General features: G+C 65.0%; 239 protein-coding genes and 2 tRNA genes (2 of these 241 only partly in view). 159 read left to right on the top strand and 82 right to left on the bottom strand.

Annotated features, from left to right (window positions below; genetic code table 11):
• The 3 genes in view from bla to ACFOKF_RS16270 are tightly spaced (at most 52 nt apart) and all read left to right on the top strand, a layout consistent with a single transcriptional unit that may run on beyond the window.
• Positions 1–583, top strand: partial view of a class A beta-lactamase gene (gene bla / locus ACFOKF_RS16280; RefSeq protein WP_380796963.1) — the 3' portion only. Its footprint begins 473 nt before the window's first position; 583 of the gene's 1056 nt are visible here — the last part of the coding sequence; the start codon falls outside the window, past its left edge; its stop codon occupies positions 581–583.
• A 52-nt stretch (positions 584–635) separates the two neighbouring features.
• Entirely contained in the window at positions 636–992 is a 357-nt protein-coding gene (locus ACFOKF_RS16275) for an Mpo1-like protein (RefSeq protein ID WP_380796962.1), read from the top strand.
• A 48-nt stretch (positions 993–1040) separates the two neighbouring features.
• Entirely contained in the window at positions 1041–2108 is a 1068-nt protein-coding gene (locus ACFOKF_RS16270) for a GNAT family N-acetyltransferase (RefSeq protein WP_380796960.1), read from the top strand.
• On the opposite strand, the gene ACFOKF_RS16265 is transcribed toward ACFOKF_RS16270, so the two are convergent.
• Positions 2086–2955, bottom strand: coding sequence for a cupin-like domain-containing protein (locus tag ACFOKF_RS16265; protein WP_380796959.1), 870 nt, complete (start codon positions 2953–2955; stop codon positions 2086–2088). The two genes, ACFOKF_RS16270 and ACFOKF_RS16265, sit on opposite strands and share 23 nt — an antisense overlap.
• The gene (locus ACFOKF_RS16260) at positions 2952–4076 is read right to left on the bottom strand and encodes a GNAT family N-acetyltransferase (protein ID WP_380796957.1); all 1125 of its coding nucleotides are present in this window, start codon (positions 4074–4076) and stop codon (positions 2952–2954) included. Before ACFOKF_RS16260 ends, ACFOKF_RS16265 begins: the two co-directional genes overlap by 4 nt.
• A 157-nt stretch (positions 4077–4233) precedes the next feature.
• Here ACFOKF_RS16260 and ACFOKF_RS16255 point away from each other — a divergent pair, with 157 nt between their 5' ends.
• From ACFOKF_RS16255 to ACFOKF_RS16240, 4 genes are all read left to right on the top strand, one after another.
• Positions 4234–5235 carry an NAD-dependent epimerase/dehydratase family protein gene (locus ACFOKF_RS16255; RefSeq protein WP_380796955.1) on the top strand — a complete coding sequence of 334 codons (1002 nt, stop codon included), beginning with the start codon at positions 4234–4236 and terminating at the stop codon, positions 5233–5235.
• A 309-nt stretch (positions 5236–5544) separates the two neighbouring features.
• Entirely contained in the window at positions 5545–6555 is a 1011-nt protein-coding gene (locus ACFOKF_RS16250) for a KpsF/GutQ family sugar-phosphate isomerase (RefSeq protein ID WP_380796954.1), read from the top strand.
• Entirely contained in the window at positions 6552–7361 is an 810-nt protein-coding gene (gene kdsB / locus ACFOKF_RS16245) for a 3-deoxy-manno-octulosonate cytidylyltransferase (protein ID WP_380797840.1), read from the top strand. The genes ACFOKF_RS16250 and kdsB overlap by 4 nt, the downstream gene beginning before the upstream one ends.
• Positions 7361–7951, top strand: a complete 591-nt coding sequence (locus ACFOKF_RS16240) for a histidine phosphatase family protein (RefSeq protein WP_380796952.1) — start codon at positions 7361–7363, stop codon at positions 7949–7951. The genes kdsB and ACFOKF_RS16240 overlap by 1 nt, the downstream gene beginning before the upstream one ends.
• 5 nt (positions 7952–7956) lie before the next feature.
• Here ACFOKF_RS16240 and ACFOKF_RS16235 read toward each other — a convergent pair whose 3' ends face one another.
• From ACFOKF_RS16235 to ACFOKF_RS16225, 3 genes are read right to left on the bottom strand one after another with little or no spacing between them, the layout of a single operon-like run.
• Positions 7957–8514 carry an LptA/OstA family protein gene (locus ACFOKF_RS16235; protein WP_380796951.1) on the bottom strand — a complete coding sequence of 186 codons (558 nt, stop codon included), beginning with the start codon at positions 8512–8514 and terminating at the stop codon, positions 7957–7959.
• Positions 8514–9161 carry an LPS export ABC transporter periplasmic protein LptC gene (locus tag ACFOKF_RS16230; protein WP_298400983.1) on the bottom strand — a complete coding sequence of 216 codons (648 nt, stop codon included), beginning with the start codon at positions 9159–9161 and terminating at the stop codon, positions 8514–8516. Before ACFOKF_RS16230 ends, ACFOKF_RS16235 begins: the two co-directional genes overlap by 1 nt.
• A gap of 16 nt (positions 9162–9177) precedes the next feature.
• The gene (locus ACFOKF_RS16225; RefSeq protein WP_298400981.1) at positions 9178–9795 is read right to left on the bottom strand and encodes a ribonuclease D; all 618 of its coding nucleotides are present in this window, start codon (positions 9793–9795) and stop codon (positions 9178–9180) included.
• A 279-nt stretch (positions 9796–10074) separates the two neighbouring features.
• On the opposite strand from ACFOKF_RS16225, the gene ACFOKF_RS16220 reads away from it, so the two are divergent.
• The gene (locus ACFOKF_RS16220) at positions 10075–10899 is read left to right on the top strand and encodes a cold-shock protein (protein WP_380796949.1); all 825 of its coding nucleotides are present in this window, start codon (positions 10075–10077) and stop codon (positions 10897–10899) included.
• 249 nt (positions 10900–11148) lie between these two features.
• Here ACFOKF_RS16220 and ACFOKF_RS16215 read toward each other — a convergent pair whose 3' ends face one another.
• From ACFOKF_RS16215 to ACFOKF_RS16185, 7 genes are all read right to left on the bottom strand, one after another.
• On the bottom strand, positions 11149–11589 hold the full coding sequence (locus ACFOKF_RS16215) for a hypothetical protein (RefSeq protein ID WP_380796947.1): 441 nt from the start codon (positions 11587–11589) through the stop codon (positions 11149–11151).
• Between the two features lie 897 nt (positions 11590–12486).
• The gene (locus ACFOKF_RS16210) at positions 12487–13863 is read right to left on the bottom strand and encodes an ATP-binding protein (RefSeq protein ID WP_380796945.1); all 1377 of its coding nucleotides are present in this window, start codon (positions 13861–13863) and stop codon (positions 12487–12489) included.
• A complete protein-coding gene (locus ACFOKF_RS16205) occupies positions 13860–14579 on the bottom strand; it encodes a response regulator (RefSeq protein WP_380796944.1) in 720 nt (239 codons plus the stop codon). The genes ACFOKF_RS16210 and ACFOKF_RS16205 overlap by 4 nt, the downstream gene beginning before the upstream one ends.
• A gap of 140 nt (positions 14580–14719) precedes the next feature.
• Complete coding sequence (locus tag ACFOKF_RS16200) at positions 14720–15364, bottom strand: EF-hand domain-containing protein (protein ID WP_380796943.1); 645 nt, start codon at positions 15362–15364, stop codon at positions 14720–14722.
• A 135-nt stretch (positions 15365–15499) separates the two neighbouring features.
• Positions 15500–16717 (bottom strand): argininosuccinate synthase, encoded by a 1218-nt coding sequence (locus tag ACFOKF_RS16195; protein ID WP_380796941.1) that lies wholly within the window; start codon positions 16715–16717, stop codon positions 15500–15502.
• Between the two features lie 141 nt (positions 16718–16858).
• Entirely contained in the window at positions 16859–17842 is a 984-nt protein-coding gene (locus ACFOKF_RS16190) for a hypothetical protein (RefSeq protein ID WP_380796938.1), read from the bottom strand.
• 155 nt (positions 17843–17997) lie between these two features.
• On the bottom strand, positions 17998–18195 hold the full coding sequence (locus ACFOKF_RS16185) for a DUF4169 family protein (protein WP_380796937.1): 198 nt from the start codon (positions 18193–18195) through the stop codon (positions 17998–18000).
• Between the two features lie 91 nt (positions 18196–18286).
• Between ACFOKF_RS16185 and ACFOKF_RS16180 the strand changes: the two genes are divergently transcribed.
• Complete coding sequence (locus tag ACFOKF_RS16180) at positions 18287–19282, top strand: LacI family DNA-binding transcriptional regulator (protein WP_380796935.1); 996 nt, start codon at positions 18287–18289, stop codon at positions 19280–19282.
• A gap of 10 nt (positions 19283–19292) precedes the next feature.
• Here the strand turns inward: ACFOKF_RS16180 and ACFOKF_RS16175 are convergent.
• From ACFOKF_RS16175 to ACFOKF_RS16165, 3 genes are all read right to left on the bottom strand, one after another.
• Positions 19293–19366: transfer RNA gene (locus tag ACFOKF_RS16175), tRNA-Gly, on the bottom strand.
• Positions 19367–19519: 153 nt separating this feature from the next.
• Complete coding sequence (locus ACFOKF_RS16170; protein ID WP_380796933.1) at positions 19520–20065, bottom strand: PilZ domain-containing protein; 546 nt, start codon at positions 20063–20065, stop codon at positions 19520–19522.
• Between the two features lie 31 nt (positions 20066–20096).
• Positions 20097–21185 (bottom strand): flagellin N-terminal helical domain-containing protein, encoded by a 1089-nt coding sequence (locus ACFOKF_RS16165; protein ID WP_449325393.1) that lies wholly within the window; start codon positions 21183–21185, stop codon positions 20097–20099.
• Between the two features lie 241 nt (positions 21186–21426).
• On the opposite strand from ACFOKF_RS16165, the gene ACFOKF_RS16160 reads away from it, so the two are divergent.
• The 6 genes from ACFOKF_RS16160 to ACFOKF_RS16135 all read left to right on the top strand — a co-directional run bounded on the left by ACFOKF_RS16160 (position 21427) and on the right by ACFOKF_RS16135 (position 29399).
• Positions 21427–23034 carry a sensor histidine kinase gene (locus ACFOKF_RS16160; protein WP_380796932.1) on the top strand — a complete coding sequence of 536 codons (1608 nt, stop codon included), beginning with the start codon at positions 21427–21429 and terminating at the stop codon, positions 23032–23034.
• Complete coding sequence (locus ACFOKF_RS16155) at positions 23027–23626, top strand: response regulator transcription factor (protein WP_380796930.1); 600 nt, start codon at positions 23027–23029, stop codon at positions 23624–23626. The genes ACFOKF_RS16160 and ACFOKF_RS16155 overlap by 8 nt, the downstream gene beginning before the upstream one ends.
• Positions 23627–23711: 85 nt before the next feature.
• Positions 23712–24665, top strand: coding sequence for a LysR family transcriptional regulator (locus ACFOKF_RS16150; RefSeq protein WP_380796929.1), 954 nt, complete (start codon positions 23712–23714; stop codon positions 24663–24665).
• A gap of 216 nt (positions 24666–24881) precedes the next feature.
• Positions 24882–27047: a TonB-dependent receptor gene (locus ACFOKF_RS16145; protein WP_380796928.1), complete on the top strand. Its 2166-nt coding sequence runs from the start codon at positions 24882–24884 to the stop codon at positions 27045–27047.
• A gap of 95 nt (positions 27048–27142) precedes the next feature.
• A complete protein-coding gene (locus tag ACFOKF_RS16140) occupies positions 27143–28258 on the top strand; it encodes a DUF47 family protein (RefSeq protein ID WP_380796927.1) in 1116 nt (371 codons plus the stop codon).
• A gap of 139 nt (positions 28259–28397) precedes the next feature.
• Positions 28398–29399 (top strand): inorganic phosphate transporter, encoded by a 1002-nt coding sequence (locus tag ACFOKF_RS16135; RefSeq protein ID WP_380796925.1) that lies wholly within the window; start codon positions 28398–28400, stop codon positions 29397–29399.
• A gap of 76 nt (positions 29400–29475) precedes the next feature.
• On the opposite strand, the gene ACFOKF_RS16130 is transcribed toward ACFOKF_RS16135, so the two are convergent.
• Entirely contained in the window at positions 29476–29649 is a 174-nt protein-coding gene (locus tag ACFOKF_RS16130) for a hypothetical protein (RefSeq protein WP_380796924.1), read from the bottom strand.
• Between the two features lie 138 nt (positions 29650–29787).
• On the opposite strand from ACFOKF_RS16130, the gene ACFOKF_RS16125 reads away from it, so the two are divergent.
• A complete protein-coding gene (locus tag ACFOKF_RS16125) occupies positions 29788–31191 on the top strand; it encodes a helix-turn-helix domain-containing protein (RefSeq protein WP_380796923.1) in 1404 nt (467 codons plus the stop codon).
• Positions 31192–31296: 105 nt separating this feature from the next.
• Here ACFOKF_RS16125 and ACFOKF_RS16120 read toward each other — a convergent pair whose 3' ends face one another.
• The gene (locus ACFOKF_RS16120; protein WP_380796921.1) at positions 31297–32187 is read right to left on the bottom strand and encodes a LysR family transcriptional regulator; all 891 of its coding nucleotides are present in this window, start codon (positions 32185–32187) and stop codon (positions 31297–31299) included.
• A gap of 224 nt (positions 32188–32411) precedes the next feature.
• On the opposite strand from ACFOKF_RS16120, the gene ACFOKF_RS16115 reads away from it, so the two are divergent.
• Both ACFOKF_RS16115 and ACFOKF_RS16110 read left to right on the top strand, forming a co-directional pair.
• Positions 32412–32648: a hypothetical protein gene (locus ACFOKF_RS16115; RefSeq protein ID WP_093011074.1), complete on the top strand. Its 237-nt coding sequence runs from the start codon at positions 32412–32414 to the stop codon at positions 32646–32648.
• A 20-nt stretch (positions 32649–32668) separates the two neighbouring features.
• Entirely contained in the window at positions 32669–33556 is an 888-nt protein-coding gene (locus ACFOKF_RS16110; RefSeq protein WP_380796919.1) for a bestrophin family protein, read from the top strand.
• Positions 33557–33716: 160 nt separating this feature from the next.
• Here ACFOKF_RS16110 and ACFOKF_RS16105 read toward each other — a convergent pair whose 3' ends face one another.
• The 13 genes from ACFOKF_RS16105 to flgB all read right to left on the bottom strand — a co-directional run bounded on the left by ACFOKF_RS16105 (position 33717) and on the right by flgB (position 44060).
• A complete protein-coding gene (locus tag ACFOKF_RS16105) occupies positions 33717–34769 on the bottom strand; it encodes a flagellar motor protein MotB (protein WP_380796918.1) in 1053 nt (350 codons plus the stop codon).
• A gap of 3 nt (positions 34770–34772) precedes the next feature.
• Entirely contained in the window at positions 34773–35636 is an 864-nt protein-coding gene (motA, locus tag ACFOKF_RS16100; RefSeq protein WP_380796916.1) for a flagellar motor stator protein MotA, read from the bottom strand.
• 120 nt (positions 35637–35756) lie between these two features.
• Positions 35757–36602 carry a flagellin gene (locus tag ACFOKF_RS16095; protein WP_380796914.1) on the bottom strand — a complete coding sequence of 282 codons (846 nt, stop codon included), beginning with the start codon at positions 36600–36602 and terminating at the stop codon, positions 35757–35759.
• A 17-nt stretch (positions 36603–36619) separates the two neighbouring features.
• The gene (flgK, locus tag ACFOKF_RS16090) at positions 36620–37957 is read right to left on the bottom strand and encodes a flagellar hook-associated protein FlgK (RefSeq protein WP_380796913.1); all 1338 of its coding nucleotides are present in this window, start codon (positions 37955–37957) and stop codon (positions 36620–36622) included.
• Positions 37954–38274 carry a rod-binding protein gene (locus ACFOKF_RS16085; protein WP_380797838.1) on the bottom strand — a complete coding sequence of 107 codons (321 nt, stop codon included), beginning with the start codon at positions 38272–38274 and terminating at the stop codon, positions 37954–37956. Before ACFOKF_RS16085 ends, flgK begins: the two co-directional genes overlap by 4 nt.
• Positions 38274–39377: a flagellar basal body P-ring protein FlgI gene (locus ACFOKF_RS16080; protein WP_380797837.1), complete on the bottom strand. Its 1104-nt coding sequence runs from the start codon at positions 39375–39377 to the stop codon at positions 38274–38276. Before ACFOKF_RS16080 ends, ACFOKF_RS16085 begins: the two co-directional genes overlap by 1 nt.
• 26 nt (positions 39378–39403) lie before the next feature.
• On the bottom strand, positions 39404–40087 hold the full coding sequence (locus tag ACFOKF_RS16075; protein ID WP_380797836.1) for a flagellar basal body L-ring protein FlgH: 684 nt from the start codon (positions 40085–40087) through the stop codon (positions 39404–39406).
• A gap of 8 nt (positions 40088–40095) precedes the next feature.
• On the bottom strand, positions 40096–40884 hold the full coding sequence (flgG, locus tag ACFOKF_RS16070; protein WP_380796911.1) for a flagellar basal-body rod protein FlgG: 789 nt from the start codon (positions 40882–40884) through the stop codon (positions 40096–40098).
• Between the two features lie 82 nt (positions 40885–40966).
• Entirely contained in the window at positions 40967–41710 is a 744-nt protein-coding gene (locus ACFOKF_RS16065; protein ID WP_380796910.1) for a flagellar basal body rod protein FlgF, read from the bottom strand.
• A 32-nt stretch (positions 41711–41742) separates the two neighbouring features.
• Positions 41743–42585, bottom strand: coding sequence for a flagellar hook-basal body complex protein (locus ACFOKF_RS16060; RefSeq protein WP_380796908.1), 843 nt, complete (start codon positions 42583–42585; stop codon positions 41743–41745).
• Between the two features lie 43 nt (positions 42586–42628).
• Positions 42629–43282, bottom strand: a complete 654-nt coding sequence (locus tag ACFOKF_RS16055; RefSeq protein WP_380796907.1) for a flagellar hook assembly protein FlgD — start codon at positions 43280–43282, stop codon at positions 42629–42631.
• Positions 43279–43689 (bottom strand): flagellar basal body rod protein FlgC, encoded by a 411-nt coding sequence (gene flgC, locus ACFOKF_RS16050; protein WP_298398952.1) that lies wholly within the window; start codon positions 43687–43689, stop codon positions 43279–43281. Before flgC ends, ACFOKF_RS16055 begins: the two co-directional genes overlap by 4 nt.
• A gap of 2 nt (positions 43690–43691) precedes the next feature.
• On the bottom strand, positions 43692–44060 hold the full coding sequence (gene flgB, locus ACFOKF_RS16045; protein WP_298398965.1) for a flagellar basal body rod protein FlgB: 369 nt from the start codon (positions 44058–44060) through the stop codon (positions 43692–43694).
• A gap of 243 nt (positions 44061–44303) precedes the next feature.
• Between flgB and ACFOKF_RS16040 the strand changes: the two genes are divergently transcribed.
• From ACFOKF_RS16040 to nadA, 12 genes are all read left to right on the top strand, one after another.
• Positions 44304–44972, top strand: coding sequence for a MotA/TolQ/ExbB proton channel family protein (locus ACFOKF_RS16040; RefSeq protein WP_380796905.1), 669 nt, complete (start codon positions 44304–44306; stop codon positions 44970–44972).
• Complete coding sequence (locus tag ACFOKF_RS16035; RefSeq protein ID WP_380796904.1) at positions 44969–45469, top strand: flagellar motor protein MotB; 501 nt, start codon at positions 44969–44971, stop codon at positions 45467–45469. The genes ACFOKF_RS16040 and ACFOKF_RS16035 overlap by 4 nt, the downstream gene beginning before the upstream one ends.
• Before the next feature lie 78 nt (positions 45470–45547).
• Complete coding sequence (locus ACFOKF_RS16030) at positions 45548–46117, top strand: flagella basal body P-ring formation protein FlgA (RefSeq protein WP_380796903.1); 570 nt, start codon at positions 45548–45550, stop codon at positions 46115–46117.
• 46 nt (positions 46118–46163) lie between these two features.
• Positions 46164–46436 (top strand): flagellar biosynthesis anti-sigma factor FlgM, encoded by a 273-nt coding sequence (gene flgM / locus ACFOKF_RS16025; protein ID WP_380796902.1) that lies wholly within the window; start codon positions 46164–46166, stop codon positions 46434–46436.
• A gap of 12 nt (positions 46437–46448) precedes the next feature.
• Positions 46449–46757: a hypothetical protein gene (locus tag ACFOKF_RS16020; protein ID WP_380796901.1), complete on the top strand. Its 309-nt coding sequence runs from the start codon at positions 46449–46451 to the stop codon at positions 46755–46757.
• Positions 46758–46916: 159 nt separating this feature from the next.
• Positions 46917–47735 (top strand): lytic transglycosylase domain-containing protein, encoded by an 819-nt coding sequence (locus ACFOKF_RS16015; RefSeq protein ID WP_380796899.1) that lies wholly within the window; start codon positions 46917–46919, stop codon positions 47733–47735.
• A 9-nt stretch (positions 47736–47744) separates the two neighbouring features.
• Positions 47745–49865: a flagellar biosynthesis protein FlhA gene (flhA, locus tag ACFOKF_RS16010; protein ID WP_380796897.1), complete on the top strand. Its 2121-nt coding sequence runs from the start codon at positions 47745–47747 to the stop codon at positions 49863–49865.
• Between the two features lie 14 nt (positions 49866–49879).
• Positions 49880–50611, top strand: a complete 732-nt coding sequence (locus ACFOKF_RS16005) for a sigma-70 family RNA polymerase sigma factor (RefSeq protein ID WP_380796895.1) — start codon at positions 49880–49882, stop codon at positions 50609–50611.
• Positions 50612–51149: 538 nt separating this feature from the next.
• Positions 51150–52028: an MBL fold metallo-hydrolase gene (locus tag ACFOKF_RS16000; RefSeq protein WP_380796894.1), complete on the top strand. Its 879-nt coding sequence runs from the start codon at positions 51150–51152 to the stop codon at positions 52026–52028.
• On the top strand, positions 52013–52723 hold the full coding sequence (locus tag ACFOKF_RS15995; protein WP_380796893.1) for a DUF4230 domain-containing protein: 711 nt from the start codon (positions 52013–52015) through the stop codon (positions 52721–52723). The genes ACFOKF_RS16000 and ACFOKF_RS15995 overlap by 16 nt, the downstream gene beginning before the upstream one ends.
• 74 nt (positions 52724–52797) lie before the next feature.
• Positions 52798–53559 (top strand): hypothetical protein, encoded by a 762-nt coding sequence (locus tag ACFOKF_RS15990; protein WP_380796892.1) that lies wholly within the window; start codon positions 52798–52800, stop codon positions 53557–53559.
• Between the two features lie 131 nt (positions 53560–53690).
• Positions 53691–54668, top strand: a complete 978-nt coding sequence (gene nadA / locus ACFOKF_RS15985; RefSeq protein WP_380797834.1) for a quinolinate synthase NadA — start codon at positions 53691–53693, stop codon at positions 54666–54668.
• Positions 54669–54751: 83 nt separating this feature from the next.
• On the opposite strand, the gene ACFOKF_RS15980 is transcribed toward nadA, so the two are convergent.
• Positions 54752–54970 (bottom strand): type II toxin-antitoxin system Phd/YefM family antitoxin, encoded by a 219-nt coding sequence (locus ACFOKF_RS15980; RefSeq protein ID WP_380796890.1) that lies wholly within the window; start codon positions 54968–54970, stop codon positions 54752–54754.
• Positions 54971–54992: 22 nt separating this feature from the next.
• Between ACFOKF_RS15980 and nadC the strand changes: the two genes are divergently transcribed.
• Both nadC and ACFOKF_RS15970 read left to right on the top strand, forming a co-directional pair.
• Positions 54993–55856 carry a carboxylating nicotinate-nucleotide diphosphorylase gene (gene nadC / locus ACFOKF_RS15975; protein WP_380796888.1) on the top strand — a complete coding sequence of 288 codons (864 nt, stop codon included), beginning with the start codon at positions 54993–54995 and terminating at the stop codon, positions 55854–55856.
• Positions 55849–56667: a ribonuclease T2 family protein gene (locus ACFOKF_RS15970; protein WP_380796885.1), complete on the top strand. Its 819-nt coding sequence runs from the start codon at positions 55849–55851 to the stop codon at positions 56665–56667. Before nadC ends, ACFOKF_RS15970 begins: the two co-directional genes overlap by 8 nt.
• Here ACFOKF_RS15970 and ACFOKF_RS15965 read toward each other — a convergent pair whose 3' ends face one another.
• A complete protein-coding gene (locus tag ACFOKF_RS15965) occupies positions 56668–57090 on the bottom strand; it encodes a DUF4112 domain-containing protein (protein ID WP_380796884.1) in 423 nt (140 codons plus the stop codon).
• 22 nt (positions 57091–57112) lie between these two features.
• Positions 57113–58609 (bottom strand): ABC transporter substrate-binding protein, encoded by a 1497-nt coding sequence (locus tag ACFOKF_RS15960; protein ID WP_380796882.1) that lies wholly within the window; start codon positions 58607–58609, stop codon positions 57113–57115.
• 143 nt (positions 58610–58752) lie between these two features.
• Between ACFOKF_RS15960 and ACFOKF_RS15955 the strand changes: the two genes are divergently transcribed.
• Positions 58753–60195, top strand: coding sequence for a porin (locus ACFOKF_RS15955; protein WP_380796880.1), 1443 nt, complete (start codon positions 58753–58755; stop codon positions 60193–60195).
• A gap of 260 nt (positions 60196–60455) precedes the next feature.
• On the opposite strand, the gene mdoH is transcribed toward ACFOKF_RS15955, so the two are convergent.
• The 3 genes from mdoH to ACFOKF_RS15940 all read right to left on the bottom strand — a co-directional run bounded on the left by mdoH (position 60456) and on the right by ACFOKF_RS15940 (position 64956).
• Complete coding sequence (mdoH, locus tag ACFOKF_RS15950; protein ID WP_380796878.1) at positions 60456–62342, bottom strand: glucans biosynthesis glucosyltransferase MdoH; 1887 nt, start codon at positions 62340–62342, stop codon at positions 60456–60458.
• Positions 62343–62406: 64 nt separating this feature from the next.
• Entirely contained in the window at positions 62407–63894 is a 1488-nt protein-coding gene (locus ACFOKF_RS15945) for a glucan biosynthesis protein (protein ID WP_380797832.1), read from the bottom strand.
• Positions 63895–64119: 225 nt separating this feature from the next.
• A complete protein-coding gene (locus ACFOKF_RS15940) occupies positions 64120–64956 on the bottom strand; it encodes a flagellin N-terminal helical domain-containing protein (RefSeq protein WP_380796876.1) in 837 nt (278 codons plus the stop codon).
• Positions 64957–65274: 318 nt separating this feature from the next.
• On the opposite strand from ACFOKF_RS15940, the gene ACFOKF_RS15935 reads away from it, so the two are divergent.
• The 26 genes from ACFOKF_RS15935 (at position 65275) to queE (ending at position 88440) form a co-directional block, all read left to right on the top strand.
• Positions 65275–66567, top strand: coding sequence for a sigma-54 interaction domain-containing protein (locus ACFOKF_RS15935; protein ID WP_380796874.1), 1293 nt, complete (start codon positions 65275–65277; stop codon positions 66565–66567).
• A 14-nt stretch (positions 66568–66581) separates the two neighbouring features.
• The gene (gene fliE, locus ACFOKF_RS15930; RefSeq protein WP_380796873.1) at positions 66582–66941 is read left to right on the top strand and encodes a flagellar hook-basal body complex protein FliE; all 360 of its coding nucleotides are present in this window, start codon (positions 66582–66584) and stop codon (positions 66939–66941) included.
• Positions 66942–66944: 3 nt separating this feature from the next.
• Complete coding sequence (fliF, locus tag ACFOKF_RS15925; protein ID WP_380796872.1) at positions 66945–68705, top strand: flagellar basal-body MS-ring/collar protein FliF; 1761 nt, start codon at positions 66945–66947, stop codon at positions 68703–68705.
• Positions 68698–69714, top strand: coding sequence for a flagellar motor switch protein FliG (fliG, locus tag ACFOKF_RS15920; RefSeq protein ID WP_380796871.1), 1017 nt, complete (start codon positions 68698–68700; stop codon positions 69712–69714). Before fliF ends, fliG begins: the two co-directional genes overlap by 8 nt.
• Positions 69707–70357: a FliH/SctL family protein gene (locus ACFOKF_RS15915; RefSeq protein WP_380796870.1), complete on the top strand. Its 651-nt coding sequence runs from the start codon at positions 69707–69709 to the stop codon at positions 70355–70357. Before fliG ends, ACFOKF_RS15915 begins: the two co-directional genes overlap by 8 nt.
• A 13-nt stretch (positions 70358–70370) precedes the next feature.
• Entirely contained in the window at positions 70371–71699 is a 1329-nt protein-coding gene (locus tag ACFOKF_RS15910) for a FliI/YscN family ATPase (RefSeq protein WP_380796869.1), read from the top strand.
• Positions 71696–72121 carry a hypothetical protein gene (locus tag ACFOKF_RS15905; protein ID WP_380796868.1) on the top strand — a complete coding sequence of 142 codons (426 nt, stop codon included), beginning with the start codon at positions 71696–71698 and terminating at the stop codon, positions 72119–72121. The genes ACFOKF_RS15910 and ACFOKF_RS15905 overlap by 4 nt, the downstream gene beginning before the upstream one ends.
• Before the next feature lies 1 nt (position 72122).
• Positions 72123–73841, top strand: coding sequence for a flagellar hook-length control protein FliK (locus ACFOKF_RS15900; protein WP_380796866.1), 1719 nt, complete (start codon positions 72123–72125; stop codon positions 73839–73841).
• Positions 73842–73871: 30 nt separating this feature from the next.
• Positions 73872–74543, top strand: coding sequence for a flagellar basal body-associated FliL family protein (locus tag ACFOKF_RS15895; RefSeq protein ID WP_380796865.1), 672 nt, complete (start codon positions 73872–73874; stop codon positions 74541–74543).
• A 163-nt stretch (positions 74544–74706) separates the two neighbouring features.
• Positions 74707–75591, top strand: a complete 885-nt coding sequence (locus ACFOKF_RS15890; RefSeq protein WP_380796864.1) for a flagellar motor switch protein FliM — start codon at positions 74707–74709, stop codon at positions 75589–75591.
• Entirely contained in the window at positions 75588–75923 is a 336-nt protein-coding gene (gene fliN / locus ACFOKF_RS15885) for a flagellar motor switch protein FliN (protein ID WP_380796863.1), read from the top strand. Before ACFOKF_RS15890 ends, fliN begins: the two co-directional genes overlap by 4 nt.
• A gap of 73 nt (positions 75924–75996) precedes the next feature.
• Positions 75997–76260, top strand: coding sequence for a FliO/MopB family protein (locus tag ACFOKF_RS15880; RefSeq protein WP_298399153.1), 264 nt, complete (start codon positions 75997–75999; stop codon positions 76258–76260).
• Position 76261: 1 nt separating this feature from the next.
• On the top strand, positions 76262–77032 hold the full coding sequence (fliP, locus tag ACFOKF_RS15875) for a flagellar type III secretion system pore protein FliP (RefSeq protein ID WP_298399172.1): 771 nt from the start codon (positions 76262–76264) through the stop codon (positions 77030–77032).
• Positions 77033–77160: 128 nt separating this feature from the next.
• The gene (fliQ, locus tag ACFOKF_RS15870) at positions 77161–77433 is read left to right on the top strand and encodes a flagellar biosynthesis protein FliQ (RefSeq protein ID WP_093010967.1); all 273 of its coding nucleotides are present in this window, start codon (positions 77161–77163) and stop codon (positions 77431–77433) included.
• Positions 77430–78212, top strand: coding sequence for a flagellar biosynthetic protein FliR (gene fliR, locus ACFOKF_RS15865; RefSeq protein WP_380796862.1), 783 nt, complete (start codon positions 77430–77432; stop codon positions 78210–78212). Before fliQ ends, fliR begins: the two co-directional genes overlap by 4 nt.
• Before the next feature lies 1 nt (position 78213).
• Positions 78214–79350 (top strand): flagellar type III secretion system protein FlhB, encoded by a 1137-nt coding sequence (gene flhB / locus ACFOKF_RS15860; protein WP_380796861.1) that lies wholly within the window; start codon positions 78214–78216, stop codon positions 79348–79350.
• A 5-nt stretch (positions 79351–79355) separates the two neighbouring features.
• On the top strand, positions 79356–80528 hold the full coding sequence (locus ACFOKF_RS15855) for a glycosyltransferase family 87 protein (protein ID WP_380796860.1): 1173 nt from the start codon (positions 79356–79358) through the stop codon (positions 80526–80528).
• A gap of 33 nt (positions 80529–80561) precedes the next feature.
• The gene (locus tag ACFOKF_RS15850; RefSeq protein WP_380796859.1) at positions 80562–81041 is read left to right on the top strand and encodes a hypothetical protein; all 480 of its coding nucleotides are present in this window, start codon (positions 80562–80564) and stop codon (positions 81039–81041) included.
• 69 nt (positions 81042–81110) lie between these two features.
• Positions 81111–82526: a flagellar filament capping protein FliD gene (gene fliD, locus ACFOKF_RS15845; protein ID WP_380796858.1), complete on the top strand. Its 1416-nt coding sequence runs from the start codon at positions 81111–81113 to the stop codon at positions 82524–82526.
• A gap of 17 nt (positions 82527–82543) precedes the next feature.
• The gene (locus ACFOKF_RS15840) at positions 82544–82939 is read left to right on the top strand and encodes a flagellar export chaperone FliS (protein ID WP_380796857.1); all 396 of its coding nucleotides are present in this window, start codon (positions 82544–82546) and stop codon (positions 82937–82939) included.
• 247 nt (positions 82940–83186) lie between these two features.
• On the top strand, positions 83187–84383 hold the full coding sequence (locus ACFOKF_RS15835; protein WP_380796856.1) for an aspartate aminotransferase family protein: 1197 nt from the start codon (positions 83187–83189) through the stop codon (positions 84381–84383).
• A gap of 115 nt (positions 84384–84498) precedes the next feature.
• Entirely contained in the window at positions 84499–85428 is a 930-nt protein-coding gene (argF, locus tag ACFOKF_RS15830; RefSeq protein WP_380796855.1) for an ornithine carbamoyltransferase, read from the top strand.
• A gap of 96 nt (positions 85429–85524) precedes the next feature.
• The gene (gene hslO, locus ACFOKF_RS15825) at positions 85525–86433 is read left to right on the top strand and encodes an Hsp33 family molecular chaperone HslO (RefSeq protein WP_380796854.1); all 909 of its coding nucleotides are present in this window, start codon (positions 85525–85527) and stop codon (positions 86431–86433) included.
• Positions 86434–86596: 163 nt separating this feature from the next.
• Positions 86597–87031, top strand: coding sequence for a DUF3617 domain-containing protein (locus ACFOKF_RS15820; protein ID WP_380796853.1), 435 nt, complete (start codon positions 86597–86599; stop codon positions 87029–87031).
• A 55-nt stretch (positions 87032–87086) separates the two neighbouring features.
• Entirely contained in the window at positions 87087–87779 is a 693-nt protein-coding gene (gene queC / locus ACFOKF_RS15815; RefSeq protein WP_380796852.1) for a 7-cyano-7-deazaguanine synthase QueC, read from the top strand.
• Positions 87780–87792: 13 nt separating this feature from the next.
• Entirely contained in the window at positions 87793–88440 is a 648-nt protein-coding gene (gene queE / locus ACFOKF_RS15810) for a 7-carboxy-7-deazaguanine synthase (protein ID WP_380796851.1), read from the top strand.
• 12 nt (positions 88441–88452) lie between these two features.
• Here the strand turns inward: queE and ACFOKF_RS15805 are convergent, their stop codons facing one another.
• From ACFOKF_RS15805 to lipB, 3 genes are all read right to left on the bottom strand, one after another.
• Entirely contained in the window at positions 88453–89145 is a 693-nt protein-coding gene (locus tag ACFOKF_RS15805; RefSeq protein ID WP_380797831.1) for a hypothetical protein, read from the bottom strand.
• Positions 89146–89235: 90 nt separating this feature from the next.
• The gene (locus ACFOKF_RS15800) at positions 89236–89520 is read right to left on the bottom strand and encodes a hypothetical protein (protein ID WP_380796850.1); all 285 of its coding nucleotides are present in this window, start codon (positions 89518–89520) and stop codon (positions 89236–89238) included.
• A gap of 61 nt (positions 89521–89581) precedes the next feature.
• Complete coding sequence (lipB, locus tag ACFOKF_RS15795) at positions 89582–90289, bottom strand: lipoyl(octanoyl) transferase LipB (RefSeq protein WP_380796849.1); 708 nt, start codon at positions 90287–90289, stop codon at positions 89582–89584.
• Positions 90290–90364: 75 nt separating this feature from the next.
• Here lipB and ACFOKF_RS15790 point away from each other — a divergent pair, with 75 nt between their 5' ends.
• Positions 90365–91156, top strand: a complete 792-nt coding sequence (locus tag ACFOKF_RS15790) for a glycerophosphoryl diester phosphodiesterase membrane domain-containing protein (RefSeq protein ID WP_380796848.1) — start codon at positions 90365–90367, stop codon at positions 91154–91156.
• Here the strand turns inward: ACFOKF_RS15790 and ACFOKF_RS15785 are convergent.
• From ACFOKF_RS15785 to ACFOKF_RS15775, 3 genes are read right to left on the bottom strand one after another with little or no spacing between them, the layout of a single operon-like run.
• Positions 91141–91737, bottom strand: a complete 597-nt coding sequence (locus ACFOKF_RS15785; protein ID WP_380796845.1) for a GNAT family N-acetyltransferase — start codon at positions 91735–91737, stop codon at positions 91141–91143. The genes ACFOKF_RS15790 and ACFOKF_RS15785 overlap by 16 nt on opposite strands.
• Positions 91737–92621: an oxygen-dependent coproporphyrinogen oxidase gene (gene hemF / locus ACFOKF_RS15780; protein WP_380796844.1), complete on the bottom strand. Its 885-nt coding sequence runs from the start codon at positions 92619–92621 to the stop codon at positions 91737–91739. The genes ACFOKF_RS15785 and hemF overlap by 1 nt, the downstream gene beginning before the upstream one ends.
• Positions 92618–93076: a tRNA (cytidine(34)-2'-O)-methyltransferase gene (locus ACFOKF_RS15775; RefSeq protein ID WP_380796842.1), complete on the bottom strand. Its 459-nt coding sequence runs from the start codon at positions 93074–93076 to the stop codon at positions 92618–92620. Before ACFOKF_RS15775 ends, hemF begins: the two co-directional genes overlap by 4 nt.
• A 208-nt stretch (positions 93077–93284) precedes the next feature.
• Between ACFOKF_RS15775 and petA the strand changes: the two genes are divergently transcribed.
• From petA to ACFOKF_RS15750, 5 genes are all read left to right on the top strand, one after another.
• A complete protein-coding gene (gene petA, locus ACFOKF_RS15770) occupies positions 93285–93851 on the top strand; it encodes a ubiquinol-cytochrome c reductase iron-sulfur subunit (protein WP_380796841.1) in 567 nt (188 codons plus the stop codon).
• An 11-nt stretch (positions 93852–93862) separates the two neighbouring features.
• Complete coding sequence (locus ACFOKF_RS15765; RefSeq protein WP_380796840.1) at positions 93863–95155, top strand: cytochrome b; 1293 nt, start codon at positions 93863–93865, stop codon at positions 95153–95155.
• Positions 95156–95169: 14 nt separating this feature from the next.
• Entirely contained in the window at positions 95170–96018 is an 849-nt protein-coding gene (locus ACFOKF_RS15760) for a cytochrome c1 (RefSeq protein WP_380796839.1), read from the top strand.
• A gap of 61 nt (positions 96019–96079) precedes the next feature.
• Positions 96080–96637, top strand: coding sequence for an adenine phosphoribosyltransferase (locus ACFOKF_RS15755; RefSeq protein ID WP_380797830.1), 558 nt, complete (start codon positions 96080–96082; stop codon positions 96635–96637).
• The gene (locus ACFOKF_RS15750; protein WP_380796838.1) at positions 96627–97166 is read left to right on the top strand and encodes a shikimate kinase; all 540 of its coding nucleotides are present in this window, start codon (positions 96627–96629) and stop codon (positions 97164–97166) included. Before ACFOKF_RS15755 ends, ACFOKF_RS15750 begins: the two co-directional genes overlap by 11 nt.
• Here the strand turns inward: ACFOKF_RS15750 and ACFOKF_RS15745 are convergent.
• A complete protein-coding gene (locus ACFOKF_RS15745) occupies positions 97161–97787 on the bottom strand; it encodes a 5'-methylthioadenosine/S-adenosylhomocysteine nucleosidase (RefSeq protein ID WP_380796836.1) in 627 nt (208 codons plus the stop codon). The two genes, ACFOKF_RS15750 and ACFOKF_RS15745, sit on opposite strands and share 6 nt — an antisense overlap.
• A 62-nt stretch (positions 97788–97849) precedes the next feature.
• Here ACFOKF_RS15745 and ACFOKF_RS15740 point away from each other — a divergent pair, with 62 nt between their 5' ends.
• Entirely contained in the window at positions 97850–98035 is a 186-nt protein-coding gene (locus tag ACFOKF_RS15740; RefSeq protein WP_380796835.1) for a hypothetical protein, read from the top strand.
• 68 nt (positions 98036–98103) lie between these two features.
• Here the strand turns inward: ACFOKF_RS15740 and ACFOKF_RS15735 are convergent.
• A tRNA-Val gene (locus ACFOKF_RS15735) sits at positions 98104–98178 on the bottom strand.
• Positions 98179–98307: 129 nt separating this feature from the next.
• On the opposite strand from ACFOKF_RS15735, the gene ACFOKF_RS15730 reads away from it, so the two are divergent.
• Entirely contained in the window at positions 98308–99639 is a 1332-nt protein-coding gene (locus ACFOKF_RS15730; protein ID WP_380796834.1) for a dicarboxylate/amino acid:cation symporter, read from the top strand.
• 6 nt (positions 99640–99645) lie between these two features.
• On the opposite strand, the gene cpdR is transcribed toward ACFOKF_RS15730, so the two are convergent.
• On the bottom strand, positions 99646–100023 hold the full coding sequence (cpdR, locus tag ACFOKF_RS15725; protein ID WP_093010899.1) for a cell cycle two-component system response regulator CpdR: 378 nt from the start codon (positions 100021–100023) through the stop codon (positions 99646–99648).
• A 141-nt stretch (positions 100024–100164) separates the two neighbouring features.
• Between cpdR and ACFOKF_RS15720 the strand changes: the two genes are divergently transcribed.
• Positions 100165–101058 carry an N-formylglutamate amidohydrolase gene (locus ACFOKF_RS15720; RefSeq protein WP_380796833.1) on the top strand — a complete coding sequence of 298 codons (894 nt, stop codon included), beginning with the start codon at positions 100165–100167 and terminating at the stop codon, positions 101056–101058.
• A 2-nt stretch (positions 101059–101060) separates the two neighbouring features.
• Here the strand turns inward: ACFOKF_RS15720 and ACFOKF_RS15715 are convergent, their stop codons facing one another.
• Both ACFOKF_RS15715 and ACFOKF_RS15710 read right to left on the bottom strand, forming a co-directional pair.
• Positions 101061–102908: an acyltransferase family protein gene (locus ACFOKF_RS15715; RefSeq protein WP_380796832.1), complete on the bottom strand. Its 1848-nt coding sequence runs from the start codon at positions 102906–102908 to the stop codon at positions 101061–101063.
• 402 nt (positions 102909–103310) lie between these two features.
• The gene (locus ACFOKF_RS15710) at positions 103311–104333 is read right to left on the bottom strand and encodes a class 1 fructose-bisphosphatase (RefSeq protein ID WP_380796831.1); all 1023 of its coding nucleotides are present in this window, start codon (positions 104331–104333) and stop codon (positions 103311–103313) included.
• Positions 104334–104548: 215 nt separating this feature from the next.
• On the opposite strand from ACFOKF_RS15710, the gene ACFOKF_RS15705 reads away from it, so the two are divergent.
• Entirely contained in the window at positions 104549–105331 is a 783-nt protein-coding gene (locus ACFOKF_RS15705) for a TerC family protein (RefSeq protein WP_380796830.1), read from the top strand.
• A gap of 79 nt (positions 105332–105410) precedes the next feature.
• Positions 105411–105743, top strand: coding sequence for a DUF2322 family protein (locus ACFOKF_RS15700; RefSeq protein ID WP_380796829.1), 333 nt, complete (start codon positions 105411–105413; stop codon positions 105741–105743).
• Positions 105744–105803: 60 nt separating this feature from the next.
• On the opposite strand, the gene ACFOKF_RS15695 is transcribed toward ACFOKF_RS15700, so the two are convergent.
• The 3 genes from ACFOKF_RS15695 to ACFOKF_RS15685 all read right to left on the bottom strand — a co-directional run bounded on the left by ACFOKF_RS15695 (position 105804) and on the right by ACFOKF_RS15685 (position 108974).
• Positions 105804–107174 carry a class II 3-deoxy-7-phosphoheptulonate synthase gene (locus ACFOKF_RS15695; protein ID WP_380796827.1) on the bottom strand — a complete coding sequence of 457 codons (1371 nt, stop codon included), beginning with the start codon at positions 107172–107174 and terminating at the stop codon, positions 105804–105806.
• A gap of 151 nt (positions 107175–107325) precedes the next feature.
• Positions 107326–107682, bottom strand: coding sequence for a Rap1a/Tai family immunity protein (locus tag ACFOKF_RS15690; protein ID WP_380796826.1), 357 nt, complete (start codon positions 107680–107682; stop codon positions 107326–107328).
• Between the two features lie 41 nt (positions 107683–107723).
• Positions 107724–108974 carry a YceI family protein gene (locus ACFOKF_RS15685; RefSeq protein ID WP_380796825.1) on the bottom strand — a complete coding sequence of 417 codons (1251 nt, stop codon included), beginning with the start codon at positions 108972–108974 and terminating at the stop codon, positions 107724–107726.
• Positions 108975–109165: 191 nt separating this feature from the next.
• Between ACFOKF_RS15685 and ACFOKF_RS15680 the strand changes: the two genes are divergently transcribed.
• Positions 109166–109603 carry an acyl-CoA thioesterase gene (locus tag ACFOKF_RS15680; protein WP_380796823.1) on the top strand — a complete coding sequence of 146 codons (438 nt, stop codon included), beginning with the start codon at positions 109166–109168 and terminating at the stop codon, positions 109601–109603.
• A gap of 31 nt (positions 109604–109634) precedes the next feature.
• Here the strand turns inward: ACFOKF_RS15680 and ACFOKF_RS15675 are convergent, their stop codons facing one another.
• Complete coding sequence (locus ACFOKF_RS15675) at positions 109635–110012, bottom strand: DUF983 domain-containing protein (protein WP_380796822.1); 378 nt, start codon at positions 110010–110012, stop codon at positions 109635–109637.
• A 92-nt stretch (positions 110013–110104) separates the two neighbouring features.
• Between ACFOKF_RS15675 and pabB the strand changes: the two genes are divergently transcribed.
• The 7 genes from pabB (at position 110105) to ACFOKF_RS15640 (ending at position 116232) form a co-directional block, all read left to right on the top strand.
• Entirely contained in the window at positions 110105–111295 is a 1191-nt protein-coding gene (gene pabB / locus ACFOKF_RS15670; protein ID WP_380796820.1) for an aminodeoxychorismate synthase component I, read from the top strand.
• Between the two features lie 9 nt (positions 111296–111304).
• Positions 111305–111928 carry an aminotransferase class IV gene (locus ACFOKF_RS15665; protein ID WP_380796818.1) on the top strand — a complete coding sequence of 208 codons (624 nt, stop codon included), beginning with the start codon at positions 111305–111307 and terminating at the stop codon, positions 111926–111928.
• Between the two features lie 141 nt (positions 111929–112069).
• Positions 112070–113272 carry a pyridoxal phosphate-dependent aminotransferase gene (locus ACFOKF_RS15660; protein WP_380796817.1) on the top strand — a complete coding sequence of 401 codons (1203 nt, stop codon included), beginning with the start codon at positions 112070–112072 and terminating at the stop codon, positions 113270–113272.
• A gap of 296 nt (positions 113273–113568) precedes the next feature.
• Positions 113569–113721, top strand: a complete 153-nt coding sequence (locus ACFOKF_RS15655) for a hypothetical protein (RefSeq protein ID WP_298401552.1) — start codon at positions 113569–113571, stop codon at positions 113719–113721.
• Positions 113705–114379, top strand: a complete 675-nt coding sequence (gene msrA / locus ACFOKF_RS15650) for a peptide-methionine (S)-S-oxide reductase MsrA (RefSeq protein ID WP_380796816.1) — start codon at positions 113705–113707, stop codon at positions 114377–114379. The genes ACFOKF_RS15655 and msrA overlap by 17 nt, the downstream gene beginning before the upstream one ends.
• Before the next feature lie 66 nt (positions 114380–114445).
• Positions 114446–115561 carry a zinc-binding dehydrogenase gene (locus tag ACFOKF_RS15645; RefSeq protein WP_380796815.1) on the top strand — a complete coding sequence of 372 codons (1116 nt, stop codon included), beginning with the start codon at positions 114446–114448 and terminating at the stop codon, positions 115559–115561.
• Positions 115562–115674: 113 nt separating this feature from the next.
• A complete protein-coding gene (locus ACFOKF_RS15640; protein ID WP_380796813.1) occupies positions 115675–116232 on the top strand; it encodes a tetratricopeptide repeat protein in 558 nt (185 codons plus the stop codon).
• Positions 116233–116327: 95 nt separating this feature from the next.
• Here the strand turns inward: ACFOKF_RS15640 and infC are convergent, their stop codons facing one another.
• From infC to thrS, 3 genes are all read right to left on the bottom strand, one after another.
• On the bottom strand, positions 116328–116861 hold the full coding sequence (gene infC, locus ACFOKF_RS15635; protein ID WP_380796812.1) for a translation initiation factor IF-3: 534 nt from the start codon (positions 116859–116861) through the stop codon (positions 116328–116330).
• A 154-nt stretch (positions 116862–117015) separates the two neighbouring features.
• A complete protein-coding gene (locus tag ACFOKF_RS15630; RefSeq protein ID WP_380796811.1) occupies positions 117016–117294 on the bottom strand; it encodes a hypothetical protein in 279 nt (92 codons plus the stop codon).
• Entirely contained in the window at positions 117284–119272 is a 1989-nt protein-coding gene (gene thrS, locus ACFOKF_RS15625) for a threonine--tRNA ligase (protein ID WP_380797829.1), read from the bottom strand. Before thrS ends, ACFOKF_RS15630 begins: the two co-directional genes overlap by 11 nt.
• 187 nt (positions 119273–119459) lie before the next feature.
• Here thrS and ACFOKF_RS15620 point away from each other — a divergent pair, with 187 nt between their 5' ends.
• The 4 genes from ACFOKF_RS15620 (at position 119460) to ACFOKF_RS15605 (ending at position 122383) form a co-directional block, all read left to right on the top strand.
• On the top strand, positions 119460–119894 hold the full coding sequence (locus ACFOKF_RS15620; RefSeq protein ID WP_380796809.1) for an ExbD/TolR family protein: 435 nt from the start codon (positions 119460–119462) through the stop codon (positions 119892–119894).
• A 69-nt stretch (positions 119895–119963) separates the two neighbouring features.
• Positions 119964–121049: a YjgN family protein gene (locus tag ACFOKF_RS15615; RefSeq protein ID WP_380796807.1), complete on the top strand. Its 1086-nt coding sequence runs from the start codon at positions 119964–119966 to the stop codon at positions 121047–121049.
• 5 nt (positions 121050–121054) lie between these two features.
• Positions 121055–122131: a M48 family metallopeptidase gene (locus tag ACFOKF_RS15610; protein WP_380796805.1), complete on the top strand. Its 1077-nt coding sequence runs from the start codon at positions 121055–121057 to the stop codon at positions 122129–122131.
• Positions 122132–122200: 69 nt separating this feature from the next.
• Positions 122201–122383 carry a hypothetical protein gene (locus ACFOKF_RS15605; protein WP_380796803.1) on the top strand — a complete coding sequence of 61 codons (183 nt, stop codon included), beginning with the start codon at positions 122201–122203 and terminating at the stop codon, positions 122381–122383.
• A 3-nt stretch (positions 122384–122386) separates the two neighbouring features.
• Here the strand turns inward: ACFOKF_RS15605 and ACFOKF_RS15600 are convergent, their stop codons facing one another.
• From ACFOKF_RS15600 to ACFOKF_RS15570, 7 genes are read right to left on the bottom strand one after another with little or no spacing between them, the layout of a single operon-like run.
• Positions 122387–122752: a DsrE family protein gene (locus ACFOKF_RS15600; protein ID WP_380796801.1), complete on the bottom strand. Its 366-nt coding sequence runs from the start codon at positions 122750–122752 to the stop codon at positions 122387–122389.
• Positions 122740–123507 (bottom strand): HesA/MoeB/ThiF family protein, encoded by a 768-nt coding sequence (locus ACFOKF_RS15595; RefSeq protein WP_380796799.1) that lies wholly within the window; start codon positions 123505–123507, stop codon positions 122740–122742. Before ACFOKF_RS15595 ends, ACFOKF_RS15600 begins: the two co-directional genes overlap by 13 nt.
• On the bottom strand, positions 123504–123908 hold the full coding sequence (locus ACFOKF_RS15590; protein ID WP_380796797.1) for a hypothetical protein: 405 nt from the start codon (positions 123906–123908) through the stop codon (positions 123504–123506). The genes ACFOKF_RS15595 and ACFOKF_RS15590 overlap by 4 nt, the downstream gene beginning before the upstream one ends.
• Before the next feature lie 4 nt (positions 123909–123912).
• Positions 123913–124368: a dUTP diphosphatase gene (gene dut / locus ACFOKF_RS15585; RefSeq protein ID WP_380796796.1), complete on the bottom strand. Its 456-nt coding sequence runs from the start codon at positions 124366–124368 to the stop codon at positions 123913–123915.
• The gene (locus ACFOKF_RS15580) at positions 124343–125605 is read right to left on the bottom strand and encodes a bifunctional phosphopantothenoylcysteine decarboxylase/phosphopantothenate synthase (RefSeq protein ID WP_380796794.1); all 1263 of its coding nucleotides are present in this window, start codon (positions 125603–125605) and stop codon (positions 124343–124345) included. Before ACFOKF_RS15580 ends, dut begins: the two co-directional genes overlap by 26 nt.
• Entirely contained in the window at positions 125602–127143 is a 1542-nt protein-coding gene (gene ubiB, locus ACFOKF_RS15575) for a 2-polyprenylphenol 6-hydroxylase (RefSeq protein ID WP_380796792.1), read from the bottom strand. Before ubiB ends, ACFOKF_RS15580 begins: the two co-directional genes overlap by 4 nt.
• Before the next feature lie 7 nt (positions 127144–127150).
• Entirely contained in the window at positions 127151–127882 is a 732-nt protein-coding gene (locus ACFOKF_RS15570) for a class I SAM-dependent methyltransferase (protein WP_380796791.1), read from the bottom strand.
• Positions 127883–127964: 82 nt separating this feature from the next.
• Between ACFOKF_RS15570 and mutM the strand changes: the two genes are divergently transcribed.
• From mutM to ACFOKF_RS15550, 4 genes are all read left to right on the top strand, one after another.
• On the top strand, positions 127965–128777 hold the full coding sequence (gene mutM, locus ACFOKF_RS15565) for a bifunctional DNA-formamidopyrimidine glycosylase/DNA-(apurinic or apyrimidinic site) lyase (protein WP_380796789.1): 813 nt from the start codon (positions 127965–127967) through the stop codon (positions 128775–128777).
• A 116-nt stretch (positions 128778–128893) separates the two neighbouring features.
• Positions 128894–129157, top strand: a complete 264-nt coding sequence (gene rpsT / locus ACFOKF_RS15560) for a 30S ribosomal protein S20 (protein WP_298401516.1) — start codon at positions 128894–128896, stop codon at positions 129155–129157.
• 433 nt (positions 129158–129590) lie between these two features.
• Positions 129591–131000: a chromosomal replication initiator protein DnaA gene (gene dnaA, locus ACFOKF_RS15555; RefSeq protein ID WP_380796787.1), complete on the top strand. Its 1410-nt coding sequence runs from the start codon at positions 129591–129593 to the stop codon at positions 130998–131000.
• Between the two features lie 44 nt (positions 131001–131044).
• Positions 131045–131653, top strand: a complete 609-nt coding sequence (locus ACFOKF_RS15550) for a peptidylprolyl isomerase (protein ID WP_380796785.1) — start codon at positions 131045–131047, stop codon at positions 131651–131653.
• A 10-nt stretch (positions 131654–131663) separates the two neighbouring features.
• Here ACFOKF_RS15550 and ACFOKF_RS15545 read toward each other — a convergent pair whose 3' ends face one another.
• Together ACFOKF_RS15545 and ACFOKF_RS15540 are read right to left on the bottom strand one after the other, a co-directional pair.
• Positions 131664–132896, bottom strand: a complete 1233-nt coding sequence (locus ACFOKF_RS15545) for a dicarboxylate/amino acid:cation symporter (RefSeq protein ID WP_380796783.1) — start codon at positions 132894–132896, stop codon at positions 131664–131666.
• 765 nt (positions 132897–133661) lie between these two features.
• The gene (locus tag ACFOKF_RS15540; RefSeq protein WP_380796781.1) at positions 133662–133901 is read right to left on the bottom strand and encodes a hypothetical protein; all 240 of its coding nucleotides are present in this window, start codon (positions 133899–133901) and stop codon (positions 133662–133664) included.
• 157 nt (positions 133902–134058) lie between these two features.
• Here ACFOKF_RS15540 and ACFOKF_RS15535 point away from each other — a divergent pair, with 157 nt between their 5' ends.
• Positions 134059–134304 carry a hypothetical protein gene (locus ACFOKF_RS15535; protein WP_380796780.1) on the top strand — a complete coding sequence of 82 codons (246 nt, stop codon included), beginning with the start codon at positions 134059–134061 and terminating at the stop codon, positions 134302–134304.
• Here ACFOKF_RS15535 and ACFOKF_RS15530 read toward each other — a convergent pair whose 3' ends face one another.
• Positions 134305–135015, bottom strand: coding sequence for a helix-turn-helix domain-containing protein (locus ACFOKF_RS15530; protein ID WP_380796779.1), 711 nt, complete (start codon positions 135013–135015; stop codon positions 134305–134307).
• Here ACFOKF_RS15530 and ACFOKF_RS15525 point away from each other — a divergent pair.
• The 3 genes from ACFOKF_RS15525 (at position 135014) to ACFOKF_RS15515 (ending at position 136699) form a co-directional block, all read left to right on the top strand.
• On the top strand, positions 135014–135283 hold the full coding sequence (locus ACFOKF_RS15525) for a hypothetical protein (protein ID WP_380796777.1): 270 nt from the start codon (positions 135014–135016) through the stop codon (positions 135281–135283). The genes ACFOKF_RS15530 and ACFOKF_RS15525 overlap by 2 nt on opposite strands.
• 2 nt (positions 135284–135285) lie before the next feature.
• Positions 135286–136278 carry a hypothetical protein gene (locus tag ACFOKF_RS15520; protein ID WP_380796776.1) on the top strand — a complete coding sequence of 331 codons (993 nt, stop codon included), beginning with the start codon at positions 135286–135288 and terminating at the stop codon, positions 136276–136278.
• A gap of 106 nt (positions 136279–136384) precedes the next feature.
• Entirely contained in the window at positions 136385–136699 is a 315-nt protein-coding gene (locus ACFOKF_RS15515) for a hypothetical protein (RefSeq protein ID WP_380796775.1), read from the top strand.
• A 62-nt stretch (positions 136700–136761) separates the two neighbouring features.
• Here the strand turns inward: ACFOKF_RS15515 and ACFOKF_RS15510 are convergent, their stop codons facing one another.
• Positions 136762–136998 (bottom strand): hypothetical protein, encoded by a 237-nt coding sequence (locus ACFOKF_RS15510; protein WP_380796774.1) that lies wholly within the window; start codon positions 136996–136998, stop codon positions 136762–136764.
• Between the two features lie 24 nt (positions 136999–137022).
• Between ACFOKF_RS15510 and ACFOKF_RS15505 the strand changes: the two genes are divergently transcribed.
• The 45 genes from ACFOKF_RS15505 to ACFOKF_RS15285 all read left to right on the top strand — a co-directional run bounded on the left by ACFOKF_RS15505 (position 137023) and on the right by ACFOKF_RS15285 (position 173218).
• Positions 137023–137349 carry a hypothetical protein gene (locus ACFOKF_RS15505; RefSeq protein WP_380796772.1) on the top strand — a complete coding sequence of 109 codons (327 nt, stop codon included), beginning with the start codon at positions 137023–137025 and terminating at the stop codon, positions 137347–137349.
• On the top strand, positions 137346–137561 hold the full coding sequence (locus ACFOKF_RS15500; protein ID WP_380796771.1) for a hypothetical protein: 216 nt from the start codon (positions 137346–137348) through the stop codon (positions 137559–137561). The genes ACFOKF_RS15505 and ACFOKF_RS15500 overlap by 4 nt, the downstream gene beginning before the upstream one ends.
• On the top strand, positions 137558–138274 hold the full coding sequence (locus tag ACFOKF_RS15495) for a hypothetical protein (protein ID WP_380796770.1): 717 nt from the start codon (positions 137558–137560) through the stop codon (positions 138272–138274). The genes ACFOKF_RS15500 and ACFOKF_RS15495 overlap by 4 nt, the downstream gene beginning before the upstream one ends.
• On the top strand, positions 138271–138531 hold the full coding sequence (locus ACFOKF_RS15490) for a hypothetical protein (protein WP_380796769.1): 261 nt from the start codon (positions 138271–138273) through the stop codon (positions 138529–138531). Before ACFOKF_RS15495 ends, ACFOKF_RS15490 begins: the two co-directional genes overlap by 4 nt.
• The gene (locus ACFOKF_RS15485) at positions 138528–138779 is read left to right on the top strand and encodes a hypothetical protein (RefSeq protein WP_380796768.1); all 252 of its coding nucleotides are present in this window, start codon (positions 138528–138530) and stop codon (positions 138777–138779) included. Before ACFOKF_RS15490 ends, ACFOKF_RS15485 begins: the two co-directional genes overlap by 4 nt.
• Positions 138780–138781: 2 nt before the next feature.
• On the top strand, positions 138782–138976 hold the full coding sequence (locus ACFOKF_RS15480; RefSeq protein ID WP_380796767.1) for a hypothetical protein: 195 nt from the start codon (positions 138782–138784) through the stop codon (positions 138974–138976).
• A complete protein-coding gene (locus ACFOKF_RS15475; RefSeq protein WP_380796765.1) occupies positions 138969–139421 on the top strand; it encodes a hypothetical protein in 453 nt (150 codons plus the stop codon). Before ACFOKF_RS15480 ends, ACFOKF_RS15475 begins: the two co-directional genes overlap by 8 nt.
• Positions 139418–141391: a transposase domain-containing protein gene (locus ACFOKF_RS15470; RefSeq protein WP_380796763.1), complete on the top strand. Its 1974-nt coding sequence runs from the start codon at positions 139418–139420 to the stop codon at positions 141389–141391. Before ACFOKF_RS15475 ends, ACFOKF_RS15470 begins: the two co-directional genes overlap by 4 nt.
• Positions 141392–141466: 75 nt before the next feature.
• Positions 141467–142450 carry an AAA family ATPase gene (locus ACFOKF_RS15465; RefSeq protein ID WP_380796762.1) on the top strand — a complete coding sequence of 328 codons (984 nt, stop codon included), beginning with the start codon at positions 141467–141469 and terminating at the stop codon, positions 142448–142450.
• Entirely contained in the window at positions 142447–142614 is a 168-nt protein-coding gene (locus ACFOKF_RS15460; protein WP_380796761.1) for a hypothetical protein, read from the top strand. The genes ACFOKF_RS15465 and ACFOKF_RS15460 overlap by 4 nt, the downstream gene beginning before the upstream one ends.
• Complete coding sequence (locus ACFOKF_RS15455) at positions 142611–142982, top strand: helix-turn-helix domain-containing protein (protein WP_380796759.1); 372 nt, start codon at positions 142611–142613, stop codon at positions 142980–142982. The genes ACFOKF_RS15460 and ACFOKF_RS15455 overlap by 4 nt, the downstream gene beginning before the upstream one ends.
• A 2-nt stretch (positions 142983–142984) precedes the next feature.
• Positions 142985–143710 (top strand): gp16 family protein, encoded by a 726-nt coding sequence (locus ACFOKF_RS15450; RefSeq protein WP_380796757.1) that lies wholly within the window; start codon positions 142985–142987, stop codon positions 143708–143710.
• 100 nt (positions 143711–143810) lie between these two features.
• Positions 143811–144191 carry a hypothetical protein gene (locus ACFOKF_RS15445; RefSeq protein WP_380796755.1) on the top strand — a complete coding sequence of 127 codons (381 nt, stop codon included), beginning with the start codon at positions 143811–143813 and terminating at the stop codon, positions 144189–144191.
• A gap of 104 nt (positions 144192–144295) precedes the next feature.
• Positions 144296–144856 carry a lysozyme gene (locus ACFOKF_RS15440; RefSeq protein ID WP_380796753.1) on the top strand — a complete coding sequence of 187 codons (561 nt, stop codon included), beginning with the start codon at positions 144296–144298 and terminating at the stop codon, positions 144854–144856.
• A 55-nt stretch (positions 144857–144911) separates the two neighbouring features.
• Positions 144912–145133, top strand: coding sequence for a hypothetical protein (locus ACFOKF_RS15435; RefSeq protein ID WP_380796752.1), 222 nt, complete (start codon positions 144912–144914; stop codon positions 145131–145133).
• Complete coding sequence (locus ACFOKF_RS15430; RefSeq protein WP_380796750.1) at positions 145130–145741, top strand: hypothetical protein; 612 nt, start codon at positions 145130–145132, stop codon at positions 145739–145741. The genes ACFOKF_RS15435 and ACFOKF_RS15430 overlap by 4 nt, the downstream gene beginning before the upstream one ends.
• A gap of 73 nt (positions 145742–145814) precedes the next feature.
• Positions 145815–146105, top strand: coding sequence for a DUF2730 family protein (locus ACFOKF_RS15425; RefSeq protein ID WP_380796749.1), 291 nt, complete (start codon positions 145815–145817; stop codon positions 146103–146105).
• Complete coding sequence (locus tag ACFOKF_RS15420; protein ID WP_380796748.1) at positions 146102–146398, top strand: VpaChn25_0724 family phage protein; 297 nt, start codon at positions 146102–146104, stop codon at positions 146396–146398. Before ACFOKF_RS15425 ends, ACFOKF_RS15420 begins: the two co-directional genes overlap by 4 nt.
• Positions 146343–146648 (top strand): hypothetical protein, encoded by a 306-nt coding sequence (locus ACFOKF_RS15415; RefSeq protein ID WP_380796746.1) that lies wholly within the window; start codon positions 146343–146345, stop codon positions 146646–146648. Before ACFOKF_RS15420 ends, ACFOKF_RS15415 begins: the two co-directional genes overlap by 56 nt.
• A complete protein-coding gene (locus tag ACFOKF_RS15410; protein ID WP_380796745.1) occupies positions 146645–147310 on the top strand; it encodes a DUF2786 domain-containing protein in 666 nt (221 codons plus the stop codon). The genes ACFOKF_RS15415 and ACFOKF_RS15410 overlap by 4 nt, the downstream gene beginning before the upstream one ends.
• Positions 147307–147891: a DUF3486 family protein gene (locus ACFOKF_RS15405; protein ID WP_380796743.1), complete on the top strand. Its 585-nt coding sequence runs from the start codon at positions 147307–147309 to the stop codon at positions 147889–147891. The genes ACFOKF_RS15410 and ACFOKF_RS15405 overlap by 4 nt, the downstream gene beginning before the upstream one ends.
• Before the next feature lie 178 nt (positions 147892–148069).
• Positions 148070–149821: a hypothetical protein gene (locus tag ACFOKF_RS15400; RefSeq protein ID WP_380796741.1), complete on the top strand. Its 1752-nt coding sequence runs from the start codon at positions 148070–148072 to the stop codon at positions 149819–149821.
• Between the two features lie 124 nt (positions 149822–149945).
• Positions 149946–151526, top strand: a complete 1581-nt coding sequence (locus ACFOKF_RS15395) for a DUF935 domain-containing protein (RefSeq protein WP_380796740.1) — start codon at positions 149946–149948, stop codon at positions 151524–151526.
• A complete protein-coding gene (locus ACFOKF_RS15390; RefSeq protein ID WP_380796739.1) occupies positions 151526–152764 on the top strand; it encodes a phage minor head protein in 1239 nt (412 codons plus the stop codon). The genes ACFOKF_RS15395 and ACFOKF_RS15390 overlap by 1 nt, the downstream gene beginning before the upstream one ends.
• 87 nt (positions 152765–152851) lie before the next feature.
• Positions 152852–153358, top strand: coding sequence for a phage virion morphogenesis protein (locus ACFOKF_RS15385; RefSeq protein ID WP_380796737.1), 507 nt, complete (start codon positions 152852–152854; stop codon positions 153356–153358).
• A 139-nt stretch (positions 153359–153497) separates the two neighbouring features.
• Positions 153498–154586, top strand: coding sequence for a phage protease (locus ACFOKF_RS15380; RefSeq protein WP_380796736.1), 1089 nt, complete (start codon positions 153498–153500; stop codon positions 154584–154586).
• A complete protein-coding gene (locus tag ACFOKF_RS15375) occupies positions 154583–154948 on the top strand; it encodes a DUF2190 family protein (RefSeq protein WP_380796734.1) in 366 nt (121 codons plus the stop codon). Before ACFOKF_RS15380 ends, ACFOKF_RS15375 begins: the two co-directional genes overlap by 4 nt.
• Positions 154949–154960: 12 nt before the next feature.
• Positions 154961–155929: a hypothetical protein gene (locus ACFOKF_RS15370; RefSeq protein WP_380796733.1), complete on the top strand. Its 969-nt coding sequence runs from the start codon at positions 154961–154963 to the stop codon at positions 155927–155929.
• A gap of 2 nt (positions 155930–155931) precedes the next feature.
• Positions 155932–156168 (top strand): hypothetical protein, encoded by a 237-nt coding sequence (locus tag ACFOKF_RS15365; RefSeq protein WP_380796731.1) that lies wholly within the window; start codon positions 155932–155934, stop codon positions 156166–156168.
• Entirely contained in the window at positions 156155–156418 is a 264-nt protein-coding gene (locus ACFOKF_RS15360) for an Acb2/Tad1 domain-containing protein (RefSeq protein WP_380796730.1), read from the top strand. The genes ACFOKF_RS15365 and ACFOKF_RS15360 overlap by 14 nt, the downstream gene beginning before the upstream one ends.
• Complete coding sequence (locus ACFOKF_RS15355) at positions 156415–156843, top strand: gp436 family protein (RefSeq protein ID WP_380796729.1); 429 nt, start codon at positions 156415–156417, stop codon at positions 156841–156843. Before ACFOKF_RS15360 ends, ACFOKF_RS15355 begins: the two co-directional genes overlap by 4 nt.
• Positions 156843–157286, top strand: a complete 444-nt coding sequence (locus ACFOKF_RS15350; protein WP_380796728.1) for a phage tail terminator protein — start codon at positions 156843–156845, stop codon at positions 157284–157286. Before ACFOKF_RS15355 ends, ACFOKF_RS15350 begins: the two co-directional genes overlap by 1 nt.
• A gap of 1 nt (position 157287) precedes the next feature.
• On the top strand, positions 157288–157467 hold the full coding sequence (locus tag ACFOKF_RS15345; RefSeq protein WP_380796726.1) for a hypothetical protein: 180 nt from the start codon (positions 157288–157290) through the stop codon (positions 157465–157467).
• Between the two features lie 2 nt (positions 157468–157469).
• Positions 157470–158426: a hypothetical protein gene (locus tag ACFOKF_RS15340; protein ID WP_380796725.1), complete on the top strand. Its 957-nt coding sequence runs from the start codon at positions 157470–157472 to the stop codon at positions 158424–158426.
• 137 nt (positions 158427–158563) lie between these two features.
• A complete protein-coding gene (locus ACFOKF_RS15335) occupies positions 158564–158899 on the top strand; it encodes a hypothetical protein (RefSeq protein ID WP_380796723.1) in 336 nt (111 codons plus the stop codon).
• Positions 158794–159252 carry a DUF1799 domain-containing protein gene (locus tag ACFOKF_RS15330; protein ID WP_380797828.1) on the top strand — a complete coding sequence of 153 codons (459 nt, stop codon included), beginning with the start codon at positions 158794–158796 and terminating at the stop codon, positions 159250–159252. The genes ACFOKF_RS15335 and ACFOKF_RS15330 overlap by 106 nt, the downstream gene beginning before the upstream one ends.
• Positions 159253–159257: 5 nt before the next feature.
• Positions 159258–162548, top strand: coding sequence for a hypothetical protein (locus ACFOKF_RS15325; protein WP_380796722.1), 3291 nt, complete (start codon positions 159258–159260; stop codon positions 162546–162548).
• The gene (locus ACFOKF_RS15320) at positions 162548–164317 is read left to right on the top strand and encodes a hypothetical protein (protein WP_380796720.1); all 1770 of its coding nucleotides are present in this window, start codon (positions 162548–162550) and stop codon (positions 164315–164317) included. The genes ACFOKF_RS15325 and ACFOKF_RS15320 overlap by 1 nt, the downstream gene beginning before the upstream one ends.
• Positions 164314–164661, top strand: a complete 348-nt coding sequence (locus ACFOKF_RS15315) for a hypothetical protein (protein ID WP_380796718.1) — start codon at positions 164314–164316, stop codon at positions 164659–164661. Before ACFOKF_RS15320 ends, ACFOKF_RS15315 begins: the two co-directional genes overlap by 4 nt.
• Positions 164658–165026 carry a hypothetical protein gene (locus ACFOKF_RS15310; protein ID WP_380796716.1) on the top strand — a complete coding sequence of 123 codons (369 nt, stop codon included), beginning with the start codon at positions 164658–164660 and terminating at the stop codon, positions 165024–165026. The genes ACFOKF_RS15315 and ACFOKF_RS15310 overlap by 4 nt, the downstream gene beginning before the upstream one ends.
• A gap of 2 nt (positions 165027–165028) precedes the next feature.
• Entirely contained in the window at positions 165029–165898 is an 870-nt protein-coding gene (locus tag ACFOKF_RS15305) for a hypothetical protein (RefSeq protein WP_380796715.1), read from the top strand.
• A gap of 2 nt (positions 165899–165900) precedes the next feature.
• Positions 165901–169938: a hypothetical protein gene (locus ACFOKF_RS15300; RefSeq protein ID WP_380796713.1), complete on the top strand. Its 4038-nt coding sequence runs from the start codon at positions 165901–165903 to the stop codon at positions 169936–169938.
• A gap of 2 nt (positions 169939–169940) precedes the next feature.
• Positions 169941–170717, top strand: a complete 777-nt coding sequence (locus ACFOKF_RS15295) for a hypothetical protein (RefSeq protein WP_380796711.1) — start codon at positions 169941–169943, stop codon at positions 170715–170717.
• Between the two features lie 12 nt (positions 170718–170729).
• Positions 170730–171038, top strand: coding sequence for a hypothetical protein (locus tag ACFOKF_RS15290; protein ID WP_380796710.1), 309 nt, complete (start codon positions 170730–170732; stop codon positions 171036–171038).
• Positions 171035–173218 carry a hypothetical protein gene (locus ACFOKF_RS15285; RefSeq protein WP_380796708.1) on the top strand — a complete coding sequence of 728 codons (2184 nt, stop codon included), beginning with the start codon at positions 171035–171037 and terminating at the stop codon, positions 173216–173218. The genes ACFOKF_RS15290 and ACFOKF_RS15285 overlap by 4 nt, the downstream gene beginning before the upstream one ends.
• Before the next feature lie 394 nt (positions 173219–173612).
• On the opposite strand, the gene ACFOKF_RS15280 is transcribed toward ACFOKF_RS15285, so the two are convergent.
• The 4 genes from ACFOKF_RS15280 to secB all read right to left on the bottom strand — a co-directional run bounded on the left by ACFOKF_RS15280 (position 173613) and on the right by secB (position 177792).
• Positions 173613–174269 carry a DUF4136 domain-containing protein gene (locus ACFOKF_RS15280; RefSeq protein ID WP_380796706.1) on the bottom strand — a complete coding sequence of 219 codons (657 nt, stop codon included), beginning with the start codon at positions 174267–174269 and terminating at the stop codon, positions 173613–173615.
• A gap of 239 nt (positions 174270–174508) precedes the next feature.
• On the bottom strand, positions 174509–175555 hold the full coding sequence (trpS, locus tag ACFOKF_RS15275) for a tryptophan--tRNA ligase (protein ID WP_380796705.1): 1047 nt from the start codon (positions 175553–175555) through the stop codon (positions 174509–174511).
• Positions 175556–175575: 20 nt separating this feature from the next.
• Positions 175576–177150: a murein biosynthesis integral membrane protein MurJ gene (murJ, locus tag ACFOKF_RS15270; protein ID WP_380796703.1), complete on the bottom strand. Its 1575-nt coding sequence runs from the start codon at positions 177148–177150 to the stop codon at positions 175576–175578.
• Between the two features lie 141 nt (positions 177151–177291).
• The gene (gene secB / locus ACFOKF_RS15265) at positions 177292–177792 is read right to left on the bottom strand and encodes a protein-export chaperone SecB (RefSeq protein ID WP_380796702.1); all 501 of its coding nucleotides are present in this window, start codon (positions 177790–177792) and stop codon (positions 177292–177294) included.
• A gap of 242 nt (positions 177793–178034) precedes the next feature.
• Between secB and ACFOKF_RS15260 the strand changes: the two genes are divergently transcribed.
• The 4 genes from ACFOKF_RS15260 (at position 178035) to ACFOKF_RS15245 (ending at position 182284) form a co-directional block, all read left to right on the top strand.
• On the top strand, positions 178035–178688 hold the full coding sequence (locus ACFOKF_RS15260; RefSeq protein ID WP_380796701.1) for a Tim44/TimA family putative adaptor protein: 654 nt from the start codon (positions 178035–178037) through the stop codon (positions 178686–178688).
• Positions 178689–178707: 19 nt separating this feature from the next.
• The gene (gene mltA, locus ACFOKF_RS15255; protein ID WP_380796699.1) at positions 178708–179955 is read left to right on the top strand and encodes a murein transglycosylase A; all 1248 of its coding nucleotides are present in this window, start codon (positions 178708–178710) and stop codon (positions 179953–179955) included.
• A 3-nt stretch (positions 179956–179958) separates the two neighbouring features.
• Positions 179959–180504: a Smr/MutS family protein gene (locus tag ACFOKF_RS15250; RefSeq protein WP_380796697.1), complete on the top strand. Its 546-nt coding sequence runs from the start codon at positions 179959–179961 to the stop codon at positions 180502–180504.
• A gap of 94 nt (positions 180505–180598) precedes the next feature.
• Entirely contained in the window at positions 180599–182284 is a 1686-nt protein-coding gene (locus tag ACFOKF_RS15245; protein ID WP_380797827.1) for a putative bifunctional diguanylate cyclase/phosphodiesterase, read from the top strand.
• Positions 182285–182329: 45 nt separating this feature from the next.
• On the opposite strand, the gene dapE is transcribed toward ACFOKF_RS15245, so the two are convergent.
• A complete protein-coding gene (gene dapE / locus ACFOKF_RS15240; protein ID WP_380796695.1) occupies positions 182330–183469 on the bottom strand; it encodes a succinyl-diaminopimelate desuccinylase in 1140 nt (379 codons plus the stop codon).
• Positions 183470–183526: 57 nt separating this feature from the next.
• Between dapE and ACFOKF_RS15235 the strand changes: the two genes are divergently transcribed.
• Both ACFOKF_RS15235 and ACFOKF_RS15230 read left to right on the top strand, forming a co-directional pair.
• Positions 183527–183970 (top strand): cupin domain-containing protein, encoded by a 444-nt coding sequence (locus ACFOKF_RS15235; protein ID WP_380796693.1) that lies wholly within the window; start codon positions 183527–183529, stop codon positions 183968–183970.
• 2 nt (positions 183971–183972) lie between these two features.
• Complete coding sequence (locus tag ACFOKF_RS15230) at positions 183973–185007, top strand: S66 peptidase family protein (protein WP_380797826.1); 1035 nt, start codon at positions 183973–183975, stop codon at positions 185005–185007.
• A gap of 124 nt (positions 185008–185131) precedes the next feature.
• Here the strand turns inward: ACFOKF_RS15230 and ACFOKF_RS15225 are convergent, their stop codons facing one another.
• Positions 185132–185701, bottom strand: coding sequence for a GNAT family N-acetyltransferase (locus tag ACFOKF_RS15225; RefSeq protein WP_380797825.1), 570 nt, complete (start codon positions 185699–185701; stop codon positions 185132–185134).
• 33 nt (positions 185702–185734) lie between these two features.
• Positions 185735–186355: a c-type cytochrome gene (locus ACFOKF_RS15220; protein WP_380796691.1), complete on the bottom strand. Its 621-nt coding sequence runs from the start codon at positions 186353–186355 to the stop codon at positions 185735–185737.
• A gap of 173 nt (positions 186356–186528) precedes the next feature.
• Between ACFOKF_RS15220 and ACFOKF_RS15215 the strand changes: the two genes are divergently transcribed.
• The 7 genes from ACFOKF_RS15215 to ACFOKF_RS15185 all read left to right on the top strand — a co-directional run bounded on the left by ACFOKF_RS15215 (position 186529) and on the right by ACFOKF_RS15185 (position 191339).
• Positions 186529–187419, top strand: a complete 891-nt coding sequence (locus tag ACFOKF_RS15215; RefSeq protein WP_380796689.1) for a prephenate dehydratase — start codon at positions 186529–186531, stop codon at positions 187417–187419.
• Between the two features lie 37 nt (positions 187420–187456).
• Positions 187457–188185, top strand: coding sequence for a sterol desaturase family protein (locus tag ACFOKF_RS15210; RefSeq protein ID WP_380796687.1), 729 nt, complete (start codon positions 187457–187459; stop codon positions 188183–188185).
• 77 nt (positions 188186–188262) lie between these two features.
• Positions 188263–188616 (top strand): DUF2141 domain-containing protein, encoded by a 354-nt coding sequence (locus tag ACFOKF_RS15205; RefSeq protein ID WP_380797824.1) that lies wholly within the window; start codon positions 188263–188265, stop codon positions 188614–188616.
• A 67-nt stretch (positions 188617–188683) separates the two neighbouring features.
• Positions 188684–189532 (top strand): MipA/OmpV family protein, encoded by an 849-nt coding sequence (locus ACFOKF_RS15200; protein WP_380796686.1) that lies wholly within the window; start codon positions 188684–188686, stop codon positions 189530–189532.
• 87 nt (positions 189533–189619) lie between these two features.
• Entirely contained in the window at positions 189620–190531 is a 912-nt protein-coding gene (locus ACFOKF_RS15195) for a tetratricopeptide repeat protein (protein ID WP_380796684.1), read from the top strand.
• Positions 190532–190536: 5 nt separating this feature from the next.
• The gene (locus ACFOKF_RS15190; RefSeq protein WP_380796682.1) at positions 190537–191151 is read left to right on the top strand and encodes an LON peptidase substrate-binding domain-containing protein; all 615 of its coding nucleotides are present in this window, start codon (positions 190537–190539) and stop codon (positions 191149–191151) included.
• The gene (locus tag ACFOKF_RS15185) at positions 191148–191339 is read left to right on the top strand and encodes a Trm112 family protein (protein ID WP_380796680.1); all 192 of its coding nucleotides are present in this window, start codon (positions 191148–191150) and stop codon (positions 191337–191339) included. The genes ACFOKF_RS15190 and ACFOKF_RS15185 overlap by 4 nt, the downstream gene beginning before the upstream one ends.
• Positions 191340–191408: 69 nt before the next feature.
• Here ACFOKF_RS15185 and ACFOKF_RS15180 read toward each other — a convergent pair whose 3' ends face one another.
• The 4 genes from ACFOKF_RS15180 to ACFOKF_RS15165 form a co-directional block, all read right to left on the bottom strand.
• Entirely contained in the window at positions 191409–191843 is a 435-nt protein-coding gene (locus ACFOKF_RS15180; RefSeq protein ID WP_380796678.1) for a RidA family protein, read from the bottom strand.
• A gap of 24 nt (positions 191844–191867) precedes the next feature.
• On the bottom strand, positions 191868–193136 hold the full coding sequence (locus ACFOKF_RS15175; protein ID WP_380796676.1) for an aminotransferase class V-fold PLP-dependent enzyme: 1269 nt from the start codon (positions 193134–193136) through the stop codon (positions 191868–191870).
• Between the two features lie 73 nt (positions 193137–193209).
• Complete coding sequence (locus tag ACFOKF_RS15170; RefSeq protein WP_380796674.1) at positions 193210–195741, bottom strand: TonB-dependent receptor plug domain-containing protein; 2532 nt, start codon at positions 195739–195741, stop codon at positions 193210–193212.
• A gap of 243 nt (positions 195742–195984) precedes the next feature.
• The gene (locus tag ACFOKF_RS15165) at positions 195985–196575 is read right to left on the bottom strand and encodes a TlpA family protein disulfide reductase (RefSeq protein ID WP_380797823.1); all 591 of its coding nucleotides are present in this window, start codon (positions 196573–196575) and stop codon (positions 195985–195987) included.
• 40 nt (positions 196576–196615) lie between these two features.
• Here ACFOKF_RS15165 and argH point away from each other — a divergent pair, with 40 nt between their 5' ends.
• From argH to ACFOKF_RS15145, 4 genes are read left to right on the top strand one after another with little or no spacing between them, the layout of a single operon-like run.
• A complete protein-coding gene (argH, locus tag ACFOKF_RS15160; RefSeq protein WP_380796672.1) occupies positions 196616–197983 on the top strand; it encodes an argininosuccinate lyase in 1368 nt (455 codons plus the stop codon).
• Positions 197980–198240 carry a hypothetical protein gene (locus tag ACFOKF_RS15155; RefSeq protein WP_380796670.1) on the top strand — a complete coding sequence of 87 codons (261 nt, stop codon included), beginning with the start codon at positions 197980–197982 and terminating at the stop codon, positions 198238–198240. Before argH ends, ACFOKF_RS15155 begins: the two co-directional genes overlap by 4 nt.
• Before the next feature lie 17 nt (positions 198241–198257).
• Positions 198258–199535, top strand: coding sequence for a diaminopimelate decarboxylase (gene lysA / locus ACFOKF_RS15150; RefSeq protein ID WP_380796669.1), 1278 nt, complete (start codon positions 198258–198260; stop codon positions 199533–199535).
• A complete protein-coding gene (locus ACFOKF_RS15145; RefSeq protein ID WP_380796667.1) occupies positions 199535–200293 on the top strand; it encodes a precorrin-2 dehydrogenase/sirohydrochlorin ferrochelatase family protein in 759 nt (252 codons plus the stop codon). The genes lysA and ACFOKF_RS15145 overlap by 1 nt, the downstream gene beginning before the upstream one ends.
• Here the strand turns inward: ACFOKF_RS15145 and ACFOKF_RS15140 are convergent.
• Both ACFOKF_RS15140 and ACFOKF_RS15135 read right to left on the bottom strand, forming a co-directional pair.
• A complete protein-coding gene (locus ACFOKF_RS15140) occupies positions 200279–200896 on the bottom strand; it encodes a response regulator (protein WP_380796665.1) in 618 nt (205 codons plus the stop codon). The genes ACFOKF_RS15145 and ACFOKF_RS15140 overlap by 15 nt on opposite strands.
• Before the next feature lie 115 nt (positions 200897–201011).
• On the bottom strand, positions 201012–201653 hold the full coding sequence (locus ACFOKF_RS15135) for a TetR/AcrR family transcriptional regulator (protein WP_380796663.1): 642 nt from the start codon (positions 201651–201653) through the stop codon (positions 201012–201014).
• A 90-nt stretch (positions 201654–201743) separates the two neighbouring features.
• On the opposite strand from ACFOKF_RS15135, the gene ACFOKF_RS15130 reads away from it, so the two are divergent.
• From ACFOKF_RS15130 to ACFOKF_RS15120, 3 genes are read left to right on the top strand one after another with little or no spacing between them, the layout of a single operon-like run.
• Complete coding sequence (locus ACFOKF_RS15130) at positions 201744–203258, top strand: efflux transporter outer membrane subunit (protein ID WP_380796661.1); 1515 nt, start codon at positions 201744–201746, stop codon at positions 203256–203258.
• Entirely contained in the window at positions 203251–204387 is a 1137-nt protein-coding gene (locus tag ACFOKF_RS15125) for an EmrA/EmrK family multidrug efflux transporter periplasmic adaptor subunit (RefSeq protein ID WP_380796659.1), read from the top strand. The genes ACFOKF_RS15130 and ACFOKF_RS15125 overlap by 8 nt, the downstream gene beginning before the upstream one ends.
• A 13-nt stretch (positions 204388–204400) precedes the next feature.
• Positions 204401–205930 carry a DHA2 family efflux MFS transporter permease subunit gene (locus tag ACFOKF_RS15120; RefSeq protein ID WP_380796657.1) on the top strand — a complete coding sequence of 510 codons (1530 nt, stop codon included), beginning with the start codon at positions 204401–204403 and terminating at the stop codon, positions 205928–205930.
• Positions 205931–205941: 11 nt separating this feature from the next.
• Here ACFOKF_RS15120 and ACFOKF_RS15115 read toward each other — a convergent pair whose 3' ends face one another.
• On the bottom strand, positions 205942–207525 hold the full coding sequence (locus ACFOKF_RS15115; protein ID WP_380796656.1) for an ABC-F family ATP-binding cassette domain-containing protein: 1584 nt from the start codon (positions 207523–207525) through the stop codon (positions 205942–205944).
• 340 nt (positions 207526–207865) lie between these two features.
• Between ACFOKF_RS15115 and ACFOKF_RS15110 the strand changes: the two genes are divergently transcribed.
• On the top strand, positions 207866–209737 hold the full coding sequence (locus tag ACFOKF_RS15110) for an ABC-F family ATP-binding cassette domain-containing protein (RefSeq protein WP_380796655.1): 1872 nt from the start codon (positions 207866–207868) through the stop codon (positions 209735–209737).
• Between the two features lie 142 nt (positions 209738–209879).
• Here ACFOKF_RS15110 and ACFOKF_RS15105 read toward each other — a convergent pair whose 3' ends face one another.
• The 3 genes from ACFOKF_RS15105 to cysS form a co-directional block, all read right to left on the bottom strand.
• A complete protein-coding gene (locus tag ACFOKF_RS15105) occupies positions 209880–210377 on the bottom strand; it encodes a GNAT family N-acetyltransferase (RefSeq protein WP_380796654.1) in 498 nt (165 codons plus the stop codon).
• 89 nt (positions 210378–210466) lie between these two features.
• Complete coding sequence (locus ACFOKF_RS15100; RefSeq protein WP_380796653.1) at positions 210467–213403, bottom strand: CHAT domain-containing protein; 2937 nt, start codon at positions 213401–213403, stop codon at positions 210467–210469.
• A gap of 84 nt (positions 213404–213487) precedes the next feature.
• The gene (cysS, locus tag ACFOKF_RS15095; protein WP_380796651.1) at positions 213488–215005 is read right to left on the bottom strand and encodes a cysteine--tRNA ligase; all 1518 of its coding nucleotides are present in this window, start codon (positions 215003–215005) and stop codon (positions 213488–213490) included.
• Between the two features lie 115 nt (positions 215006–215120).
• Between cysS and ACFOKF_RS15090 the strand changes: the two genes are divergently transcribed.
• The 3 genes from ACFOKF_RS15090 to ACFOKF_RS15080 form a co-directional block, all read left to right on the top strand.
• Positions 215121–215885 (top strand): MerR family transcriptional regulator, encoded by a 765-nt coding sequence (locus ACFOKF_RS15090; RefSeq protein WP_380796650.1) that lies wholly within the window; start codon positions 215121–215123, stop codon positions 215883–215885.
• Between the two features lie 260 nt (positions 215886–216145).
• Positions 216146–216856, top strand: a complete 711-nt coding sequence (locus tag ACFOKF_RS15085) for a Bax inhibitor-1/YccA family protein (protein ID WP_380796648.1) — start codon at positions 216146–216148, stop codon at positions 216854–216856.
• A protein-coding gene (locus ACFOKF_RS15080) for a TFIIB-type zinc ribbon-containing protein (RefSeq protein ID WP_380796646.1) crosses the window boundary here: on the top strand, positions 216856–217064 show its 5' portion. 85 nt of this gene lie beyond the right edge of the window; only the first 209 of its 294 coding nucleotides appear in the window; it begins with the start codon at positions 216856–216858; its stop codon lies off the right edge, out of view. The genes ACFOKF_RS15085 and ACFOKF_RS15080 overlap by 1 nt, the downstream gene beginning before the upstream one ends.

Below are 217064 nucleotides of genomic sequence, written 5' to 3'. Positions count from 1 at the left end.
GCAGGCGATCACCGCCTTCGTCAACAAGCTGGGCGTCACCGGCCTGCGCGTCGACAGCGACACCGCGCATCTCCTGTATCGCGCCATGGGCATTCACCCGCAGTCCGGCACTTTCCGCCAGAATGCCGACGCCGCGCGCCGCGCCAACCCGCAACTGGCGGTGCGCGACATCCGCGACCTGCCCAACCTCGCCTTCGCGATCGAGCCGGAGGATACGTCCACGCCTACGGCGATGCTCGACCTCATGACCGCCTATGAAGAAGGGCGGGCCATGTCCGCCGCCAGCACCCAGCGATTCTTCACCATCATGGCGCATTGCGAAACCGGCAAGGCGCGGATCCGGGGCATGCTGCCGCCGGGCACTGCCGTGGCGCACAAGACCGGATCGCTCAACGGCGTCGGCAATGATGTCGGCGTGGTGCGCCTGCCCGATGGTCGCCGCTTTGCCGTGGTCGTCTTCGTCATGAAGGACAGCAAGGGTCATGTCTCGCGCGACCGCATCATCGCCGAGGCGTCGCGCGCCGCCTATGATTATTTCCTCTACGCCCCGGACAGGGCGCACGGCCGGGCGCATATCGGTTAACATGGATCAAGGGATTGGATAGGATCGCGGCGGAGAGGATGCCGTGAGAAGCATGCAGCGATTCCGTGATTTCTGGCCCTATTATTTGCAGGAACATGCGCGCGCCGGCACGCGCGCGCTCCACTATGCCGGCACCAGCCTGGTGATCGGCTTGCTGGCGACGGCGCCCTTCGTTGGCCAATGGTGGATGGCGGTCGCGCTGCCGGTTGCGGGCTATGGCTTTGCCTGGGCCGGCCATGGCCTGATAGAGCGCAATCGCCCCGCCACCTTCCGCTATCCGCTCTGGTCGCTGCGCGCCGATTTCGTGATGTGGCAGCGTTTTCTGACGGGAAAGATCGGCCGTGATCTCGCCAGAGCCGGCGTGCGGGCGGACGGCACGGTCGATCCGGCGCGCCGGATTGCGGGGTAGCGCCCCGATCCGCTTGACCCGGCCTGAAGCTCTGCCACAAGGGGCGCGATGGCGCTCTCCGCAACCTTCTCGCTGCCCGACCGGGCGACACTGGCGCAGCGCTGGCAGGCGCTGGAGGTGCGGTCGGACGCGTCCTTCTTCCTGCGCTGGATCTGGGTTGGCGCCTGGCTGGACAGCTATCCCATCCGGCCGGAACTGCTCGCCGTCACCGACGAACAGGGGCGGGATGTGGCGCTGGCGCTGGTCGGCCATGCCGTGCAGCCGCGCCTGCTGGGCCGGATCGCGACGCTCAGCCTCAACCAGTCGGGCGATGCAGACGCTGATCGCCCCTATGTCGAATATAATGGCCTGCTGGCCGAAAGCGGCCGGGAAGAGGAGGCGACGGCCGCAGCCCTGCCAGCCCTTGCCCGCCGTCGCGATTGGCGCGCGCTGCGATTGAGCGGCATCGCGCCGCAATCGCCGCTGCTCGGCCTGCCGGCGCGCCGCCGCACCCGCAGCGACGTCTCGCCCGTCTATCAGGTCGATCTCGATGCCGTGCGCGCGGCGAATGGCGATTATCTCTCGCTGCTCAGCGCCAATACGCGCAGCCAGATTCGCCGCGCGATGAAGGATCATGGCGGCCCGCTGCCCGATGTGGCGGTCGCCACGCTGGACGACATCGCTCCCTGGCTGGCGGAGATGGCCGCGCTCAACAGCGGCCGTCATGCCGACAATGCGTGGGACAGCGCGCCCTTCCGCCAGTTCGTCGCGACCATCGCCGCCCGCGGCCTGCCCAGCGGCGCGGTCGAACTGCTGCGATTCAGCGATGCCGGCGGCGTGGTCGGCCTGCTGGTCAATTTCGTGCAGGGGGGCATGGCGATGAACTATCAGTCCGCCTTTGCCGAGCCGCGCACCGGAAAGGACAAGCCCGGCCTGCTCTGCCACGCCGCCGCCGTCGGCCGTTATGCGGCGCGCGGCCTCACCCGCTATTCGCTGCTCGCGGGCAAGGATCGCTACAAGCAGAGCCTTTCGACCTGCGAAGAGGCGCTCGAATGGTGGACGCTGGAACGGTTCAGTCCGCGTCTCGAAGCCGAAGCGCTGCTGCGCCGCCTGCTCAGGCGCCCAGCTTCCGCATGACGCGATAGACCAGCCGGCGCAGCCCCTGTCTTTCGGGCTGCGCGCTCACCGTCCCCACCGGCAGGCCGCGCTTGCGCAGCAGGGCGTTGAAACTGTGCAGTTCGCCTTCGGCCACGCTGCGTTCCGACCGCCATGTCACCGACAGGCTGACCGACACGGTCGGGCCGTTTTCCACGAAATGCGGCGCCTTGACCGGCACATGGATCGCGTCGCCCGGCTCCAGCCGCACCGCTTTGCCATGCGCCTTGAACCCGTCCTGCCACACCAGATTGCGATGCCCGCCGCCGTGGAAATCCTCGCTCTTCTGCGCCGGCACCAATTGCTCGTCGCGCGCGGGGAAGACCGTCATGGTCTTCACGCCCATGATCTGGAGCAGGATATTATGCTCCGGGTCCATGTGAAAGGGAGTCACGCTGCCCGGCGACGACAGGAAGATGAAGGCTTCGCGGTGGAGCATCGGCCCGGTCTTGTCCGCGACGATCGGCGCCAGTTCGGCCAGCGCTGCGTCCAGCAATGCGGCATAGGCCGGGTCGCGCTCGACATTTTTCAGCACCGCCCAGCTGCCATTGCTCTCGATCGTGCGGATCGTTTCGCCCAGGGTCAGGCCGTTGGACGGCGTATCTTCCGGCCGCACGCCCAGCGGCAGCTTCCCCAGATTATATTCCACCGACGCCGCCGGCATCCGTTCGGCCAGCGTCGCCAGCGCATCCAGCGTCAGTAGCGAATGGCCGGCCAGCCCATGGCTCAGCCGCGTCGACTGGTCGGGATAGGCGGCGGCGAAGATCGCGCGCGCCTCCTGCGGGAAGGTTGCGCCGCTCGCCGGCGCGATGGTGCCGTGCGCGGTCATCGCTGTCCTTTCAGGTAACTTGCCAGAGTTTCCACGCCATTGGCCGCGGCAAAGGCGGCGGCGCGTTGCAGCCGCGCCATCCCCGTGCCGCGCAGCGCGATGCGATATTGGACGATGGTGCGCCTTTCGGCCCACAGGCTGTCGATCATCGGATGGTCGGGCGCGGCGCAACTGTCCATCCAGCCGATCGTCGGATCGTCCTGCACCGCATGCAGATTGGCGATCTCGATCAGCACGCCGGGGGAAAAGCGCCCCAGTGCCTCATCAATGGCGATCTTGAAGGAAAAGGCGCCATTGCCATGGCGGAAATTGGCCAGCATCGCGATCGCCCGGCCATCCAGGTCGATGCGCAGCATGTGCAACCGTCCCGCGTCGCACGCGGCGGCGCAGGCCGCACGGAAAAAGGCGGCCTCTTCCGGCTTGCAGCGCAGCGCCGTGCCTTCCTGCCCCTTCCAGCCCGACGCCTCCAGTGTCAGGAAATTTTCGCACCATGCGGGCAGGTCGGCCGGATCGTGCAGCAGTCGCGTCTCGACCGCGCCCATCTCCGCCAGCCGCTTCTGCAATCGGCGCAATTCCTTGCGCTTCTTCGACCGGACATTGCTTTCCCAATAGGCGTCGGCGCTCAGCTCCGACCGCAGCATCGCCCGTTCATAGCGGTGGATTTCGCGCCAGCCGCGCCGCTGTTCGGCGCACACGGCCTCGATCGCGGCGGCATTGGCGCCGGCGGCATCCAGCCCCTCCATATGCAGGAAGCCGCCCGCCCAGGGCGCTGCGTCCAGTTGCGCCAGAAAACTGCGCCACGCTGCGGCCTCCTGCCCGCGCCGCAGCATCGGCGCGCCGAAGAAGCAATGGGCGTGCATCCAGTTGCCAACGCATCCGATCGGCAGACGGCCGTGGCGGGATTGCGTGGCGACAGGCAACAGGCCGATCAGCATGGCCCCGTCGCGCGCCTCGATCAGTTGGACTTCCTGTCCGCCGGGCAGATGCTGGATCGCAGCGCCCAGCATGTCGGGCGCATAAAAGGCGTTGGCCTCCGCCGCATCGCGCGCCAGCGCATCCCACGACGCGTCCTGTTGCGCGGTCGGTGTTTTCGCCCAGGATGGATGGGATGCCATGTCCATGGCTTTTCCCATAGGCGGTAAAGATTAGAGAAAGCCTAAATGGGCCATGGGCGTTGAAGTCGCGGCGACAGGACAGGGCTTTACTTTTGAACGACGGATTGTTTGAGACGGTGCGGGTGCGGCATGTCGGTGTCGCCAGGCAAAGGAGTAGAGTGGCATGACGATCCTGATCACCGGCGTCGCCGGGTTCATCGGCATGCATGTCGCCGACCAGTTGCTGGCGCAGGGGCACGCCGTCGTCGGCATCGACAATCTGAACGATTATTATTCGGTGGCGCTCAAGCGCGACCGGATCGCTCGGTTGCAGGCCGCCCATGGCCGGCTGTTCACGTTCCACGAACTCGACTTTGCCGATATGGATGCGGTGCATGCCGCGCTGGGCGATCAGGTGATCGAGGCGATCGTGCATCTGGGCGCGCAGGCGGGCGTGCGCTATTCGCTCATCAATCCGCACGCCTATGTCCGCTCCAATCTGACAGGGCATGTCAACATGCTGGAACTGGCGCGGGAACGGCGGGTGCGCCACTTCGTCTACGCCTCGTCCTCGTCGGTTTATGGCGGCAACGACACGCTGCCCTTCCGGGTCGAGGACCGGACCGATCATCCCGTCTCGCTCTATGCCGCGACCAAGCGCGCTGACGAGCTGATGAGCGAAACCTACGCCCATCTGTATCGTATCCCCATGACCGGACTGCGTTTCTTCACCGTCTATGGCCCCTGGGGCCGGCCCGACATGGCGATGTGGATTTTCACGGCGAAGATATTGGCGGGCGAGCCGATCCCGGTTTTCAACCATGGCCGGATGCAGCGCGACTTCACCTATATCGATGATATTGTGGGCGGCGTTCTGGCCTGTCTGGATCATCCCCCGGCTGATGACGGGGCAGCCAAGGCGGGGGGAAGCCGCGCGCCCCATCGCCTCTACAATATCGGCAATAACCGTCCGGAAGAACTGATGCACCTGATCGCGGTGCTGGAGGAGGCGATCGGCGTGAAGGCGCAGATCGATTTCCAGCCGATGCAGCCCGGCGACGTCCACGCCACCTATGCCGACATCAGCGCCATCGCCCAGGACATTGGCTATGCGCCGAAGACCGGAATCGAGTCGGGTGTGCCGCGATTCGTGAACTGGTATCGCGCCTATCATGACGGGCGCTGAAATATGACGCATTGCACGCACGAAGCGCGGAGTGGTTCCGCAATTCATCGCTGTAAATGATCGTTTCATCTTATGTATCCCGCGATGTGCATGATTTCACCGACCGGGCGACATTTCAAAATTTCTTTCGCACCTGCAAAATGGATTGCCATAAGTGCCTGAAACGGCGTAAGCCATCTTCCCATGCCGGTTGAGAAACTGGCTAGGGGTCGCGGAACGAGGAAAAGACGACACATCGAACACGATGGTTCGTCGCCGCTGGCTGGGCTGGAATATCCGGCCTGGGCAAGCGGAAAAAAGGGCAAACGCGTGTCGACACCAGCTTCGAAGATCGTCCCATTCGGCTCGGGCGGGCGCATCGTTGAGAGCGCTTGCAGAAGTCTGTCGATTGCTGCTTTCGGGCTGAACGCCCTGGAAGCGAAATTTTCCGATCGCGACTTTGCGGCGACCTTCCTGCGCGTGATCGGCGTCATCATGAAGGTGCGCGGCCGCGTGATCGTGACCGGCATCGGCAAGAGCGGCATCGTCGCGCGCAAGATGACGGCAACGCTCACCTCCACCGGCACGCCAGCCATCTTCCTCCATCCGGCTGATGCAGGCCATGGCGATCTGGGCATGATCACGCCCGACGATGTCGTGCTGATGCTGTCTCATTCGGGCGAATCGACCGAGCTTGGCCCGATCATCCATTATTGCAAGCGCTTCGCCATCCCGCTGGTCGCCATGACCGCGCAGCCGCAAAGCACGGTGGCCGCCGCCGCTGACTATTGCGTGCTGATGCCTGAAGTGGAGGAAGCCTGCCCCAACTCGCTGGCGCCCACCACCTCGACGACGGTGCAGATGGCCTTTGGCGACGCGCTCGCCATTGCGCTGATGGAGATGCGCGGCTTTTCTGCCGACGACTTCCACAAATTCCATCCCAATGGCCGTCTGGGCGCGCAACTGATCAAGGTGCGCGAACTCATGGCGACGGGGCAGGATGTGCCGATCGTGCGGGAAGATGCCTCGCTGCTCGACGCCACCATCGAAATGACCCGCGCCCGTCTGGGCGGTACGGCGATCGTCGATCGCAACAACCGGCTGATCGGCGCCTTTACCGATGGCGACCTGCGCCGCACCGTCACCGGCAAGCAGAATCTGACCGAAGCGGTCGGCCGCTTCATGACCCAGACGCCGCTCGCGGTCGCGCCGGACGAACTGGCTTCCGAAGCGCTGCACCTGATGCATGAGCGGAACATCATGCTGCTCTTCGTCTGCGAAAATGCCCGACTGGTGGGCGCGGTGCATATGCACGACCTGTTGCACGCCGGGGTCGCCTGACCCTTCTCGTCGTCATTCCCGCGCGCGCCGGATCGACCCGCCTGCCGCGCAAGCCGCTGCGCCTGATCGCCGGGCGCACGCTGCTGCATCGGACGATCGCGATGGCGCGCGCCGCGATTGGCGGCCGCGCTGACGTGGCGCTGGTCGTCGCCACCGATGATCGGGAGATTGCCGATCATGCCCGCGCCGCCGGCTGCGATGCGGTGATGACCGACAGCGCCATCGCCACCGGATCGGGCCGCGCGCTCGCCGCCGCGCTCGCCCAGTCCGCGCCGCCGCGCTTCGTCGTCAATCTTCAGGGCGATTCGCCCTTCCAGCCCGAAGGCGCGCTCGCCGCCGTCATCGCCGCGCTGGAGGCGGGCGCGCAGGTCGCGACCCCCGTCATCGCGCTCGACTGGCCCGCGCTCGACGCGCTGCGCGATCACAAGACCCGCTCCCCGTTCAGCGGCACCACCTGCGCCCGCGCGCCCGACGGCCATGCGCTCTGGTTTTCCAAGACGATCATCCCCGCCATCCGCAACGAAGAGCGGTTGCGCGCCGATCAGCCGCGCTCGCCCGTCTGGCGTCATGTCGGCCTCTATGGCTATGCGCTCGATGCGCTGCGCCGGTTCGAGGCATGTTCGCCCACCGCGCTGGAAAATCTGGAGGGGCTGGAGCAGTTGCGCCTGCTGGAACTGGGCATTCCCGTCATGACCGTCCCGGTCGATCCGCCCCTGTTCGACAGCAGCGGCATCGATACGGAGGCGGATATTGTCCGGGTCGAGGCGCTGATCGCCCAATATGGCGATCCCGTTCCCGCGCTCTGATGCGCCGCCTCTTCATCATCCGCCACGGCAACACCTTCGCCAGCAGCGCGCAGGCGTGCCGGGTCGGCGCCCGCACCGACATTCCTCTGGTCGACAGCGGCCATGATCAGGCGCGGCGGCTGGGCGACTGGTTCGCGGCGCAGGCGCTGCCGGTCCGCCGCCTGCTTTCCAGCCCGCTGCTGCGCGCGCGCCAGACGGCCGATGCCATCGCCGCCGCCATCGGCCATGCCCCGGGCGAGACTGCCGACTGGCTTGGCGAAATCGATCATGGTCCCGATGAAGGCCGCCCCGAAGCCGATGTGCTGGCCCGGATCGGCGCGCAGGCGCTCGCCGACTGGGATGAACGCGCGATTCCGCCCAATGGCTGGATCGTCGACGCCGACGCCCGCATCGCCGCCTGGCGCGCTTTCTTCGCGCAGGAAGGGGAGGGGGCGGACCTGCTCGTCACCAGCAATGGCGCGGCGCGCTTCGCCCTGATTGCGGCGGGGGTGCCGCTGGGCGCGCTCAAATTGCGCACCGGCGCGTTCGGCGAACTGGCCGTGGACGATGCGGGGCGTGTGGCGCTGCTGCGCTGGGACGCCCGCCCGTAACGCTTTTAATTTTTGCGCTGGGGCACGGTGAAGGTGCCCGACACGCGGCCGCTGGGGCTGGTCGCCGCACCCGGCACGCCGCCGGCAGAGCGGCCATCCACGGTCGATCGCCCGCTGTTGAGGTCCATCACCAGCCGCCCGCCGGTCAGGCGATTGCTGCCCTGCGTCAGCGCGACATTGCCCAGCATGGTGATCAGCTTGGCGTTCAGGTCGTAAATGGCGACATTGCCGCGCGCCGTCTGGTCGGCCTTGCGCACCACGACATTGCCCGAAGCGTCGATCCGGTCGATCTGGATGCCGTCGGTTCCGGTGCCGCCGCCGGGCTGATTCTTGTACGCCACGGTCATGCGCGCGGCGTTCAGCGTCATGCCGGCCTGCGTCACCTCGACATTGCCGGATACCAGCACCCGGTCGGCGCGATCCTGCACCTCGATGCGGTCGGCGGTGAAATTGACCGGGGCGTTGCTGTCATGATTCTTGAACACCTGCGCGCCAGCGCCGGCCATCATCACGCCGGCCGAGCCAAGAAGGCCGATCGACAACAGGATCAGGGAGCGGTTCATCACTTTTGCCCTTTGAGGCCATTTTGTTCGATACGCAAGCTTGCCCGGCCGTTGAGCGTCACCGTGCGCGCCGCCATGTCGGCTTCCAGATGGTCGCCGCTGAAGGTGCCGATGGGAATGCGCCCGTCGACCCGGCCCGCGCTCTTCATCCGCCGGGTCTTGAGGTCCACGCCCACGTCGCGCGTGGTCAGGCGATAACCGCCGGCCGCCTCGAACTGCACCGGGCCGTCGATGCCGACCCGCTCGGTTTCCATGTCGTACCGGCCCTTTTGCGCGGTCAGCACGGCCGGACCATCGGTCAGCAATATGCGCGCCGACATGCTGTTCAGGTCCACGATCGGCTCGCGCGAGCTTTTCTGCACGGCGGAACCCGCCCGCAGCGAGAAGGGCTGGCCCTTGCTGTCCTCGCCCCGATACAGCGCTTCGGTCACGCGCATGCGTTCGCGCGCCACATCGACCTTGTTCTTGTCGAGCAGGAAGCTGACCTTGTCGCCGCTGGTGAAGGGCGCCGTCGCCAGCAAGGCCGCCAGCACGCCGACCGCCACCGGCAGCCAGTTTTTCAGCAGCGCGACCAGTCGGTCATGGCTGCCGCCCGGCCGCGCCCAGTGGCGGCGCACATTGCGTTGCTGATCGGCCTGGACGGACACGGTCGCCCTGTCTCCCTTACATATGCGCGAAAATGTCGATTTCCGGCCAGCCCGCCAGGTCCAGTTCGGCCCGGTGCGGCAGGAAATCGAAACAGGCTTGCGCCAGCTCCATGCGGCCTTCGCGGATCAGCCGCTTGTCCAGTTCGGCCTTCAGCGCATGGAGGTAGCGCACGTCCGACGCGGCATAATCCTTCTGCGCGTCCGACAGGACCGGGCCGCCCCAGTCGCTCGACTGCTGCTGCTTGCTGATGTCCTGGCCCAGCAATTCACGCACCAGTTCTTTCAGCCCATGGCGATCGGTATAGGTGCGGATCAGGCGCGACGCGATCTTGGTGCAATAGACGGGGGCCGCCACGACGCCCAGATAATGTTTGATCGCGGCAATATCGAACCGCCCGAAATGATAGAGCTTCAACCGCTCCGGGTCGGCCAGCACGGCGCGCAGATTGGGCGCGGCATAATCGCTGCCGGGGTTGAACCGCACCAGATGCTCGTCACCCTTGCCGTCGCTGATCTGGACGACGCACAGGCGGTCGCGCGGGGTGATGAGGCCCATGGTTTCGGTGTCGATGGCGATCGGGCCGGGGGCAAGCACGCCCGCGGGCAGATCTTCTTCATGGAAATGCACGGTCATGCTTTCCCCTTATGGCGAAAGCGGCCGCTCCGCAATCAAGCCTTTGCGCGGACGGGATGTTGCGCCAAACCGAAGGCATAGTGCGGCGAAACGTGGGAATAGGCTGCATTGTGACGGCAAAAGAACGGATCATGATCGCAACAGTGAAAATCATTCGCGCTGCCCTGAAAAGTTGATATAGTGAGTCCCAAATCCGCGTGTGCGGTGGATTCTGCATGTCATTCGCCCGACATGTTTGTCCGATTGGTCTTGGGGCGAAGCGAAAGTGACTAACAGGGCATGAGTTTTGATAGAGGTCGCCGCGGCGGGCGCGGCAAGGACAAGCGCGACGGTTTCGGCGACGACAATTTCTACGATTCGGGCAGCCGCGGCGGTTTCGGCGGCGGCTTCGGCGGCGGTGATCGCTTCGGCGGTGGCGGCGGCTTCGGCGGCGATCGTGGAGGTTTCGGCGGCGGTGATCGCGGCGGCTTCGGTGGTGGCGGCGGTGGTCGCGGCTTCGGCGGCGGTGGTTTCGGCGGCGGTGGCGGCGGTGGCCGCGGCATGCCTGCCCAGGTCGTCGGCGAAGGCAAGGGCGTTGTTAAGTTCTTCAACGGCCAGAAGGGTTTCGGCTTCATCGTTCGTGATGACGGCGGCGAAGACGTTTTCGTGCACATCAGCGCCGTTGAACAGGCCGGCCTGACCGGTCTGGCCGAAGGTCAGCAGCTGGGCTTCACGCTGGTCGATCGCGGCGGCAAGGTGTCGGCGACCGATCTGGTGATCGAAGGCGAACCGCTTCCCGTTACCGAACGCGCCCCGCGCGAACCGCGCGAGCCCCGCGCCGGTGGTTTCGGCGGCGATCGTGGCGGCTTCGGCGGTGGCGATCGTGGTCCGCAGCGTCAGCTGACCGGCGAACGCTCCAGCGGCACGGTGAAGTTCTTCAACGCGATGAAGGGCTTCGGCTTCATTCAGCGCGATGACGGCCAGCCGGACGCTTTCGTTCACATCAGCGCCGTCGAACGCGCTGGCATGGGCGCCCTCAACGAAGGCGACCGCCTGGACTTCGAACTGGAAGTCGATCGTCGCGGCAAGTACGCTGCGGTGAACCTCCAGTCGAAGGCCGACTGAACGACCTAGGAATCATCCCTGTTAAAAGGGGAGAGGATGCAGGGGCTGCTCGAAAGAGCGGCCCCTTTTTCTTTGTGGGTAAAGGCCGAAAGAGGGAAGCCGCCCGCCTCCCATCGCCATCCCGAACCATCCAACAGGCGCACGCCGCTATCCGGGAGATGCCGGGGAATAATGATATTTAGGGTGGATTGCGGACAGTCCGTTATGGGCAGCGTGGGATAATTTGCCGACATGACCGCCCAGCGAGCGTCAGTGTCGTTTGAGTGAACCAAGCATGGGCAGCATTATCCAAAGCCCGATAAACAACAGCGCAACAGACACCTGCTTGTCATATCCGCCGAAGATACCCCAGCCGAGTTGATAGCTTGCTCCACTAAACAGAAACAAAGCAAGCCAAATGCCTACCTTGATCCGCTGATGAGATGATGGTGGCTGTGGATGCCAGTCAATATCTCGCAATGTCGATAGATGTCCTCGCATCCATTCGCGCTTGGATGCGGCATATTTGGTATCCTTGGCGCGGATGTCATCGTCATCGGCCCAGTGACTGAGTTCCTCCCATGCAGCCTTTTCCCGCTCATCAAGGACTAACGGGTCGGGTATCGCTTTATCGAGTTCATGCGCAGTAACGTCTCCGCCGTCAGCAACCAGTTCAAGCATAGCTATTAGATTAGGACGCGCAGAAGTCATATTGGCATTATGCACCTGACAGGAATGTCCGCAATCGGCGAAGCCGAAAATCTGGTTTTATGACTAAAAATGGTCGGTCTTAACCGTCATCCCAGCGAAGGCTGGGATCTCAGGCCCGGTCGCGCGTGATCTCCTGCGACCCCAGCCTTCGCTGGGGTGACGGCTATTGGTTAACCCCCGCACGGAAGATTTTGGCCGTTAGCTGCCGTCTCTCTTTCGTCATGCCGGGCTTGACCCGGCATCCCGCTTTTCGCTGTAAACACCAAACAGAAAGCGGCCCCCCGGATCAAGTCCGGGGTGACAGATAGAGGCCGTCAGCCGTCATCATCCTTGCTGCGTGCCGTGCCTGACCCGGCATGCACCTGTCCTACATGCCCGCACGCGGCTATGGCCTGACTCTCATTGGCTATATGCGAGAAGCTAGAGAATTTTCGCCGATGGTCGAAACTGCGCCACCACTTGCTGGCCTACAGCCCCGCAATTTGCGATGGCATTCCCAGCTCTTTTCATTGTTGATGCGTTTCGCTGCCTTGCTCTCATCAAGGGCGACAAAAATACACGCACTCCGCGCTTCTCTCGTCGCTTCATCCTCGTCAGCAGCCCCGCTTCTCTCATCATGCCGGAGCCATCGGCAGGCCCAGCCCGGCGGCATCCCACCTGCCTTCCGACCGCCACGGAAAGGCGCTCCCCTGTCAGCCAACCGTCCGCATGACGCCCATTGTTTGAGATACCCGTCGCGTCGGCGGAGCAGACCTGTCGCGCCGATGATGCGCCCATGTCGCCTTATTGTCGCGTCGATGGCGCAGCACTGCCGCGTCGCTGTCGCCTTCCTGTCGCATGGCGCGCAAATGGGCCTGCAACACTGTGAACTTCGGCTGTCGCGTCCCCTTCGCGGTTTCAGCCCGGCAGCACCAGGCTCGCCTCCAGCCCGCCCTCAGGCCGGTTGCTCAGCCGCAATTCGCCCTGATGTTCGGCCATGATCGCCCGCACCAGCGCCAGCCCCAGCCCCGCGCCGCCCGTCTCCCGGTTGCGCGATCCTTCCAGCCGCGTGAACGGCTCCAGCATCTCGGCCATGCGGTCTTCGGCAATGCCCGGCCCGTCATCGGCCACCGCAATGCGGATCATGCCCGCGTCATGGCTCACCGACACATGCGCCCGCTCGCCATAGACGATGGCGTTTTCAATGAGGTTGCGCACCGCCCGGCGGATCTGCTGCGGCCGCACGAAGGCGACGGCGCGGTCGCTGTCGGCCATGTCCACCGGCGATCCCAGCTCGATGAAGTCCTCCACCACCGCATCCGCCAGCGCGGCAAGATCCACCTTCTGCGGGCTTTCCGTGCTGCGCCCGGCGCGGGCGAGCGAGAGAATATCCTCCAGCATCCGGTTCATCTCGTCGATCGTTTCGGACATGCGGGCGCGCTCGCCTTCATCCTCCACCGATTCGGTGCGCACGCGCAGCGATGCGAGCGGCGTGCGCAGATCATGGCCGATCGCGCCCAGCATCCGGTCTTTCTCATCCAGCATGGCGATGATGCGGGCGCGCATCGCGTTGAACGCCATGGTCAGGTCGCGCACGTCGCCGGGACCGCGTTCATCCACCGGATCGGCCGCGCCGGTTCTGGCGAATTGCTGGGCCGATCCGGTTAGCTGCTTCATCGGGCGGGCCATCCGGCGGCCGACCCACAGCAACGGCGCCAGCACGATGATGTAGAGGATCAGCGTCTGCCCGATCAGCCAGCCGCCAAAGCGCGCCGGGCGACTGCCGGTGCGCGCTTCGGCCGTCACCCATTTGCCCGGCTCATATTCGACCGCCAGCCGCAGCCGTCCGACCCGGTGGTCGCGCGGCATTTCGCCGGTGGCGCGGCTGCGAATCCTTTCCCACCGGCGCAGCGGCATGATGCGGCTGTCTTCGACCGCCATGACCGAATGGACGGTCAACCCAATATCCTCGAACATGGCCTGTGCCCGCGATTCGACGTCAGGCCGCGCCTTGCCGTCCAGCACCGGCCGGGTTGTGGAGAAGCGGATGTTGCGCCGGTCGCCGCCGTCCCGGTCACGCTCTTCATTGCCCCGGTCCGGTCCGCGATCGGGCCGGGCGTCCAGCGCGTTGATGACGCGATAGACGGCGGGCGCCGTCTGTCCGGTCAGCTCCACCCGATTGCGCTCGCGCAGCAGCAGGGCGAAATTGATCGCCTGCGCCACGAACAGGCCGATCGCCACCAGCAGGATGATCTGACCGACCAGACTTTGCGGCCAGAGGCGCAGCTTTTTCACAGTTTGCGTACCTCGGCCGACAATGTGTATCCGCCGCCCCACACGGTCTTGATCAGTGTCGGGTTCTTGGGGTCCGGTTCGATCTTCTTGCGCAGGCGGCTGATCTGGTTGTCGATCGCCCGGTCGAAGGCGTTCGCTTCCCGCCCCTGCGTGATGTCGAGCAACTGGTCGCGGCTCAAAACCTGATTGGGGCGCGTGGCAAAGGCCAGCATCAGATTATATTCCGCGGTCGACAGCGGCAGCGACACGCCCTCGCTGTCCACCAAAGTCCGCTCCTGCGCTTTCAGTAGCCAGCCGGCAAAGGCATAGCTGGCCCCGTCGGGCGCGGTGACGCGCTGGCCGCCGGTGGCGACGCGGCGAAAGATCACCTTGATCCGGGCGACCAGTTCGCGCGGCGAAAAGGGTTTGAGGACATAATCGTCCGCCCCCATTTCCAGCCCGACGATGCGGTCCGTCTCTTCGGATTTTGCGGTCAGCAGGATGACGGGAATCTCGCTCGTCTCGCGGATATGGCGGCACAAAGACAGGCCATCCTCACCGGGCATCATGATGTCCAGGATGACCAGGTCGATCGCATTGGCGTTCAGGCGCAGCCGCGCTTCGGCCGCATTTTCGACGGCGGTAACGCGAAATCCGTTGCGCGACAGATATTGCGCCAGCGGTTCGCGGATCGAACGCTCGTCATCGACGAGCAGGAGATGGGGACGGTCGCTCATCTTGCCTGTCTGTCATGGGTTTCAAAAGGTTGGAAGGGCGAAGGCGATAAGGGGGCAATGCTTCGCCCTTCCGGGGGCAGGCGGCGGGTCAGCGCAGGTCAGGGGAGGGGAACGCCCTGCACCATCCGCCGCCCATCGGTTCAGTCGGCTGGCGGGGGCGGCGGGGCGTTATGGCCCGGGCCGCGCTTGCCCATGGGGCCGCGCATCTGCGGGCGCGCCGCCTTCATCTCGTCGGCCGTGACGAACCCGTCCTTGTTGGCGTCGGCCTTGTCGAACATCGCCAGCGGGCCGGCCATGAACTCGGCCTTGGTGATGGCGCCATCCTTGTTTGCGTCACCAAAGCCCGGGCCGCCACGCATCATGCCGCGACCGGGACCGCGATGGCGTCCCTTGCCCCAACCGCGCCCGTCCGGCTTGCCGGCTTCGTCGCGCTTGTCGGCGCGGGCCTGATGGCCGGCCGCAAATTCCGCCTTGCTGATCTGGCCATTTTTATCGGTGTCGAGCGCGGTGAAGCGGTCGTCCAGGCGCTGCTGGCGCTTGAGGTCGCGATCCTTCTGCGTCAGCTGGCCGTCATGGTCGATGTCCATCTTCGCAAAGCGGGTGTCCAGCGCGGCGGTCAGTTCCGCCTTGCTGATCTTGCCGTCCTTGTTGGCGTCAGCCATCGCCATCATGCCGCCACGCGGGCCGCCTTCGGCGCCCGGCTGGGCATAGACGACATGGGTTGCCGCAAGGCCGCCGACAAACAGCGATCCGACCGCGACGGTGGTGAAAAATTTGCGGAGCATGTCCAGTTTCCTTCCAATGTCTTCCTGAACGACGATGCCGCCGTCCTTGAAGACGCTTATGGAAGCAGTTTGTCCCGCATCTATGTCACGCCGCCCGTTTGTTTGTCGCAAACTGTAACGGGCGGCATGGAGATTTTATCGGTCGCGGCGACCGAGAAGACGCAAACGCAGCGCGTTGAGCTTGATGAAGCCCGCCGCGTCGCGCTGGTCATAGGCGCCGGCATCGTCTTCGAACGTCACGACCTTCTCGCTGTAGAGCGAGTAAGGCGACTTGCGGCCCACGACATAGACGCCGCCCTTATACAGCTTCAGGCGAACGGTGCCCGTCGCCTTTTCCTGGCTGTAGTCGATCGCGGCCTGGAGCATCTCGCGCTCCGGCGAGAACCAGAAGCCGTTATAGATCAGCTCGGCATATTTGGGCGCCAGCTCATCCTTCAGATGCGCCGCGCCACGGTCGAGCGTCAGCTGCTCAATGCCGCGATGGGCGAGGTGATAGATAGTGCCGCCCGGCGTTTCATACATGCCGCGCGACTTCATGCCGACGAAGCGGTTTTCGACCAGATCGAGGCGACCGATGCCATGCTTGCGACCATAGTCATTGAGCGTTTCCAGCAGCGTCGCGGGCGACATGCCGACGCCGTTGATCGCCACGCCATCGCCACGCTCGAAATCGATGGTGATATATTCCGGCGCGTCGGGCGCGTCTTCCGGGTTCACCGTGCGCGAATAGACATAGTCCGGGGTTTCTTCCCACGGATCTTCCAGAACCTTACCTTCCGACGAGGTGTGCAGCATGTTCGCGTCGGTCGAGAAGGGGCTTTCGCCACGCTTGTCGCGCGGGATCGGAATCTGATGCTTTTCGGCAAATTCGATCAGCTTGGTGCGGCTGGCCAGATCCCATTCGCGCCAGGGCGCGATCACTTTGATGTCGGGGGCCAGGCCATAATAGCCCAGTTCGAAGCGGACTTGGTCATTACCCTTGCCGGTCGCGCCATGCGACACGGCGTCGGCGCCGACTTGTCTGGCGATCTCGATCTGGCGCTTGGCGATCAGCGGGCGGGCGATCGACGTGCCGAGCAGGTACAGGCCTTCATAGAGCGCGTTGGAGCGCATCATCGGGAAGACATAGTCCTTCACAAATTCTTCGCGCAGGTCGTCGATGAAGATATGCTCTTCCTTGACGCCCATCAGGCGGGCCTTGGCGCGGGCCGGCTCCAGCTCTTCGCCCTGACCCAGATCGGCGGTGAAGGTGACGACTTCGCACTGATAGGTCTGCTGCAACCATTTCAGGATCACGCTGGTATCGAGACCACCGGAAAAGGCGAGGACGATGCGATTGATCTTGTCGGACATGGGCAGGCGACTCTTTTCGTGCAGGAAGGACGCGATATTGGTGCGCGCGCCCGGTATCAGGCAAGCCGCCAAAGCGCAACCGGACATGCAAAAGGCCGGGCGCTGGAACGCCCGGCCCTGCCTTCGTGACGGATCGACTGATCAGTCGCTGGCCGGCTTCATGAAGCCCCGATGGCGGCGTTCCGCACCGAAGCGGTAAACGGTCTGGCTGCGGTCGGGTGCGGGGGCCGTGATCGGCTCCGCATCCATGGTCTGCGGTGCAGGAGCCGGCGCATGGGCGGCAGCCTGCTGCGCCATCAGGAACCTGGCGCGGCGCATGCGCTTGGTCCGCGTGGTGAAGGGGTTGTCGGCGCTGGGCGGCGCCGCAACCATCGCTTCCAGCGACGCAGGGGAAGCGGCCAACGGCGTGGCGGGCGTCAGTGCCGGGCGCTGGGGGGCGGCATCCATGCGATCGGCGGACGCGTAGACAGGTGCGGTCGTGGTGGCCGGTGCCGCGACGATCTGCGGATCGGCCATCACCGCGTCATCACGGCGGCGACGACGCATCAGTGCAGTTCCGCCCAGACCCAGCAACAGCAACGCGCCGCCGCCCATGGCCCACAACAGGGCTTCGTCAGTCTGCGGCGTGGCTGCGGCAGGCTCTGTCACTGGCGCTGCAACCGAGGGCGCAGCCGGCTGGCTTTGGGTGACGACCGGCGCAACCGGCGACGTCTGCATGTTTCGCGCGGCAGCGGCGGGCGCCTCGGTCGCGGCGATCGGTGCCGGAGACGGGGCGGGCTTTCGTTCAGTCGCTGTTGCTACCCGGTTGCGCGCCTGCGCAGGGGCGGCGCGCGGGCGTTCTGCGGCGCGGGCCTGTTCCGCTTCGGCAGCGGCCGTGGCCGCGGCAATCCGTTCCTCGACCGGCGGCGTCGCCTGCACGACCGGCTGGCTGGGGGCGAAATTGGGGGAGGCATCCGGCGCAGAAGTAGTCGGAGGCGGCGCAACGTCGGCCGGTGCTGGGATCGGCGCTGGCGCCACGGCCGGCGGCACGACGACAGTCTGGGCAAGCAGCGGCGTTGCAGTCAATGCCAGAACAGCGGCAATCGCGGCCCTGGCGGGGCGGGTAGAGCGAATATCTTGCGTCATAGCAAAGGATCAACCTTCGAAACGCAGGATTGATCGCATGATCAGATTGGAAATCGCGATGAAATGTGCCGATTCATGGATGTTGCGATGTTAATGAACGTCCGTTCATGATTTTCGATGAACGCTATATTTATGAAAGCTGGGGCTATGAAAATCTATTCATCATCGATGTTGCGCCTGTCTTCGCGATAGGCTCCATCCAGCTTTGCGACATTCCGCTTGTCTTCCATTGTGTCGGCCAGTCTCTGGGCCTTGGTGCGGCCGAACTTGGCGCGATTGGCGTCCGCTTCGCGCACCTTGTCGGCGCGCTGCTTCGCCTTGCGGGCCTGACGCAGATTGATGACGTTGGTCATTGGCGCATCATAGAAGCGGGGGCGGCATCTTGCCAAGAGCGGCGCAAACTGCGCATGACAGGCTTTTTACAGCTTTTCGAGCCTATTCCTCATGACGAGCATCCATGACGTCGCCGCCCTGGCCAAGGTATCGATCAAGACGGTCTCGCGCGTCGTCAACAAAGCGACGAATGTCAGCCCGCAGTTGCGCGATCGGGTGCAGGCGGCGATCGACGAACTGGGCTATCGGCCCAATCAGTCGGCGCGGCGACTGGCGGGCGGTCGCTCCTTCATGATCGCCTTCCTCTACAATAATCCCGCGCCCGGCTATGTCAGCCGGATCCAGATCGGCGCGGCCTGGCGCTGTCGGGAACTGGGCTATCATCTGGTGGTCGAACCGATCTCGCCGGGCGGTGAAGAACGGTTTGAGGTGCTGGAGCGACTGGTTGCGGCGCTGCGCCCGGATGGCGTGCTGCTGGTGCCGCCCTTGTCGGATGATGCGGGGCTGCTGGCCCGACTGGCGGACATGAAACTGCCCTGCGCGCGCATTGCCGGGTCGATGGAAGCGCCCAGCTTCACCATCCGTACGCCCGAACAGGCCGCCGGGCGGATGATGGCCGATCATTTGATTGGCCTGGGTCATCGCCGCATCGGCGTCATCACGCCGCCCGCGACCCACCATGCCGCGCTGCGCCGGGTTGAGGGGTTTCGTGAAGCGTTGGCCGATGCCGGCATTGCCGTGGATGAAACGCTGTTTGTGCCGGGGCGGTTCGACTTCGCATCCGGCATCGAAGCGGGCGAAGCCTTGCTGGCCCTGGACAGTCCGCCCAGCGCCGTCTTCGCCACCAATGATGAAATGGCGCTGGGGGTGCTGACATTGGCGCACCGCATCGGGCTGCGGGTGCCCGAAGACCTGTCGGTGACGGGATTTGACGACACGACCGCCAGCCTCACATCATGGCCGCCTTTGACCACTGTGCGCCAGCCGCTGGAGGATATGGGGCGCACCGTGATAGAGGCGCTGGCGACCGGCCCGGTTGAAGCCCTGGAATTTCAGTTCACGCTGATCGAACGGGGCAGTTCAGGGCCGCCGGCCAAATTGGGATGAGGGGAAAGTCTGGAGCGGGTAGCGGGGATCGAACCCGCATCACAAGCTTGGAAGGCTAGTGCTCTACCATTGAGCTATACCCGCTTTTCAACGACTTAGCCTCATCGGCAGCCACCAGTTTTAACGCGCTGTAGGCGCCGTTCTGGGTGGTGCGCAGGCCGATTGCCACATTTGCCTGCCTCTGGTCAACGTGCCTGCGACAGATATTTGCAACTTTATCGTCCCTCCCGCGCGGCGTCAGCGGCGCAGCCAAGCGTCCAGCAACTCATAGCCAAGGCCAAATGCAAGGCGCAGGCCGGCCTGCCCATCGGCGCACCAGCGTATCTGCGCGTCGCGGCGGGCGAGGCCGTCGACATGCACGCAGATTTCCCGGCCCTGACAAAGCCCGCGATCGTCGGCGATCTTCATGCCGAACAAGGAAATGTCGAGCATGCGGGTGCGCCATGTCTGTCCATCCATGGCGATCAGCACCGGGCAGTCGGTTGCCAAGCGCACCGATTCCGGTCCGTTCAGGCCGCGGCGATGCGGATGCGTGAGCAACGGCAGAGAAACGGGGTGGGCCAGTTGCAGGACGACGCGTTCGCCATCGACTTCGCTAACGATCGCGCGCAGGTCATGGCCGTTGCGCAACCCCAGTTGCACGGTCTCCCCGATCGTCAGCGAAAGGCTGGTCCGTACGATCGCCTGCTCGCTGCTCATCGACCGCACCAGGCACAGGCCCTGACGGCCGGCGGTCGTCAGCTTGCCGATCTGTAGCAGGGAAATGAAGTCGCGCACGGTCATGTCTGCCGCTCCATCTGATCGTGTCGCTCGATCATTCGATCAGCTTGAGTATGTCCTGTTGCCGCGCATTGGCCTGCGCCAGCATAGCGGTGGCGGCCTGGTTCAATATCTGCTGCTTGGCGAGGGCCGTCGTTTCGGCTGAAAAATCGGCATCCTCGATCCGCGATCGCGCATCCGTCAGGTTGACGATGCTGCTGTCGGTCTGCTCGCTGATCGATTCCAGCCGGCGCTGCGACGCGCCCAGCGTAACCCGCACCCCGTTGATCTGGTCCAGCGCGGCATCAATCACCGCCAGCGAATCCAGCGCCGTCACGCCGATCGAGGCGTAGGATTTATAGTCTGAATCGGTATAGGCGATGTGGCCGGGCGCATCGCGCCAGACCTCCTGTCCATTTTCGATCTCGATCTGGCGGGGCGCGCCGACATTCTGGTCCAGGGTCAGGTCGATATTGCCGATGCCGACAAAGCGGGTGAAGCCCGCGATGTTCATATCCGTGCCGAGCAGACTGAAATTGTCGCTGTTGCTGCGCAATGCGGGAATGTCGATCGCCACCACGTCGCCGGCATTGGCGCCGGCCTGTATTCTCACCTCCGTCGATCCTGCGCTGTGGCTTTCGTCACGCCAGCTGCCATTGATCCAGACATTGTCCTGAAAGTCGGTGTCCTTGTTATAGTCGTGTGCTGCGACGCCATTGGTCGTGTTGGAAAAGAGCGACCGTCCATTGAAGGCGGCGTTCTGGAGCATGTCGTCGATATGAGCGACGGTCTGGTCTATTTCCGCCTGCATCGCGGCGCGGTCGGACGGGTTGTTGACGCCGTTGGCCGCCTGAAGCGCCAGTTCCCGCATCCGCTGGAGGCTGTTGGAAATCTCCGCCAGAAATCCGTCCGCCGTCTGCACCAGCGATATGCCGTCGGCGATGTTGCGCTTGGCCGTTTCCAGGCCGCGCAACTGGCTGGTCATGCTGCTTGCGATGGCCAGGCCCGCAGCATCGTCCTTGGCGCTGTTGATCCGCTTGCCGGTCGACAGGCGCTCGGCGGCCTGCGCCTGCGCCTTGCTGGCGGCTTCGGCGGCGCGCTGCGCCCGCAATGCCGGACTGTTGGTGCCAATGACGCTCACCATTTCCCCCTTCGGCTGACGATGGGCCAGCGCAGGACGCGCCAGCCGCGACCATCGGATGGAAGTTCCGGGCGACATGGGTCGCGTACGTCGCCCGGAAGCCAATCGTCCCGTTCGGGGTCGGCTGAGCGGGTGATGGCTGCGCATGGGCTGTGCCGCTATCCGGGCTTTTCCCGGAGAAGATTGAAACAACAGGGATTTTCCCGGCTTGGCAGGGCAGGGCGGTCGGGTAAGACATTGCAGTATGACGCTGTTTCGCCTTTCTGCCGACCGATCCGCTTTCGCGGCTGCGTCGCTGCGCGCGGACTGGCGGCTGATCGCGCTGCTGGCGGCCTATCCGTTTCTCTTCAAGCTGGCGCATTTCATGGCCAGTCCATGGGGCGGATCGCATTTCTTCAGCCTCTGGTATCCGGCGGCGGGCGTGCGGCTGGCGCTGATGTGGCATGTGGGTGCGCGCTGGACGCCGCTGGTGGTGGCGGAAGAATGTCTGATCCAGCTGCTGTCGGGCGTGATCGACACCGCCAGTCCCGAACTGCTCAATCATATCTGGGGGGTGGCGCGCGCGCCGCTGGCCTATGGCGTCATGATCGGCGCGGTGCGATGGGTGGAGCGGCGCAGCCGGTCGGAACTGGCGTTGCCGCCCATGCCCTTCGGCCTTGCCGCGATCCTGTCGCCGACGCTGGCCGCCTTCCTCGCCGGCCTGTGGGAATGGCTCTGGCCCAGCCTGACGCCGGACCTGTCGACCCAGCCTTTCGCCACCACCATCGCCGCCTTTCTGGTCGGCGATCTGCTGGGCGTGCTGCTGGTTGCGCCGGCCCTGCTGTGGCTGATCGGCGATGGCGGGGAGCGCGAAGGGCTTGCGCTGCCATCGGGCGCTCGTGCGGGCGAAGGGGCGATCGTACTTGCTGTCGGCTGGCTGCTGGCGGCCGCTCTGGCGCAGGTCGAACCCGATATATCGATGACGCCGGTGCTGCTGTGCGCAACATGGGTCGGCCTGCGCTGCGGGCGAAGCGGGGCCTGGGCCGCGATCATCCTGTCTGCGGGGATCATCCTGCCATGGTCGGCCTCTCTGGCCTCCACGCCGACCCGCTTTGCGCTGCATATGGGGCTCGCGGCGGTGGCCATGTCCGCCTATCTCGCCGCCAGCTTTGCCGAAACGCAGGTCCGCGCCCGTCAGGACATCGCCCGGCGCGACCGCATCCTGTTCCAGGCGGAGCGATTGAAGACGCTGCGCGCCATGTCCGTCGCCATCATCCATGAAATCAGCCAGCCTTTGTCCACCCTGGCGATCGAGACGCGCCACATGGCGGCGCTCAGCCGGGATGATGCTCCCGACCTGCAAGACATGCGGCAGAGCGCGGAACTGATCGAGCGCAAGGCGACCCTGCTGGCCGACATGGTTCGTCGCTTGCGGCGCTTTGGCGGCCGCGCCGTCGATGAGCCCTCGGCCATCCCCCTCGACCGGCTGGTGCAGGATTGTCTGGGCATCGCCGCCGCCGAAGCCCGTCGCCACAATTGCCGGTTGCGCTTCGACCATGCCGGTCCCTCGCCGCTGGTGCAGGGGCATGAGATTGAACTGACGCAGGTGCTGCTCAACCTGATCCGCAATGCCATGACCGCCGCTCAGGGGGCGGACATCGTCATCGACGTCCATGGGGCCGGGCAGGATGCCGTCGTGCATATCGACAATCCCTTGCCCGACAGGGTGCCGGACCATGGCGGAATGGGGGTGGGCCTGCTGGTCGCACGCGCCATTGTGGAGGCGCATGGCGGACGGCTGGACCGGATCGTGGCTGACGGCCGCATCCGGCATAGCGTGCGCCTGCCGGTGGCGGAGGCTGCGCATGGCTGAAGCGTTGGACCGTGCGGTCGTGCATGTGGTGGATGACGATCTGGACCTGGGCCAGAGCGTCGCCCGGCTTCTGGGGCGTCATGGCCATGCCACTCGCGCCTTTTCGACGCCGCAGGCGATGCTGGAGGCGCAGGCGCAGGAGGCAGCCCATTGCCTCGTCACCGACGTCATGATGGGCGATACGGACGGTTTTTCCCTCGCCGAACAGATACGCCAGCGCGACCCCGGCGTCGCGATCATCTTCATGACCGCCTGGCCCACGACCGCCAATGCCGTGGATGCGATTCGCCGTTATGGCGGCCTCGACTATCTGGAAAAGCCGCTCGACGAGGATCGGCTGATCGATGCGGTGGCCGAAGCCGTCGCCTGGAGCCGCCGCCGTCGCGCCGCGTTGCTGTGCATCGCCGCGTTGACGCCGCGCGAACGGGATGTGCTCGAAAGGCTGGCGCAGGGCATGAGCAACAAGATGGTTGCGGCGGAGCTGGGGCTTAGCCCCAAGACGATAGAGGACCACCGCGCCGCCATCGTCGCCAAGACGGGGGCAAGCGGGTCTGCCGGGCTGATCGCGCTGATGCGCGACATAAGCGACTGACGGGGCAGGGCGTTTCTGCAAGCCCTTGCGGAAAAGGCGGAAGATCGCCCTTACTCCCGCCGGCCATTTCCTCTATCACGCAGATATGAACAGCCCGCCCCTGCGCCAGTTGGATGTTTTTGCGCAGATGGTGGCGGCCGGTGATGTGGCGCGCTGCGCCCGCGATCTGGGTGTTTCGGTCGATCAGGTGCTGCGCGACATCGCATCGCTGGAAATGCGGCTGGGCTATCGCTTGTTTGACGATCTGGATGGCCCGACGCGGCTCACTGCGGCCGGGCGCAAGACCGCGCAGGCCATGACCCTGCTGACGGAGGATGGGCCGCACCCGCAAGGCGAAGCGCCGCCTGCTGATCCTTCGCCCGAAAGCCCGCCTGCGACCATTCCCACCGCGCCGCCGGCTCCCGCTACGCCGCCCGAACCTGCGCGCCAGACCATCGTCCTGGCCGCGCCGGCGCCGATCTTCGGCCAGTTGCAGGATGCGCTCGCCGCGTTCGAGGCGGCGAATGAGGATATTGCCATCGCACTCGACCTGCATGTCCATAGCGCGCAGCAGGCGATGGCCGCGCTGGCCAGCGGCCGGGCGGACATCGCCTATTTCTATGCGCTGGAGGAGCCGGCGGGTTGCGCCTCGCGCTATGGCTGGTCGGAACCGCTCAACCTCTATGCCGGCGCCGGTCACGCTCTGGCGCGCGCCGACAGCGTCAGCCGCGAAGATCTGGCGATGACCTCCATGCTGACGATGGAGCCGCATGGCGGGATGCGCGAAGTGATTGACGCTGCGCTGGCGAAGGGGCGGGTGCGGGCGCTGCCGGCCCTGCTGGAAAGCGACAATATGTTCGAGATCATCGCCGCCTTGCGCGACGGGGCGGGCTATTTCGCGGCCTTCGGCACGCTGGCGCGGGATCTGGGGCGGATCGGCGGCATCGGGCGGCTGGCGCTCGACATGCCCTTGCCCGCGATCGAAGTGCGGCAGGCGGTTGCGCCCCGCGCCGCGGAAAAGCCGGCGGTCGAGGCGCTGGCGGAGTTTCTGTTCCTGTAAAGCATTCTGAAGCCGGCTGGACAGCCGACGGCTCCACAGAATGCGGAAAACAAAAGAAAATTGGAGGATTATCCGATTCAATCCGATCGGATAATCCTCTGAACATGACCGATATTTAATGCCGCGCCGCAGCGGAAATGCGCTAAGCTGATCTTGATATGATGTAACATACTGGATACAGGGTCACATCACACAAGAACCAAAGGGTTGATTTCCATGCCTCGCTCCATGCTGCTGCGCGCCGGCTGCGCCTTGCCCGCGCTGTGCCTTGCTTTTCCTGCCTTCGCCGATGATGCAGCGCCCGATGCGGCTGACACCCAATATCATGACCAGCGCGCAGACATTGTCGTCACCGCGCTGATCCCCCGCAAGCAGGGCGATATTCTTTCGGGCACGTCTGTCCTGACCGGAGACAGGCTGACCCGCGACCTGCGCCCCAGCATCGGTGAGACGCTGGCGCGCCAGCCTGGCGTATCGGCCACCTCCTTCGGCCCCAATGCATCGCGTCCCATCCTGCGCGGTTTCCAGGGGGAGCGGGTGCGCATCCTGACCGACGGCATCGGCAGCTTCGACGTGTCCAACACGTCGGTCGACCACGCCGTTGCGATCAATCCGCTGACCGCTGACCGGATCGAGGTGCTGCGTGGCCCCGCCGCCCTGCTTTATGGCTCTTCGGCGATCGGCGGCGTGGTCAATGTGATCGACAGCCGCATCCCGCGCCGCGTGCCCGATGAGCCGATCCATGTCGAAGGCATCGCCACCTATGGCAGCGCCGCGAATGAACGCACGGTCAGCGGCGAAGTGGAAGCGCCGCTCACCCAGAATTTCGTCGTCCATGTCGATGGCAGCTGGACCAAGACCGACGATCTGCGCACCGGCGGCTATATCCTGTCAAAGCCGATGCGGGCGCTCGCCGCCCAGTCGGACGATGCGGAAATTCGCGAAGATGGCCAGTGGAAGGGCAAGCTGCCCAACACCGCAGCCGAAACCTGGGAAGTGGCCGGCGGCTTCGCCTATGTCGGCGACGGTGGCAATCTGGGCGTGTCGGTGGCGCATAGCGAAAATCGCTATGGCGTGCCCTCGCGCATCGACGTGACGGAAGAGCATGATCACGATCATGACGGCGACGATCATGACCATGACGAAGAACCCGGCCACACCCATGAGGATGTGACGCTGTCGATGAAGCAGACCCGCGTCGATCTGCGCGGCGAAGTGGCGACCGGCGGCGGTTTCCTGGACAGCATCCGTCTGCGCGCCGGTTTCGCCGACTATCAGCATGAAGAGATCGAACCGACCGGCGAAGTCGGCACGACGTTCAAGAATCAGTCGATGGAAAGCCGGCTGGAATTTATTCAGGCGCGGCAGGGCGGTTGGGATGGTGCGTTCGGCGCACAATTCTTCACCCGCCGGTTCGAAGCGATCGGCGAGGAGAAATTCCTGCCGAAGAATGAAACCAACCAATTGGGCGTCTTCACCCTTCAGTCGCTCGACCTGGGCAGCACCCGGATCGAGGCGGGCGGCCGGTTCGAACATACCGACCTGACCTCCAATCCCGACGCCGATCTGTTCGTGGGCGGCTATCAGCGCAGCTTCAATGCCCTGTCCGGCTCGATCGGCATCAGTCAGGAAATCCTGCCCGGCTGGCGCGCGGGCATCAATGCCTCGCGCAGCGAACGTGCGCCGTCGGCCGAGGAATTGTTCGCCCGTGGCAATCATGCCGGCACGCAGGCCTTCGAACTGGGCGATCCCGGCTTTGGCAAGGAAAAGAGCTGGGGCGTCGAAGGCACGGTGCGCGGAAAGGGGGAAGGCTATAGCGTCAGCCTCGCCGCCTATCATAACTGGTTCAGCGGCTATATCTACGACACGATCGTCGCCGACAGCGTATGTCAGGCCGCCAATGGCGGGGCGGACCTGGAATTCCCCTGCTATGCCTATAATCAGGCCGATGCCCGCTATTATGGTTTCGAAGCCGAAGGGTCGGTGAAGCTGGCGCAACTGGGCGGCTATGCGATCAATCTGGATGGCGTTGCCGACTATGTCCGCGCCACCATCAAGGGCAGCGGCCCGGCGCCGCGCATCCCTCCGCTGCGCCTGCTGGGCGGGATTGAGGCGCAGGGCGACCGCATCAGCGCCCGGGCCGAGGTCGAACATGTGTTCGAACAGAATCGCATCGCCGAAACCGAAACGCCGACCGACGGCTTCACGCTGGTCAATGCGTCGCTGTCGTTTAAGCCGTTCAAGGGCAATGACCGCACCACGCTGATGCTGTCGGCGAACAATATCTTCGATGTGGAGGCCCGCCGCCACGCCAGCGTGCTCAAGGATTTCGCCCCGCTTGCCGGCCGCGACATCCGCGTGACGGCGCGCTTCTCGCTCTAAGACTATAAGGTTGCCCTGCGCTGATGGGACGCGCGTCCCGTCGGCGCAGGGTACAGGAATCTTGCGCATTGTGACAATTTCGTTACAAGCGTTCCATGCGTCAGATCGCCGCCTTGCCCTATTCCACCGCCGCCGACGGATCGATGCAGATATTGCTCATCACGTCGCGCGACACGCGGCGCTGGGTGATTCCCAAGGGCAACCGGATCAAGGGGCTGGCCGGCCATCGCGCCGCCGAACTCGAAGCCTATGAAGAAGCCGGCATCCACGGCATCGCCTGTCCCGCGCCGCTGGGCCGCTATGTTTATGACAAGCGCAAGCGCAAGGGCGGGTCGCGCGAAGCGACGGTGGAGGTTTTTCCGCTTGCGGTCACGGGCCACCTGACGCAATGGCCCGAACAGGGCCAGAGGGAATTGCGCTGGTTTCCGGTCGCCGAAGCCGCAGGCGCGGTCGACGAACCTGATTTGAAGTCGATCATCGCGGCTTTCCGTGAACCGCCCGCCGATCCGGGCTGGTTCATCCGGATGCTGCTGGCGATCCGCGAAAAGCAAAGTGAAAGGACTGGAATGCTGCGCTGGTTTCATGCGCTGATGCCCAAGCAGGGGCGCTTCTTCGAGCAGTTCGAGGATCATGCCGCCACGCTTGTCGCGGGCGCCGACGCGCTGGCCCGGCTGCTCAAGGGCGGCCCGGACATGGCCGAGCATATCAAGACCATTTCCGATCAGGAGCATGAGGCGGACGACATCATCCGCGACGTGCTTCAGGATGTGCGCCGCATCTTCGTCACCCCGTTCGATCGCAGCGCCATCACCGGCCTGATCGGCGTGATGGACGACGCGATTGACCAGATGAACCAGACCGCCAAGGCGATCGCCCTGTTCGACGTGAAGGAATTTCCCTCGCAGATGCAGGATATGAGCGCCCTGATCGTGGAATGCGCCCGCATCACGGCGGAAGCGACGCCGCTGCTGCGCTCGCTCAACCTCAACGCCACCCGCCTGCACGACCTGACCGAACGGCTGGTCAAGCTGGAGGGGCATGCCGACATCCTGCACGAAGCCGGCCTCAAGGCCCTTTATGAACAGGCGCGCGCCGGCAATCCGATGGACTTCATCGTCGGGAACGAGATTTACAGCCATCTGGAAAAGGTGACGGATCGCTTCGAAGACGTCGCCAACGAGATTTCCGGCCTGGTCATCGACCACGCCTGATTGGTCGACACATCACACCCCCCCGTTTGCTTCGAGCATAGTCGAGAAGCGGACAGCGCGCGCATCTTGTTTCTCGACTGCGCTCGAAACGAACGGAATTAGGATGCTACGATCCATGCAGGACAGAGTGTAACTCGCCATGGACGCCCATATCGCCTTGCCGCTGCTGATCGCACTGATCGGCGTCGCCTTGCTGTTCGATTTCCTGAACGGCCTGCACGACGCCGCCAACTCGATCGCGACCATCGTGTCGACCCGTGTGCTCAAACCGCAATATGCGGTCGCCTGGGCCGCCTTCTTCAACTTCATCGCCTTCCTCTTCTTTGGCTTGCATGTCGCCGAAACGGTGGGGAAGGGCATTGTCGACGCCAGCATCATCGACGCGCAGGTCATTTTCGGCGCGCTGATGGGGGCGATCGCCTGGAACCTCATCACCTGGGGGCTGGGCATTCCGTCCTCCTCCAGCCACGCGCTGATCGGCGGCCTGCTGGGCGCGGGCACGGCCAAGGCTGGCCTTGGCGCGGTGGTGTGGAGCGGCGTGTTCAAGACCAGCGCCGCCATCGTCATCTCGCCCGCCGTCGGCCTTTTTCTGGCGCTGATGCTGGTGCTGGTCATCAGCTGGATCTTCCGCAAATTCACGCCGCAGGGCGCCGATCGGGTATTCCGCAAGCTGCAACTCGTCTCCGCCTCGCTCTATTCGCTGGGCCATGGCGGCAATGATGCGCAGAAGACGATGGGGATCATCGCCGTGCTGCTCTATTCGCAGGGCATGCTGACCGGCGGCTTCCATGTGCCGATGTGGGTGGTGCTCAGCTGTCAGGCGGCGATGGGCCTTGGCACGCTGCTGGGCGGCTGGAAGATTGTTCATACCATGGGGTCGAAGATCACCCGCCTGACCCCGGCACAGGGTTTTTGCGCGGAAACGGGCGGCGCGATCACCCTGTTCATGGCGACCCATCTGGGTGTGCCGGTGTCCACTACGCACACCATCACTGGCGCAATCGTGGGCGTGGGTGCGTCGCGTCGCCTGTCGGCTGTGCGCTGGAACGTGGCGTCCAGCATCATCGTCGCCTGGGTCGTGACCCTGCCTGCGGCAGCGGCGATCGGCGCGCTCTTCTACGGGCTGACCACCTTCTTCTGATCGATGAGGTTGGGCAGAGAAAAGGGCGCGGGAGTGATCCCGCGCCCTTTTTCGTGTCACACTCTCTGATGGCCGATCAGGCGACCCGGCCCAGCCGGTGATAGAGATTGGCGTACTTAACCGATTCCGGCTTGTCCTGCACTTCCTTGAGATAATGGGCGATCGCGGTGCGGATCAGGCCGAAATCCTGCTGGCTGAAAACCGCGCGCGACCGGGCGGGTTCGGGCTTTTCGATCGTGTCGGTGGTCATGTCTTTGTCCTCGTCCTGTGGCCCCGTGGGGCGATGGACACCGAAATAGACAGCTTGGCGCATATGCGTAAGGCCGATGAGTGGCCGTAAGTCACAAACTGATTTGGTCATATTGTCATTCTATGACATAGTGACTTTATGGCAGAGCTGACCGACCGCAAACTCTATCTGGGGCCAAAGCTGCGCGTGCTGCGCCGCGAACTGGGCCTCAATCAGACCCGCATGGCCGAGGAACTGGGCGTATCCCCCAGCTATCTCAACCATCTGGAGCGCAACCAGCGCCCCCTGACCGCCCAAATGCTGCTGCGGCTCGCCAACACCTATGACATCGACATTCGCGATTTCACCGCGACCCCGGCGGAGGGCGGGCCGGGGGAACTGAGTGAAATATTGTCCGACGCGCTGGTCCGCGACATCGGCATTGCGCGGGACGAAGTGCTGGAGGTCGCGGAAAATTATCCCGGCGTCAGCGAAGCGATCGCCCGCTTCTATCGCGCGCTGGGCGACCTGCGCCGCCTGCCGGGCGAGGCGGTCGCCCGCAGCGGCCCGGCGCCACTGGTCGCCCCGGTCGACTGGTTGCGCGAAACCATCGCGCGGGCGGGCAATCATTTCGCCGAGATCGACGCCGGCGCGGAAAGCCTCGCCGCCACCTTGTCGGATGATCCTGCACTGCTCCAGGCGGAATTGCGCACGCGCCTGAAGGATCGCCACGGCATGAACGTGCAGGTGGTGCGCGCCGATGTGCTGGCGGGCACGTTGCGCCATTATGACATGCACCGACGACGGCTGATGCTCAGCGAACGGCTGCCCGCGTCCGGTCGTCTTTTCGCCATCGCCTATCATCTCTGCGCGCAGGAACTGGCCGATGCCATCGCTGCGCAGGTCGCCCGCGCCGCGCCCCCTGATGAGGATAGCCGTCGCCTCGCCAGCATCGCGCTCACCAACTATGCCGCCGCGGCTCTGGTCATGCCCTATGATCGCTTTCGCCAGGCGGCCGACCAGTCACGCCATGACATCGCCCTGCTGCGCGATCGGTTCGGCGCGTCGACCGAACAGGTCGCGCATCGCCTGACCAGCCTCAACCGCACTGGCGCGCGCGGCGTTCCCTTCTTCATGGCGAAGATCGACCGCGCCGGAATCGTGTCCAAGCGTTTCGATGGCGAGGCATGGCCCTTCGCCCGCTATGGCGGCACCTGCCCGCGCTGGGACGCGCATGGGCCGCAGGAGTCGGACCGGGTGACGCCGCAACTGATCGAGACGCTGGACGGCAAACGCTTTCTGACGCTGGCGATCGGCCTGCCCCATGGCGAGGCGCGGGGCCGATCGGTCATCGCGCTGGGGTGCGAGGCGAAGCATGCGGCGCGCATTCTCCATGCCGACGGCATCGATCCCGAAAAGGGGGAGGCGACCGAAGTCGGCCCGACCTGTCATTTGTGCGAACGGCGCGCTTGCCCCGACCGCGCCCTGCCGCCGGTCACGCGCGCGCTGGACCTGCACAGCTATGAGCGGACGACCGCGCCTTTTCCCTTCCGACGAGTCTAACACCATCTCCGTTCGCCTCGAGCGCAGTCGAGAAGCGGCAGGAACTGCCCTTCTCGTTTCTCGCCTTCGTTCGAAATGAACGGCTCCTGGTTGATCAGAATAGGCTCACGCGGCCGCCAGGCCCTTGTTCAGATGCCGGGCCAGAAAATCGAGGCAGGAGCGGACCTTGGCCATTTCCCCTTGCCCCGGCATATAGAGCGCCACGATCGACGCGGCCGGCAGGGTCACGTCGGGCAATACGGGTTGCAGCCGCCCGGCATCCAGATCGTCAGACACTTCCCACATGGATTTCAGTACGATGCCCGCGCCGTCCAGCGCCCAGGCGCGCGCCAGTTCACCGTCATTGGTGCTCAGCGTCACGCGCGGTCCCGGCGCATCGCCCAGCAAATTGCGCCACAAATCCTGCTGCACCGGGCCGGCGACGATATTGTCATGTACCGCCAGATCATGGACGCTGCCGGGCCGGCCGCGCCGGTTGAGATAGTCGGGTGCGGCGCAGAGCAGGCGGGGATTGTCGGTCAGCCGCTTCATGGTCAGGGCGGAATCGGGCGGCGGATCGAAGCATAGCGCAATGTCATGCCCGCTCTCGACGATATTGGTCGCCTGTTCGGCCGTCTCCAGATGCACCGTCACATCGGGATGCAGCGTGGCATATTGGCGAAAAATCGGGGCCAGCCGCATCCGTGCCGCGCCGATCGTCGTCACCACGCGCAGCGGCCCGCTCGCTTCGGTCGCGCGGCGCATGACGTCGGTTTCAATATCGTCGATCGCCGACAGCGCCCGGCCCGCGCCCTCATAGAGCAGCGATCCTTCGTCGGTCAGCGACAAATGCCGGCTGTTGCGGCGGATCAGCATCACGCCCAGCCGCTGCTCCAGTTGGGACAGGCGACGGCTGGTCGCGGCGAGCGACAGGCCCAGCCTTTTTGCCGCTTCGGACAGGGTGCCCGATTCGGCAATTTTCACGAAGGATTCGATTTCGGCAAAACGGTCGGCCATTCAAGAGAAGCTAGGGAAGCGATGCTGCGGTGCAATAGGCATGCTGTTGCACGGGCGCATGTTTTTGTTGCTGCGTCTCTGGAAAACGACGCTTTTGTAAGCTTTTCTTTCGGAGTTTTGCGAAACGCAAGGCAGGGTTGCATCGGTTGCGGCGCGTTGACGGAGGCTTTTGCGCCGCATCATTTTGGTTGGAAACACCCCGTCCCCCAATCGGAGTTTCCCCTATGCCGATGCTCAATCCACCCCGCGCCAAGGCTGATCCGCCCATCGCCTGGAACGATATTGAAGCGCTGCCGGTCTATGCGGCGATGCTGCTGTGCCTCATCTGTCTGGGCTTCGCCCTGGCGGACAGCACGCCGACATTGCACGCTACGCTGCTCAAGATCGTGGGCATCGTCGGCGGCCTTGCGCTGCGCCACGCCTGGCTGAAACTGGACGAGGAGGGCGGCGACGCCCTCTGAGCCTCCAGTAGTTTCCTGTCATGATCGTCGGTCGATCCCCGCGCATCCGGCAGAGTTTCCAGAAAGCGTGGAGCGCGCTGATCGCGCTCTTCTTCTGGGATCTGGCGGTCACCATTTTCTATTATATGTCGCCTTTCAAGGCGCCTGCGCTGCCGCTCACCATCTTCGGCACGGCGCTCGCGCTGGTGCTCGGCTTTCGCGTCAACAGCGCCTATTCGCGCTGGTGGGAAGGGCGCATCCTCTGGGGCGCGATGGTCAATGTCTCGCGCAGTTTCGCCCGCGCCGTCCTCGCCTATCTGCCCGACACGCCCGAAGCGCGAGCAATGGGCGCGACTTTGGTCAAGCGCCATATCGCCTATGTCCATGCGCTGCGCTGTCAGTTGCGGCGGCAGGATCCGGCGCCCGATGTGCGGCGCGTGCTGGAAACGGACGAACCGCTGGAGGAACTGGCGCGCAAGAATCCGGCCAACGGCCTGCTCGACGGGTCGGACCGGCTGTTGATGGACGCGGTCAAGCGCGGCTGGATCGACACCATATTGCAAAGCCGGGTCGAAGGCATGCTGGTCGACATGTCCAACGCGCAAGGGGGGATGGAGCGGATCAAAAATACGCCGCTGCCCGCCCAATATCGCGCTTTCCCCAAATATTTCACCCGGTTGTTCTGTATCCTGCTGCCGGTCGGACTGGTCGAAACGCTGGGCATGGCGACGCCGGTGGGGTCGGCGGTCGCGGGCTTCATGTTCCTGGCGGTCCTGCAGATTGGCGACGATCTGGTCGATCCGTTCGGCAATGACGTGCACGACCTGCCGCTCAACGCCATTACGACGACGATCGAGGGCGACCTCAATCAGGCGATCGGCCTGCCCGCGCCGCCGCCGGTGGAGCCGGTCGACGGGGTGCTGTGGTAAGGGAAGGGGGCTGGCGATCGCCAGCCTGTCCTACACCGCTCCAATGGTGAAACAGTGCGGATGCCGGGTCAGATGACCGTAAGATAATGTCCGTCTCTTGTACGGAAACGTCCAAACTTGCGGGAAAAATGCGAAGTTAGGGCGATGATGCTTTCTGGCGTCAATGCTTGCCCGGCTTGCTGGATGTGCCGGCCGCGGTCGGATTGACCAGTTGCGCGCCGGTGGGAAGGCCGGTGCCGCCCATGTCCAGCTTGCGCGCCTGCTCCACCGCGATGCGGTGCGGGTCGTCCCTCTCCTTGATCGCGGCCTGCGTCTCGGCGTCCTGCTCCGCGTCGTCGCTCGCGTCATGGCCGCCACGGCTCCAGCCCAGGATGATCGACATGCGCCGGTTGCGCGGATCATAGGCGTCACCCTTGATGAACGGCTCGCGGTCGGCCACGCCCTCGATCCGGGCGAAGCGGTCATTGCCGATGCCGGTGTCGGACAGCGCCTGGCGGGTCGCTTCGGCGCGGGCGGAGGACAGGCGCCAATTGTTCATCGAGCGTCCTGAGGCATAGGGCAGGCCATCGGTATGCCCACGCACGATCAGCGCATTGGGCATGGTCTTGAGCGCGGAGGCGACTTCGCCGATCAGCGCGCGGGCCTGCGGGACCAACTGGTCCGTGCCCATGGCGAACATCGCGAAATCGGCCTCGTCGATCAGGTCGATGCGCAGCCCTTCGCGCGTTTCGGTGAAGCGCACATTTTTGCGCAGCTTGGCCAGGCCCCCCTTGGCCATGCGCTCTTCCAGCTGCTTCTTGATCGATTCGAATTTCTGCCGGTCGGCGGCGCGCATCGCCTTGCCGCCCTGATCCTTGGTGCCGGTGGCGTCGCGCGGAATGGTGATGGCCAGATTGCCCTGACCGCCGGTGGTCGGGTAATTTTCCTTCGCCATCAGGCTGTCGCCGCCGAACATGCCGGTCGATCCGGCCGAATTCATCTTCAGTTCGACCAGCGTCGGCGTGAAATAGTCGGCCAGCGCCTTGCGCTGCTTTTCGGTGGTCGCGCCCAGCAGCCACATCAGCAGGAAGAACGCCATCATCGCCGTCACGAAGTCGGCATAGGCCACTTTCCAGGCGCCGCCATGATGGCCGCCATGTCCGTCGACAATGATCTTCTTGACGATGATCGGCCTTGGTTCAGGCTCGTTCGCGCCGCGCTTCTTCTCCGCCATGGCTTATTTGTTCCGCATGCCGTCAAACACCTCGGCAAAGCCGGGCTGGTTGGCGTGGATCAGGCTGGAGCGCGCCGCTTCGATGACCAGCGGCTGCGGATGGCCGTGCAGCGACGCGATGATGATCTGCTTGACGACATGATAGATCGCCCCGTCCTGCTCGATCACCGCGCGGCAGCGATTGGCGAAGGGGTTGACCATGCCATAGGCCAGCAACACGCCAAGGAAAGTGCCGACCAGCGCGGAGCCGATCATCGCGCCCAGCACCGAAGGCGGCTGGTCGATCGACCCCATGGTCTTCACCACGCCCAGCACCGCCGCGACGATGCCCAGCGCGGGCAGGGCGTCGGCCAGACCTTGCAGATTGTCTGCGGGTTTCAGCGCTTCGTGATGATGGGTCTTGAGGCTGTTGTCCATCACCTCCTCCACCGCATGCGGATCGAGCGTGCCGGACGAAACGACGACCAGGCGCAGCGTGTCGCTGATCAGGTGGATCAGCGTCTTGTCCTTCATCAGCTTGGGATATTCGCCGAAGATGGGCGATGTGCCGGGATCTTCGATATGCGGCTCCAGCGCCACCGGCCCTTCGACGCGCAGCGTCTTCATCAACTTGCTGACCAGGAAGATGCAGTCGAGAAAATCCTGTTTCTTATATTGCGGTCCCTTGAACACCTTGCCCAGGCCGCCGCCCAGCGCTTTCAGATCGGCGCCCGAATTGCCGATGATCAGCGCGCCGACAGCAGCGCCGCCGATGATCAGCATTTCGTGGGGCAGGGCGTGCAGGACGGGGCCGATGTCGCCGCCGGTGAAGACGAAGCCGCCGAACACCATGCCGAGCAGGACGACCAGGCCGATGATTGGAAACATGCTTATCCCCGAAATAAAGACCCGCAGGTCCAGACCGATGCAGCATCGCAGAGGATGCCTGTCAGATGGTTAATACGGCTTTGTTGACGTTCGCTTTAGGACGCCCCGCCGATTTCCTGCTTATTTGATCAGGTCGAACAATGTCTGCTGATTGATCCGCGCGAATGCCGACTGGGCGGCGTCGAGCTGGAGCAGGTTGGCCTGCAAACGCGAAATGACATTCTGCAAATCGGTCGATTCGAGGTCGGCGCGCCGTTCGGTCAGGTCGGTGCTGACGTCGGTCAGGCGGTTGCCGATCGTTTCCAGCCGGTCGCCGCGCACACCCTGCTTGGCCTGCTCGACCGCGATATGGCTTTGCGCCGATTGCACCGCCTCCACCGACGCGGCGATGGCGCTGTCGTCGTTCGACTGGACGGCGGCGATCGTCTGATCGAGAATGTCGTTGATCGACATGGACGTGCCGTTGACGTCAATGCCTTCCGCCACATCCTGCTTGGTGCCCACGACGGCCAGATTGAGGCCGCGGCTCAGCGGCACCAGCACGCTCTGCTGGTCGTCGAACACGGACACGCCCTGATAATCCTTCTGGTCGACCAGTTCGCCTATCGTCGCCTTGATCGTCGTCAGCTCTTCCACGATGGCGGCGCGACTGGTGTCGTTGAGCGATCCGTTGCGAGCCGACGTGGCCAGTTCCTGCGCGCGCGTCAGCAGGCTGTCGATTTCCGACAGATTGGCTTCGGCATTGCTGGCGCGGGTCGTGCCATAGCTGACATTGGCGGCCCAGGCGGCCTGCTGCGCCTGCGCCCGGCCAACGTCGGATACCTGCACCCAGGCGAGTGGATCGTCCGACGGCTTGTTGAGCGTGATGCCGCTGGAAATGGCGGTCTGGCCGTCGACAATGTCCTGCGACAATTTCTGCTGGCGGCGCATTTCCGCGAGCATGATCTTGTTGGTGATGCCTACCATGGGTCAGTCCTTTCCGATCACATGATCTGCAAGATGGAATCGATGGTGTCCTTGGCCACCTGGAGAATCTTGGCCGACGCCGAATAGGCTTGCTGGATGCGCAGCAGATCGGCCGCCTCCATGTCCAGATCGACGCCGCTCACGGCCTCGCGCGCGGCGACCGCCTGGTCGTTGCGGCTGTTGGCGGTTTCATATTCGGCCTTGGTCGCCGACATGAGGTTGGCGTGGGTCGCGATCAGCGATGTCCAGTTCTGCTCCACGCTGCCATTGCCGCGCAGGGTGGAATTGATGGTCAGCAGATTGCCGTTGATGGTGCCGTCGGCCGATCTGGTGGCCAGTTGCGCCGGATCGGCGATCAGCGCGGCCATGGTCGCAGCGCTCGTGCCCGACAGGAGCGCCGCGCCCTGCGTGCCGGCGTCCGTAACGCCCTTCGCATGCCATGCATTCACATCGGTCACGAATTGCTGGGCCAGCGTGTCGAGTTCGCTGCGGCGATCGGCGACCGTGTCGGCAGCGGAAAACAGGCCGCCCAGCGTGCCGTTCGCCGGCGTGGAAAGGGCGGTGCCGTCGGCCATGCTGAGCGAGAGCGTGCCGTCAGTAGCGCTGGCGGTCAGCGACAGGCTGGCGGCGCTGTTGCCGCTGACCAGAGTCTGGCCGCCAAAGCTGATTTCTGCGCTGTCATGCGCGCCGAAATTGACCGTGACGTTCAGATTTTCCGACAGGGTCTGCAAGGCGGAATCGCGGCTGTCGAGCAACTGGGCGTAGGCGGACGTGCCCGGCTGCGCGCGCAGCAGGCTGTTGTTGATGTCGGCCAGTGAAGACAGAGCGCCGTTGATCGTGTCGACCGACGTCTGCGCTTCGGTCTTGATCCCGGCGGATACATTGGTCAGGTCGGCGGCGGTCTGGTTGAACGCCTGCGCAATGCGGCTGATGCTGTCGAGCGACGTGACGCGCAACGACGTATCGGTCGGGCTGGCGGCCAGCTTCTCCAGATTTTGATACATGCCGGTCATCAGCTGGCCGATGCCGGTGCTGGTGTCGTTCAGCGCGGTTTCCGCGTCGTCCAGCCAGCGCTGGCGCGCTGTCACGCTGCCCAGCGCCATGCCGGTCGAACGGACGGTCGCGTCCAGATAGGGATCGCTGGCGCGATTGACGCCCGACACCTGCGTGCCGCCAAAATTGGCGCGCGCGATATAGGTCGCCATCGTCGCGGTGGAGGAACCGGATTCGACCGTCGTCACCGAACGGCGCGCATAGCCCGCCGTGCTGGCGTTGGCGATATTCTCCGAAATCGCCGCCATCGCGGTGCGATAGGCCTTGGTGCCCGAAGCGCCGATGACGAACAGGTCGCTCATGCGGCGTCACCCGACTTCGCGGCCACGGGGGCGGCGGTGTCGGCAACACGCGCGCCGAATTGCTTCATCAGCAATTCGGCGATGCCCATCGCGCCCTTGGACGACATGGCGTCGGCGGTGCGGGCGTCGGCCATGTCCTGAAATTGCTGGGTGGCGCTGGAATCGGTGATGCCTTCGGCCAGGCTGGCCGATCGCATCGCGCCGATCATCTGGCGCAGGAACACTGCCTCGAACTGCTGCGCCGCTTTTTGCAGCGCCGCCTTCGTTTCGGCGGTGGCGGGCTGGCTGCCCGTGGCGGAAACGCTCGATACCTGCATCACAATACCACCAGCTCCGCTTTCATCGCGCCCGCTTGTTTCAGCGCCTCAAGGATCGCGACCATGTCCGCCGGGGAGGCCCCGATGGCGTTGACCGCCTTCACTATATCGGCCAGCGACGCCCCACCTTTAAAATTCACCATCGGTTTTTTCTGTTCGTCGATGCTGATGTTGCTCGATTGCTCGGTCGCGGTCTGCCCCTGGCTGAAGGGCGCGGGCTGGACGACGCGGGGGCTTTCATTGACGCTGACGGTCAATTTGCCATGGGCGACGGCGGCCGGATGGATTTTGACCGCGCCGTTGATGACCACGGTGCCGGTGCGGGCGTTGACGATGACGCGGGCTGGCGCATCGGCCGGCGTGATCTCGATATTCTCGATCATGCCCATCATCAGGATGCGGTCTTCCGCGCCCGGCGTGGCGTCGATCGCGACCGATACGGCGTCAGTCGCGCGGGCGCGGCGATCGCCGAAGGTCTTGTTGATGCCGTCCGCCACCCGCAGCGCGGTGGTCAGGTCGGCTTCGGACAGGTTGAAGGTCAGCGTCGGCGCGGTGTCGAAACCGGTGGCGACGGCGCGTTCGACCGTGCCGCCTTCCGGAATGCGGCCGGCCGAGGGAATGTTGACCGATACCTGGCTGCCGTCCGCGCCGGACACGCCCAGACCGCCAACGGCCAGATTGCCCTGCGCCATGGCGTAGATTTCATTGTCCGCGCCGCGCAGCGGGGTCATGATCAGCGTGCCGCCGCGCAGCGACTTGGCCTTGCCCAGCGCCGACACGGTGACGTCCAGCCGCTGGCCGGGCTTGGCGAAAGCGGGCAGATCCGCCGTCACCAGCACCGCCGCTGCATTTTTGAGCGCCGGATTGACGCCCTGCGGCAAGGTGAGGCCGAAGCGGGAGACGACGCCCTTCATGCCCTGCGTCGCATATTCGATGCTGTCGTCGCCAGTGCCGGCCAGACCCACGACGATGCCGTACCCGGTCAGCTGGTTGGGGCGCACGCCCTGAAATGTGCCCAGATCCTTGATGCGTTCGGCATGGGCGACAGGCGCAGCGGCCAGCGCGCCAAATGCGGCAAGGAGCGGCAGGAGAGAGCGGAACAGGCGGATCATGGTCTTTTCCGTCTCCGTCAGAAGGGGCTGATGGCCGAGAAGAAGCGCTGCAACCAGCCCTGACGGCTGGCATTGGCGATTTCGCCCTTGCCCTTGTAGATGATCCTGGCGTCGGCCACGCGGGTCGATGCGATGCGGTTGTCGGGCGCGATGTCCGCCTGACGCACAAGGCCGCTGATCTGGATGAACTCGTCGCCGCGATTGAGCGTCAGCGCCTTTTCACCCTTCACCAGCATCGTGCCGTTGGGATAGACCTGCGCCACCGTCACCGTGATTTCGCCGGTCAGCGCATTGGACTGGCTGGCGGCGCCCTTGCCGGTGAATGTGTTCTGGCCGCCGGCCGACACGTCGCTCGCCGAAAACAGCTTGGACAGGATGCCGGTGGTTGGCGGGGTCAGGCCGACCGATCCGTTGCGGGCGGTGTCGGCGCTGGTGCTCTTGGACGCCTGCGTCCGTTCCACCAGGACGATGGTGATGATGTCGCCGACCGCCGTGGCGCGCGCGCCGCTGGTCAGCGGAGTGTACCCCATCGACGCCTGAAAGATGGAGCCGTTGGCCGGCGGGGCTGCCGGCTGGGCGATGACCGGGGCGTAATAATCGCGCTCCACATCGCGTTGCTTCTGCTTCTTCGCCGCATAAGCGGGCGAAGCGGCGAGCGCGAGGATGGAGACGGCGCTGAGGATGGCGTGGGACAGGCGCATCAATCCGCTCACATATTCTGGTTGGCGTATTGCAGCATTTCGTCGGTCGCCTTGATCATCTTGCTGTTGACCTCATAGGCGCGCTGGGTTTCGATCATGTCGACCAGCTCTTCGACGATGTTGACGTTGGACGTTTCCAGATAGCCCGAACGGATGACGCCGCGCCCTTCAAGCCCTGCGACGCCGACCTGCGGCGTGCCGCTGGCGGCGGTTTCGACCAGCAAATTGCCGCCGACCGATTCCAGGCCCGACGGGTTCATGAAGCTGGCCAGTTCGATCTGGCCAAGCTGGCTGGGTTCGCTTTCGCCCTGCAAGGTGGCGGACACGGTGCCGTCATTGCCGACCGAAACCGACGTCGCGCCCTGCGGCACGGTGATCTGCGGGATGATGGGCAGGCCTTCGCTGGTGACGACGGTGCCTTCGGCGGTGACGCTGAAATTGCCGGCGCGGGTGTAGGCGATGCTGCCGTCCGGGCGCTGCACCTGAAAATAGCCCGATCCCTCGACCGCCATGTCCAGCGCATTGCTGGTCTGGTTGAGCGTGCCCTGCGTGTTGATCTTGCTGGTGCCCTGAAGCGCGACGCCCGAACCCAGGTTCAGGCCGGTGGCGAACTTGTTCTCGCTGTCGGAATTGGCGCCGGCCTGAATGATCTGCTGATAGGCCAGCGTCTCGAAATCGGCGCGGTCCTTCTTGAAGCCGGTCGTGTTGACGTTTGCCAGGTTGTTGGCGATCACGCGCATCTTCGTGTTCTGCGCGTCGAGGCCGGTGCGGGCGACATGAAGGGCGGCGTTGGTCATCGTTCAATCTCCGTGGCGGCGCCCCATGGGGTGCCTCATATGTCAATCAAAGCAAGATGCGTGCCAAAATTAACCATCTGCCTTAGCTGTCGAGGCGCATCAGCGAAGCGCCGCCATCATCCAGCTGTTTGGCGGTATCGATCATCTTGATCTGGGTTTCCCACGCCCGGCTCGCCTCGATCATCTGAACCAGGGCCTGGGTGGAATTGACGTTCGAGCCTTCCAGCGATCCGGCGGTGACGCTGGCCAGCGGGTCGGATGGCAGCGCGCCGCCATTGACTTCGCGGAACAGGCCGTCCGTGCCCTTGGCGATGCCCGATCCGGCGGCGTTGACCAGCTTCAGCTTGTCGATCTGCTGCGGGTTTGCCGGGTCGCCGCCCTGCGGCACGCCCCAGATGCCGCCATCGGCCGCGACCGATATGCTGTCCATCTGCGGCAGGGTGATGGGGCCGCCTTCGCCCAGGACGGGCAGGCCGTCGCCGGTGGTCAGCAGGCCGCTGTCGGAAACTTTCAGGTCGCCGCGGCGCGTATAGGCTTCGCTGCCGTCCGCAGCCTGAACGGCGAGCAGAGCATCGCCGTTCATCGCCACGTCCAGCGGATTGCCCGTTTGGGTGATCGCGCCTTGCGCCATGTCGGCGGCGATCACCTGTTCGGATGCCTGGGCGCGGGTGTCGAACGTATCGCCCTTGATCCAGCGCGTCTCGGCATTGGCGATTTCGGCGCGAAAGCCGACGGTATTGGCGTTGGCGAGATTGTTCGCGATCGACGCCTGCCGCGCCATCGCGCCGCGCATTGCCGTAAGTGCCGTGTTGACGAGCCGGTCCATGGGCTTTTCCTTCTATCCCCGCGCCTGCGTTATTAGGTGCGCAGGTTGACGATGGTGGTGGTCAGCGTGTTGGCCGCCTCGATCGCCTTGCTGTTCGCCTGGAAATTGCGCTGCGCTGCGATCAGGTTGACCAGCTCGTCCGTGATGTCGACGTTGGAGCGTTCCAGGAAGCCCGAGTTGACGGCGCCGAACAGGCCCTGATTGGCGGTGCCCAGAGCCGGCGCGCCGCTGGCGACGGTCGATGTCCAGTGGGCGTCACCCTCCTGACGCAGTCCTTCCTGGCTGTTGAAGGAGGCCATGGCGACCTGACCCAGATAGACGGTGCTGCCATCGGCATAGACGGCCGAAACCAGGCCTTCCTTGGACACGGCGACGCTGTTGAGCTGCGCGCCGTCGGCTGCGCCGTCCAGCGTGGTCGGGATCTGAAGGTCGGTCAGGTCGGCCGGCGTGGCGTTGGTGGTGGCGCCGGTGCGCGCGCCGGTCAGGGGATCGACCGCGAAAACCTGAATGCGCGATCCGGTCGTGTCGACGGCATAGCGATCCTCATCGACCGAGAAGGCGCCGTTGCGGGTATAGCTGACGGTGCCGTCTTCGCCCTTCACGGTGAAGAAGCCTTCGCCGGTGATGGCCAGGTCCAGCGTCTTGTCGGTGCCTTCGATCGTGCCCTGCGTAAACTGCTGGGCAACGTCCTGCACGCGCACGCCCTGGCCTGCGACCTGGTTGGTGGTCTGCATCGGCGCAGCGGCGAAGATGTCGCCAAACTGCGCCTTGCTCTTCTTGAACGCGGTCGAGCTGACGTTGGCGACGTTGTTGGATGTGGTGGCGAGATCGATCTGGGCGGCCTTGAGGCCGGACAGGGAGATATAGAAGGACATGGCGTTGCTCCTTGGGTGAAAGGATTTGAGAGAGTGAGAGGGGTTACATCAGGCTGATCGCGTCGGACGGGCTGTAGCTGCCGAGCGCGGTGATGAGCTTCGAGGAGGATCCGTCAGCGGGTGACTGAACGGCGGCAATGGTGGCCCAGGTCGCGACCTGGCTGGTCTTGGCGCCGCTGACCTTCACCTGAAGGGCGGAGGTGGAGACGGTTTCGCCCGCATCATCCTTGCCGTCCCAGTAGAAGCTCAGTTCGCCGGCCGGCTGCGCGCCGGTATCGATCGACTTGACGACATTGCCGGCGGAATCGACCAGGTCGATGGTTGCGCCGTCGGTGGCCGCGGACAAGGTGATCTGCCCGGCATAGGTGCCGCTGGCGTCGGGCGCGGCGATATTGCTCTCAACCAGCATCGACTTGCCGATCCAGCTGGCGGCGTCGCCCAGCCTGGTGCCGGTCAGCTCGCTCGCCAGACTCTTCAGGGTCTGGTTCATTTCCGCGATGCCGGACGAATTGGTGATGGTCGCCATCTGCGATACCATCTGGGCGTTGTCGACGGGTTCGAACGGGTCCTGATACTGCATCTGCGCGGTCAGCAGCGTTAGAAAGCTCGACTGGTCCATCGTCGCGCTGCCGGTGCCGACCGTCGCGTTGGGATTGTAGACAGACAGGCCCGCGCTGTCAGTGACGGTCGTCGTCATTTGCCGATCCTTATGGTTTCGAGCATCAGGGATTTGGCGGTGTTGAGCACCTGCACGTTGTTTTGGTACATGCGGGCCGTCTCGATCATGTCGACCATTTCCGCATCGTTATCGACCGCCGATTCCCACACATCGCCGTTGGCGTCGGCCAGCGGATGGTTGGGATCGTGGCGCTTGGTCGGTTCCGCCTTGGTGGTGATCACGTCGGCGACCTTGACCGTCGACACGCCGGGGCTGTCGGTGACGGACTGGAACACCGGCTTGATCGCGCGATAGGCTTCCGCCGCGCTGCCGGTGACGTTGCCGGCATTGGCCATGTTGGACGCGGTGGTGTTCAGGCGCACCAGCTGCGCGCTCATGGCGCGGCCGGCAATGTCGAAAATGTTCATGGGACTGGAGCTGCTCATGCTCATTCTCCCTTCAGCGCGCGGTTGATGGTGTTGATGCGGCCCTCAAGAAAGGAGAGGGTCGTGCGATATTTGACCGCATTTTCGGCGAACAGCGTCTGTTCGGTGCTCAGTTCGACGGTGTTGCCGTCCAGACTGGGTTGCAGCGGCACGCGATAGCCCATGGCGTCGTCGGCGGCCTGCGACACATTGGCCGCAGAGTTGCTCGTCTGCGCAGTCGCTTCCTTCAGCGCCGCCTCGAAATCGATGTCGCGGGCCTTGTAGCCGGGGGTCGAGGCGTTGGCGATGTTCGAGGCGAGCAGGGACAGGCGCTGCGAACGAAGTGCCAGCGCCTTTCCATGTATCCCGAACAGATTGTCTTCGACCGACATGCTCATGTTTCGCCCTAAAGTTTCCGGTTCGCCCGCCGTTCTGATGCCTGATGGCGTCTGCCGCGGGTTATCCAGCCTGTGATCAGCAAGAGCTGTGCCAATTTGCGTGGGTGACGCAGGAAGGCGCGGAATTTCCCGGAACAGGCGGGGCCTGACGGGAGGGGCGGCAAGGGCGGCAAATTTTTGCCGGTCGGCGGCAGGGCGTTGCCGCCGGTCGACGGAGTGATGAGGGACGACGCTTTCATGATCGCGATTTTCAGCCATTTGTTCGATCCGCTGACCCTGCTGGCAATGCTGGGCGGGATCGCGCTGGTCGCGACCTTCCAAAATGGTCTGGGCGCTCTGGGGCGGGCGATGGCGGCATTCCACCCGCTGCTGACCGCCGATCCGGCGCGCGACCGCGATGCGGCGCGCGCGGCAATGCTGAAGATCGATCAGGTGGCGCAACTGCGTGGCCTGTCCTGCACCGACCGGGTGAAGACCGCCAGCCCCTTCCTGACCGACGCCGCACGCAAGCTGGCCAATGTCGATCGCGCCGAAGCCTTTGAAATGTGGGCGGCGCAGACGCTGGCCGACCGGGCGCAGCGCCATGGCGCGGTGCACAAGGCGTGGCTGTCGATCGCCGACGCCGCGCCCGCGCTGGGCATGGCCGGCACGATCATCGGGCTGGTCGGCATGTTCGCGGCGATGGACGATCCCGCAGCGCTCGGCCCGTCCATGGCGCTGGCGCTGCTCACCACCTTCTACGGCGTCGTCATCGCCAACATCATCGCCGCGCCGATTGCCGCGCGGCTGGCCGACCTGTCGGAACGCGAACTGGCCTGGCAGCGCGAGGCGGCGGACCGGATGCTGGCGATCGCGCGGCGCGAAAATGCGCCGCTGCGCCGCGCATCCATCCGCGAAGTCGCATGACCGCAGCGTCTTCCTCCACAACCGCCCGGCGCAATCGCTGGGCGGTCAGCTTTGCCGATCTGCTGCTGCTGCTGCTCGCCTTCTTCGTGCTGTTGCAGGCCAGCGGATCGCGGCGCGACGCGATGCTGGTGCAGGTCAGCCAGCAATTTGGCGGTCGCGCCATGGCGCCGGGCGTTGAACTGCGCGCCGCTGATCTGTTCATGCCCGGTGAGGCGCTGCTGAGCGATGCTGGCCGCGCGCGCCTGGCGGCGGTGGCGCGCGATCATGCGAAAACATCTGGCGGCGTGGAAATCCGCAGCCATGGCGTCGATCCGTCGCGCCAGCGCTTCGACGAATGGGATCTGGCCGCCGCTCGCCTCGGTGCAGTGGCGCGGGCCTTGCGGGCCGATGGCATTGCGCAGGACCGACTGCTGATCCGGGGCCTCGATCAGGCTGAAAAGAGCGCTGGGCAGGGGCAGATGATCCGCGTCGCGCCGGGGGCGCTTGCTGCCCGCTAACCGCAATTGGCACGGATATTGCTGAAATCACGGGACAGACTGTGCGCCTCGTCAGGCCGCCTTGTCAGGAGACATGCCGTGTTTCGTTATTCCGCTATCCTTCTCGCCGCCGCTGCGCTTACCGGCGTGCAGCCCGCGCTGGCGCAGCAGAAATTCGAGAATCTCGACCGCATCGACAGTCTGGTCGCCATGACCGTCGGCGCCAATCTGGGCGAGCCGGGCGGCCCCGCCGCGCCGGTCGATCGCCGTTTGCGGCTGGCCGCCTGTCCCACGACCCCGACGGTTGAAGGGCCGGTGTTCGGCGCAGCGATGGTGCAATGCGCTTCGCTCGGCTGGCGCATCCGGGTGCCGCTGGTGGCGGGCGGCGCAGCCGCTGCGTCAGGGCCTTTGCCGCGCACGGCGGCTGCGAATCGCTTTACCCGACCGGCAGCGCCGGTCGCGCCCAAGGAAAACATCGTTCGCAAAGGCGATCCGGTTCAGTTGATGGCCGGCAATGCGGCTTTCAGCGTGTCGCGCATGATGGTTGCGGATGAGGATGGCGCCGTGGGCGAGACGATTCGCGTGCGCGAAGACAAGAAAAGCGCGCCGGTTTTCGCCCAGGTCGTAGAAATGGGGGTTGTGCGCATTCCGGGATTTAATAGTTTTTGAACTTGTCCGTTATAGGTGTTGAGGGACGAGTGAAGGATTTTACCCAATGATCAACTCTGTGGGTCAGAGCATCAGCAGCGCGATCGGCGCGAACAGCCTGCGGGACAGCGGCAAGACGCGCGCATCCTCGCCGACGGGTTCGGCGACCGCCTCGACGGTCTCATCTTCGGCCAGCCCGGCTGCCCGCATGGCGGCGCAAGGCGCGCCGGTCGACATGGACCGCATCGCCGCGATCAAGTCGGCCATCGCGTCCGGCAATTATCCGGTCGATGCCAACGCCATTGCCGAGCGCATGGTCGCGCTCGACCTTCCCGCTTAAGGCGCCGCGATCATGCCGCTTGGGCTTGCCGCGCTGGATGACCTGTTCGATGCGTTCGAAGGGCTGCGCGATGTGCTGGGCGGCAATGATGCGATCGCCATCGAAACCGCCAGCGCCCGTGTGGCGCAGGCGGCGTCGGCCGTGCGCGCCATTGGCGCCTGGCGGTCCGATCCGGCCGTGGTCGAACGGCTGAACGCGATGATGCCCCTGATCGAAAGCGCGCGCGTGCGCGTCGCCCTGCTGGCCGATCATGCCAGCCAGCGCCTGTCCATATTGGCGGCCCATGGCGCGCAGACCGCGCCGCTGACCTACGGCCGGTAAGGCATCTGGCCACAATAATATTTTCGGTTAATCCTAAAGCGGCGCCTGCGGGCGCCGTTTTTCGTTGTGCCGGCTTCATTTTCTTGCGCCCGCGTTAACCAAATCTTGGCACAAGCCTTGCTCTAATGTCCTCGCTAGCAACGTGAGGATTTTGGTTTCGTGTCGGCATTCGCAGACATTTCGGCAACGTCGGGATCGACCGGCAATCGCGTGACTAACGCGATTGCGATGGCGAGCCGTCGCACCGGTGTCGACTTCAGCTATCTGCTGGGGCAGGCGAAGATCGAATCCAGCCTCAATCCCGCCGCGCGCGCCGCGACCTCCTCCGCCACCGGCCTCTATCAGTTCATCGACCAGAGCTGGCTGGCCGTCGTCGACAAGCATGGCACCGAATATGGGCTTGGCTGGGCGTCGGACGCTATCAGCCGCGGACCCAATGGCCGTTACACTGTCGCCGACCCGGATTTGCGGCAGCAGATACTCGACCTGCGGAAACATCCTGAAACGGCGTCGGTCATGGCGGCCGAGCATGCCGCCGACAACAAAGCCTATCTGGAATCGAAGCTGGGCCGGGAAGCCGAGCCGGTCGATCTGTACCTTGCCCATTTTCTGGGCGTGGGCGGGGCTTCCAAATTCCTGTCGGTGCATGACCGCGCGCCCGATGCGACCGCGGCGTCGCTGTTCCCCGCGGCTGCACGGGCGAACCGCTCCATCTTTTACGATCGTGCCGGCAATGCCCGCAGCTTTGCCGAAATCCGCGACCGCTTCGCCGCCAAGCTCCAGAAGAGTTCGGACAGCCTTGGCGGCGCAGCCCAATATGCCGATGCTTCGCTGCCCTCCGGCGCGAAGACCGTGCAGCCCGCCGATTATGTGCGGATCGAAACCCAGCGCCTGAGCGAACAGCCTGACATCATGGTCAAGCCGCAACCGCAGACGGCGCGTCTCGCCTATCTCATGCTTGCCACCCTCGGAAGGTAAACGGCCGCAATGTCCCCTGCCCAAGTCAAAGCGAAGATCTGGATGAGCGCCGCCAAGGGGGCTGTGCTGCCCTTTGCGACGCTGATGGTCGTGCTGTTCATGATGGTGCCGGTGCCGGCGGTGATGCTGGACATCGGCTTCATCACCAACATCATGATCAGTCTTGCTGTGCTGATGGTGGCGCTGAACGCCGCCAAGCCGCTCGACTTTTCCAGCTTTCCCACGGTGCTGCTGTTCGCCACGCTGCTGCGTCTGGCGCTCAACGTCGCCTCGACTCGCGTCGTGCTGGTGTCGGGTCATGAAGGGTCGGACGCTGCAGGGCAGGTGATCGAGGCATTTGGTCATTTCCTGATCGGCGGCGACTATGTCGTGGGCATCTTCGTCTTCGCGATCCTGATGATCATCAATCTGGTCGTCATCACCAAGGGCGCGGGCCGCGTGTCCGAAGTCAGCGCGCGCTTCACCCTGGACGCCCTGCCGGGCAAGCAGATGGCGATCGACGCCGACCTCAACGCCGGCCTGCTGACCCCGGAAGAGGCCAAGGTTCGTCGTCAGGAAGTCGCGACCGAGGCGGACTTTTACGGTTCGATGGACGGCGCCAGCAAGTTCGTGAAGGGCGACGCCGTCGCCGGCATCCTGATTCTGGTGATCAACATCATCGGCGGCATCATCCTGGGCGTGGTCAGCCATGGCCTGGCCATTGGCGAAGCTGCGCAGACCTATGTCATATTGGCGATCGGCGACGCGCTGGTCGCGCAAATCCCGGCGCTGCTGCTGTCGATCGCGGCGGCCTCCATCGTCACCCGCGTCAAGAGCGAGGGCGACCTGTCCGGGCAGATCGCGACCCAGTTCGGTGCGGGCAAGGCATGGGTGCCGGTCGCCGCTATCCTGGGCTTCCTGGGCGTGCTGCCCGGCATGCCGCACATGATCATCCTGACCGCAGCCGCCATTGCCGGCGGCATCGCCTGGCAGTTGCGCAAGACCAGCCAGAAGAAGGCCGCCGAACCCGCGCCGCTGCCGCCCGCGCCCAACCCCGCGCTCATCGAATGGGATGATGTGTCGGACGGCGCGATCCTGGGGCTGGAAATCGGCTATGGCCTGATCAGCCTGGTGGACGAGCGCAAGGGCGCGCCGCTGATGGCGCGCATCACCGGCATTCGTCGCCAGCTGTCGAAGGAACTGGGCTTCGTCGTGCCGATGGTGCGGGTGAAGGACAATCTGGCGCTGGAGCCGAATCAGTATCGCATCACCATCGCCGGCGTCGTGGTCGGTGAGGATGAAGTGTGGCCCGACGATCTGCTGGCGCTGGACAGCGGCGCGCTGGAAGGCACGGTGCAGGGCCGTATCGCGAAAGACCCGACCTTTGGTCTGGACGCCGTCTGGATTTCGCAGGCCAAGCGCAGCGAAGCGGTGGTGGCCGGCTATACCGTGGTCGATCCGCCGACGGTGGTGGCAACGCACCTCAACCAGCTGATCGCGATGAACGCGGCCGAAATGTTCGGTCTGGACGAAGCGCGCAAGCTGCTCGACAATCTGAAGGACGCTGCGCCGCAGCTGGTCGAGGGGCTGACGCCGGGGCTGCTGAGCCTCACCCAGATCAGCGCGCTCTGCCGTGCGCTTTTGTCGGAAGGCATTGCGCTCAAGGATTTCCGCCGCATTTGCGAGGCGATGGTCGATGGCGCCCGCCCCGACATGAACATCGAACAGCTGGTGGAGGCGGTGCGCCAGCGCATCGGCGCGCTCATCATTCAGGGCCTTGTCCCGGTGAAGATGCCGCTGCCGGTCATCACGCTGGACGGCGATCTGGAAGCGATGCTGGCGCAGGCGATGCGCGTGGCGGGCGACGCCAAGCATCCGATCGAACCGAGCCTGGCCAATCGCATCGTCGAATCGGTCGTGCAGGCCGCCCGGCCGCTGCTGGGGCAGGCGCGGCCCTTCGCCATCGTCACATCGCCGGTGGCGCGGCGTGCGCTCGCCCGGCTGTTCAAGCCGCATCTGCCCGAAACGCCGGTGCTGTCCTTCCTGGAAATTCCCGACGGTAAGGGAGTGGAAGTAGTTGCCGTGGTAGGCAGCGAACAGCGCCCGACTCCGCGACATGATCCGTTGCCGCAGCGCGAACGAGTGGCCTGAGGAAAGCCTGAGCCATGTATATGAACAAGATTACGGCTGGCGCCGATACCTATGGCAAGCGGGGCGAAAACAGCCCGGAACGGCTGGCGCGCCAATATATGCCGCTGGTGCGCAAGATCGCCTGGCATGTCCATGGCCGCGTATCGACGGCGATCGAGGTCGAGGATCTGTTGCAGATCGGCATGGTCGCGCTGGTCGAGGCCGCCAACAGTTTCGAGGATCGGGGCCTTGGCTTTGCCGCCTATGCCCAGTTGCGGGTGCGCGGCGCGATGATCGACCATCTGCGGCGTCAGGCGACCTTGTGCCGGTCGGCCATGGCCAGGCGCAAGGAACTGGGCAAGGTTCGGGGCGCGCTGGAGCAGAAGCTGGGCCGCCTGCCGACCGAAGCGGAAATGTCGGTCGAAATGGGGCTGGAGCCGGCCGCCTATCGCGAAGTCGCCGACAGCGTCGAGATGGTGCAGCACACCAGCATGGACGAGGTTTATTCCGACCAGTCCATGTGGTTCGCCGATGTCGAGGACCGCGCCGATGACGTGCTGGAGCGCGAATCGCTCAAGAAGGCGCTGGCCGCCTGCATCAGCGAACTCCCGCAGCGCGAAGGGCTGGTGCTGCAACTCTATTTCGTCGAGGAGCTTAATCTGGAGGAAATCGGCCAGACGCTGGATATTGGCGCGGCGCGGGTATGCCAGATCAAGAAAGCGGCGCTGGACAAGCTGCGCGAAAAATTGCGCGACTGGAACGATTGAACGCGCAGGCAATCCGGCGCTTAACTTCGCATATTTCCCGCAAGTTTCGACATTTTGGAACAAGAGCGTGAAATTTTGTTGCGAGATGCTTTGGGTGCTGGAGGGGTGCGGCGCGGACATGCCGCAAGATTAGGAAGGTTGCGCAACATAGGACAGATGATGGCGGGGATGGGTGGTGAGGAGACCGTCCGCTTTTCTTAGCCCTCTCCCGTTCTTCACGGGAGAGGGTTGGGTGAGGGTCTTTCTTCTCGCTGGCGGCAAGCGATTGCCCAGAAAGAAGAAAGACCCTCACCGACTGCGACTAGGCAGCAAGCTGCCAAGTCTCCGTTGCCTCTCCCGCGAAAGCGGGAGAGGGTGAAAGGGATGACCGTAAATGGGCGCTTCAGGACAGTCCCTTTCCGTCATGTGGGGATCGATCCGGCATCCTGTTCTTCTCCAAATGCGGGAAGGAAGCGGGAAAACGCTGCCATGCGCCGCAGGCACTTCGTCGTGTGTCCCGCACTCTTGAAATCCGCCCCGAAATGGGCACATGGGGCATATGCCACCGCCCTTCGACCCGGCCGATCTGCCGACCGGACTCCTGATGCCGCTCAGCCCGCTGGTCGCCCGCGTGCTGGCGCCCAATCCGTCGCCCTTCACCTATACGGGCACGCAAACCTATGTGGTGGGCGGGGACGCGGTTGCGATTATCGACCCCGGCCCGAACGAGACGGCGCATCTGACCGCGCTGGCCGCCGCGATCGCCGGCCGGCCGGTGGTGGCGATCCTCTGCACCCATACCCATCGCGATCATAGCCCGGCCGCCCGGCCGCTGAGCATCCTGACCGGCGCGCCAGTGATCGGCTGCGCGCCGCTGACGCTGGATGATGACGGGCCGCGCGCCGACGCCGCCTTCGATGCGGATTATCGCCCCGATCGGGTGCTGGGCGATGGCGATCAGGTGACGGGACCGGGCTGGACGCTGGAGGCGGTCGCGACGCCGGGCCATACGTCGAACCATCTCTGTTTCGCGCTGCTGGAAGAAAAGGCGCTGTTCACCGGCGATCATGTCATGGGCTGGTCGACCAGCGTGATTTCGCCGCCCGATGGCGACATGACCGCCTATATGGGCTCGATGCAGCGGTTGCTGGAGCGCGACGACGCGCTTTATTATCCCGCCCATGGCGAGCCGATCGAAAATCCGCAGCGTCTGGTGCGCGGCATGATGGGCCATCGCAAGCAGCGCGAAGGGCAGATACTCCGCTTTCTGGAGCGCAATGGCGAAAGCGCCATCCCGGACATGGTGGCCGACATGTATCGCGGCGTCGACCCGCGCCTTTACAGCGCAGCCGGGCGATCGGTGCTGGCGCATCTCATTGATCTGGATGGCCGGGGTCTTGTCGCGCCGGTCGGGGATGAGCGGTGGCGGATGTGCTGAAGCGTTATGGCGCGCCGATTGCGGTTGCGCTGCTGATCCTGATCGTCGGCGCGGCGATGCTGGTGGGCTGGCATCGCTATAATCGCGACTATGTCGTCACGGTCGAGGATGACGGGTCGGCGGTGACGAAGATCATCGCGGAAAAGATCGGCGGGACCAGCGACCTGCGCGTATCGCGGCTGAACGGCACGATCCAGAGCACGGCGCAGGATGTCCGTGGTTTTGGCTGGCTGAAATCGGATCAGGTGGTCAAGATGCCCTATTCGGTCGATTATTTCATCGACCTGTCGGGCCTGTCGCCAAGCGATCTGGAATGGGATGAGAAAGCGCGCACGCTGATCGTCAACGCGCCGGACGTGAAGCCGGACACGCCCAATGTCGATGAGGCGCGCCGCACGCTCGTAAAGACCAGCGGGCTGTTCGTAACGCGCGAGGCGGGCGAGGCATTGAGCCGCAAGGCGTCCGCCCATGCGCAGGCGCGGGCGGAGGCATCGGCCCGGTCGCCCGAACGCATGGCGCAGGCGCGCGAATATGGACGCTCGGCAATCGCCAAGGTCATGGGCGCGCCGCTGGCCGCCATGGGCTTTGGCGACGCGCGGGTGATCGTGACCTTCCCGCCGGAGCGGAAGAATAATAATCGCGATCAATGGGACGTGACGACGCCGATCAACCAAGTGCTTGAAAAGCATCGCTGATAGAAAATCCTGCCTGAATTGACGCTTTCCTGCCGGAAATATATTTTCCGGCGATAGCAAATTGAGGGGGTGATATGGCGATGCAGGGGCAGGCGGCGACGCTTTTCGAGCGGGAGCATCGTTTCTTCTTTGCCACCGCCTGCCTGATGGCGCTGGTGCTGGTGGCGGGATTTTCGACCAATATTCTGCTTGGCCGGTCGACCTTTGCGGTGCCGCCGATCTTCCATCTTCATGCCTTTGTCTTCTTTGGTTGGGTGGTGCTTTATCTGGCGCAGACCGGGCTGGTCGCGAGCGGCTCCATGGCGCTGCACCGGCGGCTGGGCTGGCTGGCGCTGGGCTGGGTGCCGGCGATGCTCATATTGGGCATAACGATATTGCTGACTATCTTGCGCAGGACGGGCGGCCCTTTCTTCTTTGCGAAGAATGAATTTCTGTTCGGCAATATGATGGGGCTGGCGACCTTTGCCGGGACGGTTCTTTGGGCGATCAGCCTGCGGCGGCGGACGGACTGGCACCGGCGGCTGATGCTGGGCGCGATGGCGGGGCTGACCGGGCCGGGCTTTGGCCGGTTGCTGCCCGTGCCGCTGATGATGCCATGGGCCTGGTGGGTGTCGGCGGTGCTGTTTCCAGCCCTGTTCATCGTGGCGGGCATGGTCGCCGACCGGCGCCGGCTGGGCCGGGTGCATCCGGCCTATTGGTGGGGGATGGCGCTGCTGGTCGGGGGGCAATTGGTGGCGCAGGCGATCGCCTATAGCCCCGTGGGCTATGCCGTGACGGAAGCGGTGACCGCCGGAACGCCCGGCACGGCGCGGCCGATGCAGGCGCAATGGCCTTAGAAATGCGCCTTTGGCGCATTTTCCAAACAGACTCTTCGCGCCCCTGATTCCCTTGATCCTGAACCATTGCCCGACTATCTGCCGCCGCAGGGTAGTAATCGGAGACTGACGACGTGGATGCACGCGGTGGCATGGGCGGCAGCTTGCAGGGGCTGGACCTGCGGGCGGAGATTGATCGGCTGCGCAAGGAGCGCAATGCGGTAATCCTGGGCCATTATTATCAGTCGCCCGAAATTCAGGATCTGTCCGATTTCGTCGGTGACAGTCTGGAGCTGTCGCGCAAGGCGGCGGAGACGGATGCGGACGTGATCGCTTTTTGCGGCGTGCGCTTCATGGCGGAGACGGCGAAGATATTGTCGCCGCAGAAGATCGTCGTGCTGCCGGACATGGATGCGGGCTGTAGCCTTGAGGACAGTTGCCCGCCCGCCCAGTTCAAGGCGTTCCGCGAAGCGCATCCCGATCATATTGCGCTGAGCTACATCAATTGTTCGGCCGAGGTGAAGGCGCTGTCCGACATCATCGTGACGTCGTCGTCCGCCGAGAAAATCCTGGCGCAGATCCCCAAGGATCAGAAGATCATCTTTGGTCCCGACAAGCATCTGGGCGGCTACCTCAAGCGCAAGCTGGGCCGCGACATGCTGTTGTGGCCGGGCGTGTGCATCGTGCATGAGGCGTTCAGCGAAACCGAATTGCTGAAGCTGAAGGCCGTGCACCCCGACGCGCCGATCGCCGCGCATCCCGAATGTCCGCCCTATATCGTCGACCATGCCGATTATGTCGGATCGACCAGCGGCATCCTGGACTTTGCCAAGACCATGCCCGGCGACACGCTGATCGTGGCGACCGAACCGCATATCATCCACCAGATGCAGAAAAGCGTGCCGGACAAGAATTTCATCGGCGCGCCGGGGGCTGACGGCAACTGCAACTGCAATATCTGCCCCTATATGGCGCTCAACACGATGGAGAAGCTGTATCTGTCGCTGCGCGACCTGACGCCGCGCATCGAGATGGACGAGGGCCTGCGCGTCGCGGCGAAGAAGAGCCTGGACAAGATGCTGGAAATGGCCAGCGGTACGGTGGGGCAGGGGGATGTCGGGGCGCGCTGAAGCGCGGCATTTTCTATCTCCATTCGCCCTGAGCCTGTCGAAGGGCCGTACTTCCCTAAAAACAGGACGGGGCTTCGACAGGCTCAGCCCGAACGGGGTTGTGGGGGCTGCTCGGTAGTGAGAGGCACCATCTTTGCGTAGGGCTTGCCATCGCGCATGATGATAATCTCCTCGCCGTCGCGCGCGCGGACGAGGAACTTGGACCATTGGGCTTTGGCCTGTTGTTCCGTGACTGTCAGCATGGTGAAAAGCTGCGCTTCATGCAGGCCCACGTCAATCCGAAAGCGGTTGCGGCTGGCCATGGGGCGCGGCTAGAGAGGCACCATGACCTTCTCCCCCCCCGTTTTCAGTCTGGCCGGTTTCGATCTCGACGCCTTCGTCGCCGCCACCCTTGCCGAAGATCTTGGCCCCGATGGCCGTGACGTTACCAGCGAGGCGGTGATTCCGGCCAATGCGGTGTTCGACGGGGTGATGGACAGTCGCGATGCGGTGACGCTGGCGGGATTGCCGATTGCGGTCGCTTTCTTCCGGGCGCTCGATCCCGATGTAGAGATCGAACTGCTGCATCAGGATGGCGATCGGGTCGCGGCGGGGACCGACCTCATGCGCATTCGCGGCAAGGCGCGGGCGATGCTGACGGCGGAGCGATCGGCGCTCAACACGGTGCAGCATCTGACCGGCATCGCCACCATGACGCGCGCCTATGTCGATGCGATCCTGGGTACGGGCGCGACGCTGCTGGATACGCGCAAGACCATCCCCGGCCTGCGCGTCCTGGAGAAATACGCCACGCGCATGGGCGGGGCGACCAATCATCGCATGGGCCTGTGGGATGCGGCGATGATCAAGGATAATCATGTCGCCGTCGCCGGATCGGTCGAGGAAGCGGTGCGCCGCGCTGTGGCCGCCGGGGTGGAGCGCATCATCGTGGAGGTCGACCGGGTCGACCAGATCGAACCGGCGCTGGCCGCCGGGGCGACCCATTTGCTGCTGGACAATATGGACGCGCCGACGCTGCGCGGGGCGGTGACGCTGATCGGCGGGCGGGTGCCGACGGAAAGTTCGGGCGGGGTCACGCTGGACACGATCCGCGCCAAGGCGGAAACGGGCGTCACCTATATCAGCGTCGGTCGCCTGACCCAATCCGCCCCTGCCGCCGACATTGGACTGGATTTCGCCTATGCATAAGCTGATTTTCGCGCTTCTTCTGGCCGGTATGCCCGGCACGGCGCTGGCGCAGGCCGCCTATTGCAGCCCGCCCAGCCAGCCGGCGCGGCCCGAACCCGAACTGCCCAGCGACAAGGAGCCAAAGCGCGCCTTGCCGATCGGCAGCTATACGCTGGCGATCAGCTGGTCGCCGCAATTTTGCGCGAGCGCCAAGGGGCCGCAGAACAGCGTTCAGTGCGGCGGGCGGAACGGCAAGTTCGGCTTTACCCTGCATGGCCTGTGGCCCGACGGCTATGGCAAGGAATGGCCGCAATATTGCCGGCCGACGGACATCGTGCCGCGCGCGGTGATCCGCCAGAATATGTGCGCCACGCCATCGGCGCAGCTGATCCAGCATGAATGGGCCAAGCATGGCACCTGCATGGCGACCAAGCCGGAGCTGTATTTCAACCTGTCGCGCGCTTTCTATGAATCGCTGCGCTATCCTGACATGGCGGCGCTGTCGCGGCGCAAGACGCTGACCGCCGGCCAGTTTGCCGAAGCCTTTGCCCAGGCGAACAAGGGGATGAAGGCGGACATGATGCGCGTCACCACGACGCGCGACAATATGCTGAGCGAAGTGTGGCTGTGCATGGATCGCCAGCTGGAGTTCGCCCGCTGCCCCGCGCATCAGGGTGGCGCGCCTGACAGCGCCTATGTGAAGATCGCGCCGGGGCCCAATATCCTGAACCCGCGCCGCCCGGTGCCGCCGCCGGCCAACCCGACCAAGCGGCCGGGGCTGATCCTGGACCTTGATCCCAACGCCCAGCCGCCGGCCGAACCGCGCCGCTGATCAGGCGTCGATCGTCACCGTCGAGGGATGGTGGCGATCGAGATGCTTGCGGATGATGCGCAGATTTTTCGTGTTCGACTTATAGAGAAAGTCGAACAGGTCGCCGGCAAAGGGGATGGCGCCGATCAGCGTGTCGACCCCGACATTGGCGGCCATGCGGGTAATCTGCCATTTCGACATGCCGAGATTGCGCGCTTCCCACACGATCCATGCGCCCATCGCGGCGGTGGCGATGTCGCCCACCACCGGCACCAGCCCGACCAGACTGTCCAGGCCCACGCGGCGGTTGGTGCCGGGAATAACGAACAGCCCTTCCAGCACGGCCTCCATCGCCTCGATACGGCGCCGCACCGATGCCGGATCGCGGCCGAAGCCGGGCATGTCGCGGACGATGCGGTCGAACTGATCCTGTGAAACGGCCATCTGCCTCTTCTCCTTGAGAGGCTTAGTTGGTGCTGCGGAACAGATGATTCAATGGATGGCGCGCACGCGCCGATGGCAGGAATCCGGTGAGCCGCTTCGACACCAGCGACCAGCGCACCGGCGCGCCCAGCGCGATATAGCCATTATGCGCCACCATCAGCGCTTCGGCGGCGGCGATGCGGGCGGCGCGTTCTTGCGCGGAGGAGGAGAGGCTGGCCGCCTGCAACTGAATATCGGCCTGATCGCTGCAATGGATTTTGCGCGCGCAACCCACCCGGCCCAGATACCAGAGCGCGCTGTCATAGGCCGCAACCTCGTCGATCAGGCGCAGGTCGGCCTCCGCCGTCATGGCGACCCGCTGCGTCGGCAGGCCGATCGCGCCCAGGTCGCGGCGCAGCATGGCGAACAGCAATGTCGCGCCCGGCCCCTTGGGCAAAGCGATGCGCAGCGGCGGCGGCGGGCCATTGTCCGCGCGCCAGCGGGTGACGCTGGCGCTGGCCTGCGCGCGCCGCTGGTCCAGCGGCATCGCCGTCCAGTCGGGCTGGGTCGGCGGTCGGCCCAGATCCATCTGATCGGGCAGGATGCGTTCGCTGGTGGCCCATCCGCCCAGCGGGAACAACACCGGCAACTGGCTGCGGTCGATCGCCATGTTGATCGCCGCGCGGATGGCGTCATCGTCCAGCAACTTGCCGCTGCCCGTCACGCCCAGCCCCAGCAGCCCCTGCACCGGATCGATGCGCACATTGTCCCGGTCGATCCCCGCCGGCACCAGCAGGGGCAGGTCGCTAAAACGGCCGCCCAGCACCAGCGCGGCGTCGCGCTCGCGGAAGCGGATGATGGCCAGCGCCGCGCGTTCGGCGCGCAGCACGCGGGTCTGCCAGGGCGGGATGGGCTGATCCTCGCCCCCATCATCGCCGCTGCTGCGATCGATGGGGGTCAGGAACAGCGCGCCGCCCTGCGCCCGGCGGCGATAGGGGCCAGTGCCGCCGTCGCGCGACAGCACCGCCATTTGCGGCTGGGCCAGCATCTGGAGCACGAAGGGGCGGGGCGCGGCCATGCGGATTTCGATGACTTCGCCCGTCATCGGCACCACCGCCTGCACCGCGTCCAGCGGTCCGTCCGGGTCCAGCCGGCGCAGCGATTCGATCCGCGCCATCAGCATGCGGGCGACATCGGGCGCGGTGACGCGCGTGCCATTGGCCCAAAAGGCGCGGCGCAGGCGGAAAATATAGCTGCGCCCGTCATCCTGCACGATCCAGCGCTGGGCCAGCGCGGGCAGGATTTCGCCGCTGGCGTCGAACGCGACCAGCCCTTGTGCGGTCGATTCCAAAATCAGCTTGGCGCCGGGGTCGGGCAGATATTGCAGCGGTTTCGCAAAATCGTCGCGACCGCCCACTACACTCACCACGACTGGCCCACGTCCTTCGTCGGAACAGCCCCCGGCCAGCAGCATCAGCCCGGCGCCGGCGATCAGCGCGGCGCGACGACGGAAGCGGGAAAGGCGGGGCGTGGCGAACATGCTGGCCAAAGGCTTAGCCCGCCCGGCCCGCATCGCCAACCACGGATCGGATCAAAAGCGATTGTCACAAAAACGACATGCAACAGACGCCGGGATGTAACGTAAAATTCATACGGGCGTCCCGAACAGGGAAAGAGATTGTGATGACGCTCCGATGGAAACTGGCTGCTGGTACGGCGATAGCGATGGTGATGGCGTCCACGCCCGCCGCCGCGCAGGCGCCCGACAATGCGGCCCTTCAGCGCCAGATCGACGAACTCAAGGCGCAGGTGCAGGCGCTGACTGCCGCGCTGGCCGCCAACAAGCCTGCGCAGCCGGTCGCCGTCGCGCCGGCTTCTCCCGAAACGGCCGGGTCCGCGCCGGTTGCGCTGGCCGCTGCCGCCGCTCCGCCGCCCGCCGCCATCCCGGCATCGGCTGCGCCGTCCAAATCCAAAGCCTGGTATGAAAAGCTGTCGCTGCGCGGTTACACGCAAATGCGGTATAACGCGTTCCTGTCCGGGGACGACAGCGCGCCTTCGGGACAGTCCCGCCTGCGATCGGTGCATGACAGCTCGATTTCGGATCGCGGCAGCTTCTCGCTGCGCCGCGCGCGGCTGGTGCTTCAGGGCGATGTGTCCGACCGGGTGTCGCTCTATCTCCAGTCCGATTTCGCGTCGGCCGTCAATAATCAGGCGGGCAGCGAACGGCGCGAAGGCTTCGTCCAGTTGCGCGACGCCTATGCCGATGTCTTCCTCGACAAGGCGAAGAGCGTGCGGCTTCGCTTCGGCCAGTCGAAGGTGCCCTTTGGCTGGGAGAATATGCAATCCTCGTCCAATCGCCTGACGCTGGACCGCAGCGATGCGATCAACAGCGCGGTGCCCAGCGAGCGCGATCTGGGCATCGTCGCCTATTATACGCCGCCATCGGTGCAGAAAATCTGGAACCGGCTGGGGCATGACGGGCAGAAGCTGTTCGGCAATTATGGCGCGTTCGGGGTCGGCGTGTTCAACGGGCAGGGCACCAACCGGACCGAACAGAATCGCGGGCTGATGAAGGTCGCCTTCGCGACCTGGCCGTTCGAGCTGGACGGGCTGGGCGATGCTTTTGAAGGACAGGTGTTCGAAATCGGCGGATCGGCGATGATGAACGATGTGCAGCCCGAAGTGCGCAGCGGCGGGGTCAGCACCATCGCCTATGACGATAATCGCGCCGGCATCCACGCCATCCTCTATCCCCAGCCCTTTGGCATCCAGGCCGAATGGAATTGGGGCAAGGGGCCGGAGTTCGACCTGGGCAGCCAGTCGATCGAAACGAAGAGGTTGCGCGGCGGCTATGTGCAGATGATGTACCGCCTGCCCACCGATGACAGCATCGGCGCGCTGATGCCCTATGGCCGCTGGCAACATTATCGCGGCGGGTGGAAAGCGGGCACCAATGCGCCCCGTCTGGAAACCGACGAGTTCGAACTGGGCGTCGAATGGCAGCCATGGAAGGCGCTGGAATTCACGCTCGCCTATGCCCGCATGAAGCGCGCCGAGGCCGATGAACGCCGCACGGGGCGGGCGGAAGGCAATCTGATCCGCACGCAGGTGCAGTGGAATTATTGACGGGCGAGAGGGGCGTCGTCGTCAGTATGTCGGCAATGGGTGGATGGGAGACTGGCTGCTTTTCTTAGCCCTCTCCCGTTCTTCACGGGAGAGGGTTGGGTGAGGGTCTTTCTTCTCGCTGGCGGCAAGCGATTGCCCAGAAAGAAGAAAGACCCTCACCGACTGCGACTAGGCAGCAAGCTGCCAAGTCTCCGTTGCCTCTCCCGCGAAAGCGGGAGAGGGTGAAAAGGATGACCGCAAATGGCCGTCAGCAGCAGGACTTATTCGTCGTTCGCGGGTAGCGGGCCCATGCGGCGGTTGTCGCCGGACGGCCAGCGGAAGCGGAGCGGGCGGTAGCTTTGGGTGCGCCACCAGGGATCGGCGACCTGGAACAGGCCGCTTTCTTCCGCCTTGCGGCCCAGATCCTTGCGCGCGGTGATCGCCGCCAGCAAGGGGGCGGCAAACAGGCCCACCACCACTGGCAGGGTCCAGCCCAAAGCGCCGGCCTTCACCGCCAGCGTCGTCAGCGCCGCGCCCAGCAGCAAATGCCATTTGAACAGCCAGATCGCGCTGGTCATCGCCATGCCGTCGCGGTCGCGGGTCTGGCCGTTCCAGCTGGCCTTCTTGCCCATCAATATGCCGAACAGGTTGATCGTCTGCGTCAGCATGGCGACCGGCGCCATCAGGATCGACAGGAGGATGTCGGCGATCACGCCGCGCGTCATCCGCGCCGCGCCGCCAAAGCCGATGCGCCGGGCCGGGTCGGCCATGGCCCAGATGATCGAAAAGATTTTCGGCCCGAACAGCAGCACCGCCGTCACCGCCAGCAGCCCGCCCGACGGCAGGACGGCGGCGGGCGGCCAGATGCCGCTGGCCGCGCCGCCCAACACCACCAGCATCAGCGCCAGCCACATGGGCGACGTGCAATAGGCGCTGGCGCCGACCAGCAGCTGGAAACGGCTGACCGGATGCAGGCCGGCGATCTTCACCAGCAGGGGGACATGCTGGATATTGCCCTGACACCAGCGGCGATCGCGGGTGAAGACGTCGGGCATGGAGGGCGGAAATTCCTCGAAACTATCCTCGGCCGTCACCATATGCACGTCCCAGCCGCGCCGACGCAGCAGGGCGGCCTCCAGCATGTCATGGCTGAGGATATGGCCGCCAAAGGGCGCGCGGCCGGGCAGTTCGGGCAGACCGCAGCTTTCGGCAAAGGCGCGCACGCGCACGATGGCGTTATGGCCCCAGAACATGCCTTCGGACCCCGCCCACCAGATCATGCCGGCCGAGGAAATCGGGCCGAACAGGCGGCTGGCAAATTGCTGCCAGCGCGCGAACAGGGTCGCCGCGCCCATCACGGTAGGGACGGTCTGGATCAGGCCGACATGCGGGTGCCGCTCCATGTCGGCGGCAAGCCGCGCCATGGTCTGGCCGCTCATCACGCTGTCCGCGTCCAGCACGACCATATAGTCGTATCCGCCGCCGAAACGCTGCACCCATTCGGCGATATTGCCGGGTTTGCGCCCGATATTGAGGGCGCGGCGGCGATAATGGACGGGGCGGGAGAAGGAGGTGCGCATTTCCTGATAGGCGCGCCGCTCCGTCTCCCCGCTTTCGGCGTTGGAATCGGACAGGATGAAAAATTCGAAGCGTTCGCCGCCCATCACCTGCGCGAGCGACCGCTCCATGATCGACAGCCGGCCCAGCACGCCCAGAAAATCCTCGTTACAGACGGGCAGCAGGATCGCGGTCTTGCCGCGCAGCGGTTCGGACGCGCGCAGCGGGCGCGGCGCGACGCTGCGGCCGCCGCCGACCGTCTGAAGCAGGAAGCCGATGGTCGCGGTGGCGAAGCCGAAGGCGATCCAGGCGAAGAGGGATATGAACAGGGCGAGATAGACGCCCTCCAGCGGGTCGATGCCGTCAAGGCCGATCGACCGGCGCATTTCGTGGGCGGCCATGGCGGCGGGGATCAGCGCCAGCAGCACGACCAGCAGCCGGCGCGCCCAGAGGTCGATATTGAAGCGACGACGGGCGATCAGGGGCGGCGCGGTGTAGAAATCCTGTTCCGGCATGGCGAGCGGGCTTTCCGCCGGAACCTGTTCAAAGGCCCGCGCCAATGGCTTTTCCTCGCCGGTCGGCCCAGCCGACCTTGCGTCTCCATTCCCCATCTTGTCCAGACCCGCTTTCGGTTAACCCAGGCGTCAGAACCGTCCGCGTGGCCGACGGTTCCCTCTACGCGCCCAGAGGGTAATGCACATATTCGCTGAATGCACGATTGCCGGCGCGCAATTGCAGGCGAATATCGGCCGCCTTGCCCTGTTCACGCGCGACATCCAGCACCACGCGGAACAATTTGTCCTGCCCCAGCACCGGATAGCCGGCCTGTTTGATAATCTTGCCGCCGCCGATGTCGGCCCAGATTTCGGGCTTCACATCAGCCGCTACGCCGGCGAAATCGAGCACCAGCCGGTCCTCGCCCGCCTTTTCGCCGCGCCCGCGCCAGACATTGTCGAGCGTCGCGAGGCCCGATGACGCCGGCGCGCGGTCGGCGGTCCAGTCCAGCCGATAGGCGGCGTCGATCCGCGCGCCGGGCCGGGCAGGGGCGTCGGGCGTCCAGTAGCCGGCGACATTGTCGGTATATTCGCTGTCGGTGGGGAAGGCGTAGAGCCGCACCTGTCCCGCGCCCAGCGGGCGGGCGGGAGTCGCCCAGAGCGAAGGGCGGCGGTCGTAGAACACCCCATCATCCTGATAATGGTCGAAATCGCGATCGCGCTGAAGCAGGCCGAAGCCTTTGGGGCTGGTTTCGCGAAAGGCGCTGAAATGCGGGGCGGACGGGTTCACGATCGGGCGGGCATGGACGGTGCCGTCGGCGCTGGCGATGGACAGCAGGTCGCTGTCATGGATTTCCGGCCGCCAGTCGGTGCCCTGGGTGCGATTGGCCTGATCATACCAGAACATGCTGGTCATCGGCATCAGCCCCAGTTCCTCGATCGGCCGGCGCGGGAACAGGGCGGCGGTCACATCCTGCTGCACGCCATTCGGCCCCAGGCTGCTGACGAAACGATAGGCGCCGGTGATCGACGCGCCGTCCATCAGGGCGTAGACAGTGACGCTGCTATTGCCGGTGCGCTCCAGCCAGAAATGGGTGAAGCGGGGAAATTCCTCCTTGCCCGGCAGGCTGGTGTTGATGGCGATGGCGCGGGCGGACAGGCCGAACTGCTTTTGCGGGCTGGGCGCGCGGAAATAGCTGGCGCCTAGGAACGACAGCCAGTCGCCGTCGCGTTTGGCGTTCATGATGCGGAATCCGGCAAAGCCCGCGTCCGGGCCAAGCGCGGTGACGGCATTGCCGGCCGGCGCGTCGAACATGGCGGGATCATAGCGCAGCGGGGTGGCGCGGCCCTTTTCCACGGTCGCGATCGACACCGGCTGGGCGGCAAATTGGGACAAGGGAAAGAAACGGACGCCGGTGTCGCCGGGCAGGTCGCCCCATAATGTCCGTTCGTCCCGGAATCGCGCCTCATGCTGGGCGACATAGTCGACCTTCTTCGCGCCGGGATGGGCCGGCGTTTCCTGATACGGCGCGCGGGCCTGACGCTGCGCCAGCGCAACCAGCTTTTCCCAGGAAAAGGCGGCGCTGCCGCTTTGGGCCAGCAGGGCTTCGGGAAAGAGGAGGGCGGCGGTGGTGGCAGCGATCATGGCGCGCCGGTCGATCATCGTCATGGCTTTGTTCATGGACAGGCAAAACGTCCGGGCCAAGCCTTGTATCCCGCATCCGTAACAAAATGCGCGCAAAGAAGCCTCCGCCCGGGGGACGGAGGCTTCGATATAGTTGGTCGTTGGATCGAAGGTGTGAACCCCCGGCGCGGTGGGGACTGTTGATGCGCCGGGGGTCACATTGGCGGACTGTCAGGTGACCAGGACCTCGCCCGCCAATCTGGTAAGGACTTAGCCGATCAGCTTCAGCACGCCCTGCTGGCTCTGGTTGGCCTGCGCCAGCATCGCGGTCGACGCCTGGCTCAGGATCTGCTGCTTGGCGAGTGCGGTCGTTTCGGCCGAGAAGTCGGCGTCTTCGATGCGGCTGCGGGCGTCGGTCAGGCTGGTGATGTTGGTGGTCAGGTTGTTGACCGCCGATTCGAGGCGGTTCTGCACCGCACCCAGATTGGCGCGGGTCGTCGAAATCTTGTCCAGCGCGGTGTCGAACTTGGTCAGGTCGGCATCCGTGGCGCTCGTCACGTCAACAGCGGCGGCGGTGGCGCCGGCAACGGCGGTGATCGCCGCGTCGGTCGACAGGCCGTTTGCCTTGATCGTGATCGAGTCGCCGGCGTTGGCGCCAGCCTGGATCTTGATGTCGTCCGTGGCGGCGGCGCCGACGAACAGCTTCTTGCCGTTGAATTCGGTGTTTGCCAGCGTGTCGGTGATCTGGGTCGACAGCTGATCCATTTCCGCCTTGATGTTGGTCTTGGCGTCGGCGTCGTTGGTGCCGTTGATCGCCTGGACGGTCAGTTCACGCATGCGCTGGATCATGTTGCTGACTTCGCCCAGCGCGCCTTCCGCCGTCTGCGCCAGCGAGATGCCGTCATTGGCGTTGCGGACGCCCTGGGTCATGCCGCGGATCTGGGCGGTCATGCTGGACGAGATGGCGAGGCCGGCGGCGTCGTCCTTGGCGCTGTTGATTCGCTTGCCGGTCGACAGGCGTTCCATGGCGGTGCTGAGAGCCTTGCTGGCCGAGGTGGAGGCGTTGGCCGAGCGCAGCGCCGAGGTGTTGGTTCCGATAACAGTCATGATATTCCCTTTCCGTTCACTATCAGGTCGCTGCCATCAGGGGCGCTGGCGGCCTCGAAAGGGGATAACGGCGGCGCGCGATCAGCCTTTAGCGCTGGCCATGATTTTTTCGAAAAAGCTTGTCGAACAGGGCCTTACACGCGCACGTATAGCTGAAGCCGGTTCGGGCTTGCCGGCAGGGCGGAAAAAAATTGCCGGTTAGCGGCAAGTGGATTGCCGCGTTAACCATCTGATAACCACAGAAAGATAAAAATTAACCATCGAAGGGGCCTGGGGCGCACGGGGGTGCAAACCAGCCAAAATGTGGGGTTTTTGTTCATGTCATCGCTCGACGTGAGCCGTGGTGTTTGCGCCCTCGTTCCGGGGCTTTCGCACTGGCTCGAAAATGCGCTGTACGCCGTGCGGATCGTGGATGCGGCCAGCCCGCGCGACAAGGATAGCCGGCGCGTGCTGCTGGCGACCGAAATCGGCCATGCCACCCATCGCGACATCCTGATCAACCTGATCGACGGCGCGCCGTCGCTGGTCGCGGCCGCCAATGGCCTGCCGGCGCGCGTGGCCTTCAGCCTGGCCGACATGGGCTTTGCCTTTGCCCTGATCGCCGAGCTCGCCCGCCCCGCATCGGTTCCCGCCGTTGGCGACAGCGGCAGCGCCCGCCTGATGACGCTGGCCGGCCGGGTCGCCCGCAGCGACGCCACGGTTCTGATCCAGGGCGACACCGGCACCGGCAAGGAAGGCATGGCGCGCTTCCTGCACGCCCAGTCGGGCCGCACCGCCCATGACTTCATCGCGGTCAACTGCGCCGCCTTGCCCGAAACCATGATGGAAGCCATGCTGTTCGGGCACAAGAAGGGCAGCTTCACCGGCGCGGCCAATGCGTCGGACGGCCTGTTTCTGGCGGCGGATGGCGGCACGCTGTTCCTCGACGAAATCGCCGAACTGCCGCTGGCGTTGCAGGCCAAGCTGCTGCGCGCCTTGCAGGAAGGCGAAGTGCTGCCGGTCGGCGCCACCCATCCGGTGTCGGTCAATGTGCGCATCGTCGCCGCCTGCAACCGCAACCTCGCCGAAGAAGTCGCCGCCGGCCGCTTCCGCGAAGATCTCTACTGGCGCCTCAACGTAATGCCGCTGGAGCTGCGCCCGCTGGCCGAACGCCGTGGCGACATCGGCGCTATCGCCGCCGCCATGCTGTTGCGCCAGTCCGACATGGGCAAGGCCGGTTTCGTCTGGCCGACGCCCGCCGCGCTGGACAAGCTGTCCGCCCATGGCTGGCCGGGCAACGCGCGCGAACTGGGCAATGTGTTGCAGCGCGCGCTGGTGCTGCGCGATGGCGACCGGATCGACGCGGCGGACCTGCACATGGGGTCCGCGCCGCAGATTATCAGCCTGCCGGTGCAGCCGGCGCCCCAGCCGATCGTCGCTCCGGTAGAGCTGGTGACGCCAGCCGAGCCGATCTGCCTGCGCGACGTTGCCCGCCACTCCAAGCTGGAGGCGATCCGCGTCGCCCTGCGCGAAACCGACGGCCACCGCGCCGCCGCCGCCCGCAAGCTGGGCATTTCCGAACGCACGCTGCGCTATCGGCTCGCCGAGATGCGTGAGCTGGCTGCAGCTTAAGGGAGGGCCAGGATATGACCGGCATTTCCGCCACTGACAGCGTGATGGCGATCCGCAACGCCATCCTTCAGAAGAATGCGGCGCTGCGCGACATCAGCCAGACCGGCCCCGTCGGTGCGACCACGGGCGCGGGTTCGACGCAGGGCGTGCAGCCCGGCGGCTTCACCGACGCGCTCAACAGCGCGCTGCAACAGGTGAACGGCCTCCAGAATCAGGCCGGCGAAGCCGCCGCCTCGTTCGAACGCGGCGAAACCACCGATATTGCCGCCGTCATGCTGGCCAAGCAGCAGGCGTCGGTCAGCTTCGAGGCGACCCTTCAGGTCCGCAACAAACTCCTGTCCGCTTACAAGGACATTATGAGCATGCCGGTCTAACCCATGAGCGAGAACGCCCTTTCCACCAATGTCGGCGCCGCTGCGCCCGCACTCCCCGCCAGCGCCTCCTTCGGGAGCGGCGCCAAGGGGTTCGAGGCCATCAAGGCGCGGATCACCGGCTTCATGAAGCAGCCGGCGGTGGCCAAGAGCCTGCCGCTGCTGGGCCTGCTGGGCACCGTTGCGGTCGCCGGCCTCGCCTGGATGGCGCTGCGCGAACCGCCGCAGCGCGACCTGTTCCGCGCCCTGCCCGATGCCGACAAGTCGGCCGTGGCGCAGGTGCTGGACCAGAATGGCATCAAATATGACTTCGACGGCAGCGGTGCGATGACCGTTGGCGAAGGCGATTATTTCAAGGCGAAGATGATGCTCGCCGCGCAGGGCCTGCCCAAGAGCGCGCCCGACGGCAACAGCATGATCGACAGCCTGCCGATGGGGGCAAGCCGCGCGGTCGAGAATGAAAAATTGCGTTCTGCGCGCGAAACCGACCTGGCCCGCACGATCGAGGCGATCGACAGCGTCGAAAGCGCCAAGGTGCATCTGGCCGTGGAAGCGCCCAGCGTGTTCCTGCGCGATCGGACCAAGCCGTCGGCATCGGTGATGCTGCGCCTGTCGCAGGGCCGCAGCCTGACCGACGCGCAGGTCAGCGCCATCGTTCATCTGGTCGCATCCTCCATTCCGGAACTGAACCCGGAAGATATTTCGGTGGTCGACCAGAATGGCCGGCTGCTCAGCAACAATGACGGCAATGCCGCCGACGACCGCCAGCTCGCCATTCAGGGCAAAATGGAAGATCGCTATCGCCAGTCGGTGATCGCGCTGCTGACCCCGATTTTGGGCGACGGCAATTTTTCCACCGAAGTCCATGCCGAACTGAATTTCGCTGAACGGCAGGCCACCCGCGAAACCTATCCGCAGGATGAAGCGCGGCTGCGCACCGAACAGGGCAGCTGGGCGTCGGACGAGCGCGGCCAGAAGGCCGGCGAAGCTTCCGGCGTGCCCGGCGCGCTCAGCAATCAGGCGCCGGTCAACCCGACCGTCACCCAGACCAATCCCAATGGTCAGGCGGTGCAGCAGGGCCAGACCGACGCGCAGCAGCCCGCCACCCCCGGCCTGCCGCCGATGAAGACCGAGGAAACCTTCAACCGCAGCTTCGAACTGGGCCGTGAAGTGTCCGTCACCAAGGACGCGATCGGCACCGTCAAGCGCCTGTCGGTTGCGGTCGCGCTGGACAATGGCCCGGACGGCAAGCCCCGTTCGGCGCAGGAAATCGCCGCGCTGGAAGCATTGGTGAAGGGCGCGGTCGGTTTCGACCAGACGCGCGGAGACGTGGTCGCTTTGTCCTCGCGCAGCTTCGTCAAGCCGCAGGAAGTCGTCGCGCCCTGGTATGAGGCCGACTGGATGTCGCCGCTGGTGCGCAATGTCTCTGCTCTACTGGTCGTGCTGCTGCTGATCTTCGGCATTGCCCGCCCGCTGCTCAAGCGCCGCGCCGCGCCGCAGGCCCCTGCCGCTCTGGCCGACGCCGCGACGCCGGAAGCCGGCCAGCGCATCGGCATGGAGATTTCGAGCGAACTGACCAAGCAGGCGGCCATCCCCACGGCAGACGGCGCAGAGCCGAAGGTGACGCTCGACATGATCTCCTCCACCTACGACTATGCCCAGCGGGCCGACCTGATCCGCAATTTCGTGAAGCAGGACCCGGACCGCGCCGCGCTGGTCGTCCGCGACCTGCTGCGCGACGCCAAGAAGGAAAAGGAAAATGCCTGAGATCGTCCCCGGCCGTCCCGAGGCGCTCAAGGGCAGCGCCGCCGCCGCCGTCCTGCTGATGCTGTTCAACGAGGATGAAGCCGCCCAGATCCTGTCGCGTCTGGAGCCGGAAGAAGTCCGCCAGCTTGGCTATGCCATGTATGATGTGCAGGATGTCGACCCGGAGGAAGTGAACGAGGCGCTCGATCACTTCGTCACCAAGGCGAAGAAGCGCACCACCATCGGCTATGGCGCGACCCGCCATATTCGCGGCGCCATGACCAAGGCCTTGGGCGAGGAACGCGCGGAAACCATCCTGGCGCGCATCACGCCGCCGACCCGCTCCACCCAGCTGGAAATGCTGAAATGGATGGACGCCAAGGAAATCGCCACCCTGATTGAAGCGGAGCATCCGCAGATCATGGCGATCGTGCTCGCCCATCTGGAAGCGCCGGTCGCCGCCGATGTGCTGCAATTGCTGCCGTCCGAATATCAGGAAGAAATCGTCTATCGCATCGCCACGCTCGGCCCGGTGTCGAACGAGGCGCTGGAGGATCTGGAGCAGTTGCTGCTGCGCGGCCCCGTGGGCAAGCAGGGCGCGGCGTCGCAGCGCGGCGGCACGGTCGAAGCCGCCGCGATCATGAACAATGTCCGCAAGGATAATGAGCAGCGGATCATGAAGGCCGTCGCCAAGCGCGACAAGATGATCGCCCAGACCATCGAGGAGGAGATGTTCGTCTTCGACAACCTCATCGACATGGACGACAAGAATCTGGGCACGCTGATGCGTACGGTCGACAGCCAGGTGCTGGTCGTGGCGCTGAAGGGCGCGAACGATATGTTGAAGGGCAAGATTTTCAGCTGCATGTCCGCCCGCGCCGCGCAGGCGATCGCCGACGAGATCGAGGAGCGCGGGCCGATCCGCCTGGCCGAAGTGATCGACGCGCAGAAGCTGATCATCGCCACCGCGCGCCGCATGGCCGATGCGGGCACCATCATGCTCGGCGGAAAGGGCAACGACTTTGTCTAAGATCTGGGGCGCCGAAGCGGTTCAGGATTTCGCGCCGGTTGCGGTTGCGGGCTTTCGTCCGGTCGAAACGGGCGGCTTCCGCAGCCTCTACACGGCGCTGCCGGCGCAGCAGAGCGCGACGATCCGCGCCGCCATGGCCGATGAGGCGCAGGACGAGCCGGAAGTCGACCTGATCGAGGAAGCCCGGATGGAAGCCTTCACGCTGGGCTTCGATGAAGGGTGCCGCATCACGGGCGAAGCCCATGCCGAAGAATCCGACGCGCGCAGCCGTCTGGCCGACGCGCTGGAACTGCTGGCGCCCGCGCCCAGCGGCATGTTGTCGACTATGCTGTCCGCCACTGTCGTCCGTCTGGTCGAACAGATTGTGGGCGAGGTCGAAATCGACATGGATCGCCTGCTCCAGCGCTGCGATGCGGTCGCCGCCTTCATCGAAAGCAATCAGGACAAGAGCGCGCTGCACCTGCATCCCGATGATGCCGAATTGCTGAAGGATGAAGCGATCGGCGTGCCGATGGTGGCGGACAAGGGCATGCAGCGCGGCTGCGTGCGGCTGGAAACCGCCGATGGCTGGGTGGAGGATGGCCCGGATGTGCGCCTGTCCCGCCTGCGCGCCCTGATGGACGATATGGAAGGCCGCTCATGATTGGAAATCGGGCATGATCCGCGCCGCGCTCGCTCAGGCGGAAACGCTGTTCGATCATTTGCAGGTGCAGAACCGTCAGCCGCGCCATGTCGGCCGGCTGGTCAGCCATGATGCGGGCATGCTGGAAGTCACCGGCTTTCGCCGTCCGATCGGATCGGGCGCGCGCGTGCTGGCCAGCGACGGCTCCGTCTGCCGCGCCGAAGTCGTCGGCTTTCGCGGCGACAAGACGCTGCTGGTGCCGCTGGATGCCGACGCGCCGCTGGAAAGCGGCATCCGCGTCGAACCCGACAGCCAGGCCAATATGGTGCAGGTGGGCGATGGCCTGATCGGCCGGGTGGTCGACGCCATGGGTCAGCCGCTCGACCGCAAGGGACCGATCATCGCCGGCGGCGTGTGGCCGCTCAACGGCGTGAAGGGCAATGTGCTCGATCGCGGCCGCGTCACCGAACCGTTCGACCTGGGCGTGCGGGCGGTCAACGCGCTGCTGACCGCCGGGCGCGGCCAGCGCATCGCCATCATTGCCGGCTCCGGCGTCGGCAAATCGGTGCTGATGGGCCAGATGATCGCTGGCGCGGAAGCCGACATCGTCGTCGTCGGCCTGATCGGCGAACGCGGCCGCGAAGTCAGCGACTTTCTGGAAACCAAGCTGAAGCATGCGATGCACAAGAGCATCGTCGTCGCCGTGCCGGCCGATCATCCGCCGGTGCTGCGCCTGCGCGCCGCCGCGCGCGCCACCGCCATCGCCGAATATTATCGCGCGCGGGGCAAGAAGGTGCTGCTGCTGATCGACAGCCTGACCCGCTGCGCCCATGCCCAGCGCGAAATCGGGCTGGCGCTGGGCGAACCGCCCGCGATGAAGGGCTATCCGCCTTCGGCGCTGGCGCTGATCCCGCGTCTGGTGGAGCGCGCCGGCGTTGATGCGCGCACCGGCGGGTCGATCACCGCGCTTTACACCGTGCTGGCCGATGGCGACGATACCGACGATCCGATCGTCGACGCCGCGCGCGCCATTGTCGACGGGCATTTCGTGCTGTCGCGCCATCTGTCCGAACAGGCGATCTTCCCCGCGATCGACATTGGCAAGTCGCTGTCGCGCGTGATGGCCGATGTGGTCGATGACGAACATCGCATGGCCGCCGCCGGCTATCGCCGCCTGTGGGCCGCCTATGAGGAAAATCGCGACCTGATCCTGATGGGCGCCTATCGCCCCGGCAATGATCCCGTCATCGATGAAGCGGTGAAGCGCCGGCAGGAAATTCTCGACTTCATTCGGCAGGACCAGAAAAGCCGCATCGACCTTCCCAACAGCGCCGCCGCGCTGATCGTCGGGTTCGGCGCATGAAGGGTCTGGTCAACCGCCGCCAGCGCGTGCTGCGCGTGCGCCATGTCCAGCATGCGATGGCCGTGGCGGAAACCGCCCGCGCGCGCGACGCGGCCGACGGCATCGCCCATAATATCGAACGGCTGCGCAAGGTGCGCGGTGAGCTGTTCGGCGGGGAGGGGCTGGCCAATGGCGCATCCTTCGCGGCGATGCAGGAACTCGCCACCCGGCTGGAGCAGGCGGGTCGACAACTGGACGGCGCGCTTTATGACGCAAGGCGCAATGTGGAGGCCAAGGAAGGGCTGACCATCGCCGCCAATCGCGAAAAGGAAATCGCCACCCGCCTGAAGGACCGCGCTCGCGCGGACATGGAGGAATGGCGCGAAAACAAGCTGGCGGCGCTGCCGCGTTACCGCCGGATGCAAAGGTCGCAGGACGTCTGACATGAACATGCTCGCCAGCCTCAAGGCGATCCTCTTTCCGGCCGCTTCGCAGAAGATCGCCGGCCAGACGGACGCAGCGCCCGCCGAGGGAGCGCCGGATTTCACCGCGCTGATGACTGCCGCCCATGCGCCGGTGGACGCCGTTGCCATCGACGCCGCACCGGCGGAAGCGGCGGCGATGCCGGTTGCTGCGCTTGCGCCCGACATGGCCGATGCCGCGCCGGACATGGCAGCGGATGGTGTGGAGGCTCCTGCCGTTCAGACGGAAGCCCTCCCCGAACGTACCGCCCCCGACCGCACTGTAGCGCTGGCGCTGGCGTCGCGCCCAGCCGCCATTGCCCGCCCGGTCGAGGCGCGGCCGGCGACGCCTGCTGCCCAAGCGGCGGTGGATGCGCCGGTCCAGCCTGCGCCTGTGGAGGGGGAGGTGGTTGCAGCCCCGGTCCAGCCCGAACCCTCGATCGCACCGGCACCCGTCGATGATGGGACGGCCCCGGTCGTTGCGGACGCAAAGTCCGCGATGAAGCCCGCGCATCCGGTTCAACCCGAAGCACTGGCGATGAGCGCCGCTGGCGAAGCTGTCGTCGCCCCGGTCGAGGCGAGCGACGACGCCGAAATCGAAATCGAAACCGATGCGGACGACGCGCGCGCGGCGGATGCGCCGGCGCAGGCGGCCGATCCGTTGACCATGGTCGCCGACGTTGCGCCGATTGCCGTTGCGCCCGTTGCACCCGTTGCGCCCGCGCCGATCCCGCCCGCACCCGTCGTTGCCGCTGATGCGCCGGTGTCGGCCGATGCACCCGCAGCGCCGGTTGTTGCGCCAACTGCCGTCGCCGCGACGATCCTGCCGGAAACGCCCGATGCCGCGCCCGCAGCTGTCGCAATCGCCACCCCGGCGGAAGAACCCGCGCCCGCCAGGACTGAACGAACCGCAAAGCCGGTCAAGGCCGAAGCCGTGTCGCTGCTGCAACTGGTGCGCGATCATATGAAGGCGCGGCCGGCGGCTGCCACCTCCGAAACACGCGCCGTAGCGCCCGATGCGCCCGCGGCCGGCGACGCCATCGCCGCGCCCGCGGCGTCGGCGCAGCCCACCCTTGCGCCGACCGCAGCGCCACAATCCGTCGCCGCTCAGCCTATACTCGCGCCGACCCCCAGCGCCGATCTGTCCGCCAGCCTGGGCGCGCAGGTGGTGGACATGGGCGTGTCGGGCCAGTGGATCGACGGGCTGGCCCGCGATATTGCCGGGCTGTCGGCCAATGGCGCGCAGGGGCGGTTCCAGATCAACGCCGATCAGCTTGGCCCGGTGCAGGTCGACATTCGCCATGGCAGCGACGGCGCGACCGTCAGCCTGACCGTCGCCACCGAAGCGGCCGAAATTGCGCTGCGGCAGGACAGCGACCGGCTGAAGCAGGACGCCAGCCTGTCGGCCGTGCGCATCAGCGAGGTGAAGGTGGAGCGCGCGCCGCATGTCGCGGACGCATCGCGCGCCGATTCGACCGGCAACCAGACGCAATCCCAATCCCAGTCTCAGGGCCAGAATGGCGGCTGGCAGGGCGCGGGGCAGAATTTGGGTCAGTCCTCCGCCCAGTCGCACATGCAGGGACGCGGGCAATCGCGCGAAAATACCGCATTTGGCCATAAAGGAAGCAGCGAGGCGGTCGTTCTTAACCATGAACAGGCCGGCGACATGTCCGGCGACCTGCCGCGCGCGCGCTATGCGTAAGCCGCGCCTTTCCTAAGGGGGACCAGAGCAATGAGCGAAGAGCCGAAGGCCAAGAAGAAAAAAGGCGGGGGCATGAAGATGATCCTGCTGCTGGTCGTCGGCGTCGTGGTGGGTGGCGCGGGCGCGGCGGGCGGCCTTTACGCCGCCGGCTTCTTCAGCCCCAAGGCGGAAGGCCCCAAGGAAGATCCCAACAAGCCCGTCCTGGTGCTGGCCGGTGAAGATGCGCAGGCTGTCGCCACCGCCCATGGCTGGGCCGGTGAAGCCGGCGGCGGCGGCGGCGGAGAGGGCGGCGGCCATGAAGGCGGCGCGGCGGCAGCGCCCCATGCCGTTGCGGCCCATAGCGGCAAGGGTGTTGACCTGCCCACGCCCGCCAATCCGATGGCCTATCAGGCAACCTATTTCCAGTTGCAGGCGCCCTTCACATCCAACATGTCGGATACGGACGCCTTCGCGCAGATCACCGTCGCGGTGTCGACCTATTATGACTATCGCGTCATCGCCGGGGTCAAGGCGCATGAAATGCCGATCCGCAGCCAGGTGCTGATGATGCTGGCGCAGCAGCCGCAGGAAGTGCTGGACACGCCGCAGGGCAAGCAGATGCTCCAGAAGAAGATCCGCGACATAGTGAACGAGATTCTGAAAGAGAAAACCGGCTATGGCGGCATCGACAACGTCTATTTCACGAACTTCGTGATCCAGTAGGAGTTTGGCGGCACCGAAAATGCGCTCTTTCGCGCGTTTTTCAAACCGGCTTCGGGCCGCCGGCCCAGGTCGGATTAACCGGAATTTTACCATTTTCGTTATTTATGGTCCCGCCTGAACAGGATTGGGATGCCCCCTGATCCGATGCGGGCAGGGGACCAAGATGACCGATGTACAGACCTACGCCTTCGGGCGGGGGGAAACGCAGGCGCCGATCATGCTGTCGGGGCTGGACCGGCTGGGCGAAAAGCTCAGTCGGCGCATGCGCGCATTGATCGAACCGATTGCCGGCACCCGGCCACAGGTTCTGGCCCAGGACACCCGCGTCCTTGAATTTGGCGCATGGTCGGCCGAGGTGCCGGCCTTTTGCAGCATCTCCATCTATCGCCTGCTGCCTTTGAAGGGGCAGTTGCTGCTGCGCATGGACGCGGCGATGATTTCGACGTTGGTCGATTGCTTTTATGGCGGCATCGGCAATCGCCCGCTGCCCGCCCGCGGGGAGTTCACCCCGACCGAGGATCGGCTGATCGCCCGCCTCGCCGACACCATCACCGCCCGTCTGGTCGAAACCTGGACCGACATATTGCCGCTGGAGCAGGGGCTGATCCTGCGCGAAAGTTCGGTCGGCTATGCCGCCGCCGCCCAGCCCGGCGACCAGATGGTGCTGCAACGCTTCATGGTGTCGCTGACCCGCGAACAGGAATGGCCGGTTGACCTGCTGTTTCCGCTCGCCGCCCTGCGCGCGGTCGAGGCGCTGACCGGCGCCCATATGCCCACGGACGAGGAGCATCGCGATCCCGTGTGGCAGGGGCGCATCGCCCGGCGCATGCGCGACATTCGCCTGCCGGCCCGCACCGTGCTGGCGCGCCCCAATCTTTCCCTCGCCGACCTGATGGAATTGAAGGTCGGGGACGTCATTCCCGTCACGATCGGCCGGTCCTTGCCGCTGATCGTGGGCAATCGCATCGTCGCCCATGGCACGATCGGCGAACAGGATGGCCGCGCCGCCTTCCAGATTGAAAAGCTTGCACAGGAACCCGATCAATGAGCGACATGAGCGAAGCCCCCCGGATGGACCGGGTCGAAGATCCGGTCAGCCGGATGAACAATAACCGCCAGTTCAAGCTGCTGGCCGACATTCCAGTGCGCATGTCGGTGGAGGTCGGGTCAACCTCGCTGCGTCTGGCCGAGGTCATGGACCTGTCCGAAGGCAGCATCGTGGAGCTGGACCGTCAGGCCGACGACCTGCTCGACATCATGGTCAATGGCGCGCTGATCGCCAAGGGCGAGGTGGTGACGGTCAATGGCCGCTATGGCATCCGCATCGTCGATATTGCCGCGACCGAGAATCGGCTGGCCGGGATCGAGCGGCGCGGCTGATTTTTGCGCTTGCGTTCAGGCCTGAAACGGCGGAACGCAGGCCGGTATTAACCATAGTCGCAGGCGGACCTTCATGTTCTGGTATTTCGTCAAACTGCTGATCCTGCTGCCGCTGGTGGGCGGCATGGCGTTCGGCGCCCTGTGGCTGTGGCGCAAATATCAACCCGGCATGATGGCCGGCCAGGGCGATCGCTCGCTCAAACTGCTGGAGGCTTTGCCCATGGGCGCCTTTGGCAAGCTGGCCGTGGTGGAATTTGAAGGCAAGCGGATATTGGTCGCGGTCACGCGCGGCCGGATCGAGAAGATCGCGGAAGGCGACCCCTATCGTGCGCGGTAGGATGCTGCTGATCGGCGGTGTCCTGATCGCCGCCGGCCTTGCATTGGTGGAGCCGGCGCTGGCGCAGGCGGTGCCAACGCCGCCGGTCGACAATGGCGGCGCGCTCAGCCGCGCGATGGGGCAGATTTCCGGCGATGGCCGGTCGATGTCGCTGTCCCTGCAAATCCTGATTCTGATGAGCCTGCTGACGGTGCTGCCGTCGCTCGTGCTCATGATGACCAGCTTCACCCGCATCATCATCGTCCTGTCGCTGCTGCGGCAGGCGCTGGGCCTGCAACAGACGCCGCCCAATCAGGTGTTGGTGGGGCTGGCCCTGTTCCTGTCGCTGTTCGTGATGCGCCCGGCGATCGACACGATCAATGCGCAGGCGTTCGATCCCTATGGCAAGGGGCAGATCAGCATCGAGGAAGCGGTCGGCCGGTCGGGCAAGGTGCTGCACGGCTTCATGACTAAGCAGACCCGCGAAAGCGATCTCAAACTGTTCCAGAATCTGGCCGAAGCGCCGGCTTTCCGGTCGCCCGCCGACATTCCCTTTTCGATCCTGCTGCCGGCCTTCGTGACGAGCGAACTCAAGACCGCGTTCCAGATCGGCTTCATGATCTTTCTGCCCTTCCTGATCATCGACCTTGTCGTCGCCTCCACGCTGATGGCGCTGGGCATGATGATGCTGTCTCCCACCATCATTTCCATGCCGTTTAAGCTGCTCTTGTTCGTGCTGGTCGATGGCTGGGCGCTGACCATGGGGTCGCTGGCGGGATCGTTCGCGACATGAGTCATACAATTCTCTTCTCCCGTTCGGTTCGAGCAGCTTCGAGCGAAGTCGAAAAGCGTCCGTCGAGAATGGTTCTCGCCCTTCGACAAGCTCAGGGCCTCGAACCGAACGGTTTGAGGTAAGGGCTCGTGGAAAACGCCGATTTCTTCATGGGGCTGGCCCAGCAGGCGCTGTGGATCACAGCGCTGGCGGCTGCCCCCATCCTGATTCCGGCGCTGATCGCGGGCCTGATCATCGGCATGGTGCAGGCCGCGACATCGATCAACGAACAGACATTGAGCTTCATTCCCAAGATTTTGGTCGTGGGCGCGATGCTGACCCTGTTCGGCGGGTCGATCATGGTGCTGATCGCCGACTTCACCCGCGAAATCTTCGAACGCATCCCGGACCTGCTGCAATGATCGCGCCGGGCTTTACCGGCGTCGAAACGCAGCTGTGGATATGGCTGATCGCGATGATCCGGCCCGGCGCGGCCTTCATCGCCGCGCCGGTTTTCGGTGCGCCGGGCGTGCCGCTGCAATTGCGGCTGATCCTGTCGCTGGCGCTGGGCATGGCCGCACTCAACAGCGTCACCATCCAGTTGCCCCATGACGGCGTCGCCAGTTTCGAAGGCGTGATGCTGGTGACGGGCGAAGTGTTGACGGGCCTGGCCATGGGGTTTGCGGTGCAGATCGGCTATGCCGCCGCCTTCGTCGCGGGGGAAACGATCGGCAACGCCATGGGCCTGAACTTTGCGGCGATGGTGGACCCCGCTTCGGGCCAGTCGACGCAGGTGGTCGGCACGTTCCTCTCGATCCTCGCCACCTTCCTGCTGCTGGGGATGGACGGCCATTTGCTGCTGATCAGCTTCGTCGTGCAAAGCTATGTCGCGATCCCGCCGGGCGGGGCGCTATTGTCCAATGACATGATCTGGCATCTGGTCGAATTTGGCGGATCGCTGCTGGGCGCGGGCGTCACCGTCGCCCTGCCGGTCGCCTTCGCACTGGTGCTGGTGCAGATCGTGATGGGCATGCTGTCGCGCGCCGCGCCGTCGCTCAACCTGTTTGCGGTCGGCATGCCGGTGGCGATGATGGCCGGGCTGATCCTGCTGGCCATCGCCGCGCCGATCATGGCCGAAGGCATGACCGCCTCGCTCAAGGCCGGCCTGGAGCAGGCCCGCTCCATTTCGGAGGGGCGCTGACATGGCGGGCGGCAATGATAGCGGCGAAAAGACCGAAAAGCCGACACAGAAGAAATTGCAGGATGCCGCCAAGAAGGGCGACATCCTCCAGTCCCGCGAACTGGGCACGGCGCTGGTCGTCATGGCCGGCATCGGCTGCATCGCGGTCATCGGTCCGTCGCTGATTGAGGCGATGTCCAACATGCTGGTGGAAGGGCTGCGCTTTCAGCGCGACGACATTGTCGATTTTTCGCCGGTCGATCGCGGGCTGGAATTGCTCAAGGGCATTGCCCTGCCGGTGGCGGGGGTGATGCTGGCGACCTTCCTGGCCGCGATCGCCGCGCCCGCGCTGCTCGGCTCGCTGGGTTTCCGACCCGGCGCCTTTGCGCCCAAGCCCGAAAAGATGAACCCGCTTTCGGGCCTCAAGCGCATCTTCGGCATGCAGGGGCTGATCGAATTGCTGAAGTCGATCGCCAAGGTCGGCCTGCTCGGCAGCATCGGCGTCTGGCTGATCTGGGGGCGGCTGACCGAGATTATCGGCCTTGGCAAGGCGGGCATCGCGCCGGCCATGGCGGACCTGGGCAATATCTTCATCCTGACCTGTCTCGTCATGGCGGGCGGCCTGTTCCTGATCGCGGGGATCGACGTGCCCGCGCAGATCATGCAGCGCGCCAAGCGGCTGGGCATGAGCAAGCAGGAAGTGAAGGACGAGCATAAGGAAAGCGAAGGCTCGCCCGAGCTGAAGGGGCATATCCGCCGTCGCCAGTTCGAGGTGTTGAGCGGCAACACCCGCAAGGCGGTGGCCGAAGCCAGCGTCATCATCACCAACCCGACCCATTTCGCCGTCGCCCTGCGCTACAAGCCGGGGCAGGACGCCGCGCCGGTGGTGGTGGCGCGGGGCTGCGACGCGATCGCGGCGGCCATTCGCGAACTGGCCGACACCAATGGCGTCACCGTGCTGCAATATCCTGAACTGGCGCGCGCCATCTACTTCACGTCGCGCGCGGGACAGATCGTCAATGAAGGGCTGTATATGGCGGTCGCGACCGTGCTGGCCTTCGTCTTCCGGGTCGAAAATCGCATGGCCAGCGAAATGGACCGCCCCTTCATCACCGTGCCCGACGATCTGCGCTTCGACGCCGACGGGCGGAAACAATAGCGGCCATGGCCGATCGGTTGCGGTTGCTCTGGGTCGGCGCGGGCCTGCTTCTGCTGATGTTCGTGCCCGCCTATCTGCTGACCATGACGCCGGGGCAGGGCATTCCGCGCGATGGGACATCTCTGGTGGTGGGGCGCGATTTCCTCAACATCTGGATGTATGGCCGCGCCGCCTGGGCGCCGCATCCCGAACTTCACTATGACATGGACACCTATCTCGCCGCGCTCGGGCCGGTGGTGGGGGAAGGCTATCCGGGACAGCTCTGGTCCTATCCGCCGGTCGCCCTGCTGTTCGCCGCGCCGTTCGGCCTGCTGCCCTATCTGCCGGCGCTGGCGCTGTGGACTTTGTGCGGAACTGTCGCCTTCGCTGTCTCACTGCGCCTCTGGACGCGCCAGCGCGCCCTCATCCTTCTGCTTCTCGCCTCGCCCGCCGCCCTGCTGGGCATCATGTCCGGCCAGTTCGCCCTGTTCGCCGCCGCGATCCTGCTGGCGGTTCTGCGCTGGCGGGAGGAGCGGCCATGGCTGGCGGGCGCGCTGGTCGGGCTGCTGCTGGTGAAGCCGCAACTGGCCCTGCTGCTGCCGATCCTGTTCATCGCCACCGGCAATGTCCGCGCCTTTGCCGCTGCCGCGCTTTCCAGCCTGACGCTGGCGGCGATCGTCGCGCTGATCTGGGGCGTGGATATATGGCGCATCTATCTGGAAACCGGCATCGCCAACCAGTCACTGGTGCTGAGCGATCCTGATCATCTGGCCGGGCCGTTCATGCCCACTTTGTTCATGAACCTGCGCGTCGCAGGCGTGCCCGTCTCCTGGGCCAGCGCGGCGCAGATGATGCTGGGCCTGATGGCGGCGGCGCTGGTGTGGCTGCGGTTTCGCCAGCGTCCGGCGGCGGGCGACCTGCGCGCCAATCTGCTGTTTCTGGCCTGCGCCGTATCGGCCACCCCCTATATGCTGTCCTATGACATGCTGGCGCTGGCGGCGCTGGCGGTGCTGCTGATCGTTGCGGGGCAAAGCGGGGCGATCCTGCTGCTCGCCTTCTTCCTGCCGCTGCTGCAACTGGCGGCCGGCATGGCGGGCGTGCCGGGACCGGGCCTGATCCCGATGCTGATCGCCCTGTTATTTCTGCGCGACGAAAAAAAATTGCATCGCCCCCTAAAGGTTGATCGCACGGGGTCGTAATCGGTTCACGGGGACGCCTGAGGATGGTGCGTCATGGACGATTATATTTCTCGCGCGGAAATATCGCCGGTCGACCGGACGGTGGTTCGCGCGGCGGTGCCGGCGCAGGCCGTGCAACCGGTGTCGGCGAGCCGCGCGAGCGACGCGGCGAGCAAGGAAACGCGCGCGTCCGTGCCGGAGCCGGATGTCGCCGCCGTCGACCAGGATCTGGCGAGCGTCGCCGAATATGTCGAGGTTCACGCCCGCATCTCCGAAATTCTCGCCGATCTTGATGCCGGATCGATCAGCGTGAACAACGCCGCAGGGTCGGTGCAGGCGATGATCCCCAAACCGATGGTGATCGTGCCGTTGCCGCCCGCGACCAAGGAAGCGGTCGAACATGCCGCCGCCATCGCCAAGCGCATCGTGGAGCGTGCGTCCTACAGCCATGTCGCGCAGGCCAATCTGTCGCGCGGACTGGTGGAGCAGGTCGCCGCATCGCAACTGTCGTCCGGCCCGATTTCGCCGGCATGATCGCGCACGAAAATCTTTCCTAAAGGTCTGGCTGCTAGCGCCGTTCTACCCTCTTGAAAGGACGGTCAAATGACTTCGGTAGGCAGCAGCATCTTGACGGCGCTCAATGCGGGTTCGGGGATTGATACCTCGGCGCTCGTATCCAGCCTGGTCAGCGCCACGCGCGAGCCGAAGGAAACGGCGATCACGTCGCGGCAGACGCTCAATACGTCGCGCATTTCCGCCCTGGCTTCGGCGCTGAGCTCGCTCAACACCTTTGCCGACGCCCTGACCGAAGTTCTGTCCGGCGCCGACTATACCGGCACGGTCGGCTCCAACGACACCAGCATCGCCAGCGTCAGCCTGTTGAGCGGCGGCACGCCTGCGGGTCTGCCCGCGCAGCTGACCGTCGAGCAACTGGCCACCGCCCGCGTCATATCGTCCAGCGCGAACAGCGGCGCGACGGGCACGACCGCCATCGGCACCGGCAGCTTCACCCTGACCACCGCGTCGGGCGAAACCAAGACGATCACGATCGATTCGACCAACAACAGCTATGCCGGCCTGGCGTCCGCCATCAACGCGGCCGACATGGGCGTCACCGCCCGCGTCGTGACCGACGCCAACGGCACCCGCCTGATGTTCAAGGGCGAAACCGGCGCCGCCAATGATTTCAGCATCAGCGTGGCCGCCGATGACGGCGCCAGCGTGCTGGCCGGCCTTGGCTGGAGCGGCGCGGACAGCACCACCATGACCAGCAGCTCCACGCCGCAAAATGCGAAGATCACGCTCGACGGCGTGGAATATGAGTTTGCCAGCAACACGATCGACGAAGCGATCCCCTATATGCGGATCGACCTGAACAAGGCGTCGCCGGGCACCACCGTCACCTTGTCCATGTCGCAGCCGACGGCCGGCCTGTCGGACCTGCTCAAGGAATTTGTCGATGCCTATAACACGCTGATGAAGGCGCTGAACACGGCAACCGCGACAGGCGCTGATTCATCGACTGCCGGCGTCCTGAACGGCGTGTCCGGCGTGCGCGACATGAAGCGGCAACTGGCCGCGATCACATCGACCCAGCTGAGCGCGACCGGCACCTTCAAGACGCTGTCCGACATCGGCGTCAGCACCAATCGCGACGGCACGCTGAGCCTGGACACGGCGCGGCTGGCTGCGGCGATGGAAAGCGATCCGGAAGGCGTGACCAACATGGTCAATCCCAAAGTGTCGACGACCGCCAATCCCGGCCTGTCGGCGCTGATGGACACCGTTCGCGACAATATCGAAAAGGACGATGGTCCGATGAAGTCGGCGCAGAAAACCTACGACGCGCTGGCCGAGGAATTTACCGAGCAGCTGGAAAAGCTGGATACCCAGATGACCAATTATCAGGAACATCTGACCAGCGTCTATGCCGCGATGGAAACCCGCCTGAGCGCGCTCAAGGCGACACAAAGCTACCTCGAACAGCAGATCGAGGTCTGGAACAACAGCGACAGTTAAATCGGGGCGATAAGACGATGTTCTATAATCAGGGCTATGCAGGTGGTGCAGCGGCGCGGCGTTATGCGGCGGTCCATTCGGGCAGCCGCACCGAAAGCGCCACGCCCCATGGTCTGGTCAAGATCCTGTTCGACGAACTGCTGCTGGCGATGGACGCAGCGGCTCTGGCCGAACGCAATGGCGACCGGATGAAGGTGTCCGACAAGCAGGCGCGCGCCATGTCGATCCTGTTCGCGCTGGAATCCAGCCTGGACTATGACAAGGGCGGCGATGTGGCGGTCGGTCTGGCGCAAATCTATCGCGAAGCGCGCCGCCTGCTGCTGGTGGGCGCCAAGGAGCGTTCGGCCGCCTCGGTCGAAGATGCCCGCGCCATGGTCGCCGAAATCGCCGAAGCCTGGAACCAGATCGGTTGAGCGTTTTTTGAAAAATGCGCGGAAGATCGCATTTTTGATACGGCACCGGCCCGCGCCGGTGCCGGTGCGCCATAGGCGCAAAACATAAGGCCAGTCGCGCACAGGTGGCCATGCAGCGGGGTTGCACCCCCTTCATGGCCTCTGTATAGGCGACGCTCGCAAAGGGCGGCCCGGCGGGGGCCGCCTTTTTGCGTTTCGCGCACATCCGCGCACCTGACGATTTATCACGTCCAGAAAGGGAAGGCCCATGTCGATTACGCCGCTCATGCCCGTTTACCCCCGGTGCGATGTGCGTCCGGTGCGAGGCGAGGGCTGCTATCTGATCGGGGAGCGCGGCGAGCGCTACCTTGACTTTGCCAGCGGCATCGCCGTCAACCTGCTGGGCCATGGCCACCCGAAGCTGGTGCAGACCATTGCCGATCAGGCCGCGACGCTGATGCACATATCGAACCTCTATGGATCGCCGCTGGGGGAACAGTTTGCGCAGAAGCTGGTCGACAACACGTTCGCCGACACCGTCTTCTTCACCAATTCGGGCGCCGAAGCGGTCGAGTGCGCGATCAAGACCGCACGCCGCTATCATTATGCCAATGGCGCGGCGCACCGGCACAAGATCATCAGCTTCGACAACGCCTTCCACGGCCGCACGCTGGGCACGATTTCGGCGACCAGCCAGCCCAAGATGCGCGATGGCTTCGAACCTTTGCTGCCCGGTTTTCAGGTGGTGCCGTTCAATGATCTCGACGCCGCGCTGGCCGCGATCGACGACAACACCGCCGGTTTCCTGCTGGAGCCGGTGCAGGGCGAAGGCGGCGTGACCCCGGCGACGGCGGCATTCCTGACCGGCCTGCGCAAGGCGTGCGATGAACATGGCTTGCTGCTGATCCTGGACGAAGTGCAGTGCGGCTATGCCCGCACCGGCACCTTCTTCGCCCATGAACAATATGGCGTGACGCCCGACATCATGGCCGTGGCCAAGGGCATCGGCGCCGGCTTCCCGCTGGGCGCCTGCCTTGCCACGGAAGAAGCGGCCAAGGGCATGGTGTTCGGCACCCATGGCTCCACCTATGGCGGCAATCCGCTCGCCATGGCGGTGGGCCTCACTGTGCTGGAAGAGGTGCTGGGCGACGGCTTCCTCGATCATGTCAAGGCGATGGGCGCGCGCCTGCGCTCCGCGCTGGAGCAGCTGATTCCCAATCATGACGACATGTTCGAGGATGTGCGCGGCATGGGGCTGATGCTGGGCGTCAAGCTGAAGGACGCCTATGACGCGCGCGCCTTCGTTGGCCATCTGCGCGACCATCATGGCCTGTTGGCTGTGTCGGCCGGGCAGAATGTGCTGCGCGTGCTGCCCCCGCTCGTCATCGACGAAAGCCATATCGCCGAATGCATCGAGAAGATTTCCGCCGGCGCGCGGAGCTTCGCCGAGGCCAAGGCGGCCTGAGACCAATCTTTCCCCCTCCGTTCGGTTCGAGCAGCTTCGAGCCTGTCGAGAAGCGTCGTCGAGAACAGTTCTCGACAAGCGCGAACCGAACGGAGATGTGGGTGAAGGGGGTATAATGACCAAGCATTTCCTGAATCTCTCCGATGCGGGCGGCGACGCCATCGCCGCGATGATCGCCGACGCCATCGACCGGAAGGCGGCGCGGGCAGGTAAGCCCAAGGGCTGGGTGGACGCGGACGCACCGCTTGCCGGCCACACGCTGGCGATGATCTTTGAAAAGAACAGCACCCGCACCCGCGTCAGCTTTGACATGGCCATCCGCCAGTTGGGCGGCACGTCGCTGATCCTGGACGGCGCGACCAGCCAGCTGGGCCGCGGCGAGACGATCGCCGACACCGCGCGCGTGCTCAGCCGGATGGCCGACGCGATCATGATCCGCACCGACGATCATGCCAAGATCGAGGAAATGGCGCATTACGCCACCGTTCCGGTGATCAACGGCCTGACCGACCTGTCGCATCCCTGCCAGATCGTCGCCGACCTGCTGACCGTGGTGGAACATGGGCTGGCGCTGCCGGGCAGCCAGTGGGCCTGGCTGGGCGACGGCAATAATGTGCTCCATTCGATCGTCGAGGCGGCCGGGCTGCTGAAGTTCGATGTGCGCATGGGCATTCCCGAAGGCTATGATCCCGATCCGGCTTTCGCCGACGCGGCGCGCGCCGCCGGATCGACCATCACCCTGACCCGCGACGCGGCGCAGGCGGTGGCCGGCGCGGACGTGGTCGTCACCGATACCTGGATTTCCATGGGTCAGGCGCATGCCGATGAAAAGCTCAAGGCGATGATGCCCTATCAGGTGACGCCTGCGCTGATGGCTGGCGCGAAGGCTGACGCCAAATTCCTCCACTGCCTGCCCGCCCATCGTGGCGAGGAAGTGGTGGCGGAGGTGATTGACGGCCCGCAGTCGCTGATCTGGGACGAGGCGGAAAACCGCATTCATGCCCAGAAATCGGTGCTGCTGTGGGCGCTGGGCCGCCTTGGTTGAGTTTAAGGGCAGGCTTCCTATCTAGGAAGCCTGCCCGCATCATCCGATGCCCTATTATCTCCGGTGCGTGTTGCGCCGGACGACCGGAGCTGTGAATTGACGTCTGCCGCCGATCTTGACCAGGCCCTTGGCTTCACCATCCCGTCGCGCCACGCGCGCGGCCGCGTGCTGCGGCTGGGCGGGGTGCTGGATCAGGTGCTGGCCGCCCATGCCTATCCCCCGCCGGTTGAGCGGCTGCTGGCGTCGGCGCTGGTGCTCGCGGCGCTGCTGGGCAGCACGCTCAAGCAGGCGGATGGACAGCTGACGCTTCAGGCGCAGACCGAAAATGGCGTCGTCAGCCTGCTGGTGGCCGATTACAAGGATGGCGACCTGCGCGGCTATGCCAAGTTCGATGCCGACCGGCTGGCCGAACTGGGGCCGGACCCGTCGCTGTTCGGCCTGTTCGGCAAGGGCTACCTGGCCATCACCTTCGATCAGTCCGTCACGGGCGAACGCTATCAGGGCATCGTACCGCTGGAGGGCCAGTCGCTGGCCGACGCCGCCGAACATTATTTCTTCCAGTCCGAACAGATCCCCAGCGTCATCCGCATCGCCACGCGGCATGATGCAGGCGAAGGCTGCATTGCCGCCGGTATGTTGTTGCAGCATCTGCCCGAGGGCGAAGTGGGGCGCGAGCGTCTGCATGTCCGGCACGATCATCCCGAATGGGAGCATGTTCAGGTGTTGGCGGAAACGCTCAAGCCCGAGGAACTGACCGATCCCGCGCTGCCGCTGACCGACATATTGTGGCGGCTCTTCCATGAGGAAGAGGAAGTGCGCGTGACCGAAGCGGTCGGGCTGGCCAAGGGTTGTCGCTGCGACCTGGCGCATATTCGCGACGTGATTGGCCGTTTTTCCGTGGACGAACGGGTCGAGATGGCCGACGCGCAGGGCGTGATCGGCGTCGATTGCGCCTTCTGCTCGCGCATCTTCCCGCTGGCGCTGGACAGTTTCGAGGCGCGCTGAGCCTGCTTCAAAAAAAACGTCGCGCAATCGTTTCGCGAGCAATATTTGCAATTGAGGCGCGCCGCGCCGTTTGCGCTATGAAATTGCCGCAATTGCACGGCAGGCAATAGGGGTACAGTCGCGGCCGTAGGGGCCGGCGGCTCTGGACGAAATGAGCAAAAACATGAGGACGACGAAACTGCGGACGCTCTGCGTCGCGGCGGCGTTGCCGATGGCGACGGCGCTGATGGCGGCTGGGTCTGGGGTGTCTGGGCCGGGCGTGGCGAATGCCCCGGCGCCTGCGGCTTTGCGCGCGCTGGAGCCGGGGGAATGGGAATTGCGGGGGCGTGGCGAAGGCGCGGAAACGCAAAAGCTCTGCGTCACCGATCTGCGGCAATTGTTGCAGGTGCGGCATGGCCGTGCGCTCTGTCCCAGCTTCACCGTGTCGGACAGCCCCAATGCGGTGTCGGTCACTTATGATTGCGCGGCGGCCGGCACGGGGCGGACGGACCTGCGTATCGAAACCGCGCGTCTGGTGCAGATCCGTTCGCAGGGGGTCGCCGATGGCGCACCCTTTGCCTTCGCGGCCGAAGGGCGTCGGATCGGCGTCTGTGGCTGATGCGGCGCGCCACGGGCGGCTTGCGCTTGGGCGTTGCGGGGGGTAGCGGATTGCCATGGTTGCAAATGCTGGAAAATTCGCCGTCGTGCTGCTTTCGGGCGGTCTCGATTCCATGGTCGCGGGCGGACTGGCGCGCGAAGCGGGCTATCATGTGCTGGCCCTGTCGATCGACTATAATCAGCGGCATCGGGTTGAGCTGAACGCTGCGACGCGCGTGGCCAAGGCGCTGGGCGCCATTCGCCATATCGTGCTGCCGCTTGATCTGACCGCGTTCGGCGGATCGGCGCTGACCGCCGATATTGAGGTGCCCAAGACCGGGGTAGGGGATGAAATCCCTGTCACCTATGTCCCCGCGCGCAACACCATCTTTCTGTCGCTGACGCTGGGTCTGGCCGAAGTGGCGGGGGCGAGCGACATCTTCATCGGCGTGAATGCGCTCGACTATTCGGGCTATCCCGATTGCCGGCCGGAATTTATCGACGCCTTCCAGAAAATGGCGACGCTGGCGACCAAGGCCGGGGTCGAAGGGCATCCGATCCGCATCAACACGCCGCTGCAATATATGAGCAAGGCGGATATTGCGCGGGAAGCGCATCGGCTGGGTCTGGACGCCGGCCTCAGCTGGTCCTGCTATGATCCCACGCCCGACAACAAGCATTGCGGCCTGTGCGACAGCTGTCGCCTGCGGTCCAAGGGCTACCAGGAAGCGGGCCTGCCCGATCCCACCATCTACGCGACGCGGCCCTGAAGGACGCGATGCGATGAGCTATGCGGTCAAGGAAATGTTCCTGACCCTGCAGGGGGAAGGGGTGCAGGCGGGGCGTCGCGCCGTCTTCCTGCGCTTTGCCGGCTGTAATTTGTGGAGCGGGCGGGAACAGGATCGCGCCAGCGCCATCTGCCAGTTTTGCGACACCGATTTCGTCGGCGTCGATGGGCTTGGCGGCGGCAAGTTCGCTGACGCGGACGGGCTGGCCGACGCGGCGCTGGGCTTCTGGGGCCATGGCGGCGGGGACCGCTATATCGTGCTGACCGGCGGCGAGCCGATGTTGCAGATCGACGATGCGCTGGTCGACGCGCTGCATGCGCGCGGCTTCACCATCGCGATCGAGAGCAATGGCACCTTGCCCGCGCATCCCGGCATCGACTGGATCTGCATCAGCCCCAAGGCGGGCAGCGATGTGGTGCAGCGGTCGGGCCATGAATTGAAGCTCGTCTGGCCCCAGCCGGGCGTCGGGCACAGCCTGTCGGACGTTGACGCCATGGGCGCATGGGCGTTCGACCATCATCTGGTCCAGCCGCTGGACGACGCTCATGCCGTGGATAATGCCCGCGCCGCGATCGCGCTGGTGATGGACCGGCCGCATTGGCGGCTGACGGTGCAGGCCCATAAATATCTGGGCCTGCGCTAACGCCTTCTCCGGTCAGGGTTTGGCTGCGCCGGTCCGGTCGTTCCATGCCTGATGGCAGGCGGGCTGGAGCACATTCTTCTTCCAGCATTTGGGGTCGAAGGACGGGGTGGCGACCACATAGTCATAGCCCGGCGTGCCGTAAAATTGTTCGCCGGCCGGGATCGTCGCCTTCTTGATCGATCCCAGCCCCCGGCGGCCAACCTCGCTCAGCGTGCCGCGATCGGCAAAGATCGCGTCGCGGCCGACGGCGGCGGCGGCCTGGCAAAAGCCCTTTTGCGCCTGCACGGTCGAATAGCTGGAATAGATGCGGGTATTATACATGTCGGCCGCCGACTGGCCGGGCCGGCCCTTGCCCACGGTGCGCTGGAAATAGCCGAGCAGCGTCACCTGCGCCGCATCCAGTTCCGCATCATGATGGGCGATGGTGGCGTTATAGTTGCTGGTCGTCAGCAATGTGCGCTCGAAATCGCATTGCAGCGCCGCGACATTGAGCGCCGCGCGCAAATTCCAGGCCAGACCCGCCTTGATTTCTGCCGCGCTCGCGCCGGGCAGGCCCAGCGCAGTGGCGGCGGCTTCGTCGGTCAGCGGCGGCGCGGTGAAATCGGGCGGCGACCAGAAAAACTGCGCGGTGGCGGGCTGCGCCGCCAACGAGGCGATGGTCAGGGCGAGGCCGGCGATCGTGCGGCGCAACGGGGTCGGGAGCATTGTCATCATGGCCTCTCCGAAGAACCGGCTGATCGGCCTGTCCTTCCTGTCTGATTCATCGGGTCGGGTGGCTGTATCCGCCCTGAACGATTATTGGTCCGCCACCACTTCGGCATCGTCGCCAGCGGGCTTTTCCGGAGCGGCGGGCTTGGCGGGGGCGCTGCTGCTGTTGCCGGCGGATGCGTTGCCGGTCGGCATGGCGACGGCGGTGCCTTCGCTCTGCACCCCGTCCAGATCGGTCATGGCGTCGGTTGCGGTGCCGTCCACCACCTCCATGTCCTTCATCTGAACCTTGGTTTCGCTCTGCTGCTTTTCCCCGCAGGCGGCGAGCGGCAGGCAGGCAGTCACAAACAGAAGGGTGGCGACGCGACGCATCCGGGATTCCTTATATTGGTCGTGCCCGGCAGCCCCCGCCCGGCGGAAAGAAACCGCGACCCTAGCGATCCGCTTCGCATTGCTCAACCCCTGCGCCACAGCGGGCCAAGCGGCTGAGAAAGGTGGGGAAATGCGCCTTTAATGCAGCATCCAGCGCGGTCATGGATGCGTTGCCGCCCAGCGCGGCGATGCTGGTCACGGGATATTCGCTGATCCCGCACGGCACGATGCCGCCAAAATGGGACAGGTCGGGATTAACATTGATCGAAAAGCCGTGCAGTGTGACCCAGCGCCGCACCCGGATGCCCAGCGCGCCGATCTTCGCCTCGCGCCCTTGCGGGTCGTCGGTCCAGATGCCGATCCGTCCTTCGGCCCGGCGCGCGGCTATGCCCAGATCGCCCAGCGCGGCGATCATCCATCCTTCCAGATGATGGACGAAATTGCGGACATCCTTGCCCCGTTCCCGCAGATCGATGTTGAGATAGCCGATCCGCTGCCCCGGCCCATGATAGGTGTAGCGTCCACCGCGCCCGGCATCATGCACCGGAAAGCGCCGGTCGAGCAGTTCGGCCGGGTCCGCGCTGGTGCCGGCGGTGTAGAGCGGCGGATGCTCCAGCAGCCACACCCGTTCGCGCGCCTGCCCTTCGTAAATAGCGGCGGCGCGCGCCTCCATCTCCGCCAGCGCGGGCGGATAATCGACCGGGGCGTCGGCGACGCGCCATTCGACCGTATCGGGAAAGGGCAGCGGTGCAGGGGGGCTATTGGACATGGCGGCTTTCTTGACTTGCGACGGGCGAGCGATCAAGGCTCAGGGCGTATTTTCCGGGTAGCAGGACATAAAAATATGGCGACGATGTCGATCGGCAAGGCGTGGGAGGAGGCGGTGGCCTTCGTCGCGCGGGAAGCATCGTTGCTGCTGCCGGTGGCCCTGCTGTTCGTGGCGCTGCCGGGGCTGATCCTGGACCAGATGACCCCGCCCCAATTGCAGGCATGGTTCGCCCAGCCCAAGATGGAAACCATCCCCGCCATGCCGCCGGGCTTCGGGCTGGCGATGATGCTGACGATCATCCTGATCTGGTTCGGATCGCTGGCGCTGTTCGCGCTGGCGCTGCGTCCGGGGATCAGCGTGGGCGAAGCGCTGCGCCTCAGCCTGGCGCGGCTGCCGGTGCTGATCGGCACGGCGCTGGTGGCGGCGGGCGCGCTGGCCGCCGTGGTTATCCTCGCGGTGCTGGTGGGGGTTGTCTTCTCGCTCGCGTCGAAGGCGCTGGCGGCGACGCTGGGCCTGTTGCTGGGGCTGGGCGCGGCCGGGCTGGTTTTCTACGCCAGCATTCGGCTGGTGCTGCTCAATCCGGTGGTGATCGACAATCAGGCCGGGGTGATGGCCTCGCTGCGGGCGGCATGGGCGCTGACGCGCGGCCATTTCTGGCGGCTGTTCGGCTTCCTCATTCTGGTGATGATCCTGTCCACCATCGCCAGCACGGCGGCGCAGGCGGTGGTCGGCGTGCTGGGCGGGCTGATCGCCGGCGTCGACGGCGCGAAGCTGGCCGGGAGCATCGCGGCGGCCATCGTGTCGACGGTGATTCAGGTCTATATGCTGGCGATGCTGGCCCGCCTCTATCGTCAGGCGGTCGGCTGATCCAGCACCGGCACATGCGGCGCGGCGTCGCGCGGCAGCACGCCCGCCAGTCGCGGATCGGCAAAGGTTTCGATCTCGCGCCCATAAGGCACAAAGCCTGACTTCTGATAGAAGCCCAGCGCCGCCGGGCTGTCGGCGGTGCAGGTATGGACCCAGAATCGCTCCACCCCCTTGCGCCACGCAAGCGACTTGGCCTGGGCCATCAGCCAGCGGCCCAGCCCCTTGCCATTCAGCTGCGGGACAAGGCCGAAGAAGCTCAGTTCGCAATCGGGCAGCGACCGGAAATCCAGTTCCAGCAGGCCGACTTCGGTGCCGCGCGGATCGGTGACGGCATAGACCTCCACCGCCGGGTCGTGCAGGATCGCCGCCAAGTCTGAATCGCTCATCACCAGCCGGGAAAACCACAGCCAGGGTTCCCCCACCCGCCGGAACAAGGTGCGATAGGCGTTCAGGTCCGGCGTCTTCCACGGCGCCAGCCGCAATGGCGCGGGCGGGATCGGCGCGGGTTTGGGCCGTTCGCGCATTTCCAGATGGGTGACGACAGCCGCCACCATGCCGGGTTCGACGGGGATGAAGGGCATCAGCTCCAGCTCGCCATGGGCGGCAGGCTCATCAGGATGGCGTCGATATTGCCGCCGGTCCTGAGGCCGAACAATGTGCCGCGATCATGCACCAGATTGAATTCGGCGTAGCGGCCGCGCCATTCCAGCATGGTGCGATAGTCGGCATCGGTCCATGCCTCATCCATGCGCCGCCGCACGATCGGCGGGAAGGCGGCAAGGAAGGCGTCGCCAACGGCGCGGGTGAAGGCGAAATGGGCGTCGAACGCCGAATCGTCGGCGCATTCGAGATGATCGTAGAAAATGCCGCCCACGCCGCGATGGACATTGCGGTGGGGGATGAAGAAATACTCGTCCGCCCATTTTTTGAAGCGCGGATAGTGGTCCGCATCATGCGCGTCGCAGGCGGCCTTGAACACATCATGGAAATGCGCCGTATCCTCGTCGCGCGGCAAGGGCGGATTGAGGTCCGCGCCGCCGCCGAACCAGCTTTTGGTCGTCACCAGATAGCGGGTGTTCATATGAACGGCCGGAACATGCGGATTGGCCATATGCGCGACCAGGCTGATGCCGGTGGCGAAGAAGGCGGGATTGTCCGCCGCGCCATGGATCGTCTGGGCGAAGCCGGGGGCGAATTCGCCGCCCACGGTCGAGACGTTGACGCCGACCTTTTCGAAGACCTTGCCCTTCATCACGCCGCGCACGCCGCCCCCGCCTTCGCCGGGCGCCTGACCTTCGGCCTCCCGGTCCCATGCGGTGAAATCGAAACGGGCGTCGCTGCCGGCTTCGCGTTCGATTGCCTCAAATTCGGCGCAGATGCGGTCGCGCAGCGATTCGAACCACGCTCGTGCCGCCTGTTGCCGGGTGTCGAGAGGGAAGGGCACGGTCGGGATCGGGTTCGTCATCCGGGGAACTTTCCAGTCTGGCGCAGGGCTTCGGCGACGGCGATGCCCGTGGACACGGCGATGTTCAAGGACCGGAAACCCGGCGCCATGGGAATGCGGACCCGAATGTCGGCCAGATCGCGCACATCGGCCGGCACGCCCGCGCTTTCCGATCCCATCAGCAGCACGTCATTCTCCTGAAATTCCACCTCCGGCAGGCGTTGGGACGCATGGGCGCTCATCAGCAGCAAGCGGCGGCCTTCTGCGCGGCGCACGGCGTCGAACGCGGCGAAATTGGCGTGGCGGGTGACGTCGGCGGCCTCGCCATAGTCCATCGCCGCGCGTTTCAGGCGGGCGTCGGAAAAGGCGAATCCGGTCGGCATGATGATGTCGACGGGGACACTGAAGCAGGCGGCCAGACGCAGGATCGCGCCGACATTGCCCGCAATTTCCGGTTGGTAAAGGGCGATACGCATGACGCAGCGCCATAGTCCATTAGGAGCATTTGCAATAGGCTAGGTAATATTGCGACTGGCAAAGACGGCGCAGTCCGGTTATCACCCCCTTCGAACACGCCGGGGGGAAGGCGGGAGCAGCCACAGGCTGAAATCCCAAATCCCTGGATAATCTGGGCCTTTAAAGGGCTCCGGTGTGCACAGGGAAGTCTTGCAAGGGTAGAGGTGCATGGCGAGCGTAGAGCATTCTGACGGCCAAGGTCTATCCGGCGGAGAAGGGGTGCGCCGCCGCGATTTTATCAACATCGCTGCGGTGAGCTTCGCAGGAGTCGGCGCCGTCGTCGTCGCCCTGCCGCTGATCGACCAGATGAACCCCAGCGCCGACGTACTGGCGCTCGCATCCACCGAAGTCGACCTCTCGGCGATCCAGCCCGGACAGGCGATCAAGACGACCTTCCGGTCGCAGCCTTTGTTCGTGCGGCAACTGACCCCTGCCGAAATCGCGGCGGCCGACAAGGTCGATCCGTCCACGCTGCGCGACCCGCAGACGCTGGAGGAACGCACCGTTGACGGCAAGAAGCAGTGGCTTGTCACCATGGGCGTATGCACCCATCTGGGCTGCGTCCCGCTGGGCGCGGGCGAGGGTGAGAATCGCGGCGAGTTTGGCGGCTATTTCTGCCCCTGCCACGGATCGTCCTATGACACCGCGGCCCGCATCCGTAAGGGGCCTGCCCCCAAGAATCTGGAAGTGCCGAAGTATAGCTTCACTTCCGACACTGCCATTCTCGTGGGTTGAGGGGGACCGACATGAGCTTTCCATGGGCCGAACATTATACCCCCAAGCATCCCGTGATGCAGTGGGTCGACGAGAAGCTGCCGCTGCCGCGCCTCGTCTATAACGCGATCGGCGCGGGCTATCCGGTGCCGCGCAACCTCAATTATTTCTGGAATTTCGGCGTACTCGCCGGCGTGGCGCTGGTGATCCAGATCGTCACCGGCGTCATCATGGCGATGCACTATGGCGCCAATGATCTCGTCGCCTTCGGCACCGTCGAACAGACGATGCGCGACGTCAACGCCGGCTGGCTGATGCGCTATGCGCACGCCAACGGCGCCAGCTTCTTCTTCATCGTCGTCTATCTCCACATCTTCCGTGGCCTTTACTTCGGCAGTTACAAGGCGCCGCGCGAAATGGTGTGGCTGCTGGGCCTCGTCATCTTCCTGCTGATGATGGCGACCGCCTTCATGGGCTATGTGCTGCCCTGGGGGCAGATGAGCTATTGGGGCGCAAAGGTCATCACCGGCCTGTTCGGCGCGATCCCCGTGGTGGGCGAACCGATCCAGACCTGGCTGCTGGGCGGCTTCGCCCCCGGCAACGCCTCGCTCAATCGCTTCTTCTCGCTCCACTTCCTGCTGCCCTTCGTGATTGCGGGCGTCATCATCCTGCACATCTGGGCGCTGCATATTCCCGGATCCAGCAATCCTACCGGCGTGGAGGTGAAAGGACCGCAGGACACCGTGCCCTTCCATCCTTATTACACCGCAAAGGACGGGTTCGGGGTCGGTGTGTTCCTGCTGCTGTTCGCGATCATGCTGTTCTTCGCGCCCAATTATCTGGGCCATCCGGACAATTATATCGAAGCGAACCCGCTTTCGACGCCCGCGCACATCGTGCCCGAATGGTATTTCTGGCCCTTCTACGCGATCCTGCGCGCCTTCACCGTCGACTTCTTCTTCGTGCCGGCCAAGCTGCTGGGCGTGCTGGCGATGTTCGCATCGATCCTGCTGCTCTTCTTCCTGCCCTGGCTCGATACGTCGCCGGTGCGTTCGGGCCATTATCGCCCGACGTTCAAGGCGTTCTTCTGGCTGCTGATGTTCGACGTGCTGATCCTGGGCTATTGCGGCGGCGCGCCGGCGGAAGAACCCTATGTGATGATCTCTCAGGTCGCTGCGGCTTATTATTTCGCGCACTTCCTGATCATCCTGCCGCTGATCGCGCGCTTCGAAAAGCCGCTGCCGCTGCCCGGTTCGATCACCGAATCGGTGCTGGCCAAATATGCCAAGGCTGACGGCGAAACCGCCGCAGTCCCGGCCGAATAAGGGGGGACGAGATCATGGTTCGCATTGGCGCATTTCTCGTCGGCCTTTTCTTTGCCGGCTGGCTGTTCATCTCCTTCCTCGTGGGCGCTTATTCCTACGTGGTGGAGCCGCCGGCCAAGACGGTGGAGCATGAATTCCATCTGGCTCCCAAACATGTGTCCTTCTCCTTCGAAGGACCGTTCGGTAAATATGACCAGCGGCAGCTGCAGCGCGGCTTTCAGGTGTTCAAGGAAGTCTGCTCGGCCTGTCACAGCCTGAAGTTCGTGGCCTTCCGCGACCTTGAAGCGCTGGGCTATAATGAAGCCGAAGTAAAGGCGATCGCCAAGCAATGGGCGATCAAGACGCCATCGGTCGATCCCGCCACGGGTGAGCCGGCGACGCGCGATCCGGTCCCGGCCGACCATTTTCCCAAGCCCTTCGCGAACAATGTCGCGGCGGCGGCGGCGAACAATAATGCGATCCCGCCAGACCTGTCGCTGATGACCAAGGCGCGCCACCATGGCCCTGCCTATGTCTATTCGCTGCTGACGGGCTTCCAGGAACAGCCGGCCGACCTGCTGAAGCATTTCCCGGATGCCAAGACGCCCGAGGGGCTGCATTACAACCCCTATTTCGCCAACCTGAACCTGGCCATGGCGCCGCCGCTGTCGGCCGACGGGCAGGTGACTTATGGCGACGGCACCAACCCGACCGTCGATCAGATGGCGCAGGACGTCTCCGCCTTCCTCGCCTGGACGGCCGAACCCAAGCTGGAAAACCGCCACGCGGCCGGTTTGGCGACGGTGATCTTCCTCCTGATCGCAACGGCGCTGGCCTATATGTCCTATCAGAATATCTGGGCGGACAAGAAGAAGGCGGCCTGAGAGAGGCCGTATCGGACGAGATGAGGGGCGCGGTTTCTTGAGGAAGCCGCGCCCTTTCTCTATGGAGGCGCGCATGAGCAGCAACCCGACCAGCGACCTGACCGCCCTGATCCGCACCATCCCCGATTTCCCCAAGCCGGGAATCCAGTTTCGCGACATCACCACTTTGCTGGCCGATGGCGACGGGCTGCGCGATCTGACGGCGGCGCTGGCGGAGATCGCCCGCCCGCTCGACCCGGACCTGATCGTCGGGATCGAAGCGCGCGGCTTCATATTGGGCGCGGCGCTGGCCCTGTCGATCGGCAAGGGCTTCGTGCCCGTGCGCAAGAAGGGCAAGCTGCCCGGCAAGACCGTGGGCATCGATTATGTGCTGGAATATGGCACGGACCGGCTGGAAATGCATGAAGGTCAGGTGCCGCAGGGCAGCCGTGTCCTGCTGGTCGACGATCTGATCGCCACTGGCGGCACGGCGAACGCCGCCGCGCAATTGCTGCGCGAACAGGGCGCGATCGTGCTGATGGCGCTGTTCGCGATCGATCTGCCGGCGCTGGGCGGCATCGCCGCGCTGGAGGCCGACGGCGTGGCGGCGCGGGCGATCATGACCTTCGATGGCCATTGAGGCCGCGCCGACCCTGATCTTCCTTTACGGCCCGGCGGCGGCCGGCAAGCTGACCGTGGCGCGGATCGTCGCCGCACGCACCGGGCTGGCGCTGTTCCACAATCATCTGGTCGTCGATGCGGTGGCGGCGCTCTTCCCCTTCGGATCGCCCGAATTTGCGCGCCTGCGCGAAGCATTCTGGATGGAGGCGATGGTCGCGGCGATCAGGGGAGGGCGGTCGCTGATCTTCACCTTTGCGCCGGAACCCAGCGTAGCGCCCGATTTCCCCGAACGTCTGCGTGCGCAGGTGGAGGCGGCGGGCGGCGATTTGTGTTTCGTGGCGCTCACCATCGCGCCGGATGTGCAGGACGCCCGCATTGCCGATTTGAGCCGCGCCGCCTTCGGTAAATTGCGCGATGTCGATCTGCTGCGCGCGATTCGCGCCGATTGCGACCGCTGCATGGCGGCCATGCCCGCGCCGCGCCTGTCGCTGGACAGTGGCCGCCTGCCGCCCGACGCGGCGGCGGATCAGATCATCGCCCTGTTATAGGGCCGCCTCCAGCCCATCGACCGCCTTCGCCAGCCGTTCGTCCAGCAGCCCCAACAACGCCGTCCAGCTGTCGATATGGTCGAGTTCGCCCGGCCCGTCCGATACGCCGCGCAACCCCATCAGCGGCACGCCAAATCGATCGCAGGCGCGGGCCACGGCAAACGTCTCCATATCCACCATATCGGCGTCGATCGCGGCATAGTCGTCGCCGCCCACTACATTCGCGCCGGTCGACAGGCGCGCCAGCGGCAGCGCTAGCGGCGTCACCAGCGGCACATCGACCGGATGATCGATCAATGGCGTCACCCCCTTGGTGAAGCCCAGGCGCGAAGCATCCATGTCGCGCCAGGACACGCTAGCAATCTGGTAAATCTCCCCCAGCGGGCAACGGCGCGATCCTGCCGATCCGATAGACACCACCAATTCAGGCAGCGCCTCCCGCAGCGCCAGATCATGCAGCGCCATGCCGGTGACGATCGCCGCCTCGACCGGGCCGATGCCGGTCATCAGCGGGGTGAAGCGCGCGCGCAGATGCGGGCCATATTCCGCCTCCACCGCCATGACGAACAGGACGCGCTTTGATCCGACCTGTTCGCAGCCCACGCCTTGAAACCCCGCCATGATTGCTTTCCTGTAATGTTGCGGACACGCCTGTGACAGCGCGGCCTGCTATGGTCCAGCACATGATGAAGCAGAATAGGGACCGGGGTCAGTCGTGCGTGGTGTCGATGCGTCCCCGCAACGCCGCCAGCGAAACCATCACCGCCGCCGACATCGAAGCCTGGGCGCGCGTCGAACGCGCCCTGTCGGGCAAGCGCGACGATTGCCGCCGCCTGCTCGCTCAGGCGATCCGCGCCGCGCCGCATTGATCGGCGCTATCGACATATCCGGGAAAAGAGAAAGCCCGCCGCTTCATAAGAAGCGACGGGCTTTGTCATGGTGGGCGTGGCAAGGATTGAACTTGCGACCCCTGCGATGTCAACACAGTGCTCTACCACTGAGCTACACGCCCGCCGTGGAGGGGGCCAATAACGGGGGTCGGTGACTCGCGCAAGCAGGAAATTGCATTGCATCGATATTCTTCTGGACAGGGCAGGGGCCGCCCATATGCTGCGGGGCAAACAGGGGGACGCCAGGACATATGCTGCCATCGCCAACATCGCCGCTGCAAACGGCGCCGCGATTGCCTTTCTACCGCCAGCTTTATGTTCAGGTGCTGGCGGCGATCGCGCTGGGCGTGCTGATCGGCCATTTCTGGCCGGACGCGGGCAAGCAGCTCAAGCCGCTGGGCGAAGCCTTCATCAAGCTGGTGAAGATGGTCATCGCGCCGGTCATCTTCCTGACGATCGTCACCGGCATTGCCGGGATGAAGGAACTGGGCGCGATCGGCCGGGTGGCGGCCAAGGCGTTCGGTTATTTCCTGACCTTTTCCACGCTGGCGCTGGTCGTCGGCCTGATCGTCGCCAATGTCGTGCAGCCCGGCGCCGGCCTCAACATCGATCCGGCGACGCTGGATGCGGGCAAGGTCGCCGATTACGCCCATCAGGCGCATGAGCGCACGCTGACCGGCTTTCTGATGAGCATCATCCCGTCGACCATGGTGTCGGCGGTGGCGGACGGGAATATCCTTCAGGTGCTGTTCGTGGCGATCTTGTTCGGCATCGCCCTGACCCTGATCGGGGACAAGGCGCAGCCGCTGATGACCGTGCTCGAATCGGCCAGCCATGCGGTGTTCAAACTTGTGTCGATCCTGATGAAGGCGGCGCCGTTCGGCGCGTTCGGCGCCATGGCCTTCACCATCGGCGAATATGGCGTCGGCACGCTCGCCAATCTCGCCGGGCTGGTCGCGACCTTTTACCTCACGTCATTGCTGTTCGTGCTCGGCGTGCTGGGGATGGTTGGCTGGTTTGCCGGCTTCAACATCCTGCACCTGATCCGCTATCTGAAGGCGGAATTGCTGCTGGTGCTGGGCACCTCCTCGTCGGAAGCCGCGCTGCCCAGCCTGATCGAGAAAATGGAGCGGGCCGGCTGCCGCAAATCGGTGGTCGGGCTGGTCGTGCCGACCGGCTACAGCTTCAACCTGGACGGCACCAACATCTATATGACGCTGGCGGCTTTGTTCATCGCGCAGGCGTGCAATGTGGATCTGAGCATCGAGCAGCAGATATTGCTGCTGCTGGTCGCGATGATCTCGTCCAAGGGCGCGGCGGGCGTGACGGGCGCTGGCTTCATCACGCTGGCTGCGACACTGTCGATTGTGCCGTCGGTGCCGGTTGCCGGCATGACGCTGATTTTGGGCGTCGACCGCTTCATGAGCGAGGTGCGCGCGCTCACCAACTTCGTCGGCAATGCGGTCGCCACGATCGTCGTGTCGGCATGGGAAAAGGGGCTGGACCGCGAACGGTTCAACGCCGCCATGGCGGGCGTGCCGCTTGATCCCACCCCGGATATGGAAGAAGTCGTGCCAGACTGAACTGGGTCAACTAAGGCCGGACACGCTTTCGCTGCCGAACATGCGTTCGACCTCCAGCACCAGATCGCGCAGGTGGAAGGGCTTGGACAGCACCTTGGCCTGCGGCACGGCCTTGCCGGCCTTCAGCGTCACGGCGGCAAAGCCGGTGATGAACATGATGCGCATGTCCGGCGCGACCTGGGCTGCATGCTGCGCCAGTTCTATGCCGTCCATTTCCGGCATGACGATGTCGGTCAGCAACAGGTCGAAGCGGTCGCTGTTGATGTGCGGCAGCGCCTCCATCCCCGTGGCGGCCGACACCACCTCATAACCCGACCGTTCCAGCGCACGGGCCAGATAGACCCGCATGCTCTCATCATCTTCAGCCAATAATATGCGAACCATTGCCCCTGCGCATTCCCATCCGGCGGATAAGCCGTTCTGCGCGCCGCCGACAGGGTGGCGCGCAAACCGCTTATATGCGACAAGGTGTAAAGATTATCCATCCGCGTAAGCTTTTTTGGCGCGCCGGTGAAAGGAGCCGCATTGGACCATCCCGCGCCGCGTTCCCCGACCCTGTCCGACCCCGCATTCGATTTTTTCGGCCCGGTTACGCCGGATCGGCCGGTGATCCTGTCCGTGCCCCATGCCGGGCGCGCTTATGGTGACGATCTGCTGGCGGCGGCGCGGGTGCGCCCGTCGGTGTTGCGCCGGCTGGAGGATCGCTGGGTCGATCTGCTGGCGCATCCCCTGATTGAACGGGGTTTTTGCGTGGTCGTGGCCCGGGCGCCGCGCGCGATGATCGACCTTAACCGGCATGAGCGGGAAATCGATCCCGGCATGATCATGGGGCTGCCGCGCGACGCGCCCCTGCAAAGCAGCGCCAAGCTGCGCGGCGGGCTGGGCCTGTTCCCCCGTCGCCTGCCCGGCGCGCATGACCTCTGGCAACGCCCGATGCTCTGGGCGGAGGCGCAGCGGCGGATTGAAACCGTGCATCGCCCCTATCATGCGATGATCGCGCAGCGTATGGCGGCGGCGCGACTGGCCCATGGCCATGCCATCCTGATCGACCTTCACTCCATGCCGCCGTTGCCGCCGCCCGCCGCCGGACAGGGCGCGCCGGATCTGGTGCTGGGCGACCGTTTCGGCCGCAGCGCCTCCGCGCGGCTGATGGCGCTGGCGGCCGATGTGGCGCAGGGACATGGCTTTGCCGTGGCGCAAAATCATCCCTATGCCGGCGATCATATGGTCGATCGGCACGGACGGCCGGAACAGGGAATGCACGCGATCCAGCTGGAAATTGACCGCGCCCTCTATCTGGACGCGGCGCTGGATGAACCTGGACCGGGTGTGCCGCGCCTGCAAGCGTTGCTGCTCAACCTTGCCGAAGCGTTGGCGGCCGAATTGCCCCGCTCGGGCTATGCACTGGCGGCAGAATAAGATTATCCGCCGTGCGCCACGACCCATTTGGCGCCCGCAACGCTCAGATGATGGCTGTCGAAATAGAGCGGCTTTGCATCGCGTTCGATCGCGCATGAACGCGCGTCGCACAAGGCGGCAACCGGATCGATCAGGCGCACGCCCTGCGCCTGCCAGCGGCTGAACAGTGCGCGCAGGTGGACGGTGCGGGCATCGACCCATGCCCGTTTCACACCCTGGGCATCCGTCACCGCACCGGCGCGCGCCAGATGGGCCAGACGGCGCGGCACGTCAAAGGGTTGCGGCGGGACCGGGCCGATCAGCACCACATCACGTCCCAGAGCGCGCAGCGCGGCGATGGTGCGGTCGAGCTTCGCGATAAAGGCGGGATCGTCAAATTCGCCATTGGCCCAGAAAGCGGCCAGATAGATGCGGCGCAGCCCCGGATCGGCGCGGATGGCGGCAAGGGCTGCGCGGTTGGCTGCGGCGCAGCGCGCATCCTTCGTATCATAGCCCAGCACGGGCGGGCAACTGGATGTCGTCCGCTCCACCAGAGCCTGCCCCTGCGCCTTCGCCTGCAAGGACAGGGCATAGGCCAGTTCCACGCCATGGCTGTCGCCCCACAGCATGGCGTCCGGGCGCATGGCGGCGCCCAGCACGCAGGGCGCTGCGCCGCGCATATAGGTGTCGTGGCATTGTTTGCGGGTCGGGGCGAAATCGCGCTGCCCGGCCATTTGCGCCAGCACCGGCGGCGCGAAGCGGGATGGCCATCCGCCCATCGCTATCAGCGACAGGGACGCGATGCAGAGCAGCGCCATCGCCACGCCGGTAAAGCGAAACACCATGCCGGCCGGCACCCTTCGGGCGTCGCGAAACGGCCGCTCGACAAAGCGCCAGGACAGGATGGCGGCGATCAGCGCTGCGGCTACGACCATGATCCGGGTCGCGCCGGCCAGCGGGGCATCGGTCGCATATTCGGTGAAGACGATCAGCGGCCAGTGCCACAGGTAAAGCGAGTAGGAGATGAGGCCGACGCCTACCAGCGGCGGCAGCGCCAGCACCCTGCCCATGCTGGTCCCCGGCGCGGCATGGATCAGCGCCGCCGCGCCCAGCACCGGGGCCAGTGCGGTGATGCCGGGGAAGATGGTCGTGCGGTCATAGCAGGCGACGGCCAGCGCGATCGCCAGCGCGCCGGCCCATGCCAGCATTTCGCGCGCCCAGCGCGGCCGGATTGCCGGAACTGCGCCCAGCGCCAGCAGCGCCCCGGTGAATAATTCCCAGGCGCGTGTCGGCAGCAGATAGAAGGTAAAGCCGCTGGTGTCGCGTTGCAGCAGGATCGCCAGCGCCAGCGATCCCGCCGCGATGCCGGCCACCGCGCCCTTGCGCCAGTGCGGGGCGAAGCGCGCCATCAGCATCAGCAGGATCGGGAAGCCGATATAATATTGCTCCTCCACCGCCAGCGACCATGTGTGGAGCAGCGGCTTCACATCCGCGCCGCCTGAAAAATAGCCGGTGTCGGTGAAGAACCATAAATTGGATGCGAACAGCGTGGCCGCCAGCGCCGATCGGGGCACCCCCTCCAGGTCGCCGGGCAGGTAAAGCCACATCGCCGCCGCCAGAACGATCAGGATCATCAGCGCCAGCGCCGGCATGATCCGGCGGAAGCGCCGTTCATAGAAGCGCGCCAGCGAAAAACGGCCCTCATCCACTTCGCGGGCGATGATCCCGGTGATCAGATAGCCCGATATGACGAAGAAGATGTCGACGCCGACATAGCCGCCGGAAAAGCCGGGGACATGGGCGTGGAACAGCAGCACCGGCAATATGGCGAGCGCCCGCAGCCCGTCTATGTCGCGGCGATAGCGAATCATGTGGTGTCCGCTGGAAGGGGCCGGTCCGTGCATCAGGCGGGTCTAGGATCAAAGCCCTGCGATTTGTTTAGCACGCGAATCGCAACGACCGGCGCGCCGCTGTTGGTTTCCGACGGTTTAGGCAAGCGATTGCGTTTGACGCAATCATGGTTTCGACCTTCGCATTTGCGAAAAACCGGCCCGTGGGACAAAAGGGCTGTGCCTTTCAGGCATCCTCTCCTAAAAACTTTCAGGCTGGTCTTCGGATCAGCCTTTTTTTTGTCTCGTTCATCCGCTAGAAAGTTACGGCTGATGTCCCGCCAATAACAAGTTTCTGGAGAGGAGCCGCCGGTAAGACCGGCAGGTGGGATATGGCTGGGGGATTGAGCGCTTTTGTCGGCGCTCTCCCCCAACTTCTTTCGATCAGCCAGCCAGTGCTTCCATTTCGCGGCCATAGGCGACGACCGCTTCCACTTCGGCCGTGTCGCCCAGCACCACGCCGACGCGCTGGTGCAGGCCCGTCGCCTGGACGTCCATGATCGGCATGAATCCATCGCTCGCCGCACCGCCGGCCTGCTCGATCAGATAGCTCATCGGATTGGCTTCATACATCAGCCGCAGCTTCGCCTTGCCGGGCGAACGATGATCATAGGGATACATGAAGATGCCGCCGCGCTTCAGGATGCGATGGACGTCCGCCACCATCGATGCGGTCCAGCGCATATTATAGTCCTTGCCGCAGGGGCCGGCCGCGCCGGTCACGCGCTCATCGACATAGCGGGCAATCGCGGGCGACCATTGGCGACGGTTGGACATGTTGATGGCGAACTCGCACTTGCCCTGCGGCATCTTCATGTCGGCATCGGTCATGACCCAGCTGCCGACTTCGCGGTCGAGCGTAAATTCATAGACGCCGGTGCCCACGCTCAGCACCAGGATCGTCTGCGGGCCGTAAATGGCGTAGCCCGCCGCAACCTGCTGGCGGCCGTCCTGCAGGAAATCCTCCTCCGTCACATCGCGCCCGGCGCAGCCTTCGGGCGCCTTGAGAACGGAGAAGATGGTGCCGACCGACAGGTCGACATCGATATTGCTGGACCCGTCGATCGGATCGAACAGCATCAGATATTCGCCCTTGGGATAGCGGTTGGGGATGGGATAGAGCGTCTCCATCTCTTCCGACGCCATCGCGGCCAGATGCCCGCCCCATTCATTGGCGTCCAGCAGCAGTTCATTGGCGATCACGTCCAGCTTCTTCTGCACTTCGCCCTGCACATTTTCGCTGGTCAGGCTGCCCAGAACCTCGCCCAGCGCGCCCTTGCCGACGGCATGGCTGATCGTCTTGCACGCCCGCGCGACGGTTTCGATCAACAGGCGCAGTTCGCCCGGCAGGGCATTGTGGTCGCGCTGCTGTTCGATCAGGAAACGGGTCAGGGTGGTTCTGCTCATGGACCGCCTTTCGCTAAGGGCCGGGGCCGCGACGGGGTGCCGCAGCGGAAAATCGCAATGGGTGTATCGCTAGGGGAGTGGAGCCTTCCCGTCCAGCCACGCCCGCACGCACCCTGGCCTTGTTAACGCTGTCATGTGACAAAGCATGTCTGGCGGAACCCTCGGCCTGCATTATGATTGTGCAGCCGGGCCAGCCGGCGCCACAGGGGAGCATCATGGACAGTCTGATTACCGCCTTTACCGATCCCACCGCCCTTGCCGCGCTGATTGCGCTGGTGGTGATGGAAGTGGTGCTGGGTATCGACAATCTCGTCTTCATCTCCATCCTGACCAACAAGCTGCCGGAGGCGCAACGGCCAAAGGCGCGCAAGATCGGCATCGGGCTGGCGCTGGCGATGCGGCTTGTCCTGCTGTCGATGATCGCATGGATCGTGGGGCTGACCCAGCCGGTGCTGGACCTCGGCTTTTCCGGGCCGCTCGACAGCCATGGCGCGCCGACCTTCGAAACCCAATTATCCTGGCGCGACATGATCCTGATCGGCGGCGGCCTGTTCCTGATCTGGAAGGCGACGCGGGAAATCCATCACACGGTCGATCCCCATGGTGACGACACGCCCGGCGTGGCGGGGGCCGCGACCGTCACCTTCGGTTCGGCGATCGTGCAGATCATCCTGCTCGACATGATCTTCTCGCTCGATTCAATCCTGACGGCGGTGGGCATGACGGATAATCTGGCGGTCATGTACATCGCCGTGATCGTGGCGGTGACGGTGATGCTGATCGCCGCCGACCCGCTCGCCAATTTCATCGCCCGCAACCCGACGGTGGTGATGCTGGCGCTGGGCTTCCTGCTGATGATCGGCGCGGTGCTGATTGCCGACGGCTTTGGCGTGCATGTGCCCAAGGGCTATATCTATGCGGCGATGGCCTTTTCGACGCTGGTGGAGTGCCTCAACATCTTCGCCCGCCGGGCGCAGAAGAAGCGCGGGGCGGAATAGAAAGCGGGCAGGAAGGCTTTGATCCGCGCGCCGGAAGATGCGACAGGCCGCCCCGACCATCCATAGGGGACCATCATCCATGCCGATCCAGCCGACCGCCAGCTTTAAGGATAATCTTCAGCTTCTGCCGCCGATCGACGGGGTGCAGCGCATCGACCTGATTGACGCGGCCGGAACGGTGATCGCCAGCATCGAGAACCAGCCGGGCAAGCAGGGATCGGCGGCGGTCTATCAGTATCTGGCGCAGCAGTTCGGCGCGCTGGACAAGGCGGCGGCCCAACATGGGCTGGCCGTCTTCGCCGAACATGTGCCCGACGCCCGCTACCGTCCGGGCGCGCATCCCAATGTCGATCGCCTGATCGCGATTGCTGAGGGCGGCGAAGCGCTGACCATCGCGATCATCGCGGCCTGATGAAAATAAAGAGGGGCGGGATCACGCGATCCCGCCCCTCTTTTCATTCGGATTTTCAGATTACGCTGCGGCGCGGCGTTCCTTCAGTTCCTCGTTCAGCATTTCGGCCAGCAGGAAAGCCAGCTCCAGGCTCTGCGCGGCGTTCAGGCGCGGATCGCAATGGGTGTGATAGCGATCGGCCAGCCCTTCGTCGGTGATGGCGATGGCGCCGCCAGTGCATTCGGTGACGTTCTGTCCGGTCATCTCGGCATGGATGCCGCCGCCAAAGCTGCCTTCGGCGCGGTGTACGGCAAAGAAGCCGCGCACTTCGGCCAGGATGCGGTCGAATGGGCGCGTCTTGTAGCCATTGGCCGCCTTGATGACATTGCCGTGCATCGGATCGCACGACCAGATCACCGGATGGCCTTCGCGCATCACCGCGCGCACCAGCTTGGGCAGGCCGGCTTCGATCTTGTCATGGCCATAGCGGGTGATGAGCGTCATGCGCCCGGCTTCCCGCTTCGGGTTCAGCGTGTCGAGCAAGCGCAGCAGCGCGTCCGGCTCCAGCGACGGACCGCATTTAAGGCCGATCGGATTGCCGATGCCGCGCAGATATTCGACATGGGCCGACCCTTCGAAGCGGGTGCGGTCGCCGATCCAGAGCATATGCGCCGACGTGTCATACCAGTCGCCGGTCAGGCTGTCCTGACGGGTCAGCGCCTGTTCGAACGGCAGCAGCAGCGCCTCATGGCTGGTGTAGAAGCTCGTACCGCCCAGTTGCGGCACGCTTTCCGCGTTCAGACCACAGGCGCGCATGAAGTCGAGCGCCTGACCGATCTGGTCGGCCATTTGTTCGAACTTCGCGGCCCAGGGGCTGCGGCCCATGAAATCGAGCATCCAGCCATGGACGCGATCCAGCGACGCATAGCCGCCGGTCGAGAAGGCGCGGACCAGATTGAGCGTGGCCGCCGACTGGTTATAGGCGCGGATCATCCGCTGCGGGTCCGGCTCGCGCGCTTCGGGCGTGAAGGCGATGTCGTTGACATTGTCGCCGCGATAGCTGGGCAGCTCCACGCCGCCGATCGTTTCGGTATCGGCCGAACGGGGCTTGGCGAACTGGCCCGCCATACGGCCCACCTTCACCACCGGCAGCTTCGACGCGAAGGTCAGCACAACCGCCATCTGGAGCAGTACGCGGAACGTGTCGCGGATATTGTTCGGATGGAACTCGGCAAAGCTCTCCGCGCAATCGCCGCCCTGCAACAGGAAGGCGTCGCCGGTCACGACCTTGGCAAGGTCTGCCTTCAGATTCCGTGCCTCGCCCGCAAAGACGAGGGGCGGAAACTGGCCAAGCTGGGCCTCTACCGACGCCAGCGCGTCCGCATCCCGATAAAAGGGCATCTGAATGCCCTTTTGGCTCCGCCAGCTTTCCGGCGTCCACTTCGCCGCCACGTCGAGTCTCCTTCACACAAGATAAAATAGGGGCCGCCCCTACGCTGTCGCCGGGGCCAAGGCAAGATTGTACAAGTTAGGCCATGGTTATGCGCAATGAATTGTCCCGATCAGGCTGATCGGCCCTTTCATCCATATTCGTCGCCGGCGCTTATTTCGTGCAGGGCCAGCGCTCATTCAAGGCCACGCTGACCAGCACCGATGCGGGGGCCTTGCGCTGGTCGGGCCAGCGGTCGAGATAGGCGGTGACGGTCCTGCGCGCATCGTCCGCGCCCATCCGGTCAGGCCAGCAGACCGGCCGCGCGCGACCGATGAACATGTCCTTGCGGATGCCGTCTACCACGCCGACGATATAGGCGGTGCAGGCCAGCGCGTATTCCGGCGCCTTGTTGCGGCATTTGGCGAGCAACGTCGCGCCTGTCTCGAACATATAGGCCTGCGCACCGGCCGGTGACGGCGCTGCGGAAAGGAGAAGAATAGTAGCGAGAATCAAGGGCCTGGCTTGCATGTCGGGCACCCTAGCCCTGGCAGGTTAACGCAAGCTGGACATCAATCCTTGCGCTTCGCCGTAAAGTCGAACGTCACCGCCACCTGCGGGGCCAGCCCCTTGCTGCTGTCGCCATTGCCCACGCCAAAGGGCAGGCGGGCGATGGTGGCGCTGCCCGTCACCTTGCGGGTCGCATCCTTGCCCGACAAGGTGAAGCGGATGGTCTGCGGCTTCGCCACGCCCTTCAGGGTCAGCGTGCCGCTGGCGCGATAACGATTGGGGCCGCTGGCCTGCGCGCCCTTTGCGATGAAGGTGGCGGTGGGGTGGGCTGCGGACCCGAAAAACTCGTCGCCCGGCAGCATTCCGTCCTTATAGGCGTCTCCCACGCTGGCCGACGCCATGTCGATCGTCACCTTGATGTCGGCGCTGTCGGGATGATCGGGGTCCATCACGATGGCGGCGGTCCATTTGGCAAAGCTGCCGCTGATCGTTTCGCCATCATTGCCGACCGAAAAGCCGATGCGGCCGCCGGGCTGCACGGTCCAGGCCGGGGGCGGGCCGGCGGGTTCCTCGACTGCGGCCTGCGTGGTGTTCTGCGCGGCGTTGGCGACGGCATTGTCGGCCGGTGCGGCGGCGTTCACGGCCTCCGCCTGCGTGATATTGCCGGCCTCCATGCCCTTATCCTCGACTTCCGCGACCGGAGCCGGCGTAGCCTGCGGCGCGGGCAGAATGGCGCGGCCGGCGATAAAGCCCAGCGCGATCAGGGCAGGCAATGCGATCAGCAGCACGCCCGACCGGCCCGGCACCATGCGCCAGATCAGACCGTCCCGCATCATCACATGATGGCGCAGCGCGCCCGCGACATGCAGCAGGAATAGCGCGATGCCCAGCCAGGCGATCAGGCCATGGCCATTTTCCGCAATCGCATGGACGCTGGCGGGCAAAGGCAGATGGGGCAGGGGCAGCACGCCGAACAGCAAAGTAGGCACCTTGACCTTCGCGGTCGACACCAGCGCCCATCCGGTCAGCGGCGCGCCCAGCATGAAGGCGTAAAGACCGACATGCACGGCCGACGCCAGCGCCCCCTGCCAGCCGCCCTCCAGCTTTGCCGGGCGCGGCTTCCAATAGCGCACGGCAACGCGCGCCAGCGTCAGCGCCAGGATCAGCATGCCGACCGACTTGTGCCATTGATACAGGAAGAAGCCATGGCTCCCCAAACCCTCCAGCGCCCAGCCGACGGCGATCTGGAAGGCGAGCAGGGCGGCGATCGCCCAGTGCAGGGTGATGGCGGCAAGGCTGTAACGCTGCGGCATGGCATATCCTCGGGTCATGTCGCGGGCGAAATTATGCCCGGCGCCCGGCGCTGTCCACGTACAGAAGTCGAAACGCTTCGTTGCTGTTGTGTCCAAAAGGCCGCAGTTGCGTCATTTTTGTGCGGCCAATTGCATCGCGGCCCATGATGGCTATGGCAATGTGACAGAAAATTCCAAGGGGAAATCAGGACATGGCCAAACCCGAATCCTGGCGGTTCAGTCCCGAAGCCTATCGCTTCGTCACCAGCATCGACACCCGCTTCCAGGATCTGGACACCATGGGCCACATCAACAATGTGGCCATTTCGGGCATATTCGAAACCGCGCGCATCCGGTTTCACCATCATATGGGCCGGCATCCGCAGGAACAGGGCGTGCGCTGGCTGGTGGCCAATGTGAACCTCAACTTCATCGAGGAATCGCATTTCCCCTATCCGTTCGAAGTGCATTGCGCGATCGGCCATATCGGCCGCACCAGCTGGACGATCAGTTCGGCCGGCTTTCAGAAGGGCGTGTGCGTCGCCACCTGCGACACCACCGTCGTCACCCATGGCGCCGAAGGCCGCCGCCTGATCGACGATACGCTGCGCGAGGCGATGGAGCTGAATTTCCTGCGCAAGCCGGAATAGGGGCGGGAACAGGGCGGCGGAACGGGCCGCTTCAGGAAAAGCCCGCCATGCGCCGGCTCCACTGGACAGCGATCACCGCGCCCTTGACCGGCTGGATCAACGCCAGCGCCAGCGCGATCGCCAGCCCCGGCCAGATCAGCGCCTGCCACATCAGCGGAATGGCCAGCGCGGCGTTCACCTCGATCATCAAGGGCACCAATATATGCCCCAGAGCCAGGATCACGATATAGGCGGGGAAATCGTCCGCCTGATGCGCGTCGAGCCGCAGGCCGCAGCCCGCGCAGGCCGGTGTGGCTTTCAGGAAGCGCGCAAACATCCGTCCCCGTCCGCAGGCCGGGCATCGGCCGCGCAGCCCATGGCCGATGGCGGGGCCAATAGGTCGGTCTTGCGGTGGCGCGGGATCGCTCATGCACCCGTGGCTAGGGGCTTGGCGGACCGCGCGCAACACGCCATCGCGCGCCTATGCCCTTTCCCCGATCGTAAAGCCTGTTAAGAAGCGCCATGCGCCTTCCCGGTCCCGACGAAGTTTTTTGCCTGTTCGACGATGCCCGTGCGCAGGGCGCGGCGCCGGCGCGGCTCTATCGCGATCCGGTGGCCATCGTCGCGGCGCACAGCATGGCGCAGGTGCAGCCCGCACTCGACCAGCTGGCCGAAGCGCGCGAGGCGGGGCTGCATGTCGCAGGCTATATGGCCTATGAGGCGGGGCTGGCGCTGGAGGATCGACTGGCGCCGATCGCGCATCGGCGGGACGGCGCGGGCGCGCCCTTGCTCTGGTTCGGCCTGTATGAAGGCGTGCGGCTGATCGCGCCGCGGGATTTGCCCGCCATGCTGCCCGACCCCGCGGGTGCGACCGTCGGTCCGCTGCGGCCGCTGGTGGATGAGGCGGCCTATCGCGTCGCGTTCGACCGGGTGCAGGATTATATCCGCGCGGGCGACATTTATCAGGTCAACCTGACCTTCCCCTGCGACGTGGATGTGGCGGGCGATCCGATGGCGCTCTACGCCGCGGTCCGGCCACGCGCGGCGGCGGGTTATGGCGGCGTGATGCGCACCGGCGCGCAGACGATCCTGTCCTTCTCGCCCGAACTTTTCTTCACCCAGGTGCGCGGGCAACTGACCGCGCGGCCGATGAAGGGCACCGCCACCCGTGCGGAAGATGTTGATGAGGATGCGGCTCTGGCCGGCTGGCTGGAGGGGGACGCCAAGCAGCGCGCCGAAAATCTGATGATCGTCGATCTGCTGCGCAACGATCTGTCGCGCGTGTCGCAGGCCGGCAGCGTCACCGTGCCCGACCTGTTCAAGGTCGAAACCTATCCGACCGTGCATCAGCTGGTGTCCACCGTGCGCGCGCGCATCCTGCCCGGCCTGTCGGCGGTCGATGTGCTGCGCATCCTGTTCCCCTGCGGATCGATCACCGGCGCGCCCAAGGTGCGCGCGATGGAGATTATCGACGCGGTCGAACCGCATGCGCGCGGCGTCTATACCGGGTCGATGGGCTGGATCGACCCGGAAGGCGACGCCGCCTTCAATGTTGCCATTCGCACCCTTTGCGTTGAAGAGGGGCGGGCTGTGGGCCGGCTGGGCCTGGGATCGGGTATTGTCGCAGATTCGGAAGGCGCATCCGAATGGGCGGAATGTCTGGCCAAGGGGCGTTTCCTCGCCCCGGCCGCTATGGTGCGCGCTGGAGTTTGATGGGTTTCGATGGCATTGGCTGATGGACGCTTCGACCTGCTGGAAACCATGGCCTTCGATCCGCTCGAAGGCGTCCGGTTGCTGGAACTGCATCTGACGCGGCTCAAGAAGAGCGCGGAGGCGCTGGGCTTCAGTTTCGATCGCCATGCCGTGCGCAACGAATTGCAGGCCGCCACTTTTCGGTTGCGCGATCATAGCCGGGTGCGGTTGCTGGTGTCGCGTGGCGGATCGGTGGCGATCGAGGTGCGCGGCCATCTCAGCTGGCCCGATCCGATCATGAAGGTCGCCGCCGTGCCGCGCAATGCGCCAGCGCAGGACCAGCGCCTGTTGCACAAGACCACCGACCGCAGCCTGTATAAGGATGCGTTGCAGCGCGGCGGCACCTATGAAGTGCTGCTGGTCGATGCGGCCGGCTATCTGACCGAAGGCGCCTTTTCCACCATCTTCGTGGAGCGCGGGGACAAGCTGGTCACGCCGCCTCTGTCGCGCGGCCTGTTGCCGGGCATTCTGCGCCAGAGCCTGATCGACATGGGCGAAGCGGTGGAAGGAGACCTGCGCCTGCACGATCTGGAACAGGGTTTCTTCATCGGCAACGCTGCGCGCGGCATGGTCGCGGCGGCGCTTGCGCGCTGATCTGCACGCAATAGCCAGACTATCCTGCCGTAAAGCCAATAAGCGGCATCTGGCCGGTTGCCCCCTTGTCCGTTGCGCACTAAGGGACGCGGCGTCCGCTTTTATTGCGGGCCTTGGGGATTCTTAAGAGAGTTTATTACCATGAGCCAGACTTCCGCTGCCCTCGGTCGCATCCAGCCGTCCGCCACGCTCGCCATGAGCGCCCGCGTGAACGCGCTCAAAGCCGAAGGTGTGGACGTTATTGGCCTCTCGGCTGGCGAACCCGATTTCGATACGCCTGACTTCGTCAAGGAAGCGGGTATTGAAGCCATTCGCAAGAATCTGACCCGCTATACCGATGTGGACGGCACCGCCGACGTCAAGGAAGCGGTCGCCTTCAAATTCAAGCGCGACAATGGCCTCATCTACAAGCGCAGCCAGATCACCGTCAATTCGGGCGGCAAGCACACCCTCTTCAACGCGCTGGTCGCGACCGTCGATGTGGGCGATGAAGTCATCATCCCGGCGCCTTATTGGGTCAGCTATCCCGACATCGTGAACTTCGCGGGCGGCACCCCCGTCTTCATCGAAGGCCCCGCGTCGCAGGGCTACAAGATCACCGCCGCCCAGCTGGACGCCGCCATCACCCCGCGCACCAAATGGGTGATGCTGAACTCGCCGTCCAACCCGTCGGGCGCGGCCTATTCGGCGGACGAACTGAAGGCGCTGGCGGATGTGCTGCTGCGCCATCCCCATGTGCTGGTGATGACCGACGACATGTATGAACATGTCTGGTACGCCTCCACCCCCTTCGCCACCATCGCGCAGGTATGCCCGGAACTTTATGATCGCACGCTGACGGTCAATGGCTGCTCCAAGGCCTTCTCGATGACCGGCTGGCGCATTGGTTTTGCGGGCGGCCCGGAATGGATCATCAAGGCGATGAGCAAGCTCCAGTCGCAGTCGACCAGCAATCCCTGTTCGATCAGCCAGGCCGCCGCCGTCGCGGCGCTGACCGGCCCGCAGGACTTCCTGGAAGACCGCAACGCCGTGTTCAAGAAGCGCCGCGACATGGTCGTCGCCATGCTGAACGACGCGCCGGGCCTCGACTGCCCGACGCCCGAAGGCGCCTTCTACGTCTATCCCGACGCCAGCGGCGTCATCGGCAAGACCACGCCCAAGGGTGCGCTGATCGACAGCGACGAAGCGCTGATCGGCTATTTCCTGGATGAGGCCAAGGTCGCCGCCGTGCATGGCGCCGCCTTCGGCCTGTCGCCGGCCTTCCGCATCAGCTACGCCACCTCGGACGAGGTGCTGAAAAAGGCGTGCACCCGCATTCAGGAAGCCTGCGCCGCGCTGAAATAAGTCCAGGCGTTTTCGCGCCTGCGACATGACAAGAACCGGCGTGAAAGCGCCGGTTCTTCTATTTTGTCAAAAAATGGAAACGGTGTTTTTCGCGCCGCAGCGTCTTGCGATTGTCGCCGCGCGCCCTATATGCCCGTTGCACAAAGAAACTGAATAAGAGGCTGCGTTCGTCGTTCTCTTGCCCACATTGGTCGAAACCCGCTCACGCCGGGCCGGCCGTTCAGTCAGGGGCAAGGCGCATGGATATAGCCGCATGGCCGGTAGAGCCGGCAATAGAAGGTAGAAAGGCGTTTGCCATGATGGCGTTTTTGAAATCCGACCTGTTCCTGCGCTTTTTGGGCGGGTTTGCGATCGGCGCTGTCGGCATGTTCCTGCTCCAGCCCGAAGAGCCGCCGATGTTCGGCTCCACTGCTGTCGCTGCGACGCAAAGCCATGGCGCGGCGCTCTAAGGCTCTTTTTCTCCCTGTTTTTGCGGCACTTGCCGCCGCTTCCCCGTTGCATGCCGAACGCGCCATTCTGGCCCCGGTTCCCGCGATAGACGCCATTCCCACCCGAAAGCTGGAAACCGCGATTTTCGCGGGCGGCTGCTATTGGGGCGTGGAGGGCGTCTTTTCGCATGTCAAAGGTGTCCAACTCGCTGTCTCCGGCTTTGCCGGCGGCCCGAAGGGGCGGCGCGTCGATTATGAGAAGGTGAGCGAAGGCGACACCGGTTTTGCCGAGTCGGTCCGCGTGACCTATGACCCTGCGCAGGTCAGCTATGGCGCGTTGCTGCGCATCTTCTTCTCGGTGGTCGCCGATCCGACGACGCTCAACTATCAGCGTCCTGACAGCGGCACCCAATATCGCAGCGCTCTCTTTCCGCTGAACCCCGAACAGGATCGGGTCGCGCGCGCTTACATCGTTCAACTGGGCAAGGCGGGGCTGTGGCCCAACCCGATCGTGACGCAGGTGGAGCCGTTCACCGGCTTTCAGGATGCGGCGGCGGATCATCAGGATTTCGCCCGCAAATATCCGACCCATCCCTATATCGTCCGCTGGGACCGGCCCAGGATCGCGGCGCTGAAGGCGACCTTTCCGACCTTTTATCGCGAAAAGCCTTCGCCCTGATTCCCTGCGCTTGTCATCGGCGCGGCCGCCCTTACCTCGATGACTGACAGAATAGGGAGCATGACCATGGGCGAAACGCGCGGCCTCAAAATCCTGACCAGCTTGGCGCAGGATGGCCGGTTGACCGTCGAACTGGCCGAAGAAAACCTGCCGCCGCCCACCGGCCATGAGATACTGATCCGGGTCGAGGCTGCGCCGATCAACCCGTCCGATCTGGGCCTGTTGTTCGGCCCGGCCGACGTCGCCAATGCCGATTATGGCGAGGGCCGGATCGTGGCGCAGATGCCCGATGCGGCGGTGCGCGCCATGGCGGCGCGGATCGGCGAAGCGATGCCGGTCGGCAATGAAGGCGCGGGAACGGTGATCGCGGCTGGCGACGCGGCAGAGGCGCAGGCGTTGCTGGGCCGGCGGGTGGCCTGCGTGCCGGGCGGCATGTTTGCGCAATATCGGTTGGTCGACGCCCGGTCTGTCCTGCTGCTGCCCGAAGGGGCGAGCGCGGAACAGGGCGCGTCCGCCTTCGTCAATCCGCTGACGGCGCTGGGCTTTGTGGAGACGGCGCGGGCGCAGGGGCATAAGGCGATCGTGCATACCGCCGCCGCCTCCAATCTGGGGCAGATGCTGGTGCGCATTTGTCAGGAAGACGGCGTTCCGCTGGTCAATATCGTACGTAGCGAAGCGCAGGCGCAGATACTCCGGGCGCTGGGTGCGGATCATGTGCTCGACAGTTCGCAGGCGGATTTCATGCCAGCGCTTCAGGATGCGATCGAAGCGACCGGCGCGACCATCGCCTTCGATGCGATCGGCGGCGGCACGCTGGTCAGTCAGATCCTCCACGCCATGGAACGCGCCGCCAGCAAGGGCGCGGCCTATAGCCGCTATGGGTCCGATGTGTTGAAGCAGGCCTATATTTACGGCGCGCTGGACATGGCGCCCACGGTCATCACGCGCAGTTTCGGTTTCGGCTGGAATGTGGGCGGCTGGTTGCTCTTCCCCTTCCTCCAGCGCGCCGGGGCGGAGACGGTGGAGCGGATGCGCCAGCGGGTGCGCGACAGCCTGACAACCACCTTCGCCAGCCCCTACAAGGCGCGCATTTCGCTCCATGATGCGCTGAGCCGCGATGCGGTGCTGGCCTATAATGCCCGCCGCACGGGCGAGAAATATCTGATCCTGCCCAACGGGTGAGGGGGGAAGGGCCGGACATTTTTTGCGGGAAATCAGAAAAGTTCGGACATGAAACCTAATTTGACAGGCGGTTACGTCCTGCATAGCCTCATCCTCTCATGACGGAGGAGTGGATGATGCGTCTGACTGTCCCTGCCGCCCTTGGCTTTGTCTCGCTTGGCATCGCCATGGCTGTGCCTGCTCAGGCCCAGCATGTCGCCGGTGTTTCGGGCGTCCATTTCAACTTGGGAACGCCCATGTCCGCGCCGGTCAATGGCTATGCTTATGGCTTTGGCGATGTCTCCCGCCCCGGCGTGCCGGGGGGCGATATGGTCAGGGCGCAAAGGCTGATCGCCGCCGGCGATTATGCGCAGGCGGACGATCTTCTGTCCGTGCTGGTCGGCCGCAGCAGCAGCAGGCAGGTTCGCTTCCTCAAGGGCGTTGCGCGGTTGGGCATGGGGGATGCGGCGGCGGCCCGCCGCTATTTCGAACAGAGCCTGTATCGCGGGCGCAATGGCTATCCGGGTGCGATGTCGGGCCTTGCCCTGGCCGAAATCCGACTCGGAAATCGCGATGCGGCCGAGAATATATTGACCAAGCTGCGCTATCAGCAGGAACGATGCGGTCAGTCCTGCGATCGGGCAAAGCCGCTGGATGCGGCGGTGTCCGTGGTCGAAAAGGCGCTGGCCTGATCGATTCGCCGCCAAACGTCCAGGGCTGAAAGCGGATCGGGCGGGGCCTGCATGCAGACCCCGCCCGATCGGCGTAGCTTGGCAATGCCGCGGCCTTATTTCGGCGCGAGCACCATCAGCATCTGGCGGCCTTCCATACGCGGATAGGCTTCGACCTTCGCGATTTCCTGAACATTTTCCGCCACGCGCTGGAGCAGGTTCATGCCCAGCTGCTGGTGGCTGAGTTCGCGGCCACGGAAACGCAGGGTGATCTTCACCTTGTCGCCATCGCCGATGAAATCATGGACCTTCTTCATCTTCGTATCATAATCATGATCGTCGATGTTCGGACGCATCTTGATCTCTTTGAGTTCCTGCGTCTTCTGGGTCTTGCGGGCGATGTTCGCCTTTTTCTGGGCTTCGTACTTGAACTTGCCGATGTCCAGAAACTTGCAGACTGGCGGGTCGGCGTTCGGAGACACTTCGACCAGATCGAGGCCGACCTCATAGGCCTGCTCGATCGCTTCCTGCGTAAACATCACACCGAGATTTTCGCCCTCGTCATCGATCACGCGCACCTTGGGCACGTTGATGAACTCATTATAGCGGGGGCCGGACTTCGGCGGCGGCGCCAGCGGGCGGCGCATCATCGGGGGACGTATAGCAGTATCTCCTATGGTCGTTTCAAAAACGGACGGCTCTTAGCGGCTTTTGTGGAAAGCCGAAAGGGGTGCGTGCCTCCGCAGTAACGGAATCACGCACCCTTGCGGCATTTCTGCCTCAGCGCATGTCGGCATTGCCGGCTTAGATGTCAAGAAACAGCGACACCAAAATCATCAGAAAAGGCGTAGCGGCAATAGGGGCCGCAAGAATCAGCGCTATTCTGGGCCATCGCCGACGCAGCAAAGACAGGCCGATCATCAAGGCAATGCCACCGAAGAAGAGATAGAATGTTGGTGGCCGACCGGGAAGATGATGATGGAATATGGTGACGGCGATAGACCAGAGAGCCGTCTGAATAGCGATCAGGAGCAGCGCGGCGGTAAAGGCCGCGCTGCCCGGCTGATCTTGATTATAGGCCACGCAAATCCGGCGCACGGGCGTCCTTGGCAAGGCGTTCGATCACATCATCGAGCGAAAGGAAGCTCTGTCCTTCCTTGCCCAGCTCGCGCAGGGCCACTGTGCCTTCCTCCGCCTCGCGACGGCCGACAACCAGCAAATTCGGCACTTTACCGAGGCTATGCTCGCGCACCTTGTAATTGATCTTCTCGTTGCGGACGTCGATTTCGGCGCGGATGCCGGCGGCGCGCAGCTTCTCGACCGCCTGCTTCGCATAGTCGTCCGCGTCGGACACGATGGTCGCGACCACCGCCTGCACCGGGGCGAGCCAGAGCGGGAATTTGCCCGCATAATGTTCGATCAGGATGCCGATGAAGCGTTCATAGCTGCCGAAAATGGCGCGGTGGAGCATGACGGGACGGTGCCGTTCGCCATCTTCGCCAACATAACTGGCGTCGAGTCGGTCGGGCAGCACGCGGTCCGACTGGATCGTGCCGACCTGCCAGGTGCGGCCGATCGCGTCGGTCAGATGCCATTCCAGCTTGGGCGCGTAGAAGGCGCCTTCGCCCGGCAATTCTTCCCAGCCATATTCCGGCGTGTTGAGGCCCGCAGCGGCGACCGCGTTGCGCAGTTCATTTTCCGCCTTGTCCCACATCTCTTCGGTGCCGAACCGCTTTTCGGGGCGCAGCGCCAGCTTGATCGAGTAGGTGAAGCCGAAATCCTTGTAGATGCGGTCGGCGAGCGCGCAGAACGCGCGGACTTCCTCCACAATCTGGTCTTCGCGGCAGAAGATATGCGCGTCATCCTGCGTGAACTGGCGCACGCGCATCAGGCCGTGCAGCGCGCCATGCGGCTCGTTGCGATGGCAGCAGCCATTTTCGTAGAAACGCAGCGGCAGGTCGCGATAGCTTTTGATCCCCTGACGGAAGATCAGGACATGCGCCGGGCAGTTCATGGGCTTGAGCGCCATCCAGTCGGCGTCATCCGACACCAGCGGGCCTTCATCCTCCACGTTCGGCACTTCGTCGGGGATGACGAACATATTCTCGCGATATTTGCCCCAATGGCCGGACGTTTCCCACTGGCGGGCGTCCATCACCTGCGGGGTCTTCACCTCGCGATAGCCCGCATCGTCGATGGCGCGGCGCATATAGGCTTCCAACTCGCGCCAGATCAGATAGCCCTTGGGGTGCCAGAAGACGCTGCCATGCGCCTCCTGCTGGAGGTGGAACAGGTCCATCTCCGCGCCCAGCTTGCGATGGTCACGCTTGCCCGCTTCTTCCAGGCGCGTCAGATGCTCGGCCAGCTGCTTCTTGTTGAGCCAGCCGGTGCCGTAGATGCGGCTCAGCATCGCATTCTTCTGGTCGCCGCGCCAGTAAGCGCCCGAAACCCGCGTCAGCTTGAACGCGGCCGGGTCCAGCTTGCCGGTGGAGGCCAGATGCGGGCCGCGGCACATGTCGTACCAGCCGTCGCCACTATGATAGACGGTCAGTTCCTCGCCCTGCGGCAGTTCGGCGGCCCATTGCGCCTTGAACGTCTCGCCAGCGGCCTCCCACTGCGCGATCAGCGTGTCGCGGGCGATGACTTCGCGCACCAGCGGCTTGTTGGCGGCGATGATCTTGCGCATCTCCGCCTCGATCGCGGGCAGGTCTTCCTCGGTAAAGGGGCGATCCTTGGGCGCGAAATCATAATAGAAGCCATCGTCCGTCGCCGGGCCGAAGGTGATCTGCGTGCCGGGGAACAGCGACTGCACCGCTTCGGCCAGGACATGGGCGAAATCGTGGCGCGCCAGTTCCAGCGCGTCGGCTTCGTCCTTCGCGGTCACAAGGGCCAGCTGCGAATCCTGTTCCAGCGGGCGGCCGATGTCGCGCAGTTCGCCATCGATGCGCGCGGCAATGGCGGCTTTCGCCAGACCCGGCCCGATCGCCGCTGCAATGTCCGCCGGAGTAGTGCCGGGCGCGACTTCACGCACGGAACCATCGGGCAGGGTGATCTTGAGCATGGCGGACACGGGAGGTCTTTCTGTTGAAATGTCAGGTTGCGCGGCCTCAAAAAGCCGCGCCTTCCCCATAAATGGGCCGCCCGCACTGTCAATAGAAGGGGCCCAATAGAAGGGCACTTGCCAAAGCAGTCGGTCACGGGCATGATTTATGTGTTGATATATCATTATCAACTGCAGGAGGGACTTTATGGCTTTGAGCTTCGCAAGACCCCAATCGGGCGCCGGGGATGCGCCCCTTTCCGACATGAACACCACCCCGTTGATCGACGTGATGCTGGTGCTGCTGATCATGTTCATCATCACCATCCCGATCCAGACGCATAGCGTGGGCGTCGACCTGCCGGCGCAGGCGAGCGAACTTCCCATCCGGATGGACCCGGTGAAGAACAAGGTGACGATCGATGCAGGCGGCGTCATCCGCTGGAATGGCGCGGCGATCGACCGGATGACGCTGCGCCAATATCTGGCCGCGTCGCTGCGTCTGCCGGTGGAGCCGGAACTCCAGTTCCAGCCAGACGCCGCCGCCCGTTATGTGACGGTCGACGAAGTGCTGGCCGACATCAAAAGATCCGGCGTCACCAATCTGGGTTTTGTTGGAAATGAACGCTATCGGGACTTCTGAATAAGCTTCCGGCTTGACCTGCCGCTTCGTCCAATGTCTTCTCTTCTCCGGGGCTTATCGGGGGAATAGATGACGGACGATGTCGACGCGCAGGCCAGCTTCGCGTTCGAAGGCAATTGGCGGGCCTATGCGCCAATTGCCTTCACTAACCTGCTGCTGACGATTGTCACGCTGGGCATTTATCGTTTCTGGGCGACGGCGCGGACCCGGCGCTATCTGTGGGCCAATACGCGCTTCATTGATGACTGGCTGGAATGGACCGGAACGGGCAAGGAATTGTTCCTCGGCTTCCTGATGGTGCTGGTGCTGATCGGCCTGCCTTTCCTGTTCCTGCAATTTGGCGCGCAGGCGCTGATTCTTCAGGGGCATGCTGCGCTTGCGGGTGTGCTCACCATCGTCGCGGCCTTCATCATCTTTTACTTCTCCGGCGTGGCCCGCTTTCGCGCCTTGCGATACCGGTTGAGCCGGACCTGGTGGCACGGGATTCGGGGCGGCAGTGATGATGCTGGCTGGGGCTATGGCGTGCACTATATGTGGCGCACGCTGCTTGGCTATCTGCCCCTCGGCTTGTTGATCCCATGGTCGATGATGTCGCTCTGGAATCGCCGCATGAACCGGATGAGCTTCGGGTCGGAGCCGTTCGTTGCGCATGGGCGCGCCCGCCCGTTGATCGGGCGCTTCCTGCTATTCTATCTGGCGCCGATCCTGTTCGTGGTGCTGGCCGTGGCGATGGCGGGAACCTATGGCGGGCATCTGGCCGGCGTGCGGGTGACGTCCAGCTTCCCGCCCTTTTTGCGGGTCATTGCCTTTCTGGTGATCTTCGTGGGCGTCTATGTCCTGCTGGGCCTGATCGCATTGGCTTATTATGCCGCCTTTTTGCGTGAGGCGATCGACAATCTGACGTTGGGCGGCCTTCAATTCTCCTTCGAGGCGAACACCGACGACTGGCTGGCGCTGTTTTTCGGCGATGTCGCGCTGGTGATCGGCACGCTCGGCATCGGGGCGATTTTCCTGGAATATCGCCACTGGAAATTCTTCATTACGCATATGGGCGCGGCCGGGGAAATCTATACCGACCAGTTGACGCAATCGCAGACCCGGACCGATCGTCATGGCGAAGGGCTTCTGGATGCTTTTGACGTCGGGGCCTTCTGACCACCATGTCTGATTTCATGCTCTGGCATTATGATGGGCAGACTGCGGTGCGCCGCGATGTCCGGCTCCAGCCCGACGAAGCGGGCTTTCGTCTTGAGGAGCCGGATAGCGGCTGGACCGGCGCGCCGGTGGATTGGGCCGACCTCATCGTCATCGGTTCGGAAAAGGGGCGGTCGGCCTATGGCCATCGCGCCATTGCCGGCTGGCGCATGGGCTTTTCCGGCGATGCGCCGGCGCAAATCGCCGCCCATCTGCCCAAAGGCGAACGCTATGGCCGCTGGATCGACCGCTTCGGTTTCTGGCCGGCGGCGGGCGTCTTTACCCTGGTCGCGGCGCTGGTGGTCTGGGGCGTGGCCGAAGCGCCTACCGTCATCGCGCCGCTGATCCCGCAAAGTTGGGAAAACCGGATGGGCGACGCGATGGTCGGCGACTTTGGCGGCCGTTTCTGTCACACGCCGGCGGGTGATGCCGCGCTGCATGCGCTGGTGGCGCGGATCGATCCGAAGGGGGAGGCGCGGCAGGTGGAAATCGCCAACATCCCGATCGTCAATGCCGTGACCCTGCCGGGCGGGCGGATCATCCTGTTCGACGGGCTGGTGCAGCAGGCCGGATCGGCCGATGAAGTGGCGGGGGTTCTGGGCCATGAACTGGGCCATGTCCGCCATCGCGACACGCTGACCGGGCTGGTGCGGCAGATGGGGCTCAGCGTCGTGCTGGGCGGCTTTGGCGGCAATGCCGGGGGGTATCTGAACGGCGTTTTGTCGCTCAGCTATGGCCGCGACGCGGAAAGCGCGGCGGACGGCGTCGCCATCGGCCAGATGCAGGCTGCGGCGATTTCGCCCGCCGGCACCGCCGCTTTCTTCGAACGCATGGGCGGCAAGGGGAAGGCGGGTGAGGTCGATCAGGCGATGACCTGGCTGTCATCCCATCCCCTGTCCACGGCCCGTCGCCAGCGCTTCGAACAGGCATGGGTCAAGGGCGCTGCCTATCGTCCGGCGCTGGACCTGGCGCAATGGCGCGCGCTGCGAACGGCATGCCGGGCCGACGACAATGTGGCCAGGCCCTGGGGCGACGGCTTCTGACCGGACCTTCGCGGCTTGTCCGCCCGATGCAGAGCCGATAAGGTCGCGCCGCGGAAAGGAGGAGGCGGGATGAAGAAGATGATGCGCGTTGCCGCCAGCGCCTTGCTCTGCTTTGCCGCCTTCTGGGGCGCAGCGCATATCGGCCTGATGCCGGGCTTGCGTACGGACGACGCCCTGGCCTCCTATAATCGCATCACGCCGGGCGCCGATGCGCCGCGCCAGCTCTGGCGCTATCTGCCGGTCATTCGCTGAATTTCAAACAAGTAGCAGCCGGGCCTTATCGTCCAGTTGCCCCAGCAGGCCGATCGGCCCGCCGATCTGCACGCCATCTGGCAAATCGCTGGTCGTCATGCTCGCCAGCGCCATGCCGCTCTGACAGGCGATGATTGCGACATCCAGCGCCAGCGTCTCCGCGATCAGCGCCGCCAGCGACGGCAATCCCGCCGCCTGATGCCGGTCATCGCGCGGTGCAACGATCGGCGCGCGCAACAGGGCGACGGCGTCCAGTTGCAGGAACAGGGTGGCCGCTCCGCCCAGCGCCGCCTGCGCCGCCGCCAGCATCAGCGCGCCGCGCAACCGCTCCGCATCGTCCGTCGTGACGATGATCGTCAGGGCGCGCATAGTTCCACCGCGCAGCCGGGGCAGGCGGGGTCTTTCGCCACGTTGAGCGTGCGAAAGCGCATGGACAGCAGGTCGGCGATCAGCAATCGGCCCGCCATGTCCGCGCCAAAGGGGACAAGCGCGCGGATCACCTCCAGCGCGGCGAGGCTGCCCATCACGCCAGTCAGCGCGCCGATCACGCCGGTTTCGGCGCAATTGCGCTCCGGCGCATCCTGCGGCGCGCCGACCAGACAGCGATAGCAGGGCTTGCCCGCTTCCCAGCCGCGATAGGTCGCCAGCTGTCCTTCGAACGGGCCGACCGCCGCCGACACCAGAGGGATGCGCAGCCGCTGCGCCGCGTCCGCCACGGTCAGCCGCGTGTCGAAATTGTCGCATCCGTCCAGCACCACATCGGCCTCGCGCAGGATCAACTCCGCGTTGCTCGTATCGATCCGGGCGTTGATGGGGATCAGCTTCACATCGGGATTGATCCGCGCCACCGCCGCCATCGCCGCTTCTGCCTTGGGCGCGCCGATGTCCGCTGCGCCGAACAATATCTGGCGTTGCAGGTTGGACAGCGACACCGCGTCATGATCGATCACGCGGATCGTGCCGACGCCGGCCGCGGCCAGATAAAGGATGGCCGGGCTGCCGATGCCGCCTGCGCCGATCACCGCGACGTCCGCGCCCAGCAACCGCGCCTGCCCCGCGCCGCCAATCTCCTTCAGCACGATATGGCGGGCATAACGATCCAGCTGATCGTCGGTCAGCGTCATGGCGCGTCGGACCAGAGGAAGCGGACCTGAGAGCGCATCCAATAGGGCTGCGCCGCGCCATTTTTCGGGAAGGAATTGCGCAGCGATCCCAATATGCGGCCGCTGACGAACTTCTCGACCTCCGGGCAACGGGCGTTGACCGGCGCGATCTTCAGCGGCTTGCCGTCGCCCGACAGCAGGAACAGCATGTCGATCTCCAGCAATTGCGATCCTTCATAATTGACCGCGCCGCTGCATTCGCCGCGCCGATAGAAACGCGCGACATCTTCCGACCAGCGGGGCGAAACCTTCCGCCCCAGCCAGCCGGGGATCACGGGGACGCTGCTCAGATCCTGCGGCATGGGGGCAACGTCGCCAGCCATGGGCGCGATTGCCAGCATCAGCGAAAGCAGCATCGTCATCGTGTCACACTCCTGTCGATCCGAAACCGCCCTGTCCCCGAACGGTGTCGTCCAGACTATCGACTTCCGTAAAGCTGGCAAGCTGCACCGGCGCGGCCACCAGTTGCGCGATCCGGTCGCCGCGCGCGATCGGGAAGGGCTGGTCGCCCAGATTGATAAGGATGATCTTCAATTCGCCGCGATAATCCGCGTCGATCGTGCCGGGCGTGTTGGGCAGGCTGATGCCATGCTTCAGCGCCAGGCCGGAACGCGGGCGCACCTGCACCTCATAGCCTTCGGGGATCGCCATCGCAAAGCCGGTCGCCACCGCATGGCGGCCGCCCGGCGCCAGCACCAGTTCCTCGGCCGACACCACATCCATGCCGGCGGCGTGCGCGGTGGCATAGGCGGGCACGGGCAACCCCTCGCCATGGGGCAGGCGCTTCAGCTTGATGTCAATCGGGGCGAGGGGAGAGGGCATGGGCAACCTTTTCGATGAGTTTGTCGGCCACCTCCCTTTTGGGCAGGCTGGGCCAGGATTCGATGCCGGCGGCGGTGACGATCTGCACGGCATTGGCGTCGCCGCCCATCACGTCACCCGATACGTCATTGGCGACGATCCAGTCCGCGCGCTTCTTCGCCAGCTTGGCCTGGGCATGTTCGGCGATCTTCTGCGTTTCGGCGGCAAAGCCGACCAGCAAAGCGGGACGCTGCGCATGATGGCCCAGCGTCGCCAGAATGTCCGGGTTCTCGACCAGAGCGAGCGGCGCGGGCTGGCCCGATCCGTCCTTTTTCAGCTTCTGGTCGGCGGCGTCGGCCGTGCGCCAGTCGGCCACGGCCGCGACCATGATCGCCGCGTCGGCGGGCAGGGCGGCTTCGACCGCCGCCAGCATCTCCCGCGCCGTTTCCACGTCGACGCGATCGACCCCGGCCGGCGTGGGCAGATGCACCGGCCCCGCGACCAGCGTCACCCGCGCCCCGGCCCGCGCGGCCGCGGCGGCGATGGCGAAGCCCTGCTTGCCCGACGATCGGTTGGCGATGTAGCGCACCGGGTCGATCGGCTCATGCGTCGGCCCGGCGGTAATCAGGATATGGCGGCCTTTCAAAGCGCCGTTCGTTTCGAGCGTGTCGAGAACCGGTTGCGCGAAGGGCTTCTCGACTTCGCTCGAAGCGAACGGGGTGTTAAGAAGCCGCCCAATCTCCGCCGCAATCGCCTCCGGCTCGGGCAACCGTCCCTTGCCAAATTCGCCGCACGCCATCACGCCGTCATCCGGCTCCATCACCTGCACGCCATCGGCGCGCAACTGATGGAGGTTCCGCTGCGTCGCCTTGTGATGCCACATGCGCACATTCATGGCCGGCACCGCCAGCACCGGCTTGTCGGTGGCCAGCAGCAATGTAGTGGCCAGATCATCGGCAATGCCGTTCGCCATCTTGGCCAGAATATTGGCGGTTGCGGGCGCGATGACCACCAGATCGGCCTGACGCGACAGTTGGATATGCCCGATCTCGCGCTCGGCCTTCAGATCGAACAAATCCTCATAGACATGATCCTCGGTCAGCACGCCCAGCGACAGCGGCGTCACGAACTGCGCCGCACTCTCCGTCAACACCGCCCGCACTGCGATCCCGCGCTTGCGCAACAGCCGCACCAGCTCGAGCGATTTATAAGCAGCAATGCCGCCGGAAATGATAAGAAGGACGCGCTGTTGGTTCATAGATGCAGATGTAGGAGCGACGCGCCCAGCACGCCAGCCGCCGCCGCAATCACCGCCACCGCGCCATAGCGCCAGCCGCCGCCCACGCGGATCAGCTTCACCTCGCCCAGCGGCGGCGGGGGCGGTGCGCCGCCTTTTTCGGGGAAGGCGTCCTCGATCCGCTTGACCAGCCCCGGCAGCCGCTGAAGCGTGCGCCAATTCTCGATCAGCGTGTCGGCGGCCTTCGCCTCCGGTCCCAGTTCGTCGCGCAGCCAGTTTTTCACATAGGGGCCGCTGGTTTCCCACAGGTTGATGTCGGGGTCCAGCGCGGTCGCCACGCCCTCCACCATCACCATCGTCTTTTGCAGCAGCAGCAGGTGCGGCTGGGTCTGCATGTCGAAATCGCGGGTGATGGCAAAAAGGCCATCCAGCATCCCGCCGACCGACAGTTCGCGCACCGGCTTGCCGCGCATCGGCTCGCCCACCGCGCGCAGGGCGGTCGCGAATTCGGCGACATTATGATGGGCGGGCACATATTGCGCCTCGAAATGAATCTCCGCGACGCGCTTATAATTGCCGGTGATCAGGCCATAGAGGATCTCCGCCAGCCACATGCGCGCGCGCCGGTCGATCCGGCCCATGATGCCGAAATCGATCGCGACGATATTGCCATTGGGGCAAACGAACAGATTGCCCTGATGCATGTCGGCGTGGAAGAAGCCCTCCGCAATCGCCTGCCGCAGGAAGGCGTTGACGAGGCGAGCGGCGATGTCCTTCACATCATGGCCCGCCGCGATCAGGGCGTCGCGATCGGAAATCTTGATCCCGTCGATCCACTCCATCGTCATGACCTTGCCGGTCGTGCGGTCCCAGTCGATGGCGGGGATGCGGTATCCCGGCATCGCTTCCATCGCTTCGCTGAGTTCAGAGGCGGAGGCCGCTTCGCGCCGCAGGTCCAGCTCGCGCGCGGTCCAGCGCTTCATGTTCGCGATCACCAGACGCGGGCGCAGCCGGGCAATCTCGCCGCCCAGCATCTCGACATGGGCTGCGGCCCATTCATAGGTCTGGATGTCGCGGTTGAACTTGTCGATCACGCCGGGGCGGATCACCTTGACCGCGACGTCGCGGCCGTCGGTCGTCACCGCGCGATGCACCTGCGCGATGGAGGCGGCGCCGACCGGTACTTCGTCGAAACGGCTATAGACCTGCTCCAGCGGACGGCCGAAGCTGGATTCGATCTGCGCCCGGATCGTCTCGAACGGCACGGGGGGCAGGGCGTCCTGCAACCGCAGCAGATCGTTCGCCGCATGATCGCCGACCAGATCGGGCCGGGTCGCCAGCGTCTGGCCCAGCTTGATCGCGGCCGGGCCGATCGACTGGAAGGCGTCGGCATAGCGCGGTTGCTTGGGGATGCGCGCGCCGAACCGGGCGACGCGGACGAGCCGGCGAACCGGGCCGGGGGTCAGCGGATCGCGCTCGATCCCCGTCAGCGCGCCATGCCGCGCCAATGTGCGCCCCCATTTCAGGAGCCGCCAGATATGCGTGATATGCGCGGTCATGCGGGCTTCAAATCTTCCAGCCCGAATGGATCGCGACCAGCCCGCCCAATATCGGCTCCACCTTCGTGTTCACGAATCCGGCGTCGCGGATCATGGCTTCGAACTTTGGCATTGGCGGGAAGCGGCGGATCGATTCGATCAGATAGCGATAGCTGTCGGCGTCATTGGCGAACAGCTTGCCCAGCTGCGGCACCAGCTTGTGCGAATAGACGTCATAGACGTCGGAAAAGCCCGGCCATGTCGTGGTGGAAAATTCCAGGCAAAAGAATCGCCCGCCAAATTTCAGCACCCGGTTCGCCTCGCGCAGGGCTTTGTCGATATGGGTCACGTTGCGGATGCCGAACGCGATCGTATAGGCGTCGAACGCCCGGTCGCCGAATGTCAGCGTCTCGGCATTCTGCTCGGACCAGATCAGCCCTTCCAGACCCTTCTTCTGCGCCCGCTCAACCCCCACGGCCAGCATTTCCGGGTTGATGTCGGACACGGTGACATGCGCGCCATGCTTGTGCATGCGAAACGCGATGTCGCCGGTGCCGCCGGCCATGTCCAATATCTGCTCGCCTGCGCGCGGCTTCACGCGCTTGACGAACTGGTCCTTCCACAACCGATGCGCGCCCGCCGACATGGCGTCGTTCATCAGGTCATATTTGGCGGCGACGTTGGAAAAGACTTCGCGGACCATGCCCGCCTTGTCGGCGGCATCGACGTTGCGATAGCCGAAGGATGCTGTTTCGCTCATGGGGAGTTCCTCTAGACACAGATGCGGCGCTGTTCCAGCCATGAAGCTGGTTATTCTGCCTGCCCATAACTAGATGGGACGCATGCCTGAGCTTCCCGAAGTCGAAACCACCGTCGCGGGTCTGCGGTCCGTATTGCAGGACAGCGTGCTGACCCGTGTGGAGCCGCGCCGCGCCGACCTGCGCTGGCCGATCCCGGTGGACCTGCGCCAGCGGATGACCGGCGCGCGGGTGACGGGCCTGTCGCGTCGCGCCAAATATGGCCTCATCGAAACCGATCGCGGCGACATGATGATCTTTCACCTCGGCATGTCGGGGCGCTGGCGAATCGATCCCACGGAAATCGGCGCGCATGATCATCTGCTGCTGGAAACGGCCGGCGGGCATCTTCTTTCGCTCAACGATCCCCGCCGCTTTGGCTCGGTTGATCTGGTGCGGTCGGATGCGTGGCAAGACTATACGCCTTTCACCCGCATGGGGCCGGAGCCGCTGGGGCCGGATTTCGACGCCGCGATGCTGGCCGCCGCGCTTCAGGGCAAGGGGACCTCGATCAAGGCGGCGCTGCTCGACCAGCGGATCGTCGCCGGGCTTGGCAATATCTATGTGTGCGAAGCGCTCAACATGGCGGGCATCGCCCCGACTCGGGCGGCGGGCCGGATCAGCCGGCCGCGACTCGCCCTGCTGGTGCAGGCGATTCGCGACGTTCTGTCCGCCGCGATCGTCGCCGGCGGCTCCACCCTGCGCGATTATGCGCGGCCCGACGGCGAACTGGGCTATTTTTCCAAACAATGGCGCGTCTACGGGCGCGAAGGCGAGTCGTGCGGCTGTGGCGGGACGGTTCAGCGCCGGGTCGATGGCGGCCGATCCACCTTCTTCTGCCCGAAATGCCAGAAATAGCGGGGCGCACACCCGTTGACGCCCGCCCGGATACTCTGTAAGGGGCGCACCTTCACGAGGCAGATCGAACCGTCGATTGGCCTCTTCCCGAGATTTGACGAGAACCGAGGAATAGAATGGCCAATACGCCGCAAGCCAAGAAGCGCATCCGTCGCAATGAGCGTCGCGCCGCAATCAATGGCGCCCGCATCAGCCGGATCCGCACCCTGGTGAAGAAGGTGGAAGCCGCCATCACCGCCGGTGACAAGGCCGCTGCCGCGACCGCCCTGCAGACCGTTCAGCCTGAACTGGCCCGTGGCGTTGCCCGCGGCGTGCTGCACAAGAATACGGCCGCCCGCAAGTTCGGCCGCCTGACCAAGGCTGTCGGCGCGCTCGCCTAAGCCTTTTCAGTCTTCGCAAGACATTGAAAGCCCGCTCTGGTTTGCCAGAGCGGGCTTTTCGTCGTTCTTAACAAAGCTGTCATGATTAGCGTCATCTTTAACACCCGCGCAATTCCCGCGATTCGACGCGGTGCACCATGAATGTCCGAAAATAAGATATTGTAAAATAACGGTAATTTGATTTTTGGGGCTTTTCCGTACGTTTGCCGAGTCAACGGCTTTATTTCACTTTTTTGAACCGGGTCGGCCTTGATCCGGCGAAGCAGCCCCGTCTATTTTTGAAATCCGGTCGCCGTCGAATCACCTCAGCGGCCGTCATGTGAGATCGTTTGTCGCAAGGAACTCGGGGAACGGGGGCGTTTCCGGTGAAGGTTCTTTGCGTCGTATTTTCCTGCCCGAAAACGGGGGGCATAGCTTTGGTGGGTCGGAACGAATGAAGGATAAGGTTCGCGTGGCAGGTTGGGAGGATGGACAGGTGTGCCAGGCCGATGCGAGCCTGGAATCCGCCTGGACCACCATCCGCGCCGGTCTGCGCCGCGATGTTGGCGCGCGGATGTTCGATCAGTGGCTCAAGCCTGCGCGTCTTGGCGACTATTGCGCCGAATCGCAGACGCTGGACCTGCTGGTCGCGACCGATTTCAGCGCCAATTTCGTCGGCGGCCAGTTTGGCGACCGCCTGCGCATGGCCTGGCGCAGTGCTGGCGTCGGCGTGCGCGAAGTGCGCCTGCGCCGCGCGCCCGACGCCACTGGCCCGCGCCTGCTGGAAGTCGTCCATGTCGAATCGGCTGCCGCCGCCGCCGCGCCTGTCGAAACGCCGGTCGCCTCCAATTTTCTGCCCCGTCACGGCTTTGCCGACTTCATCGTCGGCGACACCAACCGGCTCGCCTTCTCCGCTGCGCAGGCGATGGCGGGCGAGGCGCAGCCCCGTTTCACGCCGCTGTTCATCCATGGCGCCACGGGCCAGGGCAAGACGCACCTGCTTCACGCGATCGCTGCCGCCTTTTCCGCCCATTCGCCGTCGGAGCCGGTGCTCTACATGTCGGCCGAACGCTTCATGGTCGAATTTGTGAACGCCATGCGCGCCAATGAGACGATGGCGTTCAAGGGCCGGCTGCGCGCCGCGCGCCTGCTGCTGATCGACGACATTCAGTTCATCGCCGGCAAGGGATCGACGCAGGAGGAGTTCCTCCACACGATCAACGACCTGATCGACACCGGCGCGCGCATCGTCGTCACCGCCGACCGCGCGCCCCAGCTGCTCGAATCGATCGACGCCCGCATCCTCTCGCGTCTGGCGGGCGGGCTTGTCGCCGACATTCGCCCGGCCGATCTCGACCTGCGCCTCGCCATTCTCGAATCGAAGCGCGCTGTCGCGGGCGATCCGCCGGTGCCCGATGCCGTGATAGATTTCCTCGCCCGCTCGATTCGCTCGAACGTGCGCGAGCTGGAGGGCGCCTTCAACAAGCTGGTCGCCTATGGCCAGCTTACCGGCCGCTCGATCGATCTCGATTTCGCGCAGCAGATGCTGGCGGACGCCGTGCGCGCCAATGCCCGCCGCATCACGGTGGACGAAATCCAGAAGCTGTGCGCCGCCCATTTCAAGATCGATCCGTCGGAAATGCGCTCCAAGCGCCGCGCGCGCGCCGTCGCCCGCCCGCGTCAGGTGGCCATGTATCTCGCCAAGAAGATGACGCCGCGCTCGCTGCCCGAAATTGGCCGCATCTTTGGCGGGCGCGATCACAGCACGGTAATCCACGCCGTAAAGACGATCGAGGCGCTGCGCGAAAGCAATCCCGATATGGACGCCGACGTCCGCGCCCTGCTGCGCCAGCTGGAGGGCTGATAGCCCCCACTGGCATCGGGCGCATGATCGGCTAGGCTGGCGGCATGATTCGCCAGCTTGCTCTCCTGCTCCTCGCCGCCCTGACCCTGTCGCCCGCTCTGGCGCAGGTGGAGGCAACGGTCCCCAACCCCGCCGACGTCCGTGTCGCGCTCGATACGGAAAAGGGGCAGATCATCGTCGCCGTCCACACCGACAAGGCGCCGGTGACGGCCGCCAATTTCCTCAAATATGTCGATCAGAAACGGCTCGACGGCACGGCTTTCTACCGCGGCGTGGGGGCGGCTGATTATGGCTTCGTGCAGGGCGGCGCGCAGAACGACCCCAAACGCATCCTGCCCCCCATCAAACATGAGCCGACCACCCAGACCGGCCTCACCCATGATGATGGCGCGCTGTCGATGGCGCGCTATGCGCCGGGCAGCGCGACCGGCGACTTCTTCATCGTGCTGGGCCAGATGCCGGCGATGGACGCGCGCCCGGATGCGCCGGGCGACAATGTCGGCTTTGCCGTTTTTGCCCATGTGGTCGAGGGGCTGGACGTGGTGAAGGCGATCCTGATCGCGCCCAAATCCCCGACCAAGGGGGAGGGGGTGATGAAGGGGCAGATGCTGGAAGCGCCGGTGAAAATCCTGACTGCGCGCCGACTGCCCTGATTTGGTAAACTCAGCTTCCCGCTGACCCGCCCTGATCGATGATGCGCGTCGTCGCCATGTCGGCGGTGACATTGCCGACCGTGCGGAAAATGTCGGGCACCGTCTCCACCGCCAGCAGCAATGGCAGCGCCTCCACCGGCACGCCCATGGCCAGACAGATAGGCCCGGTTGTGGTAAAATAGGTGATCTGCCCCGGCAGGCCGACCGCCGCCAGGCTAACCACGGCGGCCACCAGCACGCCCATCACGATCTGCGTCGGACCCAGCGCCACGCCGTTCATCGCCGCCACATAGAGAGCGACGCCCAGATTGGCCGGCGGGCTGGTGATGCGGAACAAAGATATGGCGAGCGGCAGCACCACGCTGCGGCTGGTTTCGCGCACCTGCAACGGCCCGTCGCACGCCTGAATCATCGCGGGCAGCGACGCGATCGAGCTTTGCGTCGAAAAGGCGATGGCCTGCGCGGGGAAGGCGGCGCGGGCGAATCGGCCCGGCGAAATCTTGCCCAGGATGATGACCAGCGGATAGACCAGCAGCGTCGTCGTCAGACAGATCAGCACGATGAAGCCGATATAATGGAGCAGCGCCCCTGCCGTCGCCAGCCCCGATCGCGCGCCCGCCACCAGCGCCAGCGCAAACACGCCGATCGGCGCCAGCCACAACACCCAGTTGACCACCAGCAACAGCGCATCGGCCAGCGCCTGAAACAGGCCGGTCAGTTGCGCGCGGCGATCCTCCGCAATGCGGGTAACGGCAAAGCCGAAGATCAGCGCAAAAAGCACCACCGCCACCACCTGCCCTTCGGCGGCGGATTTGAGCGGATTGACCGGGATGAAGCCCAGCAGCCATTCGGCCGACGGCCGCACATCGGGCACGTCGGTCACGGGGCCGGCCCCCGCCAGCGCCCCGACCGCGCCCGCCGGCACCGGCCAGAGATGCAGCATCAGCGGCCCGATCAGCGCGGCGACGCAGGAGGAGCCGAGCAGCAGGATCGCGAACAGGCCGATCGCCTTGCCGGCCATGCCATTGGCGCGCGCGGTCGTCGCCGCCTGCGCGATGCCGGTGACGAGCAGGGCGAAGATCAGCGGAATGAGCGGCATCTGCAATCCGTTCAGCCACGCCTTGCCCACCGGCTGAGCGACGTCGACAATATCGCCCTCCCATCCGCTGCCCCATTCCGCGATCGCAATGCCACAGCACAGGCCCAGCGTCAGCGCGATCAGGATACGGACGGTCAGGGACATGGGGGGCAGGATCTCCGGGGTGCGCCTAAACGGCAACGGGCAGAGACAGGCTATCCGCTATTGCAGGCAAAGGAACAGCGGAAAATCAGTCGGCTAGAGCATTTTCGAAGCAGATGGCATCATCTGCTGGCTCGGAAAATGCGGAAAACAAAAGACACATAAAGCGCCTCCTGACCTCCGTCCGGCCCTTCAACTTCGCTCAGGCGAGATTGTCGAGCCGAAGGCGGCCGCAGGCCAACCCCTGCCCATCCTTCGCTGCGCTGTGCGTGGCGCGCGCGGACTGCCCCTGTCGGAACCTGTCCTACACTGCCTGCCCGTTGAAAGGGGACAGGAGGGGTTGGAAGGCGGGATAATCCGGGATTGTGCGGGGAGGGGTGGTCAGGAACGGCCAAAATCTGGGCTTTTCTGCGGATCGGCGAAAAAATTTGGCGATGAAGCTGTGTCTATAAAGGATCGGCAAATTGACGTTGCTCGGACCAGAGTTTTTTTAAACCGGGTGGCTTCAAAGGTTTTCAAAGGGTGATGCCGGGAAATCCTTCAAAGCCCCTTTGAACGGGGCTTTGAAGCCTTTTAGAGTGGGTTTGACGGGGGCGATCGCCATGGGGAGTACCGGCGAAACCTAAAAATAAGTGGGACCAAGGCGGTCCCAGTTCGCCAGTCTGGTCCCAGAATGAAAAAGGCGCGGGAAACCGCGCCTTTTTGCTTATTGGGCTGATCGGCCGGCCGGTGATGGCGACGCCGAACTGGGCCGAATTTTTCAGCCGGTTACAGAGCCAGATAATCCAGCTCCGCTTCCTCCATCGCATCGTAGATTTCGCTTTCGACCTGCATGCCGTTGAGCCGCTTCCACACATCCTTGACGGTGCCGCTCCTGGGAAAGCCTCGATCGGCCTTGGCGTGCTTCGCCAGATCGCCGATCGCGCCAGCGCGCTTATCCTGCTCGATCAGCCATTGACCAAAAGACGGTTTCTTCCCGGCGAACTGGGCCGGACCTGCATGTTCCATGATCTTCCTCCATTCACCGAGTCGTATCGGTAACTGGATAAGAACATATGAGGAACAAATGAGTCAAATTGGAACAGCCAGGACAGGCGCGGCGACAGCGATCTTTCGTTTTAACGTGTTGCCTGTACGATCCGTGCGAATCGTGGAGTTATCGAGAATGCGCAGCTTTGTGATCCTTGCCCTCTGCACCCTGGCCGCCTGCTCCGACGCTGGCGCTAAGGAAGAGGAAAAGTATCAAATCGTAGTTCGGGAATCTCAGGGAAAATTCCAACCTTATGTTGCCCGATGTGCGCAAGCCAAAGCTGTTGCGGCTGCATATCTATCCGACAGCAACGAGCCTAAATATCAGGAATGGAAATCTACGGCCGACCTCGATTGTGGCCTTACGGATGTTAAATACTGATTATCCGACCCGCTGTAAAAATTTTGCATAGATGCGGCAAACTGGCACGAACTGGTCCTCGCTAACCTCGCCAGGATAAATAATGTCGCCTAGATCGCGGTCGCGCTGTTGAACCGCAAAGCGAGCAACTTTGAGCGCGCCATCGCGCCGCCAAATGACGATATTTCCGTCTGCCAGCTCTCCCATCGTGATTTCCCTCACGAATACTAAATCGCCTTCATAAAGGTGGTTATCCTCTATTCGTCCGCGATAGCCTGAAATGAGCTTCACCAGGTAGAGATCGGACGCCGTTCCGAGGTTGTTGCGCAGCCAGTCTTTTCGGAAAGGCGTCCAGGACAGCGGCTCGCCTTTGCCCGTGTCGGTCACATTCCGAAGATCGAAAAGTGGGACCGGCTCCCAGTCTGCGTCTTCAACGGCGATTAGATCGCCACCGCTTTTTTGACCTTTTCCCGAAACAAGCCATCGGGCGTTGACGCCCAATACATCGGACAAAGAGAATAATTTATCGGACCCGCAGAGCCGATCGCCATTCCAGTAGCCCGACATCGACTGCTTTTTTATGCCGGACAAACGGCCAATTTCGGCCATTCCCAATCCGATTTCCGCAGCACGCTCACGCAAACGCTCGCCAAACGCAGCGGGCGCTTGACGGTCCAAATCTTCATCTTTATGGTCCAATTTGTTGGACCTAACGACCGAGGCTTTAGACATGCTCGTTCAATCCCTCCATCGGGAGGATATTAAGGCCGCCATTCGGAAGCGGCATGGCAGCGTTCGAAAGTTCGCGGCGAAGAAAGGCATCAAATACCAGGCGCTGGTCGACTGGCTCCGCGATCGACCGAATGCACCCGTAGGGAAGCTCGTTGAAGCGGAGATGAAGCGCGCGCGGCGCGACGGGCAGTTGGCGGGCGAGTCCATAATGTTGGACCATAATTCCGAAACGTCGGAAACGCACCGTCAAAATGCGGAGGCCCGATAGACATGGCTACCGCAGCGAAGAAGGTCGTGGAAACGGCCCGTGTCGTCATCAAAGTGCACCCCAGCGATGTTGCTATCGGCGACCGTCTGGGTGCCTTCCATCCTGACAAAGGTGCCGCCTTAGGCAAGCTGATGGCGCGAGACGGCCAGATCGAGCCGATCCAGATCGTGCGAAACGGCCCCAAGGCAGCGACCCCGTGGAAATTGGTCGTCGGCCGCCACCGCCATTATGGAGCGGAGTGCGAAGGCTTGATGCTCGACGCCCTCGAAACTGAAGGTGACGCTGTTACGCTTCGCCGGATCGAGGCGGACGAAAATGTTCAACGCGGATCACGCAGTCCACTGGAGCGCGCCAGTTTCGTGCGCGCTATTGCCGATGCAGCTGAGGCGCGACTAGCGGCGCAGCATGGCGATCTGACCGCCCAGCAGATCGGTATTCGGAAGCGGTGGGCCGAGGCCAAAGCCAAGGCACCAAACGTCGTTCGATCCGATGACCTCGACGAAGCAGAGGCTGATTATACTGCGGACATCTTGTCCGGACTATATGGCTGGCAAGAAAGCGTTGCCGAAGCGATGGGTATGACGGCTCGATCGGTGCGGCGTGACATCGGCCTCCATCGCGCTCTGATCGCGCCCTTCCCAGACTTGTGGCGCGGCCTCGCCACCCATCCGATTGTCGGCGAAAACGCAGCTGCTTTGCGAGAGATCGCATCGCTGAAGGACGTAGCCGTCCGCCGCGCTGTGATCGAGGATATGCTGGCCGCGCCGGATATGTCGCTGGCGGATGCGATGGCCGGTCAGGGCGAAGGTCGGGTGTCCGGCGCGGCGAAGAGCGGCGCGACCAAGTTCATGGACAATGCGGCCAGCAATATCGAGCGGCTGTCTTTGGCGGACCAGCGCAGCTGGGCACCGACCTTTGTCGCGGCGCTAAAGCCAAAGGCCCTTCAAGCCTTTGCCGACGAACTGAACCGCCGGATCGCGGAGCTGGGGCTGTGAGCGCCGCCGCCGCGATCATCGCCGCCGCCGTCTGCGCGGCCGTGGGCCATGCCGCCTTTGCCCTGATGCTGGTGCATGGCGGCCGACTTTCCGAAGGGAGGGATGCATGAGCGTTCAAAAACGCTGGGACCAGTTTGGTCGGTACAAGGTCAGCGACGATCAGGAAATCGTCGTGGAAGCGATCCAGCATTCGGGCGAGCAAATTCCTGTCAGCTTTGGAGATCGGACCCGCGCGCTTTGCGTGCCGGCCTCCAATATCGCGGTGTCCCTGTTCGAACGTGATGACCAGATGCTGGGGCTGATCGCCCTGCGCATCAATCGCGACCAGGGCGTCTACCGCCAGATGACCGCCGAGCATTGCCGCAGCATGGCCGAAGGGCTGCTGCGCATGGCCGCCATGCTGGAAGGCGGTGTGGCATGAGCGGCTATCGAATGGGCTTTGAGGACCCGAAGCGGGCGCGCGAGCGTGTCATCGCTGCCCGGTCAGGGGCGGTAGGGAAGTTCAAGGACTTCGGCGACCGATCCGATCATGTCGCTCAACAGCATGCCGGCTTCGGTCAGCCCTCCTGTGTAGCAGGAGTCTCGCTGGCTCGCCGCTATTTGCAGCGCCTCTTCGGCCACCGGAAGGTCGGAGGCGACGATGTGGGATAGCAGCAACTGCGTCAGCGCATGCACTTGCGCTTCCAAATGCTCGATCCGCCTTGCGGTAGCTTCGTCCATTTCTCTCTTCTCCTGGATCGACACATGATCGGTGCCCGCCACCATACCAAGTGCGCGAAAGACGGGTGTTCGACCCTGATCAAGCGCGGATGGTTCTGCAAGGACCATTGGTTCGCCCTGCCCAAGGAGGAAATCCGCGATCCGTTGCTGGCGGCGTTCAACGCGGCGACGGCGGCGCATGGTCGCGCGCCCAGCGAAGAGCAGGATCGGCTCAACCGGGAATATGGCATCGCCTTCCGCGATGCGCAGGAGTTTCTGCGGCGGGTGCCGCGCACCGGTGCCGCGTCGATGGCGACCACGGCCTATGCTGGCGGCCATGCTGTCCAGTATGTTGGAGGGCGGCGGCTGTGAACCTGACCAACAAGCAGATCAAGCTGCTGGGCATCCTCGCGACACGGTGGATCATCGCACCGTGGGCGACCATCGACCTGGTCAAGCTGGAGCAGATGAACCTTGTCGCTGGCGACCTTGCGTTCGGCGCGAACGGCAAGGTCCATACCAGCAAGGTCTGGATGCTGACCGTCGCTGGCCGTCAATTCGTCGCAGAAAGCCTGGGCGTATGACCGCCAGTCCGCGCCCTGACCGGCACCCCGAGGACTGGTATGTCGAACAGTCATGGACCGTTGAAGCGCTCATGCAGATGGTCGCGTTCGATCGCGACCCTGATCATGTCGTCTGGGACCCATGTTGCGGTCTGGGCACGATCCCGTGCGCCTTCGCGGGTAATGGGTTCGTCACAACGGGAACGGACCTGGTCAATCGCTGGCTGCCCAGCGCGCCCAAGCATCTGTTCCTGGGCGAACATGACTTCCTTGGCGACCAGCGTCACACGATGGAATATTGGCCCAACCTCTCGATCGTCGCCAATATTCCCTATGGCTGCGCGCAGGGAATCGCGGAGCGTTTCGTGCGCCGCGCCCTGTCGCTCGCCAGCCGCAAGGTCTGCATCCTTGTGCCCCTGCGGTGGCGCGCGTGCGAGGGCCGCTATGACTTCTTCCAGCAGTTCCCGCCTAACCTGAAACTTGAGTTCTGCGACCGCCCTTCGATGCCGCCCGGCACCGAACTGGGCGCGACCGACGCCAAGGGCAAGATGACCGCGTGGAAGCGCGGCACGATCGATTACATGTGGCTGGTCTGGGACATCACCGATCCCGCCACCGACACCATCACCCGCATCATCCCGCCCCGTACCGCCGCGCAAAAGCTGATCGATCGTGATTTCGATCTGCGCCGGGTGGGCGTGCTTCCTCCCCTGCAACAGGAGATTGCCGCGTGACGATCCTGACCGACATTCTTACCGCGATGTACGCGGCACCGACGAAGCCGATCGGCTTAGTGCTGGGCACTTCAGGCTGGCACGCCTTCCACGCCGCTCGCAGCTATGTCGATCGCGACGATGAAGCGAGCCGTGCGTTTCTGATTGTCATCAACCGCTTGTCCTTCAGCCGGACAAACGACTTTGGCGGCTTCGATCTGATCCTAGACCAAACGCCCAACAATCTGGGCGGCGGCAAGCAGAGTGCTGCGGCATGACCGCCGCCCTGCCCGACGCCGATCGCTTCCGTCGTGCTCGCGAAGAGTTCAGCGCCGCGATGGAAGCTGGCTGCTCCATCCTGGAGCTGCGCCGCCGCCATGCCGACCAGCGCGCGCGTCTGCGCGAACGGGCGCAGCAATCCGTTGCGCAGCAGGACGGCCAGATCAACGGCAAGCAGGGCTTTTTCGTGATCGATGAAGCCGCCGATTTTCAGGCTGCCTCCCCCTACTGGTGGATGAGGGACTGACCATGTCGAACGTCAAACATATCCCCGGCATTTCGGCGGAAATGGCCGACGCCATCATCGCTTGGCTCGACCAGAAGCGCGCCGGCCCGCCGCCGATCGCGCCGCATGAGCGCGTCCAGGTCTACACGCTGAAGGACATGGCGGTCGTTTTCGTCGGCGATCGCGAGTCCGCGATTTTCGAGGGGAACGATGGCTAAACCGCGCGCCTCGATCGACCAGTTCGCCTTCACGTTCGATGCCCCCGCACCGGCTACCCAGCCGGCCGCGCTGGCGGGATCGGACGCGCAGATCGCGGGCATGGTGTCGGAGGCCCTGAAAAATCAGGATCGCGGGCTAATCGCGGCGAAGATGAGCATCCTGCTGGACGAAGAGGTCAGCAAGCACATGCTCGACGCCTACGCCAGCCCCGCGCGCGACGGCCATAATATCAGCTTCGCGCGCCTGCGCCCGTTGATCGCCGTCACCAACCGCTTCGACCTTCTGGACCGCGAGTTGCGGCCGATCGGCGCGGCGGTGCTGGTCGGCGACGAAATCTACACGGCCGAGATCGGCCACATCGATAGCGAAATCGCAAAGCTCCAGCAGCGCCGGAAAGACCTGGCGCGGCTGCATCCGACCATCACGAGGAATCGCCGGAAATGATCGAACTGGGGGGCGGGAAAATTTGGTTCACGTCATTGGAACTGGAGACATTGGGATTGCCGGGACTGCCCAAATCCAAGCGCAAGATCAACGAGCGCGCCAAGGCCGAACGCTGGGCGCTGCAAGTCGATGAGAATGGCCAGCCCAAGGCGCGCCCGGCGAAGGGTCGCGGCGCGGGACTCGAATATCATATTTCGCTGCTGCCCGATGCCGCCAAGGCCGATCTGGTGCGGCGCGGCCTCGCCTGGATGCCCGCCAACGATGAAGACGCCGTGTCGATCGCGCGCCAGGCGCATGGCTGGGCCTGGTATGAAATGCAGAGCGACAAGGTGAAGGCCGAGGCGCAGCGCCGGGCCGGCATCATCGACATGTTCGAAAGCTTCATCGCGGCCGGCATGAACCGGACCAGCGCGGCGGCCGCGACCCGGCAGGCGGCCAATGACAGCGTCCAGACGATCTACAGCTACCTCCGGCTGGTGAAGGGCGTGCGCCGCGCCGACTACCTTCCCGCGCTCGCGCCCCGTCGCAAGGGCGGCGGCAAGGAAGCCGAGATCGATGATGGCGCGTGGCAGTATCTGAAGTCTGAATATCTGCGCCCGGAACGGCCGACCTTCAGCAGCTGCTGCTACAACACGATGAAATATTATGCCGCGCCGCGCGGCATCGAACTGCCTTCCGAAAAGACGCTGCTCCGCAAGCTCCAGCGCGAGGTCGATCCCCGCGTCGTCATCGCCATGCGCGAGGGCATGGACGCGGTGCGCGGCATGGTTCCCCCCCAGCAAAGGAGCAAGGCGCATATGTTCGCCATGGATATGGTCAATATCGACGGCCATAAATTCGATGTCTTCGTCAATTTCGGCAAGGATGCGCAGGGCAAGGACATCATCGCGCGGCCGATGATGGTCGCGATCCAGGACGTTTACAGCTCCATGATGCTGTCCTGGCGGATCGGCGACACGGAAAGCGCGCTGCTCACCCGCATGGCCTTTGCCGACCTGTTCCGCGACTTTGGCATCCCCAATCGCTGCCTGATGGACAATGGCCGGGCCTTCGCATCGAAATGGGTGACGGGCGGCGTACGCAACCGCTTCCGCTTCAAAATCCGCGAGGATGATCCCATGGGCCTGTTGCCCTCGCTCGGCATCGGCGTCCAGTTCGCCCAGCCCTATAGCGGCCAGTCGAAGCCGATCGAGCGGTCGTTCCGCACATTGGCGGATTTCATCGCCAAGGATGTTCGCTGCTCTGGCGCGTACACCGGCAACCATATCGACAATAAGCCGGAAAATTACGGCACGAAGGCGGTGCCGCTCGCCATCTTCGTGCAGGTCGTGCGCGATGGCATCGCCGCCTATAATGAGAAGGAAGGCCGCCGCACCGAAACCGTCAACGGCGGCAGCTATCAGGGGGCTTTCCAGGCAAGCTACGCCGCCTCGCCGATCGGCCGGGCCAGCGAAGAGCATCTGCGCCTGGCGCTGCTGACCGGCGAGAAGATCAAGGCCGACCGAAAGGACGGCGCGGTCAAGATCGTGGGCAATCGCTACTGGTCGCGGGAACTGAGCCGGCACGCCAGCCAGTTGCTGACCATCCGCTTCGATCCCGACGATCTGTCGCTGCCGGTGCATGTCTACTCCATGGCGGGCGACTATATCTGCACCGCCGATCGGGTCGGCGCGTCGCGGTTCGACAGCGTCGAGGACGCCAAGCGCCAGAAGAAGACGCTGGGCGACATGCGCAAGACGGTGCGCCTGCTGCGCGATCAGGAAGGGCTGCTCAACGCCCAGCAGATCGAGGCGCAGCGCCGTTATGCCGATGCCGCCCCGGTCGAACTGGAGGCCAATGTCCTGCGGCCCGCGCGCTTCCGTGGAAATGCGGCGCTCAAAGCCGCTTCAAAGCCCGTTCCAGCCCCCGTTGAGAACCCGCAGCTCGACCAGTTCGTGTCGGCCGTGGGGATGCTGCGGGTGGTGGACTGACAATTTGGGCCGCGCGGTCAAGTTCCTAGGCCCGTCCGCGCGGCCCGTGCCTTCAAGCACGAGGATGCGAGTATCATGAACAACGTCAACGAAATAGAGACCACCCACGACTTCATCGACGATCAGCGCGAATGGCTGATCGCGCACAAGCGCGAGACGGGTTTCAGCTGGTCGCGGCTGGAAACGCCGATCAATCGGCCCAGTTCGACCTTGTCGATGTTCTGCGCCGGTAACTACAACAAGTCGAAATATCTGGGCGGCAACGACCGGATCGCGCTCGATGTCTATCGCTATCGCCAGACGCTGCTGGCGCAGCAGCAGCTGCGTATCGACGCGCCGGAGAAGCCGAAATTCTTCGACACCAAGGCGTCGCGGATCGTCATGGGCCTGCTCACCTGGGCGCAGCGCGGCCGGATCGTCGTGTGCGTCGCGCCTCCCGGCATCGGCAAGACGGAAGCCGCGCGCGAATATGGCGACCGGGCGTCCAACGCGATCTATATCCGCTGCCGCAAGTCGATGAAGACGATCAGCGCGCTTTGCACCGCCGTGCTGATCGCGCTGGGCAACAAGTCGGCGCGCGGTTCGGCGGATGCGCTGTCGCGCTGGGTCGTATCCGAGCTGAAGAACAAGGGCGCACTGCTCATGTTCGATGACGCCCAGCATCTGACGCTGGACATGCTGGAGGAAATTCGCGGCTGGTGGGACGAAATCAGCGTCGGCGTCGCCTTTATCGGCAACGAGCATGTCTCTTCCCAGATGGAAGGCGAGGCCCGCACCGCGCCCTATCTGGCCCAGCTGTTCAGCCGCGTAGCGCAGACCGTCGTGATCCCGCAGGCGTACCCCGAAGACGCCGAGGCTCTGGCCGCTGCATGGGGCGTCGAGGATGAAAAGGCGGTTGACCTGGTCAAGGAGATCGCGTCGCGGCCGGGCGGCCTGCGCGACTGCACCTGGACGCTGGAGAATGCGATCACGATCGCGCGGTCGCAGGGACAGGAACTGACCCGCAAGCATGTCGCCGAGGCCTTCGCGCAGCGCGCCAGCCGGCCGATCGCGGCATGAAGCGGGTGCTGGCCAGGGCGCGGCATGCGCTGCTCACCGATCCCGTCACCGGCCTGCCGCTGACCGCGACCGAACGCGCATCGCTCGCGTTCGGCACGCTGTTTGCGACCGGCATCGTCATGGTGATGCTGATCCTCTCGCTCGGGTTGGGGGCGGTGCAATGACGGCGCTCGATCCCGCCGTCCGCTCGGCGCTGAACCTGATGGTCGCGCGCCTGATCGTGCCGCCGTCGCATCAGCGCATCGCGGCGGTGATCGAACTGGTGGCCTGGCACACCGGCGTTAACCGGCGCGACATCACCGGCCCGTCACGCGCTCGCGCTTTCTTCCGCCCGCGCGCTGCTGTGTGTTGGCTGGCGGTGGAGCTGAAGCTGGGCAGCACGACCGTCATCGGCCGCGCGATCGGCCAGCGCGATCACACCACCATCATCGACGCGCATCGCCGCGGCGAGGATTTCCGGCTGCGCGATCCGGCCTTCAAGCGGCTGACCGATCGGCTGCTGCAACATTTTCGCGATCTTCAGGAGGATTGATCATGGCATCGACCGCAGCGGCGTCCGCCCCGACCGACAAGACCCGCAATATCCTGCTGGCCAAGGTGCATCTGGCCAAGAAGCAGCTCGGCCTTGATGACGGCACCTATGAGGGCGTGCTGATCCAGGTGGCGGGCACCGACAGCGCCAAGCATTGCACCATCCCGGAGCTGCGCAAAGTGGTCGCCCATTTCGAGGATCGCGGTTTCGTAAGCATTGCAAAGAAGCCCGGTCAGCGCCCCCGCGCCGACCATGCCCTGGCGCGCAAGGCGCGGGTGATGTGGATCAGCCTGTCGCATCTGTGCGCGGTGCGCGAGGAACCGGACGCCGCGATCCGGGCGGACAAGGGGCTGGAGACGTTCGCCAAGCGCCAGCTCAAATGCACCCGCTTCCAGTGGGCCGATCGGAACCAGGGCGAAAAGCTGGTCGAAGCGCTGAAGAAATGGGCGGAACGCCATGGCTGGGACCAGTCGGCCAAAGGGCTGGCCAAGGTCCATTATGTCCATGCGCTCAAAGTGCGCCTTTGCGACGCGATCCTGGTCAAGCTGGTGCGCGCGGGAATCGCGAAGGATCATTGGACCCTGCGCGAAGCGGCGTTCCGTCTGACCGGCATCGTGCCGGAAGGCGAACTGTTCACGACGCAGGACTATGAGCGGATCGCCGCCGCGCTGGGCCGCAAGCTGCGCGACCATGGCGGCCAGGGCGCGTTCAACGAGGTGGTGAAGTGACCCGCCGCCTGTCGCATCCCAGCGGCTATGGCCATGGCCATTCGACGCGGATGGTGCTGTGCGCCTTCCTGCTCGGCCTGCTATTCGGGCTGTTCGCCCGGTGAGCCGGCGTGTGACCTCCGAACATCTGGTCGCCGAACTGGTGGCCTTGCTTGGCGAGCGCGCATTCATTGCGCTCGCCGAGAATTTCGGTGGTCGCCGCCTCTATGTCCCACGCAAGATCGACGCCGATGGCGAGATCGCTAAGGCTGTCGGCATGACAGCCGCGCAAAAGCTGTCCGATCGTAAATCCCCTGACTATCTGCGCGTCCCTCTTGCTCGCGGCCTTCGCGCCCGGCATCATCGCGCCGCCGGATTGAGCAATGGCGAGATCGCTACGAAGCTCGGCATGACGGAAACGGGCGTCAACAGCCTGTTCGCGCGCATGCATAGCCTGCCCGAAAAGGGTAGCGACAAGGACCGCCAACTTTCGTTTTTCTGAGGTGACGACCGCCGACGCGGCCATGGATTGAAAGCTGTCAATGGCCGCTTATGCGGGCATGGACAAAGCGCAAAACCTCCCCTTCCGTCAACTGGTTCCCGGCCATGGCTGACCGGACCAGTTCCGCCTTCATCGGCGCGGCCGCAGGCGCAGCGCTGGTCGCCGCGCCCATGGTCGCGGTCAGCGATCCGGCCGCCGAGGTCGCCGCCGGCCTGATCCAGAAATGGGAGGATGGCGCAGCGGGGCCGAGGCTGGTTCCCTACAAGGATATTGTCGGCGTCTGGACCGTCTGCACCGGCGAAACGCGGGTGGCGATGAAGCGCTATACGCTGGCCCAGTGCCGCACCTTCCTGCGCACCGCCATCACCGGCGATTTCGGCAAGGGCGTGTTGGCCTGCACGCCGCAGATCGCCAGCGCCGTCTACCAGCTGGGGGCCGCGATCAGCGTCGCCTATAATATCGGGGTGAAGGGCTATTGCGGTTCGACCATGGCCCGCCAGTTCAAGGTCGGCGACTGGTACGCCGCATGCAACGCCTTCGCCCTGTGGAACAAGGCTGGCGGTGTCGTCATCACCGGCCTGGTCAACCGCCGCAATGACGAAATGCGCGCCTGCTTCACCCTGTTGCCGCCAGAGCGCACGCTGACCGTGAAGGTGGCGGCATGAGGCGCGCGTTCAATATCCTGGCGGGACTGGCCATGCCGCGATGGCGATGCCGGCCATGGCATCATCGAACTGCCGGTGTCAGGTTGTTCCGATCGGCCCGGTGGAAGCGCCCCCTGCCAATGCCCGCAAACGCGCGCGCCGCGCCGCGCTGGTCGCATCGGGCTATGGCGTGAAGCGCAGCAAGGGCGAGCAGGCCCGGCGCAAGGTCAAGGCCAATCGGCTGCATGTCAGCCGCCGCACCCGCCGCCGCCATCGTCGGCAAAGGCGGGCGGCATGACCGCGCTCCAGTGGCTTCGCTTCGTGCCCTCGCTCGCGATCGAGCTGATCGCGCAGACGATCCGGTGGCTGGCCGAACGGCCGATCCGGCTGCTGATCGCTGCGCTGATCCTGCTGTCGCTGTGGCTGTGGGTGATGCTGGGCATGGCCCGCGACCTGGCTGAGGACCGCCGCGTCCAGGCCGCCGCCTGGCACGGCAAATTTGTCGAGCAGAAAGCCGAGATGAGCAAGCTGGTCGCGCTGGTGCGCGCTGCGCGGATCGAGGCGGCCCGGCTCGATCAGGACAATATCCGGCGCGTCCAGGACGAATGGACCGCCACCCTGTCGGAGGTGACGCATGATTATCAGACCGATCTGGCCGCTGCTCGCGCTCTTGTCGCTGAGCGCCTGCGCCAGGGCAGCGGAGCGGGTGCAGCCGGCGGTGCCGGTTGTGGCGGCGGCGCGGGAATGTCCGGCCTTCCCGCCCTGTCCACCGGAGCTTTGCGGCCCGGTGACGCGGCCGTCGTGGATGGGGCCGACATCGACGCCGTGACGGAAAATACGGTTCGGCTGGAGCATCTGATCGACGCCTGGAAGCGGGCCGCGTCGATCGCCGTCAATCGCCCCTGAAGGGCCTTCAACAATGTTTTCAAGTCCTGATGAAGCGGGGGAAATTGTGAGTAACGGAGCCGGGATTTTCCCCATGTTAGCCATCTTGGTCAGCATCGCGAACTTCATCTGGACCTGGCACGCCAAGAGCCAGAGCGCTGCGGCCGACAAGGTCCAGAAGCTGGAAACGCGCCTCGACCATGTCGAGGACAAGCAGATCACGCTGGAAGAGCGGCTGAAGCATCTGCCGACCAAGGACGACATGGGCACGCTCGCGCTCAAGATGGAGCAGGTGCTGGGCATGGTCGGCCGCCAGGACAGCGAGATTTCCAACATGTCCCACAACGTCCGCCGCATGGACGATTATCTGCGAGAGAAAGCATGAGCTACGAGGACAAGACCGCTGAAGACGGCCGCCTGGTGATCCTGAAGGAACTGGCCATGCAGGTCGACGGCCGGCTCAACGAAGTGTCGTTGATGCGGGTTCTGGAAACCTTCGCCATCACCCGGTCGCGCGAGTGGGTGCGCACCCAGTTGCGCAAGCTCGCCGAACTGGAGGCCGTCCGCATCACGGAAGCCGGCACCGTCATGATCGCGCAGATCAGGACGCTGGGCCGCAACCATGTCGAACGCCGCGAGCGGATCGAAGGCGTCACCCGTCCGTCCGACGATGCCTAAGCAGCGCAAGCGCCGGGGACTGCGCAAGGTCATCTTTCTGCCGGACAAGGCCCTGTCTCTGCTGGTTCGCGCGGGGGTGACGCTGCCCGAAGGCGAGCCAGAGACGGTCTATGGCTACCTCGACAAGGCTGGCCAACCGCGCCGCGTCGTTGCCCGCTTCGCGCATGGCTGGCGCGCCGATCTGCGCATCTGTCCCGATGGCCGGTTCACTCTGCGCCAGTCTTCCAACATCCGCCCGGAGGCTTCATGACCAGGCAAGAACTGCTGGCCAAAATCCGCAAGTGCCTGGCCATGTCGAAATCGGCCAACGAGCATGAGGCCGCTGCCGCGCTCGCTACGGTACGTCGGTTGATGGACCAATATGGCCTCGACCAGGCCGACGTTGATCTGATCGACGCCGGGGAATCGCGCGTCAAGGGGAGCGGAGCGTGGACGCCGACGCAATGGGAAACGCTGCTGGCGACGACAGTCGCGCGCGCGATCCCGACGACGGCTATTTCCTGCGGCGATAGTGGCTGGGCCTTCGTCGGCCTGTCGCCCAATCCTGAAATCGCCTCCTATGCTTTCGGTACGTTGTATCGGCAACTCAAGCGCGCCCGCACCGCCTACATGGCCACTGCGCTGAAGCGGGTGAAGACTGCGCGCCGCAAGACCGCACGGGCCGATGCCTATTGCGAAGGCTGGGTTATTGCCGTTCATCACAAGATCGCGGCGCTCTACCCTCAGGCAGAAATGAGCGACATCGTCCGTGCCTACATCGCGCATCGCTTCAAGACCGTGGCTCTTTCCCCCCGAAGCACTGCCGCTAGTGGGGGCGTGGCGGAGAATGACCGGGATCGCGGCTGGGACGCAGGGCGCAAGGTCGAACTGAACCATGCGGTGGGATCGACGCGCCAGGAGTTGCTGGCATGAGCGCGGAAGATGCCGATCGCCGCCAGGGGCGCGGCTGGCTGTCGACCCTCGACAAGCTGCCCGAGGAAGCCGATGTCGACCTGGCCTGGGCGATCGAGGAATTGCGCAACCGATCGATGCCGCAGACCGCGATCGTGGTCGAGTTCAACAAGCGGCTGGCCGATCGGGGAATCGCGGGTGTCAGCAAGTCGGCGTTCAGCCGGTGGGCGGTGCGCAAGTCGATCCAGTTCCGCAAGCTGGACGAAGTGCGCCACATCACGTCGGAGATCGTCGCGGACCTTGGCACCGATGGCGCTGACCAGGTGACGGTCGCCGTGGCCGAGATGATCAAGGTCGCGATCTATGAAAATCTGGAAAAGGGCCAGGTCGACAGCAAGTCGGTGATGGAGATGGCGCGTGCCCTGACTTCCGTCGTGTCGGCCCAGAAGGCGTCCAACGAACTGCGCAAGAAGCTGGAAGAGCGCGCGGCCGCCCAGATCGAGAAGGCGGCGGACAAGGCCGAGAAGGTCGCGGCCGAAGCCGGGCTGTCGGCCGAGCGTGCGGCGCAGATCAGGCGCGATGTTCTGGGGCTGCGGATATGAGCGCGTCAATCGGTCGAACGGGCGGTGGCATGATTGGCCGACTGCTCTGCCGCATCGGCATTCATGCCTGGCGTCGCAGGTCGGTGCGCGCCCTGCCATCGACACCGATTTTTGATCAGCCCGCCTTTATCGAGTTTGAATGCACGCGGTGCGGCAAAACTGACTGGACGTTCCGCTCATGATCCCGCCCAAGGGTAAATCCCTTCTCGCGGCCGGCGTCGCCATGGCGACCGCACTGGCGGGCGCGGCGCAGCCTATGCCCAAGGTCGCGCCGGTCGCGCCGGTGCTGTCGCGCGAGATCGACAAGCTGCCGCCGGAACTGCCGCGCGGCTTCGAGCTTCCCGCCGATCATGATCCGTTGGCGGCCGGCATCCTCATGGACCACCAGAAGGAGTGGCTGGAGGATCAGTCCGACCTGAAGCTGGGGGAGAAGGGCCGCCGCACCGGCATCACCTATGCCGAGGCGCTGGACGACACGATCATCGCGTCGTCGTCTCGCGCGGCGGGTGGCGACAATGTCTTCTACATCGGCGACACCAAGGACAAGGGCCGCGAGTTCATCGGCTATGTCGCCCATTTCGCGAAGATCGTCGCGAAAGAGCTGGTCGAGGTCGAGGAGTTCCTGTTCGAGGATCAGCTCGACGACGGCACCTCCAAATTCATCAGCGCCTATCGCGTCAAGTTTGCATCGGGCTTCCGGGTCGAGGCGCTGTCGTCGCGGCCGGAGAATATTCGCGGCCTTCAGGGAATCGTCGTCATTGATGAGGCGGCATTCCACAAGGATGTCCGGCAAGTCCTGGACGCGGTCAACGCGCTGCTGATCTGGGGCGGCAAGATCAGGATCATCAGCACGCATAACGGCGTGCTGAACCCGTTCAACGAACTGATCCGCGAAGCCAAGGCGGGCAAGGTCCCCTACAGCCTCCATTTCATCCCCTTTTCAAAGGCCGTTGAAAATGGCCTGTACAAGCGCGTTTGCCTGACGCGCGGCAAGGAATGGACGCAAGAGGCGCAGGACAAATGGGAAGCGCTGATCCGTGGGGCCTATGGCGTCCGCACGGCGCAGATGCAGCAGGAGCTGGACGCCATCCCGTCCGACGCGGTCGGCTCCGCTCTGACCCGCGTCATGATCGAGAATGCCAGCGATCGTTCGATCCCCGTCCTGCGCTGGGCGCTGCCCGATGCGTTCAAGAATGCGCCGGCCGCAGAGCGCAAGCGCATCGTGGAAGAATGGCTGCGCGACAAGCTGCGGCCGCACCTGGACAAGCTCGATCCCGATCGCCGCCATGACTTTGGGCAGGACTTCGCGCGCAGCGGCGACGGGTCGGTCATCATGATCAACGAGCTGGGCCAGGACATGGTCCGGCGCGGCAAGCTGGTGATCGAGCTTCGCAACGTGCCTTTCGAAACCCAACGCGATGTCGTCTTCTACATCGGGGACGCGCTGCCCCGTTTTGGCCATGCCGCGTTCGACGCCACCGGCAACGGCGCATATCTGGCCGAAGTCGCCTGCCAGAAATGGGGCGCGCGTGTCAGCGAAGTGAAGCTCAATGCCGGCTGGTATGGCGCAAATTCGCTGCCCTATGTCGAGGCGTTCGCGGACGGGTCGATCGTCGTCGCAGGTGATGACGACATCATCCGCGATCACCAGGCGCTGCAATATGTCGATGGCATCATCCGCGTGCCCGAAAACTTCCGGTACAAGGGCGGCGACGGGTTCGACCGCCACGGCGACGCCGGCATCGCGGGCATCCTTGCCTGGTACGCATCACGCCAGGGCGCGATCGAATATGGCTATCAGCCGGTGCCGGTGGTGCGCAGCGCCCTGGACGGCGGCGAGGACGCGCACGGCATCTTCGGCCAGGCCGATGAAGCGGCGCGGGGATGGTGGCGGCCGCCGCTTGGCACCCGCTATCGCGGCTTCCCATGAACCGCGCCCGTAGAAGCCCAAGGAGCGCCAACAGCGCTGCAATGGCACGATGGGCGGTCCAACGCGCTGTTGGCGCTGTAGCCCCCCTTTTAAACCCTTTGAAATCGATGTTGGAGCGACGGGCATGACCGGCTTGGTGGATCATCGCGGGCAACCGCTGCGCAAGGAGATCATGACCAGCGAAGTCGCCGGCCCGATGGTGGGCAGCGTGCGATCGCCGATCAGCGGTTATCCGGCGGATGGCATGACGCCCGTGCGGCTGGCGAACATCCTGCGCGGCGCGGACATGGGCAGTCCGCTCCACTATTTCGAGCTGGCCGAACAGATCGAGGAACGCGACCTTCACTATGTCGGCATCCTGGGCACGCGCAAGCGCCAGGTCGCGCAGATCGACGCCACGGTGGACGCCGCCAGCGACAGCGCCCAGGACGTGGCGATCGCCGACATGATCCGCCGCTGGATCGATCGTGACGAACTGGCCGACGAAACCTTCGACATCCTCGACGCGGTCGGCAAAGGCGACAGCTTTACCGAAATCATCTGGGACCAGAGCGCGGGCCAGTGGCAACCGCTGCGGCTGGAATGGCGCGATCCGCGCTGGTTTTCCTATGACCCGCGCGACGGGCGCACGCCGATGCTGCGCGGCGGCGAGACCGGCCGGGGCATGGATAGCCCGCTGCCGCCGTTCAAGTTCATCCGCCATACGGTCAAGGCGAAGTCGGGCCTGCCGGTTCGATCGGGCCTGGCGCGGATCGCGGCCTGGGCGTGGATGTTCAAGGCGTTCACGCAACGCGACTGGGCGATCTTCACGCAAACCTATGGCCAGCCTGTTCGCATCGGCAAGTTCCGGGCCGGGGCGAGCGATGAAGACAAGGCGACCCTGTTCCGCGCCGTCGCCAATATCGCGGGCGACTGCGCGGCGATCGTGCCTGAAGGCATGGAGATCGCCTTCATCGAGAGCAAGAATGTCGGGCCGGGCAGCGACCTGTACGAGAAGCGCTCCGACTGGCTGGACCGGCAGATGAGCAAGGCGGTGCTGGGCCAGACCGGCACAACCGACGGCAAACAGGGCGGCCTGGGCGATGGCGGGAACAAGGTTCATGACGGGATTCGCGAGGACATCGAGACGGCCGATTGCAAAGGGCTGGCCGCCTCGCTCAACCGCGACCTGGTCCGCCCGTGGGTCGATCTGGAATATGGGCCGCAGCAAGCCTATCCGCGCATTCGCATTGCGCGTCCCAAGCAGGAAGACATCAAAGGGCTGATGAGCGCGCTTCAGACGCTGGTGCCGATGGGCATGCGCGTCCAGGCCAGCGAGGTCCGCGACAAGCTGGGCCTGTCCGACCCCGACAAGACGGCCGAGCTGCTGCACGCGCCATCCGCATCGCAGCCGGCGATGGATGGCGGCCGCATCGATCTGCCCAGCCAGCGCTTGATCCAGGCGCTTCAGGCGGCAAACGCCCGGCCTGCGGTGAAGCCGGCCGACGCGATCGGCGACCGCCTCAACAGCGAGACGCAGCCGGACATGGCCGAATTGCTGGAGCAGATCGAGGCGATGCTGGCGGCGGCCAGCGACCTGGGCGAGTTCGGGGAAATGCTGCGCGCGGCCTATGGCGACCTGCCGATCGCGCGCATGGCCGACAAGATCGGCGATGGCCTGGTCGCGGCGCATGCGGCCGGGCGCTTCGACATCGAGGGCGATTGATGCCAGCGCAGGCCAGCGCCATGTCGGGCGTGTTGCGCCGCCCCTTCACCGAACAGGTCGCCTTCTTTCGCGGCAAGCTCGGCAATCTTGTGCCGACGCAATTCTGGGACGATCTGGAGCGCGAGCAGCATGACACCGGCTTCATGGTGGCCGGCGCGCAAAAGGCCGATCTGCTGAACGATCTGGCCGTCGCCGTCGACCGGACCATCGCAGAGGGCAAGAGTCTCGACGCCTTCCGCAAGGACTTTAACGCGATCGTCGCGCGCCATGGCTGGCATGGCTGGACGGGCGAAGGGAGCGTGGGCGGCGAAGCCTGGCGCACGCGGACCATCTACCGGACCAATGCGTCGACCAGCTATTCGGCCGGGCGCTACGCCCAGTTGGTGGCGGGCAATTTCGAGTTATGGGTCTATCGGCACGGCGGTTCGAAAGACCCCCGGCACGAGCATCTGCATGTATTCGACGGGCTATGCCTGCCGCCCGACCATCCCTTTTGGCAAATCTTCTTTCCGCCGTCTGACTGGGGATGCAGCTGCTATGTCGTGGGCGCGCGCAGCGCCCGCGCGGCCAAGCGGCTGGGCGGCGACCCGGACAAGAAACTCCCCGATGGCTGGGACCGGATCAACCCAAAGACGGGCGCGCCGTTCGGTGCTGGCCGCAACTGGGACTATGCGCCTGGCGCAAGCGTCGCGCCGATCGTCAAGGCCAGCGCCGAGAAAATCCGCAACTGGGACTATCGGATCGGCAAGGGTTTCATGGAGGGCGTGCCGGAAGCAATGCGCGACGCGCTGGCGGAAAGCTATCGATCCCTGCCGTCGGTTGCCGACGATGCGCGGCGCGCAGCGCAGCGCATATGGGATGGCCGGCCCAAGCCAGAACCGGGGCGCACCTTGGGGCTGGTCAAGAGTGTGCAGGCTGCTGCGGTGCGCGAGGCGCTGGACGTCGATGCCTCCCTCTTCGATTTCTCATTGTCTCCCGATGAAATCCAGCATGTGAAGAACCGCCATGGCGTTGAGGCCGACGAATGGCAGCGTGATGTAACGCCCGACGACTTTGCCCGGCTTCCCCAGATCATCCAGCATGGCAGCAAAATGCGGATGGTGGGCCGGTCGGCCAGTCGGCGCTTGCCGGTCTTCGAAATCGTGCTGAAGATAGGCGGGGAAATTTATGTCACGCGCTGGGAATATTGGGCGAAGCGGCGCACCTTCACGCTGCTGAGTTTCTTTGTTCGTAAATGAGGTTTCCCGGCCGCCTCCCCACTACGTCCAGACGTTTCGGGGTATTTGCCCGCAGGTAGATGCGGCCGGGACAGGGATCATATAGCGATGATAAAGGTCGATTTCAAATATCAGCTGGTGGCGCAGGGGCTTGGCGAAGTGTCGCGCCGCCTGTCCGACATGACGCCGATCCACCAGGATATTGGCGAATATGTCGTGGAAGCGACCAAGCAACGGTTCAAGCAGGGGATCGCGCCGGACGGCACGGCCTGGACGCCCAAGAAGCAGGCGACGATCGACCGCTACAAGGCGCGCGGCGATGGCGATCGGCCCGATCCGCTGATCGGCCCGTCCAAGCGCCTGTCGAGCGAGATCGCCCACTATGCGGACGCCCAGAGCGTGGAGATCGGCTCAGCGCTGGAATATTCGGCGGTGATGCAGGATGGCGCGAAACAGGGCGCGTTCGGAAAGTCGCCACGCGGCGGCCCCATTCCCTGGGGCGACATCCCGGCCCGTCCCTGGCTGGGCCTGTCGGAAGAAGACGAGGCCAACATCATCGACATTGCCGACGAGCATCTGGAACAAGCCTTCCTGGCCAACGGTTTTAACGGCTAGCCCGCGTCGATTGATTTTGCGGGAGTCCGGTGGCAAGTTGCCGCCGCGCCCGTAACGAGCGCCTCTCCCATCATATGCAAGGATCATGGCCGCGTCGGCGGTCATGGTTCGGCCTGTCCGGCGCAGGCAGAAATGCGGCATGTCGAAGCCGCTCCCCCAGATTGCCCTTTGTTCGGTGTCCATCGCGCCCAGCGATGAGGCCCCCGAATGGCTGCATCTTTGCCCGGTCGGTGAAATCCTCACCGAAGACGGGCGTGGCCCTTATCGCGCGTCGGACCTTGTCGCGCTGATGGCGGCCTCGATCCGCCCCGGCAAGTTCGTCCTGGACGAATGTCATTCCACTGATCTGGCTGCGCCGCGCGGCGAAGAAGCCCCGGCCCGCGCCTGGATCATCGACCTTCAGCAGCGCGAGGATGGCATCTGGGGCAAGCCGGAATGGACCCCGGCCGCGATCGAGCGGCGCATCTGGAAAGAATATCGCGGCATTTCGCCGGTCATCGCGCACCGCGCGGACGGCACCATCACCCAAATCCTTCGGGCCAGTCTGGTCAATGCCCCCAATTTTACGGGTCTCAAGACCCTTCATCAGCAGGAAGGCGACACGCATATGGATTTTCGTGCAAAGCTGCTTGAGGCCCTGGGCCTGGGCAGCGACGCCGACGACGCGGCCATCATGGACGCGATCAAGGCGAAGCTGGAGGCGAAACCGGACGCCGAAATGACGGCGCTCCAGTCCGCCATCGGTTCGATCGCGACCGCGATCGGCCTGACCGCCACCGCCGACGCCGCCAGCGTCGTCACCGGCGTGCAGAAGCTCAAGGCCGGTGAAGGGGCGGATGCGCGCATCGTTGCGCTCCAGTCCGAGGTCGGCACGCTCACCACCGCGCTCAACGATCTGCGCGGCGACAATGCCAAGAAGGCGGCGACCGCCTTTGTCGACGGCGCGATCGCCGCCGGCCGGGTCGGCCTGAAGCCGGTGCGCGATGAATATATCGCGATGCACCAGGAGAACCCGACGCGGGCGGAAAAGCTGATCAACGGCATGCCGGTCCTGAAGGCCGGCGCGCAGCTGGGGATCACGCCCGGCGCGGTCGAGGCGGACGCCGCCGAAGATCCGACGCAGATCGCCATGCATGCCGCCACCTACCAGAAAAAGCAGGCGGAAGCGGGCCACACCATCAGCATCGCCGCCGCCGTGCGCGCGGTCCAGGAGGGTAAGCACAAATGATCACCGGTTTTATCCGCTCCTATCGGGCGGCTGCGGCGATCGCCGCCTATCGCATCGTCCGCTTCTCCGACGCGGCCAATAGTTCTGCGGTCAATGTCGCTTCGGCGGCGGCCCAGGCAATCATCGGCACCACCGGCAAGGTCGGCGCCAGCGCGGCGGGCGAGATGGTGGACGTGCACCGTTCCGGCCTCAACCCCGTCCAGCTGGGCGGCACGGTCAATGCCGGCGACTGGCTGACCAGCGATGCCAACGGCAAGGCCATCGCCACCACCACGGCCGGCGACGGCGTCATCGGTCGCGCTGAACAGCCCGGCGTCGCCGACGACATCATCGACTATTTCGCCGCCCACTCCCGCTACTGAGGAAGAGACTTCATGGATCGTCCATTCGTAACAGACGCCGGCCTTACGGCCATCGCGATCGGGTACATGAACCCGAGCGTCAACTATGTCGCCGACAAGGTGCTGCCGCGCAGCGACGTGACGGCCGAGAAATTCAAGTGGACCGAATATCCGCTTGAGGAAGGCTTCAACGTCCCGGACGCGGAAGTCGGTCGCAAGGGCCGCGTCCAGCAGCTGGAGTTCGGCGGCATCGAGCGGACCAGCGCCGTCAAGGATTATGGCCTGGACGCGCCGATCCCCTATAGCGACATCGACGCGGCCGAAAAGGCGCGCGCGGCCGGCACATCGCACTTCGACCCCGAAGGTCATGCGACGATGATGCTGACCGACGCGATGCTGAACCAGCGCGAAGTGCGCGTCGCCGGCATGATCCAGAACGCCAATAATTATTCGGTCGGGCGCAAGGTTACGCTGTCGGGGACCAGCCAGCTTTCCGACACCGTCAATAGCGACCCGATCGGTGTGGTCTCGCGCGGCTGCGACTCCACGCTGGTGTTCCGCCCCAATATCGGGGTGATGGGCCGTGCGGTCTGGAGCGTGGTCAACAAGCATCCCGATGTGGTCAATGCGGTGAAGGGCAATGTCACCAGCAGCGGCATCATCACCCTGGCCCAGTGGACCGAACTGTTCCGCGACGAAGGCATTACGGAATGGATTGTCGGCGACAGCTGGTACAATACCGCCAAGCCCGGTCAGGCCGCCGCCCTGTCGCGCGCCTGGGGCAAGCATATCAGCTTGCTCCATGTGAACCCGATCGCCACGCCTGAAGCCGGCGGCATCACCTATGGCCTGACCGCCCAATATGGCTCGCGCATCGCCGGCCGTATCGAGGACAAGGACATCGGCCTGGAAGGCGGTGTTCGCATCCGTTCGGGCGAGCGGGTCAAGGAAGAGATCATCGCCAAGGATGTGGGCTACTTCATCCAGAATGCGGTGGCCTGATCATGGCAAAGGCACCCACGGCAACGGCGGCCAAGGCCGCCGCCACGCAAGCCGATCGCGCTGAGCGTCGCGGTCATCATGTCCTGATGGACCTCCAGCATGACGGGGAGGCATTTGCGCCGGGCAGCGAAGCGCCCGCCTTTGTCACCGAAACCGAGTTCGCCACCCTGAAGGCCGCCAGCGTCTTCAGCGGCGAATGGGGCGACGGCTTGCCGGAGGCGATCGATGCAGAAGGCTGAGGGCCTGCCGGTCTCCGGCTACCGCCCGCAGAGCCAGGACAATATTGACCTGGTCAATCACTTCAAGGCGGTCGAGGAGCAGTTGCTGCGCCATATCGACGTGATGCGCGATCGCGGCCCTTCGCCGCAATATGATCAGCGCTGGCTGTCGATCGCGCAGACGCAGCTGGAGCAGGGCTTCATGGCGCTCAACCGCGCCGTGTTCCAGCCCTCCCGCGTCCGCCTTCCCGGTGACGAGAAGCCCGAATGAGCTACGCCACGCTCGCCATGCTGGTGAAACGGTTCGGCGAGCGGACGCTGATCGAGCTGACCGATCGGGGCGAAGTGCCGACCGGGCAGATCGACACGGCCACGGTCGACCAGGAACTGGCGAACACCGACGCGGTCATCAACGGCCGCGTCGGGGTCCGCTACCGCCTTCCGCTCGATCCGGTGCCTTCCGAAGTGACCGACATCGCCTTGGCGATCGCGTTCTACAAAATCCATGTCTGGTCGCCCAACGACAAGATCGTGAAGGATTATGAGCTGGCGCTGAAGACGCTGGACAAGATCGCGGACGGGTCGGTGAAGCTGGAAGCGGCCGGGATCGAGCCGGCGGCATCGGGCGCGCAGGGCGTGCAGTTCATCGACCGGGAACGGCCGCTGACCCCTGAAAGCCTGCGCGGGTTCATCTGATGTTTGAGGCGGTAAAGGACCGGCTGGACACGATCGCGGCGCTCGCCGGGCGCATCCAGCCAGGCGCAAGCCTGTCCGAGCTGATGGCCCGCAATCTCGCGCCGCAAGTCTGCCCGGCCGCCTTCGTGCTGCCGCTGGGGATTCGCGGATCGGCCGTCACCGCCATGTCGGGCCTGTTCGTCCAGGAGATCGCCGAAACGCTGGGCGTCGTGCTGTTCCTGCGGGCGGCGGGCGACGCGACGGGGGGCAAGCTGGCCGATCAGCTGACCCCGCTGCGCAACGACGTGATCCGCGCGATCGTCGGCTGGGCACCGCAATCGGACTGGCTGGAGGGTGAGACGGTCGGCGTGTTCCGCCTGGCGCGGGGCGAGCTGATCAGCCTGTCGGGCGGACTGCTCACCTACCAGATCGACTTCGCTCTGGATGACCAATTGAGGATTTGAAATGGCTTTGAAGGACGGATCAACGGCCGCTGGAAAGGCCGACCACACACCGGCGCAGGCGCATGACGCCCCTGCGATTCCCCAACCCATCGTTGGCACGGATGCCCAGGGCAATGAGCGCCCGCTGTCGGGCGGCAGCTTCGTGTGCGTCGATGGCAAGCTTGTAAGGCAGGAGGCGTAAGCATGGCCGAACCGATCAAATGGCGCAGCAAGATCATCCTCGTGAAGGCCGAGCCGCTCAATGCCTATGGCATCGATCCCACGCCCACGGGCGCGTCGAACGCGATGCTGCTGACCAACGTCCAGTTCCAGCCGATGGAAGGCCAGGACGTAAGTCGCAACCTTGAGACCCCCTATATGGGCGCGCAGGAAAGCCTGCCCGTGGGCCTCTATTGCGTGCTGACCGGCGACTTCGAACTGGTGGGCAGCGGCCAGCTGGGCGTCGCCCCGGCCTGGTCGCCGCTGCTGCGGTCCTGCGGCGTGGCCGAGGTCGTGACGCCGGGCAACAAGGTCGAATATGCGCCGGTGACGGAAGGCCATGAGAGCGTGGCCGCCTATTTCATGATCGGCACCAACCGCTATGTGATGCTGGGCGGCCGATCGACCGGCGTGATCACGATCAACGCGCAGGGCATCCCGGTCTGCCGCGTCACCATCACCGGCCTGTTCACCGTGCCCACGGTTGCGGCGCGCCCGGTCGTGGACCTTAGCAAGTGGCAAAAGCCGCAGGTCGCGGCCAAGGCGACCACGCCGGTCTACACGATCGACGGCATTTCCTTCGTCGCCCGCGACTATTCGCTGAACCTGGGCTGCGAAGTGCAGCCGCGCATGCTGTTCAACCAGGAACGGGTGCTGATCGTGGACAAGGCCGAGCAGCTGACCGTGACGGTCGAAGCGGTGCCGGTCAGCACTTACAACCCCGTCGCCCGCGCCGGCTCTGAAACCGCCGATGCGCCGCGCGTCCCGATCATCATCGAGCATGGCACGATCGTCGGCCGCAAGGTCAGGATCGATACCGGCGCGTGCGTCCAGTCCCGCTTTGGCGGCGGCCAGGAAAACCAGAAGATCGAGGAATGGCCGCTGACCTTCACGCCGCTGCCCACGCTGGGCGACGATCAATGGAAGATCACCATCACGTAAATTCTGACCGATGACGGCGTCCGCTGTGAGGCGTCGAAACCCATAAGCTGGCGTCCGGGCCGGCGGACTGGGGAGTCGGAACAAACGGCATGCGGCCGAGACGAACCGCATCCGACCATCAGCAAAGAGGACTCCCCATGGCCAAATTCGTTGTCACCAAAAATCCGCAGTTCACCCACAAGGTCAAGGTCCAGGTGCCGGTCAACGGCGGCTTTGAAACGCAGGATTTTGACGCGACCTTCAACGTCGTGCCGACCGATGAGATCGGCGAATATGACCTGTCGAGCGGCCCCGGATCGACCGACTTCCTGCGGCGCGCGGTCGATAGCCTGTCCGATCTGGTCGATGAAAAAGACCAGCCCGTGTCCTGGAACGACAGTGTGCGCGACCTGCTGTTCGGCCAGCTCTACGTCCGCAAGGCGCTGGTGCGGGCCTATTTCGAAGCGGTGTCCGGTGCCCAGTCGGGAAACTGAAAGCCGCCGCGCGCCACTGGGCGGGCGGCGGGCAACCCGACCTGACCGAAGCAGCCGCCGATGCGGAAGGCTGGGGAATCCCCGCTGAACTGATCGATGATCTGAAGACAGAGGAGCCGGGATTCCCGGTCTGGCCCCAGAATATGCCAATCGTCACGGCCTTTCTTGCGATCAGCAACCAGTGGGACGTGATCCCCATGGCGTCCGGCCAGATGTATTTCCAGGGGCTGGACTATAGCCGTGTCCGCGCGGGGCTGAAGCAGGCCCGCATCAAGCTCAATCCCGTCCAATGGGACTGGTTGCGCGTGATGGAGAACGCGGCCGGCGCTGCCCTTAACGGCTATCGCGGGTAAGCGCCGTGGCCCTCAAGACATCCCTGATCATCACCGGCGATGCGTCGGTCGCAAAGACGGAAGTCGATGCGCTGACCGCTGCTGTCAACAAGCTGGGCACCACGGCGAAGGACACCGCAGCGCCGGCCGCAGAGGCCGGGGCCGCGATCGACAAGGCCGGGGCGAGCGCGCGGGACGCGGCCGCCGACATGGGCGCACTGGACGGCGCGATCGGCGATGTGGGGAGCAGCGCCAGCACAACCGCAGACCGGGCGGCTTCGGCGGCCGGGGCGATCGGGCAGATCGGCACCAGCGCGCGCAACGCTGCCAATGACAGCGGCGCGCTGGACGATGTGCTGGGCAATATCGGCGGGGCCATCACGGACGCGGTCGGCAAGGCGGTCGGGCTAGACGGCGCGCTCACGGATGTGGGCGGATCAGCCAAGGGCGCATCGGACCTGGCCGGGGCGCTGGAGGATCAGCTGGGCGATCTGGCCAAGGGGGCGCTGGAGTCGTCGGCCGCGCAGGGCGCTATCAGCAAAGCCAGCACCGCCGCCGCCGCCGCCATGGGCGCGTTTGGCGTGTCTGCCGGTGCGGTCGAGGGCATATTGACCGGCGGCCTGTCGCTGGCGCTGCCGCTGGTGATCGGCTTCCTGTCGGGTTTCGCCGCCGAAGCGCTGGATGGCGCGTCGGCGCTGGGCGAAGAAGAGGATGCCGCCGCCTCTCTCACCGAACAGATCGACGCGCTCAACAAGGCTTTGGAGCGGGAAACCCAAACGCAATATACCGCCCGCGTCGAAACTCTGCGCAATGCGGAAGCCAAGCGGACGCTGGCGATTGAGACCATCAAAGCGCGCAAAGCCTTGCTCGAAACAGCCGCAGTTGAGGCCGAGCAACGTCGTGGGAATGTGAAGGTCACGGCGCGCGGTGACATGATTGATCCGGGCTTTGCTGCTGCGGCAAGCGAGGTCGAACGCCTCAAAGCGCAGGTGAAAGATGCGGAGACGGCGCTTGCAGCAGCGAACAAGGCTGTTGCCGGTGGCCGCCAGTACTTCGTTGATCGTGGCATAGCCGCCGCGACTGATCCTCGCGCGCGCATCGCTTTGACATACGACCAAAGCCTTGATCGCCTCGATCGCAACCGCAGCCAAATGGGCGAACTCGCCTATTCCCGCGAGAAGATCGCGCTCGACAAGGAAAAGAAGGCCGCGCTCGATGCGCTGACCGCGTCGGAGGGCAAGGCCAATGCCAGCGGTCAGTCGCTGGCGTCGACCCGCAGCGCCGCCAGCGCCGCCGATCGCGCGGCGGCCGAGGCCCAGAAAAAGCTTCAGGCTGATCTGGAGGGCGTGATCGGGCGCTATGATCCGGCGCGCAAGGCGGCGTCGGACTATGCCGATGAGCTGGAGCGCATCGCGAAGCTGGAAGGCGCGAAGAAGATTTCGGCCGACGACGCCGCAAATTATCGCGCGCAGGCGAGCGCCGCCTATCTGGGCAAGGCGCTGCCCTGGGGCGACATCAAGGACATGGCCGCGCAGGAGCAGGCCACGATCGACGCATCGGGCGCGATCGACAAGATCGTCCAGTCGATCGAGGACGAGACGGCGGCGCTGGCCACGCTCGATCCGGTGCAGCGGGCCATGCTGGGATACCGCAAGGAATTGCTGGCGCTGTCGCCCGAGGAACGGGCCGAAGCGGAAGCCCGGATCGCGTCGGCGGTGCGGGAACGCGAAGCGACCGAAGCCGTGCGCCAGGCGACCGAGGATGCGCAGCGGGCCAAGGAGCAGCTGGCGCGATCGGCGATCGACGCCTTCACCGCGATTGCGGTGGGCGGGCAGAAGGCCAGCGACGTGATCGGCCGCCTGGCCGAAAGCATCGCTGCCGCAGCGATCGAGGCGACGCTATTTGGCACCGGCCCGATGGCGGCGATGCTGAATGGCGCGGTCGCGCCGTCGACCGGCGGCAACAGCGCCGGCAACCAGGGCGCTGCCGCCGATGCCATCGGCAAGTCGGTAAGCAAGCAGCTGGAAGGGTCGCTGGACAAGGTGTTCGGCACCAAGGGCACGTTCGGCACGGTGCTGAAGAATGCGGGCCTGGGCTATGCGGCGGGCGGGCTGACCGGCAGCAAGACGGGCGGCGCGATCGGCGGGGCGATCGGCGGTGCGGTGGGCAAGGAGCTGCTGGGGTCGGCGCTGGGATCGCTGGGCCAGTTTGCAGGGCCGATCGGCGCGATCGCGGGCGGCCTGCTGGGCGGGGCAATCGGCGGGCTGCTCAAGAAAACCAAGACGGGCGCGGCCAACATCACCAGCGTGGACGGCGACGCGACGCTGTCGGGCAATAGCGAGAAGTTCAAGGAGGCCGCATCGGGCGCAGCCTCTTCGGTGCAGGACGGGCTTTCGCAGATCGCCGACATGCTGGGCGGCGCGATCGGCGCGTTCGATGTCACCATCGGCCAGCGCCATGGCGATTGGCGCGTGCGCAGCGGATCGGGGTCGCTCAAGATCGCCAAGGGCGCGAAGGAGTTTGACGACGATCAGGCCGGGGCGATCGGCTATGCGATCCAGCTTGCCGTTTCCCAGGGCGCTGTGACGGGCCTTTCAGCGGCCGTTGAAAAGGCGCTCAAATCTTCGACCGACATCAACGAGGCGCTGGAAGAAGCGCTCAAGGTGCAGGAAATCCAGATATTGGTCGGCGGCATCGGCGCGGAGCTGGAGCAGCAGTTCAAGTCGTTCGAGGCGCAGGCCAAGGAGCGGCTGCGCATCGCGACCGAATATGGGTTCGATGTCGTCGCGATCGAGAAGAAGAATGCGGAAGACCGCGCGGCGCTGGTCGAACGGATGCTGGAAGAACAGGTCGGCAGCCTCCAGCGCCTGGTCGATGAAATGACCTATGGGTCGATGTTCGAGGGCAGCGCCATCGAGCAGCGCGACGCGATCCTGGAACAGATCGACAAGGCCAAGGCCGATCTGGCGGCGGGCAAGGATGGCGCGGCCGATACGCTGGCCAGCCTGCTCCAGCAGTTCGCGACCGTGTCCGACGACGCCTATGGATCGACCGGCCAATATGCGGCCGACCGCACGCTGATCCTGGACGAAGCGCGCAAGGCGATCGCGGACGCCAATGCCCGGATCACGGCGGCCGCCGCCAGCACGACGGCGACCAGCGACCCGGCGCTGGCGACCACCAACCAGGCGCTGGACGAAAATAACGACCAGAACGCCAGGCTGATCGCGCTGATGGAAACGCTGGTGGCGCAGGGCCGGATCAGCGGATCGGCCGCAACCCAGCTGAGCGCCGCGATGCTGGCGAGGACCAGCTGATGGCCGGGCCGCTGATCCTGGTCGAAGCCCAGCCGCGCAGCGTGAGCGACGGCGCGCCGCAGACGGTGCGCCTGGCCGGCGGCGGCGGGGCGCTGCCCTATCATTATGCGGGTGCGCACTGGCGCGCCGGGATCGAGGCGCTGCCGACGATCATCGCCAGCCTCGACTATGAGGAAGAGATTAGCGGCGGCGGCGTGGCGCAGGCGATGACCCTGTCCTTCGCGCCCAATGGCCATGCGGCGGTCGATGATCTGTCCCGCCATTTCTGGCCCGATGCAGCCATCACCGTGCGGATCGGGCCGGAAGGCGCGCTGCCGCCGATCGTGGCGTCGGGCAAGGTGCTGGAGATGGCGAGCGCCGAAGGCAAAATGTCGATCGCGCTGGCGGACCCGGCGGCCGACATCAAGAAGCCGCTGCTCACCGATCGCTATGCCGGCACCGGCGGGCTGGAAGGCCCGGCAGCCTGGGATGGCATCCTCAAGCGCCGCGTCTGGGGGCGGGTGTGGAACCTTCAGGCCGAGCCGATCGACCCGGCCAATAATGTCTATGCGCTGGCCGATCCGCTGCGCCCGCTTCAGGCGATCAACGCCGTGCGCGATCGCGGCGCGCCGGCCGCAGCGCTGACCGAACTGGCCTGGCAGGGCACGGCGGCGGCCACGCTCGCCGCGCTCCAGGGCGCGAGCGCACCGGCCGGTGGCGGCGTCGTCTGCCCGTCGATCGCCTGCCTCAAATGGTGGACGCAGCCATCGGGCGATCTGCACGCCGATGTGCAGGGCGAGATCGGCGCGGGCTATGTGGAAACCACGGCGCAGATTGCGGAGCGCCTGGTCCAGGCGCTGGGCGGTCCCGCCTTCGCCGCCGGCACGGTCGCGGCCGCCGCCGCGCTGCGGCCCGCGCCGATCGGCTGGGTCGCCAAGGATGAAAGCACCACGGTTGCCGCGATGCTGGACGATTTGATGGCCAGCAATTCCCTGCTCTGGCTGCTCGATCCGACCGGCGCGATCATCATCCGCCCATGGGCATGGGGCGCAAGCGCCGCATCGGCCGTCAGCCAGGACGTGATCCGGCAGCGGATGATCCGGCCGGTGGCCACGCGCCGCCTGGGCTATCGGCGCAACGAGTCGCGGATGGCGCGCGGCGACCTGGTCGCGATCGTGCTGGCGAGCGAAGTCGCCTATCTGGACGGCACGCCGATTTCGGACCTTCAGCCGGCCGAGGCCGGGGCGACATCGGGCGCGCCGTCCGGCACGAATGTCGGCGACATCAGCGCGGACGATGTGTCCAGCACGATCGCGGATGGCGGCGGCGTCGCGGAAAATCAGGTCAACACGGCCGCGATCGTGGACAATGCGGTGACGGAGTCCAACTTCGCGCTGCTCGATCTGTTCGGGGCGTCGGTCGGCACCGATGACGATAATGTCTGGCGCAACTTCGCCTATGCCGGCGTAGCGCTGGCGACCACCTTCACCCGGCCCGAGGGCGCGACCGACACCACGGCGGTCTTCCTGGTGACGGTGGTCGGCGCGCGGACGGGCGGCGACAATGACCGCGTGTCGCTGCGCATGCGGCGGGGCGACGGCACGATCCTGCTCCCCTCCGAGCATAGCTATCTGCTGTTCGAGGGCGGCGGCAACACCGCCTACACCGTGCCGTTCTTCGACGCCGCGCCGCTTGACGGGACCAACAGCTACACGGTGCAGACCAAGAATGTCGTCGGCCATCCGGTATGGGAGCGGGGAATCGTCATCCCCGTGCGGCTGTCCAAATGAGCCGCTGGGCCATCATCCACCGCGCGTCGGGCGCGATCGTCATGGTGACGACGGCGCGCGGCCTGGCTGCGCCGGACAATCTGGATCGCCGCCCTGCGCCTGCCGGCATCGATCCCGCCACCCACTGGTGGAACGGCTGGTCGTTCGCGCCGCGTGAGGACGCGCCGATCGCGGCCGACATGGCAGACGACGCCGTCTCGATCGACTGTCCGACCGACGCCTGGCTGTCGATGCCCGATGGCGCGATCGCGCAGGACCGGATGGTCGCAGCGCCGGCCGGGCGCGCCCGCGTGACGCTGGTCGGGCGCTGGCGCGGCGAAGCCTGGATCGGGGGTGACGCATGACCACGGTTGATCCGGTCTATGCGCAATGGCTGATGGCCGATTGCCTCTGGTCGCTGGCCAGCGACAACGCGGCGATCGCGCGCTGGGGCGATAGCGCCCTGACCAAGGAACGGCAAACCACGATCGCGACCAGGGCGGACGCGGAGGCGGAAGCCGCGCGGCAGCTGGCCTTCATGGGTGGCGGCGGGCCGATGGCCGTCGATCAGCATCTGTTGCTGGGCCGCTGGGAACCCTATCGCGGCCAGGTCATCACCATCACCGGCAACAAGCTGGGCTATGACGCGGGCGTGGATGTGTTCGTGCTGGGCGCGGAAGACGCCTGGTCCGCCGGCACCAGCCGCGTCACCGTGTTGAGGAGGCTGTAGGCATGGCCAATATCCTCATCACCGCCCCGACGCCGATCGCCGCCCTTGCCGTGTCGCGCGGGACGGGCGCGGCCAATCTGCTGTCGCCCGATCCCCGCGAAATCTGGCTGGACGGCGCGGTCGGATCGGCCGCGACGATCGACATCGATCTGGGCGTCGAGCGGATCATCGACACGGTGTTTCTGGGCTGTCTCTTTTCGGCTGCGGACGCCGCCAGCTGGACGATCAGCGGCGGGCTGACCGGCTATGCCGATCGCGTCATCAAGCCGGCCGGTGCGCTGCGGGTGCCCGAACGCGACTGGAAGCGGCGCGTCATGAGCCATGCGCTCTGGTTCGGCGCGGAGCAGCTGGTGCGCTATCTGCGCCTCTCCATCACCCAGCCCGAAGGCGCGACGCCGCTGGCGATCGGCGCGCTGATCGTGGGCGAGGGTTTCCAGCCGCGCTGGAACAAGGAATGGGGATCGGGGCGCGGCGTGCGCGACACCGGCACCGTCACGCGCCTGCCTTCAGGCGGCGTCGCCGTGGTCGAGGGCGCGCGCTACGCCACCTTTGCCTGGACGCTGGGCGACCTGTCCGAGGCGGAAGCCGAAACCCTTTACGATATGCAGCTGGATCGGGGCGAAAGCCGGTGCGTGCTGGTGGTCGAGAACCCGGCCAGAACGGCGGGGCTGCGCAACCGCATCCGCTATGGCGCGCTCACTGGCCTGCGCGCTTTCGAGCGGCGCAACGCCGCCCAGACCAGCTGGCAGATGAGCATGGAGGACTGGGCCATCGAGCCTGATCCGCTGTTCGTCCCGCAATCCATCCCGGCCCTCACGCTGGGCGGCGAGCCGCTCACGCTGGGCGGCCAGATCATCACGTTGGGAGACTGAAGTTGAGCAAGGCGATCGAAACCCTTTCGTCGGAAGACAAGGCCGCAATGGCGGCGGCGCTGGGCGACATCGACGCCTATGCGAGCGCCGCCCAGGGCGACAAGGCGGACACCGCCGTCCAGCCGGGCGATCTGGCGGCGGTCGCGACCAGCGGGGCCTATGCCGACCTCGACGGCAAGCCCGCGCTGGGCACGGCGGCGGCGCAGGACAGCACCGCATTTGCGACGGCCGCGCAGGGCGGCAAGGCCGACAGCGCCGTGCAGCCGGCCGATCTGGCCGCCGGGCTGGCGGGCAAGGCATCGACGGCGCAAGGGGCCAAAGCGGACAGCGCGCTCCAGCCTGGCGCGTCGGTCGAGGTGCTGGCGGACAGCGCCGACTATAAGCGGATGACGGCGGCCGAGCGGACCAAGCTGGCGGGAGTCGCGGCGGGCGCGCAGGTCAACACCGTGGCGAGCGTAGCCGGCAAGACGGGCGCGGTGACGCTGGGCAAGGGTGATGTAGGACTCCCCGCCGTCGACAATACGGCCGACGCCGACAAGCCTATCTCGACTGCAACGGCGGCGGCGCTGGCCGGTAAGGCGACGATCGCCCAGGGCGCGAAGGCGGACAGCGCCGTGCAGCCGGCCGATCTGGCGGCGGTGGCCACCAGCGGGGCCTATGGCGACCTTGACGGCAAGCCTGCCCTGGGCAGCGCGGCGGGTCAGAACATCAACGCCTTTGCCAGTGCGGCGCAGGGGGCGAAGGCGGACAGCGCGCTTCAGGCGGGCGCGTCGATCGAGCAGCTGGCCGAGACCGCCGACTATAAGCGGATGACGGCGGCCGAGCGGACCAAGCTGGCGGGCATCGCTGCGGGCGCGCAGCCCAATACGGTCGCCAGTGTCGCCGGCAAGACGGGCGCGGTGACGCTGGGCAAGGGCGACGTGGGACTCCCGGCCGTCGACAATACGGCCGACGCGGACAAGCCCATTTCCACCGCAACGGCGGCGGCGCTGGCCGGCAAGGCGACAGTCGCCCAGGGCGCGAAGGCGGATAGCGCCGTCCAGCCGGCCGATCTGGCCGCCGGACTGGCGGGCAAGGCTTCGGCGGCGCAGGGGGCGAAGGCGGACAGTGCGCTCCAGCCTGGCGCGTCGATCGAGCAGCTGGCCGATGCCGCCGGCTTTAAGCGGATGACGGCGGCCGAGCGGGCCAAGCTGGACGGAGTCGCAGCGGGGGCGCAGGTCAACACCGTGGCCAGCGTCGCCGGCAAGACGGGCGCGGTGACGCTGGGCAAGGGCGATGTAGGACTCCCGGCCGTCGACAATACGGCTGACGCGGACAAGCCCATTTCCACCGCAGCGGCGGCGGCGCTTGCGGGCAAGGCGTCAACCGTCCAGCTATCGGCCGAGACGACGCGCGCCCAGGGCATCGAGCAGGCGCTCGACACCCGCCTAGCTGCGGTCGAGCCGTTGCATGCGCTGGTGCCGCGCTACCCCGATCGGGCGGGCGACGCGCGCGCCCTCTTCTCGACGGCGTTGACCGGCAATCCTGTCACCCGCGCCACCATCACGGCGGGCGTGCTGGCGCAGGTTGACAGCGTGGGTTCCGTGCTGCGCATCAGGGGGCAGGATACCGATGCGTCGGGCGGCTATGTCGATATTGCGCCGCGCATCGCCCGCCCGCTCTATGCGGGGCGGACCTATCGCCTGATCTTCCGCCTGCGCCGCAACGCGGACCCGGCCGACCCGGCGAACAACGCGATCGAACTGCGCTGGCAGAACCTCAACGCGAACATGAACAATGTCAGCAATGTCCGTCTGGGCAATGTCCTGCTGCCGATTGCGGCGGACGGGGTGGTGACGGCCAGTTTCCTGATCGGCAAGGCAGGCGCACCGGGCACGCTGGCCTACACGGTGCCGCCCACGGCGGTCTATGGCCTGCCGCATATCCGCGTTTATGGGAACGGCCAGGAGACCGACATCATCTCGATCGAGATCGAGGATGCGACGGACAATGCCGGCATCGATCTGCCCGCGCTGAGCGGCAGCGTGGCGGCGCTGGGCACCGGCCTTGCCGCCGAAACGCAGGCCCGCACCACGGACGTTGCCAGTTTGCAGCAGGGCCACGCGGCGCAGGCCGCGATCCTCGCTGGCCTGGGCACGGCAGCGCAGCAGCCGGCAACGGCATTTGCGACCTCCGGGCAGGGGGTGAAGGCGGATAGCGCACTCCAGCCCGGCGCGCCGCAGACCAGCATCGCCGGGCTGGTCGCCTCGATCGCGTCGGCCGATTTCGCATCGGCCTTTGCGCCTTTCCTGACCCGTCGCAACGGCGTCTGGTCGCTGGTGGATGACCTGGTCTGGATCGATGATCTTGGCCGGATGGGCGTTCAGGAGCTGACCATCGGTCGCAACCCGGAACCGACCACCATCAAGAATGGCGTGGTCGTTCATGAGCGTGCCGAGAATGGCGATCCGACCCGCTGGTATGACCGGCGCACGGGGCGCGAGCGTCTGGCAGGCGACATGTGGGACCGGCCTGAACGACTGCCGGCCGGTTCGCCCTTCGCGGTGACGGCGGGCCGCGATCTCGTGACGGCAATGGGCAAGGACGGCCTGCTCTGGGAGCCGGCTTCGGTCGATGCGCCCATGGCTTATACGCGGTTGGTCGATGACGGCGGCGGCCCGGTGGAGCAGGTGTTCGTGGCGCTAGGCCAGTCGGTCGCGCGGCTGACTGCCGGCATGGTCGACTGCTTTGCGGCCAAGGTCATCGCCCCCGGCCTGGTCAAATATGCAAAGGCCAATGGCCGGATGGCGGTCGCGCGCTTCTTCCAGGAGAAAGCGGGCGATCCCAACCATGTCGACATGTTCCCCGAGCATGGCCAGAGCGTCAATCTGGGCACGTCGGACGGCGGCGCGGCGCTTCAGGGGCCAGTCACCCTGCCATTCCCGCCCGATCCCGATGTTATCATGTTCAATGGCTCGATCCGCGCGGCGGCGGGACCGACCGCCTATGTTCCCGCGAACTTCGCCTCCTTCACGCCAGCCTATGAGCAATGGGGGCCGCCCGCCGACAATGTGCGGGGCGATACCGGCTATACGGCGTTTGGCTTCAGCTTGCGCCGCGCGATCGCGCCCCAGGTGTTGCTGGCGGCGACCGGCAATGGCGGAACCGCTTTCGAGACGTTGGGGCCGGGCACGCAAATGTGGAGCAATATGCTCTACGGCGTGCAGCGCGGGAAAGAGCTGGCGACGGCGGCAGGAAAAACCTTCGCCGTCCCGGCCATGCTGTGGCGTCACGGCGAAACGCCCGCGACCGACACGCCCGCGACCGAAGTCGCCCAGCTCGGTACGCTGGCCGACGCGGTGCAGGTCGACATCCCCGCAATTACGGGGCAGGCAAAGCCGCCGCTGATCGTCCTTCAGCAGATCAACTTCTGCTACAACACCGATGGAACAGGCCTCTATCATCTGTTCGGACCCGGCGAGGCTCAGGGCACGGTCGGCCTTAATGATCCGCGCTTTCTGCTCTGCGGCCCGCAATATCCGTCCCTGTTCACTGGCTCCTACCACATGTCCCCCGAAGGCTTCGCCTATATGGGGTCGATGCAGGAAAAGGCGGTGCGCCGTCACCTGTACCAGGACATGCCATGGAAGCCCGTTCACATGGCGTCGGCCATCCTGGACGGTCGCTGGATCATCGTCCGCTTTGCAGGCGGCATGCTGGATTATGGCGGCCGTCTTACCGTCGACACCCGGCGCGTCACCGATCCCGGCCGCCTGGGCTTTGCCTATGTCGACAGCAACATGTCCGCGCTGGTCGCCAGCGCTGAACCGCTGGGCAACAACGGCGCGAATGAATTTGCCGTTCGCCTGACCGCAGCGCCCAGCGGTAGCGGTCGGTCGTTGGGCCTTGCCCATTGGGCACCGTGGACATCGAGCGCGCCGGCCACCGGCCCAACGAGTGGGCTTCGCTCGCCCATCCATGACAACGACCCGGAATGCTGCCGCGTCACCGGGCTACCCCTCCACAACTATCCGATCAGCCAGATCATTGGAGTAATCTGACCATGTCGAGCGTCATCACCAGTCCCTACAATCTCGTTCGTCCTTCGGGCGTTGCCATTTCCGCCATGACCGCCGCCGAACAGGCGTCGATCGCGGCCGGCGACCTCGACTTCATCATCGATCCGGCCGAACGCGCGCCGGAAATCGTATCCTACGCCCTGGAGGATCGCCGCCGTGGCATCCTGCTGAAGCGTGCCGGCACGCCGCTGCCCACGCCCACGACGCTGAACGGCCAGCCGGCCGTCCTTGGCTATGAGGGGTCGGGCTACATGGTCGCCGACTATCAGATCGGTGCCAGCTATTTCGTCGCTGCTGCGTTCGAGACCGGCCCCAGCATCGGCACGAACGACGGTGTCATGTGTTCCCTGGATCAGGCGTCGGCGAACCGCCTGTTCGTGGGCGTCCGCCTGGGCGACCGTTGGGGGCTGGTCCATGGTTCCAGCTACGCCATCTCGACCGCGCCGGGGTCGATCCTGCCCAACACCAAGTACGTCGCCTGGGCATCCTTTGACGCGACTTTGATCGGCGTTTCAGGGGCAATGAACGTGGAGCTTGGCATCAACGCGATCACGACCACCGCTTCGGGCGCGGCCCCGGTCGCGCATATGGGCGACACGAAAACGACCTTCTTCGGCGGCGTCGGCGATCGTGGATCAGGGCACAAGTTCGCGTTCCTTGATGTCTGCCGGCGCAGCCTGGGCGGGGTCGCCAACTACAAGCGCCGCGCCGCCATCCTCGCGCCGCTGGCCGAGAAGATCGGCATCACCCTGGAACCCTAAGGAGCATCGACTATGGCCATCGACTACAGCATCCACGCCGCGCTTGCTTCCACCCTGGGGGGCGGGCGCTCGCGATTCGCGCCGATCCTGCCGCACAGCGGCGGCAAGAAAGGGCTGGCGCTGAACACGAACAGCGATCCGATCACCGGCCCGTGCGAAATCTGCATCACGCCCGAGGAAAAGGTGCGCCTTGATATTAAGGTGCAGGTGTCGGCCGGCACGCTCGACCCTGCGGCAAGTCCGCTGGTGCTGCCGGCAGGTTCGCCGAGCTGGTTCCACATCACCACGGGCACCTGGATCATCAAGGCGGCCGCCGCATGACCTATGGCTATCGCGGCGGCTACACCAGCGGCTATGCGCCCCGGAAGGGCGGCGTTTCGACGCCGACCCCGACGCCAGTCACCACCGCGATGATCATGGGCCAGTCGGAGATGCAATATCTCTTCGACGTGGCGTCCCTCTACCGTGCGATTCCCCAACCGACACCCGGCAACGGCAACCTGATCGTTTATCGGCAGGACAGCACCGGCGCGGCCCCGGTGAAGGTGACGGTCAATGCCGCGTCGGTCGCGGCCGGCCAGGTCAATCCCGCCATGACCGCCATGTCTGCCTTCCTCGCCTATGCCCGCCCCGGCCGCCAATTTGCGGTGGGCGATGGCGCGGTGCCGGGGACTTCGCGCTTCGATCTGGGCGACGACAGCACCGATGGATCGGACACGCGGACATGGGCGGACTTCGCGAATGTCGCGGCCGCGATCGAGGCGGATTATGGGACGGTTCAGAACCTTGTCGAATGCTGGTTCAACGCCGATGGAAGCTACCTCAACACTTTCAAAGCGGTTTTCTGGCCGTTGTATTTTGGGGCCAATGCGGACGGCACCAGCTTCGCCCTGGGCGGGACGGTCAACAGCCGGCGCGTGGATCATTGCCTCTGGGACTATAGCGCTGCGGCCGGGGCCAAGGGGCGCGGCCTGTTCAGCAAGGCGGCCACCAAATGGTGGATGGCCACGCCCATGCCCTTCTTCAATGCGCCCACGTCGCCCGCCGCCGAAATGCTGAATTTTTCGGAGCAGCCCGTGCGGATGCTGGAACCAGTCCGCGCCAACATGATCGCACTTGCGGCCGAGCCTCTGGCGCAGTCGGTGGGGCTGACCGTTGGGCCATCCGCCCATGTCTGTCGGTTCGGCGGGGCCAGCACGATCATCCACCCCGACACGTCGAACAAAGACGGCCAGGTGCTATTGATGTGGCCGCTGGCGCTTCAGCTGCTGCGCGCATCCGGCCTGACCATCGGAGAGCCGGCTATCGTCGGGATCGAAGGGCCGACCGATGGCAGTTACGCCGATCTGGTCGTTGATCTGCCGAACGGCGGCAACCTTACGACCTTGGCGGCGCTGCGCGGCACCGCCTACAGCGGCACTTCGCCGCATCAGCAGCCTGTTACTGGCGTCGAAGTGACGCGATCGGGCGGGACCAGGCGGCCTGTCTTCAAGGCGACCGAAACCAGCTACCCGGCGAACACGCGCGGAACGGTCGCCGTTGTCGACGCCGGCAGCGGATCGCCGCGCCGTGGCCGGGTTCGCATCACGCCCAGCACGCCGTTCGCCTATGGCGATGTCCTTTCCTACCTGCGCGGCCAGGCCACGGCATGTCTCCAGGAGACGCGCGACTACAACCTCTATCCTTTCTTCCTGATCGAGCATGTGCCGGGCCTCTATGATGCGTCGGCCATGTATCCTTTCGAGGGCGTGGCCGTTCGCCCGTTCCAGCAGGATGTCTCGGTGCCAGTCCCTGCGCCCGCCTTCACGCCGCGCGGGGCCTATTTCGACGGGACAGACAGCATCATCGCCAGCACCGCCACGGTGCCGGCCGGGTCGGCGGGCATCGCGTCTTTCTGGTTCAAGCAGGCCGGAACGTGGACAACCAACCGCACCATATTTGAGGCGCGGGTAGGCTCGACCCAAACGATCGCCGTCACGTCGACTACCAGCGGACGGCTTAACTTCCGGCTCAATCAGGACGGGACCGGCACCGATGTCTTCACGGTTCCGGCCAGCACCTTCGCCGGGGACACCTGGTATCATGTTCTGTGGGCGTGGGACTACGCAGCGGCGCGGTTCCAGCTTTATGTCAACGGGGTCGCGATCAACACGGCCGCCTACAGCTTCGCAGGGTCGACCAAGTTCGATCATGCCGGGGCAGTGCTCACCCAGTTCGGCTTCGGCGCTCTTGTGAACGGGACCAATCCTTGGGTCGGCGATCTTGCTCATGATTTCATTGATGTGACCTCGACGCTCGATCTGAGCATACTGGCCAATCGGCAGAAGTTTGCGGTCGGCGGCGTTCCGGTTGATCTGGGCGCTGATGGTTCGCTGCCGCTGGGATCGCCGCCCGAATGGTATCAGGACGGCGTGGCCCCCGCCTGGAGCAACCACGGCACGGCCGGCAACGGCACCGTGACCGGCACGCTGACCGCATCGTCCTCCACGCCGGCCTATTGACGATGCCTTTCTGAGGGGTCTTTAAAGGGCCTCTCAGAGTTCTTTGAAAAAGTGATTGATCGGAAGGTCGGCGCGCCAGCGGGCATCAGGCGGTGTTAAAGAACCTCTTGTCCCGGCTTAAAAAAGCTTTTGGGCCGCTTCACCCGTGCCATTGTCCATGCCCATATCGCGCAGTTGGAAGGCATCGTCCGACATTCCGATAGGATCAGCCCGGCGCAACAAAAAGTCGAATCCGGCGGGAAATATGCGAAGTTAAGGGGAGAGATGTCGGATGGATTGCAAAACGCCGTTCGCTTCGAGCGAAGTCGAGAAGCCGACAAGCGCCGGCCGAACGCAAAAAGGCCCGGCGCTTGCGGAAAAGCGCCGGGCCTTTTGGATGAAATCGAAAGGCGCCTCAGCCCTTCTTTTCGGGCGGCAGCGTCACCTTCACGCTTTCCCCGCTCTGGCCGGGGAAGTTGGTGAACATCACGTCGATCAGGTTGGGGACCAGATAGGTCAGCTTGTTCGACAGCGACTGGGCGCTCGCCTTGCCCTCGAACAGGCGGCGATTGTCGGCCGCGCGGTCGATCTTCATGCTGAGGTCGCTGGTGTAGACGGTGTAGCTGGACACATCATTATAGCCCGCGCCGCCGAACAGCCAGGGATCATAGAAGCCATAGCCCCACGGGCGACCCCAGCGACCGCCAAAGCCACCGCCCCACGGGCCCCAGCCGCCGCCATAACCGCCACCAAAGCCGGTGGAGCGCACCTTCTCGCGGCCATTGTCGACATCATAGGCGACACGGACGATCAAGTCGGCGCGCGCAGGGTCGCTGGCGGCGACATAGCCGGTCTGCGCGAGGCGCGCCCCGACCAGATCGGCATAATGGGCGAACTCCAGACCGCCGGCCAGACGCGGATCGTCTGCGACGATGGTATAGCTCTGCCCGGCAGGGGCGGGGAGTTGCTGGAAGCGGGCGACATCCGCCTTGAACCCGGTTGCGCAGCCCGACAGCGAAACCAGCGCCAGGGCTGGCGCGGCGAACAGACCGATCTTGTTGAAACGAGCCATGTTTTTACGTCCTGTATCAGGCGATGCGCCTGTTATCTATTTGCCTCTTGCGATAGCAAAACGCAACTGAACATCGCTTGAACGCACGAACCCATCGAACGGGCGCAAAACCATGTTCCCGCATGTACGACGATGCGGCGGCGGCTATTCCGTAGCCAAAGAAAAAGGGACCATCCTTTCGGACAGCCCCTGTCGCCTTGCCGCATCAGTGCGCGTCAGCGCATCAAGCCCCCAGCGCGTCAGCGCATCAAACCCATGGCGTCGTAGGCCGCGCGCAGGGTCGGCTCGGCCGCCGCTGCCGCTCTGGCCGCGCCCTTGTCCAGGATCGCGTCGAGTGCGGCGTCATCGGTGCGCAATTCCAGGAAGCGCTCGCGAATCGGCCGCAGCGTCTCGACCAGCGCTTCGCCCAGCGCCGGCTTGAACGCGCCGAACCCTTTGCCGGCAAATTCCGCGCAGACCGCGTCGGTCGTCCGCCCGGTCAGCGTGGCCAGGATGCCGACCAGATTGGTCGCTTCCGGCCGCCCCACCAGCCCCTCGGCCGTTTCGGGCAGCATTTCCTGATCGCTCTTGGCCTTCTTCACCTTGGCCATGATCGCGTCGTCATCGTCGGTCAGGTTGATGCGGCTCATGTCGCTCGGGTCGGACTTGGACATTTTCGCCGTGCCGTCGCGCAGCGACATGATGCGCGCCGATTCCTTGGGGATGATCGGGGCGGGCAGGGTGAACAGGTCGACGCCGAAGTCGGTGTTGAACTTGGTCGCAATGTCGCGGCACAGTTCCAGATGCTGCTTCTGGTCTTCGCCCACCGGAACATGGGTGGCGTTGTAGAGCAGGATGTCGGCCGCCTGGAGGACCGGATAGACGAACAGGCCGATCGACGCGCCTTCGCGATCCTTGCCGACCTTGTCCTTGAACTGGGTCATGCGGTTGAGCCAGCCGATCCGCGCGGTGCCGTTCAGCAACCAGCAGAGTTCCGCATGGGCCGGCACCCGCGCCTGATTGAACAGCACGCTGCGGTCCGGGTCGATCCCGGCGGCGACCAGCGCGGCGGCCATGTCGCGCACGTTGCGGATGCGCTGTTCGCGCCCTTCATGCACGGTGATCGAATGCATGTCGGCCAGGAAGAAGAAGCACTGGCTCTCGGCGTTTTTGTCGGAGTTTGCCACGCCCGCTTGCGCGGCCATGGCGGGCATTTCATCCTGCATCCGCACCCAGTTGCGGATCGCGCCCAGGTAATTGCCAAGATGCAGATTGCCGGTGGGCTGGATGCCGGAAAGGACGCGCATTACTAGATCCGTTCTTCTCTTCAGGTTGCACTTTTGCGGCGCATCAGCGCCTTGATGTCGGACAGCCGATAGGCCCCCGTGACGACGGACGCCAGCCCGTAAAGCGCCACGCCTGCGCCCACCAGCACCGCCAGCGCCACATAGCGCTGCACCATCGCCCCGGTCAGCCAGGGATCGAGCAGGTCTTCGCCCGCCCATAATGCCCCGCCCATCACCGCCGCGGCCAGCGCCAGACGGGGGATGCGGCGGCGCAGCCCGGCGTCGGCGGCGAAATGGCCGCGCTTCACCAATGTCGTATAGAGCATGGCGACATTGACGGTGGAGGACAGGGCGGTCGCCAACGGCGGGCCGATATGGCCCAAGGTCGGGATCATCGCCAGATTGCCGACGATATTGATGACGATCGACAGCATCGCATAGCTTACCGGCGTCTTCGTGTCGCCGCGTGCATAATAGCCGGGCGTCAGCACCTTCACCAGCACGTAGGATGGCAGGCCGATCGAGAAGGCCGACAGCGCCCAGCCGCACCGCATCGCATCGTCGGGGGTGAAGCGGCCATATTGGAACAGGCCGCGCACGATCGGCTCCGCCACGGTCAGGAAGGCGACGGTCGCGGGCAGCGTCAGGAACAGGGCCAGCTCGATACCGCGATTCTGCGTCTCCATCGCTTCGGCGTCCTGCCCCTTGGACAGCATGCGCGAAATGGTGGGGAGCAGGATGGTGCCAAGCCCGATGCCGATCAGCCCCAGCGGCAACTGGTTCAGCCGGTCGGCATAATAGATATAGGTGATGGAGCCGGACGCCAGCAGCCAGCCCGACAGAGCGGTGGAGATCAGCAGGTTGATCTGCGACGCGCCAGCCCCGGCGGCGGCAGGCAATATCTTGCGCAGCAATTCGCGCACGTCGCCATCCAGCCGCGGCCGCTTCAGCTTCATCGACACGCCGGCCCGCTTGCAGGCCCAGATCAGCCACAGCAGCTGCAATGCGCCGCCGATCGTCACTGACATGGCCTGCACCCGCGCCGTTTCATATTCGTCCGCGCCGTGGAAGAACCATAGCCCGGCGATCATCGCGACGTTCAGCAGGATGGGGGCTGCGGCATTGACCCAGAATTTGTCGAGCGAATTGAGGATGCCGCCCAGCAGTGAGGCCAGCGAGATCAGCGCCAGATAGGGAATGGTGATGCGCGAGAGCGTTACGGCGAAGGCGAATTGCTCCGCCGTGGGGTTCTGCCGCGAAAATCCGCCCGACAGCGCCCAGGTGATCGGCCAGGCGGCGGCGATCAGGATCGCGGTGAACAGGATCAGGACCGGCAGCAACACCGCCAGCGCCCGCTCGGCAAAGTCATAGCCCGCCGGCAACCCGCCGTCGCCCGCCGCCTTCTTGTTGAACAGTGGAATGAAGGCGGCGGAAAAGGCGCCTTCGGCAAAGAGGGCGCGGAACATGTTGGGCAGGCGGAAGGCGACGCCATTGAAGGCGTCCGAAGCAAAGCCCGCGCCGACATAGCGCGCCGCAAGCGAATCGCGCACCAGCGCCAGCACCCGGCTGGCGAGGGTAAGCCCCCCGACGGAGCCAAGGGCCTTGGCCAGTTTCATATGACGAACCCCCACTCCGTTCGGGCTGAGCCTGTCGAAGCCCCGCACTTCTCTGTGGAAGAAAAGGACAGCCCTTCGACATTCACGCTAGACAAGTGTCTAGCCTGAACAGAGCGAACGGAGGAAGGTAACATCCTTAAATCAGGCGTGGCCGGCCGGCTCGCCCGACGTCACTTCCATCTGCTGGGCCTGTTGCAGGTACAGCGCGCCGAAATCGATCGGCTCCAGCAGCAGCGGCGGGAAGCCGCCGTCGCGAATCGCATCGGCCAGCACGCGGCGGGCGAAGGGGAAGATCAGGCGCGGCGCTTCGGCCAGCATGAAGGGCTGAACCTGATCTTCGGGCACGTTGCGCATGCCGAACAGCGCGGCATAGAGCAGTTCCACGGCAAAGGCGGTGCCCTGCGGCGCAACCGCCTTCACTTCGATCTTCAGCGCGATTTCCAGCACTTCGTCACCCACGCGCTCGGCACCGATGTTGAACTGGACGTCGATCTGCGGCTGGTCCTGCCACTGATACACGGCCGGGGCGTTCGGATTTTCGAACGACAGATCCTTCACATATTGGCTGATCAGCGCGATCTGCGGGCCGGTGTCGGCGCCATTGCCCAGATTGGTGGTGATGTGATCCGCTTCGTCGGCCATGCTCTTCCCTTGACTTTCCATCCGGTCCGGCGGCGGAAAGCCCCGGACATGCTGACCCGCGCGCTTAGCAGGGGCAAAAGGGCAGGGCAATGGCGCAGGCCATGGCGCAAGGTCGGGAAGCAGGGCCGGGAAGGGGGCGGGTCGATCAGGGACAAATGCAGGATAAGCCGCTATTTGAAGTTATGCGCAAACATGCCTATGTTGGCCGGAACATTGTCCCCACGCAAAGGGTATAGCCTTCCGTGTATGTGATCGTCATCCTCGCCATGATCGCCGGCTTTCTGGCGCTGCGGCTCTATTCCGTGCTGGGCAAGCGCACCGGCCATGAACAGGAGCCTGCGCTGCGTCCTGCCGATGAACGCGCCAAGGTGACGGTGCTGCAACCCGGCCCGGTGGCGCAGAATGGCGGCGATTCGGTCCGTCTGGCCGAAGGGCTGATCGCCCCCGCCGCCGAAACCGGCGTGCGCGCGCTGATCGCGGCTGATCGCAGCTTCGATGTTCCTCAGTTCGTGGACGGCGCGAAGAGCGCCTACAAGATGGTGCTGGAAGCTTTCTGGCGCGGCGACCGCGACGAACTGGCATGGCTCTGCGACGCCGATGTGCTCGGCTCGTTCGAAGACGCCATCGCCGCGCGCGAAGCCGATGGCCATGTGCTCGATAATCGTCTGGTCCGCATCGACAAGGCGCAGATCGTCGAAGCCTCCGTCAACGGCCGCATCGCCGAAATCGCCCTGCGTTTCGAAGCGGACATCGCCGCCGTCACCCGCGACAAGGATGGCAATGTCATCGCGGGGTCGCTGACCGACGCGATCGGCACGAAGGACATCTGGACCTTCACCCGCGACATTCGCAGCGCGGACCCGAACTGGAAGCTCAGCGAAACCGACGAAGCGTGATTCTGGGTCTGATCCGGGCATGATGCGTCGTCAATCGGGGGCTGCGCTGCTGGCGGCGCTATTGCTGTCTGCCTGCGCCGGTGGCGTCATTCCGCAGGGTGGCCCCGCGCCGACCCGCCCCGCGCCATCGGGCGATGCCGCAACCCGGCCCACGCCCGCGACCCCGCGTCCCACCCTGCCGGTGGAACTTCCCGCCGAACCGGCGCTCGATCAGACGACGGCGGCTGGTCTGGGCGTCACCAAAGGCCCCGACATCGCCAGCCTGATCCCGTCGGGTGAACGCGCGCGGCTGGCGTTGCAGGCGTTCCGCTTGTCCTGCCCCACGCTCATGCGCCGCACCGACCAGAGCGGCCTGACGCGTGGGTCCGACTGGAACAACAGCTGCGCCGCCGCCTCCAGCTGGCCTGAAGCGTCGGCCAGCGAATTTTTCTCCCGCTATTTTGAAGCGGTGCAGGTGGGTGATGGCGGCGCTTTCGTCACCGGCTATTATGAACCGGAAATCGGCGGGTCGCGCACCCGTCAGCCGGGCTATGAAGTGCCCATCTATCGCCGCCCGACCGATCTGATCGATGTGGACCTTGGCCAGTTCAACGACAGCCTGAAGGGCAAGTCGATCCGCGGCAAGGTGAATGGCAGCAAATTCGTCCCCTATGACGATCGCAGCCAGATCGTCGGCGGATCGCTCGCAGGGCGCGGACTGGAACTGGCCTTCGCGGCCGATCCGGTCGAATTCTTCTTCCTTCAGGTGCAGGGTAGCGGCCGGCTGAACCTACCCGATGGCGGCGTCATGCGCATCGGCTATGACGGGCAGAATGGCCGCGACTATACCGGCATCGGCAAGCTGATGAAGGATCGTGGCCTGATCCAGGCCGGGTCCATGCAGGACATCATGCAATATCTGCGCGCCCACCCGGTCGAGGGCGCAGCGATCATGAACGAGAATAAGAGCTTCGTCTTCTTCCGCGAACTGACCGGCGCTGGGCCGCTGGGCGCGCTGGGCGTGCCGGTGACGCCCGAAGCGACCGTGGCGGCCGACCCGAAATTCATTCCGCTCGGCGCCCCGGTGCTGCTCTCGCTTGATCGCAGCGAACCCAATGGCATCTGGATCGCGCAGGATACCGGCGGCGCGATCAAGGGGGCCAATCGCTTCGACAGTTTCTGGGGCGCGGGTGCGCGGGCGCGGGGCATTGCCGGCGGCATGTCGGCACGCGGCAGCGCGCTCATCCTGCTGCCGATCGGATCGGCGGCGCGCCTTTCCAGACCCTGACCGATGGTCCGCCGACGGCTGTCCCAGGATGAGGAGGCGCTCTGGAACGCCCTGATCCGTAGCGTCCGGCCGATCCGACCTGGCGCACGATCCGCCCCGCTGCCCGCCACGGCGATCGCTCTGCCGGAGCCGCCTGCCGCCAAAACAGGGTTAACGCCCGTACCCCAGCGTCCGCTTGTCGCACCGCCGTCCAGAACCCCCGCCGCCGTTCTCGACAATGGGTGGGAACGGCGTATCCGTAGCGGCGCGATCACTCCCGACATGAGCATCGATCTGCATGGTCACACGCTCGCCATGGCGCATGCGCGCCTTGATCAGGCATTGGCGCAGGCCCTGTCGCGCGATGCCCGCGTGCTGCTGGTCGTGACCGGAAAACCGCCAAAAACTGTCCGAAATGGTGGGGAGGCGCGGCGCGGCGCGATCCGGGGAGAGATTGGTCATTGGCTTGAAACCAGCCCCTATGCCGATCGCATCGCCAGCGTGCGCGTCGCCCATCCGCGCCATGGCGGAGACGGCGCGCTCTACCTGATTTTGCGCCGCAAAAAATGACCCGCTTTTTGTACGCCGCGCTGACCTTTTCTTAACCACCGCCCTTCATACCCCTGTGATCGCGGGTCGATCCATGGCGGGGGAAGGGAGGCAGATGCAGGGCGTGACGTTGAAAAGCCGCGCCACGGCCTTTGCCTGCGCTGCGGGGGCGCTGGTCTTCATCCTGTCGCTGGTGCTGGGCTACAGCGCGGGTGCGCAGGATGATCTGTTGCAGATCGGCCGTTCGCTGATCATCGCCATATTGTGCGGCACCATGAGCTGGGCGTCGGCTCGCCGCTCCATCGCCACCACCGCCACCGCCATTGATGCGGCGACCGAACGCTTGCTGTCCGCCGCGCATGGCGATCTCCAGTCGGCGGTGTCCCCCGACATCCGTCAGGAACTGCCCGACCTGTCGGTGGCGATGGAAAGCCTGTTCAGTCAGGTTCGCACCAATCTGGACCATGTTCAGACGCTGGCCTTGTTCGACCAGATTACCGGCCTCGCCAACCGCACCAGCTTCTGCCGTCAGGTGGAAAGGCTGCTGGCGGAGCGCGAGGATAATGGCATGGCCGCCCTCTTCTTCATCGATCTGGACGGGTTCAAGGCGGTCAACGACACGCTGGGCCATGCGGCGGGCGACCAGTTGCTGGCGCGCGTTGCAGGCCGTCTGCGCGAAGTCGTGATGGCGCAGGTCAGCGCCGGCAGCGGCGACGCGGTCGTCGGCCGGCTGGCAGGCGATGAGTTTACGATGTTCTTCCCCCATTTGTCGGGCCGGGCGGCGGCGCAACGGATAGCGCGCGCCATCCAGTTTGCGCTGGGCGAACGCTTCGATCTGGGCAGCCAGCAGGTGGAACTGGGCGCGTCGATCGGCATTGCCTGCCATCCCGACCATGGCGCCACGCTGGTCGATCTGCTGCGCGCGGCCGACATCGCCATGTATCATGCCAAGCATCAGGGGCGCGGCCGGGCGGAAATCTATACCGACGAGCTGGCGCTGGCGGCCGAAGATCGCGCCGAACTGGAGCGCGAATTGCTCATCGGCCTGCAACGCGACGAATTTCTGCTGGAATTTCAGCCGCAGATCGATGTCGCCACCGGCCGCGCCACCACCGCCGAAGCGCTGGTGCGCTGGGCGCACCCGCAACGCGATCTTGTCATGCCCGGCGCTTTCGTGCCGATGGCGGAGGAAAGCGGCGCCATCGTCGCGCTGGGCGATTGGGTGATGGACCGGGTCTGCCGCACCGCCGCGCTCTGGGCGCAGGCGGGCGTCGACCAGCGGATTGCCGTGAATATTTCCACCCGCGAACTGGGGCAGCCCGATTTCTTCCTGCGGCTGCGCCACGCCATCGCCACGCATGCCGCGCCGCCCGCGATGCTGGAGCTGGAAATCACCGAATCGCTGGCGATGGAGATGGACCCGCGCATATTGGATCAGTTGCGTGCGCTGCGGCAGGACGGGGTGCGCATCGCCATAGACGATTTCGGCACCGGCTATTCCAACCTGTCGCGCCTGCGCGAACTGCCGGTCGACCGGGTCAAGATCGACCGCAGCCTGGTGCGCGACATCGCCACTTCGGCCGAAGCGCGCACCATCTGTTCAGCCGTCGTCGGCCTGATTCAGGGGCTGGGGATGGAAGTGGTGGTCGAGGGCATTGAAAATGAAGCGCAGATGGACGTGCTGCGCATCATCGGCTGCACCCTGTTCCAGGGCTATCACCTTGCCCGCCCGACGGGCGAGCAGGATTATCTGGCCCAGTTTGCCGGCCAGCCGTCCCTGCTGGCGCGGGATGCGGGGTAGGGGGAGCTTGTTTGGGCGGCTTTGCGGGCCGCCCTGCTGCCACCGTCAGCCCAGCGCCCGCTCCACCACCTGCGCATAGATGCGCTGCAAATCGCGCAAATCCTGCACCGCGACGGCTTCGTCCAGCTTGTGCATGGTCGCGTTATTGAGGCCGAATTCCGCCACCGGGCAGAGGCGTGACAGGAAGCGTGCGTCGGATGTGCCACCGGTGGTCGACAATTCCGTCTCCACCCCCGTCACATCGCGGATCGCCCCGCTGATCAGGTCGCTGAACGCGCCCGGCTGGGTCAGAAAGGATTCGCCGCTGATCCGCGCCTCCACCGTGCCGCCCTCGACGGCTGCAATCGACTTGATCCGCTCGATCAGCGACGCGCCGCTATGCTGGTCGTTGAAGCGGATCGAAATGCGCGCCGTCGCCGCGCCGGGGATGACATTATGGGCGGCGTTGCCGACTTCCAGATCGGTAATCTCGATATTGCTCGGCTGGAACCAGTCGGTCCCTTCGTCCAGCACTTCCGCTTCGATCGCCGTCAAAATCCGCACCAGCCTGGGGATCGGATTGTCGGCCAGATGCGGATAGGCGACATGGCCCTGGCTGCCGGCCACCCTGATCCACATATTCACCGACCCGCGCCGGCCGATCTTCACCACATCGCCCAGCCGCTGCGACGATGTCGGTTCGCCCACCAGGCACATGTCCGGGCGCAATTCGCGCGCCGCCATCCGGTCCATCAGCGCCAGTGTGCCATAGACCGCCGGCCCTTCCTCATCCCCGGTGATGATCAGGCTGATCGTGCCGGGCAGATCGTCGGGCAGATCGCTCAGCGCCGCGACGAAGGCCGCGATCGATCCCTTCATGTCCACAGCCCCGCGCCCGTAGAGCAGGTCGCCGCGAATCTCTGGCGCAAAAGGATCGCTGGCCCAACCCGGCCCCGGCGGCACGACGTCCAGATGCCCGGCAAAGGCGAAATGCGGCCCCGCGCCTGTCGTGCGCCATGCCAGCAGATTTTCGACCGGGCCATCGGGGGCCTCACCCACGACAAAGCGGTCGACGGTGAAGCCCAGCGGCGTCAGCATCGCTTCCAGTTCGGCGAAGACCGCGCCGGTCGCCGGGGTTACGGACGGACAGGCGAGCAGACGCTGCGCCAGCGCCACCACATCATCATTGCTGCTGGTCATGTTCATCGTGCCGCGTTAGCGAAAGCCTGCGCCCTTGGCCAGCGGCAGAAGGAGACCCCGCCCATGCCCCGCATCGATCTGGACGACATCGTTCAGAGCAACAGCACCGGCTATCCGGGCGATCATGCGGCGATCGTGGCGGGGCGCTGGGTGCGCCGGCTGGGTCTGGCGAGCGGCCTCACCGATTTCGGCGTCAGCCATGTCGTGCTGAAGCCGGGCGCGGCCTCCTCGCACCGCCACTGGCATGAGGATGAGGACGAGTTCGTCGTCCTGCTCGCGGGACGGGCGGTGCTGGTGGAAGAGGGCGCCCGCACGCCGATGCGGCCCGGCGACATGGCGGCCTTCCCGAAGGGAGAGCCGAATGGCCATCATCTGCTGAACGAAAGCGATGCGGATTGCGTGTTTCTGGCCTTCGGGCGTCCACCGGCAGGGGATTGCCATTATGCGGATATCGACCTTCTCTGGTCGGGCGGAGCCTACCGCCACAAGGATGGGAGCAATTATTGATGATGCAGACCGATCGGCGCGGATGGATGATGGGGCTGGGCGCGATGCTGGCGGCGGCGCAGGCGCCCGCCATGGCGGCAACGCCCGGGCTGGTGCGGCCGCCGCGGTTGAAGGAGGGCGACACCGTCGGCCTGATCGAACCGGCGGGCTTCACCGACGACGCCTTCGATCTTGATCTGGTCCGCGATACGATCAGGGCGATGGGGCTGAAGCCCAAGGATGCGCCGCATCTGGCCGACCGCTATGGCTATCTGGCGGGCACGGACGCGGATCGCGCGGCCGACGTCAACGCCATGTTCGCCGACCCCGATGTGCGGGCGGTGTTTGCGGTGCGCGGCGGCTGGGGCTGCGCGCGCATCCTGCCGCTGCTCGATTTCGCGACGATCCGTAAAAATCCCAAGCTGCTGATCGGCTATTCGGACATCACCGCCCTGCATCTCGCCTTCGCGGCGAAGGCGGGCTTCACCACCATCCACGGTCCGGTCGCCTCCAGCCGCTGGGGCCAATATAGTTGGGACGCTTTCCGCGCCGTCGCCTTCGATGCGGGAACGCCGACCTTCGCCAATCCGCAGGGGCATGAGGATCGACTGGCGCAGCGCATCGGGCGCGTCCGCACCTTCCGCCCCGGCGTGGCGCGCGGGCGGCTGCTGGGCGGCAACCTGACCGTATTGGCGGCGCTGATGGGCACGCCCTGGCTGCCCGATTTCAGCGGCGCGATCCTGTTTATCGAGGATATTGGCGAGCAACCCTATCGCATCGACCGGATGCTGACGCAGTTGAAGCTGGCCGGCGTGCTGGGCAAGCTCAAAGGCGTGGCCTTTGGCCAATGCACCGATTGCGGCGCGGCCGGGGCCAGCTATGGCGGCTTCACCCTGTCGGAAGTGCTGCAACAGCATCTGGAGCCGCTGGGCATCCCCGCCTTTCAGGGCGGCCAGTTCGGCCATGTCGCCGATCAATATAGCCTGCCCGTCGGCGTACAGGCGGAAATGGACGCCAGCACGGGAACCATCCGCCTGCTGGAACCGGCGGTCGCCTAGGTCTGATTCTACCTTGACCCGTTCGCTTCGAGCGAAGTCGAGAAGCGGATAACGCAGCGCGAGCGTTTCTCGACTTCGCTCGAAACGAACGGGGGGTGTTGGATTGGTTTAACGTCATCACGCTTCAGGCCAGCGCCTTGACCCAGAATTGCATGTCATGGTCGCTGTCCTGCTCTGCACCAACGTCGCGCCAGCCAAAGCGCGCCGTCAGCCCCTCGACCGGCGCAAAGCCGCGCTTGCGCCAGAAGGGGTCGAGCGGGCTGTAGTCGGCGGGGCGGGCAGGGTGGTCGGCCGGCCGCATGACCGCGCAGAAACTGGCCATGGCAAAGCCCAGCTCGCGCGCTTTCGCCTCGCGCCGGTCGAAAAATGCGTGGCCCACGCCATGGCCGCGCCATTCGGGCAGCAGCACCGATTCGCCGAAATAATAGACGCCTTTTATGTCGATCCCCCGCGCCTCGAACGGCGCTGCGAATGCGGCGGCATGATCGGCCATCGGCGCGGCGGTTGCGGCGCCCACCAGCCGGTCCCCGGCAAAGGCGCCGACGATCAGCGCGCCGGGACTGTTGGCATAGGCGGTCAGATAGTCGCGCTCATAGGCGCGTGCGCCTTCATAGAGATAGGGGAAGGCGCGAAAGACGGCGATGCGCAGGTCCGCCAGAGCGTCGAGCGCGGCCGCCAGCGCCGCGCCCGTCAGTTCCTCGATGCGCAGCGCTGCGGCGATAGCGCCTTACTCGCTGGTGTTGGCGGCGTTTTCGGCCGGCGCTTCTGCAGCATTGCTCGCATTGTCCGCCGCAGCCGCTTCACCGCCAGCCGCCGGCGCCGCATCGGCGGCGGGCAGCGGCAGGTTGGAACCCTGCGTATTCAGCCAGGCGATCAGGTTGGCGCGATCCGCTGGATTGCCAAGGCCCGCAAAGGTCATCTTGGTGCCGGGCGCAAATTCGCGCGGGCTTTTCAGCCAGTGATCCAGATTGTCGAAGCTCCATTCGCCGCCCTTGCTCTTGAGCGCGTCGGAGAAGGCGAAACCGCCCTTGCCCTGGCCGATCGGTTCGCCGACCGTGGCGTAGAGATTGGGGCCGATGCCGTTGGCGCCGCCCTGATTGACGGTGTGGCACGCCGCGCATTTGGCGAAGACCTTCTCGCCCGCCGCCACGTCGGCGCTGGCCAGCAGGCTGTTCAGGCTGGGGCCGCTGTCGCCGCCTTCGCTCTCCGTCTCGACGCCTTCAATGGCATAGCCCATTTTCTCGGGCCGTTCGGCATGGAAATATTTCGAACTGACGATCCCACCGCCCAATGCGATGATCCCCGCAAACAAAGCCCAGCCCGCCACGGTATTGAAACGATCGCCCATTTCGTTTGTCTTCCCTAAGATTTATGTTCTGGGGACTGTCGGACGCGCCCCCTCTTGTGCGTTGCCATAAAGGGGGATACGCGCAGGCGCAAGCCGGGTTCATCCCTATTGCATTGTCGGACCAAGCCAATGCTTGCGCGCACGCCCCGGAAATCCTAAGCGCACGCGCGTAAATGGAAAACTTTCCCGCCCCCGCCCGCGCCATCGTCGCGGACCTCGCCGCCAAGGCTGCGGCCGATCCGGCCCGCGCCGTCGCCTATCAGGGCGCGCCCGGCGCCAATTCGCATCTCGCCGCGCTCGGCTATGCGCCCGATTGCGTGCCGCTGCCCTGTTTCGCGTTCGAGGATGCGATCGATGCCGTGCGCAACGGGCAGGCGGCTCGCGCGATCATCCCGATCGAAAACAGCCTGCACGGCCGCGTGGCGGACATGCATTTCCTGCTGCCCGAATCGGGCCTGTCGATCATCGACGAATATTTTCTGCGCATTCGTCATTGCCTGATGGCGCCCGACACGACCCCGGTGAAAAGCGCGATCAGCCATCCGCAGGCGCTGGGCCAGTGCCGCCACTATCTGCGCGAACGCGGCATTCAGCCGGTCGCTTATGCCGATACGGCGGGCGCGGCCGCGCTGGTCGCCGAAACGCGCACGCCCGGCGAAGGCGCGATCGCGCCGTATCTGGCGGCCGAACTTTATGGCCTGCGTCTGGTTGCGGAAAATATCGAGGATAGCGACGATAATATGACGCGCTTTCTGGTGCTGTCGCGCGATCCGAAATTGCCCACGCCCCATGTCGGCCCGGTGATGACGACCTTCCTGTTCGAAGTGAAGAATGTCCCCGCCGCCCTCTACAAGGCGATGGGCGGCTTCGCCACCAATGGGGTCAACATGACCAAGCTGGAAAGCTATCAGCGCGGGGCGAGCTTCGCTGCGACCGAATTTTACTGCGACATCGAAGGGATGCCGGGCGACCCGGCGGTCGATCGCGCGCTCGCCGAACTGGAATTCCACACCAAATGGGTGCGGCAGCTGGGCAGCTATCGTCAGGCCCGCCCCCGCACTTAAGCGTGGCGCCCGGCGGTGAGGGGGCTATAGCCGTTTCATGGTCGCAGCCATCCTCCTGTCCGCCCTCGCGATGAGCGCCATCGTCGGCGTGCGCTATCTGCTGGCGAGCGGCGGCTTCGCGCTGGCGACGCGCATCCGCCAGCCGGGCCTCTACCGGGGGCTGGAAGGGCAGATGGGGCGGGAGATTGGCTGGTCGCTGCTGTCCGCCCTTATCTATGGCGTGCCGGCCGGCGTGGTCGCCTGGGGCTGGCAGGCGCGGGGCTGGACGCGGATCTACAGCGATGTGGACGCCTATCCGCTCTGGTGGTTGCCGCTGTCGGTGCTGCTCTATCTGATGGCGCATGACACATGGTTTTACTGGACGCATCGCTGGATGCACCGGCCCAAACTCTTCCGCATCGCCCATGCCGTTCATCATGCCAGCCGGCCGCCCACGGCCTGGGCGGCGATGAGTTTCCATCCGTGGGAGGCGCTGACCGGCGCGGTGGTGATCCCGGCGCTCGTCTTCCTCATCCCCATCCATGTCGCCGCGCTGGGATGCGTGCTGACGATCATGACGGTGATGGGCGTCAGCAATCATATGGGGTGGGAGATGTTTCCGCGCGCGATGGTGCGCGGGCCGATCGGCCGCTGGTTGATCACCGCCAGCCACCACCAGCGGCATCATGATCTTTATCGTTGTAATTATGGACTTTATTTCCGATTCTGGGACCGGCTATGCGGCACCGACAAGGGGTTGGGCGATTTCGTGAAGGGACGGGCGTGAAGCATTGGTTGTTGCTCGCCGCGTCGGCGGCGGGCCTGATCGGCGCGGCCCCGGTGGGCCAGCCCCAGCCGCTCAGCATGGCGCTGGCGGGGCTGCGCTCGACAAAGGGGCAGATTTTGGTGTGCGTAGCCCGTCTGCCCTCCTACTTCCCCGATTGCAGCAAAGACCCCGACAAGCGCCATTTCATCGTCCCGGCAAAGGGCGGCCCGGTGCCGCTGGGCCAGCTGGCGCCCGGCACTTACGCCATCGCCCTCATCCATGACGAAAATGGCAATGGGAAACTGGACACCTTCGCCGGCATCCCGCGCGAAGGGGTGGGCTTTTCGCGTAATCCCGTCCTGCGCTTTGGCGCGCCCAGCTTCCGGTCGGCCAGCTTCGCGGTCGCGGGCGGCGCGGTGGAACAGGATATAAAGCTCAAATATTTCCTCTGACGTCGCCGGGGAACATCCAGTCGCTTCAGAACATTATCCACCCTGAACAGCAAAACAGGGTCATTTCATGCATCGCTTTCACCGCCTGCTGGGCGCGACCGTCGTCGCGACCATGTCTTTCGCCGCGCCCGCCCTCGCGCAGGAGGAAGAACAGCATAGCAGCCTGACGGTCGGCCTGGGCCTCGCCGCCATCCCCAGCTATGAAGGGTCCGACGATTATCGCATGCTGCCCCTGCCGCAGGTGCGGGGCAAGGTGAAGGACCATAGTTTCTGGACCCGCGGCGCATCCGTCTATGTCGACGCCATCGCCGATCCCGAAGGCGAAGGATGGGATTTCGAACTGGGACCGATGGCAACCGTGCGCTTCGACCGGTCGAGCATCAAGAATATCCGCGACGATGCCGTGCGCGCACTGGGCAAGCGCGACGTGGCGGTGGAGGTGGGCGGCTTTGTCGGCATCGGCAAGACCGGCGTCATCACCAGCCCCTATGACATGTTGTCCGCCCGCGTCGCCGTGGCCAAGGATGTGGCCGGCGCGCATGACAGCTATGTCGTCACGCCGCAGATCGAATATATGACGCCGCTGTCGCGCACCGCCTTTGTCGGCATGGGCCTGTCGGCCGAATATGTCGGCAAGAAATATGGCCGCACCTATTTCGACATCAGCCCGGAAGAGGCGGTCGCCAGCGGCCTGCCCGCCTATGACGCGGCCGGCCGGGGTTCGGGCTTCAAGCGGGTGTCGCTCAGCCTGGCGGGCGGCAAGTCGCTGTCGGGCGATCTGCGCAAGGGCTGGGCGCTGTTCGCCGCGGGCAGCTATTCGCGGATGCTGGGCGACTATGCCGATTCGCCGGTCGTTTCGATCGCCGGATCGAAGAACCAATGGGTCGGCGCAGTGGGCATCGGCTACACATTCTGACCTGCCGCCTTGCACCCAAAGGGTGACGCGCCCCATATTGCGGTCTATGTGGCGGGCGAACCCGCATGGACAGCAGGAGATTAGAGCGTGGCGACCCTGGGATTGAGCGAGGCTGACAAGGCGGCCGTGGAGGCGTTTCGCCGTGATGTGGTCGATCCGTCGCGCACCAGCCTGGTGATCGTCGACTTCTGGGCCGAATGGTGCGGCCCGTGCAAGCAGCTCGCCCCGGTGATCGAAAAGGTGTGCGAGGAATATGCGCCCAAGGGCGTGAAGCTGGTCAAGGTGAATGTGGACGAAAATGGCTTCATCGCCAGCCAGTTCCGCGTCCAGTCCATCCCGACCGTCTATGCCGTGTTCCAGGGCCAGCCGGTCGCGGACCTCAGCCAGGCGCGCACCGAAGGCCAGCTGCGCCAATATCTGGACCAGCTGCTGTCGCAACTGCCGATCGAATCCGATGAAAAGGCGCTGAAGCAGGAAGTCGCCCCGCTGATCGCCATGGGCGAAGAGATGCTCGCCGGCGGCGAGTTCGAGCGCGCTCTGTCGGTCTTCACCCAGATTGCCGATATGGACCCGGACAATGCCGAAGTCGTGTCGGGCCAGGTTCGCGCGCTGGTGGCGCTGGGCCAGCTGGACGAAGCCGACGCGCTGCTGGGCGTGCTGCCTGAAGATGTGGCGAAACATGGCGCGATCAGTCAGGCGCGCGCCGCGCTGGCGCTGGCCCGCGATGCAAAGCCGGTGGCCGACCTGTCGGGCGTGGAAGCCAGGGTCGCCGCCGATGCCGACGATCATGCCGCGCGTTTCGAACTGGCCGAAGGGCTGATGGGCAATGGCGATCGCGATGGCGCGGCGCAGGCGCTGCTGGAAATCGTGCGGCGCGACCGGGCCTGGAATGACGGCGCGGCCAAGGCCCAGCTGCTCAAGATTTTCGAGGCGGTCGGTCTGGAAGATCCCTGGGTTGCGGCGCAGCGGCGCAAGCTGTCGCAGATCCTGTTTTCCTAAGTCCGATGCCCGTTACGCGCGTCTCTATCTTTCCCCTGTCCGGCGCGTTGCTGCTGCCGGGCATGGAGTTGCCGCTGCACATTTTCGAGCCGCGCTATCGCGCGCTGATCCATGATGTGATGGCGCGCGACCGGCGCATCGGCATGATCCAGCCGCGCGGGGAAGGCCCGGTGCCGCCGCTGTTCGATGTGGGCTGCCTGGGTCATGTCAGCCATATCGAGGCGCTGGACGATGGCCGGTTCAACATCATCCTGACCGGGCTGGCGCGGTTCCGGCTGGTGCGCGAACTGCCGGTGGCCACCCAGTTCCGGCAGATCGAGGCCGATGTGGAACAGGCCCCGCAGGAGGATGAGGTGCTGTCCGCCATCGAGCGGGCCGCGCTGGAACAGGAAGCGCGACGCTTTGCCGACATATTGGGCTATGTGGTGGACTGGACGGCGGTGTCGCGGCTGGACGACACGGCGCTGGTCAACGGCATCGCCCAGATCGCGCCCTTCGATCCCGCCGCCAAACAGACGCTGCTGGAGGCGGACAGCTTGTCCGATCGCTCAGAACGGATCATCCAGCTGATGCAGTTTGCCGGCCGGATCGAACGCGATGGCGGAGCGACGATGCAATGACCGATGCTGCGACCGCTACCGCGCCGATTGATCCCTGGCTGCTGGCCAAGCTGGTCTGCCCGGTGACGCGTACCCCGTTGCGCTGGGACGCGGCGCGCGGTGCATTGCTGTCCGACGCGGCGGGCCTTGCCTATCCGGTGCGCGATGGCGTGCCCGTGCTGGTGGTGCGCGAAGCATTGGCGATCTGAAACCCGCATCCTTCTCCCGGTTAGGCGAAGTTGGATGAGGGTAAGCGCGCCGAAAGCATACGCCACCCCTCATTTGAATGACGCAATGCACTCCACTTCCAGCGGCGCGCCCAGCGCAAGGCCGTTGGCGCCAAAGGCGCTGCGCGCGGGCAGGCGCTTGCCGTCGAAATAGGGAAGATAGGCCGCGTTGAACCGGGGCCAGTCGGCCATATCGCCCAGCATCACTGTGCATTTGACGACATGGCCGAAGTCCAGGCCATTATCCTTCAATATCCGGCCGATCGAATCCATCGCGCCCTTCACCGCCGCGTCAAACCCTTCCTTGTGCCGGTCCATCCCCTCAGGCACCTGTCCGATCTGGCCCGACAGGAACAATATGTCGCCCGCCCGCACCGCCGGGGAGAAAGGCAGCTTGGCCGGCAGAGGTTGCGGAGCGGGGGCGGGTTGGGCCGATGCGGCGACGGGCATTGCCAGCAACAGGGCGGTGAGGAGCAGGCGCTTCATAAATCTCTCCCTACAAATACAGGATCAGGCGCGTGGCAGCGCGGCTAGCAGGCGGTCCACGTCATTTTTGTCGTTGAAGACCGACGGGGCAATGCGGAAATGATGATCATGCAGCGAAATGCGCACCTGCGCCTTCGCCAGCGGCGCGCTCAGATGCGCCTTTGCGTCAGGGTGCAGGGCGGTCAGTATCGGGCCTTGCGTTCCCGGCGGGGTGATGATGCGATAGCCCTTGTCGCTTAGCCCCTCGCGCAACGGCGCGATCAGGCTCTGTGCATGGGCCTGGATCGCGCTCACGCCGACCCGGCCGATATAATCCAGCCCATGGTCGATGGCGGCGACGACCGACTGGGCATAGGTGCCGGTGCCGAAATGGCCGAGCGCGCCGGGGCGGACGCCATAGCTGACCGGCGCGCCGGAACCGGGCGGGTCCATCGGATAGATATGGGTTTGCGGGGGCGACAGGCCGATGCCGGGCGCCGCGTCTGGCGCGCAAAAGCCATAATAGCCGAAATCGGCCCGTGGCAGCGCGTCCAGCACGCCGCGCCGGGCATAGAGGAAGCCAAGGCCGAAATCCCCCATCAGCCATTTATAGGTGGCGCAGGCGGCGAAATCGACGCCGCTGCCATGCAGGTCCACCGGCACGGCGCCGGCCGCGTGGATGATGTCGGCATAGACAAGGGCGCCCACGCCATGGGCCAGATCGCATACCGCCCTCAAGTCGTGGTGAAAGCCATTATAGGTGGACAGGAGCGACAGGCTGACCAGTTTCGTGCCGGGCGTGATCGCTCTGGCCATGTCCTCCATCGCGATGCGGCCGTCGCGCGCCTGCACCCAGGCGACATCCACCCCCTGTTTGGTCAGTTCCAGATATAGGGGGAAACCGGCGTAGAAATGAAGCGTGTCGGTGACGATGCGGCCGCCATCATGGGGAAAGCCCAGCGCGCGCAGCACTGCCTGTTCGCCCATGGTGGTGGATTGAACCCAGGTCACTTCGTCCGGGTCGGCATGCACCAACCGGGCGAATTTGGCGATGGTGGCGGCGCGGTCGACGGGCGGACGGGCAGCGGCCGCCGGGTCCAGTGTGCGGCCCGCGACATAGGCGTCCATCGCCGCGCGCGCGCCCAGGCTGACGGGATGGGTCGAAGCGCTGTCGAGATAGGCGATCGGGGTTGGCGCAAAACTGGCTTTATCGGGAAGGCTCGGGGCAGACGGAGGGGAGGCTGCGCGGACGGCCTGTCCTGCGATCGGGGCGGCCATGGCGGCGGCGATGGCGTCGCGGCGGCTGAAACGCATGATCCTGTCTCCTCCCTCCCATAGCAAAAGGGCCGGTCCTGCGCGGACCGGCCCTTTCCTTCATGACCTCAGATCAGAATTTGAAGTCGATACGAGCGTAATAATAACCACCCGACGTGCCATAGGCGCCATGGCCATAGGGCGAATTATAGGTGGTGCTGCCGTTTACATAGGGCGAAACGCCCGGCGCGATGGTGTATCCGGCCAACAGCTTGGGCACTTCGGGCCGCTTATTGAACAGGTTGTTCGCACCAATGGAGACAGTGACCGAGTCCGTGAAGTCGTAGCCGGCTTCCAGGTCGGTGATGGCGGTCGCCTTCACCACGCCGGTGAAGGACGGTGCGCCGCTGATCGCCGGGAACACCAGGATGCTGGAGCTGCCATAGAAGGTTTCACGCAGGTTCAGGCTGAACTTGCCGCTGGTGAACAGGCCGCCCCAACCGATCTTATAGTCGGGCGATGCGTCTTCCAGATAGCTGACCGACTGGGCGCTGAAGAGGCCGGGGATGCGGTTCTTCGTCACCTTGGTCTTGGTGTAGTTCGCCGCAAGCGTCAGATCGAGCCGACCGAAGTCGAACATGACCGGATAGCTTGCCGAGAAGTCGAGGCCCATGGTGCGGGTGTCGACGCCATTGGTGAAGGTCGCGACGCCCAGGTTGGGCACATTGTCGATCGCCACGCCGCGTGCGGCGATGGCGTCGAGAACCTGCTGGCCGGTCGGGACGCCCGTGGCGGCGTTGCCCGGCTGGATCACGCCGTTGACGGTGCCGCGGATCTGCGCGGTGCCGGCGATGCGATCCTTGATCTTGATGTAGTAACCATCAAGGGTGACGGCCAGCTTGGGGATCGGACGCAACACGATGCCGGCCGAGAAGTTGGTCGACTTTTCCGGTTTCAGAGCGCTGAAGCCCAGCAACTGCGCAGCGGCCGAGGATGGCGGCAACTGAAGCACGGCGCCGGTCGGGCTGACGTTGGTGGCCGAATAATTGCCTTCCTGAAGCGTCGGAGCGCGGAAGCCCGTGCTGGCCGTGCCGCGGATGGCGATCGCGTCGTTGAAGTCATAGCGCGTCGTGATCTTGCCGATGCTGGTATCGCCAAAATCGCTATAATCTTCGTAGCGGCCGGCGATGTCGACGGTCCAGCGGTCCACCGGCTCCAGGATGACGTTGGCATAGACCGCCTTCACATGACGGCCGAATGTGCCGGCGTCGCTGGCCTGATAGCCGGGGAAGGACTGGCCGCCTTCCAGATAGGTGGAGCCTTCGTCGCCCGCGCCGATCGTGTAGCGTTCGCGGCGATATTCACCACCAAAGGCAAAAGTCAGCGGACCGGCCATGCCGGCGTCGAATTCCTTGCGGATGTCGAGCGTCGTCGTCAGCTGGGTCAGCTTGAACATGCCGTCATAGAAGTCGGTCGGGGTGAAGCCGGTGTTCTGGTAGAGCGAACGGTTGGCGGAATCGATCGTGTAGATCTGGTTCTTGTCCGAACCATAGGTCACGCCAAAGTCGTAGTTCCAGTCCGCCACATCACCGCGCACGCCGCCGGTGATGCTATATTCGTCCTGCACCACCTTCTGCTGCGGCACCATGCCGTTGATGCCGGTGTCGCCAAGGCAGAGGCTGGGATCATAGGGGGCGGTGGTGATGCTGCCGCCCGTATTGGTGGGCACGCGGCAGATGCGCGAGGGGTGACGATAACCCTGTTTGGCATAGCCTACGCGGTGCGAGATGTCGCCGAAGCTGTAGAATTCGATGCCGCCGAAATCATAGCCCATATTGTAGAAGAGCAGGCTGAGTTCCGACTTGGCCTGGCCGCCGTTGATGCCGGCCAGCGCGTCGCCCGACAGGTTCGACCATTGGGCCGGGACGGTGGGTTGCAACGTGCCGTCAGGCTTGGTGATCTGGACCTGGCCGGTGCCGGTCGAGGTATAGTCCTGACGACGATGGAAAGCGGTGACGTTGAAGAAGCCGTCTTCGCCCAGCTTGAATCCGGCGTTGCCGCTGACGCTGAACAATTCGCCTTCGCTGTCATAATATTGACCGCCGGTCATCTTGAAGCTGCCGCCTTCGGTCTGATCCTTCAGGATCAGGTTGATGACGCCGGCGATCGCGTCCGTGCCATATTGGGCGGCGGCGCCGTCCTGAAGGATTTCGATATGGTCGACGGCGTCTGGCGGAATCAGGTCGATGCTGGGCGCGGCCGAACCCTGGAACGGGCCTGCGATGACCTGAAGAATGGAGGAGCCATGACGGCGCTTGCCGTTGACCATGACCAGCGTGTGGTTGGGGCTAAGGCCGCGCAGACGGGCCGACAGGGCGAAGTTCGACATGTCGGTGCCCTGGGTCTGGGCGGTGAAGCTCGGCACGATCTGGGTCAGCGCCTGATTGAGGTTGGGCTGGCCAACCTTCGCCAGCGCCGCTTCGCCCAGCACCTGGACGGGTGCGGCGCTGTCTGCGGCGGACATGCCCACGGCGCGCGTGCCGGTCACGATGATGGCGGCGCCGTCATCGGTCTGCGGTTCCTGCGGCGCATCCTGCGCCATGGCGCAGGCCGACCAGGACGAAGCCAGAATAAGAGAAAGTTTAAGCGCGGAAAGTCGCGTCATTCATGCCCCCTGTTTATGCATTATGGATGACAAGGGGGTTGAACGATGGGGGGTGTTAAAGCCGCTATTGCACTGCACAAAATTTTGTCAAAAAGCGCTGATATTCCTGAATTTATTGCTCATTTGTAAAAACTGTAGCTTGCCTGCACTAGTGTCGGGGCAAAATTGATTGCAGGGCCGTCGCCGTTGATGCGGCATGGCGGATTTTTCGTCTTGCTTCGTTTTATGAACGCCCTTCTTCTTTCAGGACGCCATGGCCGCATCGATCAGCGCTTTCGCCTCGGCGCCCTCCCAATCCAGCGCGCCGATCACGCGGACCATTTCCTTGCCCTGCCGGTCATAGATGATCGTGGTGGGCAACAGGCCGGTGGCATAGGCGAAGCCCAGTTGCGTCTCCGGGTCGGCATAGGCGCGCAAATGGGGCAGCTTGTGCTTTTCGAAAAAGGGCTTTGCCGCCTTCAGCCCCTGATTGTCCTGCGATATGGTGAGCACAGCCATCCCCTTTGGCCCATAGGCGGCGGCGATCCGGTCGAGCGTGGGCATTTCCGCGATGCAGGGCGCGCACCATGTCGCCCACAGATTGACCAGCATCGGCTTGCCGGCAAAGTCCTGCAACGTCTTTTCGCCGCCATCGGGATCAAGGAAGGCGAAGGCGGGGGCAGGGGTGCCGGCCTTGCTGCGATCCAGTCGATAGACCGGCTCCGCCTTCGCGCCGTTGCCGGTCGCTTCACCCGATGTGGGCGCAACCTCGCCGCTGCTGGCTGCATTATCTTGCTCCGGGGCTTGGGATTGCCTATCGCAGGCCGCCAGAGCGGCAGGCAGGAGCAGTATCATTAGCGCGCGGAATGACATCACGGAAACAGGCTCCAACAGCATGTGGGGCGGCCGGTTCGCGGCCGGCCCGGCATCGATCATGCGAGAGATAAATGCCTCCATCCCCTTCGACAAGCGATTGTGGAAACAGGATGTCGCCGGGTCGAAAGCGCATGTCGCGATGCTGGCCAAACAGGGCATCGTGTCGCAGGACGATGCGCATGCGATCACCGCCGGTCTCGACACCATCGCCGCCGAATATGAAGCCAATGGCGTGCCGGTCAATCTGGACCTGGAAGACATCCATATGGTCACGGAGTCGCGCCTTGCCGAACTGATCGGCCCGGCGGCCGGCCGTCTGCACACTGCGCGCAGCCGCAATGATCAGGTGGCGACCGATTTCCGCCTCTGGGTGCGCGACGCCATTGACGAGGTGGAGGCGGGCCTGCTTGGCCTTCAGCGCGCGCTGGTGGCGCGGGCGGAGGAAAATGCCGATGCGGTGATGCCCGGCTTCACCCATCTGCAATCCGCGCAGCCGGTGACTTTGGGCCATCATCTGATGGCCTATTATGAAATGGTGCGCCGCGATCGCAGCCGCTTTGCCGATGCGCGCGCGCGCCTCAATGAGTGCCCGCTGGGCGCGGCGGCGCTGGCCGGCACCGGCTTCCCGACCGATCGCCACATGACGGCCGCCGCGCTGGGCTTCGCCAAGCCGACCGACAACAGCCTCGACAGCGTGTCCGATCGCGACTTCGCGCTCGATTATCTGATGGCCGCGACCCAGGCGTCGCTGCACCTGTCGCGCCTGGCCGAAGAGTTCATCATCTGGGCCAGCCAGCCCTTCGGCTTCGTGAAACTGCCCGACGCCTATTCGACCGGCAGCTCGATCATGCCGCAGAAGCGCAATCCCGATGCGGCCGAACTGGTGCGCGGCCATGCCGGTCGCATCATGGGCTGCATGACCGCGCTGTGCGTTACGATGAAGGGCCTGCCGCTCGCTTATTCGAAGGATATGCAGGACGACAAGCCGCCCGTGTTCGAAGCGCACGATCTGCTGGGCCTGTCGATTGCGGCGATGACCGGCATGATCGAAACGGTGACGTTCCGCACCGACCGGATGCGCGGCCTGGCCGAAAGCGGCTTTGCGACCGCCACCGACCTTGCCGACTGGCTGGTGCGCGAAGGCGGCATTCCTTTCCGCGAGGCGCATCATATCACCGGCCGCGCGGTCGCGGCTGCGGAGGCGGCGGCCGTGCCGCTCGACCAGTTGCCGCTGGAAACGCTGAAAGACATCGATGCGCGCATCGACGATCGCATCTATGCGGTGCTCACCGTCGATGCCTCGGTCGCCAGCCGCCAGAGCCATGGCGGCACCGCGCCCACGCAGGTCCGCGCGCGCATCGCCGACGCAAAGAAGGAACTGGGATGACACGCATGCGCACGCTCGCCGGGCTGGGCCTGATGGCGATCGCCCTGACCGCCTGTGGCGGGCGTCAGCCGCTCAAACCCGTGCAGGGCCAGAATCTGCCGGCGGTGCCGGTGGGCGCCGCGACCGCTCCGACCGCCGCCGACCTGATGCAGCCTTCCATTCAGGCGCGCCCGGAACGCAACGTCGAACTGCTCACCCAATCGCGCCAGCGCGGCAATGACGAATTCGACCTGCCGCCCGAAAAGGCGCCGAAGTAAGTTAATAGGAACAGACCTTGGATCATTTCACCTATGTCGACGGCGCCATGCAGGTGGAGCAGGTGCCGATGGAGGCCATCGCGCAGGCGGTCGGCACGCCCGTCTATATTTACTCCACCGCCACGCTGGAGCGCCATGTCGCCGTGTTTCGTGACGGGCTGTCGCAACTCGCCGACCCGCTGATCGCCTTTGCGGTCAAATCCAACCCCAACGCCGCTGTGCTGGCGACGCTGGCGAAGCTGGGGCTGGGCGCGGACGTGGTGTCGGGCGGCGAGCTGCTGCGCGCGGTGGCGGCGGGCATCCCCGCGAACCGCATCGTCTTTTCCGGCGTCGGCAAGACCGCCGATGAAATGCGACTGGCGCTGGAACAGGGCATTTACCAGTTCAATCTCGAAAGCGAACCGGAAGCTGAAATGCTGTCCGAAGTCGCCGTTTCGATGGGGAAGAAGGCGCCCGTCGCCTATCGCATCAACCCCGATGTCGACGCCGGCACCCATGCCAAGATTTCGACCGGCAAGTCGGAAAACAAGTTCGGCATTCCTTATGCCCGCGCGCTGGAAAGCTATGCCGTCGCGCGCGATCTGCCCGGCCTCGACGTACAGGGCGTCGCCGTCCATATCGGCAGCCAGCTGACCGACCTCGCTCCGCTGGAGGCCGCCTTCGTCAAGGTCGGCGCGCTGATCGCGGAATTGCGCGCGGCGGGCCATGACATTCGCACGGCGGACCTGGGTGGCGGCCTTGGCGTGCCTTATGATCCCTCGCAGCCTTTGCCGCCCAGCCCCGCCGACTATGGCGCGATGGTGACGCGCGTGACGCAGGGCTGGCCGGTGCGGCTGATGTTCGAACCGGGCCGGGTGATCGTGGGCAATGCCGGCGTGCTGCTGTCGCGCGTGGTGCGCGTGAAGCAGGGCGCACAGGCGCCCTTCGTCATCGTTGACGCGGCGATGAACGATTTGATGCGCCCCAGCCTGTATGACGCCTGGCATGATATTCGCGCGGTAAAGCCGGCGGGCGTGCGCGAAACCGCCAATGTCGTGGGTCCGGTGTGCGAGACGGGCGACACCTTCGCCATGCATCGCGACATGGATGCGGTGCAGGCGGGCGATCTGATCGCTTTCATGACCGCGGGCGCCTATGGTGCGACCATGGCGGGCACGTATAACAGCCGGCCGCTGACCCCCGAAGTGCTGGTGTCGGGCGACAAATGGGCGGTGGTGCGGGAACGGCCGCCGGTCCAGGCGCTGATCGACGCCGACATCATTCCCGATTGGGTCGCCAAAGGCAGCGAAGGCTGATGCGCAGCCTGCCCGTCTTCCTGATGGTGACGGGTCGGCCGGTCATCCTGACCGGGCAGGGCGATGCCGCCGACGCCAAGCGCCGCCTGCTGGAACGGGCCGGCGCGCGGATCGTGGGCGAGGAGGATGGCGATGCGCGCATCGCCATCGTGTCGGACGGCGATGCGGCGACCGTCGCGCGGCTGCGCGCGCGGGGCATTTTGGTCAATGCGACCGATATGCCCGACCTGTGCGATTTCACTCTGCCCGCGATCGTGGACCGCGATCCGGTGCTGATCGCCATAGGCACGGCCGGCGCATCGGCGGGCCTCGCCAAGGCGCTGCGACAACGGCTGGAGGCGATGCTGCCCGCGCGGCTGGGCGCACTGGCGCAGGCTCTATACGATGCGCGCGGGGCGATCCGGGCGCGCTGGCCGCAGGCTGGCGACCGGCGGCGGGCGATCGATGCGGGCCTTCAGCCGGGCGGGCCGATCGATCCGCTGACGGAAGGCGCAGCCGATGCCGTGCCGGCCTGGATCGATCGGGCGGGGGGTATGGCTGGATCGCAACTGGTGCCGATCCGGCTCTTGTCGCCCGACCCGGAAGAGCTGACCCTGCGCGCCGCGCGGCTGCTGGGGGAGGCGGACAGCATTTATCACGCAGCCGATGTGCCGGCGGTTCTGCTCGATCGCGCCCGTGCGGACGCGGTGCGGATCATGGCCGATGCGCCGCCGGAAAAGCCTGCTGCTGGTCTGTCGCTCTGGTTAAGTCTGGGCTGACTGGAGCCGCGCGACCTCATCCTGTAACGCCTGTATCGAGGAAACGAGGCGCGCCCGGTCTTCTTGCATTTCGCGCAGCGTTTCGCGGGTTTCGCCCAGTTCCACGGCACGCCGCGCGATGCGGGCGTCCAGTTCGGCATTGTGCCGGGTCAGCGCGCCCAGTTCGTCGGCGCGCTGGCACAGATGGCGCAACCGCGCGTCCAGCACATCGAAATCGAACGGCTTGACGATATGGTCGTCCGCGCCCGCTTCCAGCGCTTCGATCGTGGACTGGCTGTCGGCCTGCCCGGCGATCATTACGCAACAGGCTTTGCCGGCCAGGTTGGAGGCGCGGATTTTCTGCATCGTCGTCACCGCCGGCAGCATCGACAGGCCCATGTCTATCAGGATCGCGTCGACCGGACGGGTCAGGAGCATGGTAAGCGCGATGAAGCCATTTTCGGCCAGCGCGACATCATAGTTGAGATGGGACAGGCGGCGCGCAATAACGGCGCGGGCGGTGGCATTTTCGTCAACCAGCAGGACGCGCAGCCGCCGCTGCGCTTGCGGGCGCGCCGGATCGCGGACCGTGTCGGAACTGCGATTGCGCTTGAAAAACTGCATCTTGTCCACCTTCCTGGTCCGTCAGCTATAGGAAAGGACGCCCAAAGAAATGGTTAATGGCGCTGCTTGGCGCCAGTGTGAGAAATACGCAAAAGAACACATGGATCGTCGGCGCTTAATCGGGCGCGTAGGCGCGCAGGAGCAGGTCTACGGCAAAGTTGGCGTCTCGCTCGATCCCGGCCGGGTCGGGAGCGTCAATCTGGCTCATCAGCAATTGCTGATGGCTGCCCGCCATGATGAGCGCCATGAGCGCGCGGGCGGCATCCGCCGGATCGGCGCGCCGCAATTGCCCCTTGGCCATGGCGCTTTCCAGAAACTGGGCCATCAGCGACCGGGTGTTGCGCGGCGCGAGATCGAAGAATATCTGGCTCAATTCGGGAAAGCGTCCGCCTTCCGATATGATCAGGCGGTGGAGCGCGATCGCTTCGGGCGATGTCACCTTGCCGATCAGGCTGATGCAGGCGCGGTGCAGCGTCGCGACAAAATCGGCGTCCGGGTCCAGTATCTGCGACAATTGCACGCGATAGGCGCCTGACACCCGGCCCAGCACGGCGGCAAACAGCTGCTCCTTGGACGGATAGTAATTCCACAACGTCCCCTTGGAGCCGCCAAGGGCAGCCGCAATGCCCGACATGGTGGTCCCGGCATAGCCATGTTCCAGAAAATAGCGCTGCGCCACGGTCAGGATCATGTCCTGCCGCTTCTGGCGGCGCGCTTCTCTTCTGCCGCAAATGAGGGGCGCTTTGCTCTCCGTCATGAAAACGTACCATAGAGTACGTTAATCTGGTTGACAAGGGCCTGCGCCGGGCGCAATGGCCGATTTCATACTCTTTGGTACGGTTTGTTTATGGCGGTGAGTCGCATGACTTTTTCCTCCCGCGTGCTGCTGACGACGACGACGGCCCTGTTGCTGTCCGCCTGCGCCGCGATCCCTGATCTTGGTCCAAAGCCTGTCGTGCGCGCGCCCGACAGCGTGGCTGCACAGCAGAGCCTGGCTGCATCGCAAGCGGCCTGGCCGGGCGATGGCTGGTGGGCCGCCTATGGCGACCCGCAACTGACCGCCCTGATCGAAGAAGGTCTGCGCAACGCGCCCGACATGGCGGTCGCATCGGCCCGTTTCCGGCAGGCGCAGGCGATGGCGCAGCAGGCTGGCGCGGCGACCCTGCCGTCCGCCAATCTGGACGCCAGCGCAGCGGCGACCAAGCAAAGCTATAATATGGGCATGCCCAAGGAGTTCGTGCCGCAGGGCTGGCTCGGCACTGGCCGGGTGGCGCTCGATCTGGGGTTCGATCTGGACCTGTGGGGCAAGAACAAGGCGGCGCTGGCCGCCGCCACGTCCGATGCGCGCGCGGCGGAGATTGACGCCCAGCAGGCGAAGCTGGCGCTGACCACCGGGATTGCCGACGCCTATGCCGATCTCGCTCGCCTCTATGACGAGGCGGAAATTCAGCAGCGCACGCTCGACATTCGCATGGCCAGCCAGAAACTGGTGGCCGACCGGCTGAAAAATGGTCTGGAAACGCGCGGCAGCGCGCGGCAGGCTGACGCTACCGTGTCTTCGGCCAAGGCGCAACTGGCCGGCGCACAATTGGCGATCGCGGTGCGGCAGCATCAGATTGCCGCGCTGATCGGCGCGGGGCCGGATCGCGGCCTGTCGATCACCCGGCCGCAACCGGGCAAGCTCGCGCCGCTGGGCCTGCCGGCGGACGTCACCACCAACCTCGTCGCGCGCCGGCCCGACATTGCCGCCGCGCTCGCCCGTACCGAAGCCGCCGCCAGGCGGATCAAGGTCGCCCGCGCCGATTTCTTCCCGGCGGTGCGGCTGAGCGCGTTGGTCGGCCTCCAGTCGTTGGGCTATAATACGCTTTTCGCCAATGGCGGCGCGGTTGGATCGGCCCGGCCCTTTACCGGCAATCTGTTCGAAAAGGATTCGTTGTTCGGCAATGCCGGCCCGGCGATCAGCCTGCCGATCTTCCGCGGCGGATCGCTTCAGGGCCAGTATCGCGGCGCCCGCGCCACCTATGACGAAGCGGTCGCCAGCTATGACAAGACGGTGCTCGCCGCCTATCAGCAGGTGGCCGACGCCGTCACTACCCGGCGGACGCTGGAACAGCGGCTGGCCGACGCTCGCGCCGCCGTCGCCGCCTCGCAGGACGCCTATGGCGTCGCGCAAAAACGCTATCAGGGCGGCCTGTCCACCTATCTGGACGTGCTGACCGTCGAGGACCAGTTGCTCGCCGCGCGTCAGTCGCTCGCCGAACTGGAAGCCGGCGCCTTTTCCACCGATATTGCCCTCATTCGTGCGCTGGGCGGTGGCTTCACCACCGGCGACCCTCACTCCAAGGACCAACCGCATGGCTGACGCCGCTCTCGAAACCACCGACGCACAGCAGGAAGGGCGCCAGTCCGCGCGCAAGACATGGCTGACCCGTCTGGGTCTGGTCGTCGTCATCGGCGGCCTGCTTTGGGCCGCCTGGTATCTGCTGGTCGGCCGCAATCATGTCAGCACCGACAATGCCTATGTGAACGCCGAAATGGCGCAGGTGACGCCGCTCATCTCCGCGCAGGCGACCGACGTGCTGGTCAGCGATACGCAGGCGGTGAAGAAGGGCGACATATTGGTCAAGCTGGACCCGGCCAACGCCCGCATCGCCGTGGCGCAGGCGGAGGCCGACCTTGCCGAAGCGCGCCGCCGCTTCCGCCAGACGGCCGCCACCAGCGATTCGCTGTCGGCGCAGGTGCAGGCGCGCGGGGCCGACATCGTTCAGGCCCGCGCCCAGCTCGCCACCGCCCAGGCCGATTTCGACAAGGCGCGGGTCGACCTGCAACGGCGTGAGGCGCTGGTTGGCGATGGCGCCGTGTCGGGCGATGAAGTCACCGCCGCGCGCAAGGGCTATGCCGCCGCCAGGGCCGCGCTCGATCTGGCGCGCGCCGGCGTCCAGACCGCGCAGGCCACCCGCAACGCCGCCACCGGCCAGCTGGAGGCGAATGATGCGCTCGTCCGGGGATCGACCATCGATACCGATCCGGCGGTGCTGGCGGCGCAGGCGAAGCTCGATTCGGCGAAGCTGGACCTTGATCGCACCGTCATTCGCGCGCCGATTGACGGGGTCGTCACGAAGCGGCAGGTGCAGGTCGGCCAGCGCGTGGCGCAGGGCAGCCCGATCATGACGATCGTCCCGCTGAACCAACTTTATGTCGACGCCAATTTCAAGGAACGCCAGCTGCGCGATGTGAAGGTCGGCATGACGGCCACCGTCACGTCGGACCTCTATGGCGACGATGTCGTCTATCACGGCAAGGTCGTGGGCTTTGCCGGCGGCACCGGATCGTCCATGTCGCTGATCCCGGCGCAAAATGCGACCGGCAACTGGATCAAGGTGGTGCAGCGCCTGCCGCTGCGCATCGCGCTCGACCCCAGGGAACTGGCCGCGCATCCGTTGCGCGTGGGCCTGTCCATGGACGTCGAGCTGGATCTTTCCGACAAGTGAGGGTGCCCGCGCGATGAGCGACGACGACGCCATTTACGCGCAGCTCTCGCCGCGCACCCGCACGCTGGCAGGGTTGGTGCTGGCTCTGAGCAACCTGATGGTTGTGCTCGACCTGACGATCGCCAACGTCTCGGTTCCGCATATTGCCGGCAATCTTGGCATCTCGCCCGATCAGGGCACATGGATCATCACGTCCTACGCAGTGGCGGAGGCGATTTGCGTGCCGCTGACCGGCTGGCTGGCGCAACGCTTTGGCGTGGTGCGCATGTTTACCTGGTCGATGGTCGGTTTCGGACTGTTTTCGGTCCTTTGCGGCATGTCCACGACGCTGGGCATGCTGGTCGCCTGCCGCATCGGTCAGGGTATTTGCGGCGGGCCGATCATGCCTATGTCGCAAACGCTGCTGATGCGTATCTTCCCGCCGGAAACGCGAGGGCGGGCCATGGGCCTTTGGGCGATGACGACGCTGATGGGGCCGGCGCTCGGCCCCATTGTCGGCGGCTATATCAGCGACAACTGGAGCTGGCACTGGATCTTCTTCATCAACCTGCCAATTGCGGCGCTGTGCGTTTTCGCCGCGCAGGCATTGCTGCGCCCGGTGGAGACGGACACCGCCAAGGTGCCGATCGACAAGGTCGGACTGTGCCTGCTGGTCTTCTGGATCGGCTGCCTCCAGATCATGCTGGACATCGGTCGCGACCATGACTGGTTTGCCGACCCGATGATATTGGCGCTGGCCCTGATGGCGGTGATTGGCTTCATCGTCTTCGTCATCTGGGAACTGACCGAAGAACATCCTGTGGTCGATCTGCGCGTATTCCGCCATATCGGCTTCAGTTCGGGCCTGTTCACCTTGTCGCTTTGCTTTGGCTCCTATTTCGCCAGCATTGTCGTCATCCCGCAATGGTTGCAGATGTCGATGGGCTATACCGCGACATGGGCCGGGATCGTGACTGCGCTCACGGCCATGGCGGCATTGTTCACGGCGCCGATTGCGGCAAAGATGATGACCAGGGTGGATGCGCGCCTGCTGATTTCCTGTGCTGTTGCGTGGATTGGCGTCATGTCGCTCGTGCGTGCGCACTGGACCAGTGGCATCGACATCGGAACGATGGCGATCCCGCAATTTGTGCAGGGCTTTGCGTTGCCCTTTTTCTTCATCCCGCTGACCACGCTGACCCTGGGGTCGGTGTTGCCGAGCGAAACGGCATCCGCAGCGGGATTGCAGAATTTTGTGCGCACCATGGCGACCGCAATTGCAACCTCGCTCGTGCTGACAGAATGGGGCGATTCCCAGCGTGTGTCACGCAACGAGATGGCGGCGGTGCTCCAGCCCGAACAAACCCAGTCCCTGCTGTCGGGCATCGGCCTGTCCCCTGAACAGGCGCGCCAGATGATCTCCAACCTGGTCGAACAGGAGGCCGTGGTCATTGCGGTCGACCATGTGTTCTTCCTGTCGGCGATCATCCTGTTCGCTGCGGCGGTGATCGTGTGGATCGCACCCAGGCCGCGCGCCAATGTGGACACATCCGCCGCGCACTAAACGCAATTCAGTCATGCGGGGGGCAGGGCGATGCGCCGGTCAATGCCGATCGCGTCGAGGAAGGCGGGGTCGTGGCTGACCACCAGCAACGCCCCGTCATAGGCGGCCAGCCCCTGTTCGATCGCCGCGATCGAATCGAGGTCGAGATGATTGGTCGGCTCGTCCAGCAGCAATAAGGGCGGCAGCGTCTCCCCGCCCAATATGCACGCCAGCGCCGCGCGCAGCTTCTGCCCGCCGCTCAGCGTTTCCACTCGTTGCAGCGCCAGATCGGCGCGAAACCGGAAGCGGGCGAGCGCGGCATGCACGGCATTGCGCGTCGCGCCGGGATGCAGCCGGGCGAAATTGTCGGCGATGCTGGCCTGCCCGTCCAGCAGGCTCGCTTCCTGATCCAGCAGCGCCGTCGCGGCCGGCCGGCGCACCGCGCCCGATACAGGCGCGATTCCCCCGGCGACCAGATGCAGCAAGGTCGATTTGCCGGCCCCATTGGGCCCAATGACGGCAATCCGCTCCGGCCCGCTGATGTGCAGGCTGAAATCGCGGATCACCGGGTTCGCAGGATCATGACCGGCTGTCACATGGTCGATCGTCAGCAAAGTCTGGCCGGACGGGACATGGGCGGAGGGCAGGGCCACCGTCAGCGGCGCGATCACCTCCATCTTCGCCCGCGCCTGCGCAACCGCGTCCTCCGCTTCGCTGCGCTGTCGTTCCGTGCGACGCGCCATGTCGCCGCCCGATCGCTCCGCCTGTTCCTTGCGCCGGCCCAGCAGGATGCGCGGCATGCCACCCTTGGCCGCCTGCCGCGCGCCCGCGCCGTCGCGCCTTTGCTGGCGCTCGGTCGCGGTTTGCGCCTTGCGGGCCAGGGTGGACGCCTCCTTTTCGGCATGGTCGATCGCCTGCTGCGTCGCCGCTAGTTCCACATCCTTGCGCGCGCGCCAGGCCGACCAGTTGCCGCCATGGCGGGCGATGCCCAGGCTGGTCAACTCGGCGATTGCGTCCATCTGGTCCAGCAGCGCGCGATCATGGCTGACGACGATCGCGCCCCCGCGCCAGCGCCGCAGCACAGCCGCAACCACCTCCCGTCCCGCCGCATCCAGATGATTGGTCGGCTCATCCAGCAACAGCCAGTCGGGCCGGGCAAAGACCGCCGCCGCCAGCGCCGCGCGGGTCCGCTGCCCACCGGACAGGTTGGACAGGGGCGTGGCCGGATCGATTGCCAGATCCACCTCCGCCAGCGCATCTTCAAGGCGGACAGGCAGCATCCAGTCGCACGCCTCCAGTTCCTCGATCGTCGCCATGCCCGCTTCCGCCCGCTCCAGCAGGGCCAGGGCGGCGCGCGCGTCGAACAGATCGGCGACGCTCTCGCCCGGATCGGGCTGCATCGTCTGGCGCAGCATGGCGAAGCGCCCTTCCACGCGCACCTCTCCGGCGGCGGGGCGGCGCTCGCCGGCGATCAGCGCCAGCAGCGTGGACTTGCCCACGCCATTGCGGCCGATCAGGCCGATGCGTTCGGGGAAAAAGCGGAAATTAAGGCCGGAAAGGACGGATGAACCGTCAGGCGCGGACCAGCTGAGATGGGATAGGATGATGGCGGGCATGGACACAAACTTTCCTGAAGGCAGAGCGAAGCGGCTGAGCGTTCAGGCTGATGTCCATGGCGGCGATCCTTTCGGGGCGAGTGAGTGGGCGGTGTAGGCGGCGGCGCGCCGCATGGCAAGGGCGTCGCATTCGGCCCTGTCCTACAGCACCAAAGGCCGCCAAAATCGCGGCGGCTCTTTCTCATCAGCGAACTTCGCAAAAATTCTCCTATTGCGAAATCGCTTTTGCAGGCCCGCACGCCAGCAATTGCGACCTCTGCCATGGTGTGAACTTTGCACGCCTTCGCACCTGCACCAAGTCGCTTCACCACTCCGCGCACCTCTGCTACAGGCCGGCCCCATGCTTAACTTGAACGGTATCACCGTGCGCCTGGGCGGCCGCACCATCCTTGATCGCGCCGCAGCCGCTTTGCCGCCGCGCAGCCGCGTGGGCCTGATCGGCCGCAACGGCGCGGGCAAGTCGACCCTCATGAAGGTGATGATCGGTCAGCTCGACCCGGACGAGGGCAGTTGCGACATGCCGCGCGACACGCGGCTGGGCTATATCGCGCAGGAAGCGCCGTCGGGCACCGCGACCCCGTTCGACACCGTGCTGGAAGCCGACAAGGAACGCGCCGCGCTGATGGCGGAGGCGGAGCATACCGAAGACCCCGATCGCCTTGGCCATATCTATGAGCGGCTGACAACGATCGACGCCTACACCGCCCCGGCCCGCGCCGCCCGCATCCTCGTGGGCCTCGGCTTTGACGAGGAAATGCAGGGCCGTCCGCTCGACAGCTATTCGGGCGGCTGGAAGATGCGCGTGGCGCTCGCCGCTCTGCTCTTCTCCAATCCCGATCTGCTGCTGCTCGACGAACCGTCGAACCATCTCGATCTGGAAGCGACGCTCTGGCTGGAAAATTTCCTGAAAGCCTATCGCGGCACCGTGGTCATCATCAGCCATGAACGCGACCTGCTGAACAATGTGGTGGATTATATCCTCCACCTGGAAGGCGGGAAGATCACCCTCTATCCCGGCGGCTATGATGCGTTTGAGCGTCAGCGCGCCGAACGCCTCGCCCAGCAGGAAGCGGCCCGCGCCAAGCAGGCGGCCGAACGGGAAAAGTTGCAGGACTATGTCGCCCGCAACAGCGCCCGCGCGTCCACTGCAAAACAGGCCCAGTCCCGCGCCAAGGCGCTGGCCAAGATGCAGCCTATCGCCGCCGCGATCGAAGATCCGACGCTGCATTTCGGCTTCCCAAGTCCCGCCGAACTGCGCCCGCCGCTCATCACCATGGACATGGCTTCGGTCGGCTATACCGACACGCCGATCCTGCGCCGCGTCAACCTGCGCATCGATCCCGACGATCGGCTGGCGCTGCTTGGCCGCAACGGCAACGGCAAGACGACGCTCGCCCGCCTGATCGCCGCGCAACTCGCCCCGATGGAAGGGACGATGCAAAGCTCGGCCAAGATGCAGGTCGGCTACTTCACCCAATATCAGGTGGAGGAACTGGACGTTACCGACACGCCGCTGGAGCATATGACCCGTGTCATGAAGGGCGCGACCCCCGGCGCGGTCCGTGCTCAGCTCGGCCGCTTCGGCTTTTCCGGCGAGCGTGCGACGCAGAAGGTCGGCTCCATGTCGGGTGGTGAGCGCGCCCGTCTGGCCCTCGCCCTCATCACCCGCGATGCGCCGCATCTGCTGATCCTCGATGAACCGACCAACCACTTGGACGTCGACAGCCGCGAGGCGCTGGTGCAGGCGCTCAACGAATATTCGGGCGCTGTAGTGATCGTCTCGCACGACCGCCACATGATCGAACTGGTCGCCGATCGTCTGGTGCTGGTCGACAATGGCACGGCGCAGCCGTTCGACGGCTCGCTCGATGATTATACCGACATCATCCTGCGCAAGGCGGACGGCAACGCCAGCAGCGGCGGCGATGCGCCAAAGGTCGACCGCAAGGCCGACAAGAAGGCCGCCGCCGAATGGCGCGAAAAGCAGAAGGTTCTCAAGAACGCGGTCAACAAGGCCGAGCGCGAAATGACCAGCCTGATCGCCGAGCGCAAGCGCATCGACGCCGTGCTGTTCGACCCCAAAAGCGCCACCGGCCCGGAAGCGAAAATGACCACCAGCCAACTGATGGTGAAGCGCGCCGAGGTGGAAAAGAAGCTGGAAGCGGCCGAGGAAGTCTGGATGGAGGCCGGCGCGGCGCTGGAGGCGGGTTAACACCACCACGCTTTAAATATGATCCGTTCGCCCTGAGCCTGTCGAAGGGCTGCACTTTCTTAAGCCTATTCAAGGCAAAGTGCAGGGCTTCGACAAGCTCAGCCTGAACGGAGGTCGGGGGTTCAGATTTGGCGCAGGATGCTTAAAAAGCCCGTTCCAGCAGCACCAGCGCCGGATCGCCCTCAATGGCGCGGGCGGAAAAGCCCATTTCCCGCTCCAGGCTGATCGCGGCGCGATTGTCCCGGCTTTCGATCGACTGGAGTTTGGTGACGCCCCAAGCCCGCGCTTCCCTGGCGACATGGTCCAGCAGCGTCCAGCCAATCCCCTTGCCCTTATGATCGGGCAGAATGGAAATGGCGACCTCGCCAGTGCCGCCCGCTTCATCCACCGCCAGCGTGGCGGCGGCGATGATCTCCCGCCCACCCGGCGTGAAGGCCAGGAACGTCTCATGCCGGTGATGCTCGAAATCGGTCATCGCATGCAACTGTCCGGGGCTGACCTGCCGCACGGCCGACAGGAATCGGAACCGCCGGTCCTCGTCGGTCACGTCGGCGAAGAAATCGGCCAGCGCCGGCTCGTCCTGGTGTGTCGCCAGGCGAATGTCGAAGCGAAAGCCATAGCGGGTTTCCAGCGCGATCATCGGAAAATCCTTTGCAGGAAGAAGGTCTTCCCGACCTATCGGCTTTCCGTTCACGGAAACCTATAAGGACTTTCCCGGATAGGGCTGGATCATCGACCCATCAGGATGAACGGCGCCCAGATATAGGGTTGCGCTGCGCCCGGCTGGCCGGATCGGATCAGCTTCAGCATCGCCCGTTGCAGCGCCACCGCACGCGGCAGGCCCCGGTTCGCGCCCTTCACCGTCTCCAGCGTCACGAACGCGCTGGCGTCGTCCCGCACCGGCCAGTGCGACACCAGCAGCGATCCCGCCCCGGCATAGCGGAACGCCTGCGCCAGCCCTGAATAGGCCGCGCCCTGCGCATCCTTGCCCGCCGCCGTGTTGCAGGCGGACAGGATCACCCAGTCCGCGCCGATCCGCATCCCCGCCACTTCCGACGCGGTCAGCAGCCCGTCATCGTCCGCCGTCGCGCTTGCGGGGGGAGACAGCACCAGCGCCGGCTCCGTCACGCCCTCCATCTCGCCGCTGACCAACCCGTGCGTCGCAAACAATATGACGCCATAGTGGGACAGGTCACGGCGGCGCAGCGCGCCCTCGCTGGCCTCGCCACCGACCAGCAGCGTGGCGTGATCCGCGCCGAACCGCTTCGCCACCGCCTGCAATTCGGTCAGCGATCCGGGCAAAGACGGCAATTGCGACAGCGCCTGCGCATCCGCCCCGCCATTGCGGAAATAGGCGTTGGCTGCCAGCAACCCACCACCGCGCTGGGGAAGAGCGGGCGCTGCGACTGCAAAGCTCTGCGGCGCACCAATGCCCAGGAAGCGCTGATCGCGCATCGCCATCCGCGTCATCTGCCGCGCGCCGATCGCAAAGCCGGGCTGCACCTCGATCGCGAAGCGATGGATCAGCCAGGGCGTGTTGCGATCCACCTTCGCTACAGGGCGCTGCGGCAGCATGGCGAAGGGCAGGGACGCGAACGCCCCGGTCGGCACGATCCGCAGGTCGCGGGCCTTGTCCAGACTGGCGAGGATGCCGGGCGTGAAGATCTGGCGATACAGGTCGATCGCGGCGCCCTGATCGAACCCCGCCGGGGTCAGCGATCCGCGCAGCCGGTTGACCAGCGTCACCATCGCGGCCCGCCCCCTCTGCGCCCGTTCGATCCGCGCGCCATGCGGACCGACCGCCAGCAGGTACACGCCGTCAAAGGCCGGCATGACCGCCAGCAACCCTTCCTGCTCACCCAGCCCGGCCCGCAATGTCGTCAGCTCCGGTCGTTCGCCGCCGCGCGCTTCCACCCAGCGCGGATAATCGCGGGACAGGGCGGCCCGCTCCGCATCGGCGTCTGCCGCCACCGCCGCGCGATCGACCCGCGCCTGCGCCACATCCTTGTCCGTCGCCAGAGCCTTCAGCAGCCGGCTGTCCGCCGCCTCCAGCGCCTTGACCTTGTCCTGCAACCCGCGCACCCGCGCCGCAAGCGCCGGGTCTGCGACCAGTCGCTGCGCCACCAGCCGGTTGGCCTGCGCGATGCGCGATCCGGCCAGCACCGCCATCGCGTCCAGCGCCAGCGGCGCATCCTGCGTTTGCGCCGCCACGGCCAGCACGGTGTCGAGCGCCGCGCGCTGATCCTCGGTCAGTTCGCCATTGTCGTTCATCGCCGCGCCATCGCGCAGCACGCCGACCAGCCGCCTTGCCGCCTCGCCAAGGCGGCCTTGATCCGGCCCCGTCCAGGCGGACAGCATCGCCGCCTGCGCCAGCGGCAGCGCCGGTGCATTGTCGAGCTGCGCAGTCTCCGCAACGAAGCTGGCGGCGATGGTCCGCGCCTCGTCCACGCGCCCGGCTTCGATCAGGGCGGGGATCAGATAGGGGTAGACGCGCTGGCCAATATCCCGGTCCTTGTCCGATCCCGCGCGCACCCGCGCCAGAGCCGCTTCGAACCGCGCGATCCCCTCATCCCGCCGGCCTTCGGCGACGTCTGCCGATGCCGCAAAAGCCAGCGCGCGGGCCGATTGCGGGCTATTTTCGCCCTCGATCTTGCGAAAGCCGCTTTCCGCCTCCAGAAACAGCGGCTCGGCGTCGGCGTAGCGCTCCAGCGGCAGCAGCACCGACCCCAGATTTTGCAGACCGAACTGAAAATACAGGCTGTCCGTCCCCACCGTCTCCCGCTTGATGGCGATGGCGCGTTGCAGATAGTCCAGGCTCTCGACCCGCCGCCCGGTGCGCGACAGCAGCAGGCCCAGCGCCTCCAGCGCGCGGGCGTAGCTGGGATGCTTGCGGTCGACATGGTCGGTGGCGATCTCCACTGCCATCCGCGCATATTTTTCGGCCTCCGCGTCGCGGTCTGCGCGCTGGAGCATCTGGGCATAGGTGTAATAGGAACCGATCGTGTCGGGGCTGTTTGGCCCGGCGGCGGTGATCCGCGCCTCCATGCTTGCCTTTTGCGCCGCCACCGCGTCGGCGTTGCGGCCGAGGCGGGTGAGCGCCTGCGCATGGGAAAAGGCGATGTTGGACCGCAGCATATGCGTGTCCTTGTCCAGCCGATCGGCCGGCGTGCGCGCAATATAGCCATCCATATACGCACTGGCCAGCGCCAGCGTATCCGCCCCGCCCGCCACATTGCCCAGCGCGATCTGCACGAAGCCCTTGATCGACAGCCCCTGCATCCAGGCGATGGGATAGGCGTCGGCGAACGGCTCCAGCAGGGTCAGGCCCTCGTTCGACCGGGCCAGTGCGTCGGGATTTTTGCCGTCGATCTGGTCCATGGACGACAGGTTGATCAGCGCCACGCCGGCCAGCGGATGCGGCCTGCCGCCCACTTTGGCGCGCATCCCCGCCGCATGCAGTTGCAGCCAGGCGTCGCGCGTCTGCTGCGACATGGACAGCGCATAATCGTCGCTGTTGAACAGAGCGAAGGCGCGATCCTCCAGCCGGCGCAACGATGCATGGCGCGGATCAGTGGCGGAAAAACCCGCCGGGATCGCCGCCGGCGCGCCGGAAAGCGGCAGCGCCAGCGCCAGAAGGACAGCCGAACAGTGCGCGGAAAGTTTCATCTTGCCCCCGCTATCTCGATTCGACCCGTTCATGGCTTGGTTTGCATGGCGGGCGGCGTCAAGATGGCCGCAATGACGCGGCGCTTACCCCGCCAGCGTCAGCCGCCAGTCCCAGCGCAGCGGATCGCCGTCCATCACCTCCACCCCGCGCGCGATCAGGGCGTCGCGAATCTCGTCCGACAGGGCGAAATCCTTCTCCGCCCGGGCGGCGGTGCGGCGTTCCAGTTCGGCCTCAATCTCTTCCGGCCTGATCTGCGCATCCTTTGGCCGCACGCGCAGGTCGGCGCGATTGAGCGTCAGCAGGTTCAGGCCCAGCGCCTGGTCAAAGGCGGCGATCAGGCACAGCTTTTCGTCCACCGGCACCTTCTTCATGCCAATGACTTCCTCCAGCAGGGGAAGGGCGCGCGGCGTCATCAGATCGTCGGCGATCGCCGCGTCGAACTGCTCCAGCAACGGCGCCAGCTTGGGATGCAGATTGGCGCGCAGATAATCGAGGCGCGGCGATTGCCATGTCACGCCCTCGGCCCGCGCCTTCAGCCCCTCGATGCCCATGACCAGCCGCTTCAAACGGGTCAGCGCGGCGGCCAGATTGTCGGCGCTGAACTCCAGTTCGCTGCGATAATGGGCGCCCAGGCATAGCAGGCGATAGGCGATCGGATGCACGCCCGCGTCGATCAGGCTGAACAGGGTGGTGAAGCCGCCCTTCGACTTGCTCATCTTGCCCTGACGATCCACCAGGAAATTATTGTGCATCCACCAGCGCGCGCCGGTGAAGCCCGCCGTCGCCGCATCCGGCTCGCCGCAGCAGGCGTGGAATGCCTGATTTTGGGCGATTTCATTGGGATGATGAATCTCGCGATGGTCGATGCCGCCGGTGTGAATGTCGAACGGCTGGCCAAGGCGCGCCTGGCTCATGACCGAACATTCCAGATGCCAGCCGGGCGCGCCCTTGCCCCAGGGGCTGTCCCATTCCATCTGGCGCTGTTCGCCCGGCGGCGATTTGCGCCAGATGGCGAAGTCGCTCGGATTGCGCTTGCCCGCGACCGGATCGATCCGGGCATGCGCGGCGTCGTCGCGTCCGCCCGCCAGCGCGCCATAATCGGGAACGGTGGTGCAGTCGAAATACAGGCCGCTGTCCAGTTCATAGCAATGGTCGGGCGCGATGCTTTGCGCAAAATCGATCATCTGGGGGACATAGTCGGTCGCAACCGTCCATTCGCTGGGCGCCATGATGTTCAGCGCGGCGATGTTGGACTTGAACGCATCGGTATAATGGGCGGCAATGTCCCAGATGCTCTTGGCGCTGGCGCGCGCGGCGGCTTCCATCTTGTCATCGCCCGCGTCGGCGTCGCTGGTCAGATGGCCGACATCGGTGATGTTGATGATCTGGGTGACGCTCAGCCCCTTCCACAACAATGTCCGGCGCAGCGTGTCGACGAACACATAGGCGCGCAAATTGCCGATATGCGCGTAATTATAGACGGTCGGGCCACAGCTATAGACGCGCGCATGATTGTCCTCGATCGGCGCGAACGGCTCGATCGTGCGGGTCAGGCTGTTGAACAGGCGCAGCGGCGCGGGGATATGCTGGTCGTCGGACATGGTGGCCAGCCATGTCGCCAGAAGGGCCGGGCGTCAACGGGGCAGGGCATCAACAGCGCTGGGGACGCAAAAAAGCGCTTGAACTTGACCCAGCGTCAACCGCTATCCCGTCTCCATGACCGATCTGATGGATATCGCCGCTGTTGCCCGGCTGACCGGCATCACCAGCCGCGCGCTGCGTTTCTATGAAGGGCGCGGCCTTGTCGCACCCTTGCGCACCGCTTCGGGGCGGCGGTTGTTCGGCCGGGATGAACTGGCGCGGCTGCATCGGATCATTACGCTCAAACGGGCCGGTTTCAGCCTGTCCCAGATTGAAGGACTGCTGAACGACCGGCCGGTTGATCTGGCGCCGTTGCTCCGTGCGCAGATCGCCGTGCTGGACGAACAGGCGCAGGGGCTGGCGCAGGCACGCGCCCATCTCGCCACCGCCTTGTCCCGCATCGACCGTGGCGAGCCGCTCGATGCCGCGACCCTTTGCTCGCTGATCCGAACCGGAGACATCGATATGGATCAGGCAAAATGGAAGAACGTGACCGACCTTTACATAAGCGCGCAGGCGGAAGCGGATTTCGCCGATGTGCAGGGCGCCTTGCCCACTGATTTCGATCAGGCGGCCTATGGGGCGCAATGGGCGGACCTGACCGCCCGCATTGCCGATGCGCTGCCGCTGGACCCGGCGTCGGCGCAGGCCGGTGCCTTCTATGACGAATGGCAGGCGCTGCTGGCGCCCTTCATGGCGGTGGCGACCCCTGCCATGACGCAGGGTTTGACGCTGCTCTACGACAATATCGGGGAATGGCAGGCCGAACAGACGCCGCCTTTCTCCGCCGATATATGGGCCTTCATCAAGGCGGTGGGGCAGGCGCGCCAGGCCGGATGATCCCGGAGGATCGGCCGCAATTGTAATAAAATGTTGCGGGCGGGCCGATCCCTTGCAGCCGCGCGTTGGCGACCCGATATTGCTGATGCGGGCCGGGCCCCTCTGGCGACATGGACTTCCCCCCTTTGTCCTGTCGCGATGTCGGACCGCATCGGGTGCGCCCGGTGCAGGTTTTGCGGCGATTTGCCCCCTCTTGTCGTCGCAGGAGACCGCACCGGGCCACTCGAACCATGGTTTTGCTGATGGAGTGAGTGTTTCCGATGAATAATCCCGTTCGCATGCCGGGCCTTGGCGCCAGCCGGTCGGTCGATACCGATGCCGGCCTGCGCGCGCATATGCTGGGCGTCTTCCGCAATATGGGCCTTGGCCTTGTCATCACCGGCTTGGTTGCAGCGCTGGTCGGCAATACGCCCGCTCTGGCCGCCGCCATCTATGGCACGCCGCTCAAATGGGTGGCGATCTTCGCGCCGCTGGCCTTCGTCTTTTTCTTCAGCTTCCGCATGGAGAAAATGACGACGTCGACCGCGCGCACCGCTTTCTACGCCTTCGCCGCCGTGATGGGCGTGTCGCTGGGCAGCGTCTTCCTCGTCTTCACCGGCGGCAGCATCGCGCAGGCCTTCTTCTCGGCCGCGGTCATGTTCCTCGCCATGGCGCTCTGGGGCTACACCACGCAGCGCGACCTGACGAAGATGGGCAGCTTCCTGATGATGGGTTTGATCGGCATCATCGTCGCCAGCCTGATCAACCTCTTCATCGGCTCCTCGGCGATGGCGATGGTCATCTCGATCATCGGCGTGGTGGTCTTCACCGGCCTCACCGCCTGGGACGTGCAGCGCATCAAGTCGGAATATTTCTACTATGCCGGCCATGAAGTCGCAGGGAAGATGCAGGTCATGGGCGCGCTGTCGCTCTATCTGAACTTCGTCAACCTGTTCCAGATGCTGCTCAGCCTGACGGGCGAACGCGAATAATGCGCGATCCTGCTCAGCTGTCGGCGATGCTCTGTCCGGTCTGTCATGTCGGTTTGGCGATGACGGACCGGCAGGGGGTCGAAATCGACTATTGCCCGCAGTGCCGGGGCGTCTGGCTGGACCGGGGCGAACTGGACAAGATCATCGAACGATCCGGACAGGCGAGCGCCCCCACGCCCCAACCCGCACCCTTCGCCCAGCAAAGCTA

This window comes from Sphingobium rhizovicinum, from assembly GCF_042647625.1.
GTDB classification, from domain to species: domain Bacteria; phylum Pseudomonadota; class Alphaproteobacteria; order Sphingomonadales; family Sphingomonadaceae; genus Sphingobium; species Sphingobium rhizovicinum.
The sequence above is the reverse complement of the archived record's forward strand: the minus strand, read 5'-3'. Positions and strand labels throughout refer to the sequence as shown.

What these genes read in the sequence shown, in the direction of transcription:
- ACFOKF_RS16275 (WP_380796962.1), top strand. Translation starts at nt 636, where the DNA reads ATGCAGCGATTCCGTGATTTCTGGCCCTATTATTTGCAGGAACATGCG.
- ACFOKF_RS16270 (WP_380796960.1), top strand. Translation starts at nt 1,041, where the DNA reads ATGGCGCTCTCCGCAACCTTCTCGCTGCCCGACCGGGCGACACTGGCG.
- ACFOKF_RS16265 (WP_380796959.1), bottom strand. Translation starts at nt 2,955, where the DNA reads ATGACCGCGCACGGCACCATCGCGCCGGCGAGCGGCGCAACCTTCCCG.
- ACFOKF_RS16260 (WP_380796957.1), bottom strand. Translation starts at nt 4,076, where the DNA reads ATGGACATGGCATCCCATCCATCCTGGGCGAAAACACCGACCGCGCAA.
- ACFOKF_RS16255 (WP_380796955.1), top strand. Translation starts at nt 4,234, where the DNA reads ATGACGATCCTGATCACCGGCGTCGCCGGGTTCATCGGCATGCATGTC.
- ACFOKF_RS16240 (WP_380796952.1), top strand. Translation starts at nt 7,361, where the DNA reads ATGCGCCGCCTCTTCATCATCCGCCACGGCAACACCTTCGCCAGCAGC.
- ACFOKF_RS16235 (WP_380796951.1), bottom strand. Translation starts at nt 8,514, where the DNA reads ATGAACCGCTCCCTGATCCTGTTGTCGATCGGCCTTCTTGGCTCGGCC.
- ACFOKF_RS16225 (WP_298400981.1), bottom strand. Translation starts at nt 9,795, where the DNA reads ATGACCGTGCATTTCCATGAAGAAGATCTGCCCGCGGGCGTGCTTGCC.
- ACFOKF_RS16220 (WP_380796949.1), top strand. Translation starts at nt 10,075, where the DNA reads ATGAGTTTTGATAGAGGTCGCCGCGGCGGGCGCGGCAAGGACAAGCGC.
- ACFOKF_RS16215 (WP_380796947.1), bottom strand. Translation starts at nt 11,589, where the DNA reads ATGACTTCTGCGCGTCCTAATCTAATAGCTATGCTTGAACTGGTTGCT.
- ACFOKF_RS16205 (WP_380796944.1), bottom strand. Translation starts at nt 14,579, where the DNA reads ATGAGCGACCGTCCCCATCTCCTGCTCGTCGATGACGAGCGTTCGATC.
- ACFOKF_RS16200 (WP_380796943.1), bottom strand. Translation starts at nt 15,364, where the DNA reads ATGCTCCGCAAATTTTTCACCACCGTCGCGGTCGGATCGCTGTTTGTC.
- ACFOKF_RS16195 (WP_380796941.1), bottom strand. Translation starts at nt 16,717, where the DNA reads ATGTCCGACAAGATCAATCGCATCGTCCTCGCCTTTTCCGGTGGTCTC.
- ACFOKF_RS16190 (WP_380796938.1), bottom strand. Translation starts at nt 17,842, where the DNA reads ATGACGCAAGATATTCGCTCTACCCGCCCCGCCAGGGCCGCGATTGCC.
- ACFOKF_RS16185 (WP_380796937.1), bottom strand. Translation starts at nt 18,195, where the DNA reads ATGACCAACGTCATCAATCTGCGTCAGGCCCGCAAGGCGAAGCAGCGC.
- ACFOKF_RS16180 (WP_380796935.1), top strand. Translation starts at nt 18,287, where the DNA reads ATGACGAGCATCCATGACGTCGCCGCCCTGGCCAAGGTATCGATCAAG.
- ACFOKF_RS16170 (WP_380796933.1), bottom strand. Translation starts at nt 20,065, where the DNA reads ATGACCGTGCGCGACTTCATTTCCCTGCTACAGATCGGCAAGCTGACG.
- ACFOKF_RS16165 (WP_449325393.1), bottom strand. Translation starts at nt 21,185, where the DNA reads ATGGTGAGCGTCATTGGCACCAACAGTCCGGCATTGCGGGCGCAGCGC.
- ACFOKF_RS16160 (WP_380796932.1), top strand. Translation starts at nt 21,427, where the DNA reads ATGACGCTGTTTCGCCTTTCTGCCGACCGATCCGCTTTCGCGGCTGCG.
- ACFOKF_RS16155 (WP_380796930.1), top strand. Translation starts at nt 23,027, where the DNA reads ATGGCTGAAGCGTTGGACCGTGCGGTCGTGCATGTGGTGGATGACGAT.
- ACFOKF_RS16150 (WP_380796929.1), top strand. Translation starts at nt 23,712, where the DNA reads ATGAACAGCCCGCCCCTGCGCCAGTTGGATGTTTTTGCGCAGATGGTG.
- ACFOKF_RS16145 (WP_380796928.1), top strand. Translation starts at nt 24,882, where the DNA reads ATGCCTCGCTCCATGCTGCTGCGCGCCGGCTGCGCCTTGCCCGCGCTG.
- ACFOKF_RS16140 (WP_380796927.1), top strand. Translation starts at nt 27,143, where the DNA reads ATGCGTCAGATCGCCGCCTTGCCCTATTCCACCGCCGCCGACGGATCG.
- ACFOKF_RS16135 (WP_380796925.1), top strand. Translation starts at nt 28,398, where the DNA reads ATGGACGCCCATATCGCCTTGCCGCTGCTGATCGCACTGATCGGCGTC.
- ACFOKF_RS16130 (WP_380796924.1), bottom strand. Translation starts at nt 29,649, where the DNA reads ATGACCACCGACACGATCGAAAAGCCCGAACCCGCCCGGTCGCGCGCG.
- ACFOKF_RS16125 (WP_380796923.1), top strand. Translation starts at nt 29,788, where the DNA reads ATGGCAGAGCTGACCGACCGCAAACTCTATCTGGGGCCAAAGCTGCGC.
- ACFOKF_RS16120 (WP_380796921.1), bottom strand. Translation starts at nt 32,187, where the DNA reads ATGGCCGACCGTTTTGCCGAAATCGAATCCTTCGTGAAAATTGCCGAA.
- ACFOKF_RS16115 (WP_093011074.1), top strand. Translation starts at nt 32,412, where the DNA reads ATGCCGATGCTCAATCCACCCCGCGCCAAGGCTGATCCGCCCATCGCC.
- ACFOKF_RS16110 (WP_380796919.1), top strand. Translation starts at nt 32,669, where the DNA reads ATGATCGTCGGTCGATCCCCGCGCATCCGGCAGAGTTTCCAGAAAGCG.
- ACFOKF_RS16105 (WP_380796918.1), bottom strand. Translation starts at nt 34,769, where the DNA reads ATGGCGGAGAAGAAGCGCGGCGCGAACGAGCCTGAACCAAGGCCGATC.
- motA (WP_380796916.1), bottom strand. Translation starts at nt 35,636, where the DNA reads ATGTTTCCAATCATCGGCCTGGTCGTCCTGCTCGGCATGGTGTTCGGC.
- ACFOKF_RS16095 (WP_380796914.1), bottom strand. Translation starts at nt 36,602, where the DNA reads ATGGTAGGCATCACCAACAAGATCATGCTCGCGGAAATGCGCCGCCAG.
- flgK (WP_380796913.1), bottom strand. Translation starts at nt 37,957, where the DNA reads ATGAGCGACCTGTTCGTCATCGGCGCTTCGGGCACCAAGGCCTATCGC.
- ACFOKF_RS16085 (WP_380797838.1), bottom strand. Translation starts at nt 38,274, where the DNA reads ATGCAGGTATCGAGCGTTTCCGCCACGGGCAGCCAGCCCGCCACCGCC.
- ACFOKF_RS16075 (WP_380797836.1), bottom strand. Translation starts at nt 40,087, where the DNA reads ATGCGCCTGTCCCACGCCATCCTCAGCGCCGTCTCCATCCTCGCGCTC.
- flgG (WP_380796911.1), bottom strand. Translation starts at nt 40,884, where the DNA reads ATGACCAACGCCGCCCTTCATGTCGCCCGCACCGGCCTCGACGCGCAG.
- ACFOKF_RS16065 (WP_380796910.1), bottom strand. Translation starts at nt 41,710, where the DNA reads ATGGACCGGCTCGTCAACACGGCACTTACGGCAATGCGCGGCGCGATG.
- ACFOKF_RS16060 (WP_380796908.1), bottom strand. Translation starts at nt 42,585, where the DNA reads ATGTCCTTCTATATCTCCCTGTCCGGCCTCAAGGCCGCCCAGATCGAT.
- ACFOKF_RS16055 (WP_380796907.1), bottom strand. Translation starts at nt 43,282, where the DNA reads ATGACGACGACCGTCACTGACAGCGCGGGCCTGTCTGTCTACAATCCC.
- flgC (WP_298398952.1), bottom strand. Translation starts at nt 43,689, where the DNA reads ATGAGCAGCTCCAGTCCCATGAACATTTTCGACATTGCCGGCCGCGCC.
- flgB (WP_298398965.1), bottom strand. Translation starts at nt 44,060, where the DNA reads ATGTCGGTCGAAGACAATCTGTTCGGGATACATGGAAAGGCGCTGGCA.
- ACFOKF_RS16040 (WP_380796905.1), top strand. Translation starts at nt 44,304, where the DNA reads ATGATCGCGATTTTCAGCCATTTGTTCGATCCGCTGACCCTGCTGGCA.
- ACFOKF_RS16035 (WP_380796904.1), top strand. Translation starts at nt 44,969, where the DNA reads ATGACCGCAGCGTCTTCCTCCACAACCGCCCGGCGCAATCGCTGGGCG.
- flgM (WP_380796902.1), top strand. Translation starts at nt 46,164, where the DNA reads ATGATCAACTCTGTGGGTCAGAGCATCAGCAGCGCGATCGGCGCGAAC.
- ACFOKF_RS16020 (WP_380796901.1), top strand. Translation starts at nt 46,449, where the DNA reads ATGCCGCTTGGGCTTGCCGCGCTGGATGACCTGTTCGATGCGTTCGAA.
- flhA (WP_380796897.1), top strand. Translation starts at nt 47,745, where the DNA reads ATGTCCCCTGCCCAAGTCAAAGCGAAGATCTGGATGAGCGCCGCCAAG.
- ACFOKF_RS16005 (WP_380796895.1), top strand. Translation starts at nt 49,880, where the DNA reads ATGTATATGAACAAGATTACGGCTGGCGCCGATACCTATGGCAAGCGG.
- ACFOKF_RS16000 (WP_380796894.1), top strand. Translation starts at nt 51,150, where the DNA reads ATGCCACCGCCCTTCGACCCGGCCGATCTGCCGACCGGACTCCTGATG.
- ACFOKF_RS15990 (WP_380796892.1), top strand. Translation starts at nt 52,798, where the DNA reads ATGGCGATGCAGGGGCAGGCGGCGACGCTTTTCGAGCGGGAGCATCGT.
- nadA (WP_380797834.1), top strand. Translation starts at nt 53,691, where the DNA reads ATGGGCGGCAGCTTGCAGGGGCTGGACCTGCGGGCGGAGATTGATCGG.
- ACFOKF_RS15980 (WP_380796890.1), bottom strand. Translation starts at nt 54,970, where the DNA reads ATGGCCAGCCGCAACCGCTTTCGGATTGACGTGGGCCTGCATGAAGCG.
- nadC (WP_380796888.1), top strand. Translation starts at nt 54,993, where the DNA reads ATGACCTTCTCCCCCCCCGTTTTCAGTCTGGCCGGTTTCGATCTCGAC.
- ACFOKF_RS15970 (WP_380796885.1), top strand. Translation starts at nt 55,849, where the DNA reads ATGCATAAGCTGATTTTCGCGCTTCTTCTGGCCGGTATGCCCGGCACG.
- ACFOKF_RS15965 (WP_380796884.1), bottom strand. Translation starts at nt 57,090, where the DNA reads ATGGCCGTTTCACAGGATCAGTTCGACCGCATCGTCCGCGACATGCCC.
- ACFOKF_RS15960 (WP_380796882.1), bottom strand. Translation starts at nt 58,609, where the DNA reads ATGTTCGCCACGCCCCGCCTTTCCCGCTTCCGTCGTCGCGCCGCGCTG.
- ACFOKF_RS15955 (WP_380796880.1), top strand. Translation starts at nt 58,753, where the DNA reads ATGACGCTCCGATGGAAACTGGCTGCTGGTACGGCGATAGCGATGGTG.
- mdoH (WP_380796878.1), bottom strand. Translation starts at nt 62,342, where the DNA reads ATGGGGAATGGAGACGCAAGGTCGGCTGGGCCGACCGGCGAGGAAAAG.
- ACFOKF_RS15945 (WP_380797832.1), bottom strand. Translation starts at nt 63,894, where the DNA reads ATGACGATGATCGACCGGCGCGCCATGATCGCTGCCACCACCGCCGCC.
- ACFOKF_RS15940 (WP_380796876.1), bottom strand. Translation starts at nt 64,956, where the DNA reads ATGACTGTTATCGGAACCAACACCTCGGCGCTGCGCTCGGCCAACGCC.
- ACFOKF_RS15935 (WP_380796874.1), top strand. Translation starts at nt 65,275, where the DNA reads ATGTCATCGCTCGACGTGAGCCGTGGTGTTTGCGCCCTCGTTCCGGGG.
- fliE (WP_380796873.1), top strand. Translation starts at nt 66,582, where the DNA reads ATGACCGGCATTTCCGCCACTGACAGCGTGATGGCGATCCGCAACGCC.
- fliF (WP_380796872.1), top strand. Translation starts at nt 66,945, where the DNA reads ATGAGCGAGAACGCCCTTTCCACCAATGTCGGCGCCGCTGCGCCCGCA.
- fliG (WP_380796871.1), top strand. Translation starts at nt 68,698, where the DNA reads ATGCCTGAGATCGTCCCCGGCCGTCCCGAGGCGCTCAAGGGCAGCGCC.
- ACFOKF_RS15910 (WP_380796869.1), top strand. Translation starts at nt 70,371, where the DNA reads ATGATCCGCGCCGCGCTCGCTCAGGCGGAAACGCTGTTCGATCATTTG.
- ACFOKF_RS15905 (WP_380796868.1), top strand. Translation starts at nt 71,696, where the DNA reads ATGAAGGGTCTGGTCAACCGCCGCCAGCGCGTGCTGCGCGTGCGCCAT.
- ACFOKF_RS15900 (WP_380796866.1), top strand. Translation starts at nt 72,123, where the DNA reads ATGAACATGCTCGCCAGCCTCAAGGCGATCCTCTTTCCGGCCGCTTCG.
- ACFOKF_RS15895 (WP_380796865.1), top strand. Translation starts at nt 73,872, where the DNA reads ATGAGCGAAGAGCCGAAGGCCAAGAAGAAAAAAGGCGGGGGCATGAAG.
- ACFOKF_RS15890 (WP_380796864.1), top strand. Translation starts at nt 74,707, where the DNA reads ATGACCGATGTACAGACCTACGCCTTCGGGCGGGGGGAAACGCAGGCG.
- fliN (WP_380796863.1), top strand. Translation starts at nt 75,588, where the DNA reads ATGAGCGACATGAGCGAAGCCCCCCGGATGGACCGGGTCGAAGATCCG.
- ACFOKF_RS15880 (WP_298399153.1), top strand. Translation starts at nt 75,997, where the DNA reads ATGTTCTGGTATTTCGTCAAACTGCTGATCCTGCTGCCGCTGGTGGGC.
- fliP (WP_298399172.1), top strand. Translation starts at nt 76,262, where the DNA reads ATGCTGCTGATCGGCGGTGTCCTGATCGCCGCCGGCCTTGCATTGGTG.
- fliR (WP_380796862.1), top strand. Translation starts at nt 77,430, where the DNA reads ATGATCGCGCCGGGCTTTACCGGCGTCGAAACGCAGCTGTGGATATGG.
- flhB (WP_380796861.1), top strand. Translation starts at nt 78,214, where the DNA reads ATGGCGGGCGGCAATGATAGCGGCGAAAAGACCGAAAAGCCGACACAG.
- ACFOKF_RS15855 (WP_380796860.1), top strand. Translation starts at nt 79,356, where the DNA reads ATGGCCGATCGGTTGCGGTTGCTCTGGGTCGGCGCGGGCCTGCTTCTG.
- ACFOKF_RS15850 (WP_380796859.1), top strand. Translation starts at nt 80,562, where the DNA reads ATGGACGATTATATTTCTCGCGCGGAAATATCGCCGGTCGACCGGACG.
- fliD (WP_380796858.1), top strand. Translation starts at nt 81,111, where the DNA reads ATGACTTCGGTAGGCAGCAGCATCTTGACGGCGCTCAATGCGGGTTCG.
- ACFOKF_RS15840 (WP_380796857.1), top strand. Translation starts at nt 82,544, where the DNA reads ATGTTCTATAATCAGGGCTATGCAGGTGGTGCAGCGGCGCGGCGTTAT.
- ACFOKF_RS15835 (WP_380796856.1), top strand. Translation starts at nt 83,187, where the DNA reads ATGTCGATTACGCCGCTCATGCCCGTTTACCCCCGGTGCGATGTGCGT.
- argF (WP_380796855.1), top strand. Translation starts at nt 84,499, where the DNA reads ATGACCAAGCATTTCCTGAATCTCTCCGATGCGGGCGGCGACGCCATC.
- ACFOKF_RS15820 (WP_380796853.1), top strand. Translation starts at nt 86,597, where the DNA reads ATGAGGACGACGAAACTGCGGACGCTCTGCGTCGCGGCGGCGTTGCCG.
- queC (WP_380796852.1), top strand. Translation starts at nt 87,087, where the DNA reads ATGGTTGCAAATGCTGGAAAATTCGCCGTCGTGCTGCTTTCGGGCGGT.
- queE (WP_380796851.1), top strand. Translation starts at nt 87,793, where the DNA reads ATGAGCTATGCGGTCAAGGAAATGTTCCTGACCCTGCAGGGGGAAGGG.
- ACFOKF_RS15805 (WP_380797831.1), bottom strand. Translation starts at nt 89,145, where the DNA reads ATGCTCCCGACCCCGTTGCGCCGCACGATCGCCGGCCTCGCCCTGACC.
- ACFOKF_RS15800 (WP_380796850.1), bottom strand. Translation starts at nt 89,520, where the DNA reads ATGCGTCGCGTCGCCACCCTTCTGTTTGTGACTGCCTGCCTGCCGCTC.
- lipB (WP_380796849.1), bottom strand. Translation starts at nt 90,289, where the DNA reads ATGTCCAATAGCCCCCCTGCACCGCTGCCCTTTCCCGATACGGTCGAA.
- ACFOKF_RS15790 (WP_380796848.1), top strand. Translation starts at nt 90,365, where the DNA reads ATGGCGACGATGTCGATCGGCAAGGCGTGGGAGGAGGCGGTGGCCTTC.
- ACFOKF_RS15785 (WP_380796845.1), bottom strand. Translation starts at nt 91,737, where the DNA reads ATGCCCTTCATCCCCGTCGAACCCGGCATGGTGGCGGCTGTCGTCACC.
- hemF (WP_380796844.1), bottom strand. Translation starts at nt 92,621, where the DNA reads ATGACGAACCCGATCCCGACCGTGCCCTTCCCTCTCGACACCCGGCAA.
- ACFOKF_RS15775 (WP_380796842.1), bottom strand. Translation starts at nt 93,076, where the DNA reads ATGCGTATCGCCCTTTACCAACCGGAAATTGCGGGCAATGTCGGCGCG.
- petA (WP_380796841.1), top strand. Translation starts at nt 93,285, where the DNA reads ATGGCGAGCGTAGAGCATTCTGACGGCCAAGGTCTATCCGGCGGAGAA.
- ACFOKF_RS15765 (WP_380796840.1), top strand. Translation starts at nt 93,863, where the DNA reads ATGAGCTTTCCATGGGCCGAACATTATACCCCCAAGCATCCCGTGATG.
- ACFOKF_RS15760 (WP_380796839.1), top strand. Translation starts at nt 95,170, where the DNA reads ATGGTTCGCATTGGCGCATTTCTCGTCGGCCTTTTCTTTGCCGGCTGG.
- ACFOKF_RS15755 (WP_380797830.1), top strand. Translation starts at nt 96,080, where the DNA reads ATGGAGGCGCGCATGAGCAGCAACCCGACCAGCGACCTGACCGCCCTG.
- ACFOKF_RS15750 (WP_380796838.1), top strand. Translation starts at nt 96,627, where the DNA reads ATGGCCATTGAGGCCGCGCCGACCCTGATCTTCCTTTACGGCCCGGCG.
- ACFOKF_RS15745 (WP_380796836.1), bottom strand. Translation starts at nt 97,787, where the DNA reads ATGGCGGGGTTTCAAGGCGTGGGCTGCGAACAGGTCGGATCAAAGCGC.
- ACFOKF_RS15740 (WP_380796835.1), top strand. Translation starts at nt 97,850, where the DNA reads ATGATGAAGCAGAATAGGGACCGGGGTCAGTCGTGCGTGGTGTCGATG.
- ACFOKF_RS15730 (WP_380796834.1), top strand. Translation starts at nt 98,308, where the DNA reads ATGCTGCCATCGCCAACATCGCCGCTGCAAACGGCGCCGCGATTGCCT.
- cpdR (WP_093010899.1), bottom strand. Translation starts at nt 100,023, where the DNA reads ATGGTTCGCATATTATTGGCTGAAGATGATGAGAGCATGCGGGTCTAT.
- ACFOKF_RS15715 (WP_380796832.1), bottom strand. Translation starts at nt 102,908, where the DNA reads ATGATTCGCTATCGCCGCGACATAGACGGGCTGCGGGCGCTCGCCATA.
- ACFOKF_RS15710 (WP_380796831.1), bottom strand. Translation starts at nt 104,333, where the DNA reads ATGAGCAGAACCACCCTGACCCGTTTCCTGATCGAACAGCAGCGCGAC.
- ACFOKF_RS15705 (WP_380796830.1), top strand. Translation starts at nt 104,549, where the DNA reads ATGGACAGTCTGATTACCGCCTTTACCGATCCCACCGCCCTTGCCGCG.
- ACFOKF_RS15700 (WP_380796829.1), top strand. Translation starts at nt 105,411, where the DNA reads ATGCCGATCCAGCCGACCGCCAGCTTTAAGGATAATCTTCAGCTTCTG.
- ACFOKF_RS15690 (WP_380796826.1), bottom strand. Translation starts at nt 107,682, where the DNA reads ATGCAAGCCAGGCCCTTGATTCTCGCTACTATTCTTCTCCTTTCCGCA.
- ACFOKF_RS15685 (WP_380796825.1), bottom strand. Translation starts at nt 108,974, where the DNA reads ATGCCGCAGCGTTACAGCCTTGCCGCCATCACCCTGCACTGGGCGATC.
- ACFOKF_RS15680 (WP_380796823.1), top strand. Translation starts at nt 109,166, where the DNA reads ATGGCCAAACCCGAATCCTGGCGGTTCAGTCCCGAAGCCTATCGCTTC.
- ACFOKF_RS15675 (WP_380796822.1), bottom strand. Translation starts at nt 110,012, where the DNA reads ATGAGCGATCCCGCGCCACCGCAAGACCGACCTATTGGCCCCGCCATC.
- pabB (WP_380796820.1), top strand. Translation starts at nt 110,105, where the DNA reads ATGCGCCTTCCCGGTCCCGACGAAGTTTTTTGCCTGTTCGACGATGCC.
- ACFOKF_RS15665 (WP_380796818.1), top strand. Translation starts at nt 111,305, where the DNA reads ATGGCATTGGCTGATGGACGCTTCGACCTGCTGGAAACCATGGCCTTC.
- ACFOKF_RS15660 (WP_380796817.1), top strand. Translation starts at nt 112,070, where the DNA reads ATGAGCCAGACTTCCGCTGCCCTCGGTCGCATCCAGCCGTCCGCCACG.
- ACFOKF_RS15655 (WP_298401552.1), top strand. Translation starts at nt 113,569, where the DNA reads ATGATGGCGTTTTTGAAATCCGACCTGTTCCTGCGCTTTTTGGGCGGG.
- msrA (WP_380796816.1), top strand. Translation starts at nt 113,705, where the DNA reads ATGGCGCGGCGCTCTAAGGCTCTTTTTCTCCCTGTTTTTGCGGCACTT.
- ACFOKF_RS15645 (WP_380796815.1), top strand. Translation starts at nt 114,446, where the DNA reads ATGGGCGAAACGCGCGGCCTCAAAATCCTGACCAGCTTGGCGCAGGAT.
- ACFOKF_RS15640 (WP_380796813.1), top strand. Translation starts at nt 115,675, where the DNA reads ATGATGCGTCTGACTGTCCCTGCCGCCCTTGGCTTTGTCTCGCTTGGC.
- infC (WP_380796812.1), bottom strand. Translation starts at nt 116,861, where the DNA reads ATGATGCGCCGCCCGCTGGCGCCGCCGCCGAAGTCCGGCCCCCGCTAT.
- thrS (WP_380797829.1), bottom strand. Translation starts at nt 119,272, where the DNA reads ATGCTCAAGATCACCCTGCCCGATGGTTCCGTGCGTGAAGTCGCGCCC.
- ACFOKF_RS15620 (WP_380796809.1), top strand. Translation starts at nt 119,460, where the DNA reads ATGGCTTTGAGCTTCGCAAGACCCCAATCGGGCGCCGGGGATGCGCCC.
- ACFOKF_RS15615 (WP_380796807.1), top strand. Translation starts at nt 119,964, where the DNA reads ATGACGGACGATGTCGACGCGCAGGCCAGCTTCGCGTTCGAAGGCAAT.
- ACFOKF_RS15610 (WP_380796805.1), top strand. Translation starts at nt 121,055, where the DNA reads ATGTCTGATTTCATGCTCTGGCATTATGATGGGCAGACTGCGGTGCGC.
- ACFOKF_RS15605 (WP_380796803.1), top strand. Translation starts at nt 122,201, where the DNA reads ATGAAGAAGATGATGCGCGTTGCCGCCAGCGCCTTGCTCTGCTTTGCC.
- ACFOKF_RS15600 (WP_380796801.1), bottom strand. Translation starts at nt 122,752, where the DNA reads ATGCGCGCCCTGACGATCATCGTCACGACGGACGATGCGGAGCGGTTG.
- ACFOKF_RS15595 (WP_380796799.1), bottom strand. Translation starts at nt 123,507, where the DNA reads ATGACGCTGACCGACGATCAGCTGGATCGTTATGCCCGCCATATCGTG.
- ACFOKF_RS15590 (WP_380796797.1), bottom strand. Translation starts at nt 123,908, where the DNA reads ATGACGATGCTGCTTTCGCTGATGCTGGCAATCGCGCCCATGGCTGGC.
- dut (WP_380796796.1), bottom strand. Translation starts at nt 124,368, where the DNA reads ATGCCCTCTCCCCTCGCCCCGATTGACATCAAGCTGAAGCGCCTGCCC.
- ACFOKF_RS15580 (WP_380796794.1), bottom strand. Translation starts at nt 125,605, where the DNA reads ATGAACCAACAGCGCGTCCTTCTTATCATTTCCGGCGGCATTGCTGCT.
- ubiB (WP_380796792.1), bottom strand. Translation starts at nt 127,143, where the DNA reads ATGACCGCGCATATCACGCATATCTGGCGGCTCCTGAAATGGGGGCGC.
- ACFOKF_RS15570 (WP_380796791.1), bottom strand. Translation starts at nt 127,882, where the DNA reads ATGAGCGAAACAGCATCCTTCGGCTATCGCAACGTCGATGCCGCCGAC.
- mutM (WP_380796789.1), top strand. Translation starts at nt 127,965, where the DNA reads ATGCCTGAGCTTCCCGAAGTCGAAACCACCGTCGCGGGTCTGCGGTCC.
- rpsT (WP_298401516.1), top strand. Translation starts at nt 128,894, where the DNA reads ATGGCCAATACGCCGCAAGCCAAGAAGCGCATCCGTCGCAATGAGCGT.
- dnaA (WP_380796787.1), top strand. Translation starts at nt 129,591, where the DNA reads ATGAAGGATAAGGTTCGCGTGGCAGGTTGGGAGGATGGACAGGTGTGC.
- ACFOKF_RS15550 (WP_380796785.1), top strand. Translation starts at nt 131,045, where the DNA reads ATGATTCGCCAGCTTGCTCTCCTGCTCCTCGCCGCCCTGACCCTGTCG.
- ACFOKF_RS15545 (WP_380796783.1), bottom strand. Translation starts at nt 132,896, where the DNA reads ATGTCCCTGACCGTCCGTATCCTGATCGCGCTGACGCTGGGCCTGTGC.
- ACFOKF_RS15540 (WP_380796781.1), bottom strand. Translation starts at nt 133,901, where the DNA reads ATGGAACATGCAGGTCCGGCCCAGTTCGCCGGGAAGAAACCGTCTTTT.
- ACFOKF_RS15535 (WP_380796780.1), top strand. Translation starts at nt 134,059, where the DNA reads ATGCGCAGCTTTGTGATCCTTGCCCTCTGCACCCTGGCCGCCTGCTCC.
- ACFOKF_RS15525 (WP_380796777.1), top strand. Translation starts at nt 135,014, where the DNA reads ATGCTCGTTCAATCCCTCCATCGGGAGGATATTAAGGCCGCCATTCGG.
- ACFOKF_RS15530 (WP_380796779.1), bottom strand. Translation starts at nt 135,015, where the DNA reads ATGTCTAAAGCCTCGGTCGTTAGGTCCAACAAATTGGACCATAAAGAT.
- ACFOKF_RS15520 (WP_380796776.1), top strand. Translation starts at nt 135,286, where the DNA reads ATGGCTACCGCAGCGAAGAAGGTCGTGGAAACGGCCCGTGTCGTCATC.
- ACFOKF_RS15515 (WP_380796775.1), top strand. Translation starts at nt 136,385, where the DNA reads ATGAGCGTTCAAAAACGCTGGGACCAGTTTGGTCGGTACAAGGTCAGC.
- ACFOKF_RS15510 (WP_380796774.1), bottom strand. Translation starts at nt 136,998, where the DNA reads ATGGACGAAGCTACCGCAAGGCGGATCGAGCATTTGGAAGCGCAAGTG.
- ACFOKF_RS15505 (WP_380796772.1), top strand. Translation starts at nt 137,023, where the DNA reads ATGATCGGTGCCCGCCACCATACCAAGTGCGCGAAAGACGGGTGTTCG.
- ACFOKF_RS15495 (WP_380796770.1), top strand. Translation starts at nt 137,558, where the DNA reads ATGACCGCCAGTCCGCGCCCTGACCGGCACCCCGAGGACTGGTATGTC.
- ACFOKF_RS15485 (WP_380796768.1), top strand. Translation starts at nt 138,528, where the DNA reads ATGACCGCCGCCCTGCCCGACGCCGATCGCTTCCGTCGTGCTCGCGAA.
- ACFOKF_RS15480 (WP_380796767.1), top strand. Translation starts at nt 138,782, where the DNA reads ATGTCGAACGTCAAACATATCCCCGGCATTTCGGCGGAAATGGCCGAC.
- ACFOKF_RS15475 (WP_380796765.1), top strand. Translation starts at nt 138,969, where the DNA reads ATGGCTAAACCGCGCGCCTCGATCGACCAGTTCGCCTTCACGTTCGAT.
- ACFOKF_RS15470 (WP_380796763.1), top strand. Translation starts at nt 139,418, where the DNA reads ATGATCGAACTGGGGGGCGGGAAAATTTGGTTCACGTCATTGGAACTG.
- ACFOKF_RS15465 (WP_380796762.1), top strand. Translation starts at nt 141,467, where the DNA reads ATGAACAACGTCAACGAAATAGAGACCACCCACGACTTCATCGACGAT.
- ACFOKF_RS15460 (WP_380796761.1), top strand. Translation starts at nt 142,447, where the DNA reads ATGAAGCGGGTGCTGGCCAGGGCGCGGCATGCGCTGCTCACCGATCCC.
- ACFOKF_RS15455 (WP_380796759.1), top strand. Translation starts at nt 142,611, where the DNA reads ATGACGGCGCTCGATCCCGCCGTCCGCTCGGCGCTGAACCTGATGGTC.
- ACFOKF_RS15450 (WP_380796757.1), top strand. Translation starts at nt 142,985, where the DNA reads ATGGCATCGACCGCAGCGGCGTCCGCCCCGACCGACAAGACCCGCAAT.
- ACFOKF_RS15440 (WP_380796753.1), top strand. Translation starts at nt 144,296, where the DNA reads ATGGCTGACCGGACCAGTTCCGCCTTCATCGGCGCGGCCGCAGGCGCA.
- ACFOKF_RS15435 (WP_380796752.1), top strand. Translation starts at nt 144,912, where the DNA reads ATGGCATCATCGAACTGCCGGTGTCAGGTTGTTCCGATCGGCCCGGTG.
- ACFOKF_RS15430 (WP_380796750.1), top strand. Translation starts at nt 145,130, where the DNA reads ATGACCGCGCTCCAGTGGCTTCGCTTCGTGCCCTCGCTCGCGATCGAG.
- ACFOKF_RS15425 (WP_380796749.1), top strand. Translation starts at nt 145,815, where the DNA reads ATGTTAGCCATCTTGGTCAGCATCGCGAACTTCATCTGGACCTGGCAC.
- ACFOKF_RS15420 (WP_380796748.1), top strand. Translation starts at nt 146,102, where the DNA reads ATGAGCTACGAGGACAAGACCGCTGAAGACGGCCGCCTGGTGATCCTG.
- ACFOKF_RS15415 (WP_380796746.1), top strand. Translation starts at nt 146,343, where the DNA reads ATGTCGAACGCCGCGAGCGGATCGAAGGCGTCACCCGTCCGTCCGACG.
- ACFOKF_RS15410 (WP_380796745.1), top strand. Translation starts at nt 146,645, where the DNA reads ATGACCAGGCAAGAACTGCTGGCCAAAATCCGCAAGTGCCTGGCCATG.
- ACFOKF_RS15405 (WP_380796743.1), top strand. Translation starts at nt 147,307, where the DNA reads ATGAGCGCGGAAGATGCCGATCGCCGCCAGGGGCGCGGCTGGCTGTCG.
- ACFOKF_RS15400 (WP_380796741.1), top strand. Translation starts at nt 148,070, where the DNA reads ATGATCCCGCCCAAGGGTAAATCCCTTCTCGCGGCCGGCGTCGCCATG.
- ACFOKF_RS15395 (WP_380796740.1), top strand. Translation starts at nt 149,946, where the DNA reads ATGACCGGCTTGGTGGATCATCGCGGGCAACCGCTGCGCAAGGAGATC.
- ACFOKF_RS15390 (WP_380796739.1), top strand. Translation starts at nt 151,526, where the DNA reads ATGCCAGCGCAGGCCAGCGCCATGTCGGGCGTGTTGCGCCGCCCCTTC.
- ACFOKF_RS15385 (WP_380796737.1), top strand. Translation starts at nt 152,852, where the DNA reads ATGATAAAGGTCGATTTCAAATATCAGCTGGTGGCGCAGGGGCTTGGC.
- ACFOKF_RS15380 (WP_380796736.1), top strand. Translation starts at nt 153,498, where the DNA reads ATGTCGAAGCCGCTCCCCCAGATTGCCCTTTGTTCGGTGTCCATCGCG.
- ACFOKF_RS15375 (WP_380796734.1), top strand. Translation starts at nt 154,583, where the DNA reads ATGATCACCGGTTTTATCCGCTCCTATCGGGCGGCTGCGGCGATCGCC.
- ACFOKF_RS15370 (WP_380796733.1), top strand. Translation starts at nt 154,961, where the DNA reads ATGGATCGTCCATTCGTAACAGACGCCGGCCTTACGGCCATCGCGATC.
- ACFOKF_RS15365 (WP_380796731.1), top strand. Translation starts at nt 155,932, where the DNA reads ATGGCAAAGGCACCCACGGCAACGGCGGCCAAGGCCGCCGCCACGCAA.
- ACFOKF_RS15360 (WP_380796730.1), top strand. Translation starts at nt 156,155, where the DNA reads ATGCAGAAGGCTGAGGGCCTGCCGGTCTCCGGCTACCGCCCGCAGAGC.
- ACFOKF_RS15355 (WP_380796729.1), top strand. Translation starts at nt 156,415, where the DNA reads ATGAGCTACGCCACGCTCGCCATGCTGGTGAAACGGTTCGGCGAGCGG.
- ACFOKF_RS15350 (WP_380796728.1), top strand. Translation starts at nt 156,843, where the DNA reads ATGTTTGAGGCGGTAAAGGACCGGCTGGACACGATCGCGGCGCTCGCC.
- ACFOKF_RS15345 (WP_380796726.1), top strand. Translation starts at nt 157,288, where the DNA reads ATGGCTTTGAAGGACGGATCAACGGCCGCTGGAAAGGCCGACCACACA.
- ACFOKF_RS15340 (WP_380796725.1), top strand. Translation starts at nt 157,470, where the DNA reads ATGGCCGAACCGATCAAATGGCGCAGCAAGATCATCCTCGTGAAGGCC.
- ACFOKF_RS15335 (WP_380796723.1), top strand. Translation starts at nt 158,564, where the DNA reads ATGGCCAAATTCGTTGTCACCAAAAATCCGCAGTTCACCCACAAGGTC.
- ACFOKF_RS15320 (WP_380796720.1), top strand. Translation starts at nt 162,548, where the DNA reads ATGGCCGGGCCGCTGATCCTGGTCGAAGCCCAGCCGCGCAGCGTGAGC.
- ACFOKF_RS15315 (WP_380796718.1), top strand. Translation starts at nt 164,314, where the DNA reads ATGAGCCGCTGGGCCATCATCCACCGCGCGTCGGGCGCGATCGTCATG.
- ACFOKF_RS15310 (WP_380796716.1), top strand. Translation starts at nt 164,658, where the DNA reads ATGACCACGGTTGATCCGGTCTATGCGCAATGGCTGATGGCCGATTGC.
- ACFOKF_RS15305 (WP_380796715.1), top strand. Translation starts at nt 165,029, where the DNA reads ATGGCCAATATCCTCATCACCGCCCCGACGCCGATCGCCGCCCTTGCC.
- ACFOKF_RS15295 (WP_380796711.1), top strand. Translation starts at nt 169,941, where the DNA reads ATGTCGAGCGTCATCACCAGTCCCTACAATCTCGTTCGTCCTTCGGGC.
- ACFOKF_RS15290 (WP_380796710.1), top strand. Translation starts at nt 170,730, where the DNA reads ATGGCCATCGACTACAGCATCCACGCCGCGCTTGCTTCCACCCTGGGG.
- ACFOKF_RS15285 (WP_380796708.1), top strand. Translation starts at nt 171,035, where the DNA reads ATGACCTATGGCTATCGCGGCGGCTACACCAGCGGCTATGCGCCCCGG.
- ACFOKF_RS15280 (WP_380796706.1), bottom strand. Translation starts at nt 174,269, where the DNA reads ATGGCTCGTTTCAACAAGATCGGTCTGTTCGCCGCGCCAGCCCTGGCG.
- trpS (WP_380796705.1), bottom strand. Translation starts at nt 175,555, where the DNA reads ATGCGCGTCCTTTCCGGCATCCAGCCCACCGGCAATCTGCATCTTGGC.
- murJ (WP_380796703.1), bottom strand. Translation starts at nt 177,150, where the DNA reads ATGAAACTGGCCAAGGCCCTTGGCTCCGTCGGGGGGCTTACCCTCGCC.
- secB (WP_380796702.1), bottom strand. Translation starts at nt 177,792, where the DNA reads ATGGCCGACGAAGCGGATCACATCACCACCAATCTGGGCAATGGCGCC.
- mltA (WP_380796699.1), top strand. Translation starts at nt 178,708, where the DNA reads ATGATGCGTCGTCAATCGGGGGCTGCGCTGCTGGCGGCGCTATTGCTG.
- ACFOKF_RS15250 (WP_380796697.1), top strand. Translation starts at nt 179,959, where the DNA reads ATGGTCCGCCGACGGCTGTCCCAGGATGAGGAGGCGCTCTGGAACGCC.
- ACFOKF_RS15245 (WP_380797827.1), top strand. Translation starts at nt 180,599, where the DNA reads ATGCAGGGCGTGACGTTGAAAAGCCGCGCCACGGCCTTTGCCTGCGCT.
- dapE (WP_380796695.1), bottom strand. Translation starts at nt 183,469, where the DNA reads ATGAACATGACCAGCAGCAATGATGATGTGGTGGCGCTGGCGCAGCGT.
- ACFOKF_RS15235 (WP_380796693.1), top strand. Translation starts at nt 183,527, where the DNA reads ATGCCCCGCATCGATCTGGACGACATCGTTCAGAGCAACAGCACCGGC.
- ACFOKF_RS15230 (WP_380797826.1), top strand. Translation starts at nt 183,973, where the DNA reads ATGCAGACCGATCGGCGCGGATGGATGATGGGGCTGGGCGCGATGCTG.
- ACFOKF_RS15220 (WP_380796691.1), bottom strand. Translation starts at nt 186,355, where the DNA reads ATGGGCGATCGTTTCAATACCGTGGCGGGCTGGGCTTTGTTTGCGGGG.
- ACFOKF_RS15215 (WP_380796689.1), top strand. Translation starts at nt 186,529, where the DNA reads ATGGAAAACTTTCCCGCCCCCGCCCGCGCCATCGTCGCGGACCTCGCC.
- ACFOKF_RS15210 (WP_380796687.1), top strand. Translation starts at nt 187,457, where the DNA reads ATGGTCGCAGCCATCCTCCTGTCCGCCCTCGCGATGAGCGCCATCGTC.
- ACFOKF_RS15205 (WP_380797824.1), top strand. Translation starts at nt 188,263, where the DNA reads ATGGCGCTGGCGGGGCTGCGCTCGACAAAGGGGCAGATTTTGGTGTGC.
- ACFOKF_RS15200 (WP_380796686.1), top strand. Translation starts at nt 188,684, where the DNA reads ATGCATCGCTTTCACCGCCTGCTGGGCGCGACCGTCGTCGCGACCATG.
- ACFOKF_RS15190 (WP_380796682.1), top strand. Translation starts at nt 190,537, where the DNA reads ATGCCCGTTACGCGCGTCTCTATCTTTCCCCTGTCCGGCGCGTTGCTG.
- ACFOKF_RS15185 (WP_380796680.1), top strand. Translation starts at nt 191,148, where the DNA reads ATGACCGATGCTGCGACCGCTACCGCGCCGATTGATCCCTGGCTGCTG.
- ACFOKF_RS15180 (WP_380796678.1), bottom strand. Translation starts at nt 191,843, where the DNA reads ATGAAGCGCCTGCTCCTCACCGCCCTGTTGCTGGCAATGCCCGTCGCC.
- ACFOKF_RS15175 (WP_380796676.1), bottom strand. Translation starts at nt 193,136, where the DNA reads ATGCGTTTCAGCCGCCGCGACGCCATCGCCGCCGCCATGGCCGCCCCG.
- ACFOKF_RS15170 (WP_380796674.1), bottom strand. Translation starts at nt 195,741, where the DNA reads ATGACGCGACTTTCCGCGCTTAAACTTTCTCTTATTCTGGCTTCGTCC.
- ACFOKF_RS15165 (WP_380797823.1), bottom strand. Translation starts at nt 196,575, where the DNA reads ATGATACTGCTCCTGCCTGCCGCTCTGGCGGCCTGCGATAGGCAATCC.
- argH (WP_380796672.1), top strand. Translation starts at nt 196,616, where the DNA reads ATGTGGGGCGGCCGGTTCGCGGCCGGCCCGGCATCGATCATGCGAGAG.
- ACFOKF_RS15155 (WP_380796670.1), top strand. Translation starts at nt 197,980, where the DNA reads ATGACACGCATGCGCACGCTCGCCGGGCTGGGCCTGATGGCGATCGCC.
- ACFOKF_RS15145 (WP_380796667.1), top strand. Translation starts at nt 199,535, where the DNA reads ATGCGCAGCCTGCCCGTCTTCCTGATGGTGACGGGTCGGCCGGTCATC.
- ACFOKF_RS15140 (WP_380796665.1), bottom strand. Translation starts at nt 200,896, where the DNA reads ATGCAGTTTTTCAAGCGCAATCGCAGTTCCGACACGGTCCGCGATCCG.
- ACFOKF_RS15135 (WP_380796663.1), bottom strand. Translation starts at nt 201,653, where the DNA reads ATGACGGAGAGCAAAGCGCCCCTCATTTGCGGCAGAAGAGAAGCGCGC.
- ACFOKF_RS15130 (WP_380796661.1), top strand. Translation starts at nt 201,744, where the DNA reads ATGGCGGTGAGTCGCATGACTTTTTCCTCCCGCGTGCTGCTGACGACG.
- ACFOKF_RS15125 (WP_380796659.1), top strand. Translation starts at nt 203,251, where the DNA reads ATGGCTGACGCCGCTCTCGAAACCACCGACGCACAGCAGGAAGGGCGC.
- ACFOKF_RS15120 (WP_380796657.1), top strand. Translation starts at nt 204,401, where the DNA reads ATGAGCGACGACGACGCCATTTACGCGCAGCTCTCGCCGCGCACCCGC.
- ACFOKF_RS15115 (WP_380796656.1), bottom strand. Translation starts at nt 207,525, where the DNA reads ATGCCCGCCATCATCCTATCCCATCTCAGCTGGTCCGCGCCTGACGGT.
- ACFOKF_RS15110 (WP_380796655.1), top strand. Translation starts at nt 207,866, where the DNA reads ATGCTTAACTTGAACGGTATCACCGTGCGCCTGGGCGGCCGCACCATC.
- ACFOKF_RS15105 (WP_380796654.1), bottom strand. Translation starts at nt 210,377, where the DNA reads ATGATCGCGCTGGAAACCCGCTATGGCTTTCGCTTCGACATTCGCCTG.
- ACFOKF_RS15100 (WP_380796653.1), bottom strand. Translation starts at nt 213,403, where the DNA reads ATGAAACTTTCCGCGCACTGTTCGGCTGTCCTTCTGGCGCTGGCGCTG.
- cysS (WP_380796651.1), bottom strand. Translation starts at nt 215,005, where the DNA reads ATGTCCGACGACCAGCATATCCCCGCGCCGCTGCGCCTGTTCAACAGC.
- ACFOKF_RS15090 (WP_380796650.1), top strand. Translation starts at nt 215,121, where the DNA reads ATGACCGATCTGATGGATATCGCCGCTGTTGCCCGGCTGACCGGCATC.
- ACFOKF_RS15085 (WP_380796648.1), top strand. Translation starts at nt 216,146, where the DNA reads ATGAATAATCCCGTTCGCATGCCGGGCCTTGGCGCCAGCCGGTCGGTC.